General features: G+C 40.1%; 207 protein-coding genes, 2 tRNA genes and 1 other RNA gene (2 of these 210 running past the window's edge). 93 read left to right on the plus strand and 117 right to left on the minus strand.

The features are described 5' to 3' along the window. The 11 genes from AWN68_RS11810 to AWN68_RS11860 form a co-directional block, all read right to left on the minus strand. Window positions 1-390, minus strand: partial view of a hypothetical protein gene (locus AWN68_RS11810; protein ID WP_068415751.1) — the 5' portion only. 108 nt of this gene lie to the left of the window's left edge; only the first 390 of its 498 coding nucleotides appear in the window; it begins with the start codon at window positions 388-390; the stop codon falls past the left edge of the window. Between the two features lie 203 nt (window positions 391-593). Continuing rightward, window positions 594-1,937, minus strand: a complete 1,344-nt coding sequence (gene hemN, locus AWN68_RS11815) for an oxygen-independent coproporphyrinogen III oxidase (RefSeq protein ID WP_068415754.1) — start codon at window positions 1,935-1,937, stop codon at window positions 594-596. Next, window positions 1,930-2,100, minus strand: a complete 171-nt coding sequence (gene ccoS / locus AWN68_RS11820) for a cbb3-type cytochrome oxidase assembly protein CcoS (RefSeq protein ID WP_068415757.1) — start codon at window positions 2,098-2,100, stop codon at window positions 1,930-1,932. The genes hemN and ccoS overlap by 8 nt, the downstream gene beginning before the upstream one ends. Before the next feature lie 2 nt (window positions 2,101-2,102). Next, on the minus strand, window positions 2,103-4,514 hold the full coding sequence (locus AWN68_RS11825) for a heavy metal translocating P-type ATPase (protein ID WP_068415760.1): 2,412 nt from the start codon (window positions 4,512-4,514) through the stop codon (window positions 2,103-2,105). Then, the gene (locus AWN68_RS11830) at window positions 4,511-5,302 is read right to left on the minus strand and encodes a hypothetical protein (protein WP_068415763.1); all 792 of its coding nucleotides are present in this window, start codon (window positions 5,300-5,302) and stop codon (window positions 4,511-4,513) included. The genes AWN68_RS11825 and AWN68_RS11830 overlap by 4 nt, the downstream gene beginning before the upstream one ends. Window positions 5,303-5,400: 98 nt before the next feature. Beyond that, window positions 5,401-6,105, minus strand: coding sequence for a Crp/Fnr family transcriptional regulator (locus tag AWN68_RS11835; RefSeq protein ID WP_068416461.1), 705 nt, complete (start codon window positions 6,103-6,105; stop codon window positions 5,401-5,403). Window positions 6,106-6,187: 82 nt separating this feature from the next. Beyond that, window positions 6,188-7,081: a 1,4-dihydroxy-2-naphthoate polyprenyltransferase gene (locus AWN68_RS11840; protein ID WP_068415766.1), complete on the minus strand. Its 894-nt coding sequence runs from the start codon at window positions 7,079-7,081 to the stop codon at window positions 6,188-6,190. A gap of 6 nt (window positions 7,082-7,087) precedes the next feature. Further along, entirely contained in the window at window positions 7,088-7,600 is a 513-nt protein-coding gene (locus tag AWN68_RS11845; protein WP_084362848.1) for a glutathione peroxidase, read from the minus strand. Window position 7,601: 1 nt separating this feature from the next. After that, window positions 7,602-9,407: an arginine--tRNA ligase gene (gene argS, locus AWN68_RS11850; protein WP_068415769.1), complete on the minus strand. Its 1,806-nt coding sequence runs from the start codon at window positions 9,405-9,407 to the stop codon at window positions 7,602-7,604. 2 nt (window positions 9,408-9,409) lie between these two features. Beyond that, the gene (gene rocF, locus AWN68_RS11855; protein WP_068415772.1) at window positions 9,410-10,360 is read right to left on the minus strand and encodes an arginase; all 951 of its coding nucleotides are present in this window, start codon (window positions 10,358-10,360) and stop codon (window positions 9,410-9,412) included. A 16-nt stretch (window positions 10,361-10,376) separates the two neighbouring features. Then, window positions 10,377-11,351, minus strand: a complete 975-nt coding sequence (locus AWN68_RS11860) for a deoxyhypusine synthase family protein (protein WP_068415775.1) — start codon at window positions 11,349-11,351, stop codon at window positions 10,377-10,379. Window positions 11,352-11,705: 354 nt separating this feature from the next. On the opposite strand from AWN68_RS11860, the gene AWN68_RS11865 reads away from it, so the two are divergent. Continuing rightward, the gene (locus AWN68_RS11865; protein WP_068415778.1) at window positions 11,706-13,091 is read left to right on the plus strand and encodes a type III PLP-dependent enzyme domain-containing protein; all 1,386 of its coding nucleotides are present in this window, start codon (window positions 11,706-11,708) and stop codon (window positions 13,089-13,091) included. Window positions 13,092-13,211: 120 nt separating this feature from the next. On the opposite strand, the gene arsC is transcribed toward AWN68_RS11865, so the two are convergent. Further along, complete coding sequence (gene arsC, locus AWN68_RS11870) at window positions 13,212-13,553, minus strand: arsenate reductase (glutaredoxin) (RefSeq protein WP_068415781.1); 342 nt, start codon at window positions 13,551-13,553, stop codon at window positions 13,212-13,214. A 91-nt stretch (window positions 13,554-13,644) separates the two neighbouring features. Here arsC and AWN68_RS11875 point away from each other — a divergent pair, with 91 nt between their 5' ends. From AWN68_RS11875 to AWN68_RS11885, 3 genes are all read left to right on the plus strand, one after another. Further along, complete coding sequence (locus AWN68_RS11875) at window positions 13,645-14,178, plus strand: YfiT family bacillithiol transferase (RefSeq protein WP_068415783.1); 534 nt, start codon at window positions 13,645-13,647, stop codon at window positions 14,176-14,178. Between the two features lie 60 nt (window positions 14,179-14,238). Continuing rightward, on the plus strand, window positions 14,239-14,628 hold the full coding sequence (locus tag AWN68_RS11880; protein WP_068415785.1) for a VOC family protein: 390 nt from the start codon (window positions 14,239-14,241) through the stop codon (window positions 14,626-14,628). A 66-nt stretch (window positions 14,629-14,694) separates the two neighbouring features. Beyond that, window positions 14,695-15,498 (plus strand): SUMF1/EgtB/PvdO family nonheme iron enzyme, encoded by an 804-nt coding sequence (locus AWN68_RS11885; protein ID WP_068415788.1) that lies wholly within the window; start codon window positions 14,695-14,697, stop codon window positions 15,496-15,498. A 5-nt stretch (window positions 15,499-15,503) separates the two neighbouring features. On the opposite strand, the gene AWN68_RS11890 is transcribed toward AWN68_RS11885, so the two are convergent. The 3 genes from AWN68_RS11890 to AWN68_RS11900 all read right to left on the minus strand — a co-directional run bounded on the left by AWN68_RS11890 (window position 15,504) and on the right by AWN68_RS11900 (window position 18,172). Then, window positions 15,504-16,913 (minus strand): amidohydrolase family protein, encoded by a 1,410-nt coding sequence (locus tag AWN68_RS11890; protein WP_068415790.1) that lies wholly within the window; start codon window positions 16,911-16,913, stop codon window positions 15,504-15,506. Between the two features lie 84 nt (window positions 16,914-16,997). After that, window positions 16,998-17,474: a GNAT family N-acetyltransferase gene (locus tag AWN68_RS11895; RefSeq protein WP_068415792.1), complete on the minus strand. Its 477-nt coding sequence runs from the start codon at window positions 17,472-17,474 to the stop codon at window positions 16,998-17,000. A gap of 26 nt (window positions 17,475-17,500) precedes the next feature. Beyond that, entirely contained in the window at window positions 17,501-18,172 is a 672-nt protein-coding gene (locus AWN68_RS11900; protein ID WP_068415795.1) for a pyridoxamine 5'-phosphate oxidase family protein, read from the minus strand. A gap of 82 nt (window positions 18,173-18,254) precedes the next feature. Between AWN68_RS11900 and AWN68_RS11905 the strand changes: the two genes are divergently transcribed. Both AWN68_RS11905 and AWN68_RS11910 read left to right on the plus strand, forming a co-directional pair. Then, a complete protein-coding gene (locus AWN68_RS11905) occupies window positions 18,255-19,727 on the plus strand; it encodes an aminotransferase-like domain-containing protein (RefSeq protein WP_068415798.1) in 1,473 nt (490 codons plus the stop codon). Between the two features lie 94 nt (window positions 19,728-19,821). After that, window positions 19,822-20,166 (plus strand): YciI family protein, encoded by a 345-nt coding sequence (locus AWN68_RS11910; RefSeq protein ID WP_068415801.1) that lies wholly within the window; start codon window positions 19,822-19,824, stop codon window positions 20,164-20,166. Between the two features lie 51 nt (window positions 20,167-20,217). Here AWN68_RS11910 and AWN68_RS11915 read toward each other — a convergent pair whose 3' ends face one another. The 4 genes from AWN68_RS11915 to AWN68_RS11935 all read right to left on the minus strand — a co-directional run bounded on the left by AWN68_RS11915 (window position 20,218) and on the right by AWN68_RS11935 (window position 24,261). Further along, the gene (locus AWN68_RS11915; RefSeq protein WP_068415804.1) at window positions 20,218-21,006 is read right to left on the minus strand and encodes an SDR family oxidoreductase; all 789 of its coding nucleotides are present in this window, start codon (window positions 21,004-21,006) and stop codon (window positions 20,218-20,220) included. Window positions 21,007-21,126: 120 nt separating this feature from the next. Continuing rightward, window positions 21,127-21,630, minus strand: coding sequence for a dihydrofolate reductase (locus tag AWN68_RS11920; RefSeq protein ID WP_068415807.1), 504 nt, complete (start codon window positions 21,628-21,630; stop codon window positions 21,127-21,129). Further along, entirely contained in the window at window positions 21,627-22,544 is a 918-nt protein-coding gene (gene fmt / locus AWN68_RS11925; protein ID WP_245657999.1) for a methionyl-tRNA formyltransferase, read from the minus strand. The genes AWN68_RS11920 and fmt overlap by 4 nt, the downstream gene beginning before the upstream one ends. Before the next feature lie 550 nt (window positions 22,545-23,094). After that, window positions 23,095-24,261: an exo-beta-N-acetylmuramidase NamZ family protein gene (locus AWN68_RS11935; protein WP_068415815.1), complete on the minus strand. Its 1,167-nt coding sequence runs from the start codon at window positions 24,259-24,261 to the stop codon at window positions 23,095-23,097. Between the two features lie 51 nt (window positions 24,262-24,312). Here AWN68_RS11935 and AWN68_RS11940 point away from each other — a divergent pair, with 51 nt between their 5' ends. Continuing rightward, window positions 24,313-25,533 (plus strand): ABC transporter permease, encoded by a 1,221-nt coding sequence (locus AWN68_RS11940; protein WP_068415819.1) that lies wholly within the window; start codon window positions 24,313-24,315, stop codon window positions 25,531-25,533. A gap of 19 nt (window positions 25,534-25,552) precedes the next feature. On the opposite strand, the gene AWN68_RS11945 is transcribed toward AWN68_RS11940, so the two are convergent. Continuing rightward, window positions 25,553-26,335: a polyprenol monophosphomannose synthase gene (locus tag AWN68_RS11945; RefSeq protein WP_068415822.1), complete on the minus strand. Its 783-nt coding sequence runs from the start codon at window positions 26,333-26,335 to the stop codon at window positions 25,553-25,555. A 116-nt stretch (window positions 26,336-26,451) separates the two neighbouring features. Here AWN68_RS11945 and AWN68_RS11950 point away from each other — a divergent pair, with 116 nt between their 5' ends. From AWN68_RS11950 to AWN68_RS11970, 5 genes are all read left to right on the plus strand, one after another. Beyond that, the gene (locus AWN68_RS11950; RefSeq protein WP_245658000.1) at window positions 26,452-27,000 is read left to right on the plus strand and encodes a D-glycero-alpha-D-manno-heptose-1,7-bisphosphate 7-phosphatase; all 549 of its coding nucleotides are present in this window, start codon (window positions 26,452-26,454) and stop codon (window positions 26,998-27,000) included. A 107-nt stretch (window positions 27,001-27,107) separates the two neighbouring features. Further along, entirely contained in the window at window positions 27,108-28,040 is a 933-nt protein-coding gene (locus tag AWN68_RS11955; RefSeq protein WP_068415825.1) for a hypothetical protein, read from the plus strand. Continuing rightward, a complete protein-coding gene (locus tag AWN68_RS11960) occupies window positions 28,037-29,053 on the plus strand; it encodes a sensor histidine kinase (protein WP_068415828.1) in 1,017 nt (338 codons plus the stop codon). Before AWN68_RS11955 ends, AWN68_RS11960 begins: the two co-directional genes overlap by 4 nt. After that, entirely contained in the window at window positions 29,050-29,730 is a 681-nt protein-coding gene (locus tag AWN68_RS11965; RefSeq protein ID WP_068415831.1) for a LytR/AlgR family response regulator transcription factor, read from the plus strand. Before AWN68_RS11960 ends, AWN68_RS11965 begins: the two co-directional genes overlap by 4 nt. 240 nt (window positions 29,731-29,970) lie before the next feature. Continuing rightward, window positions 29,971-31,011 carry a Fic family protein gene (locus AWN68_RS11970; protein WP_245658001.1) on the plus strand — a complete coding sequence of 347 codons (1,041 nt, stop codon included), beginning with the start codon at window positions 29,971-29,973 and terminating at the stop codon, window positions 31,009-31,011. Window positions 31,012-31,297: 286 nt separating this feature from the next. Here AWN68_RS11970 and AWN68_RS11975 read toward each other — a convergent pair whose 3' ends face one another. The 5 genes from AWN68_RS11975 to AWN68_RS11995 all read right to left on the minus strand — a co-directional run bounded on the left by AWN68_RS11975 (window position 31,298) and on the right by AWN68_RS11995 (window position 41,239). Beyond that, on the minus strand, window positions 31,298-31,795 hold the full coding sequence (locus tag AWN68_RS11975; protein ID WP_157716192.1) for a hypothetical protein: 498 nt from the start codon (window positions 31,793-31,795) through the stop codon (window positions 31,298-31,300). A gap of 58 nt (window positions 31,796-31,853) precedes the next feature. Next, window positions 31,854-34,262 (minus strand): hypothetical protein, encoded by a 2,409-nt coding sequence (locus tag AWN68_RS11980; protein ID WP_068415836.1) that lies wholly within the window; start codon window positions 34,260-34,262, stop codon window positions 31,854-31,856. 74 nt (window positions 34,263-34,336) lie between these two features. Continuing rightward, on the minus strand, window positions 34,337-37,717 hold the full coding sequence (locus AWN68_RS11985; protein ID WP_068415838.1) for a methylmalonyl-CoA mutase family protein: 3,381 nt from the start codon (window positions 37,715-37,717) through the stop codon (window positions 34,337-34,339). A gap of 138 nt (window positions 37,718-37,855) precedes the next feature. Further along, window positions 37,856-40,042 carry a patatin-like phospholipase family protein gene (locus AWN68_RS11990; RefSeq protein WP_157716193.1) on the minus strand — a complete coding sequence of 729 codons (2,187 nt, stop codon included), beginning with the start codon at window positions 40,040-40,042 and terminating at the stop codon, window positions 37,856-37,858. After that, on the minus strand, window positions 40,043-41,239 hold the full coding sequence (locus AWN68_RS11995; RefSeq protein ID WP_245658002.1) for a THUMP domain-containing class I SAM-dependent RNA methyltransferase: 1,197 nt from the start codon (window positions 41,237-41,239) through the stop codon (window positions 40,043-40,045). Between the two features lie 156 nt (window positions 41,240-41,395). Between AWN68_RS11995 and AWN68_RS12000 the strand changes: the two genes are divergently transcribed. From AWN68_RS12000 to AWN68_RS12010, 3 genes are read left to right on the plus strand one after another with little or no spacing between them, the layout of a single operon-like run. Next, on the plus strand, window positions 41,396-41,914 hold the full coding sequence (locus AWN68_RS12000) for a DUF4494 domain-containing protein (protein WP_068415846.1): 519 nt from the start codon (window positions 41,396-41,398) through the stop codon (window positions 41,912-41,914). Further along, the gene (locus tag AWN68_RS12005; protein ID WP_068415849.1) at window positions 41,901-42,158 is read left to right on the plus strand and encodes a hypothetical protein; all 258 of its coding nucleotides are present in this window, start codon (window positions 41,901-41,903) and stop codon (window positions 42,156-42,158) included. Before AWN68_RS12000 ends, AWN68_RS12005 begins: the two co-directional genes overlap by 14 nt. Window positions 42,159-42,161: 3 nt before the next feature. Then, entirely contained in the window at window positions 42,162-42,938 is a 777-nt protein-coding gene (locus AWN68_RS12010; protein ID WP_068415852.1) for an SGNH/GDSL hydrolase family protein, read from the plus strand. Window positions 42,939-43,091: 153 nt separating this feature from the next. On the opposite strand, the gene AWN68_RS12015 is transcribed toward AWN68_RS12010, so the two are convergent. The 4 genes from AWN68_RS12015 to ssrA all read right to left on the minus strand — a co-directional run bounded on the left by AWN68_RS12015 (window position 43,092) and on the right by ssrA (window position 45,682). Beyond that, window positions 43,092-44,354 (minus strand): replication-associated recombination protein A, encoded by a 1,263-nt coding sequence (locus AWN68_RS12015; RefSeq protein ID WP_068416479.1) that lies wholly within the window; start codon window positions 44,352-44,354, stop codon window positions 43,092-43,094. A 105-nt stretch (window positions 44,355-44,459) separates the two neighbouring features. Then, complete coding sequence (locus tag AWN68_RS12020) at window positions 44,460-44,708, minus strand: hypothetical protein (protein WP_068415855.1); 249 nt, start codon at window positions 44,706-44,708, stop codon at window positions 44,460-44,462. A gap of 148 nt (window positions 44,709-44,856) precedes the next feature. After that, window positions 44,857-45,093 (minus strand): GIY-YIG nuclease family protein, encoded by a 237-nt coding sequence (locus tag AWN68_RS12025; RefSeq protein WP_068415858.1) that lies wholly within the window; start codon window positions 45,091-45,093, stop codon window positions 44,857-44,859. 219 nt (window positions 45,094-45,312) lie between these two features. Next, window positions 45,313-45,682: a transfer-messenger RNA gene (gene ssrA, locus AWN68_RS12030) on the minus strand. 183 nt (window positions 45,683-45,865) lie between these two features. On the opposite strand from ssrA, the gene AWN68_RS12035 reads away from it, so the two are divergent. Next, window positions 45,866-46,177 carry a hypothetical protein gene (locus tag AWN68_RS12035; RefSeq protein ID WP_068415860.1) on the plus strand — a complete coding sequence of 104 codons (312 nt, stop codon included), beginning with the start codon at window positions 45,866-45,868 and terminating at the stop codon, window positions 46,175-46,177. On the opposite strand, the gene AWN68_RS12040 is transcribed toward AWN68_RS12035, so the two are convergent. Further along, window positions 46,101-46,658: an MOSC domain-containing protein gene (locus AWN68_RS12040; protein WP_068415862.1), complete on the minus strand. Its 558-nt coding sequence runs from the start codon at window positions 46,656-46,658 to the stop codon at window positions 46,101-46,103. The two genes, AWN68_RS12035 and AWN68_RS12040, sit on opposite strands and share 77 nt — an antisense overlap. After that, window positions 46,659-47,513, minus strand: a complete 855-nt coding sequence (locus AWN68_RS12045; protein WP_068415865.1) for a sterol desaturase family protein — start codon at window positions 47,511-47,513, stop codon at window positions 46,659-46,661. A gap of 92 nt (window positions 47,514-47,605) precedes the next feature. On the opposite strand from AWN68_RS12045, the gene AWN68_RS12050 reads away from it, so the two are divergent. The 5 genes from AWN68_RS12050 to AWN68_RS12070 all read left to right on the plus strand — a co-directional run bounded on the left by AWN68_RS12050 (window position 47,606) and on the right by AWN68_RS12070 (window position 52,777). Continuing rightward, the gene (locus tag AWN68_RS12050) at window positions 47,606-49,030 is read left to right on the plus strand and encodes an amidohydrolase family protein (RefSeq protein ID WP_068415868.1); all 1,425 of its coding nucleotides are present in this window, start codon (window positions 47,606-47,608) and stop codon (window positions 49,028-49,030) included. Window positions 49,031-49,054: 24 nt separating this feature from the next. After that, window positions 49,055-49,507, plus strand: a complete 453-nt coding sequence (locus AWN68_RS12055) for a DUF1569 domain-containing protein (protein WP_068415870.1) — start codon at window positions 49,055-49,057, stop codon at window positions 49,505-49,507. Between the two features lie 63 nt (window positions 49,508-49,570). Further along, entirely contained in the window at window positions 49,571-50,788 is a 1,218-nt protein-coding gene (locus AWN68_RS12060) for a type IV pili methyl-accepting chemotaxis transducer N-terminal domain-containing protein (protein ID WP_068415873.1), read from the plus strand. Between the two features lie 117 nt (window positions 50,789-50,905). After that, window positions 50,906-52,501 carry a M1 family metallopeptidase gene (locus AWN68_RS12065; protein WP_068415876.1) on the plus strand — a complete coding sequence of 532 codons (1,596 nt, stop codon included), beginning with the start codon at window positions 50,906-50,908 and terminating at the stop codon, window positions 52,499-52,501. 66 nt (window positions 52,502-52,567) lie between these two features. Next, window positions 52,568-52,777 (plus strand): alkylphosphonate utilization protein, encoded by a 210-nt coding sequence (locus AWN68_RS12070; protein WP_068415879.1) that lies wholly within the window; start codon window positions 52,568-52,570, stop codon window positions 52,775-52,777. 9 nt (window positions 52,778-52,786) lie between these two features. On the opposite strand, the gene AWN68_RS12075 is transcribed toward AWN68_RS12070, so the two are convergent. The 4 genes from AWN68_RS12075 to porX all read right to left on the minus strand — a co-directional run bounded on the left by AWN68_RS12075 (window position 52,787) and on the right by porX (window position 56,583). Further along, the gene (locus AWN68_RS12075; RefSeq protein WP_245658003.1) at window positions 52,787-53,239 is read right to left on the minus strand and encodes a GreA/GreB family elongation factor; all 453 of its coding nucleotides are present in this window, start codon (window positions 53,237-53,239) and stop codon (window positions 52,787-52,789) included. 125 nt (window positions 53,240-53,364) lie between these two features. Further along, a complete protein-coding gene (locus AWN68_RS12080; RefSeq protein ID WP_068415882.1) occupies window positions 53,365-54,591 on the minus strand; it encodes an alanine dehydrogenase in 1,227 nt (408 codons plus the stop codon). After that, complete coding sequence (gene tsaE / locus AWN68_RS12085; RefSeq protein WP_068415885.1) at window positions 54,584-55,018, minus strand: tRNA (adenosine(37)-N6)-threonylcarbamoyltransferase complex ATPase subunit type 1 TsaE; 435 nt, start codon at window positions 55,016-55,018, stop codon at window positions 54,584-54,586. Before tsaE ends, AWN68_RS12080 begins: the two co-directional genes overlap by 8 nt. Further along, entirely contained in the window at window positions 55,018-56,583 is a 1,566-nt protein-coding gene (gene porX, locus AWN68_RS12090) for a T9SS response regulator signal transducer PorX (protein ID WP_068415888.1), read from the minus strand. The genes tsaE and porX overlap by 1 nt, the downstream gene beginning before the upstream one ends. A 50-nt stretch (window positions 56,584-56,633) precedes the next feature. Between porX and AWN68_RS12095 the strand changes: the two genes are divergently transcribed. The 6 genes from AWN68_RS12095 to AWN68_RS12120 all read left to right on the plus strand — a co-directional run bounded on the left by AWN68_RS12095 (window position 56,634) and on the right by AWN68_RS12120 (window position 62,259). Further along, entirely contained in the window at window positions 56,634-57,863 is a 1,230-nt protein-coding gene (locus AWN68_RS12095) for an HD domain-containing protein (RefSeq protein WP_068415891.1), read from the plus strand. 17 nt (window positions 57,864-57,880) lie between these two features. Continuing rightward, window positions 57,881-58,900: a UDP-3-O-(3-hydroxymyristoyl)glucosamine N-acyltransferase gene (lpxD, locus tag AWN68_RS12100; RefSeq protein WP_068415893.1), complete on the plus strand. Its 1,020-nt coding sequence runs from the start codon at window positions 57,881-57,883 to the stop codon at window positions 58,898-58,900. A 24-nt stretch (window positions 58,901-58,924) separates the two neighbouring features. Then, complete coding sequence (locus AWN68_RS12105) at window positions 58,925-60,313, plus strand: bifunctional UDP-3-O-[3-hydroxymyristoyl] N-acetylglucosamine deacetylase/3-hydroxyacyl-ACP dehydratase (protein WP_068415896.1); 1,389 nt, start codon at window positions 58,925-58,927, stop codon at window positions 60,311-60,313. Further along, window positions 60,310-61,092: an acyl-ACP--UDP-N-acetylglucosamine O-acyltransferase gene (lpxA, locus tag AWN68_RS12110; protein ID WP_068415899.1), complete on the plus strand. Its 783-nt coding sequence runs from the start codon at window positions 60,310-60,312 to the stop codon at window positions 61,090-61,092. Before AWN68_RS12105 ends, lpxA begins: the two co-directional genes overlap by 4 nt. A 1-nt stretch (window position 61,093) precedes the next feature. Further along, complete coding sequence (locus AWN68_RS12115; protein WP_068415903.1) at window positions 61,094-61,711, plus strand: ABC transporter ATP-binding protein; 618 nt, start codon at window positions 61,094-61,096, stop codon at window positions 61,709-61,711. 62 nt (window positions 61,712-61,773) lie between these two features. Continuing rightward, entirely contained in the window at window positions 61,774-62,259 is a 486-nt protein-coding gene (locus tag AWN68_RS12120; protein WP_068415905.1) for a hypothetical protein, read from the plus strand. 84 nt (window positions 62,260-62,343) lie between these two features. Here the strand turns inward: AWN68_RS12120 and AWN68_RS12125 are convergent, their stop codons facing one another. The 11 genes from AWN68_RS12125 to AWN68_RS12175 form a co-directional block, all read right to left on the minus strand. Beyond that, on the minus strand, window positions 62,344-63,528 hold the full coding sequence (locus tag AWN68_RS12125) for a phosphoglycerate kinase (protein WP_068415908.1): 1,185 nt from the start codon (window positions 63,526-63,528) through the stop codon (window positions 62,344-62,346). Between the two features lie 15 nt (window positions 63,529-63,543). Continuing rightward, complete coding sequence (locus tag AWN68_RS12130) at window positions 63,544-64,500, minus strand: L-threonylcarbamoyladenylate synthase (protein WP_068415911.1); 957 nt, start codon at window positions 64,498-64,500, stop codon at window positions 63,544-63,546. After that, entirely contained in the window at window positions 64,500-65,216 is a 717-nt protein-coding gene (locus AWN68_RS12135; protein ID WP_068415914.1) for a tetratricopeptide repeat protein, read from the minus strand. The genes AWN68_RS12130 and AWN68_RS12135 overlap by 1 nt, the downstream gene beginning before the upstream one ends. Window positions 65,217-65,267: 51 nt before the next feature. Next, window positions 65,268-68,108 carry a FlgD immunoglobulin-like domain containing protein gene (locus AWN68_RS12140; protein WP_068415919.1) on the minus strand — a complete coding sequence of 947 codons (2,841 nt, stop codon included), beginning with the start codon at window positions 68,106-68,108 and terminating at the stop codon, window positions 65,268-65,270. Between the two features lie 56 nt (window positions 68,109-68,164). Beyond that, a complete protein-coding gene (locus AWN68_RS12145; protein ID WP_084362850.1) occupies window positions 68,165-68,719 on the minus strand; it encodes an NUDIX hydrolase in 555 nt (184 codons plus the stop codon). Then, entirely contained in the window at window positions 68,709-69,077 is a 369-nt protein-coding gene (locus AWN68_RS12150) for a peptidase associated/transthyretin-like domain-containing protein (protein ID WP_068415924.1), read from the minus strand. The genes AWN68_RS12145 and AWN68_RS12150 overlap by 11 nt, the downstream gene beginning before the upstream one ends. Window positions 69,078-69,087: 10 nt before the next feature. Continuing rightward, a complete protein-coding gene (locus AWN68_RS12155) occupies window positions 69,088-69,681 on the minus strand; it encodes a hypothetical protein (RefSeq protein ID WP_068415926.1) in 594 nt (197 codons plus the stop codon). A 17-nt stretch (window positions 69,682-69,698) separates the two neighbouring features. After that, entirely contained in the window at window positions 69,699-71,636 is a 1,938-nt protein-coding gene (locus AWN68_RS12160) for a RecQ family ATP-dependent DNA helicase (protein ID WP_068415929.1), read from the minus strand. 120 nt (window positions 71,637-71,756) lie between these two features. Next, complete coding sequence (locus tag AWN68_RS12165) at window positions 71,757-74,132, minus strand: ABC transporter permease (protein ID WP_068415930.1); 2,376 nt, start codon at window positions 74,130-74,132, stop codon at window positions 71,757-71,759. A gap of 135 nt (window positions 74,133-74,267) precedes the next feature. Further along, window positions 74,268-75,050, minus strand: a complete 783-nt coding sequence (locus AWN68_RS12170; protein WP_068415934.1) for an enoyl-CoA hydratase/isomerase family protein — start codon at window positions 75,048-75,050, stop codon at window positions 74,268-74,270. Beyond that, entirely contained in the window at window positions 75,038-77,119 is a 2,082-nt protein-coding gene (locus AWN68_RS12175; RefSeq protein WP_068415936.1) for a ComEC/Rec2 family competence protein, read from the minus strand. The genes AWN68_RS12170 and AWN68_RS12175 overlap by 13 nt, the downstream gene beginning before the upstream one ends. A 148-nt stretch (window positions 77,120-77,267) precedes the next feature. On the opposite strand from AWN68_RS12175, the gene AWN68_RS12180 reads away from it, so the two are divergent. After that, complete coding sequence (locus AWN68_RS12180) at window positions 77,268-77,867, plus strand: Crp/Fnr family transcriptional regulator (protein WP_068415940.1); 600 nt, start codon at window positions 77,268-77,270, stop codon at window positions 77,865-77,867. A gap of 93 nt (window positions 77,868-77,960) precedes the next feature. Here the strand turns inward: AWN68_RS12180 and AWN68_RS12185 are convergent, their stop codons facing one another. From AWN68_RS12185 to AWN68_RS12200, 4 genes are all read right to left on the minus strand, one after another. After that, window positions 77,961-79,301: an alkaline phosphatase family protein gene (locus AWN68_RS12185; protein ID WP_068415943.1), complete on the minus strand. Its 1,341-nt coding sequence runs from the start codon at window positions 79,299-79,301 to the stop codon at window positions 77,961-77,963. Between the two features lie 78 nt (window positions 79,302-79,379). Continuing rightward, window positions 79,380-82,562 (minus strand): TonB-dependent receptor, encoded by a 3,183-nt coding sequence (locus tag AWN68_RS12190; RefSeq protein WP_068415946.1) that lies wholly within the window; start codon window positions 82,560-82,562, stop codon window positions 79,380-79,382. Window positions 82,563-82,699: 137 nt separating this feature from the next. Beyond that, on the minus strand, window positions 82,700-83,134 hold the full coding sequence (locus tag AWN68_RS12195; protein ID WP_068415949.1) for a GNAT family N-acetyltransferase: 435 nt from the start codon (window positions 83,132-83,134) through the stop codon (window positions 82,700-82,702). After that, window positions 83,094-84,077, minus strand: a complete 984-nt coding sequence (locus tag AWN68_RS12200) for a PhoH family protein (RefSeq protein ID WP_068415952.1) — start codon at window positions 84,075-84,077, stop codon at window positions 83,094-83,096. The genes AWN68_RS12195 and AWN68_RS12200 overlap by 41 nt, the downstream gene beginning before the upstream one ends. A gap of 94 nt (window positions 84,078-84,171) precedes the next feature. Here AWN68_RS12200 and AWN68_RS12205 point away from each other — a divergent pair, with 94 nt between their 5' ends. The 5 genes from AWN68_RS12205 to AWN68_RS12225 all read left to right on the plus strand — a co-directional run bounded on the left by AWN68_RS12205 (window position 84,172) and on the right by AWN68_RS12225 (window position 86,538). Beyond that, window positions 84,172-84,939 carry an SAM hydrolase/SAM-dependent halogenase family protein gene (locus AWN68_RS12205; protein WP_068415955.1) on the plus strand — a complete coding sequence of 256 codons (768 nt, stop codon included), beginning with the start codon at window positions 84,172-84,174 and terminating at the stop codon, window positions 84,937-84,939. Continuing rightward, entirely contained in the window at window positions 84,939-85,235 is a 297-nt protein-coding gene (locus AWN68_RS12210; RefSeq protein WP_068415957.1) for a putative quinol monooxygenase, read from the plus strand. The genes AWN68_RS12205 and AWN68_RS12210 overlap by 1 nt, the downstream gene beginning before the upstream one ends. A 70-nt stretch (window positions 85,236-85,305) precedes the next feature. Continuing rightward, window positions 85,306-85,389 (plus strand) — tRNA-Leu (locus AWN68_RS12215). 109 nt (window positions 85,390-85,498) lie between these two features. Continuing rightward, window positions 85,499-86,263: a type I methionyl aminopeptidase gene (map, locus tag AWN68_RS12220; protein WP_068415959.1), complete on the plus strand. Its 765-nt coding sequence runs from the start codon at window positions 85,499-85,501 to the stop codon at window positions 86,261-86,263. A 59-nt stretch (window positions 86,264-86,322) separates the two neighbouring features. Further along, window positions 86,323-86,538: a (4Fe-4S)-binding protein gene (locus AWN68_RS12225; protein WP_068415962.1), complete on the plus strand. Its 216-nt coding sequence runs from the start codon at window positions 86,323-86,325 to the stop codon at window positions 86,536-86,538. A 31-nt stretch (window positions 86,539-86,569) separates the two neighbouring features. Here the strand turns inward: AWN68_RS12225 and AWN68_RS12230 are convergent, their stop codons facing one another. Both AWN68_RS12230 and AWN68_RS12235 read right to left on the minus strand, forming a co-directional pair. After that, entirely contained in the window at window positions 86,570-86,827 is a 258-nt protein-coding gene (locus AWN68_RS12230) for a hypothetical protein (protein ID WP_068415963.1), read from the minus strand. A gap of 3 nt (window positions 86,828-86,830) precedes the next feature. Further along, a complete protein-coding gene (locus AWN68_RS12235) occupies window positions 86,831-88,915 on the minus strand; it encodes a helix-turn-helix domain-containing protein (RefSeq protein ID WP_068415964.1) in 2,085 nt (694 codons plus the stop codon). 238 nt (window positions 88,916-89,153) lie between these two features. Here AWN68_RS12235 and AWN68_RS12240 point away from each other — a divergent pair, with 238 nt between their 5' ends. Together AWN68_RS12240 and AWN68_RS12245 are read left to right on the plus strand one after the other, a co-directional pair. Then, on the plus strand, window positions 89,154-89,741 hold the full coding sequence (locus tag AWN68_RS12240; RefSeq protein ID WP_068415967.1) for an ankyrin repeat domain-containing protein: 588 nt from the start codon (window positions 89,154-89,156) through the stop codon (window positions 89,739-89,741). A gap of 33 nt (window positions 89,742-89,774) precedes the next feature. After that, window positions 89,775-90,842, plus strand: coding sequence for an acyltransferase family protein (locus AWN68_RS12245; protein ID WP_068415969.1), 1,068 nt, complete (start codon window positions 89,775-89,777; stop codon window positions 90,840-90,842). 13 nt (window positions 90,843-90,855) lie between these two features. On the opposite strand, the gene porU2 is transcribed toward AWN68_RS12245, so the two are convergent. Continuing rightward, window positions 90,856-95,940 carry a putative type IX secretion system sortase PorU2 gene (gene porU2 / locus AWN68_RS12250; protein WP_068415972.1) on the minus strand — a complete coding sequence of 1,695 codons (5,085 nt, stop codon included), beginning with the start codon at window positions 95,938-95,940 and terminating at the stop codon, window positions 90,856-90,858. Further along, complete coding sequence (locus AWN68_RS12255; RefSeq protein ID WP_245658004.1) at window positions 95,924-97,123, minus strand: putative type IX sorting system protein PorV2; 1,200 nt, start codon at window positions 97,121-97,123, stop codon at window positions 95,924-95,926. The genes porU2 and AWN68_RS12255 overlap by 17 nt, the downstream gene beginning before the upstream one ends. A 239-nt stretch (window positions 97,124-97,362) precedes the next feature. Here AWN68_RS12255 and AWN68_RS12260 point away from each other — a divergent pair, with 239 nt between their 5' ends. From AWN68_RS12260 to AWN68_RS12285, 6 genes are all read left to right on the plus strand, one after another. After that, window positions 97,363-97,698: a PadR family transcriptional regulator gene (locus AWN68_RS12260; protein WP_068415977.1), complete on the plus strand. Its 336-nt coding sequence runs from the start codon at window positions 97,363-97,365 to the stop codon at window positions 97,696-97,698. A gap of 10 nt (window positions 97,699-97,708) precedes the next feature. Continuing rightward, a complete protein-coding gene (locus AWN68_RS12265) occupies window positions 97,709-100,219 on the plus strand; it encodes a PspC domain-containing protein (RefSeq protein WP_068415979.1) in 2,511 nt (836 codons plus the stop codon). 178 nt (window positions 100,220-100,397) lie between these two features. Beyond that, complete coding sequence (locus AWN68_RS12270; RefSeq protein WP_068415983.1) at window positions 100,398-100,979, plus strand: RNA polymerase sigma factor; 582 nt, start codon at window positions 100,398-100,400, stop codon at window positions 100,977-100,979. Next, a complete protein-coding gene (locus AWN68_RS12275; RefSeq protein ID WP_068415987.1) occupies window positions 100,969-101,739 on the plus strand; it encodes a hypothetical protein in 771 nt (256 codons plus the stop codon). The genes AWN68_RS12270 and AWN68_RS12275 overlap by 11 nt, the downstream gene beginning before the upstream one ends. Window positions 101,740-101,750: 11 nt before the next feature. Then, window positions 101,751-102,632 (plus strand): outer membrane beta-barrel protein, encoded by an 882-nt coding sequence (locus tag AWN68_RS12280; RefSeq protein ID WP_068415989.1) that lies wholly within the window; start codon window positions 101,751-101,753, stop codon window positions 102,630-102,632. 30 nt (window positions 102,633-102,662) lie between these two features. Then, on the plus strand, window positions 102,663-103,610 hold the full coding sequence (locus tag AWN68_RS12285; protein WP_068415992.1) for a hypothetical protein: 948 nt from the start codon (window positions 102,663-102,665) through the stop codon (window positions 103,608-103,610). A 97-nt stretch (window positions 103,611-103,707) separates the two neighbouring features. Here AWN68_RS12285 and AWN68_RS12290 read toward each other — a convergent pair whose 3' ends face one another. After that, window positions 103,708-104,202, minus strand: a complete 495-nt coding sequence (locus AWN68_RS12290; protein ID WP_068415994.1) for a hypothetical protein — start codon at window positions 104,200-104,202, stop codon at window positions 103,708-103,710. Window positions 104,203-104,271: 69 nt separating this feature from the next. Here AWN68_RS12290 and AWN68_RS12295 point away from each other — a divergent pair, with 69 nt between their 5' ends. Genes AWN68_RS12295 through paaD form a run of 5 tightly spaced genes read left to right on the plus strand, consistent with a single transcriptional unit; the run spans window position 104,272 to window position 107,776 of the window. Beyond that, window positions 104,272-104,856 carry a TetR/AcrR family transcriptional regulator gene (locus AWN68_RS12295; RefSeq protein WP_068416001.1) on the plus strand — a complete coding sequence of 195 codons (585 nt, stop codon included), beginning with the start codon at window positions 104,272-104,274 and terminating at the stop codon, window positions 104,854-104,856. Between the two features lies 1 nt (window position 104,857). Beyond that, window positions 104,858-105,844, plus strand: a complete 987-nt coding sequence (gene paaA, locus AWN68_RS12300) for a 1,2-phenylacetyl-CoA epoxidase subunit PaaA (RefSeq protein ID WP_068416004.1) — start codon at window positions 104,858-104,860, stop codon at window positions 105,842-105,844. 9 nt (window positions 105,845-105,853) lie between these two features. Then, window positions 105,854-106,471: a phenylacetic acid degradation b gene (locus AWN68_RS12305; RefSeq protein WP_068416006.1), complete on the plus strand. Its 618-nt coding sequence runs from the start codon at window positions 105,854-105,856 to the stop codon at window positions 106,469-106,471. Window positions 106,472-106,473: 2 nt separating this feature from the next. Next, window positions 106,474-107,229 carry a 1,2-phenylacetyl-CoA epoxidase subunit PaaC gene (paaC, locus tag AWN68_RS12310; RefSeq protein WP_068416008.1) on the plus strand — a complete coding sequence of 252 codons (756 nt, stop codon included), beginning with the start codon at window positions 106,474-106,476 and terminating at the stop codon, window positions 107,227-107,229. Between the two features lie 49 nt (window positions 107,230-107,278). Further along, complete coding sequence (gene paaD, locus AWN68_RS12315) at window positions 107,279-107,776, plus strand: 1,2-phenylacetyl-CoA epoxidase subunit PaaD (RefSeq protein WP_068416010.1); 498 nt, start codon at window positions 107,279-107,281, stop codon at window positions 107,774-107,776. Here paaD and egtD read toward each other — a convergent pair. The 3 genes from egtD to AWN68_RS12330 all read right to left on the minus strand — a co-directional run bounded on the left by egtD (window position 107,773) and on the right by AWN68_RS12330 (window position 111,258). Then, window positions 107,773-108,738, minus strand: coding sequence for an L-histidine N(alpha)-methyltransferase (gene egtD, locus AWN68_RS12320; RefSeq protein WP_068416011.1), 966 nt, complete (start codon window positions 108,736-108,738; stop codon window positions 107,773-107,775). The two genes, paaD and egtD, sit on opposite strands and share 4 nt — an antisense overlap. A 3-nt stretch (window positions 108,739-108,741) precedes the next feature. After that, a complete protein-coding gene (gene egtB / locus AWN68_RS12325; RefSeq protein WP_068416014.1) occupies window positions 108,742-110,013 on the minus strand; it encodes an ergothioneine biosynthesis protein EgtB in 1,272 nt (423 codons plus the stop codon). Window positions 110,014-110,142: 129 nt separating this feature from the next. After that, window positions 110,143-111,258, minus strand: coding sequence for a ferredoxin--NADP reductase (locus AWN68_RS12330; RefSeq protein ID WP_068416016.1), 1,116 nt, complete (start codon window positions 111,256-111,258; stop codon window positions 110,143-110,145). 204 nt (window positions 111,259-111,462) lie between these two features. On the opposite strand from AWN68_RS12330, the gene purB reads away from it, so the two are divergent. After that, on the plus strand, window positions 111,463-112,806 hold the full coding sequence (gene purB, locus AWN68_RS12335) for an adenylosuccinate lyase (RefSeq protein WP_068416018.1): 1,344 nt from the start codon (window positions 111,463-111,465) through the stop codon (window positions 112,804-112,806). Between the two features lie 26 nt (window positions 112,807-112,832). Here purB and AWN68_RS12340 read toward each other — a convergent pair whose 3' ends face one another. The 3 genes from AWN68_RS12340 to AWN68_RS12350 are packed head-to-tail and all read right to left on the minus strand — an operon-like array spanning window position 112,833 to window position 117,237. After that, the gene (locus AWN68_RS12340; RefSeq protein WP_068416022.1) at window positions 112,833-114,344 is read right to left on the minus strand and encodes a TolC family protein; all 1,512 of its coding nucleotides are present in this window, start codon (window positions 114,342-114,344) and stop codon (window positions 112,833-112,835) included. Between the two features lie 14 nt (window positions 114,345-114,358). After that, the gene (locus AWN68_RS12345) at window positions 114,359-115,744 is read right to left on the minus strand and encodes an ABC transporter permease (RefSeq protein WP_068416025.1); all 1,386 of its coding nucleotides are present in this window, start codon (window positions 115,742-115,744) and stop codon (window positions 114,359-114,361) included. Window positions 115,745-115,752: 8 nt separating this feature from the next. Continuing rightward, window positions 115,753-117,237, minus strand: a complete 1,485-nt coding sequence (locus AWN68_RS12350) for an efflux RND transporter periplasmic adaptor subunit (protein WP_084362852.1) — start codon at window positions 117,235-117,237, stop codon at window positions 115,753-115,755. Between the two features lie 335 nt (window positions 117,238-117,572). Here AWN68_RS12350 and AWN68_RS12355 point away from each other — a divergent pair, with 335 nt between their 5' ends. Further along, entirely contained in the window at window positions 117,573-118,340 is a 768-nt protein-coding gene (locus AWN68_RS12355) for a class I SAM-dependent methyltransferase (RefSeq protein WP_068416028.1), read from the plus strand. On the opposite strand, the gene AWN68_RS12360 is transcribed toward AWN68_RS12355, so the two are convergent. The 6 genes from AWN68_RS12360 to AWN68_RS12385 all read right to left on the minus strand — a co-directional run bounded on the left by AWN68_RS12360 (window position 118,319) and on the right by AWN68_RS12385 (window position 124,691). After that, window positions 118,319-119,299, minus strand: a complete 981-nt coding sequence (locus AWN68_RS12360) for a glycosyltransferase (protein WP_068416033.1) — start codon at window positions 119,297-119,299, stop codon at window positions 118,319-118,321. The two genes, AWN68_RS12355 and AWN68_RS12360, sit on opposite strands and share 22 nt — an antisense overlap. Further along, window positions 119,296-120,261: a glycosyltransferase family 2 protein gene (locus AWN68_RS12365; protein WP_068416036.1), complete on the minus strand. Its 966-nt coding sequence runs from the start codon at window positions 120,259-120,261 to the stop codon at window positions 119,296-119,298. Before AWN68_RS12365 ends, AWN68_RS12360 begins: the two co-directional genes overlap by 4 nt. A 7-nt stretch (window positions 120,262-120,268) precedes the next feature. Next, window positions 120,269-120,778: a DUF4199 domain-containing protein gene (locus tag AWN68_RS12370; protein WP_068416040.1), complete on the minus strand. Its 510-nt coding sequence runs from the start codon at window positions 120,776-120,778 to the stop codon at window positions 120,269-120,271. 119 nt (window positions 120,779-120,897) lie between these two features. Then, a complete protein-coding gene (locus AWN68_RS12375; protein WP_068416043.1) occupies window positions 120,898-121,431 on the minus strand; it encodes a DUF4199 domain-containing protein in 534 nt (177 codons plus the stop codon). After that, entirely contained in the window at window positions 121,424-122,680 is a 1,257-nt protein-coding gene (locus AWN68_RS12380) for a dihydroorotase (RefSeq protein ID WP_068416046.1), read from the minus strand. The genes AWN68_RS12375 and AWN68_RS12380 overlap by 8 nt, the downstream gene beginning before the upstream one ends. A 1-nt stretch (window position 122,681) precedes the next feature. After that, complete coding sequence (locus AWN68_RS12385) at window positions 122,682-124,691, minus strand: BatA domain-containing protein (RefSeq protein ID WP_068416051.1); 2,010 nt, start codon at window positions 124,689-124,691, stop codon at window positions 122,682-122,684. Window positions 124,692-124,887: 196 nt separating this feature from the next. Here AWN68_RS12385 and AWN68_RS12390 point away from each other — a divergent pair, with 196 nt between their 5' ends. Beyond that, on the plus strand, window positions 124,888-125,229 hold the full coding sequence (locus AWN68_RS12390; RefSeq protein WP_068416058.1) for a PadR family transcriptional regulator: 342 nt from the start codon (window positions 124,888-124,890) through the stop codon (window positions 125,227-125,229). Beyond that, window positions 125,226-125,813 carry a hypothetical protein gene (locus tag AWN68_RS12395; RefSeq protein WP_068416061.1) on the plus strand — a complete coding sequence of 196 codons (588 nt, stop codon included), beginning with the start codon at window positions 125,226-125,228 and terminating at the stop codon, window positions 125,811-125,813. Before AWN68_RS12390 ends, AWN68_RS12395 begins: the two co-directional genes overlap by 4 nt. A 58-nt stretch (window positions 125,814-125,871) precedes the next feature. Here AWN68_RS12395 and gcvP read toward each other — a convergent pair whose 3' ends face one another. Next, window positions 125,872-128,775, minus strand: coding sequence for an aminomethyl-transferring glycine dehydrogenase (gcvP, locus tag AWN68_RS12400; RefSeq protein ID WP_068416067.1), 2,904 nt, complete (start codon window positions 128,773-128,775; stop codon window positions 125,872-125,874). A gap of 188 nt (window positions 128,776-128,963) precedes the next feature. Here gcvP and AWN68_RS12405 point away from each other — a divergent pair, with 188 nt between their 5' ends. After that, the gene (locus tag AWN68_RS12405; RefSeq protein WP_068416070.1) at window positions 128,964-130,442 is read left to right on the plus strand and encodes a M28 family peptidase; all 1,479 of its coding nucleotides are present in this window, start codon (window positions 128,964-128,966) and stop codon (window positions 130,440-130,442) included. Window positions 130,443-130,494: 52 nt separating this feature from the next. Beyond that, complete coding sequence (locus AWN68_RS12410; RefSeq protein ID WP_068416077.1) at window positions 130,495-131,406, plus strand: hypothetical protein; 912 nt, start codon at window positions 130,495-130,497, stop codon at window positions 131,404-131,406. Between the two features lie 50 nt (window positions 131,407-131,456). Here AWN68_RS12410 and AWN68_RS12415 read toward each other — a convergent pair whose 3' ends face one another. Together AWN68_RS12415 and AWN68_RS12420 are read right to left on the minus strand one after the other, a co-directional pair. Then, the gene (locus AWN68_RS12415) at window positions 131,457-132,332 is read right to left on the minus strand and encodes a DUF4097 family beta strand repeat-containing protein (RefSeq protein ID WP_068416080.1); all 876 of its coding nucleotides are present in this window, start codon (window positions 132,330-132,332) and stop codon (window positions 131,457-131,459) included. A 51-nt stretch (window positions 132,333-132,383) separates the two neighbouring features. Beyond that, window positions 132,384-133,709: a DEAD/DEAH box helicase gene (locus AWN68_RS12420; RefSeq protein ID WP_068416082.1), complete on the minus strand. Its 1,326-nt coding sequence runs from the start codon at window positions 133,707-133,709 to the stop codon at window positions 132,384-132,386. Between the two features lie 70 nt (window positions 133,710-133,779). Between AWN68_RS12420 and AWN68_RS12425 the strand changes: the two genes are divergently transcribed. Both AWN68_RS12425 and AWN68_RS12430 read left to right on the plus strand, forming a co-directional pair. Next, window positions 133,780-135,117: a dihydroorotase gene (locus tag AWN68_RS12425; protein ID WP_068416085.1), complete on the plus strand. Its 1,338-nt coding sequence runs from the start codon at window positions 133,780-133,782 to the stop codon at window positions 135,115-135,117. Window positions 135,118-135,178: 61 nt separating this feature from the next. Beyond that, window positions 135,179-135,254: transfer RNA gene (locus tag AWN68_RS12430), tRNA-His, on the plus strand. Between the two features lie 102 nt (window positions 135,255-135,356). Here the strand turns inward: AWN68_RS12430 and AWN68_RS12435 are convergent. Beyond that, window positions 135,357-135,986, minus strand: coding sequence for a hypothetical protein (locus AWN68_RS12435; protein WP_157716194.1), 630 nt, complete (start codon window positions 135,984-135,986; stop codon window positions 135,357-135,359). Window positions 135,987-136,588: 602 nt separating this feature from the next. On the opposite strand from AWN68_RS12435, the gene AWN68_RS12440 reads away from it, so the two are divergent. Next, window positions 136,589-136,963 (plus strand): hypothetical protein, encoded by a 375-nt coding sequence (locus tag AWN68_RS12440; protein WP_068416091.1) that lies wholly within the window; start codon window positions 136,589-136,591, stop codon window positions 136,961-136,963. Between the two features lie 36 nt (window positions 136,964-136,999). After that, the gene (locus tag AWN68_RS12445; RefSeq protein WP_068416098.1) at window positions 137,000-137,260 is read left to right on the plus strand and encodes a hypothetical protein; all 261 of its coding nucleotides are present in this window, start codon (window positions 137,000-137,002) and stop codon (window positions 137,258-137,260) included. On the opposite strand, the gene coaE is transcribed toward AWN68_RS12445, so the two are convergent. From coaE to AWN68_RS12480, 7 genes are all read right to left on the minus strand, one after another. Further along, window positions 137,250-137,852 (minus strand): dephospho-CoA kinase, encoded by a 603-nt coding sequence (coaE, locus tag AWN68_RS12450; RefSeq protein ID WP_068416100.1) that lies wholly within the window; start codon window positions 137,850-137,852, stop codon window positions 137,250-137,252. The genes AWN68_RS12445 and coaE overlap by 11 nt on opposite strands. Beyond that, on the minus strand, window positions 137,845-138,822 hold the full coding sequence (locus AWN68_RS12455) for a YbbR-like domain-containing protein (protein ID WP_068416103.1): 978 nt from the start codon (window positions 138,820-138,822) through the stop codon (window positions 137,845-137,847). The genes coaE and AWN68_RS12455 overlap by 8 nt, the downstream gene beginning before the upstream one ends. A 6-nt stretch (window positions 138,823-138,828) precedes the next feature. Beyond that, a complete protein-coding gene (gene yajC / locus AWN68_RS12460; protein ID WP_068416107.1) occupies window positions 138,829-139,149 on the minus strand; it encodes a preprotein translocase subunit YajC in 321 nt (106 codons plus the stop codon). Between the two features lie 14 nt (window positions 139,150-139,163). Next, on the minus strand, window positions 139,164-139,691 hold the full coding sequence (locus AWN68_RS12465; protein WP_084362853.1) for a DUF1573 domain-containing protein: 528 nt from the start codon (window positions 139,689-139,691) through the stop codon (window positions 139,164-139,166). Window positions 139,692-139,701: 10 nt separating this feature from the next. Further along, window positions 139,702-140,007 (minus strand): YtxH domain-containing protein, encoded by a 306-nt coding sequence (locus tag AWN68_RS12470; protein ID WP_068416113.1) that lies wholly within the window; start codon window positions 140,005-140,007, stop codon window positions 139,702-139,704. Window positions 140,008-140,013: 6 nt separating this feature from the next. Beyond that, complete coding sequence (gene nusB / locus AWN68_RS12475; RefSeq protein ID WP_084362854.1) at window positions 140,014-141,192, minus strand: transcription antitermination factor NusB; 1,179 nt, start codon at window positions 141,190-141,192, stop codon at window positions 140,014-140,016. 68 nt (window positions 141,193-141,260) lie between these two features. Next, window positions 141,261-142,364, minus strand: coding sequence for a Glu/Leu/Phe/Val dehydrogenase dimerization domain-containing protein (locus AWN68_RS12480; protein WP_068416485.1), 1,104 nt, complete (start codon window positions 142,362-142,364; stop codon window positions 141,261-141,263). Between the two features lie 152 nt (window positions 142,365-142,516). Here AWN68_RS12480 and AWN68_RS12485 point away from each other — a divergent pair, with 152 nt between their 5' ends. After that, window positions 142,517-144,301, plus strand: coding sequence for an ABC transporter ATP-binding protein (locus AWN68_RS12485; RefSeq protein WP_068416120.1), 1,785 nt, complete (start codon window positions 142,517-142,519; stop codon window positions 144,299-144,301). A 15-nt stretch (window positions 144,302-144,316) separates the two neighbouring features. Here AWN68_RS12485 and AWN68_RS12490 read toward each other — a convergent pair whose 3' ends face one another. From AWN68_RS12490 to AWN68_RS12505, 4 genes are read right to left on the minus strand one after another with little or no spacing between them, the layout of a single operon-like run. Then, window positions 144,317-144,847: a hypothetical protein gene (locus AWN68_RS12490; RefSeq protein ID WP_068416122.1), complete on the minus strand. Its 531-nt coding sequence runs from the start codon at window positions 144,845-144,847 to the stop codon at window positions 144,317-144,319. Between the two features lie 2 nt (window positions 144,848-144,849). Further along, window positions 144,850-146,622, minus strand: a complete 1,773-nt coding sequence (locus AWN68_RS12495; protein ID WP_068416125.1) for an ABC transporter ATP-binding protein — start codon at window positions 146,620-146,622, stop codon at window positions 144,850-144,852. Between the two features lie 4 nt (window positions 146,623-146,626). Then, window positions 146,627-147,373, minus strand: a complete 747-nt coding sequence (gene truA, locus AWN68_RS12500; protein WP_068416130.1) for a tRNA pseudouridine(38-40) synthase TruA — start codon at window positions 147,371-147,373, stop codon at window positions 146,627-146,629. 42 nt (window positions 147,374-147,415) lie between these two features. After that, complete coding sequence (locus AWN68_RS12505) at window positions 147,416-148,615, minus strand: thiolase family protein (protein ID WP_068416137.1); 1,200 nt, start codon at window positions 148,613-148,615, stop codon at window positions 147,416-147,418. Between the two features lie 201 nt (window positions 148,616-148,816). Between AWN68_RS12505 and AWN68_RS12510 the strand changes: the two genes are divergently transcribed. Further along, window positions 148,817-149,317 carry a DUF4293 domain-containing protein gene (locus AWN68_RS12510; protein WP_084362855.1) on the plus strand — a complete coding sequence of 167 codons (501 nt, stop codon included), beginning with the start codon at window positions 148,817-148,819 and terminating at the stop codon, window positions 149,315-149,317. Between the two features lie 17 nt (window positions 149,318-149,334). Here the strand turns inward: AWN68_RS12510 and AWN68_RS12515 are convergent, their stop codons facing one another. From AWN68_RS12515 to AWN68_RS12560, 10 genes are all read right to left on the minus strand, one after another. Next, window positions 149,335-150,606 (minus strand): DUF4249 domain-containing protein, encoded by a 1,272-nt coding sequence (locus AWN68_RS12515; protein ID WP_068416142.1) that lies wholly within the window; start codon window positions 150,604-150,606, stop codon window positions 149,335-149,337. Between the two features lie 83 nt (window positions 150,607-150,689). Then, complete coding sequence (locus tag AWN68_RS12520) at window positions 150,690-151,964, minus strand: DUF4249 domain-containing protein (RefSeq protein WP_084362856.1); 1,275 nt, start codon at window positions 151,962-151,964, stop codon at window positions 150,690-150,692. An 80-nt stretch (window positions 151,965-152,044) separates the two neighbouring features. Next, on the minus strand, window positions 152,045-153,295 hold the full coding sequence (locus AWN68_RS12525; RefSeq protein ID WP_068416148.1) for a DUF4249 domain-containing protein: 1,251 nt from the start codon (window positions 153,293-153,295) through the stop codon (window positions 152,045-152,047). Next, entirely contained in the window at window positions 153,282-155,504 is a 2,223-nt protein-coding gene (locus tag AWN68_RS12530; protein WP_157716195.1) for a hypothetical protein, read from the minus strand. Before AWN68_RS12530 ends, AWN68_RS12525 begins: the two co-directional genes overlap by 14 nt. Window positions 155,505-155,509: 5 nt before the next feature. Then, on the minus strand, window positions 155,510-158,302 hold the full coding sequence (locus AWN68_RS12535) for a carboxypeptidase-like regulatory domain-containing protein (protein WP_068416153.1): 2,793 nt from the start codon (window positions 158,300-158,302) through the stop codon (window positions 155,510-155,512). Beyond that, complete coding sequence (locus tag AWN68_RS12540; RefSeq protein ID WP_157716196.1) at window positions 158,299-159,003, minus strand: hypothetical protein; 705 nt, start codon at window positions 159,001-159,003, stop codon at window positions 158,299-158,301. Before AWN68_RS12540 ends, AWN68_RS12535 begins: the two co-directional genes overlap by 4 nt. 440 nt (window positions 159,004-159,443) lie before the next feature. After that, complete coding sequence (locus tag AWN68_RS12545) at window positions 159,444-162,491, minus strand: efflux RND transporter permease subunit (RefSeq protein WP_068416158.1); 3,048 nt, start codon at window positions 162,489-162,491, stop codon at window positions 159,444-159,446. Window positions 162,492-162,494: 3 nt separating this feature from the next. Then, the gene (locus tag AWN68_RS12550; RefSeq protein WP_084362857.1) at window positions 162,495-163,559 is read right to left on the minus strand and encodes an efflux RND transporter periplasmic adaptor subunit; all 1,065 of its coding nucleotides are present in this window, start codon (window positions 163,557-163,559) and stop codon (window positions 162,495-162,497) included. A gap of 140 nt (window positions 163,560-163,699) precedes the next feature. Beyond that, window positions 163,700-164,146, minus strand: a complete 447-nt coding sequence (locus AWN68_RS12555; protein ID WP_068416167.1) for a hypothetical protein — start codon at window positions 164,144-164,146, stop codon at window positions 163,700-163,702. Then, entirely contained in the window at window positions 164,146-165,267 is a 1,122-nt protein-coding gene (locus AWN68_RS12560) for a 6-bladed beta-propeller (RefSeq protein WP_068416170.1), read from the minus strand. The genes AWN68_RS12555 and AWN68_RS12560 overlap by 1 nt, the downstream gene beginning before the upstream one ends. Window positions 165,268-165,457: 190 nt before the next feature. Here AWN68_RS12560 and AWN68_RS12565 point away from each other — a divergent pair, with 190 nt between their 5' ends. Then, window positions 165,458-168,574 carry an efflux RND transporter permease subunit gene (locus tag AWN68_RS12565; RefSeq protein ID WP_068416174.1) on the plus strand — a complete coding sequence of 1,039 codons (3,117 nt, stop codon included), beginning with the start codon at window positions 165,458-165,460 and terminating at the stop codon, window positions 168,572-168,574. 146 nt (window positions 168,575-168,720) lie between these two features. Then, a complete protein-coding gene (locus tag AWN68_RS12570) occupies window positions 168,721-169,248 on the plus strand; it encodes an FKBP-type peptidyl-prolyl cis-trans isomerase (protein WP_068416181.1) in 528 nt (175 codons plus the stop codon). 58 nt (window positions 169,249-169,306) lie between these two features. Here the strand turns inward: AWN68_RS12570 and AWN68_RS12575 are convergent, their stop codons facing one another. Further along, the gene (locus AWN68_RS12575; RefSeq protein ID WP_068416184.1) at window positions 169,307-170,959 is read right to left on the minus strand and encodes a M28 family metallopeptidase; all 1,653 of its coding nucleotides are present in this window, start codon (window positions 170,957-170,959) and stop codon (window positions 169,307-169,309) included. 112 nt (window positions 170,960-171,071) lie between these two features. Between AWN68_RS12575 and AWN68_RS12580 the strand changes: the two genes are divergently transcribed. Continuing rightward, window positions 171,072-171,821 carry a hypothetical protein gene (locus AWN68_RS12580; RefSeq protein ID WP_068416187.1) on the plus strand — a complete coding sequence of 250 codons (750 nt, stop codon included), beginning with the start codon at window positions 171,072-171,074 and terminating at the stop codon, window positions 171,819-171,821. A 75-nt stretch (window positions 171,822-171,896) separates the two neighbouring features. Here AWN68_RS12580 and AWN68_RS12585 read toward each other — a convergent pair whose 3' ends face one another. From AWN68_RS12585 to AWN68_RS12595, 3 genes are read right to left on the minus strand one after another with little or no spacing between them, the layout of a single operon-like run. Next, window positions 171,897-172,385, minus strand: coding sequence for an FKBP-type peptidyl-prolyl cis-trans isomerase (locus tag AWN68_RS12585; protein WP_068416190.1), 489 nt, complete (start codon window positions 172,383-172,385; stop codon window positions 171,897-171,899). 21 nt (window positions 172,386-172,406) lie between these two features. Next, window positions 172,407-173,306, minus strand: a complete 900-nt coding sequence (locus AWN68_RS12590; RefSeq protein WP_157716197.1) for an FKBP-type peptidyl-prolyl cis-trans isomerase — start codon at window positions 173,304-173,306, stop codon at window positions 172,407-172,409. A gap of 60 nt (window positions 173,307-173,366) precedes the next feature. After that, a complete protein-coding gene (locus AWN68_RS12595) occupies window positions 173,367-174,389 on the minus strand; it encodes a DHH family phosphoesterase (protein WP_068416195.1) in 1,023 nt (340 codons plus the stop codon). A gap of 183 nt (window positions 174,390-174,572) precedes the next feature. On the opposite strand from AWN68_RS12595, the gene AWN68_RS12600 reads away from it, so the two are divergent. Next, complete coding sequence (locus AWN68_RS12600) at window positions 174,573-174,992, plus strand: nucleoside-diphosphate kinase (protein ID WP_068416198.1); 420 nt, start codon at window positions 174,573-174,575, stop codon at window positions 174,990-174,992. A 48-nt stretch (window positions 174,993-175,040) separates the two neighbouring features. Here the strand turns inward: AWN68_RS12600 and AWN68_RS12605 are convergent, their stop codons facing one another. Further along, the gene (locus AWN68_RS12605) at window positions 175,041-176,090 is read right to left on the minus strand and encodes a lysylphosphatidylglycerol synthase transmembrane domain-containing protein (protein ID WP_068416201.1); all 1,050 of its coding nucleotides are present in this window, start codon (window positions 176,088-176,090) and stop codon (window positions 175,041-175,043) included. Continuing rightward, window positions 176,090-176,842, minus strand: coding sequence for a segregation and condensation protein A (locus AWN68_RS12610; protein WP_068416488.1), 753 nt, complete (start codon window positions 176,840-176,842; stop codon window positions 176,090-176,092). The genes AWN68_RS12605 and AWN68_RS12610 overlap by 1 nt, the downstream gene beginning before the upstream one ends. 149 nt (window positions 176,843-176,991) lie before the next feature. On the opposite strand from AWN68_RS12610, the gene dxs reads away from it, so the two are divergent. Both dxs and AWN68_RS12620 read left to right on the plus strand, forming a co-directional pair. Then, a complete protein-coding gene (gene dxs, locus AWN68_RS12615) occupies window positions 176,992-178,929 on the plus strand; it encodes a 1-deoxy-D-xylulose-5-phosphate synthase (protein ID WP_068416204.1) in 1,938 nt (645 codons plus the stop codon). Further along, window positions 178,916-179,689 (plus strand): alpha/beta fold hydrolase, encoded by a 774-nt coding sequence (locus tag AWN68_RS12620; protein ID WP_068416206.1) that lies wholly within the window; start codon window positions 178,916-178,918, stop codon window positions 179,687-179,689. Before dxs ends, AWN68_RS12620 begins: the two co-directional genes overlap by 14 nt. Window positions 179,690-179,692: 3 nt before the next feature. Here the strand turns inward: AWN68_RS12620 and AWN68_RS12625 are convergent, their stop codons facing one another. From AWN68_RS12625 to hutH, 5 genes are all read right to left on the minus strand, one after another. Continuing rightward, the gene (locus AWN68_RS12625; protein WP_221405723.1) at window positions 179,693-180,607 is read right to left on the minus strand and encodes a YihY/virulence factor BrkB family protein; all 915 of its coding nucleotides are present in this window, start codon (window positions 180,605-180,607) and stop codon (window positions 179,693-179,695) included. Between the two features lie 112 nt (window positions 180,608-180,719). Continuing rightward, entirely contained in the window at window positions 180,720-181,688 is a 969-nt protein-coding gene (gene hutG, locus AWN68_RS12630; protein WP_068416211.1) for a formimidoylglutamase, read from the minus strand. 4 nt (window positions 181,689-181,692) lie between these two features. Further along, window positions 181,693-182,934, minus strand: coding sequence for an imidazolonepropionase (gene hutI, locus AWN68_RS12635; RefSeq protein WP_068416214.1), 1,242 nt, complete (start codon window positions 182,932-182,934; stop codon window positions 181,693-181,695). Between the two features lie 100 nt (window positions 182,935-183,034). After that, window positions 183,035-184,705, minus strand: a complete 1,671-nt coding sequence (gene hutU, locus AWN68_RS12640) for a urocanate hydratase (protein ID WP_068416217.1) — start codon at window positions 184,703-184,705, stop codon at window positions 183,035-183,037. Further along, on the minus strand, window positions 184,683-186,251 hold the full coding sequence (hutH, locus tag AWN68_RS12645; protein ID WP_068416219.1) for a histidine ammonia-lyase: 1,569 nt from the start codon (window positions 186,249-186,251) through the stop codon (window positions 184,683-184,685). The genes hutU and hutH overlap by 23 nt, the downstream gene beginning before the upstream one ends. Window positions 186,252-186,420: 169 nt before the next feature. Here hutH and AWN68_RS12650 point away from each other — a divergent pair, with 169 nt between their 5' ends. From AWN68_RS12650 to AWN68_RS12725, 16 genes are all read left to right on the plus strand, one after another. After that, window positions 186,421-187,311: a LysR family transcriptional regulator gene (locus AWN68_RS12650; RefSeq protein WP_068416221.1), complete on the plus strand. Its 891-nt coding sequence runs from the start codon at window positions 186,421-186,423 to the stop codon at window positions 187,309-187,311. 275 nt (window positions 187,312-187,586) lie between these two features. Further along, on the plus strand, window positions 187,587-187,793 hold the full coding sequence (locus tag AWN68_RS12655; RefSeq protein ID WP_068416222.1) for a hypothetical protein: 207 nt from the start codon (window positions 187,587-187,589) through the stop codon (window positions 187,791-187,793). Window positions 187,794-187,942: 149 nt separating this feature from the next. Next, complete coding sequence (locus AWN68_RS12660) at window positions 187,943-188,968, plus strand: DUF4221 family protein (RefSeq protein WP_068416223.1); 1,026 nt, start codon at window positions 187,943-187,945, stop codon at window positions 188,966-188,968. A 173-nt stretch (window positions 188,969-189,141) separates the two neighbouring features. Beyond that, window positions 189,142-190,290, plus strand: coding sequence for a hypothetical protein (locus AWN68_RS12665; protein WP_068416229.1), 1,149 nt, complete (start codon window positions 189,142-189,144; stop codon window positions 190,288-190,290). Between the two features lie 16 nt (window positions 190,291-190,306). Beyond that, window positions 190,307-190,744 carry a hypothetical protein gene (locus tag AWN68_RS12670; RefSeq protein WP_157716199.1) on the plus strand — a complete coding sequence of 146 codons (438 nt, stop codon included), beginning with the start codon at window positions 190,307-190,309 and terminating at the stop codon, window positions 190,742-190,744. 184 nt (window positions 190,745-190,928) lie between these two features. Further along, entirely contained in the window at window positions 190,929-192,065 is a 1,137-nt protein-coding gene (locus tag AWN68_RS12675; protein WP_068416232.1) for a DUF4221 family protein, read from the plus strand. Window positions 192,066-192,291: 226 nt separating this feature from the next. Beyond that, window positions 192,292-193,797, plus strand: coding sequence for an ankyrin repeat domain-containing protein (locus AWN68_RS12680; protein WP_068416233.1), 1,506 nt, complete (start codon window positions 192,292-192,294; stop codon window positions 193,795-193,797). A gap of 1 nt (window position 193,798) precedes the next feature. Then, window positions 193,799-194,293 (plus strand): DUF2271 domain-containing protein, encoded by a 495-nt coding sequence (locus tag AWN68_RS12685; protein WP_068416235.1) that lies wholly within the window; start codon window positions 193,799-193,801, stop codon window positions 194,291-194,293. 18 nt (window positions 194,294-194,311) lie between these two features. Further along, complete coding sequence (locus AWN68_RS12690) at window positions 194,312-196,513, plus strand: PepSY domain-containing protein (protein WP_068416237.1); 2,202 nt, start codon at window positions 194,312-194,314, stop codon at window positions 196,511-196,513. 116 nt (window positions 196,514-196,629) lie between these two features. Continuing rightward, entirely contained in the window at window positions 196,630-197,370 is a 741-nt protein-coding gene (locus AWN68_RS12695; RefSeq protein WP_068416244.1) for a lysophospholipid acyltransferase family protein, read from the plus strand. Then, window positions 197,357-197,644 carry an Asp-tRNA(Asn)/Glu-tRNA(Gln) amidotransferase subunit GatC gene (gene gatC / locus AWN68_RS12700; protein ID WP_068416246.1) on the plus strand — a complete coding sequence of 96 codons (288 nt, stop codon included), beginning with the start codon at window positions 197,357-197,359 and terminating at the stop codon, window positions 197,642-197,644. The genes AWN68_RS12695 and gatC overlap by 14 nt, the downstream gene beginning before the upstream one ends. 5 nt (window positions 197,645-197,649) lie before the next feature. After that, window positions 197,650-200,229: a tetratricopeptide repeat protein gene (locus AWN68_RS12705; RefSeq protein ID WP_068416249.1), complete on the plus strand. Its 2,580-nt coding sequence runs from the start codon at window positions 197,650-197,652 to the stop codon at window positions 200,227-200,229. Between the two features lie 184 nt (window positions 200,230-200,413). Further along, entirely contained in the window at window positions 200,414-201,169 is a 756-nt protein-coding gene (locus tag AWN68_RS12710) for an ABC transporter ATP-binding protein (RefSeq protein WP_068416250.1), read from the plus strand. Between the two features lie 13 nt (window positions 201,170-201,182). Continuing rightward, on the plus strand, window positions 201,183-201,737 hold the full coding sequence (locus AWN68_RS12715; protein WP_068416251.1) for a cob(I)yrinic acid a,c-diamide adenosyltransferase: 555 nt from the start codon (window positions 201,183-201,185) through the stop codon (window positions 201,735-201,737). A gap of 237 nt (window positions 201,738-201,974) precedes the next feature. After that, the gene (locus AWN68_RS12720) at window positions 201,975-203,039 is read left to right on the plus strand and encodes a branched-chain amino acid aminotransferase (RefSeq protein WP_068416254.1); all 1,065 of its coding nucleotides are present in this window, start codon (window positions 201,975-201,977) and stop codon (window positions 203,037-203,039) included. A 42-nt stretch (window positions 203,040-203,081) separates the two neighbouring features. Then, window positions 203,082-203,588, plus strand: coding sequence for a hypothetical protein (locus AWN68_RS12725; RefSeq protein WP_068416256.1), 507 nt, complete (start codon window positions 203,082-203,084; stop codon window positions 203,586-203,588). A 1-nt stretch (window position 203,589) separates the two neighbouring features. Here AWN68_RS12725 and AWN68_RS12730 read toward each other — a convergent pair whose 3' ends face one another. The 6 genes from AWN68_RS12730 to AWN68_RS12755 form a co-directional block, all read right to left on the minus strand. Continuing rightward, window positions 203,590-205,947 (minus strand): TonB-dependent receptor, encoded by a 2,358-nt coding sequence (locus AWN68_RS12730; protein ID WP_068416492.1) that lies wholly within the window; start codon window positions 205,945-205,947, stop codon window positions 203,590-203,592. A gap of 9 nt (window positions 205,948-205,956) precedes the next feature. Then, entirely contained in the window at window positions 205,957-206,664 is a 708-nt protein-coding gene (locus AWN68_RS12735) for an RluA family pseudouridine synthase (RefSeq protein ID WP_068416257.1), read from the minus strand. Between the two features lie 26 nt (window positions 206,665-206,690). Continuing rightward, window positions 206,691-207,776, minus strand: coding sequence for a sensor histidine kinase (locus AWN68_RS12740; protein ID WP_068416258.1), 1,086 nt, complete (start codon window positions 207,774-207,776; stop codon window positions 206,691-206,693). Window positions 207,777-207,778: 2 nt separating this feature from the next. Further along, window positions 207,779-208,465 (minus strand): response regulator transcription factor, encoded by a 687-nt coding sequence (locus tag AWN68_RS12745; RefSeq protein ID WP_068416259.1) that lies wholly within the window; start codon window positions 208,463-208,465, stop codon window positions 207,779-207,781. An 82-nt stretch (window positions 208,466-208,547) separates the two neighbouring features. Further along, window positions 208,548-209,357: a DUF3108 domain-containing protein gene (locus AWN68_RS12750; RefSeq protein ID WP_157716200.1), complete on the minus strand. Its 810-nt coding sequence runs from the start codon at window positions 209,355-209,357 to the stop codon at window positions 208,548-208,550. Window positions 209,358-209,404: 47 nt separating this feature from the next. Beyond that, a complete protein-coding gene (locus AWN68_RS12755) occupies window positions 209,405-210,439 on the minus strand; it encodes an aminopeptidase (protein WP_068416264.1) in 1,035 nt (344 codons plus the stop codon). A gap of 109 nt (window positions 210,440-210,548) precedes the next feature. On the opposite strand from AWN68_RS12755, the gene recA reads away from it, so the two are divergent. After that, window positions 210,549-211,577, plus strand: coding sequence for a recombinase RecA (gene recA / locus AWN68_RS12760; RefSeq protein ID WP_068416267.1), 1,029 nt, complete (start codon window positions 210,549-210,551; stop codon window positions 211,575-211,577). A gap of 73 nt (window positions 211,578-211,650) precedes the next feature. On the opposite strand, the gene AWN68_RS12765 is transcribed toward recA, so the two are convergent. Continuing rightward, window positions 211,651-212,895 (minus strand): ABC transporter permease, encoded by a 1,245-nt coding sequence (locus tag AWN68_RS12765; protein ID WP_068416272.1) that lies wholly within the window; start codon window positions 212,893-212,895, stop codon window positions 211,651-211,653. Window positions 212,896-213,183: 288 nt separating this feature from the next. On the opposite strand from AWN68_RS12765, the gene queA reads away from it, so the two are divergent. After that, window positions 213,184-214,230 (plus strand): tRNA preQ1(34) S-adenosylmethionine ribosyltransferase-isomerase QueA, encoded by a 1,047-nt coding sequence (gene queA / locus AWN68_RS12770; RefSeq protein WP_068416273.1) that lies wholly within the window; start codon window positions 213,184-213,186, stop codon window positions 214,228-214,230. A gap of 80 nt (window positions 214,231-214,310) precedes the next feature. Here the strand turns inward: queA and AWN68_RS12775 are convergent, their stop codons facing one another. Continuing rightward, complete coding sequence (locus AWN68_RS12775) at window positions 214,311-214,619, minus strand: hypothetical protein (protein ID WP_068416274.1); 309 nt, start codon at window positions 214,617-214,619, stop codon at window positions 214,311-214,313. 94 nt (window positions 214,620-214,713) lie between these two features. On the opposite strand from AWN68_RS12775, the gene AWN68_RS12780 reads away from it, so the two are divergent. From AWN68_RS12780 to AWN68_RS12805, 6 genes are all read left to right on the plus strand, one after another. Beyond that, window positions 214,714-215,379 (plus strand): 2-C-methyl-D-erythritol 4-phosphate cytidylyltransferase, encoded by a 666-nt coding sequence (locus tag AWN68_RS12780; RefSeq protein ID WP_068416277.1) that lies wholly within the window; start codon window positions 214,714-214,716, stop codon window positions 215,377-215,379. Between the two features lie 54 nt (window positions 215,380-215,433). Next, complete coding sequence (locus AWN68_RS12785; protein WP_068416280.1) at window positions 215,434-216,210, plus strand: 3-keto-disaccharide hydrolase; 777 nt, start codon at window positions 215,434-215,436, stop codon at window positions 216,208-216,210. 32 nt (window positions 216,211-216,242) lie between these two features. After that, complete coding sequence (locus AWN68_RS12790) at window positions 216,243-217,481, plus strand: nucleoside permease (protein WP_068416282.1); 1,239 nt, start codon at window positions 216,243-216,245, stop codon at window positions 217,479-217,481. Continuing rightward, window positions 217,478-218,635, plus strand: coding sequence for a Gfo/Idh/MocA family protein (locus tag AWN68_RS12795; protein WP_068416283.1), 1,158 nt, complete (start codon window positions 217,478-217,480; stop codon window positions 218,633-218,635). Before AWN68_RS12790 ends, AWN68_RS12795 begins: the two co-directional genes overlap by 4 nt. Then, on the plus strand, window positions 218,622-219,671 hold the full coding sequence (locus tag AWN68_RS12800) for a sugar phosphate isomerase/epimerase family protein (protein ID WP_068416284.1): 1,050 nt from the start codon (window positions 218,622-218,624) through the stop codon (window positions 219,669-219,671). The genes AWN68_RS12795 and AWN68_RS12800 overlap by 14 nt, the downstream gene beginning before the upstream one ends. Before the next feature lie 118 nt (window positions 219,672-219,789). Then, window positions 219,790-220,479, plus strand: a complete 690-nt coding sequence (locus tag AWN68_RS12805; protein WP_068416495.1) for a 3-keto-disaccharide hydrolase — start codon at window positions 219,790-219,792, stop codon at window positions 220,477-220,479. A gap of 289 nt (window positions 220,480-220,768) precedes the next feature. Here the strand turns inward: AWN68_RS12805 and AWN68_RS12810 are convergent, their stop codons facing one another. Then, the gene (locus AWN68_RS12810; protein ID WP_068416285.1) at window positions 220,769-220,984 is read right to left on the minus strand and encodes a response regulator transcription factor; all 216 of its coding nucleotides are present in this window, start codon (window positions 220,982-220,984) and stop codon (window positions 220,769-220,771) included. 213 nt (window positions 220,985-221,197) lie between these two features. Here AWN68_RS12810 and AWN68_RS12815 point away from each other — a divergent pair, with 213 nt between their 5' ends. The 3 genes from AWN68_RS12815 to AWN68_RS12825 are packed head-to-tail and all read left to right on the plus strand — an operon-like array spanning window position 221,198 to window position 224,080. After that, window positions 221,198-221,686, plus strand: coding sequence for a hypothetical protein (locus tag AWN68_RS12815; protein ID WP_068416288.1), 489 nt, complete (start codon window positions 221,198-221,200; stop codon window positions 221,684-221,686). Continuing rightward, window positions 221,686-223,440, plus strand: coding sequence for an ATP-binding protein (locus AWN68_RS12820; protein ID WP_068416291.1), 1,755 nt, complete (start codon window positions 221,686-221,688; stop codon window positions 223,438-223,440). Before AWN68_RS12815 ends, AWN68_RS12820 begins: the two co-directional genes overlap by 1 nt. Beyond that, window positions 223,433-224,080 (plus strand): response regulator, encoded by a 648-nt coding sequence (locus tag AWN68_RS12825; RefSeq protein WP_068416294.1) that lies wholly within the window; start codon window positions 223,433-223,435, stop codon window positions 224,078-224,080. Before AWN68_RS12820 ends, AWN68_RS12825 begins: the two co-directional genes overlap by 8 nt. A gap of 42 nt (window positions 224,081-224,122) precedes the next feature. Here the strand turns inward: AWN68_RS12825 and AWN68_RS12830 are convergent, their stop codons facing one another. The 4 genes from AWN68_RS12830 to AWN68_RS12845 all read right to left on the minus strand — a co-directional run bounded on the left by AWN68_RS12830 (window position 224,123) and on the right by AWN68_RS12845 (window position 228,268). Further along, the gene (locus tag AWN68_RS12830) at window positions 224,123-224,746 is read right to left on the minus strand and encodes a gluconate 2-dehydrogenase subunit 3 family protein (RefSeq protein WP_068416295.1); all 624 of its coding nucleotides are present in this window, start codon (window positions 224,744-224,746) and stop codon (window positions 224,123-224,125) included. 3 nt (window positions 224,747-224,749) lie between these two features. Next, complete coding sequence (locus AWN68_RS12835; RefSeq protein WP_068416296.1) at window positions 224,750-226,504, minus strand: GMC family oxidoreductase N-terminal domain-containing protein; 1,755 nt, start codon at window positions 226,502-226,504, stop codon at window positions 224,750-224,752. A gap of 185 nt (window positions 226,505-226,689) precedes the next feature. After that, window positions 226,690-226,911 (minus strand): DUF2795 domain-containing protein, encoded by a 222-nt coding sequence (locus tag AWN68_RS12840; protein ID WP_015329640.1) that lies wholly within the window; start codon window positions 226,909-226,911, stop codon window positions 226,690-226,692. 124 nt (window positions 226,912-227,035) lie between these two features. Then, window positions 227,036-228,268 carry a DUF349 domain-containing protein gene (locus AWN68_RS12845; protein WP_068416302.1) on the minus strand — a complete coding sequence of 411 codons (1,233 nt, stop codon included), beginning with the start codon at window positions 228,266-228,268 and terminating at the stop codon, window positions 227,036-227,038. A gap of 104 nt (window positions 228,269-228,372) precedes the next feature. On the opposite strand from AWN68_RS12845, the gene ettA reads away from it, so the two are divergent. Beyond that, window positions 228,373-230,052: an energy-dependent translational throttle protein EttA gene (ettA, locus tag AWN68_RS12850; protein ID WP_068416304.1), complete on the plus strand. Its 1,680-nt coding sequence runs from the start codon at window positions 228,373-228,375 to the stop codon at window positions 230,050-230,052. A gap of 76 nt (window positions 230,053-230,128) precedes the next feature. Here the strand turns inward: ettA and AWN68_RS12855 are convergent, their stop codons facing one another. Continuing rightward, complete coding sequence (locus tag AWN68_RS12855) at window positions 230,129-230,533, minus strand: OsmC family protein (protein WP_068416307.1); 405 nt, start codon at window positions 230,531-230,533, stop codon at window positions 230,129-230,131. A gap of 61 nt (window positions 230,534-230,594) precedes the next feature. Between AWN68_RS12855 and AWN68_RS12860 the strand changes: the two genes are divergently transcribed. Then, window positions 230,595-230,686, plus strand: the 5' end (the start) of a protein-coding gene (locus AWN68_RS12860; protein WP_068416309.1) for a hypothetical protein. The gene runs 637 nt beyond the window's last position; 92 of the gene's 729 nt are visible here — the first part of the coding sequence; its start codon is at window positions 230,595-230,597; its stop codon lies beyond the right edge, outside the window.

Here is a 230,686-nt window from a genome sequence, read left to right on the forward strand (position 1 = left end):
GGATTCTGACACAAAGAATACCCTCTCTCCTAATGACTTCAGCCTAACTTTATAAATAGGAGGAGCAAAAAATCGCACCCTCCCTAATTCCTCCACTTCTGTCCATTTATAAATCCTATCTTCTTCCTTTTCATGGATTATAATTTGGCCTTGAGATATAGAGACATTTTTGATCATTCGATAGTAAAGCAGATTCACCAAAATTAGCATAACTCCAATAGCGCAAAAAATGATGCTATCTAACCCATCTGTGAGCTGATATTCTGTTTCACTAATAACCTTTTCTTGCGGGAAGAAGAAAATCACGCTACCAAAAACTAAAAGAAAAACACCTATGATAATCAGTAAATGTTTGAGCAAAAACGTTTGGGTAGCGTTATTTTCAATCATGGATCTTCAATCGATTTATCCATAAATCTAATAAAAAACCTTCACCATAGCCTCGAATACTAAAGGCGATTGCACAGTCTAGATGTTGCTCAAACCAATCCCCCATCCCCCTTTTCCAAAAAGGGGGAAAACTCCGAATCAGCAGTGTCAGTAATTATTAAATGCAGCTAAATACGAACCATAAGCCTAGTAATGTGTCAAAATCACACCGCCCGACTAAACAATTTACTTCCGTTTTCTGGTTCGTAATAGGCATCGAAAAGGGCACAGATATTTCTGAGGAACATCATGCCTTTGCTGGTTACTTGATAGTTAAGACAGAACTTCTCTATTAAACCCTCCTCCACCATTTGGTTGAAAGCTGTATATTTCTCAGAATTGAGTTCAAGCACATCACGCATTTGAATCCGGGCACTGCAAGCAATATCAAGAATGAGTTGCTTGGCTTCCATTTCAGGAACGGTCATCAAGTGGCCTTTGAATATTGGAAATTCACCGGCTTCAACTTTAGCTCGGTAACCTTCTACCGACTTTGCATTTTGAGCATACGCTACTCCAATATCTGAAATAGAAGACACTCCTAGCCCAATCATAAAATTGGTTCTGGATTCGGTGTAGCCCATGAAATTACGGTGCAGTCTTCCTTTACTTCTGGCTTCACAAAGCGGATCTTCAGGCAAAGCAAAATGATCCATTCCAATAGACTCATAGCCCATATCGATCAATAATGCTTGACCAAGCATATTCAGTTTGTGTTTTTCTTCACCCTCAGGAATGTGCTCTTCAGAATAAGCCCTCTGACCAGGCTTTACCCAAGGCACATGCGCATAACTATAAAACGCAATGCGGTCGGGCTTAAAGCGCTTGACCACATCCATGGTTTGCTTGATGCCATAAATGGTTTGAAAAGGCAAACCATAAATCAGGTCGAAATTCACTGAAGTGTAACCGATTTCTCTGGCCGCTTTAGTTACCTTTTCTATGTTTTCTAAAGGCTGAAGTCTATTAATGGCCTTTTGTACTTTAAAGTCAACATCCTGAACGCCATAACTCACGCGGGTAAAACCTACATCGTAAAGCGCTACTAAATGTTCGTAAGTCGTATTGTTTGGGTGGCCCTCAAAACTGAATTGATAATCGGGATGTACATCTATGGAGTCGAGGATAGACTCCATTAAATACCTCAAGTTTTCAGGAGAGAAAAACGTTGGAGTGCCTCCGCCTAAATGAATTTCTCGTACCACAGGCTTCTTACCAAAAAGCGCTAAATATAACTTCCATTCTTTGAGTAAAGATTCAATATAAGGTAATTCCACCTTATGATTAATAGTAATACGTGTATTGCAACCACAGTAAGTACAGAGTGATTCGCAATAAGGCAAGTGAAGATAAAGGCTTATCCCCTCTTCCTTTGTTTGTTGAAAAGAAGCCTTAAGCCTTCCTTTATATTCCTCAAGTTGAAAAGCATTTACATCCCAAGCCGGCACTGTTGGGTAACTGGTGTATCTTGGAACTGGCACATCATATTTCTTCACTAAATCAATCATCTTTGGCCTCCTTTTCTTTTTTGACGCGGTCTTCAAATAACATTCTCACCGAAGGTGAATAAGTATCATCGAACTGCCCAGATTTGACCGCCCAGAAAAAAGCAGTTAAAAACGCAATTGCGACAACCAAACTGACCAATATGAGAATGAGAATGACCGACATATTTATTTGAGTTTTATTTTTTTAGAAATCAGATTAATAGAAACAGTAGTAAAAACCACTATGGAAATACTACTTAGTGGCATAAGAATGGCCGCAACGAGAGGTGTTAACTCTCCAGCGACAGCAAAACTTAGCCCAATGCCATTATAGAGTAAAGACAAGATGAAACTAGCTAAAATGACATTCCTGCCTTCATGCGCCAGTTGAATAAACTTGTGTAAATCCATCAGGTTTGATGCTTTTAAAATAGCATCGCTAGCGGGTGAAAAGAGTGATACATCTTCGGTAATGGCAATACCCACTTTACTTTGCTGTAATGCTCCTGCATCATTTAAGCCATCGCCCAACATAATAACATCATTGCCCTTTGCTTGAATTTCTTTAATGGCCTTGAGTTTGTCTTCGGGACTTTGGTTAAAGCGTAAGGTCGAACCTGTTGGGAACATCGACTTTAAGCGTTCGGCTTCTTTATCGTTGTCGCCAGAAAGCACCTGAAACTTGAATTTGTTTTTTAACGCATCTAGCAAAGCACTTAGGCCTTTTCTATAAGTAGCCTCGAAGCTGAAATAACCTTTATAGTCATCACCAATGCTGACATGCACTTGAGTGGCATTGTTTTGAGTGCTTTTCTCCACTCCTAAAAATTTGGCAGAACCTACCTTTACCGTCAAACCACTGACCACAGACACAAAACCTTTGCCTTCAATTTCTTCAAAAGACTCTATGTTATAATCAAAACCTTTGGCTTCCGTAAACTGCTTTATCCATCTGCTCAACGGATGCGTACTGCTGGCCACTGCGGTATGGATTAGCGCCTTTTCTGCTTCAGAAAGTGCTGGTCCACAGAACTTCAAAGCCTCACCTTGAGTTTCAGTAATCGTTCCCGTTTTATCGAATACAATTGTGTTTGTGGCGTTCAATTTTTCAATGACGTCTGCATTTTTCAGGTAGAAATGATTTCTTCCAAAAACACGCATAATACTGCCCATGGTAAATGGTGTAGAGAGGGCTAAAGCACAAGGGCAAGCAATTATAAGAACAGCCGTAAACACCAACCAAGTTTGGCTAGGGTCTGTCAGCTGCCAAAAAATAGCCGAACCAAAGGCAATCAGAAGTATAACTAGCGTAAAGTAGCGGCTCACTTTGTCAACCAGCTTAGTATGGACTTCCTTCTCACCAAATGCATCATTGTTCCAAAGCTGAGTGAGGTAACTCTGCGAAACTTCTTTCTGAATAACAAAACGGACCTGTTTACCTACTTGTCTTCCGCCAGCATATACATAGTCACCTTTTTTGCGTGCTACGGGCACAGATTCTCCCGTTACAAAACTGTAATCTATTGAAGCATAATCGTCAATCAAGATGGCATCGGCAGGGAGCACTTCTCCATTTCGGAGCAGCACTTCATCGCCTTTCTTCAACTCCTTTACAGGCACTGGCGCAAAGGCGTCATTAATTCTCTTTTGAACCGCCAGCGGAAAGTAAGATTGGTAATCACGTTCGAAGGAAAGAGCCTCGTAGGTTTTACTTTGAAACCATTTCCCGATCAGTAGAAAAAACACTAAGCCCACCAGCGAATCGAAATAACCTGGGCCAACATCAGCAATGACTTCATAACTACTTCGAACAAAAAGGGCCAATAAACCTATGGCAATGGGCACATCAATATTGGCGAATTTTTGCTTCGCACCTTTCAAGGCTGAAGTGAAATATTCACTACCCGAGTAAAAAACTACTGGTAAGGAAAGGGCCAAACTCAAATACCTGAAAAAACTTCGGTATTCTTCTTCCACCCCAGCGATGCCCAAGTAGTCAGGGAAACTGAGCAACATGACGTTACCAAAACAAAAACCAGCAATCCCCATTTTGATGAGCAACTGCTTATCGAAAGTCTTCTGTGGTTTTTTAGATTCATCTGAATCCTTGAGGTTGATCTGCGGACCGTAACCAATCGAGTCAAGCATTTCGGCCAACTGGCGCAAGCTCATCTCATCAGACTTATAATTAACAGTCAGTTTCTTTGATGAAAAATTGATTACGGAATCAAGAACTGCTGGATTCAAACGGTCTAAACTTTCCAGCAACCAAATACATGAACTGCAATGCACATTGGGGATGTGCAGCGTAGCTCTTTGAAAACCTTCGCCTTCAAAATCTAGCACTTCTCTTTTGATTGACTCATTGTCTAGAAAATCAAAGAGAGAATGTTCGGCTTTGTCTCTTATGGTAAACCCTGGAGTGCTTTCCATGGAGTAATAATCACAGAGATCATTACTACTTAGGATTTCATAGACGGTTTTACAGCCGTTGCAACAAAAGCTATGCTCTTCAAAAGTCAGTTTACCTTCAAGGCAATCTTCTCCACAGTGATAGCACTTGGTTTCATTTTTCACTATGGTGCTTACGGAATTCACTTCTTATAGATGAACAAAGGCGAACTTTTTGCTCGACAATCGGCAATTGTTTTTGGGCAAGCTAATATTTCTTCTCCCAAGTTAGTGCCTGTCAAAATCATGGCCTTGTCGGTATCTGAGTTAAGCTCGTTAAAAAACTCGTTAATAGGCTCCTCTACCATAAGCTGCATTCCAATATTTGGGAAGGCCATTTTTAAATAGTCAACAAAGAATTTCTCATTTTCCGTTTGCGCTTCGTCTTCTGGAAAATTGAATAGTACTGAAAGTGGAAGCTCAGCCAAATCGGGGTTGAAAATTTTAAGAAAGTCTTTTACGATTTGCAGTGAATGGTGTTCTGGTTCGTGCACCATGATTAAGCGATCTACCTTGGCATTCTTAGGCAGTACTAAAACAGGGCAGTTTACTCTGTTAATCAGTCTCGTTAGTTCTTCCCAACCATTCTTGTTTCCGAAAATAGAAGAATCAATGATGAACAAATCGGCAACACCAGAAAGACCCGCTAGACTTGCTTCGGTCAGTTCAGATTTAAACACTTCTGCATTTACATTTGCAGGAACCTTCAATCCCTCCACTTTCAATTCGAATTCTACTTTTTTTAATAGATTTAAAGAATGTGCCGACCCATTTGAGCGTGTATTTGCCTCTATCAGCTCATTTTCTGCACTTTCATCTACACACAAAAAAGTAAAGAAATACTCATTCAGCGGATTTAGGAAGCCACTTATCCTTTGATAAAGTACCTCTAAATCACTTTGAATTCCCGCCCCAATTAAAATTTTCTGTTTCAAAACCCTTAATTCAGTTTACCACTGAAACAAAGGTAGATTTACGAAGGTGAGATTGTGTTGATACGCATCAGCGAAAACCATGACAAAAGTCATGTTTTCTAGCCATAGAAATCGGCTTCGTGAAGCAATTTATCAGCATCAAGCACCTTGATTTTCTTTCCTTCCAAAGCAATCATTTTATCTGACTTGAATTCGGAAAGCAATCGAATGACGGTTTCGGTAGCAGTACCGACAATATTCGCCAAATCTTCTCGACTCAATACAATATCGATGACTTCGCTGCCCTCTCCTTCCATACCGTAAGTTTCCTTTAGCATAAGGATTGTAGCCGCTAACCTTTCCCTTACCGATTTTTGTGAAAGCTGTGCTAGCTTCGTTTCCATCACTCCTAGTTCGTGGCAAACGGCTTTCATTAGCTTCCCAAAAAATTCTGGATTAGAATGAAGAACTTTTAAAAAATCACTTTTTGGAATGAAGCATATCGCTGCTGGTTCTAATACAGTTGCAGAGGCGCCATAAAACTCCTCACTCAACAAAGATCTATAGCCAAGAAAATCGCCTTTCTGTGCAATGAAAAGAATCTGTTCCTTTCCGTTAGAACCCATTTTAAACACTTTGACCTTGCCCGTATTGATACAGAAAATACCCATTGGACGGGTGCCTTCATAAAATAAGGTTTGATTCTTTTTATAAGTAACGCAAGATTTGTGCTCACTTAAAATCTCCAATTGCTCCTCCTCTAGATTCGAAAAATGGGAATCACCTCTGGACTGACATGCAATACATTGGAGTTGAATTTTCATGTTTTTTGTAGACATAAGAAATTGCGATTACACTTAAAGATATAGAAGTATTAGAGGATAAACAAGCTTCATTTTCGGCACACTAGCCTACCAATTGCCCCACTCCAAAAAGTACAACATAAAGCAATGTGGTCAAGGCCATTTGCTTTAGGAAAGGATCTAATTTTGAAGCTTCGGTATGCTGCTTAACTGCTTTGGCATTTTTAATTAAACCAGGCAAGGCCAATACGATGATTAACTGCCAATAGCTGGTATAGTTCATTAAAACATAAGTAAGCCCTAAAGCAAAGCCAGTACCCAGTAAAAACCAATGATAGATCACTGCTTTTTTTCTTCCAATTCGGACTGGAATAGAAATCTTACCAGCTTCTTTGTCAGACTCAATATCACGGATATTATTTACATTCAGTACCCCTACAGAGAACAAGCCTGTAGAAATAGCAGGAAGCAGATATTCCCACTTCAACTCTTGTTCGTATAAATAGGCCGAGCCCATCACGCCCACAAGGCCGAAAAAGATCAATACGCTGATATCCCCCAAGCCCATATAGCCATAAGGTTTATAGCCGGCTGTGTAGGTAATAGCAGCAAGAATGGCCAAAACTCCCAAGCCCAAAAAGAAGCCAAATACTTCAGGTGACCAGCCAAAGGCCAAATAAATCAAGCCAACTCCAGAAAGAAGTGACAAGGCAGAAAAGAGGATGATGGCGTTACGCATGGCTTTCAAGGAGATAACGCCAGACTGAACTGCTCTTGATGGCCCTGTTCTTTTATGTCCATCAGCTCCATGAACTGAATCGCCATAATCGTTGGCTAAATTTGAAAGTACTTGAAGTAGAATGGTGGTTAAGGCACAAAGCCCAAAAATGCCACCCTTAAATTGCCCTGCAGAAGCTGCTAAAAAAGCGCCCATTCCTATACTGGCCAAGGCCAATGGAAGCGTACGTAGCCTAAAAGCTTTAACCCAATGCTTCATTTTTGATTATAAAGTTCCAGTAATGGCCTCGTCCATTGGGTTTACCGATGAAGGGAAGAATGCGACTACTTTCCCATTTTCATCAATTAAGTATTTGTTAAAATTCCAAGTAGGCCCTTTGCTTGATTCTTTCTCTAACCACTCATAAAGTGGTGCTTTGTCTTTGCCGAGTACTGAAATCTTTTCGAACATTTGGAAGGTAACTCCAAATTTGGCAGTGCAGAATTGTTGGATTGCTAAGTTCGAGCCAGGCTCTTGACCGCCAAAGTTATTTGCAGGAAAACCCAAAACCACGATTTTATCTCCGTAAGCCTCGTGTAAATTTTGAAGGTCTTCGTATTGCGGAGTAAAGCCACATTCAGAAGCTACATTTACCACCAACACCTTTTTGCCTTTAAACGCAGTCATGGAAATTTCTTTCCCTTCGATGGTCTTCATTTTAAAGTCATAGAAACTCATTTCTTTAGGTTTTGGGTTGAAGATATTCAGCAACAAAAATAGGCTTAAACAGAAATTCATATTACATGCGGTTTGGTACGTTGATGCCCAGTAAGTTCATGTTTACCTTAATAGTTTCAGCAGCCAAAGCTGAAAGGCCAACACGGAATTTTCGTTTTTCTAAGTCACCTTCGCTGAAGATAGATACTTCAGCATAAAAGCGATTGTACTCTTTTGCAATGTCATAAACATATTGTGCAATTACAGCTGGAGAGTAATCATTTGCTGCCAAAGCCACTTTTTCCGAATACTGACTTATCGCGTAAATCAAATCCTTTTCAGTGTCGTGCAAATCGGTGATTTGGCTGTAGTCAATCGCAGCAATATCAATATCGAGTTGCACTGCCTTGCGCACAATGGCACTAATTCTCGCGTAAGTATATTGAATGAAAGGGCCAGTGTTGCCTTGGAATTCGATGGACTCTTCAGGGTTGAAAAGCATTCTCTTTTTAGGGTCGACTTTCAGCAAGAAGTACTTGATAGCCCCCAAACCTAGTGTTTCATAAAGCTTACCCGCCTGGTCTTCCGTAAAACCTTCAATCTTACCCAGTTCTTCTGTTCTACTTTTGGCAGTGTCGGCCATTTGCTGAATCAAATCATCGGCATCTACAACTGTTCCTTCGCGTGATTTCATTTTCCCAGAAGGAAGATCAACCATACCGTAAGACAGGTGATAACAAGCCTCAGCCCATTTGTAACCCAATTTTTTCAAGATAAGGAAAAGCACCTTGAAGTGGTATTCCTGCTCGTTTCCCACGGTGTAAATGAGTTGAGAAAGCTCAGGGTAATCTTCATAACGCATGATGGCGGTGCCAATATCTTGCGTCATGTATACCGAAGTACCATCACTTCTGAGCAATAGTTTTTGATCTAAGCCTTCATCGGTTAAGTCTACCCAAATAGAACCGTCCTCTTTGGAATAAAAAACTCCTTTTTCAAGACCTTCCATTACACGGTCTCGGCCAATGAGATAGGTTTCACTTTCGTAATAAAGTTGATCGAAATCAACGCCCATGCGCTGATATGTATCTTCAAAACCAGCGTACACCCAACCGTTCATTTTTTCCCAAAGGGCATAAACTTCAGGATCTTTGGCCTCCCACTTCAAAAGCATTTCTTGGGCCTCAACAAAAATCGGAGCCTGCTTTTCAGCAGCTTCTTTTTCTATTCCATCGGCAACAAGAGTTGCAATTTCTTCTTTGTAAGCTTTGTCAAAAGCCACATAGTATTTTCCTACCAAGTGGTCGCCTTTGATCCCCGCAGTTTCTGGCGTTTCGCCTTCGCCAAACTTGAGCCAAGCCACCATTGACTTACAAATGTGAATACCGCGATCGTTGATGATCTGCACTTTCACGACTTTGTTACCATTGGCCTTCAAAATACGGGATACTGAATTGCCTAAAAAGTTATTTCTCAGGTGACCTAAGTGAAGTGGTTTATTGGTGTTGGGTGATGAATATTCCACCACCACAGTTCTATTCTTATCTTCAATGTTGAAAACAGGAGAGGCAGCTACATTTGCTCCATCGAAAATTTTAGCAAACAAATCTACTTGCGATCCTTCTGAAAGTTCTAGGTTTAAAAAGCCCTTCACCACATTATAATCGGCCACTACATTGGAAACATTTTCTTTTAAATATTCACCAATGGCTTGCCCTGTTTGCTCTGGATTTAGCTTAGAAATTCTTCCAAAAGGAAAAGTGACTAGGGTATATGTACCAGCAAAGTCTTTCCGTGTGGGTTGTAGAGCAATCTCTTCGGCAGAAATTGTATGATTGTACAGTGCTGCAAACGCAGCCGAGATTCCTTCTTTAATTTTTAATTCCATTCCTAGAAATTCTGGATCAATGACGCAGTTGTGGCTTCGAGAATTTCGAAAGCGTTGTTGGCCATTCTGTTTTCGGTGTCCAAAGTTGGGTTAACCTCTACGATTTCCCAACAACAAACACGCTTATCTTTGATTAATTCGATGTTTAACTCTAATGCTTGCTCCTTTGTAAGTCCTTCAGGAACGGGTGTGCCAGTTCCTACAGAAATGGAAGTATCTAAACTGTCCACGTCAAAGGAAATATAGATCTGATCACAGTCTTTCAATATTTCCATCGCTTCTTTCGAAACTTGCTGAACTCCTTTTTCGGTAACTTCCGCAGTAGTAAAATTCTTAATGCCGTGCTTTTTAATCAGATAGTCTTCCTCTGGTTCTGTATCACGTACACCAATGAAAACGATGTCTTCAGGTTTCATTTTGGGGCCACGCATACCAATAGATTTGATGCGCTCCCAAAGGGCTTCTGTTTCTTCTTCAATATCGTTTTGCTCGCACTCAATATTGTCGGTTGCTGTAGCCATGGCCAAAGGCATGCCGTGCATATTGCCAGAAGGTGTGGTATAAGGCGAATGAAAATCGGCATGTGCGTCAATCCAAATGGCGCCCAATCTTTTATCGGGATCAGCCTTTTTTATACCCGCAATAGTACCCGCAGCGGTAGAATGATCTCCCGCCAGCACAATTGGAAATAAGCCTTCAGCACGAAGATCACTTACCGCATCGCAAACTCTCTTGAGTACGGTAAAAACGCCTTCTCCGTATTTGGCGTTTTTAAACTTTGGCTCTTGAAATAAAAGGTCGTTTTCATTTTTCACCCTGATCGGCTGAAAACGTAAAAAGAAGTCGGAATGCTTACCTAAGCTAGCCACTTTCATGGCATCAATCCCCAAACTAGCGCCACGCGTACCAGCCGCTAACTCTGATCTAACTTCAACTAAGCGAATCTTTCTCATGTCTATAATGCTTTAATTACCAACCTAATACGTAAGCAAAAACCAATGGCGCTACAATTGTAGCGTCTGATTCGATGATGTACTTAGGTGTATCCATGTCTAGTTTACCCCAAGTAATTTTTTCGTTCGGAACTGCCCCAGAATACGAACCGTAGCTCGTGGTAGAGTCAGAAATTTGGCAGAAATAACTCCAGAAAGGAATTTTATCCATCTCCATGTCTTGGTAAAGCATTGGTACTACACAAATTGGGAAGTCGCCTGCGATACCTCCACCAATTTGGAAGAAGCCCACTCCTTTTCCTTCTGAGTTTTTCACGTACCAATCGGCCAAGAATGTCATGTATTCAATACCCGATTTCATGGTTGAAGGCTGCAATTCACCTTTAATGCAGTAGGAAGCAAAAATATTTCCCATGGTAGAATCTTCCCAACCTGGAACAATGATTGGAATGTTCTTTTGGGCTGCTGCTAACATCCAACTGTTGGCTGGATCGATTTCGTAAAATTGCTCTAAGTCGCCAGAAAGCAACATTTTGTACATGTACTCATGTGGTAAAAACCTCTCTCCTGCTTCTTCGGCACCTTTCCATTGCTTAAAGATTTTAGACTGTAAACGTCTAAATGCTTCTTCTTCTGGAATACAGGTGTCGGTAACACGGTTCAGGCCTTGCTCTAATAAGTCCCACTCATCTTGTGGGGTTAAATCTCTGTAATTCGGAACCCTTTTGTAATGCGAGTGCGCTACAAGGTTCATAATGTCTTCTTCCAGATTGGCACCCGTACATGAAATAATGGCCACCTTATCTTGACGAATCATTTCAGCAAACGATTTACCTAATTCCGCAGTACTCATTGCGCCTGCAAGTGTCACCATCATTTTTCCGCCTTCGGCCAAGTGTTTATTATAACCTTTGGCGGCATCTACCAAACTGGCAGCGTTAAAATGGAGGTAATGCTTTTCAATAAAATCGGATATCGGTTTCTGAGACATATTCATTTAATTTTTTAACGGTTCTAATAAGACTAAAATCGGTCATGGAACGGTCTGCAATTTGCTAAAATTCAATGACTATTTCATATTGAAAGCCCATTCTCTGCTGGGCCTATAAACTGCTCTTGTATTACAAGCTCTGAAAAAGAAGTATGGAAAGCAAAATAGCCTCACAAGCGATTTATTATCAATAAATTAGCGCTGAACACAAAACAGACATTCGAAAGCAAAAGAGCATTATCAAATGTCAGCTCATTTTTTTTGCTTTATGAATTAACATTTGATTGGCAAGCTTTCTTTTAAAAGTTCAGAAATTTCTAATATTGCAGCTTTCGAATTTTGTAAAAGCGGTAGATGAAAAGTTATTTCGACCTTATTGACCAGACCTTTGATTTTCCAACAGAAGAGTTTAAGGTAAATGGTAAGTACTTAGAGTTTCATGATGTTCCATTGAAGGACATTATTAAAGAACACGGAACGCCCCTGAGGCTTACTTATCTCCCCAAGATTTCGGAAAACATACAGAAAGCCAGAAAATGGTTCGAAAATTCAATTAAGAAGCATAAATACCAAGGGGATTATACTTACTGCTACTGCACCAAGTCATCTCATTTTAGTTTCGTGTTGGATGAAACGATCAAAAATGGTTGTCAATTAGAAACTTCTTCAGCTTTCGATATTCCAATCGTAAGAAGTCTTCATGCGAAAGGAAAAATTGACAAAGACATTCTAATTATTTGCAACGGTTTTAAAAGGCCGCTTTACACTCAGTATATTTCGGAGTTGATCAATGACGGATTTACCAATTGTATTCCTGTTTTGGACAACATGAATGAACTGGATGTTTATAAGGATTTGATCAAAGATGATTTCCAGGTGGCACTTCGAGTAGCCGCTGATGAAGAACCTAATTTTGAGTTCTACACCTCTCGCTTAGGTATCCGTTATGGCGATATTACCGATTACTACAAGGAGCACATTGAAGGTAGCCGCGCTACATTAAAAATGCTTCACTTCTTTATCAATACAGGCATTAAAGACACTGCTTACTACTGGAGTGAGTTGAGCCGCTTTATGTACAAGTATTGCGAGCTTAAAAAGATTTGTCCATCGTTAGACACGGTTGATATTGGTGGTGGTTTTCCAATTAAAACTTCGCTTACATTCGAGTACGACTACCAATATATGGTAGATCAAATTATAGAAAACATCAAGTGGATTTGCAACAAAAGCAATGTGCCTGTTCCAAACATTGTTACTGAATTCGGAAGCTTTACGGTAGGCGAAAGTGGTGCGTTCATCTACTCTATCCTCGATCAGAAATTACAAAACGACAAGGAGCTTTGGTACATGATTGATGGTTCGTTCATTACTCATTTACCTGATGCTTGGGGGTTAAGCCAAAAGTATATTCTGCTGGCCATCAATAAATGGGATCACCCTTTCCATAAAGTAAATATGGGCGGTCTTACTTGTGACAGTATGGATTACTATAACTCCGAAGCGCATACTTCTGAAGTATTTATGCCATTGATTGAAGAAGACGAAAATCTATATGTTGGCTTCTTCCATACTGGCGCTTACCAAGAGTCACTGGGTGGTTATGGTGGCATTCAGCATTGCTTGATACCTGCGCCTAAACACGTTTTGATTGACCATGATGAAAATGGAAAAATCAGAAGTCGTGTATTTGCTAAAGAGCAAGTGGAAGAGAGTATGCTGAAGATTCTGGGGTACTAAAAAAGTATTGAGGTGTTGAAGTATTAAAGTACGGAAGTACTTCATCTTCTAATTAAAAAATAGAAACGGGAACTAGGGTGTACAAGCAACCTGGTTCCCGTTTTACTTTTAGTCTCCTTTTCAAAGTAAGGACTTCACATTTTCTGGTGGGCGACCTAACACCGCTTTGTCTCCTTTTACCACAATTGGTCTTTCTATAAGCTTAGGATATTCCACCATCGCAGCAATCCATTCCTCTTCGGTGAGGGTTTTGCCCTTGAACTGCTCTTTATAAATGGCCTCTGATTTACGTACGATCGCTTCAGCCCTCATTCCTAATTTCTTGAGGATATCACGCAATTGATCTTCGGAAGGAGTTTCTTTCAAATACTCCACTATAGTGAGCATTTCGCCACTTTCTTCAATCATTTGAAGCGTTTGCCGACTTTTTTGGCAGCTGGGGTTATGATATATTTTCAACATATTTTAAGGTTTTAAATTTCTAATTGAGCAATTTTAATGTGCGCTGTTTATTTATTGAACCCGCCTGATCTAACACTTCAAAAATAGAAATATGACCGCTGACTTACGTTATCCAATTGGAAAATTTGATCCTCCTACCAATATTACATCTTCTGATGTTCACGGATACATTCAAAGAATTAAGGATACTCCTGAAAAACTCAAAAAAGCAGTTGAAGGTTTAACAGAAGCGCAACTCAATACGCCTTATCGTCCTGCTGGCTGGACGGTAAGACAGGTAATTCACCATGTAGCAGACAGCCATATGAATGCTTATATCCGTTTCAATTGGGCTTTAACAGAAGATTCTCCCCGAATAAAAGCCTACGATGAAAAGGCTTGGGCCGAATTATCATACCAAAACCAAGTACCCTTGGAGGTTTCTTTGAACCTAATAGCAAACCTGCATGAGCGCTGGGTACATTTGCTCAAGAGTATGTCGGAAGAAGACTTCAATCGAAACTACATTCACCCCGAAGGAGACAAAGTATATGTACTTAGAAAAGTTGCCGCCATGTATGCTTGGCATGGCGATCATCATATTGCACATATTACTTCATTGAGAGAAAGAATGGGCTGGAAATAGATTTTGGTACTTTAGTGCAACCTTTAAAGTCAAACAAATAGGTAGTTTTAAAAAAAGAAAATGAGTGATAGCAAAAAATCAATTTACGGAACCATTGGATGGTTTGATTTAACTGTACCAAATGCCACAACGGTGAAAGACTTTTACGCCAAAGTAACAGGATGGAAACCAGAGCCAGTTTCGATGGGAGAATATGATGACTATAACATGACAGTTGATGGTGAACCTAAAGCTGGTATATGTCATAAGCGCGGTGGCAACAGTGATATTCCTTCTCAATGGATGATGTACATTAATGTAAGAGATTTAGACCAAAGCCGATCTGAATGCATAGCGAATGGCGGCAAATTGATTACCGAAATTAAGAGTGCTGGCAGCATGGGGCGTTACTGTTTTATCGAAGACCCTGCTGGTGCAGTCTGTGCACTTTTTGAGCCTAAGGAAACCTAAAATTGCCAATTAAATATTGGTCTGCTAAAATAATTTCTTTGTAAATTTATCTTCTAAAGATATCCTATGAAAGCTCTTTTCCCACTTATATTTCTCTTTTTTGGTTTTAAACCTACCTCAGAACCCGCCTGCATTACCTGTGATCAAGACCGAGGTTACCTATGTGCTTCTAACACATTGGCCATGAATGCTCGTTTGTGCATGGACATGTCAGAAGTGTCTGGACAGATGTATAAAGTCTTTTTACTAGATCTGAAGAAGAAGCATGGAGAGAAGTCAGACGAATATACTTCCAACATACCCAACTGGGAAATCTGGAAAGAACTTTACCCTGTTAAAACAGCACCAGAGATTTCAAAATTATTCTTTGAGACTACCACTTTTGCCTTAGCCCCTATGGTAGGGATTAGCTATGACCAAGCCGTTATGTTTGCAAAATGGCGTACTGAAGCTTTCAAGAAAGAGCTCGCAGGCATGAAGGAAAAAGAAAGAGAAGCTTTCCCTAAAAAATTTGAATTCAGATTACCTACGCCTAGTGAATGGTCTAGGATGAGGTTTATGAACCAAGATAAAGGACTTCTCAAACAAGTGAGCAAAATTACTGATGCTTATAAGAAAGAGTTTAAAATCGATAAAAACGACTTCTTGAATAATAGCACCACGGTTCACGATGTTTTCTCAACCATGGATGAAAAATTGGGTCTATTCGGTTTACATGACAATGTAGCTGAGATGACTTCTGAAAGAGGAGTAGCCATGGGCGGAAGTTGGAACAACAAAAGCACTGAAACAGATTTCATGAAAACATCAGAATTCACTGCCCCTCAAGCTTGGTTAGGTTTCAGATGTATTTTTGAAATTATTGAATAGGCCAATTACTTCCTCAACTGCTCCAACATTCCCTTTAAATCTTGCTCAGAGAAAATCTTTGTGCCTAAAACTAGCGTATTGATGGCTCGAGTGTTGGTAATATCTACCAACGGATTGGCATTAAGAATGAGTAAATCAGAAGACTTACCAGCCTCCACCGAACCATAGAAGCCCTCCATTTTCATGAATTTTGCACCATTGATAGTCGCGGTACGAAGTGCTTCGGCAGGTGTTAAGCCAGCCGCCACCAAAGCCTCTAACTCCTGATGAAGCGAAAGGCCCTGATATACATAAGAGTTAGACGCCCCAGAATCAGAACCCGCCAAAAGTGAAACTCCAGCAGCCTGCATTTTAGGGATCAACTTTTCGAAAGTACTGTTCAGCTCATGCCGCTCTGCAATGGCTTTTTCATTCGCCCGCATGGCACTTCTGATTCTCCCTTGATAGGTTTTGATAATTCCATCGCCTACATAGTTAAGGTACTCGTCATTCTCGTGATTATCCCTGTCTAAATAGGAAAGCGTATTCCCAATATGCTTGGTAGGTACCACATAAGTATTGTGCGTTTTCAACATGTCAAAAACAGTTTGTGCTTGAGACTCATCATAAGTAGCAATCAGTTTATCCATAGAACCCCAAAAGCCAGCCTTGCCATCAATTACATCTTGTGTTATTTCTTTTTCTTGGGTCGAAGCGCCTTTGAGGATATAATAAAGGTGCTCCACAGAGCCCAATCCCGCGTTTACCGCATCTTCCAACATTACTGTAAAAGGCATATGACCAGAGGTGGTGATTCCTCTTTTTTTGGCCTCTTCAATAATCCAGATGTAAGCCTCTTTAGAAATAGTGCTGTCATAAATTTTGATGAAGTCCACCCCCATATTTTCGAGGGAATCCACACCTTGAATTACCTCTTCCTTAGTCGTTACAGGAATCGAACCGGCCCATGTTCCGCGTGGGCCATCTAACTTTGGTCCAGAAGTAAAAATCACTGGACCTGTAAGTGTACCTGACTTAATTTCATTCCTCCACTTAAAAATTTCAGATGTCATATCACCACCAGCTTCGCGAACACCAGTAACGCCATTGGCAATAAATAAAGGGAGCAGGTTCTTATTCTCTTCAATCAATTCTTCCCCGCCTCTAAAGTGTACATGCATGTCCCAAAGCCCAGGAATAACGAATTTACCTGTAGCGTCAATGGTTTTGGCAGCGGTGTAGTCACTATGAGTTCCAGCTTCGCGAACAAAAATGATGGTGTCATTTCGAATCCCAATCTGCTGATCTGGAATCAATTCCCCCGTTTTCACATCCACCACATTGGCATGATCGATCAGCAAATCAAGCTTCGTTTTTTCTGAAGTGGCACAAGAAAAGAGAAAGACAGTAAGGAGTAATAGAGAGAGTTTTTTCATAGTCAGGCTTCCGATTAATACCCTAACCTATTCATTATTAAGAAGCTCTGAAATGTTAATTTTTTGAGTGGTAGCCAGTTGGGGCTATTGTAATCTGTCCATCACCAAACTCAACCTATAAAACAACGTATCAATTGGGTTGCTCAAAAAGTCAGTCGGGAGCTCTTTTTCATCGATTTTCTGAAATCCGTGTTTTTGGTAGAAGCTTTGCGCGGCTTTAAATTGAGTCATTGTACCTAAATAGATATATTCAAGCTGACCTTTCTTAGCCTCCACAAGGGCAGTTTGAAGTAGTAGATTTGCAACATTGTGAACCAGACCCCTGAATTCCTTTTTGAGCATCATTTTCTTTAAAATCCCATACTCATGTTTAATAATCATCAAGCCAGCAGTCCCAACCACTTGACCTTCGAACGTGGCCACCCAATACTTATCTGGAAAAGCAACCGAATTGCTTTGTTGTCCACCCATAATAGGCTCGGTAAACTCTTCTGCAATTTCTTGAATCATAAAGTCAATACCAGCCTGATACTTTGATTCGTATGGAACAATTTCGATCATGTGATTTTCTAATGTGGTGAGGAAATCTAACGCTTCACCCCCTTATTCTGAAACCTAAAATTCAATACAGAAGCGGGGGTCTCTAAACCTGCTTTGCAATCCTCGTTCTTAACAGCTCTGCCAGGATGGGCTTCAATTTCCAACACTCCTGCCCAAACATCCAAATCATGATCAAAGGCTTCGTCAACCGCTCCTTCGTCACGTACTTTGGCAGAAGCTTCTGTGATGTCAATGCCAATGACCAGGGTGCTGTTCAATTCCTTTTCATTGGGCTCGCGAGCTTCTGCCCAGCGACCAGCGATAATGTTTTCAGTGATGATCTCTAATGCTTCCATTTTCTCGGCAGGATCTTCAATCAATACAGGTGAACCAAAAACCACCACCGACCTATAATTTACCGAATGATGAAATACCGAACGCGCCAGTACAAGCCCGTCCAAATGAGCGACTGACAAACTCACTTTCTCTTGCTCCAAAAGCGAAAGCATCATTCTGTTCTTCATGGAACCATGAATCAACAGTCGATCTCCTTTTCGACCATAGGCCGTTGGTATTACAATGGCAGCGTTTTCATGCACATAGGGCACATGACAAAGGAAATGTGAATCGAGGATTTCGTAGACCAAAGCCTTATCGTAGAGTGCTCTCTTGCTTCCTCGGATCACCTTATTGTAAGTGGATTTAGAAAATTCAGTCATAATATTGTTGTTATATGCTACGAATATCTAAATTGATCGGACTATTAATGTAATCCACTTTAGCACTACTCAGTAGTCCACTATGATATCATTTAAGAATTTAATCCACATAGATCGCAGCGCTGAAACGCCCATTTATCTTCAGCTGCACAACGCCATCATTAACATGATCAAATCGGGAGTGATTAAAAGTGGCGCCAAACTACCCGGCACAAGGAGTCTTTCCTTGCAAATTGGTTTGCACCGAAAAACAGTGATTGCAGCCTATGACGAATTAATGGGACAAGGTTGGATCTCCACCATTCCAGCTAAAGGCACTTTTGTAAGCGACAAACTCCCTGAAGTAAAACCACGGGGGCAAGGTGTTGGAAAAGGACTAAAAATTGAAGCTGGCTTTTCATTCGAAGAGAGAAAGTACCTCCATCGCCCTTATGCGCAGTTACCTTCAATGCTAACGATCGATGAGGGAATTCCAGACGTTCGGATTGCGCCCATCGTTGAAATTCTGCGCCATTACCGCAGCATTGTATCACGCAGTTACAATGCTAAGTATTTGAGTTATGGCTCCTTCTTTGGCGATGACTCCTTACGTGAAGTTTTAGCCAATTACCTTCAGGAAACTAGAGGGATTACTTGCTCAAAGGAAAATATCCTGATCACCCGAGGGAGCCAAATGGGAATGTATTTGGCCTCGCAATTGATTCACCAAAAAGGAGGTTTTAGTATTGTAGGGGAAACCAATTACATTGCCGCAAGCCTAACTTTGACCGATGCTGGCGCTTCGCTACTTCGGGTAAGGGTGGATGAAAACGGTTTGAACACCAATGATATTCAAGCGCTCTGCGAAAAGCATAAAATCAAATCGGTGTATGTTACTTCCCACCATCATCACCCCACTACGGTAACGCTTAGCCCCGAAAGAAGGCTGCATTTAATCGAACTGGCACATCAATACGGTTTTGCCATTTTGGAAGATGACTATGACTATGACTTCCATTATCAGCGGGCTCCACTTTTGCCCTTGGCCAGTGCCGATGAAGGAAATCATGTGATTTACATTGGTGCGGTATGTAAAATCATTGCACCCGCCATTCGTGTGGGCTACATGGTAGGACCAACTGATTTTATTGCGGCAGCAGCGCATTTAAGAAGAACCATAGACCGCCAAGGCGACACCATATTAGAAAGGGCTTTGGCACAAATGATTGAGCAAGGCGACCTTCAGCGACACAGTAGAAAAGCACTCAAACTATATCACGAACGGAGAGTTCATTTCCATCAATTACTCACTGATCACCTTTCAGAATTCATCAGTTTTAGTGTTCCCGAAGGCGGAATGGCTTTTTGGGTGACGCTAAAAAAAGACATGAATTGGGAGGCCATTGCCAAAACTTGCTTGGAGAATCAAATGGTAATTCCTGATTGGAAAAACTACGATAGCCATAATTCAGGTCATAATGGTATCCGTTTGGGCTTTGCTTCCTTAAATTTTGAAGAACAAACCAAGGCCATTCTCATTCTGAAATCTGCCATGAAAAAAGAAAGTCAAAATTAATTTCGCGAAATTGTCCCCTACTTACCATGACTTTCGTCAATAGGGTGAATCTCAAAAAGAGAACTCGATTTTTAAACCATAATTTTTTAACACGATGAAAAAGTTTTTATACCTGTTTAGAGGTGGCGATGCAAGAATGGCCGAAATGTCTCCAGAAGAAGTGCAAGCTGAAATGGCCAAGTGGGGCGAATGGATGCAAGGTTTGGCCGAAAAAGGTCAATTGATTGATGGTTTGCCGTTGAAAGCCGAAGGCATGCAAGTATCAAAAGGTGGACAATTGGTTACCGATGGCCCTTTTGCGGAAGGTGCTGAAATTGTTGGTGGTTACTTGATGGTAAACGCTACCGATATGAATCAAGCAATTGAATTGTCTAAAGGTTGCCCAATCTTAAATGCTAAAGATGGCAATATCGAAGTAAGAGAAATTGCTGATATGTAAGATTTTAGAGAAGTCGCTTTTGATCAATCATGGCGACTTCTTTTTAGAAAACTACCTCACTTTGACTTTCTTGATTAATCTGGCAAATAAGCCTGGAACAAAACGCTTGGCATAAGCTCCGTAAGATTCCTTACCAATATAAACCTCGCGTTTTTCTTTTTGGATCGCCTTAATGATAGCTTTGGCACAGTCTTCTGCGGAAATTCCATTGGCTTGGGCATCGTCCATAACATTGGCTTTTGAGCCATCGCCCACCAAGGCATTTACTGACACATTGGTTTTCACGAAACCCGGTGCGGCTATCGTTACTTTGATTCCATCATCTTCAAGTTCGGCACGAAGACTATCATAAAAACCATGAAGCGCATGTTTTGTGGCCGCATAGCCAGACCGATAAGGTGTTCCGAAAATTCCAGTCAGGCTCGTCACCACTACAAAATGACCGTTTCCCTTTTCGAGCATATGTGGCAGCAGGTTTTTGGCCAAAGCAATATTTCCAAAGTAGTTGACTTCCATCAAATTTCGATCAACCTCAAGTTTAGTGTCCTTTACCAAAGACCGCTGACTGATACCGCCATTATTGATCAAAATATCCACCTGCCCGAAAAGAGCAATGGCTTCGTTGGTCTTTATGGCCAAGCTATCGGCTTCAGCTAAATCGAGGGTGAGAATTTTGATGTTGTCTTGATTGGAGCAATTAGACTTCACCCTTTCCAATTCGGCTAGTCTGCGGGCAGAGAGAATCAGTTGAGCCCCTTCGGCAGAAAGCTGCATGGCCAAAGCTTCTCCAATTCCTGAAGAAGCGCCCGTGATCCAAATGGTTTTGTTGGTTAAAGACATATTTTAATTCTTCTATCAGCACACAACCCTCCAAGAGTTCTAATCCGATATTGGCTGTAAATTGTACTTTAACGAAGGAGTTGACTATTAACTCTTGGAGGGTTAGCCAACTAAAACGTATTACTTCCGAACATAAGTTACAAAGTCAAAAGCATATTTATGCTTTTCATCGGCTTCATGATGCTCTCTTCCTTCTTCCTTCCATTCACTTTTATCGAATTTTGGAAAGAAAGTATCTGCTCCTTCGATTACCGCTTCTACTTCCGTAATCAACATTCTATCCACCAAACCTTTTTCAATGGCTTCGGTATAAATTTTCCCTCCACCAATGATCATGCATTCGCTCAATCCTTGTTTTTCACAATAGGCCAAAGCCTCTTCTAAGCTATGCGTTACTACATGGCCTTCAGGCATTTCAAAATCTTTATTTCGCGTGATCACCACCGAAGTACGGTTGGGCAGGGGCTTGCCAAGCGACTCGTAAGTTTTTCGCCCCATCAGAATATGATTTCCTGAGGTAACGGTCTTGAAGAATTTGAAATCATCGGGCAGGCGCCAAAGCAAATCGTTGTCTTTGCCAATGGCATAGTTTTCTGAAATCGCTACTACAATGGTCCTGATCATAATTGTGTTCCTCTTAAAAACGATTCGATATCCATTCGTTTTTTTCCTTCCATTTGCAATTCGGTAATGGCCAAAGCGCCCGTTCCTGTTTGAATATGAAGGAAAGTTTTATTGTCGGTTTTGTACTCGCCTGGCTCAGTTCTTTTTGCTGAATCCATTTTTTTAGTAGCGAAAATTTTGAAATTTTTATCGTTAATGCACGTCCATGCCGCAGGGTAAGGCGATAAACCTCGAATGAAATTATAGACTTCTTCGGTCGGTTTCTTCCAGTCGATCTCGCAGGTCTCTTTAAATATTTTAGGCGCATGCTTAATCTCCACCGACTCGTCTTGTGGCAGTTGCGGATAATCACCTGCTTCAATGGCTCGAACCGTTTTAAGCACCAATTTGGCACCACGCTGCATTAGTCTTTCATATACATCGCCTACATTGTCTTCTTCGCCAATGGGTTCTTTTTCTTGGAAAATAACATTTCCCGTATCAATCTCATGTTTCAGGAAGAAGGTGGTCACCCCCGTTTCCTTTTCACCATTAATAATCGCCCAGTTAATAGGCGCTGCGCCTCGGTATTGCGGCAACAAAGAACCATGTAGGTTGAAAGTACCAATTTCGGGCATGTCCCAAACGGCTACTGGCAGCATCCTAAAAGCCACCACAATTTGCAGGTTGGCATTGTAGCTTTTCAGCTCTTCTAAAAACTCTGGCGACTTTAAATTGGTAGGTTGTAACACAGGAATCTCCTGCGAAACAGCATAGTCCTTCACAGGCGTAGTGGTTAATTTTTGCCCCCTGCCTTTCGGACGGTCAGGCGCAGTTACCACGGCCACCACATTGACGCCATTCTCTACCAAAATTTGTAAGCTAGGCACCGCAAACTCAGGCGTGCCCATATATATAATTCTTAAGTCTTTCATTTAAATTAATATGTCAACATATTTATTAGGATCACGGTTGGGAAATATATTAAGAAGCAAACCAGATCAAAGCGATTTAATCTTCTCTCGTCCCATAAAGCATCTTGTGACCTACTTAGTGCCGCGAATTCAACGTTCATCAGTTTTAAGCTATAATATCTAAATAGTTGATAAAGAAGAAGCAGAACCCAAGTGTATTTTAGACCACTAATTCCATTCCCGCGAACAAACTGAAACTCAGCGTTTGAACTAAACTCAATGTATATGTACAAATGTATAAAGGAAATGGCAAACCAAATTAGCCATACATTCATCTTTCGCATTGACTTATAATTGAAAAAGTATAAACAGAGATGAGTCCCTATGGTATACCCTAAACCCCAATCCTTGACATTTGTAAATAGGTCTTGTTGCCAAAAGATCAAGCTTGTCAGGGTACTGTAACAAGTAATAGTAATAAAATCCCACCAGTCCAGTTTTTCAAAATAGATAAACCTTAATACTGAGCGGTCTTTAGAGAAAGGATTATAGTCATTCATAATCCATACTTTTATTCAAAATCAGTATAGAGCAAATATTGTTTTCGCTTGGCCTTATAAGCGTTCAAACCCTCTTGCCAAGTCGCTTTAATTTCTTCCTCTGTCATTCCAGCTTCAATCTGCTTTCGCAGTTCGGCAGTTCCAGCCAAAAGGGTAAGGTAATCTTTGAAGAACTCGGTTTTGTCTTTTAAGGCTTCGTAATAAGTAATCAAATAGCGCAGGGTTAACTCATGCGGTTGATCTACTCCAGAAAAGCTTTGACCATAGCATTCTTCTCCTTCCAGTGGCGGGTATTTAGAGCCTTCATTGGGTTGCGGAGTGAAAGTGTAGGAACCCGAACTAAAATCAGGATGGCCAATCACTTCGTAAGGAAAATCGGTTCCTCGCCCTACGCTCACTACCGTACCTTCAAAAAAACCGAGGGAAGGATAAAGCGCAATTGCGTTATCGGTCGGTAAATTGGGCGAAGGTTTTACAGACAATAAATAAGTAGCATTGTGATCCCAGCCTTTCATTTTAATGACGGTCAAATCAGCTTTTACGCTATTTTCTAACCACCCTTCTCCATTAATCATTTGCGCCAATTCACCCACCGTGAGGCCATGAACAACCGGAATTGGATGCATGGCAATAAAACCATTGACGCTATCCTCTTTTACTGGGCCGTCAATGTACATGCCGTTCGGATTGGGTCTATCGAACACAATGACCTGTTTGTTATTTTCAGCTGCGGCCTCCATAATATAATGCATGGTACTGATGAAAGTGTAAAAGCGAATCCCCACATCTTGAATATCAAATATGAGCACGTCCACATCTTCCAGCATTTCTGGGGTTGGTTTTTTATTGCTCCCGTAAATCGAAACGATTGGAATGCCTGTTTTTTCGTCTTTCGAATCGTTTACTTTTTCACCATCTGGCGCTTCGCCCCTAAAGCCGTGCTCTGGTGCCATTACTTTTTTAATGTCAACGCCCAAGCTGTGCAGCGTATCTACCAAATGCGTTTGCCCCACCAGAGAAGTCTGATTGACCACCAGGGCCACCCGTTTTCCTTCGAGCAAGGGGAGATATTCCTGTATTCTTTCGGCTCCTACTTGAAGGGCTTCCTTTTGCTCGGTTTGCGATTGACAGCCAAAACATGTCATTAAAATAAAAAGGGCGGATAGCAGTCTATTCATTCGGTTCGTTATCTTTGAAATTTAACGGTAGCATCAAAATTAACCATATTCTTGAACCTCCCTTATTTCATAGCAAAAAGAATCAGCGATCCGGGCGATAACAGCTTCTCGGCCGTTATTCATAAAATTGCCATTGCCAGCGTTTCGCTGGGTTTGGCCATTATGATGATTGCTTTTTTTGTGCTTGGGGGTTTTCAGGAAAACATCAAAGACAAAATTTTTAGCTTTTCCGGCCACATTCAAATCAAAAAATTCTCCCTAAATAATTCCTATGAGGAAGAACCGATTGTGATTGATGCAGAGCGCATGGCGGCATTGATGGAAGATCCTTATGTGGAGCATGTCCAAGAATACGCGCACAAACCGGGTTTAATTTCTAAGGATGACGAAGTGTACGAAGTGCTTTTCAAAGGAGTAACGCCTAATTTCAACAAAGCCCTGTTTGATAAATACATGGTGGAAGGCGAATTCATTAGTTTTAATGACAGCATTTCTACCGATTCAGATGTGATAATCAGTTCTAAAATGGCCAAAAACATGGGCTTGAAGATTGGTGATAAGGTAATCAACTACTTTATTATGGACCCCCCAAAAACCCGCAGGGTAACCGTAAAAGGCATTTACAGCACTGGCCTCGACACTTTTGACGACAGGATAATGATTGGTAACATTAATGTGTTGCGCAGCCTAAATGGCTGGGAGGACGACCAAGTAGGAGGCTATGAAGTTTACCTCAAAAACATAGATGACATTGCGGCTGCGGATGATTCCATCATTGGCAAATTAAGCATAGAACATTATACAGAAAGGGTAGACGATAAATTCGTTCAGATTTTTGACTGGCTCAATCTGCTCAGCAAAAACGTGAGCATCTTCATCTGGCTAATTCTATTGGTGGCCTCATTTAATATGGTTTCGGTATTGTTTATTCTCATTATGGAGCGTACCCAAATGATTGGCACTTTCAAGGCATTGGGCGCCTCGAATAGCCTGATCAGAAGAATATTTTCCTACAATGGTTTTAGGTTAGTACTCAAAGGTTTGTTGGTGGGCAATGCGATAGCCATTGGTTTTGCTTTACTTCAAGATTTCTTCCACATCATTCCCCTAGATGCTGCCAACTATTATATGGAGTATGTGCCCATTGATTGGGATTGGTCAGTGACCATCGGACTCAATTTACTGACCTTGATCTTGGTGTCCTTAGTGCTGATTATTCCTACGGCCATCATCGCCAGAATAAAACCAGTAACGGCCATCAGGTTTAATTGATTTGAACTCTTAAGAGTGTTTAGGCTTCCTTTTCTGCGTAATTAAACGACTGCTCCAAACCCGTTTCTGTTTCTCTTCTATAAGTTCTGAAAAGACTTCCCACTTTAATTTGCATTACGCCTAAAACGGCCTCTTTAATAATGCCACTCGTCATTTTGGACTTGCCTTTGGTGCGGTCGGTGAAAATGATAGGCACTTCTGTAATGTTAAAACCGTATTTCCATGCCAAGAATTTCATTTCGATTTGGAAGGCATACCCCATAAAGCGGACTTTGTCCAAATCTATGGTTTCGAGCACCGAACGTCTGTAGCATTTAAAACCCGCAGTGGTATCTCTAAAAGGCATTCCTGTTACCATGCGGACATAATAACTGGCGAAAAAAGAAAGCATCACACGGCTCATTGGCCAGTTCACCACATTCACTCCAGTTACATAACGTGACCCAATGGCAACATCGTACCCATTAGTTTTACAAGCATGATATAGATTGTTCAAATCTTTTGGAGGGTGTGAAAAATCGGCATCCATTTCAAAAATGAATTCATATTGGCGGGCCAAAGCCCAACGGAAACCATCAATATATGCGGTACCCAAGCCCAATTTACCTTTTCGTTCTTCCATATGAAGACGCTCAGGATATTCCAGCATTAAGCTTTTGACGATATCGGCCGTGCCATCTGGCGAATTATCATCCACAATAAGCAACTCAAATCCAGAAGGCTGAGAAAGAACAGCGCGGATAATTTCCGAGACATTCTCTTTTTCATTGTAAGTTGGAATAATGACTAGGCTATCTTTCATTTCATGGTTCAAAAAACCTACTCTGAAAGAATAATTCCTCCATAGCAGTTAAATTCATTAGTTTTATCCGTCTGGGAGTTGAGGCCCGTGAACTTAAGAACGGGGAAGTTAATTAAATGTTAATCACAAAAGAAAAGCAAGTGAATAAAATGAGTAAATGTATTTTCATGGATAGGGATGGTGTGTTAAATAAAGAGTTAGGTCGACACATACTAAAGATTGAAGAATTTATAATTCCAGAAGATGTTCCGAATGGCTTAAAACGACTGAAAGATGCTGGCTATAAACTAGTTGTGGTCACCAACCAAAGTGGAATTGCCAGAGAATACTACGATGATAAATTGGTGGACGACTGCCATGATTTACTTCAAGAAGCTTGTGGGAATTTAATTGATCAATTTTATTATGCGCCTCTCGTGGATAGCGTGAGTAAATCTTTAATGCGCAAACCAGATTCTCTTATGCTGGAAAAAGGAATGGCTAAGTTCAATGTGGATCCTGCTCAATCATGGATGGTGGGCGACAAAGAGCGTGATTTGATTCCGGCAAAGAAATTGGGCATCAGAAGAATTCAGTTGATGGCCATGGTAGAAAAAAGTGAGTTGGCCGAAGTGGTGGCCCATACTTTTACCGAAGTAGTGGACGCTATTTTGGCAGAAGCCTGAGTTTTATCGGGTTCATCCTGAGAAATAAGGCGTTCACCGATATTTTTTGGCCGGGTTAGGTTCAAATACCACTTTTGAATCAATCAAAAACTCAAAATATCTAACACATGAAAAAGAAAACTAAAGTATTCGCCACACTCTTACTGCTGTGCTTCTTTTTAAGCTCTTGCGTTTATTCATTGTTCCCTATTTATACAGAGGAGTCATTGGTTTACTTACCTGAGCTAATAGGAAAATGGAAAACAGGAGAAGATCCAGATGATTATATTCTCTTCGAGCGAATTCAACAAAATGAAGAAGAGGATACCGAAGTCAATGATGAATACGAAGAAGCTTCTGTCTACACCGATTCAATTTTTGGAGATGGGTGGAAGATAAAGGTAAACGGGCCAATCGAGATGAGAGTCAATGGTGAACTTGTAACGGACCGTGATTCTATTCAGCGCCATTATGATGCGATAATGCAAGGGATCATGAGCCCTAAAATAAAGCAGGAAACAGAATTAATGTTTGGACGAGGTGATTCGACTGGAAGAGAGACCAAGGTTCAAACTTTTGGGAAAGCAAAACTAGGCGGCTTGGATAAGCTTCTGGAAGGTTCTCAGAAGCTAGCGAAAAATACAGCTTCATATGATGGGAGCTACCAAATTGTACGTGATGAAAGCTATAAAATGGTAGTAGTCGATGATGATGAACGACTAGTATATCAAGCTCACTTAGTCCAAATAGGGAATAATATGTTTTTGGATTTATACCCTCTGCCTGAGTATTCTGATGCTGCCTTTGGAGAAAATATGTTCCCAGTTCACACCTTTATGAAATTGAAGCTGAACGGCAACAAACTCGACCTTACTCAATTTGATTTAAACAAGCTCAATAAATTATTCAAAAGCAACCTGATTCGTTTACGACATGAAAATGTAGATGGCACTATTTTGATAACGGCCCAGCCCAAAGAACTTCAGAAATTTCTAGCCAAATATTCGGAAGATGAAAGTGTATTTGACGATTCTGAAAGCTATACTCGTATAATACAATGAAGGCGCTAAACAAACTTATACGCTTAAAATGGTTACAGCACTCTGTATTTTGGGTGCTGTCCATTTACGCGATTGGTTCTTACTTTTCCATTGCTAGCATCTTCACCTTTATCGATTATTTCTATGCGCTTCTCTTTCATATCCCGCTTTTCTTCTTGGTCTATGTAAACCTGAGGTTCTTAGTGCCGAAGTTCTTGCAGAAGGGGAAATACATTCCATACACGCTCTTAGTCCTTGGGAATATTTTTACTGCTTATCTACTACACGAACTCACCTTTGAGTTTCTATTACCCCTTCTGCCCACCGAGTATTACATGGTTTCCTTTACCGAATGGCAGGTTTTGGTCAATATTTTCATCATTTACCTAGTACTCACCACTTTACTCAAACTGTCCAAATCCTGGTATACTTTGCAGCAGGTAGAAAAGGAAAAGGTAGAACTGGAGTTGAAATCATTGAAAATGCAGATCAATCCACATTTTCTCTTCAATAGTTTGAATAGCATTTACGCCATGGCTTTGTTGAAAAGTGATAAAACTGCGGCTTCGGTTTTGGAACTCTCTAACCTTTTGCGCTACATGATTTACGAAGTGGGCGACAAACGCGTAAGCCTAGAAAAAGAAGTAGAAATTATTCAGGGCTACCTTGGCTTACAGCGCCTACGTTCCGATGCCAGCACCGAAGTCAATTTCCAAATAGAAGGTGACCTTTCAGGGATCATGATTGCTCCACTTTTGTTCTTCCCCCTCATTGAAAACAGTTTTAAACATGGCGTTAAAGGCGTTTCAGATTCGGCTTTTGTGCACATGCATTTAAAGTGCAGCAATGATCAAATCGATTTTAGCATTGTCAACAACAAAGGAGAAATTGATGACATGGAAGCGGGGCAATATGGCGGAATTGGTTTACAAAATGTATCTTCTCGCTTGGCCTTGATTTACCCGAAAAAGCACGAATTTAAAGTAGAAGATGAGCAAGATAAATTCTCTGTCCATTTAACAATTAAGCTATGATTAAATGCCTGATAGTAGACGATGAGCCGCTTTCACGTGATGTGCTGAAAACCTATTGCACCGATCATCCTGATTTGGAAATTGCTGCCCTCTGCAAAGATGCTTTTGAGGCCATGAATGCGCTTGGCAAAGCAAGTGTTGATTTGATTTTTTTGGATGTCAACATGCCTAAATTATCAGGCATCAACTTTTACAAGTCGCTGAACCAAAAACCGATGGTGGTATTTACCACGGCTTATCCTGAGTTTGCGGTAGAAGGTTTTGAACTAGATGCTATCGATTATTTACTAAAACCCTTCTCTTTCGAGCGCTTTGTAAAAGCGGTGAATAAGGTAAAAGAGAAAAGCATCAACCAAGCTGACACGGACGAGAAATACATTCTACTCAAAGCCGACAGGAAAGTATACAAGGTTGATTTCTCTGAAATTCTCTTTTTCGAAGCCCTTGGCGATTATGTAAAAGCGCATTTACAAGACAAAGTGCTCATTGTCACTACTACCTTAAAAAAGCTCATGGAAGAATTACCTTCTTCCGCATTTATACGCACACACAAGTCCTATATCATTGCCAAAAGTAAAATTGAATACTTAGAAGGAAATCAAATTCAACTCCCGCACCACAAAATTCCCATTGGCCAAGCCTACCGCGAAGAAGTATTGAAGAAGCTGGAGGGTTAATAACGAATCTGAGCAAATGTTTACTGTGTTATACGGACAGAGTCCTAAAGCCCATAGTAAGTCACAGGTTCGGAGAACCTGCGACAGTTGAGTTGAGGTTCAAGACAGCAGCAAATCGTATCATAATCGTTTATTTTCGTATCAAACCGTATCACACTCTTGAAGGTTAGATCGTATCATCATCGTATCAAATCGTATCAAATCGTATCATTTTTAAAATAAATCGCTTACCTTTGAAAGGTGAAAACTCAAGTATATACCTTTCAAATCAGTCTAGATTGGCAGTTAATGGCATTAGTTAGTCAGATAGACCGATTTGATGCTTCTTGGTCTTCAATTGAAAAGAAGGAAGGCCAAAGCCTAAAAGAACTAAAGTCCATTGCCACTATTCGTAGCGTTGGCGCATCTACAAGGATTGAAGGATCTAAAATGACAGATGAAGAAGTAGATGTACTCTTGAAAAACATCGACATCTCTAAACTTTCAGATCGAGACTCACAAGAAGTAGCTGGCTATTTTGAAGTATTAGACCTCATTAGCGAAGCTTATAGTGATATACCCATTACTGAAAATAGCATCAAAAACCTCCACAAGACCCTTCTGAAGTACAGTAAAAAAGATGTTTGGCACCGAGGTGATTACAAACAACTCAGCAATGCGGTAGAAGCCAATTTACCTGATGGCACCAAGCAAATTATTTTCAGAACAACGGAGCCTGGCATCCCAACCGAGGAGGCTATGACCGAGCTAATCACATGGTTCAAAAAGGATAAAGAAACTCATCCACTGGTAAAGTGTGCTTTGCTGGCTTATGATTTTGTCAGTATCCACCCCTTTCAGGATGGCAATGGCCGTTTGAGCAGATTACTTTCCACATTGGCCTTAATGAAAAGTGGCTACCAATGGGTACAGTATATAAGTCTAGAGCATGAAATTGAACACCAAAAAAACAAGTACTATCAAACGCTACGCTCTTGTCAGGCACAAAGGCCAGGAGAAGACGCAACGGCTTGGCTGCATTTCTTCTTTCAAGCTTTAATCAAAATACAAACTCAGTTGCTCAATAAACTGGAAAGGCAAGGGGTAATGGCGGAGCTTGCTCCAAAAGAAAAGGCCATACTTACCTTTATTGGGGAGCATCCCGGCTGTAAATCAGGCGAAATTGCCGAAAAACTGGATATCCCTAACCCAACAGTTAAAAGACTCTTAGCCCAAATGGTAAAAGCCAATTTGGTAGAGAAGCATGGCGCTGGGGCTGGGACTAATTACTCTATTCTATAAACACCTGTCAGGTCTAGCTTAAAAGCACACAGTCCCTCAAACGTCATTACGAACGCTTACGCCCTAGCTTCAGCGTTGGCGCAGAAATAAACCTTGCGACAGCAAAGGTTTATGACGTGGCAATCCATCTGTTCTGTACGGCAGACTAACGGTTTCTGAGCAAAGGGTTACGGTATTATACGGACAGAGTCCTAGAAATCATAGTGAGTCACAGGTTCTGCCAAAGGCAGATAAATCGGAGAACCTGCGAGAGTAGCAAAGACAGATAAATCAGAGAGCCCTTTTTCTATTCAAGAGTTACCCTATGCTTTATGACTTGTTCATAAAAATGATGAATCCTGAACATCTGCTCGGCACCCACTTTTTGGCCAGCTTGAGCCACTAAATATAAGCCTATTGCAATGGCGGCCAATATTGGGATGACCCATAAAATAGGGGCTTCCTTTTCAAGCATTATCTGAGAAAGCCCGTATACCCCAGCAAACAAAGAAAGCACCCCAAGCGCAGCATAGGACATAAAGAAAACCGCCCAAACACTTGGCTTTGGTCCGTACAAACCTCTTACCTCTAGACTTCCCTCAGATGTTTCCTCCATAGTGAGCGTAAGCTGTGGCGACCAATAATGCCTTTCTTTAAGACAAATTTTAATCACACAATATTGTTCGGAAACAAGCCCTATGAATTCTTGATTATGATCCATGGCTTCTTTGATACCGTTAATATAGTCCTTAGCGGTTCCTGTTACTGTTTCTTTAAAGCGTGGTCTGATATGAAGGCTTGACATGGCTAGAAAAATAAACATTCACCTGTCAAATACATAACCGCAAACATAAATGTATTTCTTACTTCAACACTTTAATATCGAACTTGAGCGCTCCCATTTGACCATTATCGCCATAAGCGTCTATATGAACATTAAAAATAGATCGGATATCTGAAGTGAAAAATGAGATCTCAGCCTCGCCATTTTCATTGGTGAGGATACTAGGCCTCCAAATCAACGAATTTCGGAAATCGGTAAAAACTCTGTCTTCAGGCACTTTATCATAGTCGGGTTCATAGACTTCTGGCACCTCATAATATCCATTAAAGTAACGGGTAGAGTTTGCTTCTTTAGGGGCTCTATAGGTTTTGAAGACTCCGTTTATAAAGAGTTTTTCACCATCGCGAGGTTCCCTCCCACTTAAATGATTCGTACAGTTGAGGATATTGTACATACAGACATAATCGGTGTTCCTGCCTTCAATTATATTCCGAGCATTACCATGGGCAACACCATATTGATCTTGATGTGATTCGACTACAAAGTCATCTAACCTTCTTACATCATTCTCTACTTGAGGGAGAATATTCCAGTTTTTAGTTGAGGCAAAGATCCTCTTCTGTTGGTCAAGCTTGTCCCAACTCCATTTAACGGTGGCGTCAAATGGTGTATGAAAATTTAAAAGCGCACCTTCAACCTCGTCCACTTTAAAAAATAGCTTCCCTCCTTTTGACCAGTACAACATGCTGTCCGTTAACAACAACTCTCCATTTTTATCCGTGTTTAAAATTGAGGCACCAAACATAGACACCACTTGTATCTTTTGTTGATCGAGTGCTCTAAGTACTTTATTAGTAACCGAATTAGGATTAATTTTTACCGACACCTTTAAGTCCGAATCTGTTAAATTCTCTGATTGAACTCTTGGCCAACGATAAGATCGCCAGCCTTGGGTGAGCATAAGCAAATCCAAATGATCTCTATCGGTTTTTACTTCACCAGAAAAATAGCTTTTAGGGTTATGGATCTGTCCTCTAATTTCATTCGACAAGAAGAAATAAGAAACAATATTATCTTCATCAAAAACGGATTTAAAAACCTCGTCTACCACCGACATTCCAATTACCGTTTGAACAGGTTGGCCCTGATCATTGGTTACTTTTAATTTAAGGTCAATCCTTTCTTTAGTGGTATAATTGGCCTTGTTCAGTTCGTAGGTAATATTCAGCTTTTTTTGATTGTTCACGAAAACCAAACGCTCCGCCAATTTTTGCCCCTCGCTATTCGATAAGCTGACTTTGATAATACCTTTGGGTAGCGACACTGTTGGCACCTTCAAAGGTACTCCGTCACCAGACATAATGATCATTGATTCATAAAACAACTGTCCTCGCTGCTCTATGGAGAATGTCAGAGAATCTCCTTCAAACCCTTCACTTTTCTTAACTGCAATAAGAAGATCATCTTCTGTTTGTTTAGACACATTCAATACAAATCCAGCATCATATACTTTAGGGAAGCTAAAAACTGAGTCGATTTTAGGAGAGATGATGGAGACTGAGTATTGCTTAGAAGGGAGTGGTAAAATGTAAAAGCTGCCCATTCCATTATGGCGTGACTTAAAGGAAGTAACCACACTACCCTTCTCATCTAGAACTATGGCCGAATCAATTTCTACAGGTGCTCCGTTTTTATGAACCGCCTTAAAGGCAATTTGCGTAGAAATTCCTTGAACAAGACTCCCTCCTTCTGGCATTAGATTGAATTGGATCCGCTGTGTATTTGAAGGCAGTGCAACAGGAAGTTCAAATTGCTCCTCGCCCAAATTGGAATCCACATCAATCTTCAATATTAGGTTTTCGAAGGCTTTTAATTTGTTGAAACTGGGCAGAGCAATCCCCAAACTATCGGTAGTGGTTTTAACCCGAGCTAAGCGTTTGTTTTCACTCCATATTTCAGCATTAATTTTGGCTTCCGTTACTAACTCTCCAGATCTTCTTACCACTTTAATTTTTGGTGATAATGCATTTAGCTCGGCCGTTAATACATTATCGAAATTGACATCCACCAATATTGTGGGCGTTATCCTTGATTTAAGGAGGATACTTTTGGTCTTTTTCACCTCATCGGAAAAAGAGTTTCGAGTAAAGGCAAAAAGGCTATACTCTCCTTGCTTCAATGTGTCGGCAAGGAAAAGATGACCTTCTGAAAAACCATTACTGATTTCGAAAATCTCTTTAAAAACAACTTGATTTTCGGCCTTACTCCTTAGCTCTACAAATAAGGAGGAATCAAGACTAGAAGGAAGTAGGCTTTGAGCGTTTAAAACGGTAGCGCTAAACCACAAATCTTCGCCCAATTCGAAAACGGATTTATTGAGTTGAAGATAAATGGACTGTTCATTCGAAGGGGTTTGTGCAGCCAAATCACCCTTGAGGGATACTTGAAGCCCAACAATAAAAAATAAGAGACCGATGAGCTTTTTCAATATTCACATATTAAATAAATAGACACCTTTCAAGTTCTGAAAACCTGAAAAGTGTCTAAAAATACGACCAAAAATTACATATTCCTTCTGTACTGCCCGCCCACTTCGAACAAAGCAGAAGTGATTTGACCGAGTGAACAATACTTACTCGCTTCCATCAATTCTTCAAAGATGTTCTCATTCTGAACCGCTGCTGCCTGAATTTTATTAATTAAATCCTCGGCCTTATTCGCGTTTCCTTTTTGAAGTTCTTCCAACATCTTGATTTGGTATTCCTTTTCTTCAGGCGTTGCACGAATTACTTCCTTCGGTAAAACGGTTGGTGAGCCTTTAGAACTTAAGAAGGTGTTCACCCCAATAATCGGGAATTCACCTGTATGCTTAAGCGTCTCGTAGTAAAGTGATTCTTCTTGAATTTTGCTTCGCTGATACATGGTTTCCATAGCACCCAAAACGCCTCCACGTTCTGTAATTCTATCGAACTCTAAAAGAACAGCTTCCTCAACCAACTCGGTCAGTTCTTCAATAATGAAAGAACCTTGCAGCGGATTTTCATTAGTCGCTAAACCTAATTCTTTATTGATGATCAACTGAATAGCCATTGCCCTACGCACCGACTCTTCGGTTGGGGTCGTAATGGCCTCATCATAAGCATTTGTATGTAAAGAGTTACAGTTATCGTAAATCGCATACAAAGCCTGTAACGTAGTTCTGATATCATTGAAATCGATCTCTTGCGCATGCAACGAACGACCCGAAGTTTGAATATGGTATTTCAGCATTTGCGCTCTGGCATTTGCACCATACTTCTGCTTCATGGCTTTCGCCCAAATTCTTCTGGCTACACGGCCAATCACTGCATATTCAGGATCAATTCCGTTGGAGAAGAAGAAAGAAAGGTTCGGCCCGAACTTATCAATGTCCATTCCACGGCTCAAGTAGTATTCAACGTAAGTGAAGCCATTCGCCAAAGTAAAGGCCAATTGTGAAATCGGATTCGCACCCGCCTCAGCAATATGATACCCCGAAATCGATACAGAATAGAAATTTCTTACATTCTTATCGATGAAATATTGCTGAACATCACCCATCAATCGTAGGGCAAATTCGGTAGAGAAAATACAAGTATTTTGTGCTTGGTCTTCTTTTAGGATATCGGCCTGCACCGTACCGCGCACTACGGAAAGTGTTCTGGTTTTAATCTCTTGGTAAACATCAGCTGGTAAAACCTGATCGCCCGTAACGCCCAAAAGCATCAGTCCTAAACCGTCATTTCCTTCTGGAAGTTCGCCTTGGTATAGCGGACGTACTACGCCTTTCTTCTTATAAATGGCTTTGATTTTTTCTTCAATATCAGCCTCTAAGTCATTCTCTTTAATGTACACTTCACATTGCTGATCAATGGCGGCATTCATAAAGAAACCAAGCAACATTGGCGCAGGACCGTTGATGGTCATTGAAACCGAAGTCGTTGGTGATGATAAATTAAAACCTGAATAGAGTTTCTTGGCATCGTCAAGACAGCAAATACTTACTCCTGAGTTACCAATTTTACCGTGAATATCTGGTCGGTAACCTGGGTCGTTTCCGTAAAGTGTTACTGAATCGAAAGCCGTAGACAGACGAGCTGCTGGCATTCCTAAACTCACATAATGGAAACGTCTGTTGGTTCTTTCTGGCCCGCCTTCACCCGCAAACATACGGGTTGGGTCCTCGCCCTCTCTTTTGAAAGGGTAAATACCAGCAGTATAAGGAAATTCACCCGGTACATTCTCTTGCAGTGACCATCTTAAAATATCTCCCCAACTTCTGAATTTTGGTAAAGATACTTTCGGCACTTGCGTGTGAGAAAGTGACTCGGTATGCGTCTTGATTTTAATTTCTTTGTCACGAACCTTGAAAGAGTAAACCGGATCAGTATAGGTTTTCTTCTTGGCTTCCCACTCTTCAATTAAGATCCAGTTTCTTGGATCTAAATCAAGCTTCACTTGCTCGTAAGTTTCTTGTAACCCTTTGATCAATCGGTCGCGATCGGCAATGGTTGAGTTCTTGAGCGTGGCCATTGAGGTGTGCAAACCGTAAAGTTTATCAGCCACATCGGCTTGATTTAAAGCCCACTCATCATATGAACGATTTGATTCAGAGATCTCAGAAAGGTAACGCGTTCTGCTTGGAGGAATCACGAAGACCTTCTCGGACATCTCATTGGTAATCTCAAAAACAGACTCCAATTTGGCACCCGTTTTCTCCACCACTTTATCCATGATTACTCGGTAAAGCGAGTTCATTCCAGGATCGTTGAACTGCGAAGCGATAGTGCCATGAACAGGCATATCATCTACCTTAGCGGACCATAGTCCGTGGTTACGTTGGAATTGCTTTTTAACATCACGCAGGGCATCTAAAGCTCCGCGCTTATCGAATTTATTGAGGGCAATTACATCGGCAAAATCGAGCATGTCGATTTTTTCCAACTGTGTTGCCGCACCGTACTCTGGCGTCATCACATAAAGAGATACATCAGAGTGGTCTAATATTTCAGTATCGGATTGCCCAATACCAGAAGTTTCTAAAATAATCAGGTCGTATTGAGCGGCTTTCAAAATTTGAACCGCTTCTCTCACGTGTTTCGAAAGTGCCAAATTGGATTGACGGGTAGCCAATGAACGCATGTAAACGCGTGAATTATTAATGGAATTCATTCGAATTCTATCTCCCAAAAGTGCTCCACCCGTTTTTCTTTTCGAAGGGTCAACCGACACAATGGCGATAGTTTTATCTTCAAAGTCCATCAAGAACCTGCGCACCAGTTCATCTACCAAAGATGATTTTCCAGAACCCCCAGTTCCTGTAATCCCAAGAATAGGAGTTTCTACCTTGTCGGCCATGGCATGCACCTTGTCCATTTCGCCTTTTGATTCTTCAGGGAAGTTTTCCGCAGCAGAAATCAATCGAGCAATCGCCTTTGTGTTTTTCTCAACAATGTGATCTACTTCATCAGTCAAGTTTTCTCCCGTTGGAAAATCGCATTGCTGCACCATATCGTTGATCATGCCTTGCAAGCCCATTTTACGACCATCATCTGGTGCATAAATTCGGGTAATGCCATAGTCCATTAGTTCTTTAATTTCTTCAGGCAGAATTACACCACCTCCACCACCAAAAATCTTGATGTGACCAGCGCCTTTTTCCATCAGCAAATCACGCATGTATTTGAAATACTCTACGTGCCCACCTTGATAAGAAGTCATTGCAATGGCTTGCGCATCTTCTTGAATGGCAGTATTCACTACCTCATCTACACTTCTATCATGCCCCAAATGGATCACTTCGCAGCCAGTAGCCTGGATGATTCTCCGCATAATGTTAATCGCGGCATCGTGGCCATCAAAAAGGGAGGCGGCTGTGACTAATCTTACTTTATTTTTGGGTTTGTATGGTACTACTTCTTGCATAAAATGGTGTTCTAAGCTATTGGATTGCGAATTTAAGCAAAAGCAGTGAGTTTCCTAACAGTTGTTAGGAGGAATGGAGAGTTGTGTCTTTGCAAATGAAATGATAGAGTAAAATATCTATCAGAGGCTAAAATGGAGTTACTTCTCCAGTTCTCTCAATGCCTTTTGGTTGATGTCATCCTTAATGCCATCCAGAATATTAAGAATTTCACGGTCTGTTAATCGCCAACTCAAAGAAGCACGGTTCGACTTCTGATTTTGATATTCAAATTCGACACGTCTTAAATGGCTTCCATAATCGGCAGAAATCATATCGAAGCGCTGCTCATTTTTTATCGTCTGAATTTGATCCCAGCTTCTCACGGCACCTTGAATAGGCGAAATAAACTTCTGAATTAAGTTCTTCGAATGATCTTCCTCCACTGGCGGCTCTTTACTCGAATCTCGTATCGTAATGATCACAACTTCCGAAGTATTCTCTTTGATCCAGTCCTTAAACACATGTAAAAAAGTGGTGGCATCTGAAATGCCGTAATTGTCTGAAATTCCAGCATCAGCAATACTCATTTTAGGAGTAGTCGGCAGCGAAATAGAAGGGGAAAAATACGGAAATGTAGCACTCATTCTCAGAGCTGTTAAAAATCTTAGGCTATCAGGTTGATGTTGGGCCAAAAGCAAATTAAAATCTACTCCTTGAATTTTTGAATGATCCTTGTTAGCGCCAGTGTTAAAAAAGGCAGTTGGGTGAGGAGAAATATATAGTTTTCGTCCATCGTTGGTAATGGTAGAGCCTACAATCAGCAAAGGAATTTCAGCATTGAACTCGGGTGCCCTATAGGTTGAAATTGGGTTATCCAATAAGCCATGAAGGTTAGACTTTAGACGTTGTTCAAACTCATAGCCTCTTTCTTTTTTATACTTGAAGCCACCATATTCAAAGCTCCTAAATTTCACAAACAGATCGTTGACCAGCAGGGTGAAAATTACAGGATTGAGCACATCCTTACTAATATCACCCAAATGCTCATGTGCTTGCGGGTCTAATTTTTTCCATGCCAGTTCTCGGTAAAAAGCTGCTCCAAATAAGCCTCCTGATGCGCCAGTAATCATAAAGGTGCTGTTCATTAAGTCCCCTTTAAAAACCGAATCTGCATGTTGTAAAACATTTGTAGTCCATAAAGCAGAACGTTGACCTCCCCCACTTACAGCAACTAAAACCATTCTAGGTTTATCTTCCTTGAACTTCACCTTCCAGTTTTCAAGCATCTCTAACATGTATGCTTTAGAGGCTTCTACATTTTCTTCTGAAGTATATTCTTGAAGGTTTTCTAACTTATATTCTGCCGGAGTGCTTTCGTAATTCAGGCCATAAGCCGGATACTGATAAGTAAGAAAATCCGTAGCAAAAACCATATTCAGTAGAATGAATACGCCCACTATTCCACTGATAATCCATGACCTAAACCAGAAGCTTAAAGCACCTGTCAGCATTACAATCATGGTGAGTAATAAAGTACCAGAGGCAGCCGCAGGGATTTGAAAGATAGCTACGTCCTGAAAAAGCCCCAAGCTAAAAATAATCACGAGTACCAATGACTCTATAATAATCGCATTTCGCTGATTCTGAAGAAAGACCCTCAAAATTGCCATCCTATCATAATACTCCTCGAAACGTCTGGTAGAGTAAACTTTGAAATTGAGACTCAAATAATAATCCACCTTCACTCTGCTTCTTTTCAGAGATTGTAATTTTCTAAAAGCCTTTAGCTTTTGGCTGTTCGTTCTTTTTAATTTCAGCTGTTGATTAATGCCCAATACCTTAAAAATATCCCGATTGGTTTTAAAGAAATAGGCAAACAGGAAGACCAAAAAGGCGATACAACCAATCAACACACCAGCTACTTTAATGGCAGTTTCTTGGCTAGCTCCTTCTCCTGCATCCTGTTGAAACTGGATGATTTTGAGCACATAAAACACCAAAAAGCTAAAAGGAATTATCGAGTTATTGATGCAAAAATGAGCCAATGGCTTGGGTAAAGTACCCAAAAAAGGAAACCTAAAACCATCAAGAATGTAGCTGGTAATATTAAAGGCCATGCCAAAACCTGCCACGGCAATCCCCATTATAAAGAAGCCCCAAATAGAAACTTCATCTAAATAAACAGGATCTAAAAACAGATAAGGTATCCCTAAATTCTCACCAAAACTGCCTCCTACAACCGAAAACAAAATGAACCAGTACACCAATAAAAATTGGTTGTATTTAATATGTACAACGATCAGTTGCACAGGAAAACTGGACCATATTTTCTTTAATAACTTCAATTAGCTTTCTCTACGGGTTCCAGCATATAACTCATATTCCAACAAACGAGAGTCAATTTTCGCATTATAAAATTCAACCCTTCTTTTGGCACGTAAACCAATTGTTTTGGCCAAGTCCAAATTCCCTGTAAACACATACCCCATGTATCCTTTACACTGCTGCTTGAAAAAATCACCAATGGCAGAATAGATTTCTTCCAAATCCTTATCGGCTCCAAGTCGCTCACCGTATTCTGGATTGAACATGACCACACCGGTTTCCTCAGGAATTTCTGTTTCTCTAAAATCACAAACCTGAAAATCGATCAAGTGATAAACACCTGCGGTTCTAGCATTCATTTTCGCAGAAGTAATCGCGCCACCGTTGATGTCTGATGCGATAATTCTAAAGTCGAGTTGTTTTTTTTGTTGCAGCTGTGCTAGCCGTATATAGCCTTGCCATGATTCTTCACTGTATCCATTAATGTGCATAAAACCGAAGTTTTCACGAAACAAGCCTGGAGCAGTGTTGGTCGCGATCAAGGCTGCTTCAATGGCCAAAGTACCACTTCCGCACATTGGATTTACAAATGTGCTTTTTTTGTCCCAATTACTGGCAATGATGGCTGAGGCCGCCAAAGACTCAATCATTGGTGCTTTGCCTGGTATTTTTCTGTAACCATGCTTAGCAATGGTTTCCCCAGAAGTATCGAAATAAACACGTACTTTTTCGTCCCTCCAGTACAAATGAATGACAGTGCCATCTCTATCGGAACCTGAATCGGGGCGTTTGCCTGTTTTTTTCACAAATCGATCAGCAATTGCGTCTTTAGCTCTGAGGTTGGCGAAACGGTCATCGGTAATGGTGTCGTTACGCACGTAAGAGGTGATCGAGAAATAATCATCTATATCGAAATAATCTTCCCACGGAATCTTGGATAACTCTTTATACAATTCATCCGCATTAACGGCCCTGAATCTTTTGATTTGAAAAAGCACACGTCCCGCTGTTCGCAAAAACATATTCAGCTTTAAGCAATCATCCATAAAACCGTTTACTTCAACTTCGGTGATGCCCTGACTTTCCACCTTAAAACCCAAAGCCTCAATCTCTTGAGCAAGCCAAGGGCTTTGTTTTGGAAAACAAGTAACAACAATCTGACTGGGGTAAGGGAATACTTGGCTCATATTGGCGTGAAGTACCGAAATTTTTAACAAATTATTCGACTTCGAGAAGATAGCTGATATAAAACTTATAAACCAGTAATAATTCTGGAGGAATGTCAGGTAAGTTTCTTCGATAGAAATTTCAAATCTCTACTGTTTTCATCAATATCAATTGTATTTTTGACCCCTCATTTAAAGAATGGAACTATGAAAACTTGGTTTACCTGTAAGGTGAAATATATGAAGGAAGACGAACAAGGTCGCACTAAAAGTGTGAGCGAAACGTATTTGGCCGATGCCCTTTCTTTTACCGAAGCTGAAGCTAAAATCTACGAAGAGATTGGCCAACGTGTAATGGGTGAATTTCAGGTTACTGGTATTGCAAAAAGCAGAGTTACCGATGTTTTTGAATACCCAGATGCCGACACTTTCTTCAATTGTAAAGTAGTATACATGGCAGCTGATGCAGATTCTGGCAAGGAAAAGAAGATTGCCAACTTAATGATGGTGACCGCCAGCGATGTAAAGCAGGCTTACGAACGTATTCGTGAAAGCTTGAATAATATGTTGGTTACTTTCACAATACCTGAAGTGAAGGAATCTCCAGTTTTGGAAATTTTCCATCATTCGGCTGAGCAAAAAGTGCCAGAAGGCTTTAAGCCTATTGCTGAAGTTCAGGGTTCACCAGAAGATGAAGACGAAGAAGATGAAGATGAAGAAATTTGATCAAGTAAATCCAGCTGCATTCGAATGCCTGAGAGCTAAGTTGAAAAGTCAGGGCATTGAGCTTCAAGGCATCAGTGGTTACCTGTCTAAAAATGGTATTTCGCTCGATTTCGATTATTCAGAAGCGGAAGAAAGTCTTTCTATCTCAAACTTAGAAGTGGGTTTTCCTGCCTCTATGATTGGAATGAACAAAGACAAAATTCTGGACATTTTGGATAAAGCGATTTCTGAATGTAGAGGATAAAGCATGAACGTTAAGTACATTTTTGGCGCACTGATTACCATTCCCCTGTTGCCAATAATGTACTTTCAAGGCAAAAGAATTCGCTCCAGCGTGCCTTCTTTACCCGAAGCAAAAGGTACTGAAGGAACTATATCATCATTCCCTTCTTCCAAAGCACTTGAGATTATCACACTAGGCGAAAGCACCATTGCTGGTGTGGGTGTGGCTACGCACGAAGAAGGCTTTACAGGAACTTTTGCTAATCACTTGGCCAACAAACTCAGCACAAATATCAGCTGGAAGGTTTATGCAAAAAGTGGTTATACCGCGAAACAGGTCACCGAAAAGTTGATTCCTGGCATCAAAGAAACTGAAGCCGACCTTTTTGTGATAGGGCTTGGCGCAAACGACTCATTCACTTTCAATAGCCCCAAACAATGGGGGAAAGATGTTGACGCTTTGATTATCGCTTTGAGGGGAAAGTTTGGAAACACTCCGATTCTTTTCACAAGCATGCCCCCGATTAAGCTCTTCCCTGCTTTTACCAGCCTAATTAAGTTTTCAATGGGGAACTTGGTTGAAATGCTGGGGGAAACACTTGAGCAGACGATTACCAAACATGACAATGTTTTTTACGATGCTCAGAAAATCAGTTTTGAAAATTGGATCGATAAAATAGATCCTTCCACCAATAGCTCAGACTTCTTTAGCGATGGTGTTCATCCTTCCAAACTTACCTATCAAGTTTGGGCAAAGGAAACTGCTAATTATGTAGTTCAGAATTCGCTGATCAAGGCTTAGTTTCTACTATATTCTGAGAAAACCCTCCAAAAGTTGATGTTCCTAGATCAACAGGAGTTAACCGCTCCTTTCAATGAATAAAAGAGAATTTTAGGAGGGTTCCGACCATTACTGGAGGATGCTAAAGTCTAATATCTAGGTACTCAATACTATTTAATACCCATACTTTTCTTTCCACATGGCTTGCAGACGTTTGCGCATTTCTTCTTCGCGTGGGTTTTTACCCGGATCGTAGAGTTTGGTTCCTTTGATTTCCGCAGGCAAAAATTCTTGATTTACAAAGTTACCGGAGAAGTCATGCGAGTATTTGTAGCCTTTGCCATAACCCTCTTCCTTCATCAATTTAGTTGGCGCATTACGAATGGGCAATGGCACTTGTAAATCGCCAGTTTGACGCACCAAAGCTTGGGCTTGGTTGATGGCCATGTAGGCCGCATTACTTTTAGCGGAAGCCGCCAAATAAGTAACGCATTGTGACAAAACAATTCTACCTTCAGGATAACCGATCATACTCACGGCCTGAAATGCTGTGGTGGCAATGACCAAAGCAGTAGGGTTTGCGTTCCCAATATCTTCGGAAGCCAATATGACCAACCTGCGAGCAATAAACTTGATGTCTTCACCGCCTTCGATCATTCTTGCTAAATAATACACCGCAGCGTTGGGGTCGCTACCGCGAATGGATTTGATAAAAGCCGAAATGATATCGTAATGCTGTTCGCCTGATTTATCGTAAATGGCCACCCGCTGTTGCGCAATGTCAATCACTTTATCGTCTGTGATTTCTACTTCTTGGTCGCCAAGGTTTTCCACCACCAAATCGAGTAAATTGAGCAGTTTTCTGGCATCTCCCCCCGAAATACTAAATAGCGCTTGGGTTTCCTTTAAATGAATCGTTTTCTGACTTAATATCTTATCCTTCTGAATGGCGCTTTCTACCAACCGAAGTAAGTCTTCTGTAGAAAGCCCTTTGAGCGTGTACACTTGCGATCGCGACAAAAGTGCTGAATTGACTTCGAAAGAAGGGTTTTCTGTGGTGGCACCGATCAAAGTAACATCTCCTTTTTCCACCGCACCCAAAAGGGCATCTTGCTGCGACTTATTAAAGCGATGAATTTCGTCAATAAAAAGAATGGTGTTCGATTGAAATTTAGCCCTTTGAATTACCTCTCTGATTTCTTTTACCCCTGCGCTTATTGCACTCAGGGATATAAAAGGGGCTTTTACGGTATTGGCTATAATATTGGCAATGGTGGTTTTACCCACGCCCGGAGGTCCCCAAAGAATCATGGATGGAATTCCGCCCGACTCAATAGCCCTGCGCAAAACTCCGTTTTTTCCAACCAAATGCTCTTGACCAATCAGGTCGTCTAAGGTTTGGGGACGGATGCGTTCGGCAAGGGGTTTTTGAGACATTTCCATGCAACGAAATTAGGAAGGTTAAGTGAGAAGAACAGAGATAACTCTCCAAATTTGTACAACAATTTTCAGCCTTGTAAAATGTCAAATTGAAGAAAGGAATTAGAACCTCCGCTCCCACTGGCTGGCGTTCTGTTTTCTTTTGAGTTCGCCCGAGTCAATCATTTCTTGAAGGCGAGGCAAACGTTCGGCATTTCTAGAAGTCATATGCCAGTAACCGCAGTCACGACATTCATACACATTCTGCGGCCCTTGGTGTTCTGCAAAGCCTTTGTAAATATGCTGATCGATCAGGGCATCTTCGGCCAAGTGCTGAGAATCGTATTGAATTTTACCTGAGGAGCAACGCATAGGACAAAGATACTGAAGAGGAGTTAATCAAGACATTAATATAAAGTAGTTTTCTTTCCGACAAGAATGAAAGTCGCTACTACACTTTTTATCAAAACAGGTTGAAGGCAATTAATTATTCGTTTGGGGAGACGCCTTGAAAGCCACTTCAAATAAACCTTTTATACATAAAGGCTCTTCCGCTTCCCGATTTCAAGTACTTCTCGAAAGCAAAGGCCTTATATTTGTCCGGAAAATTAATGCTGAGTACTACCTCAAAAGGCAATCTTGATTTCGTGTAGCTCACTTCTCCTTTATTGTGCCTTTTTAATCGTTCTTCAAGACTACCAGTACAGCCCACATAATGAGAACCATCAGAACATTTAAGGATGTAAACGGTGTGCATGAATGAAATTTCTTACCATTCAAGATAAATAGATTAGAGAGTATTTACAATCAAGAAAAGTGAATTTAAATACCGTAAGGAGCCCGCCTACGCTAGAGCTTCGGTGGATAAAACCGTGGAGTGTCTCCACCGAAGCCCGCAAGTACTGAGGCCTCGAAACAACAGGTGTTGGTTAAAAAAATAAAGCCCGCCTTCGCTCTAAAGAGCTATGGCGGGCGAAGGTGGAGCCGGAGGGGTTCGAACCCTCGTCCAGATAAGGAACACGAAGCGCCTTCTACATGCTTATTCGCTGATTATTTTTCGAGTCTAGCAAGGTCAGCAACCAACCTAATCTACACCTTATCCGCAATTGGTCTTACCGCTTCTATCACGACACCTAGAAACGGCCAGTTCTGCGTGTGATGCCTCGATTTCCCACCCGGCAGAACAGAGGGTGAGAGAGACACATTGCTACTAATTCTTAATTAGGCAGCAAGGGCAAATTGTCTTTCGCCAATTATAAATGTGAAAGTTTTATTTAAGGGAAATACTCACAACTCCCTGCATGCTTACACTTGAATTACACCTACTGTCAATTCCAGTCGGCCCCATGTAATAAGAAAAGGCCGTTTGCCTTCCTGTTTAGTCTGCGAAAGTACGGTCTTTTCTACAGCTTCTAAACATCTTCAACAAAAGAATGTTGCTAGAAAGTTTCAAAACCACACTTATATCTATTCTTTAAAACCCTATGCCGTCCAAAAGGTTATGTAAGAACAAATTTAAAAAATGAATTATGAAAACTAACGATAGAACACTTTCGCAGGTATTGGCAGAATTGAACGAAAAAGGCTTTAAGGAGCAATTTACAGCCAAAGAAAAGAGTATTGTGGCGACAGCCAGCAAGAAAGAATACACCCCTTACCAGCTAAAAATTGTAGATACTTTCCGTTTTGATGGCATGACCAACCCTGGTGATGAGGAAGAGATTTTTGTGATCGAAGCCAATGATGGCACCAGAGGCACCTTAATTATGGCAGGAGGCCCTGATCAGTCGCAGAATGTGGATTTGGTGAAGGAGATTCCTGAGGCTGCTCCATTGGACTAAGCTTGTCATCAAGAGAAATGAGACCAGAGGTTAAGATTCTGGCGGTTATTCCTCCATGCCCACGCATGGCGTTATAGCCGCCATTACCCAAATTTTCTTCCATTCTGGAACAAGGGTGACAATCGCCAGTATGTTCTAACACCGCATTCCCGATTCGGAACTTCTTCCCTTTTAAGGATTGAAGATTAATGCCCTCCACTACAATATTCCTTCTCAATAATAAAGGATCAATTTCAGCTTGCCCAACCATAGAAGCTACAGCCTTTATATGCTCAGCTTGAATCAGGGTCACTTGCCGCTTCCCTCCTTTCGATGCATAATGATCTCCTTCTAAACCGATTCCTTCAATGGCATTAACTTCCTGCACAGCCTGAGGTAGTTCTCCTCTTTCGGGACGGATGGAAATAAAAACCACCTTGCCAGCCTGTGAAAACTGAGTGGTTAAATAAGGAATGGTTTTTTGTTCTAGTGAAAGCCTCATCTATTTCTTCGGAACAAGGTTTTGAACTTGTGCTTCTTCTGGAACCCTATAAGGTTGAAATGGAATTTTGAGCAAGTTGGCCATATCGTTATTTTCTTTGGGGTCCATGTGAGTATCAATGCCATAAATCAACTCTTTTGTATCTTCCACTTGAGCGAAAGTACCAAAAATACGATCCCAAATGGAAAAGATATTTCCATAATTGGTATCAGTTAAGGGTTGCGTATAATGATGATGTACTTTATGCATTAATGGCGTAACAAATAACCAAGAAAGGGCTCTATCTACTGATTTCGGCATACGGATGTTTGCATGAGTGATATGTGCAAAAAGCACAGAAAGACTTTGATACACCATAATGAGCCACATGGGTGCACCCACAATAATTACCGCCAAGATGGTAAATGCAATTCTAAAAATGGTTTCTCCCGGGTGATGCCGCAAACCCGTAGTAACGTCCACCGTGGTATCGCTATGGTGTACTAAATGAAATTTCCACATCCATTTCACCTTGTGCTCGGTAAAATGCACCAGATAAGCGCCAATGAAATCAAGCAATAAGACACCAACAATCAATTGCCCCCAAAGTGGTAAATCAACGACATACAACAGTCCAAACTGATTATTGGCCACCAGATCTGAGGCAGTCAAAAGCACCCCAGCCAAACCAAAGCCAATAACGGCAGTAGTTAAGGTGAAAAAAAGGTTAAGCCCTGCATGTCTCACTTTTTTATACTGGAAAGTAAAGAGCGGAAGTGTGCCTTCGACAATCCAAAAAACCACCACTCCGCCAATTAAAATCCCCGCCCGAAACTCTGTGGGGATATTATCAAAGAAATTTACCAAACTTTCCATCTTACAATTTATTCTGCTTGCCTAACATATGCAACGTTCGAGCTTAATTTAGAAAGCATAATTCTTTAACTTTCAATACTCAAATCAATACTATGTCTTTTAAAACCTCAGTCCTCGTTCTGCTCCTTTTCCTTTCTACTCAAATTCTAAATGCCCAAGAATTCTCAAGGGCAGTTCGCCCTTATCTGGCTGTGCAGGAAGATATTGTTGCCCTTACGCATGCTAAAACCATTGACGGCACTGGCGCAGACATCAAAACGAATCAAACATTGATTTTCCAAAATGGAATTATCACCGCCATGGGAAATACTGGTGATGTGACCATCCCTGCTAGCGCGAAGGTGATTGACTGCACAGGCAAAACGATAATGCCTGGGATGGTGATGCTCCACGAACATATTTTCTACCCAAAACCTTTCGATGGTATTTTTAGCGTTTCGCAAATGACATTTACTTTTCCGCGCCTATATTTGGCCGGAGGTGTAACCACCATCCGTACTGCGGGAAGCATTGAACCGCAGACTGATTTGAACATTAGAAAATGGATTGAACAGGGAAGAATGTTAGGACCAAAAATGGACTTAACAAGTCCTTTTATTGAAAGAGAAGGCACATCAGTACCTGAGGTAGGTGTTATTAAAAGTTCAGATGAAGCAGCTGAAATGGTAAATTTTTGGGCAGACCGAGGCATCAATTCCTTTAAGGTGTATCAGAACATTACAAAAGAAGACCTCAAAAGCGTAGTAAACGCTGCACATGCCAAAGGCAAAAAAGTAACTGGCCATATCTGTTCTGTCACTTATCGCGAAGCAGCCGAAATCGGCATTGACAACCTTGAACATGGGTTCTTCCAAAGCTCCGACTTTGTAGGCGACAAGGTGGATGACTTCTGCCCTGCTTTTAAACGCGGACAAGCATTGCGCGCCTTGCCAGTAGACGCTCCCGAAATGAAAGAGCTAATGGAGTTTCTGATCGAAAAAGACGTTGCGGTAACTTCAACACTTACCGTTTTTGAGCCTTATACCGATAGAGAAGTAGTTTTGGGTGGTGGTTTAGAAGCCATGAGTCCAGAAATTCGCGAAAGCCTTGTAACCAGCCATAAGCGTCAGCAAGGAAGAGATTCAACTTCAATTGTTGACTTTAAAAAGCAAATGGCTTGGGAAAGAATGTTTTACGAAATGGGCGGAAAGCTATTGGCAGGAACAGATCCTACTGGAGCAGGCAGAACCATTGCAGGTTACGCCAATCAGCGCATGATCGAGCTTTTTATTGAAGCGGGCTTTTCGTTGACTGAAGCAATAAAAATATCCACTTTGGATGGTGCTAAATTTTTAGAACGTTCTGATAAAGTGGGTTCACTAGAAGTAGGAAAACAAGCAGATATCCTTATCATCAATGGTGACTTAGAGGCAGACGTAAGTAATATCCGAAAAATGGAAATTGTTTTTAAAGATGGTGTCGGCTTTAACTCCCCTGCCATTTTCAAATCAATGAACGGCAAAGTAGGTATGTATTAGATTTCAATTTTTATAGACACAACCATGAAGAACATTTTTAAGTCAGAAGTAACTCAAGAGGTCATTGACAGAATCAACAAACTCACACCAGAAAACCAACCAGTTTGGGGCAAAATGAATGTGGGTCAAATGTTGGCACATTGCAGTGTTACTTACGAAATGATTTATGACGGCACACATCAACCACCAAAAGGCATGATGAAATTGATGTTAAAGTTTTTTGTGAAGGGAATGGTAACTGGCGAAAAACCTTACAAGAAAAATTTAAGAACAGCACCTCAATTCTTAATGACCACCGAAAAAGACTTTGAAACAGAGAAAAAAAGGCTGATTGACTACCTCACAAAAACGCAAGAACTTGGAGAAGCTCATTTCGACAATAAAGAATCGCTTTCCTTTGGGCGCTTAAATATCAGGGAATGGAACAATATGTTTTATAAACATTTAGATCATCATTTAAACCAATTTGGCGTCTGACCTCTCGCCAAACATTGTCTTTCACATAACCTGTCTGCAAATTCGGGTTAATCATAAATTTTAATGCAAAGGAAAAGGTACATTTTCGGAATTCTGTTGGCCATCGCTGTTATTGCCGTAAACCAAAGTTTCATTCAATACTGGTTACATAAAAAGAATCAAGACGCTCGAGTCCTCAACCTTTCCGGTCGCCAAAGGATGTTGAGTCAAAAGATCAATATAGAGTTTCATCAATTTGAAGAGGGACAAAGCACTCTTGATCAAGTAAAAAAACACAATGACGAGTGGCGACAAATTCATTATGCATTGTTAAATGGTGACGATGCGATCGAAATTGATGCAGTAGATGATGAGATGGCCAGAAACCTTTTAGCGCAGCTCAATGAGAATGTAGAATACATATCAAACCTGCTTGAACAAGTTTCTTACACCAGCGATATAGACGTTAATACCATTGATAAAAACCAAGAGGCATTTCTCGAAAAAATGGATTTGGTAGTAAAGAACCTAGAGCTTTCCTCTGACAGAAAACTTAGGTTTATTGTACTTGTAGAAATCATTCTGGCTGTTTTGTCTATCATCATCATTTCCCTCGAAGTCATCTACATTTATCTCCCTATTGAAAAACGCTTGTCCAAAACAGTTGAGCGCCTTTCTTCATCAGAGAATAAATTGGGGGCGATTATGAACAGTACAAATGACAGCCACATACTTATCGGCACTGACTTCCAGATTCTCTCCTTTAACAAAAAGGCTCAAGAGAACAGCCAATTACTTCTCCATAAAGATTTAAAAGAAGGCAATAAAATTTGGGAATACCTTATTGATATAGAAAAGGAGGTGTTTAAAAAAAATGCGGATATAGCGCTTTCAGGTCAAAGCGCATTTCATCAAATAGAAACCAATTTTAATAAAACCACTCAGTGGTTTGAAATCAGTTATTTACCTGCCTATGGAAAAGGAAATGAGCTTATTGGGGTTACATTTAGTTCTACCAATATAGATATACGCAAAGAAGCAGAACAGGAAATCAAAACACAAAATGAACGTTTAGCCGAACAGAACAGAAAACTAAAACAGATTGCATGGGAGCAGTCGCATGAAACAAGACGGCCATTGGCCAATATTCTGATCTTTCTCGATCTATTAAAGTCAGACAAAGAGGCTGATCAAGAAAGAAAGGATGAGTACTTGGAATATCTATCACAATCGGCACACCAATTAGATGAAATTGTAGAAAGAATCACCATTAGCGCATTAGACACCAAGAAGGAAAATTAGCTAATCTCTGTTTTAGAGGTAATCATATAATAAATATCTAATTAGCATATGGAATAAGTATTTTCGTCTAGGTTTTACTGCAATATTCTTTTACTAGATTCAACCAAATTTGACACTATGAAAAAGCACTTTTTTTTATTCGTCTTTGTACTTTCCACCAACCTTCTTATTGCCCAAAAACACCAAGAAAGGCTCAATGCAATTGATGTTCAGCACTACAGGTTTGAAATTCAATTGACGGATGAATCAGACAAGATCAACGGAATTGCTTTGGTGACTGTGAAATTCAAAAAAGATCTTCAGCAGTTCAGTTTAGACCTTGTTAAAACAAAGCCAAGCGGCAAAGGCATGAAAGTAATCGCTTTAATGGCCAACGATAAAAAAGCAACTTTTGAGCACTTAAAAAATAAATTAACTATCAATTATGAAGGTAAGGCGGGCCAAAGTCAAACTTTCACAATTGCTTATGAAGGAATCCCAGAAACTGGTCTTATCATTTCCAAAAACAAATATGGCGACCGCACTTTCTTCGGAGACAATTACCCCGACCGTGGTCAACATTGGTTACCAATTGTAGATCATCCTTCGGACAAGGCCACCGTGGAATGGGTTGTTACTGCACCGAGCCATTATCAGGTGGTGGGCAATGGACTTTTGGTAGAACGTACCAACATTAATGATAAAACCATGCTCACGCACTGGAAAACAGAAGTTGAGCTTCCGACCAAAGTAATGGTGATTGGTGTGGCGCGTTTTGCGATTCAGAACGTAGCGAACATTTATGGTGCTACAGTTTCTAGTTGGATTTACCCTCAAGACAGAGAAAAAGGCTTTTACGATTACGCTCCTGCAGCCCCAATTTTGGATTGGTTTATTAATCATGTGGGTGATTACCCTTTTTCGAAATTGGCCAATGTTCAATCTAAAACTCAGTTTGGAGGCATGGAGAATGCAGGCAATATCTTCTATTCTGAAAACTCCGTTACGGGTACTCGCAATGTAGAAGGTTTACTCGCACATGAAATTGCACACCAATGGTTTGGCAATTCGGCATCAGAAGGCAACTGGCACCACGCTTGGCTAAGCGAAGGCTTTGCCACCTATTTCACCATTCTTTATATGGAACAAAAGTACGGTAGAGCCAAAGCTTGGGAAACCGTTTTAGGAAACAGAAAACAGGTAATTGCTTTTAGCAAAAAGAACCGTGTGCCTATTGTAGATACTTCTGTAGAAAACTACATGGAGATTCTTAATGCCAATACTTACCAAAAAGGTGGTTGGGTGCTACATATGCTTAGAAAAGAAGTGGGTGATGAAATGTTTTGGGAAGCAATTCGCAAATACTATAACCAATACAAACTCTCGAATGCGCTCTCTGACGATTTGAAAGATGTATTTGAGTCTGTTTCTGGGAAAGATCTTGATGCTTTCTTCAACCAATGGGTGTACCAGGCGGGTCAACCAGAAATAGAAGCCACATGGAGTTATTCAAAAGGCCAATTGAATATGGGGCTGAACCAAACACAGAAAGAGAACTTCACTTTCGATTTAGAAATTGAATTAGTGTATGAAGACGGCAAAACAGAACGAAAGACTATCCTTGTCAATTCAAAAAATCAAAAATGGACACCGAAGCTAGAGAACAAACCTGTCAAGATAATTCTGGACCCAGATGCATGGTTACTGTTTGAAGCTACACTCATAGAAAAATAGAGTTTCATGAGCCCAAAAAGCGCATTTCAGTAAAACCCTTATCTTTGCGCCTTATTCAATAAAAAAATGGAAACGAAAGACAGCAACGGCAACATTCTTGAAGACGGTGATTCAGTTCACGTAACCAAAGATTTAAAAGTAAAGGGAATGAACACTACCTTGAAAAGAGGTAACTTAATTAAGAGCATTCGACTAACAGGCAGCCCTGATGAAGTGGAATGCCGAGTAGGTAAAAGCCAAATTGTTTTAAAAACAATGTTTTTGAAGAAGGCTTAATCCTAATTTTTAGAATACATCAAGGAGATTGATTTGCTTTCCACCGAACTCAAATGAATCTCCTTTCTTTTTGCCCAATATGGCCCTACCTATTGGTGAAGCTGGAGAAATAGCGAAATAGGCTTCCCCTTCCTCCATAATTTGCCCTAAAGAAACGGAAATAAAATATTTAGCGCTTGCGGTAATGGCCAAAGCGCCAAGCGCAACTTGCGCATTTTTCTTTTCAATATTGATTTGAGCCAACCCCATTTTCATTTTAGAAACTTCAGAAAGCTGGGTAGCTAGTTTTTCTTTTTCCAAGTGCATCATTGCACGACCTGTCTCATACTTATCGCCAGCACTGCTCTTGGTTTCTTCATTGGCCGAAGCCTGTGTATTGCGCATGGCATCTTCTATGTGAGCTACTCGCTCGTCAACGAGTTTCAAACAAGAAGCATAAAGTTTGACTTTGGTTTCCAACATTCATGCAAGGTGGTTCAAGAAAATCTTGGTTACAAATCGGAAACGTTAAATTCTCTATCAAAGGGCCTATTCCGAATATTATTATGAAACTATAAAAGATACGAGTATGGCAATTCTAAATCCGATTAAAACCGTGCTGCCAGCAAAAGACTTAAGTCCTTGAAAGGAAGATTAAACCTTCTGGCAATTCCTAAATTAGTTGTGCTGCCTTTATAAGCATAAACACCTTTGTTGAACCATCCATATTGATACATCATATCATCTATCCCACCTACTTCAGCAATTTTCAATAATACGGGGGTCAAAATATTACTCAAAGCAGTGGTAGCTGAACGCGCTGCTCGTGAAGCGATATTTGGAACACAATAATGAATCACATCATATTTCGTGAAGGTAGGTTTATCATGGCTTGTGCACTCAGAGGTTTCAATGCAGCCTCCTTGGTCAATAGATACATCGATGATTATTGCTCCAGATTTCATTTGAGCTACCATTTCTTCTGTCACCACACAACGGGCTCTGCCTTTTTCTGCACGCAGGGCTCCGATTACTACATCTGCCGATTTTAGAGATTGCGCCAATGTTGCCGAATCGATCGTAGAGGTAAATACTTGACTTCCGAGTTTATGCTTGATTCTTCGGAGCTTATAGAGTTCATTGTCAAAAATTCGGACTTCAGCACCTAAACCCAAGGCCGCTCTGGCCGAATATTCGCCCACGGTGCCCGCACCTAGAATAATAACCCTACTGGGCGGAACGCCCGTTATTCCTCCCAAAACAACTCCTTTGCCTCCGCTTACAGTGCTCATTAATTCAGAGGCGATGGGAATGGCCATGCTACCCGCCAGTTCGCTCATGGCATTCACAATTGGAAGTCCGCCTACTTTGTCCTCTAGCATTTCATAGCCAATTGCAGTGATTTTCTTTCTATTCAACGCTTCAAAATATTCAGCAGAAGAGCTCCCCAATTGCAAGGCAGAAAAAATGGTTGAACCAGGCTTCATCAAAGCAATTTCCTCTAAAGTAGGAGGCTCAACTTTTACAATAATATTAGCTTCAAAGGCTTCTTTGTTGGAGTATATGATTTTTGCGCCTTGTTCGCTGAATTCGTTATCTAGAAAAAATGTCTTTTTTCCAGCCCCTTGTTCCACTAAAATCTCTTGACCATTGTTCACTAAGATACCAGTGGCCGCTGGTGTAAGTCCAATTCGACTTTCTTGATAAGAAACTTCGTTCGGAATAGAAATATTAAGTGACTTACTCCCAGACTTCACTTTCATCAACTTTTCTTGGGGGTAAAGGCTACTCTCCTTGGCCAATTCAGCAAACCCCGATTTCTTACCCTCAGTCATGTTTAGTCAGTTTAATTACTCTCGAATCATCTTCCAATGCCTCAATAAATATCTTCATATATTCATCAGGAATCAATTCACTAATTTTTTCAGGCCATTCAATCAAACACAAATTACCGGAATCGAAGTATTCTTCAATACCAATATTGACCAGTTCCACAATGTCTTCAATTCTATAAAAATCAAAATGATAAATAGTTCTTCCCTCATCCGTCAGATACTCATTTACCAATGAGAAAGTTGGGCTCTGAACCAAATCCACCACACCCAATTCGCTACAAATTGCTTTTGAAAGTGTAGTTTTACCTGCCCCCATTTGGCCCATAAGCAGCCAAATATTGTACTCCTTACCAAAGGCCGTTATTTGTTGGGCAACTATCCTCAAGTCGTTTAGCCCTTTTGATTCCAAGTGCAACTCAGTATTCATTATGCCCTTTTCGAATTTAGCGAAATAAAAGGAATTATCATTTCGTCCATGGAAATGCCACCATGCTGAAACGTATCCTTATAGTACTTCACATAGTGATTATAATTGTTTGGATACGCGAAAAACAGATCTTCAGTAGCAAAAGCATAAGAAGTAGAAACATTCGGACGTGGTAAGTGAATTTTCTCTGGATCACGTACCGTATAAATAGCCTGGTGGTCTTTATAGCCCAAATTCTTCCCATGCTTATACCTTAAGTTGGTGTTCACTGTTTTATCGCCAGCAATTTTAAATGCCTTTTTCACACGATATGTACCATGATCTGTGGTAATCATAACCCGCAAACCTTTGTCGCTGATCATTTTTAGTAGATCGAACAAAGGCGAATGAAGAAACCATGATTTAGTTAATGAACGATAGGCCGATTCGTCTGCCGCCAATTCGCGAATCATTCGCATATCAGTTCGGGCATGAGATAGCATGTCTACAAAATTGTAAACCACCACATTCAAATCATTCTGAAGCAGATTATTGAATTGGTCGTTCAATTGTTTCCCCTGAGAAGAATGAATAATTTTATTATAACTCGTTTTAATATTGAGTCTTAATCTTTGAATCTGTCGCTTTAAGAACTCCTCTTCATTGTTGTTCTTTCCTTCGTCATCTTCATCGTTATCACTCACCCATAAGTCGCTCTCCTTTTTCGACATTTCCAAAGGCATTTGCCCAGAAAAAATAGAATTTCTGGCGTAAGCGGTAGTTGTTGGCAAAATTGAATAGTAAGCCGACTCTTCTAGTATATTAAAGTAGTCTGTCAGCTCACCTTCAATGGTTTTCCATTGGTCGTAACGCAGGTTATCGATTACAATCAGAAACAGAGGCTTATCCTTGACTTCAGGAAATACCTTCGTTTTAAGTAAATTATTAGAAAGCAACGGACGATCAATATTGGGATCGTTCAACCAGTCTTCATAATTATCAATTACGAACTGAGCAAAGTTACTATTGGCCTCAATCTTCTGCATATCCAGAATTTCGGCCATGCTTTTGTTTTCAGTTTTATCAATCTCTAGTTCCCAATACACCAGTTTCTTATGGATTTCCACCCACTCCTTATGATCCATATACTCATTATAGGCCATACTGATGTTTCGAAACTCTTGCTGATATTCAATATTGGTGCGCTCCGTCACCAACCTTTTATTATCAAGAATCTTCTTTACAGAAAGTAAAATCTGACTTGGATTCAATGGCTTGATCAAGTAATCAGCAATATGAGAACCAATGGCTTCTTCCATAATGCTCTCTTCTTCACTTTTAGTAATCATTACCACAGGTAAAGAAGGCCGCTTACTTTTGATGTATTTCAAGGTTTCAAGGCCCGTCATACCTGGCATATTTTCATCTAAGAAAACCACGTCAAACTGCTGATTTTCAACCGCATCAATAGCATCGGCACCACTCGCTACCGGAGTGATATCGTAACCTCTATCTGTAAGGAACAAGATATGAGGTTTAAGCAGGTCTATCTCATCGTCTGCCCATAAAATATTATATCTTTGCATAGCTTCGCTTTAGCAACAAGCCCGAATTTAAAGGAATTAACGCACAAACATTGAACAAAAAAAAGATAATCAATGATCCGGTTTACGGATTTATCACAATCAGAAGCGAACTGATTTTCGACATCATCGATCACCCCTATTTTCAGCGGCTTAGACGAATCAAACAACTGGGCCTAACAGACCTGATTTACCCAGGTGCCCACCATACCCGATTTCATCATGCTTTAGGTGCTAAACACCTGATGGGTGCTACTTTAGAAAACCTTAGAAATAAAGGAGTCGAAATTTCTGATGAAGAATTTGAAGGCGCACTAATTGCCATCCTCTTGCACGACATTGGTCATGGCCCTTTTTCTCATGCACTAGAATTTAGTTTATTAGAAGGCGTGCCGCATGAGCAAATTTCTAGGATGATCATTTCTAAACTGAATAAAGAATTCAATGGTCAATTAGATCTTGCGTTTGAAATCTTCAATGGTACCTACTCCAAGAAATTTCTTTCAGAACTCGTTTCTAGTCAGCTCGACATTGATAGACTGGATTACCTCAAAAGAGACAGCTTCTTCACTGGTGTTTCAGAAGGAACCATTGGCGCTGACAGAATTATCAAGATGCTTGATGTACATGAAGGCAGGTTGGTGGTTGAAGAAAAAGGAATTTATAGCATAGAGAATTTCTTGAGTGCCAGAAGATTAATGTACTGGCAAGTGTATTTGCACAAGACGAGCGTGAGTGCAGAAAAAATGCTCATTGCTATCATTAAGCGAGCAAGAAAGCTTGCTAAAAAGGAGAAGCAACCCTTTTACACGCCAGCCTTAGGTGTTTTCCTGAAAGAACAAGTTGGAATTGAACGCTTCGCCACCGAACCTGCCATTTTAGAAGCCTTTCTACATCTGGATGATTATGATGTTTGGGGAGCAATTAAAGTTTGGGTAAATCATGAAGACCCCATTCTATCAAGATTATGTAGGATGTTGCTCGATAGAAACCTCTTCCGGATTGTCATTTCAAATGAACCACCTTCTAAAGAAGAAATTAAGGCTGACGAATCCAAAATTGCTAAAGCTTATCAGCTTGATGCCAAAGATGTCAAGTATTACTTTTCTCATGGTCAATTGTCGAATAGCGCCTATATGGCCTCCGACAAAGAAATCCTGATTCTTTCCAAGTCAGGTCAAGTACGAGGAGTAACTGAAGCCGCTGATTTACCAAACATCAAAGCCATGAGTAAAATCGTACGTAAATATTATCGATGCTGGCCAAAAGACATATCTTTGTGACACTCAAAATTTTATGAATGGAAATATCAGTACAGCAAGTTGCGCAACTTCTTGAAGGAAAGGTAGATGGAGACGGAAGTCTCATGGTCAGTCGACTAGAGAAAATTGAAGAAGCTACCGCTGGAAGTATTGCCTTTCTGGCCAACCCAAAGTATACAGAATACATCTATACGACCAATGCCAGTGCAATAATCGTAAAGGAAGATTTAGAGTTAAAGCAAGAAATTAGTGCCGCTCTGATACGCGTTGCTGATCCCTATTCAAGTTTTTCTAAGCTTTTGGAAGAATACCAAAAACTAACCCAAATACAGAAGTCGGGAATCGAACAACCTTCTTTTCAAAGTATCACAAGCCAAATTGAAGACAATGTATACCTTGGCGCTTTCTCTTATTTGGGTGAAAATGTTAAAATTGGTAAGGGCTCAAAAATATATCCCAATTGCGTAATTGGTGACAATGTAACCATTGGCGAAAACACTATTTTACATGCTGGAGTGAAGGTATATGCCGATTGTAAAATTGGTGATCACTGCAAAATTCATTCTGGCGTAGTGATTGGCAGCGAAGGTTTTGGTTACGCACCTCAACCCGATGGCACATTTAAAGCCATCCCTCAAACCGGCAATGTGGTCATCCAAAACAACGTAGATATTGGTGCAAATACGGTTGTGGACTGTGCTACTATGGGGTCTACTATCATTAGAGATGGGGCCAAAATAGACAACTTGGTTCAAATTGCCCATAACGTAGAAATAGGAAAGAATACCGCCATAGCATCGCAAGCAGGAATTTCAGGTAGTGCTAAAATTGGAGAAAATGTAATGATTGGAGGTCAAGCTGGCATTACTGGTCATTTAACAATTGCGGATAAAGTAATTATTGGGCCGCAATCTGGTGTACCAAAAACCATTGAAAATCAAGGAATTTACACTGGAACTCCAATTATGGACCATAGAGAGTTCCTTAAGGCCAGCATCGCCCTAAGAAAACTTCCAGAGTTATTAAGAAGAGTCAGCCAACTCGAAAAAAAGGGTTAAATTTGTCGAATTTTTGAGGAGAAAATGAAGAACAAACAACATACGATCAAAAGACCGGTAACGGTATCAGGCGTAGGTTTACATACTGGGGTGATTTCAAATATGACCTTTAACCCCGCCCCTGCTAATCACGGAATTAAGTTTCAGAGGATAGACCTAGAAACCCGTCCAATTGTTGATGCAGATGTAGATTACGTGGTGGATCTTTCAAGAGGAACTACCATTGAGCATAATGGTGCTAGAATAAATACGGTTGAACACACACTGGCTGCCCTAGTCGGTTTAGAAATAGACAACGTGCTTATTCAGTTGGATGGCCCTGAACCTCCTATCATGGATGGTAGCTCTAGAATGTTTATTGATGCCCTTGAAACTGTAGGCTTCGAAGAGCAAAACGCACTTCGAAACTTCTATGAAGTGACAGAAAGCATTCGTTATAAAGACCCAGAAAGAGATGTAGAAATTGCAGCCTTACCGCTAGATGATTTTCGTGTAACGGTAATGGTGGACTATAATTCACCTGTATTGGGTAGTCAACATGCATCACTGAACCATATCAGTGATTTCAAAAAAGAAATCTCTTCGAGTAGAACATTCTGCTTCCTACATGAGTTAGAAATGCTACACAAAAACAACCTAATTAAAGGAGGCGATTTGAACAACGCCATTGTGGTGGTAGATCGTGTGGTTAAAGAAGATGAACTGGATTATTTAGCTGCCCTTTTTAACAAGCCAAAAGTTGAAGTTAGACAAGAAGGTATTCTGAACAACGTTGAGCTTAGACATAAGAACGAACCTGCCAGACATAAACTATTAGATGTTGTGGGTGATTTAGCACTAATAGGAAGGCCCTTAAAAGCTCAAATTTTAGCAGCAAGACCAGGCCACGCAGCCAATGTAGCTTTTGCTAAAAAAGTTAAAAAAGAAATGCAACTGGCGAAAAATTCGGCTCCTCAATACGACCCAAAAATAGATCCGGTAATGGACATTAACCAGATCATGCAGATTCTACCTCACCGTTACCCATTCCTTTTGATTGACAAAATCATTCATTTGGATGATACGATGGTGGCAGGAATTAAAAACGTAACCATGAATGAACATTTCTTCTTAGGGCATTTCCCTGGCAACCCTGTAATGCCTGGAGTATTGCAAATTGAAGCTATGGCGCAAATCGGTGGGATTTTGGTACTCAACACTGTACCCGATCCAGAAAACTACACTCCTTACTTCCTTGGAATCGACAAATGTAAATTCAGAAAGATGGTAGTTCCAGGAGATACGCTTAAATTTAAATGTGAGCTAACGGCCCCTATCAAAAGAGGGATTGCTCAAATGAACGGTACAGCTTACGTAGGTAACACCTTGGTTTGCGAAGCCGCTATGACCGCTAGAATTGTTAAGAATCAATGAACCAGCCTTTAGCATATATTCACCCAGAAGCCAAAATTGCCTCAAATGTGGTGATCGAGCCTTTTGTTACGATAAGTAAAAATGTCACCATTGATGAAGGCAGTTGGATAGGCCCCAATGTCACCATTATGGAAGGGGCAAGAATTGGCAAGAATGTCAAAATCTTCCCTGGAGCGGTTATTTCAGCAGTTCCTCAAGACTTAAAGTTTGGCGGAGAAGAAACTACCCTTGAAATAGGTGACAACACTGTCATTCGAGAGTGTGTCACACTGAACAGGGGCACGCACGCCACCAACAAAACATCGATTGGTAAAGATTGCTTAGTGATGGCTTACACCCATGTAGCCCACGATTGCCATATTGGCGACAATTGTATTCTTGTTAATGCCGTTCAACTCGCTGGCCATGTGACTATTGAAGATTGGGCTATCATTGGAGGTGCCGCTGCAGTTCATCAGTTTGTAAAAATTGGAGCACACACTATGGTTTCTGGTGGCTCTTTGGTCAGAAAAGATGTACCTCCTTATACAAAAGCAGGACGTGAACCCCTTAGTTATGCGGGCATCAATTCTGTTGGTCTGAGACGAAGAGGCTTTGCAAACGAAAAAATAGCCGAAATTCAAGAATTGTATCGTTACATATTCCTAAAAGGACTAAACAACTCTAAAGCATTAGACCTTCTGGAGCTTGAAATGCCGCCTTCAAGAGAAAGGGATGAGATCATCAATTTCTTTAGAAATTCAGATAGAGGAGTTATGAAAGGCTATACGGCCAGATAAAATGAGGGTTGAGGTTGAAAACCTAGGGAAAAAATACGCGAAGGAATGGGTATTCAGGGAGCTGAATATGGAATTCAATTCTCAATTTTCCTATGCTATTACTGGCCCAAATGGTAGCGGTAAGTCGACCTTACTTCAAATGCTTACAGGCGTATTCTTACCAACAGAGGGGACAGTATCCTATTTCCAAGGAGATAAAACCATTCTAGAGGAAAATTTCTATAAACATTTAGATATTGTCACTCCGTATTTAGAGTTGATCGAAGAGTTTACTTTGGATGAATTTTTAAAGTTTCACTTCAAATTCAAACAATTATCAGAGGGCGTTTCAATAGATGACTTCATTCAACATGTCTATTTAGAAAAAGACAGAGACAAGCAGCTTCAGAACTTTTCATCGGGTATGAAGCAAAGACTAAAGCTTGGACTGTCATTTTATTCGCAAAGCCCCATCTGTTTTTTAGATGAGCCTACTTCGAATTTAGATGAGCAAGGCACTGCTTGGTATCTAACCCATGTAAAAAAAGCGCTAGATAAAAAACTGGTCATTATCAGTTCAAACCAAAAACACGAATATGATTTCTGTGACAAGATCGTTAGCATTCCCGATTTTAAATAAACTTGAGAAAGGATTGAATTCCCCCATTTTATAATTATTATTGGTTTTACAATTAAAGAATTATGATTAGAATCAAACATTTCTCATTCCTGTTGATCGCAATCTTTACTCTTACCCTATCTTCATGCGGTGGTGGTGGTGGTGGCGGTGACGATACTCCAGTACTTACTGCTGAGGAACAAAGGCTTTTAGATTTAGTAGGAACCACTGGTGTTACTTATGCGGCCAGTTCCATCACATTTAATGGAGCAGCGGCCACTGGATTTGATAATTATACCCTAACCTTAAGAGGAACTGCCTCCAGTAAAACTTATTCTACAACCGATGGAGACCCTGTTTTTAAGGCTACAGGGTCATGGGCATTCAATGGCACTAACATCAATCAAATTTTAATTGATGGAAACTCAAGTAACACATTTGCTATATCTGCATTTAATGCAAGTGCTGGTACATTTACTTTAACTGTCAATTTTGTAGCCAGTGGAGGAGTAGCCGCAGGGACAGCCAGCACCAATGGCACTTACGTTTTCAACTTGGTAAAACAATAAGAAACATATTTCAACAATGGCAATAAAAAAGCGCCATTTTAGAAATTCTAAAATGACGCTTTTTTATATTCAACTCATCAGACACTATCCTAATGCCACAACCCCAGGAAGCTCTTTGCCTTCCATATATTCAAGCAAAGCTCCACCACCAGTAGAAACATAAGAGACATCACTTCCGTAGCCTAGCTGGTTCACCGCAGCCGCAGAATCACCTCCACCAATCAATGAGAAAGCCCCATTCTTTGTGGCTTCAACAATGGCTTCGGCTACAGCTTTGGTACCGTTAGCAAAGTTCTCCATTTCAAAAACGCCCATTGGTCCATTCCAAAGTATAGTTTTGGAGTCTCTTACCGTACGAGAAAACACCTCCGCTGCTTGAGGTCCAATATCCAATCCCATCCAGCCAGAAGGAATCGCATTGTTCATGCAGATGTCAGTATTGGCATCATTGCTAAATGCATCTGCAATTACAGAATCAATAGGAAGCATAAGATCAACTCCCAGTGATTTAGCTTTTTTAATCAGCTCTAAAGCCAGAGGTAATTTATCCTCTTCTACCAAAGAGTTACCAATATCCCCACCCATTGCTTTAAAAAAGGTATAAGACATTCCACCACCAATAATAAGGTGATCTACCTTTTCCAGCAACTTTTCAATGATCATGATTTTATCAGAAATTTTAGCCCCTCCCATAATGGCAGTGTATGGTTTTTCTGATTTGTCTAATACTTTTTGTGCATTCTCAAGCTCTGCTTGCATCACATAGCCACAACCTTTTTCATTAAAAAATTGAGCAATAATAGAAGTAGATGCATGCGCCCTATGGGCTGTTCCGAACGCATCATTGATATACACATCGCCATGTCCAGCCAATGACTTCGCGAAGTCTACATCCCCTTTAGTTTCATCTGCGTAGAACCTTAAGTTCTCGAGTAAAAGAATCTCACCACTTTTTAAATTGGCTGATAGAGATTTGGCTTGTTCTCCAACACAATCATCTCCAAACAACACTTTTCTATCAAATACTTGGCTCAAGTGAGGCACCAAGTGCTGTAAAGAAAATCTATCTTCTGGTCCAGTTTTCGGTCTACCCAAATGCGACATTAATACTACCGCTCCTCCATTGTCCAATACATATTGAATGGTTGGAATGGCAGCCCTGATTCGGGTATCGTCAGTAATTTCGAATTTATCGTTTAGCGGAACGTTGAAATCCACTCTGATTAATGCTCGCTTTCCTTTAAAGTCAAAGTCGGTAATGTTCTTCATATTTTTTGTTCTTTTCTATTTTGCTGTTGCCCTTCTTAATCTATCATTAATGGCTCTTCCTAACCCCATTTCTGGCACAAAACTAATTACAATCGTATGGATATTTGGGTTCTGATCTAACGCCCGTAAGCTTCCAAATAAGTTTTTAGCCGCGTCACTCAAATTTTCACTTTCAGATAATATCATCTGATTTTCAAGCTTAAAACGAAGATCTGGTTTATTGAAACCTAAAAATCCAAAAGCCGATAAATCGTTAACCTCTGAATCAAGGTCATCTATTGCTAGTATTTTCTTTTTTGGAGCATAATGGCTTTTCAGCATCCCAGGAGCTTGAGGTTGAGAAGAAGAATGTGAATTGACTTCAACTTTACCAATCACCTCTTCAATTTCTTCAATTGAGATTCCGCCCAAACGGAGAACTTTCGGCAGCTTATTTTCAAAGCTCACAATGGTAGATTCCACTCCAACGCCACACTCTCCACCGTCTAATATATACTCAATTTTATCTCCCAGTTGCTGGTGTACATGCTGTGCAGAAGTTGGGCTGATGTAGCCAAAAGGATTGGCACTAGGAGCTGCCAAAGGGAAATCTAGTCTTTTCAATAATTCTCTAGTGAGTTCGTGGCGCGGCATTCGAACCGCAACTGTTTCAAGCCCAGCGGTTACTAAATCAGAAATTAAAGCTTTCTTTTTCAACAGAATTGTCAATGGCCCAGGCCAAAACATCTTCGTAAGCTGAATCGCCTTTTCAGGCAATTCTTCGGTGAACTCACTCAGTCTGTCAAAACTATCCACATGAACAATCAGAGGATCGAAAGTCGGTCTGTTCTTGGTCTTAAAAATCTTTGCAACGGCATCAACATTAAAGGCATTCCCCGCCAAACCATAAACGGTTTCGGTAGGAATAGCCACTAGATTTCCTTGTTCTAGAATGGCTTTTGCAAGCTCAATATCGACACCAATATTAGCCACTATTGCATGCAGTTTTGGCTAATCGCTTCTGTCGCTCCATCAAAGTTTAATGATTGAGCAGATTTTAAATAGCTACAACCGTCTGTTCTATTTTCAAGCGCCAACTCGGCAAGGCCTAACCAATAATAAGCTTCGCCATATTCTGGATTTAAATCGATTGCTTTCTTAAAATCAAAAATGGCATCATCGGAATTATTAATCCTAAGTTCAGCTTTCCCTTTATTCAGATAAACTAGTGGATTATTTGCCTCAAACCTTAATGCAAATTCAAAATCAAAAAGGGCACGATCAAACTCTCCGTATTTGAAAAGAATAGCACCGCGGTTTATATACAAGTCAGCAACATTTGGCTGAAGTAAAATTGCTCTGTCTAAATCGAGCATTGCACCTTGGTCGTCAGAAAGCAAACGCCTTGTATTCGATCTGTTATAGTAAGCTCTATAATCCGTGCTATCAATTCTAATGGCCTGAGTAAAAGAGGTGACCGACTCGTCCAATTGACCAATTCGCAGTAGGGCTACTCCTTTGGCATTTAAAGCAACATAATTATTACTGTTCTTTTCAAGCGCTTTATTAAACGACTTGATGGCTTCGGCATAAGATTCTTGCCCCATTAGATTCCTTCCTTCTTCCACCAGCTGCTCTTCGCTTTTACCGCAAGAAGACAATATCAGTAAAAAAGACAAACAAAAAGTTCCCTTAAGTATAGATTTCATATCTGTGATTTAGGTGGCAAAGATACAAACCACAATTGTTTCTAAAAGGAATTACTCTCTAGTATAAATTACCTTTTGAACTTTAATTTCGCCTCGGTACTCAACGCGAATAATATAGACCCCAGGTGGAACTGGGCTATTTTTAACATCCGTTCCATTCCAAAAAATTTCATTTTCACCCTGAAAACCAAGCCCCAAGGCAATTGTCTTAACTAATTTTCCATCAGAGTTATAAACTCTCGCTCTTACCACATCAGTTTCAGGCAATGTGTAGTTAATGGCTATATTGTTTGTAAATGGATTAGGGAAGGCATTCTCCACCACTAAACCACTACCACTTTGTATCACAGGCTCTGGTACTACGCCTGAAATTTGACTTTGATACAACCCATTTCCGTGAGTTGCCACTACTATCTTTCCATCCGACCTGCGATAATCAAGCATGTTCACTGGTACACTTCCAATGGATTGAGCTCCCTCTTGAATCCAAATTGTGTTCTCCTCATTAATCACTGTACTACGAAAAAGACCAACACTAGTGGCTAAATAGTACTCTGTAAACCCATCTGCTTTAGGCACAATCTCTGCCCAACGTACAGATGGACCTCCTCCCATTGCGCCAGGACTTTCTTCTAAATTTCCAGAAATACCTTCAAAGGTTGTTCCGCCATCTGTTGATCTGAAAACACTTTTTATCTGGTAATTAGAGAATACGACCATGATTTCATTTGCATTGGTTGGATTTACAGCAATGGAATTCACATAGCCACCAGGAGTGAAAATATCTGAGGTGATCTCAGTTACTGTGTATCCATCGGAATGCGCAAAATCCATTCTGAATACCTGACCTTCAGAGGTTCCATAATAAAGGATGTTCTCTTGGTCAGAGGACGTTTCGAGTGCCGAAATGGACCCAGAGGTAATTTCCGTTTTCTCTAGCTTTTCCCAGTTCACATCGGTCTTTGTCTGTAAGCCCGAAGGTATTTGGCTTAAGTTCCTATTTCTCCATAGGAAATCACCTCCAGCGTAAAACATCCTATTTCCATTATTATGGTCTAGTACATATGGATTAATGAAAAGAATGGGTTGTGAAGGATCCGCTCCGGCTCCTGATGGATCAACTCGAGCAAAGGAAGAAAGTGTGAAATTACGATTCAGTGTAAGGCGGTAAACCTGCCCATTTTGAAATGAGGTATAATAGTTAATTCCAAATCTTGTAGAAGCGGTAAAGCCACCGTCTCCTCCAATTAAACTCACACCATTATTGCCAGTACCAATCGTAGAAAGAATACTACCGTTGTCTTGTAGACCACCAAAAGCAAAGTTATCAGCCGGAGATTGACTCATATTTATAGTATAATATTGAGTGGTGATGTAGCCGTTATTCAGCGATTCATAGACCACGGGACTGGCCAAATTATTAGAGGTCCTAAAAATCCCCCCATCGTTTACTGAAATCATCACATTTGGATTTGAAGGCAAAAAAACCAAATCATGCTGATCAGGATGATGATTAGGATAGCTACTATTCCCCTCCACATCTGGGTTATACCCTCCTATCCATTTTACATTTCCCTTAGTAGCAAAGCCATCTGTCGATCTGTATATATTCGTTCCTCCAACAAATACTGTGTTTTCATCAGCAGGATGAACTCTTACAAATAAATCGTAGGAACTTTGGGAATCAAATGATTCAATTTCTTCATCCGTTCCATCGGGTAAATTACCCGACCTATCCTCTTTGGCACCAGTGACATTATTATACTTGATTAACTTGTGTCCTTGACCTGTATCAGAAAGGAAGTAAACGATATTTGGGTTGCTCAAAGAAGCTCCTATTTCGGTTCGTCTATACGGCAGTCCAGTGTGAGCAATAAATCTTGTCCAATTCACACCGTCATCCGATTTATAGATTCCTGCAAGTTGAGAAAAAGCATTAGCCGTGTTGGTAGAACGGCTCAGTGTGGCATAAAAAACACCATTGTTAGCTCTATATACTTCAGTATAAAAAATAGCCGGTACATTATTAAGGTCAACATTATTCCCCACTTCGTATAGGGAGTTCCCTAGAACAGTCCCCCATGTTTGACCACCATCGGCCGAACGAACTACTCCACCGTAAATGGCCGCTATAATTTCGTCATTAGCACTATTAGGGTTCAGAGTGATGTCCCAAACGTACATAAAGGGAGAGTTAAATTTTTCTGGATTATTTACTTGGGTTGAAGCCAATGGTTCCCAAGTGAGTCCCCCATCGGTAGATTTATAGATCCCATCTCCCCGAAACGGAGCACCAGGGGAGCGTGTTGAATTTCCAACCAATTCGCCAGTGCCATAATACCAAACATTCTCCTTCCCTGGTCGAGTATCTTGAACGATACAAGTCACACTATGAAGTTCTTCGGGGTCAGTCGTTTTTGTCCAGCTCTGCCCCCCGTTGGTAGAGCGCCATACACCACCAGACACGCCAGCAGCTAGAATTATATTCTCATTGGTAACGTCTATGGCTACCGCCCTTGTTCTTCCTCCCACATTGTTTGGCCCTAAGGAATTCCAAGTCAGTAAACTGGGGTTATTTTGCGCATTTACCCCTGCGGCACTCATTTTCAATCGGTTCAGATTGGCATTAAGTTTCAATTCTTGAATGAACTCACTCTCCATTTCGCGAATGTTAACCGGAATTTCATCCGTTGACGGGTTGGCCAACATTTGATGAATATATTCACTTCTCTGCTGTACATTTTCTCTTGAAAAGAATTCAGCTCTAGCCGTAGGAGCCTCAACAACTGTCTCTTTATCCTTTGACTTAGGATTAAACACAAACACCAAGGCCACAAAGGACCAGAGCATAAAAAGACTCAGAAATAAAGTGGATTTTTGGTTAAACTTCATCAAAGATAAATATAGGGTACTCAAGCAATTTTATTGCACCCGAGCAATACTTTCAGCTAAATAAGTTGCTTTGTTTTTACATACATTCGGAGTAACGATGGCTCATGACTTATCTTTTCTTTCAGGTTACTGAAATGAATCCACTTGAGGTCATTTGATTCGTGATTCAATTGTGGAACTGCTCGTTCGGGTGCCACGAGTAAAAATCGAACATCATAATGTTCATGTTTAGGCACTTCTTTTCTTTCGGGAATGGTGTGAATATCCAAGTCGAAAATTTTTGTTGAAGCAAAGACGAAACCCGAAATCCCAGTCTCTTCTTCCGCTTCCTTTACAGCAACAGCCCTTACGTCTTCATCCCCATCGGCATGTCCTCCTGGCTGAAGCCACATGTCTAGTTTGGCATGATGGAGTAATAACACAGCATCTCTTTTGTAATTCAAAATCCAAGCAGAAGCCGTTATATGCCCCATCAATAGAGACCTTTCAAAGCAGTTATCATAATTACTAAGCAGGCTTTCAAACCTAGGTTTGAAAGCCTGCTCTTCTTTATACTCCGATTGGTACGTTTTAATTTCTGTAAGAAGCACTTCTCTCAAATTACACCCCATCTGATATTACAATATTGACTTTGTTCAACTTCTTTTTTTCAAGCTTACTTACAATTTCTCCTCCACCAGCATTATCCATATCTCCCTTTCTCACAATCACATAGTATGGAATGGCATCCAGTTTCTTGAAGGTCACTTGTCCCTTATTATTACTTAGTTGAGCTTCCTGAACTGCATTTCTTTCAGCATTATAATCTGCCTTAGCCCTATAGATTGTGACTTCAGCGCCTTCCACTACGTTGCCAAGTTCATTTAAGACTGTAATTTTTAATTTAGTGTTGAAAATTTGATCTGGTTGTTCTAAAGTGGTAAAGAAGCTTCCAAAAATCAATGTTAGGGTAATCAGTACAGATTTCATACTCTCTTAATTATAGGTTTCGGTCAAACAATTTTTCAATAAATACCTCAAAAGGTAAGGCTTCGGAATATAAACGATCTTGATAGATATTGGCCATCAATTTTATATAACTGGGCTTTCGATCGATCATAACGTATTCGATCAGAATATTGCCGTAAAGTTGATTGGTTTTATTTTCTTCCAATTCCAATCCCCGCGGTTTCAAGTACCATTTCTCAATCACCTCCTCAAAAGACTCTCGATCAATGATTCTGCGGTCGTTTTGCGCCAACCTATATTCGAACTCAAGTGTTTTCTCTTTCAAATAATCGAACAAATTTCTAAACTCATCACACGATATTTCATTGCCATAAGTAACCGCAAAACCATTAGAATACTTGGTTTCCAGCAAGTGGACATTGAGTTTGGTTACGATACCTTTCTTTTTCAGATGGTAGGCATTATAGATTTCCGTCAGTAATTCAGTCTGTTTATTGCTCCCCAGCCATAATTGAAAGCTCTCTGACTCTCTATTGGTTCTTTCCAATGTTTCATGGATTAACTCTGCTGGGCCTTCGTCCTTTCCTTTAAATATTTTGTTATATATGTCGTCAAAAAAACTCATAATCAACTTTAATGCATTTACGGATTATCCTTCTTTCCCTTTTCCAGCTTACCAAACTCATCAAATTTCAACACACCATGATCGACCAGTTCAGCCACAAGCATAGTCAAAACATTCTTGTTTTCTGGTGCTATTGCATTCACCAAATCATTAACATCAAAATCAGTAGACTGGCCCAATAAGGAGAATATTTGTACCTCATATTTAGCTCTCAACTTTAGTTCTTCAGCCTTTCTCTTATTCTGAACACAATTGTCGCAGACCAAACAAGGATCATAATTTACCTCACCAAAATACTCAAGCAACTGTTGCGTTCGGCAGCGTTCTTCATTGTGTAAATAAGCAATGACCGATTCCATTTTAGCCGTGATCAACTTGCGCCTGCTTTCAATTTGGTGGTTATCAATCGGCAATTTGTCGGCTGGGTATTTCGGCATCATAAACGATAACTGAGGCTGATCCTTTTGAGGAATATATTCCAACACTTCTCGCTCATGCAGATGCTTCAGCATTTTTCGGCAGGCATCCACGGTAAGCCCTAAATTGGCTGCTAGGTTATTTTCTTGAATGATAATCAAATTATTGTAAGCCTCCCCTCCATAGAGCCTAAGAATTGCCTTGATCAATGGATCAAATTGAGCATTAGCAATCTGAAATTCATACATCTGCTTTTGGTTCAACCCAAACATCAATCGCGAGGGCTGATAGAACGATTCACTCAATAAGATTGCTCCTTGAGACTCCAATACTTTAATGCCGTTGAAAATCTCCATTGGGTGTCGATCGAAGTTTTTTGAGAAGGTTTGAAAATCGAAATCGAAGCTATCTTGCGGGTGGCTGCCATTGGCCAACTGATAATAGTTACCCAACATTTGATATACCTCCCTTATCAATTTCACTTCTGGCAATGAATTCTTCGTCTTCTTTCGTAGTTCTTCGATGTCCTTCTGGTGGCAAATCATTACCGCAAAGGCCTTTTTCTCGTCACGCCCTGCCCTACCCGCTTCTTGATAATATCCTTCTAGATTCCCTGGCAAATCCATATGAATCACCACCCGAACATCCGGTTTGTCAATACCCATTCCAAAAGCGTTGGTAGAAACAATCACTTGCGTGCGGTTGTGGATCCAGTTTTCCTGCTTTAGGCTTCGTTCTTCGTGGGTTAGACCAGCATGATAAAAATCAGCACTGATGTGGCTTCTTTGAAGCATTAAAGCCAATTCTTTGGCGTGTCTTCGGGTGCTTACATACACCACCGCAGATCCTCGAACTCGATTTAGTACTTCTAAAAGCTTTCTTTCCTTATGCTCTTCGAAACGAACTGAATAAGAAAGGTTTGCCCTGGCAAAACTCTTGGTGAATACCTTCTTATTTCGGAACTCAAGCCTTTCTTGAATATCCACTTTCACCTTTTCAGTTGCGGTTGCAGTCAATGCCATAATTGGCGTTTCAGGCAACAGCTCTCTTATGGTAGCAATTTCTAAGTAAGCAGGGCGGAAATCATAGCCCCATTGCGAAATACAATGCGCTTCATCTACGGCAATTAAGTTAACCCCTCGTGTGTCGCGAACAATCTTAATTCGTTCTTGAAAAAGCTCTGTTTTTAACCTTTCAGGCGAAACATAGAGGAACTTGATGTCGGCATTGACGCAGTTGTCTAGTGCGAAATCGATCTCGCGTTTGGACATTCCTGCATGAAGGGATTCAGCAGAAATACCACGCTTTTTCAACTGATAGACCTGATCCTTCATCAGAGCGATCAAGGGCGAAACAACCACGCAAAGCCCTTCATTTACCAATGCGGGAATCTGAAAGCAGATTGATTTTCCTCCACCCGTAGGTAACAAAGCAAGCACATCATTACCTTCCAGCGAAGCATTGATAATATCTTCCTGCAAAGGCCTAAAGGCATTATAGCCCCAGTATTTTTTTAGAATGTTTAGCCCTTGGTTCATTAAGAGTGAAGGTAAAGATTAATTCAAACTGTCAACTGCAAAGAACAGCAGTTTTGCGTTGGAGTTCATCAAAACTTCAAAAAAAGCATTTTAAGGGCTAAACATTAAGCTTACGGCTCCTTATTCGGAGCGTAAGGCGGTAACAGGGTTTTTGGTAGCCGCATTGATGGTTTGAATACCAATGGTTAGTATGGCAACCAAAAATGTACATAAAAGGGCTAGCGCGAAAACCACAACCCCAATATCAGTTTTATAGGCAAAGTCATTTAACCAGCCTTCCAACACCCAAAAAGCCAAAGGAACAGAAACCACAAAAGCGATAAGCACCAACAGGGCAAAACTTTTTGTGAGTTCTTTTACAATGCTCGAAACGGAAGCGCCCAATACCTTTCGAATTCCAATTTCTTTGGTGCGTTGTGTGGTGATAAGCGAAGAAAGCCCCAATAAGCCTAACGATGCAATGATTATGGCCACGATAGAAAAGGCGCCAATTGCATCAGTTAATCGATCTTCATTTTCATAAAGTTGCGCAAATTGATCATCGAGAAAATAGTAATCAAAAGGCACGGAAGGAAGTACCCTTGCCCATTCCATTTCGGCCAATTTCAGAGCATCTTGTGCCCTGCCCGACTGAATTCTGGCCACCGTAAAACCGTGAATTGCATTTTCTGGTTGGCGATAAAAATGAATAATGGGCGCCACTTCATTGGCCAATGATTCGAAATTATAATCCTTAACCACCCCAATTACCTTCATTTTCCTACTTCCGAAGTTCAAGTATTTTCCATCAATTCCTTCCCAACCGAAAGCATCAAAAGCAGACTGGTTTACAATGGCAGCATTCGATTGATCGTCTTCACTATTGGTTAAGAAATTTCGCCCCTGCGTAAACTCCATCTTCAAATTCGGGAAGAAATCATGATCTACATAAGTATAACGCATGCGTAAACGCTGTTCAGGCGTAAAACCATCGGGCACCACAAAAGTAAAACGGCCAGGGAAATTTCCAGGAACAGAAGCGGAAGCACTTAACGAGACAATGGCTGAATTCTGACTTAGGTTATTCCGCATGGAAGCTAATCCGTTTTGGCCTTCTTCCTCCCCAGGGAAATCCCTTTGATTGATAGGCAACACCAGCAAGTCAGCTTTATCAAAAGCCATATCTTGGTTTTTCATGAACTTAACCTGCTTGTTCAGTACCAAAGTGCCTACGATTAATAAAATCGAAAACATGAATTGCACCACTACCAAAGTGTTCCGAACAGCTTGGCTCATTTTACTCGATTTGAGCACTTTACCTTTTAAAGAATCTACACTTTTGAGGGAAGAAATATACAAAGCAGGGTAGAGTCCAGCACCAATTCCAATCAACAAACCCAAGCCCACTAGCCCCAAAAGAAGCTCTATGTTTTTAGCAAAGCCGAGGCTTAACTCTACATTATACATACTATTGAATTGAGGGAGCAATAGCAACGCCAAGCCAAAACCAATGATCAAAGAAAGAAATGAAATGCTCAAAGATTCAACCATGTACTGCATGACCATTTCTCGCCTTAAGGCTCCGAGCACCTTTCTTACCCCTGCTTCTCTGGCCCTGTCCATGGAACGAGCAGTGGCCAAATTCATAAAGTTGATGGAGGCGATCACCACGATCACCAAAGCGACTACCAACAAAATATAAGCATACCTACGGTTACCATTCAGTTGGTCATATAAATCTAAAAGGTTGACCAATTTGAAGTCTGTGGTTTCAGCAGTTTGCTCATCCCAGATTTTCGCAATGAACGGCTCAAAGCGTTGTTCCAAAGCTTGAACATCAGTGTCCTTTTGAAGTAGCAGGTAGGTTTCTAAAAATGAGGAACCCCAATTCCCCACCACACCTTCATATTCAGGATCGCTCTGGATTGGCAATAATACATTGGGTTGTAATCGACTATTATAAGGTGGCTCTGCCAATACACCCGAAACGATGTAATCTTGTCCTAAACTAGCAATAGAAACCATTTTCCCCATTGGGTTTTCATTAGGAAAAAGCCGTTGACCTACTTCTTCTGAAATCACAATGGAGTTTAAGTTTTCAAACACCTTGTCCCGATTGCCAGCCTTGAGTTCAAAATTGAAAATGGAAAGGAAAGTGTCATCAGTTAGAATTGCAGGTTCATTGAAACGTTTCTCACCGACTTGTAGCCAAAGGGAGTTTTCCGCCACCCTCACTCCGTCAATTACTTCAGAGTATTCATCTTTGAGAGCGTCCAAAGTGGGCACCCAAGTGTCATAAGTATCTTGTGTTCCTGTGGGAGTAATACGCTGTTTATAGAGCAAATAAGTCTGATCGGCTTGCGTGTGCATTTTATCATAACTCAGTTCGCCTTGGGCATAAAGCAAAATGAGAATGGCGGCAGTAATGCCGACCGATAAACCGAAAATATTGATGAATGAGTAACCTTTGTGGCGCATGATATTTCTCATGGCAACCTTTGCATAATTTTTCAACATGACCCTTTGAGTTTAAACCGATAGAAATGTAAGCGATAACTTATACTCCTAAAAGTTGGACAACATCAACTGTTTTATGGTTACACTCAACGGTTATAATTCTGTACTCAATTGATTTGCAGAAATCGCCAAAACTTACCAAACAATCTTTTCCTTATTCAAAAAAGCGGCAATTCCCTTTTGGCAATCTTCCGAGGCACGGGCATTGGCATTCATTTCGGCAGCGTAGTTTAAAGCTTCTTCCACCTCCATGCTTTGCACAGCCGCGATCATTTGTTTGGTATAAGTCATAGACTGACCCGAGTTTTTCTCTACCAACATTTGTGCAAAATTGGCTACTTCTCTATCCAGTTCTATAGCCTCTACTACTGTGTTGACCAAGCCCATAGATTCTGCCAGTTCGGCTGGAATTAACTCACCTGTAAGCAAAAGTGACTTCGCTTTTCCTTCTCCTATTTTTCGAAGTAAGAAAACCTTTACAATGGCCGGAATAAAACCGATACGCACTTCGGTATAACCAAATTTAGCTTCGGGTACAGTGAAAGAAAAGTCGCACACCGTAGCCAAACCACAACCGCCAGCGATGGCATGACCTTGAATTTTGGCAATTACCACTTTAGGATGCTGATAGATTTGCAGAAAAAGCTCTTTCAGATGATTTGAATCGGCCAAGTTTTCTTCGAAGGTATTATTCTGAAGTTGCTGTAAATAAGCCAAGTCGGCACCAGCGCAAAAGGAATCGCCAGCCGCCTCTAATACGATCACTTTAGCGCTTTCATCTCCTGCCGCCTGAGTAAAGGCCTGCTTGAGTTGCGTTACCATTTCGGCATTTAAGGCATTTCTTTTTTCGGGACGATTGAGGGTAATGGTGGCAATGCGGTTGGCCACTTCGTATTTCACTAAAGTCATTTCTTCCATATTTTTGAATAATAGCCATCACGATAGACGGAGTATACTTTCAAATTTAGCGTTTCTGCCTGATTTGTGAGCTTATCGACCAAGAACTTCCGATTTGATTTGTCAATGATCAGTTGTTTAAACTCAAATTTGCCTTCTAAGTCCTCCAAGTCATAAACACTTTCATTTGAAAGAATGAGGTAATCCACCTCCACTGGCCTTTCAAATTCAACCTTGATTTTTTGATTAAGTTTAAAAATTCGCTGGCCCTGAAAAACAATCAATTGATGCCCATTTAAATATTCAGTTACCAATTCCAATTGATCTTCGGAAGGAAGAATGCTACTACCTGCCAATTGTCTTTTGGGTTCTAAATGAAATTGAATTCGATCTAAATTTAGTGAGAATGATGTATCGGCTACCAGCTTACTTTTATTTCCCACCCGAAAATCCAATACGGATTCGCCCGAAACATTCAACATACTGAACTCTGCACTTCTGTACCAACTCCAATGATTGACCTGGCTGGATACAAACAAAGCACAAAATACAACCGACCATATTAAGTATTTGAATTGTCTTTCGGCCATTAAAATGATGAGCATTATAATGACAGCATAAATCAGCCACGTTTCACCAGTAGTTAGGTGGATGCCATCCAAAGTGCTACCAGGAAGCCATCTTACCCAATGCACTAACGCATTCACCATTCGAACAAAGGCTTCTGTCAGCCAGCTTACGGTTTCGCCCAAATATGGAATTCCGCCCAAGGCCAGTACCGCCAAACCCAGAATGAGCATGGCAAAAGCGGCTGGAATTACAAACAGGTTGGACAATAGAAAGTAACTCGGAAACTGATGAAAGTAAAGAATACTCAAGGGCGCGGTCGCAATTTGAGCTGCTAGAGAAACACAGCTAATTGCCCAAACCTTGTCAAGCCAAATATTATGAATATCGAACAAAGCATAAAATTTAGGTTGAAGGTAAACGATGCCAAATACAGCCAAATATGAAAGCTGAAAACCAACGCTCATAATCAAGTAGGGATTCCAACAAAGCAGCACAAAAGCCGAAGTGGCCAGCGTATTATAAATACTACTGTTGGTATTTTTCGCCTTAGCAATGGCCACAAATGAAAACATAGTTACCGCTCGAAGCACGGAAGGCGAAAGGCCAGTAATGAATGCGTAGCACCATAAAAGCACAATGCTAATGATCGCCATCCACCAGCGCCTTTTCCAAGTATTGAGTTTAATTCGTTTAAAAATGAGCAGGATAATTCCGTAGATAATGCCTACATGCAAACCAGAAACGGCCAAAACATGCATGGCGCCTGCTGCTGAAAATGAAGTTTGAAGTTCGGTATCCAGTTCATCTTTTACTCCTAATGTAATTGCCAACAAAACTCCCCTAGCATCAGGATCTGAAATTCTGGCTTTGAGCAGTTCGGCACATCGATTTCTGATACGGATTGAAGCGGCAATAGGCCATTTCCACCAAGGCAAATCATGCCCAAGCAATTGAAAATCCTCTCCGATAAATTGCTGATGGAAGATGTTATTATAGACCAAATAGTTCTTGAAGTTGAATTCGCCAGGATTAGCAGGTCCTTCTGTAGGGTTTGGCGAACCTTTGACCAATAAAATATCGCCATACTGAAGATTTGCGCCCGCTTCTTTGCTAACATAAGCATTCACATAACCCGAAGCTGCTTGCCATTTCTCAGCAAGCACATCAGTGACCTCAAGCCGAACATTGATTGAGTTGGCCTTCATGGCGGGTTCCTCATAAACCACCGCCCGGTAAGTCTCAATCTCTTGGTTGATGTGTAGCAAATGGTCGGGTGAGTTATCGACTCTATGCTCCTTCAACCGAAGAAAACCCGAACAAAAAAGGATGGCCAAAGCCAAAACAGAGAGCACATACTGGAAGCGCAAAGAATTACGAAGTGCTAGAAAAACATAGATGATGAAAAGCGTAAGAGGTAACCAAATCTTAATATCAATCCACTCATGACTGTAATGATAAACAACCACTCCAAGGATAAAGGTAGCAGAGAATCGAATAAAAGGGAAAGCATTAAAATTCACTCAATCAAAATAATTATTTGTTTTATTATAATGAAGGAATTACAAAAAATACTAAAGCCATTCATCCAAAGTAAAGAAAGCATAACATTAAAATTTCATTGATCAGGCAATCAGTCTTTAAATTTGACCCAACTCAACAACCTGAACAATGAACTTGATTGAATACTTACGCTCTTCTGATGATTACTCATTGGATAGAGTAGTAAAGGAAATCTATGTTGCTAAGGATCAGCTAATCTACCAGCCCGGCCAACATACCAATTCCATTTATGAAATTGTATCTGGCGCTGTAAAACTAGGCAGTTATGGCTCACAAGGACAGGACATTACCTACGACATCCTCAGCGCGCCAGACACATTCGGGAATTTAAAATACCTGAATGGGCAGTTTTTTGAATTCGCAAAAACGATTATCCCCTGCCATTTGCGGGTGTATCAGCTCGACTTTTTTAAACGCATTATTGTTGAAGACTCTAAAGTTTCCGAGTGGTTCAACAAAAATGCAGTAAGGCGATGGAGCATTGCAGAATCTCGCTTATTCAGCATTCGTTCGGCCAACAGCTTAGAGCGACTGCAAGTAATTTACAATGAATTTGACAAGGAGGTTTCAGATGCTGAAAACAAAAAACACCATCTCTTCACATTGCTCACCAAACAAGAAATCGGTGATTTAACAGGCATGACACGTCAAACCGTAAGTCAAGTGATTAAAAAACTAAGTCCTGCCAGATTAAAGAAAACTGCGTAACGTATATTTTATACCACAAAAAAAGGGATCGTTGCGATCCCTTTTTTACTGCAGCATTTCCAGTTTGCAAAGCAAACCCACCAGAGACAATACTTATTTCTTTTCTAGAATACCTGGAAATAAAACTCCATCAGGCGCTGTGAAATCTAGCCCTAATAAAGTTGCTATCACTGGTGCAACGTCTTCCAAGCCTATTTTGTGTACCAGTTTGCCTTTAGTAACACCAGCACCCCAAGCCACAAAACCAGTTTCAATTTGTTTGAAGTCAGGGAAATATCCATGGGTTCCGCCTGAACCTCTTTTCAAATCATCACCAGAAGCTGAGCCCGACATTGCCACACCTGGTATCGGTGCTATAGCCAAAAACGCATTTGGATCGGCACCTACTTGAGCCAACTCTTCTTTCGATACTACTCTAAAAAGCTTTTTAGTTTTCTCAGGAAGGTCATTTAAAATCTGCTTTACTTGATTCAAGGTTTTAGTGTCCTTAGGGTCTTTCAGCATTAAAAAAGCTGCTGCGCCAGAAGTGTGAAAAGCAGCTTTCCAGTTACCTCTATCATTAGCAGTGGACATTAGACCTGCATTTGCCAGCCAAACATTAGGGCTCAAAAGTGAGTGCACATCCACAAAACCATGGTCTCCGGAGATGATAAAAGTGGTTTTATCTAGAATTCCAGCTCTTTCTGCTGCTTCCTTTATTTTACCGATTGCTCTGTCTGCAGCGGCTACAGCAAAAGGCACCATTTCACCGTCTCTTCCACCTTGGTGCTGAAAATGATCTGTACCGATTAAGTGTAATGCGATAAAATTAGGCTTGTGCTTTTCCAACACATAAGCAGCCATTTCTCCTGTTCTATCTTCTCTGTTGAAAAACTCACCATTAAACGTGGTGGTGCTCATTTTTCCTAAAACCTCTCTTTCAAGTTCTTCGAAAAAACCATTCGGAATATCTTTATCGCGCATTGGCTCAATACGGTCTGTTCCTTCCTTCAAATACCAGAATTCAGGAATATTATAATCGATAGGTGCGTCTACTGAGACTGGCCAAATGAAGGCTGCTGATTTCATTCCTTTCGCTCTAACAGCATCCCAAAGTGTTGGTACTTTAATTTGGTTTTCGTACCAATACCAAGCACCCGTCTGGCCTTTTTCTTCGAATGGAGAATTGTAATAAATACCATGACGAGCAGGTTTAGCACCTGTGATTAAAGTCGTGTGAGAAGGGTAAGTCACTGAAGGATAAACACCACGAACGCCTTCGGCTTTTGTTCCGTTTTCGGCCATCCATTTCATGTTTGGTGCAGGCCATTTGGCTTCCATGTAAAAATCCGGACGGAAACCGTCAATAGAAATCAAAACCACGTGCTCTGACTGCTGAGCCTTTAAACCCAAGCCTAAAATCATTACTAAAACTATTGCTATATACTTTTTCATCTGTTTCTAATTTTAAAAGGAAAGAGCAGGCGCTTTCACGCCTACCCTTAGCATCAATCTATCTATTTTAAAACACCATTATTGGCCGAAAGTATAGCGTAAACCAAGTTGAACTCTCCATGGCGTTCCGCCAATTGGTTCATTACCAGCTCCAGTTTGCACTGAGTAATCATAAGATTTAGTCGCCTGATCAAAGCCTGTGATTCGCATTAGCTCACGGTTTCTACCATAGTTATGTGTATTCCCTTTTGAGCTATCTAAGAAATTTGCGAAGTTGAATAGGTCAGCAGAAAGTTCTAAACCATGACCATTTATTAACTTAACCTTCTTCAATAATCGAAGGTCAATGTTTGCATAGAAACCGTTTACGCCTGCATTTCTTTCTGCAAACCGACCAAAGTTATCTTGCAAGTAATCTTTGAAGTTTTGAGGTACATCAGGATTATTCAAAATATCCATGTAACCATCTTTAATGGCCTGTGGCGTATTTGCATCATTCGGATCGAATATGTAAGCCTGATCGTTTGACAGGTTGAAGTCACCGTTCGCACTTCTGTTGTTATTATCAACCACAAAGTTAAAAGGACTACCACCTGAACCTGTAATTGTCGCCCCTAACACAAAACCATGGAAAGAGGGAGAAGCAGTATTCACTACAAATTTCGAACGGAAGTTGTTGTCAGAATAACCGTAGTTCAAGTCTCTTGGATCGCCAGTAACAGGCAAGAAAGTAGAAGTGTTGGCTACACAGCAGTTGTAAGAAGAGTTATCCTTAGAGCTGTTTCTTGTATAGGAAATGTTAAAGTATCCATCCTTTCCTACTTGAGCAGATCCGGAAATGATAATGGCATGCTGCTTTACTTCACCGTCAGATTCCAATACTAAAGCTCTACCTACTTGGTTCGAAATTCTACTGTTGGTCCAGTCAGTAATTCCGCTTGCGGTAATGGTATTCGCAGGCACAAACACTTCTCTACCTTCGTTGGTCACAAAGTATGGATCTTTCGCCAAGTTGGCTTCCTGATAAACATAGTTATTGGTGGTTTTACTTGCCAAATAGTTTACAGAAACTGAATATTTATCACCAAAGTAGTGCGTATAATCAATGTTGAATTTAGCCGTAGTTGGCACTTCAAAGTTGTCGCCTACTGCGTTAATGGTGCTGAATGGCACTTGACCTGCTGGTACGCCTGGCACTGTGCTTGGATCATTTCTGTATGCGTTGAAGTCAGGAGTTGGAACATCCGCACCCGTTACATCAATGGCACCTAGCAAAGTCCCAGAATTCTGAATGTTGTTTACCTGAGCATAATAATGTGGCTGAGAGTTGAAGATACCACCACCCAATTTAATGATGTCTGAATCTTTACCTCCAATATTCCATATTCCTTGTAATCTTGGCTGAATGTTGTCCAAATCTTGAGGACGATTGTCTGTTCTAATCCCTAGTTCATTGAATACCGTTTGATTGAATTCTGCACCTTCAGTGAAGATTGTTCCATCCCATCTTACCCCAGCAATCACTTCCAAATCTCTGTGCAGGCTAAATTCTGCTTGCGCGAAAAGAGACAAATCCAATACGGTTTGCTTTACAATTGGCAAACCTTGCAATGGCACTTCTCTGGCATAACGGCTTGGTGTTAAGTTTTCGAAATCATCGAGTGAATCGAAGAAGAAACGACCGTTTTGCTCATTTGAAAGTAAGGTCTCCAAATAGGTAATCATGTTGTCCGTTCCGAAAGTGAAATTCACATTTCCTCTTGATAAATAAGCCGTGTTGGTGAACTGGATCATGTTCTCCAAGTTGGTTTCAGGAGAGTAACGCTGACCACCCAACTGAACCGTTCTGCTGGCCGAAGATCCATCAGGAAGTGTAGACTGCACATTTACAATCGCTCTTGGAATGTTTGAAGAAGGCAATTGTGAGCTTGGGTTATAAGCTCTTTCAGCATGCTGATACTGCAACTTGAATTCATTGGTAAAATTGGCATTGAAGGCCGATCGCAATGAAACACCCAAAGTGTTTTCCTGAGAATTGAAGTCAGAATAACTTTCTGCTAATTCAAAGCTTGAGTTATCGCTAGTACTGAACGGGTTGGTGTATTTGTTGTAGTTATTCTTGATGGTCAACCTGTGAATGTTATTCAATTGCCAGTCAACCCTTGCAAAGAAGGTACTTGCCTCAGACGAACGTTCAAATTGACCTACTTGCTGGTCAGCGCTCAAACCGTATTTTGCCCTTGCGATCTGTAAGTATCGGTCCAAATTCGCTTTCGTCAATCCTGATCTATTCTCGTCATCCGCATTTTGAATGTCAGCAATAAAGAGTGGATCAGTCGCTTCTTGTCTTTCAAATACTGCAAAAAAGTGAATTTTATCTTTGATGATTGGCCCACCCAAACTCACTCCATATTGTGTATTGTTGAAGTCCGCAGTTCTTTCATTTTCTCTAATGTCAAGGTCATTTTGAAGATTGTCGTTTCTGTGGTATACAAAAGCGCTTCCTTGCAAATCATTAGTACCAGACTTTGTTACCGCCTTAATGGCTCCACCGCCTTGACGACCTTGCGTTACATCATAATCATTTGTTGAAATTTCAAACGTTCTAATCGCTTCCTGCGAAATGGTATAAGGACCTTGTCCGATTTCACCCGCAGTCAATGTGTTTCTAGCGTTCAAACCATCAATGGTAACGCCTGTTGAAGTTCTTCTTTGCCCTCCCAAATTCAAGCTTCCTCCACCTTGTAATGGAGACAAACTCACTAAACGAGTGAAATTTCTTCCTTCAGAAGGCAGGTTTTGAATTTGCTGAGTGCTAACGATGGTCGCCTCTCCTTGTCTGTCGATAGAAGAACGGATTTGATCACCAGTCACCACAATGGTTTCCATTTCTGTAACTGCCTCAGATAATTCAAAGTTGATCTTCAACTGATCACCTTGATTCACCATAAAGCCTTCTTTCTTTTTTGATCCATAGCCCACAAAAGAAGCAGTGATTTCATAAGGACCGCCCAATGGTACTTGAATAAAGCGATATTCACCATTTGCATTGGTTACAGTCCCAGTTTGAAAACCAGTGGCAGTATTTCTTACAAGAATGGTTGCACCTGGTAAGGTACTGGCATCGGTAGCGGTAATAACGCCCTGAATTGTAGCATCTGTTGCTTGTGCTAGGGATTGGAAGACCATACAGGTCAACAATAGCAGGGTCATCCCCAGTTGCCTACTATTGATTTTGATTAGGTAGAATTTTAGTCTCATAGTGTTGTTTTTTGCACAAAACTATGGCTACCATTCTCAGGCAAATGTTAGATTTTAACATCTGCAAAAAGGTTAACAATACCCTAACCAGCCAACTGCTTAGTATTACATTTTCTTAATATTGGGGAAACAGAAAACTAAAGAGTTTTCTGCATTTCGTAATGTTCAATGGCCGCTTCTACGAATTTTTCACCCACTTTCACAAAACCATATTTAGTATATAATGGCATTGCTGTAAGTTGGGCATGGAGGTAAATCAAAGTGCCAGGTTTGGCCACATTGCTTTGAACATCTGCCAAAACCACCTGAACCAAATGCTTGCCTACACCTTTTCCTCTGTATTCATCATAGACAGCAAAGCGCTCTAGCTTCACTCCTTTTTTTGTAGTGCGATAACGCGAAGTTCCAGCTGGTTCACCTTGATAGTAAGCAATAAAGTGAGTGGACTCCGCATCGAACTCATCGAACTCTTCCACACGGTCGCAAAGCTGCTCTTCAATAAATACTTTTTCACGGATGGCAAAAGCTTGATCAAGCTCTTCCTGGTTCTCCACTTTTTTTACTCTTATCATTTTCTTCTTGATGTTTATCGTAAGCCGAAATTATTTCTTTCACCAATCTGTGGCGTACCACATCTTTGGCATCTAAATCTACTCTTGCTATTCCTTTAACGCCACTTAAAATCCTGAGCGACTCTGCCAAACCTGATTTTTGGTTTCTCGGTAAGTCAATCTGAGATATATCTCCTGTAACAATTACCTTAGAGCTAGGCCCCATACGCGTCAGAAACATTTTCATTTGCATGGCCGTGGTATTCTGGGCTTCATCCAAAAGAATAAACGCATGGTTAAGCGTTCTGCCTCGCATATAGGCCAATGGCGCTATTTCTATCACTCTATTCTCCTGATAAAATTTCAGCTTTTCCGAAGGAATCATTTCATCTAAGGCATCATAAATTGGCCTTAAATAAGGGTCAATCTTCTCCTTAAGATCTCCTGGAAGGAAACCCAAATTCTCTCCTGCCTCTACAGCCGGACGCGTAATGATGATTTTCTTTACTTCTTTATTTTTTAAGGCTTGTACGGCCATGGCTACTGATATATAGGTTTTACCTGTTCCAGCTGGCCCTACAGCAAAAACTATATCATTTTCTTCAACGGCTTTCACCAATGCTCGTTGATTTGCCGTTTTCGGCTTAATGGTGTTGCCTTTGTTGCCATAGACCAAAACACCTTCATCACCTTGTCCGTTGACATATTCCGCTTCACTCTTGATATAAGATTTCACATTGTCATGTGTTACCTTTCCAAACTTATGGTAATGCTGTACCAAAGAATTCAGAATATCATTGATTTGGATAATCTCTGAGGCATTTCCTTGAATGAGAATCTCGTTGCCCCTCGATACTATCTTGCTTTTAGGAAAAGCAGAGGCCACTTCTTTGATGTTCTCATTTGCCATGCCCAAAAAATCGACCATGGCTATGTTTTCGAGTATAATTAATTTTTCTACCAAACGCTTAACTATGTTTTATTTGATTGATTTAGCCTCAAAATTTTCGATACTTTTGCTATTCGCAAACTTAGAAATTTTAACCGAATAGTCCTTTATGGCCATTGTCACTTTAACTTCTGATTTTGGACACACCGACCACTATGTGGCCGCTTTAAAAGCGACCTTGATTTCCAAGGACAGCGCATTGAAACTTATCGACATTAGCCACGATATCGAACCTTTCGATATCGCCCATATGGCATTTGTTGTAAGTGCCGTGTTTAGGGATTTCCCCAAAGGCACCATTCACATGCTTAGCACTAACGTAGCACAAGCTAATCAAGATTCTTATTTAGCAGCTAAAATTGAAGATCATTTTTTTGTTGCCCCTGATAACGGAATCTTAAGTTTAATCAGTGATAAAACTCCAGAAACCATTGTAAAGTTATCTGTTGACAATAATTCTACTTTTCCTCAGCGTGGTATTTTGGCCGATTTTGTCTTGCGCTTGGCCGCGAATGAAGACGTTTCCGCTCTAGGTGAAGCAGTTACAGAATACACGCAACTGATGTTAAGGAAGCCTCGTGCTACCAAAAAAGAAATTTCCGGCCATGTGATTCGAGTGGACCGTTACGGCAACCTTATCACCAATATCAGTAAAGTGGATTTCGATATTCTAAGTAAAAACAGAAATTACAAATTGGTATTTGGCCGCGAATCTGCTCCTAGTGTTCATTCTAATTATTACGATGTGGATCCAGGCGAAGTCTTTTTCGTGTTCAATAGCCTGAACGTTTTGGAAATAGGAATCAATCAGGGGAATGCTTCTACCCTTTTGGGCTTAAGCTACGACAGCCCAATCCTCATTCAATTTGAAGACTAATGTTAACAAGAATTGTAAGAATGACTTTTAAGGCCGAAGAAATGGACGCCTTTATCGAATTATTCAACGAAACCAAAGACCGTATTCGTCATTTTGAAGGCTGTCAATACCTAGAATTGATGCGGGATTATAATGATGAGTGTATTTTTGCTACTTATAGTCATTGGGAAAACGAAGAAGCACTGAACCGTTATCGTCATTCGGAATTGTTTGGTGAAGTATGGAAAGCCACCAAGGCTAAATTTGCCGATAAACCCGTTGCCTTTTCGCTCAAAGGTTTTATTCAAGTAGACTAAAATTTACTGGCTGAAGCTATTGTTTCATAAAAAATCTTTACTCATTTTTGCATCCCCAATTACAACACCTGCCCAGGTGGCGGAACTGGTAGACGCGTTGGTCTCAAACACCAATGATTTCACGATCGTGCCGGTTCGATTCCGGCCCTGGGTACTGAACCTCTCGAATTTCGGGGGGTTTTTTTATTGATTACAATCCGCTAGCCTACTCTTAATTTCTCCTTAAATTGCAGCTTGTCTTCTTACCTAAAACGGTATAATATATGTCTATCTCAAAAGAGTCTGAATTCATTGGAATGAAAAAAATTAGCGGAGTAGTCGGCACTACTTTAAAGCTGATGCGCGAACATGCCCAAGTGGGCATGTCAACCAAAGAATTAGACGATTACGGTGGACAGATTTTAACAAGCTATGGCGCTAAGTCAGCCCCCTTTGAAACTTATGGTTTTCCTGGCTATTCATGCATTAGCGTGAATGAAGAAGGTGCGCACGGAATTCCCTCTAAGGCAAAAATATTAAAAGAAGGTGATCTCATTAATATTGATGTATCTGCCGAGCTCAATGGATTTTGGGCGGACAATGGCGGGTCTTTTATTTTAGGAAAGGACATTCATAACCATCAGCCCTTGGTAGATGCTTCTAAAAGCATTTTACACAAAGCTATTCACAGCATTAAAGGAGGAGTGAAAATAGCGGACATTGGTCAGATCATTGAAACCGAAGCAAAAAAATCAGGCTTTAGAGTAATTAAAAACTTAGCCGGTCATGGAGTAGGTAGAAGCTTACATGAATCGCCTGATAGTATTTTGAATTACAGAGTAAAAAGTAATCATCAAAGGTTCAAGAAAAACACCACCGTGGCCATTGAAACGTTTATTTCAACCCACTCAAACTTAGCCGTAGAGCTTAGAGATGGTTGGACATTGGTAGGCAATAAAGGAGGTTACATCACCCAACATGAACACACCATTTTAATTACAGACAATCAGCCCGTAATTCTTACTGCTTGTAATGGTATTTGGGATTAAATCTTTTGCTGAGCTTCAACGTATCTCTATTTTTTTCAGAAATTATTTTATCTTGATCTATGGAAAAGGAGATCGTAAAGGAATATTCAAACGGTGAACTCACCGTAGTTTGGAAACCCCAAAAGTGTATTCATGCTGGCGAATGCGTAAAAGCATTACCAGAAGTGTATAACCCCAAAGAGAAACCTTGGATCAAAGCTGAAAACGCATCCACCCAAGCGCTAAAAGACCAAATCGCTAAATGCCCTTCTGGTGCTTTGAGCTATCGTATGTAGCCCCCTGTTCCGGTTTCAAGTTTATCGTGGATTACTGTACTGTAATCCGGGCCTCAGAGTATAAGTCGTAAACGGCAACAGTAGTACTATGCCCTGTCGCGTTTCCCCAAAAAGGATGTTTATTAATCAAAGTTCTCGTTTCGACATATTCTGGATGATAATCGCCTTCCAGATCGTCCCAAACTACGAGCATATATTCATAACGCATCTTGCTTTCGCGGCCTTCTTCAAGCCATAGTTCGAAAGTAGTTTCTTCTAAAGATTTTGGGTATTCTCTGCTATCGAACATATGCTATTTGAATTCAATTAATGGCTTAAGTAAGCCTTTGTTCTCTAAGGAAGCTCGTATCCGGTCATGGTTCTTCCAAAATTTGGTTTCAATTTTCTTTGTCAAACGTTTGTACTCTGGTAGATCTTTGATCTTGTCGGTAAGTGGATCATCAGGAAAAAGGACCACCCAATACATATAGTTATCCTCCTCGGAAAACGAGTCCATATACGCGAGTGATTTTTCCAAATCACCAAAATGGGCGTAGTATACTGAAAGGTTCAAACCCTTATAAATGGATTGGTCATGCTCCGCAAAATCTTTGTAGTCTGCAAAATACGCTTCTGCTTCCTTTTTAAAACCCATCTTTTCAAACACTAAAGCAATAGTGCCGTGTTGATGCCTGTAAATATCAAGCTGAGCAGCATCTCTTTGCGCAATGAATTTTTTAAAATAGTAATAGGCACTATCATAGTCCCGCTTATAATAATAGGCCTTAGCCACGTCTTGAAGAATATCTAAACGAGTAGTATCCTTTTCCCATTCTTTGATTATGAGGCGTCTAGTTTCATCCCAGTCATGGTTTTGGGCATAGAGCATATAGGCCTTCACATATTTCGAAAAAGGATTCTCTGGGTTAAAGCCCAAAGAAACATCTACATACTTGAGGGCCTCATCCACAAAACCGGTTTGAATTAGGGCATTACTTAAGTTCAAATAGAAAAAGCTTGTGGTTACAGAATCATAAGCCGCTACATTCAACTGAACACCTTTCAGAGCATATTCTAAGTATTTCCCAGTATTCGGGCTGATGTTGGCGTAAAAATCCGAAAGCATATTAATGACAGGCGCTGAATTAGGGTTATACTCCAGTGCTTTTTCTAAATAAGGCACTGCCTGCATATATTCTCCATTGTGCATGTAATACAAAGCCTTCGACATTAGGGCCTCGTCTAACTTTGGATCATATAACAAGGCCTTATCGGAGTGATTGTTAATTTCGGTCAAGTACTCCTTTTCCTGTTTAAACATATCCAAGTAGTAATAACATATAGCGATACCCGCATGTGCTCGAGCGAATTCAGGGTCCAATTCAAGGGCTTCATTAAAAAACCTTATTGCTTCGCGAAAACCTTCATTTGTAGTCTTACTGAACTCGTTCTGCCCTTTCAAAAAGTAATCGTAAGCTTCGAGGTTATTTGTAGGTTTTTTCTCAATTAGATTTTGCTCCTGCGGAGTAATAATTGCTTGAATTTCCGCAGCAATACTGATGGCAATTTCCTCCTGTAGCTCGAAAATACTTGTCACTTGGCGGCTATACTGCTTCGCCCAAAGGTGTCTGTCGGTGCCCGCCTCAATCAACTGAATATTGAGCAGTATTTCATTGCCGATCTTCTGACCACTACCCTCGACAAAATAGCTTACGTTCAACTCTTTTGCTATTTCGGGAATGGACTTGAAAGTGTTTCTATATTTTTCTGAAGAGGTTCGACTCACTACGCGTAAATCCTTAATTTTCTGGAGGTTATTCAAAGTGGACTCCAATAAACCATTGATCAAATAAACATTAGTCGAATCGCCACTGTCGTTTTTAAAGGGCAATACAGCTATGGATTTTTCTAATTGTGTGGGAGCCGATTGACTAGAGGTTTTAAAGGCAAAATAAGCGATCATAAAAATAAGCGCGGTTACCACAGCTAAACCCCAAGCAAGTTTACTTTTCCCATCAGCTGGTTTATCCTCAACTTGACTGATAGGCTGTACAGGCTGCCATCTTTTACTAGCTTCTCCTGGAGGAAAACCATATTCTTCACGAAAGCACTTTATAAAGTAAGAGGTACTGCTAAAACCAACGGCATATGAAACTTCAGTTACATTCTGAGAAGAATCTATCAACAATTCCATGGCATGCTTCAACCGAACTTTGCGAATAAATAGGCTCACGGAAAGACCAGTAGATTTCTTGAGCCTCCGCAGAAGATTCGAACGACTCATGTTGATGGCCTCTGCAAGTTCAGACACTCCAAAATTTTCATCAGACAAATGCTCTTCAACCACTCGAGTGAGTCGGTTCAAAAAATCATTTTCATATTGATTAAAATCGGGCATAAACGGAAATAGGATCGCTTACAAAGGAAGTAATTATTCTTCGAAGCGAAAAACGACTTTCAACTCTTACATCCGGGGCTAAAATCGGCTAATGCGTCATAATTTATATTCATGCATCATAAAAACTATGATGTCCGCAAACTTGCTATTCAAATCAGCATAGCTATTAATCCGCCTTTAAGGCTTCTAATCACCTTTGCAAAGAAGATTTTAAACAAATAAAGAAAAATTTTAAATCATGAAAACTCAAAGAAAAAGTCTAAGTAAAGTATTACTCACAAGCGTCATCTGCTTAATATTTGTAAGCACATCATGCGGTAGTAAAAAAGAAAGCACTACAGAAAAAGGGGCTGCCACAGAAAAAGTAAAAGCACCTAAAGTAGACATCCATACTGCTGCGCTCACTGGGAATTTAGAAGCCATAAAACAACATATTCAAGCCGGTTCTAACCTGAATGAAAAAGAGTCTTTCGGAGGATCTAGCCCATTGATTACAGCGGCACTATTTAACAAGCCTGAAATAGTAAAAGTACTCATTGAGGCAAAAGTCAATATCGATCAAGTTAATAATGATGGCTCCACTGCACTCCATTCAGCGGCTTACTTCTGCAATACAGAGGTAGTTAATGTATTACTAGCAAACAATGCTGACAAAAGCATTAAAAACAATTTTGGACAGACTGCATTAGAATCGATTTCCGGTCCTTTTAGCGAAGTGAAAGGAATCTATGAAATGTTCGGAAAACAACTAGCGCCTATGGGCTTGCAAGTGGACTTAACACAAATAGAAAAAACCCGCCCGGTCATTGCTGAAATGCTCAAATAAAAACAAAGTCCCAAAGGTCAAAATATCAAAAAAATGACAGCAATCAACACTAGAAGATATGATATAGACTGGATCAGGGTAATTGCCATTGGCTTACTTCTGATCTATCATATCGCGATTGGGTTTCAGCCATGGGGCCTTTTCATTGGCTTTATTCAAAGCGAAAATTCGCTTAGTTCCATTTGGACACCAATGTCGATGTTAAATGTATGGAGAATCCCCCTTCTCTTTTTTGTAAGTGGAATGGGTGTGTTTTTCGCCATTCGAAGAAGGAATTGGAAGGCGCTCATTAAAGAAAGAACTGGACGAATACTTATTCCATACTTATTCGGAACAGCTTGCATTGCTCCTCTTCACATCATCATTCTTCAGCACTACTATGGAACGAAAATGACATACATTTTCAACCCAGGTCACTTATGGTTCTTAGGGAATATTTTCGTCTATGTGCTGCTCCTTTCGCCTCTTTTCTTTTATCTAAAGAAGCATGAAAATGGAAAAATCGGTATTGCAATCAAGAAGGTATTCCAAAGCCCGTTTGGATTTATAATCATTGTATTAGCCTTGATTGTCGAGGTTTTGATGGTTCAACCTAACCCTTATGAGCTTTATGCACAAACATGGCATGGCTTCTTTCTCGGACTATTGGCCTTTCTATTTGGCTTTTGTTGTGTCTATAGCGGCAAAGAATTTTGGATTTTTATTTTGAAATGGAGATGGGTGTTGGTTTTGGTGGCAGTAGGTCTTTATGTAGTCCGTTATTTCGAGTTTCAACTCAATTCACCAGACTATTTAATGGCTACTGAAACTTGTTTTTGGGTGTTTTCTGTTTTTGCTTTTGGCTATAAATACCTTAATAAACCAAGCGGAGCATTGAGTTATTTAAGCCAAGCGGCTTACCCAGTGTATATTATTCATATGGCCTTTCTTTACCTTGGCTCATCGTTAATTTTCCCGCTCGCCATTCCAGTAACCTTGCAATTTGTATTGGTTGTAGCCTTCACTTTTGTGGGTTGCTTCGGATTTTATGAATTGGCAATTAGAAGGTTATGGTTTTTAAGGCCGCTTTTTGGCCTTAAAATGAAAGCCAAAGCTGAATAAGTCAAGAAGTTGGTTATCTCAGGATAACCAACTTACCAAAACCCAGTTTATTAAAGCCCCTATCGCCTTTGGTAGCGCGAGCACCCAAGTCCTGGCCATTAGCTTTAAGCTTTACACGATATAAATAAGTACCGTTGGCCAGTTGATCACCAAACTCATCTTTGCCATCCCATGCGTAATCGGTAATGTTATTTCCAATGCGGATTGGCCCGAGTTCATCTTGCGTAATCTCTCTCACCACTTTACCAGAAACCGTAAAAATCTGTATGGTTACCTGATCAGGGACTTCTGTTCCCGTGAGCGTAAACACAAACCTTGTACTACTTGAAAAAGGATTTGGATATGGATAGAAATTGGTAACGGTAGCCTCATTGATTACTTCAAAAGTAATAGTATAAGGCCCAATTCCTGATTGGTTTCCTGAAGCATCGGTCGCTTCGACTTGCAATGAGTAAACACCATCCTCAAGTCCTGCTGGTTGAAACTGGACTCTATAATTAGAGTTTTCGCTGGCCGGAGTAAAGGTTACGTTTGGATCTGAAAAATTGATTCGTTTGAGTTGACACCCATCACAAGCCGAGCCCAACTTAATTTCAACTCCAAGGGTGTCGGTTTTTAAAAGGAACTGGTTATTATCTCTTAATTCTAAGGCCACCAAGGGCCTTGGTGAAACAATATCTCCATCTAAAATATTGACCCCATCAAAAGTAACATCAATGGCGGGGTTGGTCTCGTCTCTTAGCACATTGAAAAAACTCTCGAGCCTAATTACATTATTATTAAAGTACTGTTCCAATTCTCCCCCATTGTTTACAAACACTTGCAGGTCATTCAGCCCCACTTTTCCTTTGGTGTCAACAGGCAAAGAGAAATCTACAAACTGGCCTGCGGCTACAGCAGGGATCTCAATGGTAGCAGTTACTTCTTCTCCCGTAATTTGATTTCGCAAAATATAACGTACTTCCAGTGGCCCTTGAAAATCGTATTCCGAAATATTAGTGAACCTAAACAGGGCATTAAATGGTTCTCCTTCGTCCAGTTCAATGTTAGTATTCTCATTATTCTGTAATGACACTATACCTTCCGGAACACCCGCAAATGAAATCGACCAGCTTTTAAGCTGTGGAGGAGTGGCCAACGCCTTATCTTTCATTACTACATAAAACCTGAGGTATGGATACTTTAAGGGATCAACAGCACTTAAGTCAGCATCGTCAAAAGCAATATTTGGAAACAGTATAGTTTCCGTGCCATTTGGTGCCACCCCCATTATATTGAATATTATTTCGTCAGTAGAGCCTATTTGAATATCCTTGGTAAACCTACCCCAAGCAGTAGCTGGGCCAATTGTTGGTGACTGAACACTTCCACTATCAATACTGGCCACAATGGCGGCATCAAATGTAATTCTTGCTTTTCGAGCATTATCATCTGCCCCAATCGGTTCGCCAACCACTTCTTGCGCCTGACCTGCCACTTGACCTTTTCTACCATACATAATATAAGGCTCCCCCGTTTGCAATCCATTGATTGTAAACCGGCTTGCCCCTACTCGTTCCATATCGTCACGTACATCGGTTCGCCAAGTGTTATAAGTCAATTGACCTACGGAAAAGAAAAGCACAAAGTCCTGATCGTCAACACCATTAACATATTGGCGCATCAAACTTTGCGCAGGCAAAACATTCACATCCGACAATACCTGATTCGTAAACGAGTTGATATAGCTTGGAGATTTTCCGCACTTGAGCGGATCATTTTCGTCAAAAACGCCATCGGTTTGAAGCACAAAGTAAGGTTGACCACTGTCTTTATTAAAAGCAATCGCATTGAAAGTACTTAGGTTACACGGGTTAGCGGGAATAATGGCTTGCCCATTTATATTTACGACTATATCAGAAGCACGTTGACCACTCGCATGCTCCGAACCATAAGTTTCAACTTCTATGCTGGTACTCGTTCCAGCAAACACCCAAACCTCATTATTCTCACTTTTGGCCACAGAACTTAACCTTAGGCTCTCGTGCTGATCAAATTCGGTTTGTGCCCAACCTCTATCACTATTTTCTATATATGTAAAGGTAGAGTTTGACCAAGGAATAGGGTCTACAGTTTGCTCATCTTGAAAAACACTTCTCCAATAGTATTGAATTGAGTCATTGACGGTCGGAGCTACTAAGTCCAAATCCCAAGTACTAATCCCTTTGCCGGTCAAAACCTGCTCCTTTTTCCAAGGGCTATCAAAAGTATTAACTGTATCAATTTGCACAACATAAGACCTATCATTCAATTTAAGATCGGCAGATTGTACTACAAGACTCACAGAAGTGACATTAATCGTTTGAAAGTTAAAAGGGGCAGTATTAAATGTTCCTTTTGCAGGAAAGAAAAATGAAGCTTCAGCACTATTATTCAGCTCACTACCTTCGGCTACGCTGCCTTCGGCATCCAGAATTACTTCAAATCTATTTTCTCCAAAAAAATCTAAGCCCTGATTTGCAATTTCATAGAATACAGTATCCTGATAACGGATTGGCTTAACCTTCACTAGCGGTAAGTTGATCACGGTACCATCATCAAGCTTTCGGTTGACAGAAACCGACAGTGAATCTGTACTTGTTCTGCCACCATTGTTCACAATTACTCCTAATTCGAAAAAGGGAGAAGCTGCAGTGATTTCTCTTCCATCCTTGGATCTCAAAAAGATATCCTCAGTTCTTATTATATAATCCACTTTATCGTGACCAAACAAAGGAATAGCTGGGTCTCCCTGCAAGAGAATCTGTTCAACAGCTGCAATATCCGTTTGATCTAACTGAAAATTATTCGCCAAATAATTCCTAATGGTTTCTTTCTGAAGGTTACCGATGGATTGGGTCATCCATAAGGTGTCTGCCAATAGGTTATAAAATTCAGCTGTATAGTCTCGCAATGAATTGGGAATACCTACATCGGTATGGGCAATGAAGTTGGTCGCACCCTTTCCTTCGGCAGACAGCCAGTCTTCCCCAAAAGAGCTTCGATCGAATATTTCTCCACCACGACATCCGTTCACTATAAAGGCAGTGTAACGACCCTGATTATTATATCCATTACTTGGGTCAGAAACTGTTCCAATGTCAATATCAGTAAAACTCGATGAAGAATGCCCAAAGAAAGTAATCAAGCCTACACCTTTATTTACCTCCTCTGATATGTTGAATTTCTGAACTGCGTTATTCGTATTTTTAGAAACATTATTAACGTTCGCTCCTAAATAATCGGCACTTACCTGGTCACCAAAGCCTTTGATAAATTCCTTAAATCGAACCAACTCATCACTTGTTAACCCTCCACTTAGGTGAACAATATTTTTGGTCCAAGGTGAGTCTTTTATAGTCGATTCCTTTTCTTTGACCTTATCCAAATAGTTGGCTACGCTTGTAGAAATATTTACAGATAACCTTCCGACTGGAATAGTAGGGATATTGGCCACACCATCTAAAGCTTGAGTATACAAAATATCCGATCCTGGCGCACCCATAGTTGGCACTAAATCTCTTCTAGAAACAGCCAATGGATTGGGTAACCTTTGCACCTGATTGTCTACCCTTCTACCTCTACCTATGATGAACAAATACTCAGGGTTGCTATTGTTATATACATGACGTACAAACCTGCGAATGGCCAATGGAGTATACTCACCATAACTGAATTCATCATAAAGTTTGGTTACATCGGCATAAAGCACATTAAAATTACCCCCTTCTATTGAGCTTCTATAGTCTATATAAGCCTGAACTGGGTCATCGTATCGTCCCTCCACTGGTTTCCTAAGCTCCGGATGTGAAATAATGAGGTAATTATTATCGGTAACGTCATCATAATTAAAGGTCACTTTTTCTATTTTTGGCGTTAAGAAGGCACTTCTCCTCTTCATGAAAATTTTTCTAACTTCATTATTAGACCTGACAACACCACTCAAATTGCTCCCTGTTAAAGTTGTGGTCACTTTTCTAATATTTAGATAGTCAGTAATGTCATATAGATCTGACTCTCCTACTACATTTTCTACCTGCAACAGGCTATTGCCCGCCTTTGCCGGTAAATTGAAAATGAGCTTATCTCGTGCTTGGGCATCCAACTCTTGTGGAAAGGAAAGTTTTATATAGCCAACCGCCACTCTATCATCGGGTATTTCAGGAAAACCTACGGCTTCTACCCTAACAACGAGTCGCCCTGTTGACGAAATATCTGTCCATTCGATCTGCTTAGTGTCTGTCCCAAAATTGCTATAATTCAGATGGATGTCTTGCGAAATCGTTCTTAAATGCTCTGTATCTGGCCCAATATGGATTGAAGTATTGTGCAGTCGATTGTTAAACCCAACAATTTGTACCGTTAATCTCGGAGTTCCCTGACTACTTACCCCAAGCGTTACATTATTGATAACGAAGTCTCTAAAAGTTTTTCCACTTCGAATAGTGAACTCATTTCTCATGATTGTATCGCTGACAAACATTTGCCCTCGATCATAATGAGATAGTTTCACTTCACCGCTTGGGTTGCCTATTTGATAATATTGACCAAAGGAAAACTGAGAGGTATACACCTGAAGTGCTTCATTTGTATGAGATGGTACTCGAGTAAGCCCAGCTGTGGACTCATTCAAAACCTCCATTCTTTTGCCGGTAGCGCCCGAAGAAGAGGTAAGGAAGAAAGCGGTTGTATCTGAGAATAGGTTATAGTACTTATGAATCTGGCTGGCAGGAGAATTAAAGAGTTCGGTGTCTTGAGTCCCATCATTTTTCTTTCCGAAAAACTCAATATAATCGCCAGCACCGAAAACACTATCCCCACCGTCATTTACGGAAATGGCTACTTCTTTACCTCTATGAAATAGGTTAAAGTTATTGGTGGCGGCTTCTGAAAAGTTATACCCCGCTTTCTCAAGCGACTCATACGTTAACCTATAAATATCGTCCGACCCTGTTTTAATTTTAAAATAAGATTGGTCATAGTTAATCCACTCGTTACCGATCAACTGAGCGTAGCTCACCTGAGAAATAATCATCAAACTGGCAATGATAAGAAACGCGACTTTACTTACTCTTCCCATCTCTCTCCTTTCTTTTATCCTTAGAATACATGCCCGATAAGGCATCTAATGAGTATTTCAAGCTAAAAACGTGAGAGTATGGTGACTCAGCCACATTTCCAATGTCGGTTAAGGCATAATCAATCACCAAATCATCGAGTTTAATTCCCAGTCCAATATTAGGTTGAAAAGCCCAATAGGTTTGTTCTGAACCTCCATCCACTCGTGTGAATTCTTTTATTCTTTGAAAATTTCCAATCCCCATTCTAACAAAAAACTTATCCTCGTAATCCATTTCAAAACCAAGTTGAGGTTCGAAAGAAGCAAAACCTGTTTTCACCAAAGTATTTCTACGACCATCAAAAGTAAATACTAAGTCGGCTGAAGTAAGTATACCCATCTTTTCATTAATTCTAAAAGTTCGTGAGGCACCTGCAATAAGCTTAGGCAGTGTAATCTCTAGAGAGTTCCCTGGTAAATCATTATTTGTTTGAGAAAAAATAGCGGCTAGGTTATCTTGGTTAATCGTCCAAGAATTAAATGTTGTAGACACATCCCTGATCATTATTCCAAAGTCCCAATCGTAATGGCGGTATTTCATGGCGGCATCAATCCCGAAACCCCAAGCGTCTGCAAAATCACCTACCTTTCTACGAATTACTTTAAAGTTCACCCCAAAAGTCAAACCTCGTCCAAATTCATTTCCAAAAATCAAACCCACCGAACTGGCATAAGATAAAACAAAGGCGTAATCCTGAGCACTGAAAAAGTCAATATTATCATAATTGAGCCTTCCGTTGTCATCGAACAAAAATCGTGTATCGGGAATGTCATCAATCCCCAATCGAATAACAGACACAGCGAAATGGCTAAATTGGTCAATAGCTCTAGCGTACGAAATATAGTCGTAGTTGGCTGTTCCTGCAAAGTAAGCTGCGTGCTGTGCCGTAAACTGATGGCGGTATTCAATATCGGTGAGAGCTGCGGGATTCCAATAGGCTGCTGTTGCATCGTCCGCCACGGAAGTCATAGCATTGGACATAGCCAAGGCTCGCGCACCAACACCAATAGCCAAAAACTCATTGCTGTATTTGGGCGTATTTTGACTTTGTAGTCTAGGTGAATATAAAAATAGAGGAATTAATAGCATCCCCCATTGTAGCTTTTTAAGGTTTCTTCTCACGAGTAAATCGTATCCCTCCAATAATCAAAATTCAACATATTTAATAATAGGAGTTGAGGCCATACATAGAACTCAACAGTATCATAAATATTTTAATGCCCTTTCACAAAGTAAGCAAAAAACATTCAGACTACCTCAGAACAGCTGTTTTTAACCATTTTTTAAACAAGGAATTATTTTTTATATAGTACTATGTAACACATAGTACCTTTTTACGTATGTTTGTATATGAAAAGGTCGAACATCTTAAAGGTTAAGAGATGAATTTAGAAAACACTCAGGTCCAAATGCGAAAAGGAATTCTCGAATTCTGTATTCTGCATATTATTTCGAGAGGAGAAGTTTACGCTTCTGATATGCTCGAAGAACTCACTTCAGCGAAAATCATAGTAGTTGAAGGCACACTATACCCATTGCTCACCCGTCTTAGAAAGGCGGGACTGCTTGAGTATAAATGGGTAGAATCCAACTCTGGCCCACCCCGAAAATACTATACCATTACCGAAGAGGGCAAAGAATTTAAAAACAGCTTAAGTAATACTTGGCTTCAATTGGTCGAATCAGCATCTCAAATCATAACAAAAAACAACTCATAATACTGCCGTCATGAAAAAGAACATAAGCATAAATATAGGTGGCATCATATTTCATATTGAGGAAGATGGTTACGAAACCCTCAAACACTACCTCGATTCCATCAATAAATATTTCTCTCCTTACGAGGACAGTGAAGAAATCATAGCCGACATAGAAGGCCGAGTAGCTGAGATATTCCTAGAAAAACTTCAAGACGGTAACCAAGTTGTTTCTGCCGAAGATGTAAATGCATTGATCAAAACAATGGGAAATATCTCGGATTTCGAGGCCATCGAAGAAGAGGATGATTTTGAGCCTACTCCTAAAAAAGAAGAGAAGAAAAAGAAGGTCAAAGATGATCGTCAAAGCGCGTCATCTGGTAGAAGCACTTCCGGTTATGAAAAAACGGAGAGGTTATATCGTGATTTAAATCGTAAAATTTTAGGTGGTGTAGCTTCTGGAATCGCCCATTATTACAATTTTGATCCGTTATGGATGAGGGTTGGAATACTTGCGGTCACCTTTGGTTTGGTATTCGCAGGACCTTTAACCGCTCTTGTATTTATTGCCTACTTCATTATGTGGGCTGTTACTCCTGGGAGCAACAATCTGGTTGAAAATAAGAATTTGAAAAAATTCTATCGCGACCCAGATCAAAAAGTAATTGGTGGTGTTTCGTCTGGCTTGGCCAACTACCTTAGTATTGACACTATGATCGTTAGGATCATCTTTCTGGTCTTGCTTTTTGGTTTTGGAACAGGCTTTATACTCTATATTATTTTATGGATTATTACGCCAGAGGCGAATTCACTTACCGACAAAATGCAAATGAAAGGTGAGGCGGTTACGTTATCGAACATAGACACTAACTATAAAAAGAGCAAAACAACAGACTTTGAGCCAAAGGGTGAAGGCACATTTACCAAGGTTTTACTTTTCCCATTCCGATTAATTGGTAAAATATTCGTTGGGCTTGGACGTGCTTTCGCTCCACTAATGCTTTTCCTTGTCGCTGTAATTCGCATTGCTACTGGCGCAATAATTGCCACTACGGCATTATCTGTAATGATTTCCTTACTAGTAGCCACAGGTGTATTCATGGGGCTTTATAATGGAGATTGGTTTCTTTGGGATAGTGATTTGGCCTATTTTCCATTAGAAATGTTTAGAAACACGGTTCCAGAAATGGGCTTAATTTTCTTATTTATTACTTCATTTATACCTGTACTTTATCTATTCATTGCCGGTATAACAATTATTGCAAAGCGAAGAATCATGAGCCCAGCAGTAGGCTGGAGTATTTTGGGCATTTGGTTCATCGCCATTCTCGGAACCTTTGCTACTATCCCCAATGTAGTCCGTGATTTCAGAGATGAAGGCATTTATAGAGTTGCTGATGATTTTGAAATAGTGGCCGACACAGTAACGCTTAGCATGAATGAAGTTCGATATGGCCATTTCACGAGAAGGGGCTACAGATGGGATAATGATTCTTACTATTCTTACAATGACACTTACACTTCTGACTTTACTGACCTAGACATTCGAATGAGTGATTCTGATCAGTTTAGGGTAGAAAAACGATTCAGAGCAAGAGGTAGAAGTTTGGATGATGCTGAAAAAAGGGCACAAGAACTCAGTTATGGATACAAAGTTGATGGCAGTACAATCACTTTTGATTCGGAAATGACATTCCCTGAAAGAGTAGAGTTCAGGGCCCAAGAAGCAGATATTACATTCTTTATTCCAGAGGGAAGACCATTTAAAATAAGTGAAGGAATGCGTTCAATCTTGCAATACTTCAGATACGGATACAGCTGGAGACAAGCTTATAATAACACTTGGGTTTTTCAGGACGGTGATTTAGTATGCTTAACCTGCGAATCAGAAGAAGCGCTAACTAATGGTAGTACTCAATCGAATACACAGAGATTCGACCTTGATGATTTTTCTAGCCTGAAACTAAGCAGCAGTTTTAAAGTGAATTTAGTTAAGGGAGATAAGTACGAAATGGAAGTGTCAAGCAAGACAAAATTCAGCACTCCTGATTTACGTATTTTTAACAACGAACTGAGTTTATCTAGAGTAGACTTCAAATTGGACGAAGAAGAAACTTCAAATATGGAAATCACCATTACTGTTCCTGAATTGAGTAGAATTCGGGTTTCTAATAATGTAGACTTAAACATTGAAGACTTCAGTACAGAGCTCATTAACATCAGAGTTTTTGATAATGGCATAGTAAATCTAAATAGCCAATTTGATGAACTAGAACTCTTTCTTACTGATGAAGCCAGGGTGAACCTGTCTGGCAACATAAATAAACTAGAAGCCCTTTTACAAAAAGACGCCAGGCTCTATGGTTATGACGCCAATGTAGAAATAGCAGAAATAGAAACCGACAATGAGAGTCGAGTTCGGATTAATGTAAATCAAGATTTGAACGTTACAGCCGAAGGTTTTTCTTCTATCAGCTACAAAGGAAAAGGACAGTTAAACATTCGAGATAAAGGCAGATCGGCAACAGTCACCAAGTTTTAAATTCATCTCAAACCATTTAACCTTAACCCAATGCGTAGCTATGCATTGGGTTAATTCATTCTAAATCAAGAACTTTACGCTTCAATAAAGTAAGAAGAGCCCTCTAAGTAGAAATTTTTATCAGGGCCATGCAACCAAATTTAACATTCATACATCTACCTTGTGAATCAACCAAAAAATGCTTCAAATCAAAAAGTCAAAATCTGAAGAAAAGCTCGTTGAAGCTTGCCGTAAGGGCGACAGAAAGGCGCAATGCGAACTGTACGAAAAGTACGCTCCATTGATGTATTCTGTTTGCAGACGGTATGTGATCGAGCTACAAGAAGCAGAGGACGTTTTGGTTTGTGGTTTCACAAAAGTTTTTCGAAAAATTGATCAGTTTACTGGCGAAGGAAGTTTCGAAGGCTGGATTCGAAGAATAATGGTCAACGAATCACTGACCTACATTCGAAGAAACAAAAGCATGTTTTTGGAAGTAGAGATTGAAAAAGCAGAAAGAGAACCCGATTATCAGCAACTGCATAACCACCTAGAGGTGGAAGATTTGCACAAAATGATCGACTTACTGCCAACGGGCTACAAAACCGTTTTCAACCTTTACGCCATCGAAGGCTTTTCTCACAAGGAAATAGCAGAGAAGTTGGGCATTAGCGAGAACACCTCGAAATCCCAATTGAGCAGAGCGAGAGCACATCTTCAAAAGATGTTAGTTCAAGCAGAAGATAGTATGGAAGTTAAATTAATGAGTAATGAAGGGTAACCCAATAGATGATCTCTTTAGAGAAAAACTAGGCAGCCATAAAATAGCACCCCCAGCAAATGCTTGGAGTCAAATAGAAGGCAATCTTGCCAAAAAGAAAAAAGGTGCTTTCTTCTCACTAAGCATAGCAGCAAGTATTGTAATCATTCTTACTGCTGGTGCCTTATATATCAATCAAGCTAATAAATCAGGAAACGATCTTGAACAACTTCAAGCCAATAAAGAAGTGGAGAATGAAGGTGTAAAAACGCCTGACCAAAAAAGCATTGGCACTCCTGCAAATGAGAAAGAAAATACCGAAAATCAACCTCAAGAAAAAGAGGCCGATCCAAGTATTCAGGTCATTCAGCCACAGCAAATAACTCCACCAGCAAGACTGACGGCTCAGGTTGATGCAACACCAACTGTTGATATTATTGAGCCTACTGAAGAATCACGTGTAATCATCAATTTTGATAAAATTGACATTGGACAAGTACTCTCGGTAAACACTTCGGTTGATTTCGACTACTTGAAATTAATGCCGCTAACATTAAGAGATTACACTGACGAATCCTTTGAAATTGACATGCAACGCAAGAAGAAATTCAGCATGATGGATGGACTTATTAGCATTGCCAAAAGCGTGAGCAAAACCAAAGAAACCTTATCTGATCTGAGAGCCACGAAAAATGAATTTGTAGCCAATGAGCTTAAGTATGGAGTAGATACTGAAGGTGAAGATGACACGAAATTCCCAGATAACAAACAAGAAAAATAACAGCTCGAAATATGAAAACAATTACTACAACAAAAGTCATAGGTATGCTCTTATTGGTCGTATTGAGCACCAGCCTAGCCAAAGCACAAAACGAAGCGTACCTCGATCAGGACTTGAAAGTTGAGTCAAAAACCTCAGCTTTCAAGCTTGGAGGCACGGAAAACTCAGGATGGGATTTTACTAAATCTGTTCCTGAAGCCAAGTACAGCTCGAAGGCTTTAGAAGCCACTTTAGAGGAAAACAATTGGAGAGATGATCTCGACAGGTATTACCCAAGAAAAGGAACTCAAAGCTTCGTGAACATCTACGTTGGATTAAACAACTATTTACAAGATGGAGATTTACCGAGCAGTGATGCACTTTTCACACTCAACCCCCTCACCTCTTGGTATGCCGCACTCAACTTCGATCACGCAACACGCATCTTAGGCCCACTCTATCTGGACTGGGGTATTGGCGCAAGTATTCAAGATTTGAGCTTTGAAAACACGAGAGTTGAAATGATAGTAGATCGTACCAACAAGTCTGTTGATTTCGTTGAACGAATGGATCGCGTAGGTAAGAAAAGCAAAATCAATATGATGCACTTAAACGTGCACCTAGTTCCCACTTTCTCATTCGGCAAATACAATTCATTTAGAATAGGTGCTGGAGTATATGCAGGCTACAGAATCAGCAGCCACACCAAATACAAATATGATGATTTGACTGGTGATAGTCAGAAAGACAAATTCAAAGACAGCCTCTACATTAACCCATTCAAGTATGGTATGCGTGCCCAAATGGGATGGAGTTCCTTTGATTTATTCTTCAACTACGACATCTCCGAATTATTTGAAGAAGAAGCAAATGCACCGAGACTTAACCCTGTAACATTTGGGGTGATTTTCTAAAACAACAACTCAAAATAAAATACAACGATAATGAAAAAGCAATTCAATATACTTTTGATTGCCATGGGACTCCTTTTGGTAAATCAAAGCCTCAGTGCGCAATGGACATGGGGTAGGCACGATAATCTCGAACGTTTAGATACGGTAGTAAGTATCCCTAAAAGGAACGCAAACAGTATTTTCATCAACGACAATGATTTCTACTTACGCATGGGTTTCTTGGGAATCAACATTGAAATAGAAGATGACTGGGATTCAGATTGGAGATCAATGCGCAATCGACCTAGAAATTTTGAATACATTGAACAACACGATCACGGCACATTAAAAAGCCTTGATTTCGAAATTGGCTTCAACAACTATTTGAACAACGGCAGCTTTCCGTCTTCCAGTGATCTTTATCAAGTAAAACCTTTAGGCTCTGTTTTTATAGGACTCAACTGGAACCACACCACCTATGTAAGTGGTCCATTGTACCTGGATTGGGGTGGAGGTTTTAGCTGGTACAATTACAAATTCGAAAACTCCGCAACTCGCTTAGATCCGAATGGCGGTCAGCTCAACTTTGTGGAAGAAACTAATATTGGAAGCGCTCTAAAAAGTAAACTCAAAGTATCTTACCTCAATGTGAAAGCTGTGCCTATGTTCGACTTTAGTAGAGGAAAGAGAATTGTAAAAAAGTATGAAGAAGACGATGTGCGTATTGCATTTAGCCACAGGACTGGCTTCAGAATTGGGGTTGGCCCTTATGCCGGTCTGCGATTAGGCAACAAAGCCAAATACATAGACCGTACAGATGGAGACCGTGATAAAGTAAAAAGCAAAGGTGGTTTCTTTGTAAATGACTTTAGATATGGCGCCAGGCTTCAAGTAGGCATCAACGGTTTCGATATGTTTATGACCTATGATTTCAACGAGCTATTTGAAAACGGAAAAGGCCCGGAGCTCAACCCAATCACTATTGGAGTAACTTTCTAAAATAAAATTTAAATTATTACTAGGCCGAATGAAGCAATTTATTCGGCCTTTTTTTGTGCTTCCTGTTTTCGTTAATAACGATAAACATCCTCACAATTTATTCCTCCATCCACTTTCGCTCTTCTCCTTTCAAGCCAAAGAAGTTCGCGAAATATTTTGGGCTTGGGCGATTGGCGGTGATTAAAACCAAGAACAAACTGAACACAAGTGCATAAACCATATCCCCTTTCTCATACAAACCGAACGCGCCAATTATAGCACCAAAAGACCACATTAGGTTTCTATAAAGGATAGATTTTCGGAGCTTTATTAACTTCATATCCAACTCTGGTATTTGCTTTAAAACTTTAAGTGCATCCCTTTTCCAAGTTGTCAAAGTTCTCATCAATACATAACCAATACCAGCAGCCATTACCGCATGAAACATGACATCTGGCTCTTCATAAAATACAGACCGAAGCTCACCACTCGCTTCACGCTCTAAAAAGGCATAGCCGAAAAAAGCAAGAGGCAACACAAACATCACATAGATAGTGGTTTCAAGCTTTTTGATGAATGCACTTTTATCAAAATTAGGGTCGTTCAATTGCATGGTTTGTGTAAATTGTGTGTAATAACAATCTCTTGCTAACGAACGTTAGTATGTTTATATTCGCAGCAAATGAAAACTGTCGTAAAGAAAAGCAGAAAGCAACAAATAGAAGAAAAAGCAACCACTCTTTTTCAATCTAGAGGTTATGCAGCCACTTCGATGCGCAATTTAGCGCAAGATTTGGGAATTGAAGCCGCGAGTCTCTATTCTCATATCAAATCAAAAGAAGAAATTCTGCAACGAATATGTTTCCGCATGGCCGAAGAATTCTATAGTGCTTGGCAGGAAGTAGATGAAGAAACTGGTGGTAATGCAGCGAAAATGGAAAAAGCCATGATCGCTCATGTAAAAGTAATTACTAAAGACACGAACGCTTCTGCCGTTTTCTTTAATGAATGGAGGCATTTAAGTGAACCCTTCCTGAGTGAGTTTTTAGCCATGCGCGATGACTACGAAGGGAGATTCAAAAAGATATTAAAGGATGGAATGGCTTCTGGCGAATTCAAGCTAGTAGATGATAAATTCATGATGCTTACCATTCTTTCTTCGTTAAACTGGACTCACAATTGGTATAAGCCTGATGGTAGTTTGAGTCCAGAAGAAGTTGGAAAAAGACTATCGGGCCTATTGTTAAACGGACTAAAAAACAATTAATATGTACGGAGGTGGAAACTCATTCGAAGCCATGAAAGCTACGGCCCTTACTGACGAGGATCCGATAAAATTGGCAGAATTTGAAGCAAGAATCGACAGAGGCGAGAAAATCGAGCCCTCAGATTGGATGCCTCAATTGTATAGAAAGCAACTGACCCGAATGATTGAGCAGCATGCGCATTCAGAAATCATCGGAGCTTTACCAGAAGGCACTTGGATTACCCGCGCTCCTGGTTTCAAAAGAAAATTAGCCCTTATGGCGAAGGTGCAGGATGAAGTTGGGCATGCCCAATTACTTTACTCTGCTGCCGAAACCCTAGGCAAACCGAGGGAAGAAATGATTACCGATTTGATCAATGGCAAATCGAAATACTCCAACATATTTAATTACCCTGCCTTTACTTGGGCCGATTCATGCTTTATTTCATGGCTGGTAGATGCGGGAGCAATCGTTAATCAAATCGCGAATTCTAAAGGAAGCTACGGCCCCTATTGCCGTGCCTTAGAAAGAATTTGTGCCGAAGAATCTTTCCATTTAAAGTATGGGCACCACTGCGTAATTCATTTGGCCACAGGCACAAAAGTGCAGCGTGAAATGATGCAAGAAGCGTTCAACAGATGGTGGACGCCAATGATGCACTTCTTTGGTCCTTCAGATAAAATCTCTGTACACTCAGAGATTTTAATGCGTTGGAAAGTAAAAATGTCATCAAATGATGAATGTCGCCAGCAATTCTTGGACATGTATGTGCCAAAAATTTGGGAGCTAGGTTTAACCCTTCCTGACGAAAATTTGAGAAAAGATCCAGAAACAGGTGAGTGGCAATTCACAGAACCAGACTGGGAAGAATTCAAAAGAGTGATCAATGGAGATGGCCCATGTAACAAAGAGCGCTTGGCGGTTAGACGTGTAGCCGAAGAAAGAGGCGCATGGGTACGACAAGCCTTATTAGCGCCCAAAGCAAAATATGTAGCTCCACTTGCGTAAACTATTAGCATGAAGTTAAAATCTTTAGACCCACGGGTAACCCGATTGGGCATTAGCGAATCGACTGATCAGGAAATCATTGAAAAAAATGAGCTTGATCAATTCGAAACCTACGAGGCATTTATAGAAACAAAAGAAGGAAAACCTTTTGAACATGCTGGATCCATCCACGCACCCAATGAAGAAATGGCTTTCCTTTTTGCCAAAGAACAATACAGCCGTAGAGGTATGTTTTGTAACGCTTTGTGCGTGGTAAAAACCGAAAATATTAAGGTTTCGGATTATACCGACAATGGTATAGATGTATACAATTTGGTAAGCGCCATTCCAAGCGGAATAGAACGCGATAGTTTCGAAATTTTCCATTTAGCAAAGAGAGGAAAGCATCACAAATACGAAGGTAGTGTCATGGCCAAAGATTTTGAAGATGCCCTTGCCAAAGCAAAAGTAGATTTTCAATCAGAGAAGCCTGTATTCAATATTTGGATTGTAAAGTCAGAGCACATTTTAGCTTCAGATCAAGACGACCGTGACATTTGGGATACACTGAAAGAGAAAAAATATCGAGACGCGATTGACTATAAAGCGGGCGATAAGATTAAAGCATTTAAGGAACAACAAGCCTAAATATGAACACCGAAGCACTTAAGGATTTACTTTATAAAATGGCTGACGATCAGCTCATTTTAGGCCATCGTAACTCAGAATGGACGGGTTTTGGGCCATTACTAGAAGAAGATATCGCCTTTTCATCCATGGCACAAGATAAAGTGGGCCAAAGCTGGCAGATCTATAAGCTGCTCCATGAGCTTGGTGAATCTGAGCCTGACATGGTTGCTTTTATGCGAAATGCAGACCAGTTCCATAATTGTCAGTTGGTGGAATTACCGAACGGTGAATATGACTTCAGTTTAATCAGGCATTTTCTGTTTGATATGGCGGAACAAATCAGGTTTACACATTTGGCAAGTTCATCCTATGAACCTTTGGCGCTATTGGCCAAAAAGATCAAAGGAGAAATCAAGTACCACACCATGCACGCCAAAATCTGGATGAAGCAACTGGGTTCTGCTACTGAAGAAAGTGTTTCTAGGCTTCAGAATTCACTAGAGGAAGCCATGCCTTATGCCTTGGGTATTTTCGAGCCTTCTAAGTTCGAAGCCGAATTAATTAAGGAAAATATCTTTTGTGGAGAGGCAGTAATTAAAGAAGAGTGGACCGAACAAATTACGGCCATTCTTAAAGAAACGAGTCTGAAAATGCCAGACATTAATAGCGTCCAACCTATTTATGGTGGTCGTTATGGGCAGCACACAGACAACCTTCAGCCATTACTGGATGAAATGTCGGAGGTGTTTAATTTAGACCCTACAGCCGACTGGTAGTTTGTCATTTGGGGAAACTTTAGATTGAGGTTAAGGTTATAAAAGCACAATGAGTAAAACGAAAGACATATCAGTGGAAGAGATTAGGTCATGGCTGGATGGAGTCATGGATCCTGAAATCCCTGTACTTTCATTAAACGACTTAGGCGTAATTACCGGTATTGAAATTCAAGAGTCTGGGAAAGTCAAAGTGAACATGACCCCTACTTTTTCGGGTTGCCCCGCCATGGATTACATGAAAAGGGATGTTGAAGAAACACTTCAGAAAAATGGAATTGATGATTTCGATGTCCACCTTTCTTTCGAAACTCAGTGGAATTCTAACATGATTTCCGATAAAGGCAGGGCTGCATTAAAGAAATTTGGCCTTGCTCCTCCTCCTAAACACAACCTGATTGTGGACATTGATTTATTAGAGCACTCCAAATGCCCTAATTGCGACAGTACAAATACAGAAATGAAAACACCCTTTGGTCCAGCGCTTTGTCGATCACTGCATTTCTGCCATAACTGCAATCAGGCTTTTGAGCAGTTTAAACCCCTTTAGATTTTCTCCCAAAGCGAGTCTACATAGAATTCATTTTCATCTGTAAAGTTTTTCACCACCTTGAATCCAGCTTGCTCAGCAAGCTGATGAATGGTTTTTAGACTGTACTTCTGCGACACTTCCATATGGATAGCTTCCCAGGCATCGAATGAGTAGGTTTCGCCAGTGGCTTCTATAAAAACTTCTTGTGCCTTATTGCTTACCAAATGGCTTTTGGTTTCACCTGTAATTGGGTTGTAGGTTGGGAAATGCTCATAGCCTTCTAAATCAAAATTGGCACCAAGCTCATTATTGATCCTTCTGAGCAAATTAACATTGAACTCTTTCGTTACGCCTAACTTGTCATTATAGGCACTCAAGATCACATTAGGATCTTTCATCAAGTCAAAACCAATAAACAGCATATCGCCCGACCCAAGGTTATCACCTAACCTTTTCAAAAATTTGGGAGCTGATCCGTTGGAGAAATTTCCAATATTCGAACCGAGAAAAAGCACCACTTCCTTCTGAAAATGATTCTCGTTGAGTTTGGCCAAGGCATCGAAGTAATCGCCCTGTATGGCATTCACTTTTAGCTTCGGGATTGATTTCTCTAGGTCTTCAGAAAGTACATCCAGCACGTGCTGAGAAATATCAATTGGAGAGTAAGAAAAATCTACTCCTTGACTTACAAAATGATTTAGTAGCACTTTGGTTTTCGTGCCATCTCCAGCACCCAATTCAACAAGGTTGAAACTAGTATCGGTTCCAAGAAAACGCTTAAGAATCTCTACTTTCTGTTGATCAAATATTTCGAACTCGCAGCGGGTAAGGTAATATTCCTCTAAGCCCATAATGGCTTGAAAAAGCTGATCCCCTTTTTCATCATAAAAATATTTTGAAGAAAGGCATTTAGGATTTGAAGTAAGTCCTGAATGAATATCTTTTGCAAAAGTTGAAAGTGCAGCGGTAGTTTCGCTCATGGGTTAAAAGTTTTCTGCTAGTCGGATTCCTGTGAACTGCCAACGTAAATGCGGGTGAAAAAAGTTTCGGTAAGTAGGGCGGATATGGTTACGACTAGTAGCATAAGAACCACCCTTTAACACCATAGTATTGATCATGAACTTGCCATTGTACTCTCCCAGTGCTCCTTCTGGCTTTTCATAAAACGGATAAGCTAAATAGGCGCTATTTGTCCACTCCCAGACATCTCCATAGAATTGGGTGTTTATCCCTTGCCTAGGCATTGGCCTGAAATTGCGCTCATCTACAAAGTTGGCTGCCTCAGGGACTTCCGGTTCATGCATTTTACAGGCTACTTCCCATTCAAATTCCGTAGGTAAACGTTTGCCTTTCCACTTCGCAAAGGCATCAGCCTCATAGAAACTCACATGGCTTACAGGCGCTTCTGGATTGATCTCTTCCAGACCTGCTAAGGTATAATGCTTCCAAACGCCCTCATGCTTTAACCAGTAAAAAGGAGCTCGTATATTCTCCTTCTTCACCCATTCAAAACCTTCCATTAACCAATGGCTGAAGTCTTTATAACCACCGGCTTCAACAAACTCCATAAACTCACCATTGGTGATCAGTCTGTCTTGAATTCGGTAGCGGTGAAGAAAAACCTTGTGAACGCCTTTCTCATTATCAAAAGAGAAATCATTCCCTTGGTAACCAATGGTATAAACGCCTTCTTCTACTTCGAGAAATTTTTCTTCAAGATTCGTATTATTGATTTCTCCCCGAAATGACTTGTAGGCTGGGAATAGTGGGTTAATTCCTAAAATGTGTTTTACATCATAGACCAATAATTCTTGATGCTGTTGCTCATGGTGCAAACCGATGGTGAGCACATCTAGAATCTCTTTTGAAATCTCTTCATCAGAGAGATATTGCTTCATGTGCTCATCTACATAAGCACGATAGGACATAATTTCTTTTACCCAGGGGCGAGATAGGGCACCTCGTTCGGAACGAATCCAGCGATCCCCTTCGGTTTCATAGTAGCTGTTGAATAGGAAATGATAATCCTTGTCAAAAACCCTATAGTCGGCCATATTAGGCTTAAGTATAAAGTTTTCGAAAAACCATGTAGTGTGTGCCAAATGCCATTTTGGTGGACTTACATCGACCACCGGCTGGACTACAAAATCTTCTGGTTGTAGGGGCTCACAAAGTTCATTGGTCAAAGCCCTAACTTTCAAGTAGTTCTCCAAAAATGAAGTTTGAGATAAAGTCTGCTTCGTAGAAATGCTCATATCAAAGTAGCTAGGCCACAATATTAGTTTTTATGAATGTCGGAAATGCAGATTAGACTATCAATCTAAAACCACATTATGTAAGACCAACATCCCCTACTAAAAGTTCTGAAAAACTTTGATTTTATATTAGCCAATCTCGATGACTACATCATCGGTAAGCGGATGGCTCACGCAAGGAAGCACATAACCTTCATTCAATTCAGCTTCTGAAAGCCCTTCATCTTCGTCCATTTTCACTTTTCCAGAAAGGCACTTTCCACGACAAGCCGTACATAAGCCACTCTGACAAGAAAAAGGCAAATCAATATCTTCCTCCAAGCCTTTTTCAAGTATGGTTTCTCCTGGTTCAACAGTATATTTGAATTCCTCACCGTCATAGATCACAGTGACTTCGCGCGCAACAATTTCATTACTTACTGCTGCATTCTCTTTCTTCTTACCTGCATCCGAAGTGAAACTTTCCTTATGTACTTGAACTTTAGGAATATTCAAGTTTGATAATGACAGTTCCACAATATCCATCATTGGACCTGGACCGCACATAAAGAATTCTGTTTGCCCTTCTTCCATTTTAGGCAACATATCCAGCGCTTCTTTAATAATATCTCGAGTGAGCAAGCCCTTGTAACCTTTCCATTCAGGTGGTGCTTCGCCTAGCACATGTACTACCTTAAAGCGCTCTGGATTCTCCTTTTCCATTTGCTCCAAAGCATATTTGAAAATAATTGAATCAGAATCTCTGTTGGCATAAATAAGAGAAATCTTTGATTTAGGCTCTTGATTTAATGCTGACTTGGCAATTGACATTAATGGCGTAATTCCACTTCCTCCCCCAAAAAGCACAATATGTCTTTCGTTGTTTGAATCAAAAGTAGTGACGAAGTTACCGATCGGTTCCAACACCTCCATTACATCTCCAGCTTTCAAATTATCACCGAGGTGATTTGACATTAAACCGCCTTCTACTCTTTTTACTGTTACGGCCGGATGTGGATCAACAAATGGAGAAGTGCAAAGCGAATATGCTCTACGCTCTTGCTTTCCATTAATGTTGGCGATAAGCGTAAAAAACTGACCCGATTTATACTGAATATTTCCAGAAGCTGGTTGCTCAAAATAAATGCTAATGGCATCAGCCGTTTCGTTTACTACTTCCTTTACCGTTAAGTTCAAATGTCCGGCTTTCACCGAAGGAATTTCACTTTTCTCTGTCTGCTTTTTTTTGAATAATCCGAATGCCATGCTTTAAATTCTGTTTATAGAAATTGTCAGTGTAACAACACCAATGCGTAGAAAGTAGTTTAAAAGAATGCAAAAGTAATCATCATCTGTTGAACTATGAATTGTTCTGCCAAATTAGATACAGAAACGTGGGAAGAGTTACAAAAATGAAGGCTCAAGCCCGTACATTTTAGTATCTTTGCCCTTTCTTTTTAAACCGAAAACATGGATTTGAATACACTCACAGCCATTTCACCGATTGACGGTCGTTACAGAAGGGTTACAGATGCACTAACTGAATATTTTTCTGAATTTGCGCTGATTAAATACCGCGTGGAAGTAGAAGTAGAATATTTCATTGCTTTGTGCGAAATTCCTCTGCCTCAATTGTCAGATGTGGATCACAAAATATTTGATTCACTGAGGTCGATCTACACCAATTTCACTGAGGCCGATGCGCTTAGCATCAAGGAAATTGAGAAAACCACGAACCACGATGTAAAGGCGGTTGAGTACTTTTTGAAAGATAAGTTTGAAGCCCTTGGCCTTACAAAACACATCGAATTCATCCATTTCGGTTTAACATCTCAAGACATTAATAACACTGCCATTCCTTTGTCATTGAAAAGGGCAATGCACGAGGTGATTGAGCCTTCAATCTTGGAGGTGAAGAACACGATTAATGAAATGGCCGAGGCATGGAAAAACATTTCTATGCTGGCCAAAACGCACGGCCAACCCGCATCTCCAACAAGATTAGGCAAAGAAATGCAGGTGTTTAGCAGTCGCATTGAAGAGCAAATGATTCTGTTGGGCGACATTCCTTTTGCTGCAAAATTTGGTGGTGCAACGGGTAATTTCAATGCACATCACGTGGCCTACCCAGCTATTGACTGGATTGACTTCGGGAATGAGTTTGTAAAAGAATCACTTGGCTTACAACGCAGTCACCCAACCACGCAAATTGAGCATTACGACCATATTGCTGCTATTTTCGATAACCTGAAAAGGATTAACACTATTCTGATTGATTTCTCTCGTGACGTTTGGCAGTATGTATCCATGAACTACTTCAAGCAAAGGATTAAAGCAGGTGAAGTGGGTTCTTCGGCCATGCCACACAAGGTGAATCCAATTGATTTTGAAAATGCCGAAGGAAACTTGGGAATCGCCAATGCGATTTTCGAGCACCTTTCTGCCAAACTACCCATTTCTAGGCTACAGAGAGACTTAACTGACTCTACGGTGTTACGTAACATCGGAGTGCCATTAGGCCATACCCTAATCGCTCTAAAGTCGCTTGAGAAAGGAATTAAGAAGTTAGAGTTAAACCAAGCGGCCATTGATGCGGATTTGGAAGATAACTGGGCGGTAGTTGCGGAAGCGATCCAAACCATACTTCGTAGGGAAGGATATCCAAAACCTTATGAAGCATTAAAAGGATTAACGAGGACCAATCAAAAAATCACTGCTGAAGTGATGAAGGAGTTTATTCAAACCCTGGAGATTTCAGCAGAAATAAAAAATGAACTGATGCGAATCAGTCCATTTAATTATACTGGTTTATAAGTAAAAAGCCCCTTATGGGGCTTTTTTTATTGTTTAGCTCTCTCTATTACTGAATCTGTTTTTGGATCGTATTCCAATAGCTCATTATATAGAAGTACATTGTTTCTGAAATCATATAGCGTCAATGATCTTAGTTCATAATAAGCAACCCAGTATTGCTGAAGTGCAGAAGTATAATTCCTAATAGCCGAATCTTTAGTCTCTCTTGAGTTGTTCAATTCAAGAATTCCGACTTTACCTGCCAAGTATCTGCCATTAGTAATTTCAAACCCTCTTAAGGCGATCTCTTGTCTTTTTTCAGCAATGTCAATTTGATTCCTTATCTGACCAAAATTCCTAACCGCATTGGTTATTTCTTGCTCAAAATTAATTTCGTTTTGCTGAACTGTAAACTCGGTATTCTTTTGTCTTTCACGGGCCTGATTCATTCTAGCCTTATTTCTCCCACCGTCTAATATTGGTAGAGAAAAACCCAAAGTAAAACGAGAACCCGTACCAATATTATCACCTTCATACACGCCCCCTAAAGTACCCGTTTGTGTACTATTATAACCATAAGAGGCATTAATATTGGCATTAAACCTACTGGCTCTTGCGGTGGCAACGGATTGCTCAGCCTCTAACCTTTGAATCTTAAAATCAAGAAATTCCGCCCTGTTATTCTTTGCATACTGAAGTGCTTCTTCATAGTCAATTTCAAATGCTGGAACGTCTGCTGGAGGAACCAATACCAACTTAACGTCTTCCGTCAAACCAATGAAGCTTCTTAAATCCAGTGATCTTGATTGAACATCTAGCCTAGCTTGTTGTGCATCAGCTCTAGCAGTCAGTAAATTGAGTTCAGTCTGTAGTAATTCATCTTCTGTAGAAGTACCAATATTATACCTCCCTTCCTCAATTCTATAAATGGTATCATTTGACTGTTCGTTCTGTGTCGCAATCTCAAGATCCTTCTGTACTACCAAAAGTTGGAAAAACCTCAATGCCGCAATTCTAGAAGTCTCCTCCATATCTTGAACAAAACCTCTTTTGGATTGCTCATATTCCAAAGGTTGAATCACCTTATCCCACTTATATGGGTTAACACTGAACAAAGGTTGCGTGATTGATACACCTATTGGGTCACCCTGATATTTAGTGGCATCAGTGGTGTAATTGTCAAAACGCTGTAATCGGGTATCAAAAGATATCGTTGTGTTTGTCCATGGCAAAATCTGCTCTAGTCCCAAACTAAAATCCGAAGTATTCTGGTTAACTGATACATATTCAACTGAACCATCTTCTTGTGTTACAGGGGTTGCTCTATCAAAATAGTTAGGAAGCGTACCTCTCAATAATAGCTGTGGCCTTAACGTAGATTTATACACTTGATAACTCCAATAACCCAAGGTTCTAGAGGTTTCAGCCTGTTTGGCGTCTCTCGAATTCTCCTTTGCTAAACGAATTGTTTCTTCTAGCGTAAGTACTTTTGTCTCCTGTGCCCAAGACGTCCCGGCAAGGCAAAAGAATGCTATGAATAAATAAATGACCTTTTTCATAATGTTATTGAATCTTATTCGTGTCTTAATGATGTAATAGGATCTTGGCTTGCAGCTCTTCTCGCAGGAGTAATCCCAAAAACAAGTCCTACAGTAGCAGCCACACCAAATGATATTGCAATTGAAGCAAAGCTGATCTCTGTCGGGAAGTCTGCCAAAGAAGAGACTGCAAAGGCTAATGCAATACCTAAAATCACACCAATAATACCACCCGTTACTGAAATTAACACAGCTTCAAATAAAAATTGTGATACAATATCAGTAGATTTTGCACCAATTGAAAGTCTCAAACCAATTTCTTTGATCCTTTCCATTACAGATGCTAACATGATATTCATAATTCCAATACCTCCTACCAAAAGAGAGATGGCGGCAATGGCAGCTAACACGATATTAAAAATATTCTGCGTTCGTTGTTGTTGTTTTAATAGCAATTCTGGAATTGTGATTTCATAATCAATTACTCCATAATGCCTTCTTTCTAACATTCTAGAAAGAACTTCGGCAGTAGAGCTCAATTTTGCAGACTCACTTACTTGAACCACTAAACGGTCAATTTGATGATAATTTGAAGGTGCTGAATCTTCAGAGTCAGATGCTGAAGCACCAGCTATTGTAATACTTCCTCCACCTCTTCCAAAACTCGCCATACTAATTCCACCAAAGCTCTTCTTGAGCCCAGAACCAGTTACCAAATCACGGTTAATGTACCTTACCAAAACCGTTTGGATTGGTGTATATACATCCATATTGTAATCACGAATACCTAAGTTGGTAATGGCTTTTTCAGAAATAAACCTTTCTTTCAATACACCAATTACCTCTAGCCACTGAGAGCCCACCTTAATCTTTTGACCAATAGGGTTCTCTTGAGGAAAGAATTTACTTTGAATCCCTTTTCCAATAATACAGACAGGTGCTCCGACTCTCAATTGAGTTTCATTAAAGACATCACCTCCATCCAATTCAAAATTGGCGACTTGAAAATAGCTAGGCTCAACACCTACTAACTTTGAAGATCTTCTGATTCCATTCTTAATGATGTAAGTTTCCAAAAGGATTTCAGGACTCAGTCTTGCCACTCCTGGGACACTATTACGAATACTTTCAACATCAAGCAACTTCAAACCTGGAGAGAACTTCTTTTTGTCATTCTCGTCAGAATCTCCTATTCGTTGCTCCGTTTGCTCTACTACCGGTTGAATAATAATGTTATTCACCCCAACCAACTCAATCTGCTCTAAGATCTCCTTTTGAGCACCATTACCAATGGCAAGCATAGCGATTACCGCTGCCACCCCGAAAATGATTCCCAAAGCAGTAAGCAAAGAGCGCAACTGATTGGCAAGCACTGCTTCCAGTGCGATATAAAAATTAGATAATAAACTCTGCTTATTCATAATTGAATTTACTGATTTGGTTGACCTGAACGTCCGCCTCTAGCAGCACCGCCAGTAGCTCCTCCAGCTGGTCGCTGACCTGATCTACCACCTCTTGTCATTTCAGATGGATCTGTAATTCCTTGGTCTTTCAATCGCTGAATTATTTCAGGACTCATTGGTGTGCCATCAGGCATTACCCATTTACTATTGTCCTCTAATGTATTTTCATTAGGGTTCACCTCGTATTTCTGCATTCTAGTACCATTCAGCTCTGGAATCAAAACTGGCTCTTTACCGTCAGCTGCATCAGGCTTACTTAGGTACAAAACATCTCCTTCTTCAACACCCATTTCAATTACAGCTTCGTTGCTGTTAGTCATCCCTACTTTTACTTCTTGTAGTGAGCCATTTTTCTTGATTACATAGTTGATAGAATCATTGTATACATGTAAACATTCTAAAGGAACGTGCACTACATCTACAAGCTTTTGAGTTACAATCACATTACTGGTAGTCATTGACGGTCTTAATTCACTGTCGCTTTCATTTACTCTTACAATCACCTCAAACACTTTAGCATCTGAATTTGGATTTTGTTGACCAACTCTAGCTACTCTCGTTACTTTTCCAGAAAGTCTTTTATCAGGAAATGCATCCAATCCAATTTGAACAGGCTGTCCAATTTTAACTTTTCTGATATCTACTTCATTAATGAAAGTAGTAGAGATCATAGATGACAAGTCTGGCAATTCCGCTACTTCAGGACTCCAACCACTAAGCGAAGACCCTTCAACAATACGCTCTCCACCAAATCCTTTTGTATAAATCACCATACCATCTTGTGGTGCATAAATGGTGAAACTTTCAAGCAACTCTAGACCACTATTATATCTGTTTCTTCTTCTATTTAAGTCAGCAGTTTCTTCAATCATATTCGCCTTGGCTTGAGAAACCTTAAGGCGATAATTGTCCACAGCGCGCTCTTTATCTCTTAAGAGTTTGTCTAACTCATTTTGATATTTCTTCACCGTTGCTGGTGGCTCATACTGCGATTGCTCGATTTGTAGTTGCTTCTCTTCGATTGAATAGTCAAGATTTAATAGCTTATCTCTCTCTCCACCCAATGTTAAAGCCGTGTCAATCTTAGCGTTCTCATATTCTGCTATTTGACCATCAAGCTGTTCCTTTTCAGATTGAATTTTTTCAAAAAGCTCAGCCTTATCTAAATCTGCAACGTAATCACCTTGTTTTACTATAGTACCTTCTTCCACTAACTTAATAATGGTCATGTTTCGAATATTGTAATCTCTGGCGGCAGTTGGCCCCATGATTTTTGTAGACTTTTCTGCAGAAAGTTCACCCGTTGTGGTAACCTCTACTGTAAATTCTCCTTTTTCAGCTGTAGCAAATAATGCCGCAGTGTCCTCAATGGCGTCCGTTTTAAATACGGTGAGAGCAACAACGATAGCTGTAACTACAACCAAACCGATAATAATGAGTTTTTTTCTCATGACTCTTTTTATAATTGTTTTAAAATATGTGCAAAACTAGGGCTAATAACTGTCTCTGCAATTCCATATATAGAAATATGCAGCCACTAACGTAAAAGCCAAAAAGACCCGAAATGTTTAAAAATCACTGAATTACGATTACTTTAAACAGTGAACCCCATACGGTTTCACGAATTCCTTCTTCTGATCTTAGATGATCCTTACACACGTTTAGTTTAACTGAACTATGGCTCATTTATAAAAACGGTAGATATTCTGTTCAGACAACATCATGTTCCTTTCAATGGCAAGGGTGGGATTTAATCTTATCTTCTATCTTTGCGCAAATCCTAAGAATGAAAAGGTTCATCAGTTTTGTTATCAGAAAGGTACCTAGAAAATACCTTCAACTATTTAGTCACCATCTCCTTAAGGTTGTCAGCCTCTTTATGCGAGGCAAGAATGTAACCTGTCCTATTTGCGAGATCAGCTACCGTAAATTCCTCCCTTATGGAAGATTGAACCCTAGAGAAAATGCACTTTGCCCCGATTCTCTCTCATTGGAAAGACATCGTTTGATGTGGTTGTACATGAAAGAAAAGACAACTTTTTTCACCTCCCCTCATAAACTTTTACACATTGCTCCTGAACTTTGTTTTATTGACAAGTTCAAGGCCATGCCCAACATCGATTATACTTCAGCTGATTTGGAATCACCATTGGCCGATGTCAAAATGGATGTTCATGACATTCCCTTCGAAGACAATACATTTGATGTCGTTTTTTGTAATCATGTAATGGAACATGTAGATGATGACATCAGGGCCATGAGTGAAATTCATAGGGTATTAAAGCCTGGTGGCTGGGCCATTATTCAATCTCCACAAGATTATAGCAGAGCCGAAACCCTAGAAGACCCCACCATTACCGACCCTAAAGAAAGAGAGCGTGTTTATTGGCAGAATGACCACGTGCGTTTGTTTGGTTTAGATTATGGTAAACGATTGGAAAAGGCTGGTTTTAAAGTAACAGAAGATCGTTATGTAATGGAATTACCAGCGGAAACAGTGCGAAAATATGCACTTCCGGCCAATGAAATTATTTACTTCTGCGAAAAAGGTTGATTGCCTCTAGGCTTCAAAACTTCAGAGATCATGCCCATTCCATAACCCGTGAGCTGGGTAAAAGCAGCTGAAATGCTCAGTATCCCTACATCCATACTTTTATTTAGGATGGAAGAATGAACGAAAATTGCGAATGTAAATAATGTGAGCAGCGCTCCTCCAAGTGCAAATAGAATGGTGGAATAGAAAATTGTGGTAAGCCATACGAACAAGCCAACCACAAATACAGCAGGTAAAGCATGAATCGCTTTTAGTTCGCCAGGAAAAAAACGGTTCACGTTAATTCGCGCTCTCCCAAAAAAGTGGAGTTGCTTGTAAAAGTGAGAGAAGCTAGTTCTCCGTTTATGGTAAACAAATGCATCGGGTATTAATCCTGTTTTAAAGCCAGCTTCAATTACTCGAATACTGAACTCAATATCTTCCCCCATTCGAGTGATCTTGTAACCTTTTGTTTTTTCAAACACTTCTCTAGAAATCCCCATATTGAAACTTCTCGGGTGAAAAGTGCCCGCATGATTCTTACTTCCTCTAATACCGCCCGTGGTAAAAGGTGAAGTCATGGAATAGCTAATGGCTTTCTGTAATGGGGAAAAAGAAGGATGCGCTTTATCAGGACCTCCAAAAGCGTCCAGAGGTGTATGATCTAAAAACTGATTTACCTTCTCAAAATAGTCCTCAGGAATAAGGCAGTCTGAATCGAAAACTACAAAGTAATCACCCTTGGCTCTTTCGAAACCATAGTTCCTTGAAAAGCCCTGGCCTGAGTTTTCCTTAAACAAATACTGAATGGAAAGTTGACTTAGATAAGACTCAACGATTTGGTCACATTTTTCAGTAGAACCATCCTCCACTATAATTACATCAAAGTTAGTGTAGGTTTGAAGTGTCAAGGACTTAAGGAGTTCATCCACTTCGTCAGGTCGATTGAAAACAGGTATGACTACCGAAAAAAATCTCATTTTTTTTCTAAACCAATGTGGTCTTCAAGTATATAGTCGTTCTTGTTTTGAGAGTTCATGGTCATCATTTCGCCCAAAAAACCTGCTAAAAACAACTGAACACCGATAATGATAGCCGCAATGGCTAAAAAGAAAAGTGGTTGATCGACCACGTCTCTATACACATTACTCTTTGAAATATAGATGGCATGAATTTTCTGCCATGAGATCCAACCAACGAAAGCAAAACCTACCAGAAAAGATAAAGTGCCCAAAGTACCAAAAAAGTGCATTGGCCTTTTCTTATAACGCGACACAAAGGAAATGGAAATCAGATCAAGAAAACCATTGATAAAGCGTTCTAAACCAAACTTAGTAGTGCCATATTTCCTAGCCCTGTGTTCTACTATTTTCTCTCCAATTTTAGTAAAGCCATTGCGTTTGGCGATTACAGGAATATAGCGGTGCATTTCGCCATAAACTTCCAGCGTTTTAACCAATTTATGATCGTAAGCTTTTAAACCACAATTAAAATCATGGAGTTTAATGCCCGACAAAATTCTAGTAATTCTATTAAAAAATTTCGAGGGTATGGTTTTAGAAATTGGATCGTGGCGAGTCTTCTTCCAACCGGAGACCAAATGATACCCTTCCTTAATCATGCCATATAAAGCTGGGATTTCATCAGGACTATCTTGCAAATCGGCATCCATGGTAATGACCACTTCGCCATCACAGTGTTTGAACCCCACATTGAGTGCAGCCGATTTACCATAATTACGATTGAACTTCAATCCTTTAATGGGGAAATCTACAGACAGCTTTTGAATTTGTTCCCAAGAACTATCATTACTTCCATCGTCTATCATTACCAGTTCATAAGATAAGCCGTGTTCAATCATGACACGGCTTATCCAATTCACTAGTTCAGGTAACGACTCTTCTTCGTTATAAAGCGGTATTACTACTGAAACTTGTACCAATGTTTTATTAAAATTCGTCTTCTTCGTTTTTCATTATGGCTGATACGATCAAGCCAAAGATTAATCCTGCAAAAATAGCCATTAAAAAAGACATGATCGCTATAAACTCAGGGCTCGTAAAAAACGCCATCATTCCTTCCACATTTGCGGCATTACCCTGATCTGGCGGAGGGCCGAATGGGCTATTTTGCTGCGCTTCCTTCATAAAGTCTAAATAGGCAGGATCTACTATAAAGTAAACATAACTAGCTACCGAACGAATTAAGCCACCAATAAGTGATGCCACCATAATGATCCCAAAGCCCTTTCCGAATGACATGATGTTACCATTGTTTGCTTTGTACTCTTTACAAGCAAAAACAAAAACTCCGATTACAATTGCCCATTGAATAAACATACCCACAAACGGCAGCTGTATTCGTGCCATGGCCATGGCTAAAGTGTATAGTGCGCTAATAAGACCGAAGATAACTCCATACTTGATGCCTATTTGGCGACCTGTTACTTGTTCTTCCATAATTTCTAATTTTAAGGTTGATGGATTGAAATTAATAATTTTTAGGAAGTAATAGAGAATTAATGAATGTTAAGATTCAATTTACTTAAACGAATCATTTTCAGGATTAGCGAACTATATCAAGCTCGACTCGACCTTAAAATGATACTGAAGATCGGTGTTACAACTAAGCCAATCAATAATTTCTTGATGAAAACATCGAATACCAACACATTTTTCGAGGTATTAGCAATCATTTCATACTGTTCTACATAACTCTCTTCACTCAAAGCGGAAACGATCATGTCTTTTCGGCTGACCATATCCTGCTGTGCAGTAATGATATATTCACTTAAGAAATCGGGATTACCCCAATAAATAAAAACGAAATAGAAGAGGGCAAAAACAGCTGCAGTGGTAAGGTAAACGATAAATCCAATCGTCATTCCATGGTAGAACCTAAACTCTCCATTACCTACATTCGTCTTATAATCCTTTAAGGCTAGAAAAAGGAAGATCACAATGATCATTATGTCCAGTAAAAAGGAAAGGAGGTTACGCCATGGTTGGAGCCCCATAAAATAGAACACCAAAAAAGCGATAATGGTGAAAAGCGCAGTTACAGCACCGTACTTAAAAGAAAGGCGAGTAAGCTTAGGGTTAACTTTAATCATTAGAAATAAACCTTCCGTTATTAACTATCCCAACCACCTTACCTATCATTTCTTGATTGAAGAACGGAGAAGCTACTGATTTAGACTTATTCGTCCTCCCATTATAACTCCATTTTACACTTGGTGAGAAAATCGTTAGAGAAGCACCGCCTTCCGAAATGGAGGCTTGATCTATTCCCAAGATCCTTCTTGGAGCTGCTGTAACTCTTTCAATACAGTTTTCAGTCTTATTTCCCAAAGCACCGAGTAGGGCGGGGTAAAAAGTTTGAAGCCCAATGATTCCAAAGTCAGCCAAATCAAACTCTAACTGCTTGCTTTCTTGGTCGTGCGGTTGATGGTCACTTACAATAACATCGATCGTTCCATCTTTCAAACCTTCGATTAGGGCAAGTCTATCCTTTTCGCTTCTGAAAGGTGGATTCACTTTAAAACTAGTATCGTAATCCATTAAGTTCTCATCAGTGAAAATCAAATGGTGAATCCCAACATCGGCTGTTACATTTAGTCCTTCGGCTTTGGCCCTTCTAATTCTTTCTACCGCCCCTGCTGAAGAAATCAAACTGAAGTGGATTTTTCCTCCCGCATATTTCAGCAGTTCCAAATCCCTGTCGATCATTACTTCCTCCGCCAATTCAGGCATGCCCTTCATTCCTAAGATCGTGCTCACCTGTCCTTCATGCATTGTACCGAAAGCAGTCAGCATTCTGTCCTCAGGTCGATTGATCAATACTCCATCAAAAGTTTGAAGGTACTGTAAGCTTTTTAAAAGGATGTCCGTATGCCAAATCGGTTCAATACCGTCCGTAAAAGCGGCAGCACCCGCAGTGTGCAAGTCAATCATTTCCGTAAGCTCCTTGCCTTGGCAACCTAATGTTATCGCAGCAGCAGGATGCAAATTCACATCAGCGCCTTTGTTCCATTTTAGGTAATAGCTAATGCTGTTTTTATTAGAAGTCACCGGATCGGTGTTGGGCAAAAGCAATACATCGGTAAAGCCACCAGCAGCTGCAGCTGCAGAACCTGACTCTAAATCTTCTTTGTGTTCTTTTCCTGGATCAGTAAAGTGAGCCCGCATATCGAACCAACCTGGTGAAACCATCAGGTTTTCATGTTCAATTACAGTTCCATCGAAACTTATCTGGTTTTCAATTTTTTTAATAACACCATCTTGAATAAGGATGTCCTTGATCAAATTATGATGTGGAGAGGAAGGGTCGATTACTTTGGCAGCACGGATTAAAATTTCCATATCACAAATATCGGATTAAAATTACTTCCGCAAAAAGAAAAAGAAGTCCAAGCATCAAAGCATATTTCCAAAGGTTGATTCCTTTTATGCCTGCCGTCAATTCCCGGTTCACTTCTATCCCATCTTCTGCCTGAATTACATTGATATTTTTGGCCAGTGCTATGGTTTCTAATTCGTCTATACTATGGCGCTCCACAGACGATTCGGCTTTTGACTGATTGAAAGCAATAGTGCCTAATTCCGTTTCTCTCTTCATAATGGTGTAATGCCCAGCATTCAATTCATCTTTAGGAATTTCCATGATCAAGTTTTTACCCGAAATACGTTGGTCTGGTGTGATCATACTCTCCCCATCCGATAGTGTTATAATATCGTTGGCCGTTAAATTTTCCTCCAACGGATACACCATGGTTTGTTCATCCGTGAGATAATAGAGTTTAGAAAGGTTGACCTTACTGCCCAAAGCCAGCTTATACATGACGGGCACAAAAAGAGAGTGACTCGGAAAACTCGTAGCCTCAGCACTAAAGTCACTTGAAAAAACATAAGCGTTTCCTAAGGGCAACTCCGCCTTAGAAAGGAATTCTCTGCCATTCTTAAAGTTCAACACGCCCAATTCGCTATTGACTAGTCGGTAAGTGATGGAAGCTTCCGGCATAGCGATGGCCTCGTTCGTGTTTTCAAAAACACCATCAAAAAATGGGTTCTGAAAATTAGGTTGCCCTAAACCCAAACGTTCATCAGAATCAAACCTTATGGTAAGCCCCAATTGAGAAAAAGTCTGGAAATTACTTTCAGCAGATGGAATGATCAATACCGTCCCATTCTTTTCTAAAAAGGTTTTTAGTGCCGAAATCAGTTGATTAGAAAAATCAGAAAGCTGATTTAGAATAATAATATCGCTTTGTAGTAATTCATTATTGTCAATGTTATTGGCATTGAAAGCCTGATAATTGAACAGTTCATTGTCTGCATAAAGTTGCTCAATAAAGCCATTCGAATCGATGCCTTTCACTTCATGCACAATTACCCTTTCAATATTATTAAGGGTTAAAAAGTATTCGTTGTCGAATAGAACTTTAGAGTCGTCAAGGGTGACCTTTGCTTTATTGAGTCCAGTGGCGGATTGATCTACCTCAAAAATATGTTCTTTAACTCCATTGGCAGGCACATTTACCAAAGCAGTACTGGACAGTTGATCGTCAAAGAACAGCCTGACATTTACATCTTCAAAGTCTTCTGTGCCTTCGTTTCTGAGTACTACCTTGAGGTTATTTTTCATTGCCCCCAACAGAAAGCTATTCTCTAAATAAGCCGTGTCAAAATAGAGATTACTGTTATTCTCACCTTCAATGGGCATTAAATAATAGTTACGAAGACTATCACTGGCAATGTTTCTTAACTCATTTTCCTTGTTCTTCTGAAAATCGGAAATCAAATAAACATCTCCGCGGAAGCCACTGGCCGCAATTCGCGACTGAATTTCATCCATACTTCTTCCTACCCCAGATAATTCCAATTCCGTAAATCTATCCTTAATCGTAGAGGCTGTATAACTAGTATTTAAAGAATTGCCGTAACCGTTTTCGAGAAATTTAAACTTGGCCGATTCAGGATAAGCATCCACCACACCTGCGGATAAAGAATAAGCACGATCGAAGGCACTTTGCTGTGAGCTTACAGGCATATCCATACTCAGCGAGTTATCGAGATAGATCAAGACCTCATCAGACAATTCCTGATCATTCGCATTGTTCTTAAAAATGGGCTGCGCGAAGGAAAAGATCAAGAAGGAGATAAACAAAAGCCTTGAAAGTAAAATCAGCAGTTCCACTGGTTTGCGCTTAGAAGAACTTTCTTCCTTCACCTTTTTCAGCAAGGCGATGTTGGAAAACTGCACACGTTTCACCCTTCTGAAATTGAAAAGGTGAATGATTACGGGAATAGCCAAAGCTAAAAGCCCCCACAGTACTGCTGGATTGGCAAATGTTAAAACAGTATATATAGTCAAAGCGGATTTATTATTCTATGGCTTCAAAAACATAACTACGTAAAAATTGATTTGAATATGTAGTTCTGCTCAAAATTTATTCGAGTGGTTGCTAATATACAAGTATTGAAGCCTCATTTGGTCTCTTCAGCTGCCCTCTTCTAAAAAAATCTCTAAGAATTTTTGAATACATCGTATTATGATGTATTATTGTTCTATGTATTCAAGAGAATTATTAAAAGGCATACTCAAACCCATTATTCTAAAGCTGCTTTCCGAAGAAGAAAGAATGTATGGTTACGAGATTGTGCAGAAGGTAAAAGAGAAAACGGAAGGCAGAATCTTAATTAAGGAAGGTTCGCTCTACCCTACACTTCATGCATTAACAAAGGAAGGCTTCCTTACTACGGAATCCGTATTAGTGGGTAACAGAACCAGAAAGTACTACTCGCTTACCCAGAAAGGAACGGGATTAGTAGCGCCTGCCATGCAAGAGTTATCCGACTTTCAATCTACGCTGTACTTACTTTTTGGGAAACAAAAACCAGCAGTATCATGATTAACGCTACACAAACGCAGCAGATCAGAGGCTACTTGTTACAGCAAGGCTTTACAAACCCCGAGTTAATCGATGATTTAGTAGACCATCTTTCCTGCGAAGTAGAAATACTTATAGAAGATGGACATATAGACTTTACCGTGGCTTTTTCAAATGCCAAGGAAAAAGTAATGCCCGATTATGCCATTCAGATTGAAAACGACTTAAAATTTTTAACCACCAAAAAATATAACACCATGATCAAAAAACTCGCATTTATTGGAGGCTATGCAAGCGTAGTGTGCTTGTGCCTATCTGTTCTTTTTTTCAGTCAGTCTCTATTGGCTTCAAAAGGTTTTGAGTTCAAAATACAAGCCATACAAGCAGAGTACTACTCCGCCAATCCAGAACTCACTGTAAGCTCTTACGGATTAGAAAAACAAATAAACACCATTCGACTAGAAAATGCTGTTGAGTCATCCAAGAAGTTTGACCTCGCAGAGACCTTCTTAATTATCTCATTTATCCTTTTTGCAAGCCTTTACCTACCTTACCAATTCTACAGTAAATATCAACGAAGTGAAGAATCGCTTCAGCAAGCATAAAAAAACGCCTCGCTACTTTTTGTAACGAGGCGTTTGTATTTTGAGTCAAGGCTATGGCTTATACCACAGCTTCTTCTGGAGCGTAATCAGAGACTGGAATACAGCTACACATCAAGTTTCTATCGCCATAAGCAGAATCGATGCGGGCGACAGTTGGCCAGAACTTCGCTTCTTTCACGTATTCAGCAGGATAAACTGCTTTTTCACGTGAGTAAGGCTTTTCCCATTGACCTTCCAATACCATTGCTTGTGTATGTGGAGAGTTGATAAGCACGTTATCCGCTTCGTCAGCAATGCCATCAATCACTTCTTGGATTTCCTGACGAATGCTCAACATGGCTTCGCAGAAACGATCCAATTCTACTTTTGATTCTGACTCGGTTGGCTCAATCATCAAAGTACCTGCCACTGGGAAGGATACCGTTGGTGCGTGGAAACCATAATCCATCAAACGTTTGGCTATATCGCCTACTTCAATATTATGGGCTTTGAAATCACGGCAATCCACAATCATTTCGTGTGCGCAACGTCCTTTAGAACCAGCATATAGAATTTTAAATTCTTTCTCAAGAATAGCCTTAATATAATTTGCATTCAAGATTGCTAATTTGGTCGCATTTGTCAATCCTTCAGCACCCATCATGGCGATGTAAGCGTAAGAGATTGTTAAAATACTTGCGCTACCCCAAGGGGCTGCTGAAATCGCAGTGATTGCATTCTCTCCACCGCTTTCCACTACAGGACTACCCGGCAAGAACGGTGCAAGGTGTGACCTCACTCCGATTGGGCCCATACCAGGTCCACCACCACCGTGAGGAATACAGAAGGTTTTATGCAAATTCAAGTGACAAACGTCTGCCCCAATAAGTCCAGGGCTGGTTAAGCCCACCTGAGCATTCATGTTGGCTCCATCCATATAGACTTGACCACCATTGAGATGGATAATCTGACAAATGTCTTTGATACTTTCTTCAAACACACCGTGGGTTGAAGGGTAAGTTACCATTAAGCAAGCCAGCTCATTACTATTTTGCTCAACCTTAAGTTTCAGGTCTTCTACATCAATATTTCCACGCTCATCGCAAGCTACCAATACCACTTTCATCCCCGCCATAACCGCAGATGCTGGGTTAGTGCCGTGAGCTGAAGTTGGGATAATAGCCACATTACGCTGCATATCTCCTCTGCTTTCGTGATAGGCTCTGATCACCATAAGGCCAGCGTATTCTCCTTGTGCACCAGAGTTTGGTTGTAAAGAAACATCGTCAAAGCCAGTGATTTCAGAAAGCCAATCCACTAAATCGTTGAAGAGCATTTGGTATCCTTTAGTTTGATCTAAAGGAGCAAAAGGGTGAATACCACCGAATTCAGGCCAAGTTACTGGTACCATTTCGGCTGTGGCGTTCAATTTCATTGTACAAGAACCGAGAGAAATCATGGAATGCACCAATGACAAATCTTTGTTCTCAAGTTTCTTAATATATCGAAGCATTTCGTGTTCAGAGTGGTACTGATTAAACACTGGGTGTGTCATAAAATCAGAAGTACGCTCTAAATCTTTTGGAAGTTCAACTTCCAAGCCAGCTGCTTCGCTGTCTAAATCAAATTTCACTACCTGACCACTTGCCTCGGCAAATACATCGAGGATCAATTGAATATCATCTACTCTGGTAGTTTCATCCACAGAAATACCAATATCTCCATTTTCGAAGTATCTGAAGTTGATTTCGTTTACTTGGGCAATAGTTCTGATTTTATCCGAAACAGAAGATTCTGCCTCTATTCTTAAGGTATCGAAATAAGCTTCGTTCAATTGTTTGAAATCAAGCGAGTTCAAACCTTTCTCTAACAGCTGCGCGAAGCCATGAATTTTAAGAGAGATATGCTTAATTCCTTTTGAGCCGTGGTATACACCGTACATACCGGCCATTACACCAAGTAACACCTGTGCGGTACAAATATTAGAAGTTGCTTTTTCTCTTCTAATATGTTGCTCACGGGTTTGAAGTGCCATTCTATAGGCTTTGTTGCCTTGGCTATCGATAGAAACTCCAATAATTCTACCTGGAATTTGACGTTTAAATTCGTCTTTTGTGGCAAAATATGCAGCATGTGGCCCGCCATACCCCATTGGCACACCAAACCTTTGTGTAGTACCAACCACAGCATCAGCTCCCATTTCTCCTGGAGGTGTTAGAAGCGCTAGAGACATTAAGTCGGCAGCAGCAGTTACAAATACGTTATTTGCGTGGGCTGTTTCAGTAAATTTCTTGAGGTTTCTTACACTACCATCACCTGCTGGATATTGGTAAAGCACACCGTATAAGTCTTCGTTGGTTAAATCAAGCTCTTCGATTTTACCAATCACTAAATTGATCCCGACAGGAATTGAACGTGTCTTTAACAGGTCAATCGTTTGAGGAAAAGTATTTTCGTCAACAAAGAAAGTATGGGCGTTTTTCTTTTCCTTCTTTTTCAAGCCTGAAAACATGAACATGGCTTCAGCTGCTGCAGTAGCTTCATCTAACAACGAAGCATTGGCGATTGCCATTCCAGTAAGGTCCATTACCATGGTCTGGAAGTTGATCAAGGCTTCTAGTCTACCTTGAGAGATTTCAGCTTGGTAAGGCGTGTAAGCAGTATACCATCCTGGGTTTTCTAGAATATTTCTTTGGATTACACCCGGAACGATCGTGTCATAATAGCCCATCCCGATATAGGACTTAAAGAGTTTATTATGGCCAGCAATCTGTCTCAAATCCTTCAAAAACTGAAACTCTGACTTAGGATGAGGAAGGTTCAATGGTTCTTTCATTCTAATCCCCGCAGGCACTGTTTCATCGATTAACGCATCAATACTTGGTAAACCGATTACCTTAAGCATTTCCGCCACATCTTGCTGATCAGGGCCGTTGTGTCGATCTTCAAATTTTTGGGTTTTCCTTAAATCAATCTTAGTCATATCCAGTATTCCAATAAGGTGTAAAATCTTGCTTCTGAAAAGAAGCACAAATGTAAGAGACTATGTGTGAAAATCCTTAAAGAGGAGCTAAAAAAGAATACCATTTGAGTAACAGTTCAGCCGTACTTTTAAATAATTTTCTAGCTTTGGTGAATTAATAAAACTGCAACATTAAACAATACATTTCAATGAGGAGATTATTAACACTTTCGGTGGTGGTCTGCTTGTTTTCACAAGGCTTAGTGGCTCAAGATAAAACTGCCATGAAGTACGGGAATACAATCACTCCACAAGACATGAAGGCGAAACTTAGCGTTTTGGCTTCAGATGAGTTTATGGGTAGAGAAACCGGGACAGAAGGCCAGAAAATGGCTTCGAGATTCCTAGAGGATTTCTACAAAAAAATTGGTTTGGTAGGGCCTGTAAATGGCACTTACCGTCAGAAATTCAGCATGTACCAGTCAGATTGGTCTGATGTTTACGTGAAGGTAAAAGGCAAAAAGAAAATGAATGGTAAAGACTTCATTTTCGCGGGCAATGCCAACATGGACAAAGAGATGAAATTGACGACAGTTTATATTGGTGATGGTTCGGCTATTTCTGGAATGGACATTAAAGACAAAGGTGTTATTGTAACTGGAAGCTCTAGAGAAGTTCAAAGAAGCCTAATCGAAGCTGGTGTGAAAGCTATTTTTGTAGCTAGTGCTGATGATGAGCAGTTCATGCAAACTTTGCCTCGTCAGGCTTCTTTCAGAATGAAAGGAAGACTTCGTTCTAATAAAGAAAACACTGGTAACGAGAGCATCGTATTCAACATCACTAAAGAAATGGCTGCTGATCTTTTAGGGTCAACTCCTGCTAAATTAGATGCTGCTGCTAGCGCCCCTTCTTCAATCAAAGAGAAAAGCGTAAGCTTTCAAGTGAAAGAAAAACTTGCTGAGATCTCTACCGAAAACATGATGGCTTACTTAGAAGGCACTGACCTGAAAGATGAAGTTATTGTGATCTCTTCTCACTATGATCACATTGGTCAGAATGAAGATGGTTCAGTAATCAACAATGGTGCTGATGATGATGGCAGTGGAACTACTGGCGTAATGGAGCTTGCTGAAGCTTTCGCTCAAGCAGCTAAAGAAGGTAACAGGCCACGTAGAAGCATTCTTTTCTTAAATGTAACAGGTGAAGAAAAAGGGCTTTTGGGATCAGCTTATTATGCTGACAACCCAATTTTTCCAATTGAAAACACGGTTACCAACTTAAACATTGACATGATTGGTCGTGTAGACCCTGAGCATGAAAATGACAGAAATTACGTTTATGCAATTGGTTCAGAAAAGCTTTCTAGCCACTTAAAGGTAATCTCTGAGTATGCTAACATTACTTACACTGGCTTAAACTTAGATTATAGATTTGATGATCCAGCTGATACAAACCGTTTCTACTACAGATCTGATCACTACAACTTTGCTAAGAAAGGTATTCCAATCATTTTCTACTTCAACGGAGTTCACGCTGATTATCACAGACCAACGGACACTGTTGATAAAATAGAATTTGACGTAATGGCTCAAAGAGGTCAGTTGGTATTTTATACCGCTTGGATCTTGGCGAACCGCGATCAAAGAGTACCAGTTGATAGAACTGATGACATGTCTTACGATCGTTAAAATCTTTTTGAGAAAAATTTGAAAAGGGTTACTTTCGAGTAACCCTTTTTTTATGCAAAACACTCTACATATTCTGAATGGTGACAGCACACTTTATAGCCTTAAGCAATCAGGCATTAACGGAGATACTGCTGTTTGGCGCGAAGTTTTAAGCGATGGGCTTGTTGCGAATTCCTTCGGCACAGATGAATTTTGGCAAAGCAGAGAAGCTTTTATGACTTCTTTTACTGAAACCAGTTCAAGCGATTATCAAGAAAAGGTAATTGATGAATTCGGAAAAATTCAAAACTTCAAAGCATATAAGGAAGTAGTCCTTTGGTTCGAATACGACTTATTCTGCCAAGTCAACTTAACTGCCCTGCTCCATTGGTTTCAGCAACAAGACAGGGCCGAAGTAAAGGTTTCCCTGATTTGCGTGGGTCAAGTGGATGGATATGAGAAACTAATGGCTTTGGGTGAACTGCCCCTTGAAATATACCCTGAACTATTCGAGGAGAGAAGAATCCTAGGTAGAAACGATTTTAATTTTGCCTCTGATGCCTACCAAGCTTTTTGTTCAAAGGACCCAAGAGATTTAGAGAATTTCATTCTTCTTCCCTCAAACGAATTCCCTTATTTAGCCAAAGCTTTTCAGGCACATTTAATGCGATTCCCTTCTTCAGAATCGGGTCTTAATTTGATCGAACAAGAAATCATTAAACTCATTGAATCGGGGGAAAAGACCGAAAAAGCTATCATAGGTTTCCTGCTTCAGTGGCAAGAATACTATGGATTTGGAGACCTTCAGTATATAAATTACCTGCACCGGTTGAGCGCAATACTGGACATAAATCAAACCATCACGATAAAAGAGAATTACCGTTCAGCACAGATTGATAGAAATTATTATTTGGGCGGGGCATTAGTGAGTGAATGGGAGTGGGATGAAGAAACTCAAGAAATAAAATCAACGCAGATAAAATGAAAAAGGCGTAACTCTCGCTACGCCTTTCATTATTGTTTTTTTGAAGCAGATTAGTTTTTACTGAGTCTCACTCTACCATCCTCAGTTCTAATTTCAACATTGGCCTTACCACCTTCCAACTTAAGTTCAGAACGATGATCCGTTTCATGAACAGTTTCAAACGCACTAGATGCACGAACACTACCGTCATCCTTGAGTATTGAAAACTCGCCTCCTCCGTTGGTTACTACAAATTCAATTGAAGAGTCTTCGCCTCTAATAATATATCTTCCATCATCCGATAATGAGGTTTCCAGCATCACATCTCCGTCTTCAATATCGATGTCGATGTCATTAAAACTTCCGCCTCGAACCTCAACATCTCCATCTTCAGATTCAACTTTCAATGAACCCGTACCTCCATCAATTCTAAGGTCGCCATCTTCTAATCTAAATTCGAAATCGTTGCTTCGGCAATCGATAATTTCAATATCGCCATCCTCAGTTTCCATGTAAATTTTTCCATTTACATTTCTTACTACATAGTCATCATCTTCGCCTTTCACACGAATAGAAGCCGACTCGGGTAATTCAATATCAATACGATAATCGGTTCTGATAGAACCCATTTGAATTCTAACGCCACTTCTTTCACGTTCAGTGACATGTAAATCATCACCACGATTTTCTACAATAACATTGAACTCTGCCCTACCTGATGTAAATCCTTTGATTTGCTGAGTACGATCGATTTTAATATGGGCGTCAGACCTGCTACTGCCCGTGATTCTCACCTCTGCATCCTCGGAGTTTAAATAAAGCGTTCCTGAAGCTCCGATGCTATAAGTATTATCTAAATGGAATTCGCCATCCTTCTGGGCATTGGCGTTTGGTGCTGCAATAAGGCAAACCAGCCCTATTCCAACGGATGTGATCATTTTTTTCATTGTTGTTTGAGTTTTTTGTAACGGTTAATTTAATAAAATTCGACCAGTATTTTATTTTCTCTTTCCTTTACGCTGCCCTTTTCCCTTCGTTCTACTCGAGGACGACTTGCTACTTTTGGTTGAGAACTTTTTCTTTTTCTCGTGAAACGCCCCTTTAAACTCAGGATCATCCTTCTTCTTAAGATCATCAATGGCTCGTAGCATCTCCTGTCCTTCTACAAAAGGCGTTTTTTCTACCAAAACTTCCGATGGCATATTGTGGCGTGTAATTGTATTCTGAATTAATGCTTCGATCTTAGCCACCGAAAACATTTCAAGTTCGTTGGCGAAAGTGATGGCTATACCAGCATTATTGGCCCTTCCGGTTCGCCCAATCCTGTGCACGTAGTCCTCGTCAATCAAAGGCACGTCAAAGTTAATCACATGACTCACCATGCTAATATCCATACCTCTAGCGGTAACATCGGTGGAAACCAATACACGGACATCCCCTTCTTTAAATTCAGACATGGCATTAATTCGTGAATTCTGGCCCTTATTGGCGTGAATTACACGAACTGGCCCCAATTGCCTTCTCTCTATAAATTTCGAAACGTTGTCCGCATTCGTCCTTGTCTTCGTAAAAACAATCACGCGCTGAAGCTCCTCACTTTTCAGAAAGTGCTCTAATAAGTTGATCTTAGTTTTGAAATTCGGCACTTCATAAAGTCGCTGCTCAATGGTATCAATTACCGTAGCCTGAGGCGCGATTTCAATTTTCTCTGGAAACTCCAAGAAGTCCTCCGTCAACAAAATCACCTTATCATGCATGGTAGCCGAGAAAAGCATGTTTTGTCGCTTTCTTGGAACCACCTCTAGTACATTCTTGATCTGAGGCATAAAGCCCATGTCCATCATTTTATCAGCCTCATCCAACACCATCGTTTTGATCAACTTAGTGTGAATTATTCCCTTTAAGTAAATATCCAAAAAGCGCTGAGGCGTACTTACAATAATGTCTACTCCTTTTTCAACGGCCTCTATTTGCTGCTTTGGGCCTAAGCCTCCATACAAACTAACGATCCTTAAATCAGTATAGCGAGCCAATTCTCGAGCATTACCCTCAATTTGCATGACCAACTCACGGGTGGGCGCTAGAATTAAAGCTCTTACATGATCGCCTTGCGCATATTTAAGCTTCATAAGTATAGGCAACACAAAAGCAGCAGTTTTACCCGTTCCAGTCTGTGCAATTCCTAATAAATCATGCCCTGCCAATGCTATTGGAATGGCCTTTTTTTGAATTGGTGTAGGTGCTGTATACCCGAGATCATCTATGGCATTGAGAAACTGACGACTCAATTTTAATTCTTCGAACGAAATGTTTTCTTCGGCCATAAATTGCGGAGGAGTTATTTGGTAATAACTTGCAATTACGTTAACCCGTTACACAATAAAAAACACAAGCATGTCTTCAATACTGATTCTCAACGGAAAGTTGATCAACGAAAACAAAATTTTCGAAGCCGATATCTTTATAGAAAATGGTTTTATTCAAAACATTGACAAAGATCTTCAGCACCTGACTGCCGATGAAGTAATTGACGCCAGCGGCCAGTATGTATTACCAGGGCTCATTGACGACCAAGTTCATTTCAGAGAACCCGGCCTCACCCATAAGGCAGAAATTTATACTGAATCAAGGGCAGCTGTCGCAGGTGGCATCACCTCCTTTATGGAAATGCCCAACACCGTCCCCAATACCTTGACTCAAAAATTACTCGAGGACAAATATCAAATTGCTGCCAAAAACAGTTTGGCCAATTACTCTTTCTTTATGGGAGCATCGAACGACAACTTAGATGAAGTACTTAAGACAGATCCACGAAAAGTTTGTGGTGTAAAAGTATTTATGGGTTCATCTACTGGAAATATGCTGGTAGATAATCAGAAGACATTAGAAAATATATTTGAAAACTCTCCAACGCTTATTGCTACCCATTGTGAGTCTGAAGAAATTATTCAGGCCAACATAGCCAAGGCCAAAGCTCAATATGGAGAAGACGTCCCAATGAGTGAGCATCCAATCATTAGAAGTGCTGAAGCTTGTTACGCATCTTCCTCCTTTGCTGTTGATTTGGCTAAAAAGAAAGGCGCAAGACTTCATATCTTACATATCTCCACAGCCAAAGAACTTGAGCTCTTCAGAAACGATATTCCTCTTAAGGAGAAAAAAATTACTGCAGAAGCCTGTGTTCATCATCTCTGGTTTTCGGATGAAGATTATGCAGAAAAAGGATCATTCATTAAGTGGAACCCTGCTGTCAAGGCGGCTTCGGATCGTGATGCCATTTTAAAGGGAGTGATAGAAAATAGAATTGATGTCATCGCTACAGACCATGCGCCTCATACTTTAGAGGAAAAAGAAAACAGTTATTTCAAAGCACCATCTGGAGGTCCTTTGGTACAACATTCTTTAGTCGCATTACTAGACCTCTACCATCAGGGCAAAATCAGCTTAGAAAAGATTGTAGAAAAAACCTCTCATGCTGTTTCAGACTTATTCGACATTGATAAAAGAGGTTATTTAAGGGAGGGTTACCATGCAGACATTGCCATCGTAAACCTAAATTCCCCATGGCGAGTAAGCAGGAACAATGTACTCTCAAAATGCGGTTGGTCTCCATTCGAAGGGCATCAATTTAAATCGAGTGTCACTAATACTATTGTTTCAGGTAAAAGGGTATTCTCTAATGGAGAAGTCAAAAATATAGGCTCCGGAAATAGATTAGAATTTGATCGATAAAATGAGATCAGAGTATTTGCAAATTCAAACCTAACTCTTACATTTGCAAACCCAATTAAATGGTGGTTGTAGCTCAGTTGGTTAGAGCATCGGTTTGTGGTACCGAGGGTCGTGGGTTCGAGTCCCATCTTCCACCCATAATATCTAGAGAGTTACTTGTGTAACTCTCTTTTTTTTCGCCCACCTATTTGTGAATAGTAGCTTTATGTTTGCGTCAATCCGCAATGGTTCATTCTAGATCAGGTGCCTGTAGGCGCAAAGTTATCTATACTACTATTCTTATATTCAACCGAAAAATAGGATTTGAAAAAATCATTTTCAAATACTGAAGCACCAATCGTTGAGTCCATGAATTGAAGCACACCTCGATTCTCGCTCTTAGGCCTTACTTTTTTAAAAATCACATTGGCGTTTTTGCTATAACAGTTCCTCAAAAGCAAATGATCAGTTCTGATTTCGTTAAGAAACAAATTTGAGTATTCTCCAAAGGTGCCAATTTCTAACTTGGAGGCCGTAAGTTTTTCAATTCTAATGGCATTAAACTTCTCAGGACAGAGATAAAACTCAGACTCACCCGTATTTTCGGCACCATTGTTTAATATATTCACCTTATCTAACAGGTTATTACATCCAATGTGGAGCACATCAAATTTTGAGTTCGACAGGTATTCCAAATGATTCACCTTACATGAATGTATTTTTAGGGCTCCTGCATTACGATTGAACTTATACATGAGGTCCCCGATTACACAATTCTCAAATTCAATATTGGCAACAGTGCTTGATTCTATAATCAATTCATCAAAATGACAGTTTTCAAAACTCCACCGTGATGAGATATCCGTCTCAGACACTATGAGTTTCGGCAACCTACAATTCTTAAAATAATAGTTGTGCTTAGAATGAAATTGTTGGCTTGACAAACGAACGGATTCCTTTAGTTCAAACGGGTAACCATTGATGAGAAATTCATAATCTCTCCCCTCAATTATTCTCAAAAAATCCGACTGGTTTAGAGCCCTCATGAACGACAATTTAAACTACAGGAAACAGGTGAGTACATTGAATACCAATATCACCTTATTAAAACGAATAAGAAATTCTACTTCAGAAAGAAGCTCGATCTAGATGTGTCTCTGTTCATTCGTAAACAAAGAAAAATAGCCATTGCTTACGAGTATGAAGATATAAAAGGATTTAGTCAAAAACAACTAAAGTTTAAGTCGAAGGTACTTTATCATTCTACCAAAGAAATTTTACATCCGCAGTGAAATGCTCTTCAAAAACTATTCTTTGCTGAAAACTCGGAAAAAGACGAAGAAAATCAATTTCACCTTCAACCCCACTTATAAATTAAGTCTATAAATAGTTGATTTTTAGTTTTTTAACATGTTAATTTCTTAAGCGTTCTTGCCCATATCACTAACGCAACGAGACTCATTTTGTTAATACCACTAATTAGGCCCAACCTATGGATACAGTTCTTACCATATCGGATGTTTTTAAATCTCCTCAAAACCTCCACTGTGTACAAAAAATAAAAGAATGGATTGATGGGAATACTTTCTATACTAAACAGCACCTGATTTGGAATATTGGCGTTACCAATGCTGAAAACCTACTGAATATCGAATCCACAATTCGACAAGACATGACATGTAAGCACTGGAGGTATTGGGCTAACGATAGTTTTAAGGATGCAATGGAAACCATACGCAAGTTAAATAAAGCACCCAATGTCATTAAATCGCCTCACAATGATTATTCATCGAAAGGCTCATATGTGTTTGTGTACAAAACAATAATCCCAAGAGACAGCAGATTATTCCATACTTTACACGCCTAAATTCGGTTACATGTACTCAATTGATTATTTTGGGTTATGGCAAATACCTTTTTCGATTTCTTTGAATTGAATGTACAAGACCAAGTTAAAGAGCTTTACCAAAATGGGAAATTCATTGTCGGTATTCGCTACTATGGCTATAAGGTAAACCTATACTTACTTCAGGATTACTACCTTGAAGTTTTCTACAACCACAAGCTCGACAAAATTGACAAAATTGATTTACTAGATTTTTCGCATAGCCGGATGAAATTTTATGCAGACCAGATCTCGTTGCCTTCTTTTATCAATCCCTAATCTTCTGAAGCGCCTTATAGATACTGAGTACTTGGGGAATCAATAATTTAGTACCACCATTATCTATTAAATAGTCCGAGACTTCCTTTCTCTTTTGATCATCAACTTGATTACTCATGATGTCTAGCACTTGATTTCGGCTTCTCTGCATGTCGCGCATAAGAACACGATTTACTCGAACACTTTCTGGCGCCATGACACATATTAATTTATCCAATAATTTATAAGAATCATTTTCGATAAATAAAGCAGCTTCCTTTATCAGGATTGATCCCTTTTGCTGAGTCGCCCAAATTAAATAGTCTTCAGCTACGGCTGGATGAACCAAAGCATTTAGCTTCTCAAGCTCTTCTTTATCAGAAAACACACTATTGGCTAGAAAACTTCTGTTGAGCCGCCCATCGGCCAAATAGCTTTCCTCACCAAATGAATCCTTTACTTGGCTTTTCAGTAATTCATCGTTATTTAAAAGATATTTGCCTCGATCGTCAGCGTAATAGATGTTTACGCCAAGTTGATGGAATATTTTGCAAACAGTTGTTTTACCAGAGCCTATACCCCCAGTTACCCCAACGGTAAGAACATCATTCATTATCCTTCAATTTAACCTTGCCTTGAGATAACACAGGGTTCAGTATAAATGAGGGTTTCATTGCAATTTCAATAGGAATCGTATTATCGCTCTTTTTCAGATTGAAATAATCCGCAGTCAAAACCATATTTAATGAATCAACGCCTCTAACTTCACTTACTATTACTTCATAAGAAACCACAACTTTACTAGGGTCAATTCCGGCCTTTTTGCCTTTGAAATTAATAGGGTATACTGGAAGTTCTATCTCCTTCCTCATAAACTCGGTAACTTCAAATTTCACCGACACCTCTCCTATGTCGGTTGAAATAAGGTTAGAGCCGAAATTCTTAATACTTATTTTTTGATCTACACTGTTGTTTAGCTCAGCATTCCCAATGTCTATTTTAATCGGCCTCACTAAAGTGTCCAGCATACTTTTGGGACCAGTAATTCTAATGTGGTTTGGCTCTAGCATTATCGATGATGTAATTCTATAATTAGAGGCTAACTTCAGTTGGCTACTATCCAACCACAACTCTGCATCCATGCTTACCCTCTCATCAATATTAAAAATAAGAGAGTCTTCAATGATATAATTGATGATTACAGGGTCTAAACGAGGAGCTATTTCTTGCCTCAAACTACTGGATAGTTTGTATTTTTCTCTGACAGGGTTTTCTACCTCAATAACCAGTGGTTCCATACTAAAACCGAATGATCGGGTCATTAAATCCCATCCACCACCGGTTACTTCAAGTGGGAGTTTATCTGGTATGTCTGATAAGGCTACATAGAGTGAATCATTATAAACTACCTTGATTGGATAGTTGATTTGGGTAACATAATCGGATTTATTTAGGGCACTAAAAAACCAAAAGGTGGTAGATATTATTATGCATAATATTACCACCTTCAATTTTTCGTCCTTGGTACTGGGCGTATTGAAAGACCTTTTTAGAAATTCAATTATTTCTTCAGCACTTCTCAATCACATTTAAGCTTTACCTGCCAATTTTTTACTTGCTTCTAATGAGATGGCGCTTTTGTCAAACTTGATTTTAGCACCTTTCTCGACATCCAAGGTAATGGTATCATCATCCATTTCGGCTATTCTTCCATGAATACCTCCAATGGTGACAATTCTATCCCCCTTCTTGATGTCACTAATAAAACTTTTTTGGTCCTTCTGCTTTTTCTGTTGTGGTCTAATCATAAAGAAATAGAACACTACGGCTATACCTCCAAACAAAAGTAATTGCTGGATCCAGCCTCCTCCAGCCGGTGCAGGAGTTTGTAATAAAATACCTTTTAACATTGTGTTATTTAAAATTATGGTGCTGTTGCCGTCTGTACAAATCCTCTCAAACTCAATCTAGTTTGCTTAGGGTTGGTATTGGCTACAATTGTGATTACTGGGCTTTGCTGCCCATTCTTTCCTTTACTATCATATCTCACTACAATTTCCCCTGTTCCTCCTGGCGCAATTGGCTCTCTTGAATAACTAGGCACTGTACATCCACATGAAGCAGAAGCACTTTGAATTGACAAAGGTTCAGTTCCAGAGTTAGTGAATTTAAAAGTGTAGTTCACGACCTCTCCAGCCTGAATTGTACCGAAGTTATAAAGTGTTTGATCCCATTTGAAGGCCGCATTAGCACTAAGGTTTTGCTCAGGCACATTTGACACCGTCTGAGCTTGAGTTGGTAGTGTACCATTATTTCTTACTACTCCGCCATTTTCCAGTTGATTCACTCTTCTTTCCAAAGTGGCAAGTCGCTTTTCCATTTCTGAATTACCGCAAGATGACGCGATAAAAAATAAAGCCACTAAACTCAATAGAGATAATTTAGTTTTCATAATTCTATATTTAGTTTTTGTCTCCAGACTTAATCTGACCAATCAGATTGTCAACATCTGTTAATAATTGTTCTGCTTTTAAACGAGCTTCAGAAACCACTTTTTCACCTTCTGATTTTGCCTCAGAAGCAATTTCATGCTTTCCGTTAATAAGATCTTCCAACAAATCTTCTAGCTGCTTCTTATACTTATCTAGCTGATACGAAAGTTTGTCTCTTGTGTTCGATCCTTTATCTGGGGCATATAAAATGCCCAAAATAGCACCTGTGGCTGCGCCAATAACAAATGCCAATACGTTGCTTGATCCTTTACTCATTAACGTCTATTTATTATCCATTAAACCCCTACCACTCTTTTTCAACTTGCCTGATGTTTTCAGCTCTACACTAATCACATCAAGTATCCCATTTATGAATTGCTTGCTCTTAGGAGTACTGTAATTCTTTGAAAGCTCAATATACTCATTTATAGTAACCTTTACAGGGATACTCTGGAAATTCAGCATTTCAGCAATCGCCATTTTGAGTATAATCTGATCGGTAATTGCCAACCTGTCAACCTCCCAATTCTTTGTTTTTGCCCCAATAATCTTGCTATATTCTTCATCGTTTTCTACAGCCGACTTGAATATTTTCTCAAAAAAGGATTTATCCTCTTCCCAGTTATTTGAAAAATCCGGTAACTCAAACTCTTTCGGAGAACTCGATTCTTCGAGGTCACGAATTGAGCGACTCACCAAACTACGGGCGATGGCCTTATTTTCTTGCCAGAAAATATCTCGTTCCTCAAAGAAGGCTAAAATCATATCAATTTTAAATACCTCCTGCTTAACAATGTGATCTACTATTGCTTTATCTTCTTCAAAAGAAGGGTTGGCCGTTCTACGGTATTCGTTGTAAACTTCATCCTTCTTTAATACTTCTTTGTACCAGTTCTTTACATTCTGTTCTTCATCTTCCCAACCGATGTTCCTTTTGACCAAGGCCACCTGAACTTTAGAAGAGTTTTTGAAAAACTCAATCACCTTGTTTTTGGAAAAGTTATAGTCCCCCACAACAACCTTTTCAGGAGAAATCTTAGACTTTTTGTCCGCCTCTACTTTTGAATGATCAGACCATGCAATAAGCAAACTAACGACTTCCAAAAATCGATCAATCAAAGACTCTGCATCAAGAATCATCGAAGACAGCATGTGATTGAAATCTTTTCTTTGATTGCTTAAATAAGTTTTCTGAGCATCATTAGCCGCCTTCTGGGCTTCTTCACCAATTACTTCTGAGGGATCAAGAGCACTGCCATTGATCTTATTGGCATACACTCTTTTACTCTGCTGTCGCTGCGATTTAAGCAAATCACGATCTTGAGCTTCCATAGAATTTAAATCTGGAAGGAAAGCCTCATCAATCTCTGCCAAACCTAAATTATAGTTAGCTTCTTTGCATTGACCATAAGCGAACAATGATTGCATCGCCTTTACTCTTAGTGATCTCCTGTTAAGCATTTCAAAATTTTAAAGAACGGTAAAAATAGAAAGTAGCAGGGAGTTTTTAACAACTCCCTTGCATTATATTAAAATGAAAGTTTAACTCTACCCACGTCTTCAATTCTCTTTTCAGCCAATAACATGGCTGCTTTTTGAGAAGGAATTCCGTCTTTATCAGCTTTCGCCAAAATATTCGTACATGTATCGTAAATCTTTTCTGTCCACATATAGGCAAGATCTTTACTATACGATCCTCTTAGCTCACCAGTTATGTTTATAATACCACCAGCATTAATTACAAAATCAGGAGCATATACTATACCTTTTTCGATGAGCATGTTACCATGACGGGCTTCATCCTTCAACTGATTATTAGCAGCTCCAGCAATTACTGAGCATTTCAGTTTTGAGATTGTATCGTCATTGATAGTTGCTCCCATGGCACAAGGCGCATAAATATCTACGTCTAAACCGTAAATTTCATCCATCCCTACTACGGTAGCACCTGTTTTTTCAGAAACCATTTTCAATCTGTCTTGGTTGATGTCGGTCATAAAAACTTGGGCTCCTTCTTTTGTCAAATGTTCTACCAAGTACATACCTACTTGACCAACACCTTGAACAGATATTTTCTTACCAGCAAGCGAATCAGAACCATAAGCCTTTTTTGCTGCAGCCTTTATGCCGACATAAACGCCATAAGCTGTAACTGGAGAAGGATCTCCACTACCGCCCATTTCTACTGGCAAACCAGTCACGTGCTTGGTTTCCATACCGATATGTTCCATATCGCTGGTTTTCATATTCATATCTTCTGCAGTAATATACTTACCTTGAAGACTGTCTACGAATTTACCGAATCTGCGAAGAAATGCTTCATTCTTTAATTTAGCAGGATCGCCAATAATTACAGCTTTTCCACCACCAAGGTTAAGCCCAGATATGGCCGCCTTGTAGGTCATTCCTCTTGAAAGTCTTAAAACATCTATGGCTGCCTCTTCTTCAGTAGCGTAGTTCCACATACGGGTTCCGCCTAGGGCTGGGCCCAATACTGTATTATGAATACCGATGATTGCTTTTAAACCAGTTGGTTCATCGTGGCAAAAAACCACTTGCTCATGGCCTAGCTTGGCAGCTTGTTCGAAAATTGAGATACTTCCCACTTTTTCTGTTCCGTTTACCTCTACCATTATTGTCAATTTGTAGTTTAAGTTATATTTGCCACATCCTTCGCTGATTTGGCCTTTTCTACTGGTGGGCAAAAGTAAGCGAAAAGTTGAAGAATTCTAAAGAATAACTGACGACAGGCAACCTTATTGTAACCTGTTCTGTTAAGCAAAACGTGAAAGAACTAAGCCACCTTAATAAATACCTACTCAAGTATAAGCTACTCCTTGTTTTAGGAATCATCTTTTTGATCGTATCTAACTATTTCGCCATTTGGCCTGCAAAGGTGGTGCGCTACGCAATCGATTATGTTACAGAGAGTTTTGCCCTCTACCATGTTTTTGAAGGCGGTAGCTTAGGTGGCATCCTTTTCACAAAGCTAGAAGTTGGCGTTGTTATTCTTGGAATAATCATTCTTGTAATGGCCTTGCTCAGGGGCTTTTTCCTTTTTCTGGTTCGGCAGACTATTATTGTCATGTCTAGAAAAATTGAATACGACTTAAAGAATGAAGTCTATGTTCAATACCAAAATCTTCCGCTTAGCTTTTACAGAAAAAACAATACAGGCGATTTAATGAACCGAATTTCGGAAGATGTAAGCCGTGTGCGCATGTATTTAGGACCTGGAATCATGTATGGCATTAACTTGCTGGTACTTTTTCCAATGGTAATTTATGAAATGCTCAAAGTGAATGCAGAACTCACTTTTTATGCGCTTTTGCCACTTCCTTTGCTTTCTGTTAGTATTTACTTCGTGAATAATGTGATCAACAAACGATCGGAGGAAATTCAGCAAAGTCTTTCTAGCATGTCCACGTTTACGCAAGAGGCCTTCTCAGGAATTCGTGTAATCAAGGCTTTTGTACGTGAGAAAGATTCCGTTAAAAACTTCTTGAAAGAAAGCGAAAACTACAAGCACAAATCGCTCCGTCTCGTTTTCGTAAACTCCTTATTCCACCCCTTGATTATGGCTTTGATTGGCCTGAGCGTTATCCTCACCATTTATGTAGGCGGTAATCAAGTCATCGATGGAAAGATCAGTTACGGTAACATTGCCGAATTTGTGATTTATGTAAACATGCTCACTTGGCCAGTAACCGCCTTGGGCTGGATTACCAGTATTATTCAAATGGCGGCAGCATCGCAAAAAAGGATCAATGAATTCTTGAAAGAGAAAAACGACATTGTTTCTGATAAGGACTTGGATGTCGAAGTGAAAGGAAATATTAAGTTCGAAAACGTGAGTTTCACTTATCCAGATTCTGGCACAAAAGCACTCCGAAATATTAGCTTCGAAGTAAATGCAGGAGAGTCGATTGCCATAATTGGCACAACGGGCTCAGGTAAAAGCACGATCGCCAACCTGATTGGGAGAATGTACGATGCTACTGATGGCAAAATCAGCATTGACGGCCGGAGTATTAAAGATTACCGATTGTCGAAATTAAGATCTCAAACAGGTTATGTGCCACAAGATGTCTTCCTTTTTAGCGACTCCATAGGTAGTAACATTGCTTTTGGTGCGGACAATATTTCTAAAGAAGACATTATTCAAGCTGCCAAGGATGCCGATTTGTATGACAACATTAAGGAATTCCCGAAAAGTTTTGAAACCATGTTAGGTGAACGAGGTATCACGCTTTCTGGCGGACAAAAACAAAGGGCTTCTATTGCACGGGCTATTGTGCGGAATCCTAAAATCTTGATTATGGATGATGCGCTTTCGGCTGTAGATACCAATACCGAAAACACAATTCTAAATAGTCTTCAACGGATTATGAAAGGAAGGACTTCGGTCATTATTTCTCACCGTGTTTCTTCTGCGAAATTGGCCGATAAAATCATTGTATTGGACGATGGAGAAATTATTGAGCAAGGCACCAACGAATCGTTACTGGCCAAAAACGGAGTTTATAAAGAGCTTTACGATAAGCAACTACAGCAAGAAGAGGTGGATTGAATTAAGGCTTAGATATTAATTCTTCACTGGCATATCAATCACCATTTCCGTTTCAGAAATATATTTTTCGATAGTAAAGGTTTGGGGGGTGAGTCCGTTTTCTTCGGCCTTTTCAATTAATCTCGCCTCAATAGTTTCCGGCCCAGGAATTACCGCATTATTGGCTAGAATTGTCGCGCGAATTGTTTTTTGTGCAGGCACTTTCACTAAGGTATAGCCCACAGGCAAATCAAGTGTATCGGCTGAATTATTCAATAAAACACCAATAAATAGCTTGATCTCCTTTTTAGCTAAAGTAGTATCGTTGTAATGCAGGATGGTTAATTCACCATCAATAGTGCCTCCAATAGCAAAATCTTTGGCCTCGAAAAAGTAATCTTCAATTTCTTTGGCATCCGCTTGACCTTGGAACATTCTTCCCACCAAATGATAATCATTCACATCTTCTACCGTGAATTCCACAGAATTCAATCCGCCCAAATACACATATGACGCTCCTCCACCAATGACTAAAATTGCTAGAGCAATTAAAATATACTTTTTCATACCTATATCGTTGTTACTTCTTTGTATTGCATTTTATACAAGTTGGCGTAGAATCCACCTTTGTCCAAAAGCTCTTGATGGCTACCAACTTCCTTGATCTCACCTTTATCAAGTACAATTATTTTATCTGCATTCTGAATGGTTGAAAGCCTATGTGCAATCACAATAGCCGTTCTTCCTGTCATTAGCTTTTCAATGGCATGCTGGATCATTTCCTCCGTTTCTGAATCCACAGAAGAAGTGGCCTCATCGAGCACTATGATTTGGGGGTCGTAGACCATGGCACGAACAAATGAAATCAATTGGCGCTGACCTACCGAAAGTGTAGCTCCACGTTCCATTACGTTATAATCATACTTACCTGGCAATCTTTCGATGAACTTCTTAGCCCCGACCAAAGCAGCAGCCTCCTGAATTTTCTCATCCGAAATATCGGGGTTGCCCAGGGTAATATTTTGCCGAATGGTGTCTGAGAACAGAAAGACATCCTGCAGTACCACGCCAATCTTTTCCCGCAAAGCGGAAAGATCATATTCCTTTAAATTGTGCCCATCAATTTCAATTGTGCCTTTATTGATTTCATAAAAGCGACTTAAAAGATTAATGACGGAAGACTTTCCTGCACCCGTAGCGCCAACCAAGGCAATGGTTTCTCCCTCTTTTACGTGAAAAGAAATATCTTTCAAAACGTATTCTTCTTCGTTATAGGCAAACCAAACATTCTTGAATTTCACATCACCTTTAAATTTCTCAGGCATATAAGTGCCTTCATCGGTAATGTTTTCATTACTATCCAAAAGGGTAAAAATTCGATTCGAGCTTACAATTCCCATTTGCAGGGTATTGAACCTATCGGCAATCATCCTTATCGGGCGGAAGAACATTTGAAGGTACATAATGAAGGAAATGATCAATCCTGGGCCAATTCCAGAATCGCTCAGAATGCCACGTGCCCCATACCAAACCACCATACCAATGGCTGCGGCTTGGATAATTTCTGCTACTGGGAAATAGATAGCATAGTAAAGTACAGACTTAATATGGGCCTTTTCGTGCTCCTTATTGATCTTTTTGAATTTGTCGTATTCGCGTTCTTCAGCATTAAAAATCTGAACGATATTCATTCCCGTCACATGCTCTTGCACATAGGAATTAAGGTTTGAAACCGCATTCCGAACATCGTTAAAAGTGACCTTGATTTTCTCTTTGAAAATGTAAGTACTGAAAATAAGCAGTGGCAAAGTAGCTAAACTAATCAGGGTCAATCTCCAATCGAGGTAGAACATAAAGCCCATGATGAAAACCAGCTGAAGCAGGTCACCAATCAAGGCTGCAATACCCTCGCTAAATACATTCGAAAGCGTTTCAATGTCCGAAACATTACGGGTTACCAGTCTGCCAATAGGGGTTTTATCGAAGAATTTCAGTTTTAACTTGAGCAGGTGCTCGTAGAGCTTTATGCGTATGTCTTTAATAATCGTTTGCCCTACCCAGCCCGAAAGATAAGTGTGTGCATATTGTACTATCGCCAAAACGACCAGATGAATGACCAGAATGATCAACATGGTCATTAAACCAGCGTAATCGCCTTGCGGCACGTAAGTATCGATGGAAAGCTGAACGATGTATGGCCTGATGGGCACTAAAACGGCCAATAAAACAGTCAAGAATACGAGCAAATAAAACTGTTTCAGGTAAGGCTTCGCGAAGCGAAAAAGACGCTTAAGCACCTTAAAATCAACAATATTACCGCTTTTAACTTTTTCTTTTTCCAAAGGATTAGTTGCTATATACAGAACTAGGATACGTAACTTTCGACAAAAATAGGCCTTTTGGTGGCACTGCCCTACCCGCAGCAGTTCGATCTTTGTGTTCTATAATCTTAATAAAATCTTCAACAGTCAGTTTTCCGAGACCTACTTCGAGCAAGGTGCCCACTAAAGCCCTCACCATACCTCTCAGAAACCTGTTGGCAGTAACGTGAAACACCAAAGAATCGTTCTCTATTTGCCAGCGGGCTTTAGTGATGTTGCAAATAAAATTATTTACCTCCGTTTTTACTTTACTAAAACTTTCAAAATCCTGAGTCCCCAGTAATTTAGAAGCCGCTTCGTTCATCAATTCCACTTTCAGAGGATTCGGAAAGTAATAACTCAGCTCTTGTAAAAAAGGATTCTTTTTTTGGTTAATATAGTATTCGTAAGCCCTTTCATTAGCATTGAACCGCGCATGCGCATCGGGTTTAACTTCCACAATGCTGTTAATGGTAATGTCTCGGGTAAAAAATCGATTCAGTCTAAATTCCAATTTCTCAACATCAATTGATTCAACCGTGTCGAAATGCGCAATTTGTTGTTTGGCATGCACTCCAGCATCCGTTCGGCCACTCGCCATAATGGGAGTTTGCACCCCTAATAATCTAGAAATTGCATTCTCTATCTCAGCCTGCAGTGTATGTGCATTCTTCTGGAATTGCCAACCATGGTAACTGGTTCCTTTGTAGCTTATATCGAGGAAGTATCTCATTGAGCACGAAATCGAAAGACCGAAGTCAGAAGTAGTTCTAAATTAGAGTTTCTCATAAATAATGGCTGCACCTTGGCCTACACCAATACACATGGTGGCCAATCCGTATTTTACATTGTCGCGCTTTTGCATTTCGTGAAGCAAAGTGGTTGAAATACGAGTCCCGCTTCCGCCCAGCGGGTGACCAATAGCAATTGAGCCACCGTTTACATTCACGATGTCGGGGTTCAATCCAAGTTCTTGGATACATGGAATGGCTTGGGCGGCAAAAGCTTCATTCACTTCCGCCAAATCAATATCGTTCACAGTAAGTCCTGCTCTTTTTAATGCTTTTTGTGTAGCAGGAATTGGCCCCACACCCATGCAATCGGGAGAAACACCTGCAATGGCCATAGACACTACTCGTGCCATTGGTTTTAAACCAAACTGCTTTAAAGTGGCTTCATTGACAATTAAACTAGCTGCTGCTCCATCGTTTATTCCTGAAGAGTTACCAGCAGTAACAGAACCTCCTTTTTTGAAAGCCGGAGCCAAAGAACCCAGTTTTTCAACTGAAGAAAGTCTTGGATGTTCGTCTTTATCAAACAAAATTGCATCCCCTTTTCGTTGCGGAATTTCCACTGGCGCCAGTTCATTTTTGAACCTTCCTGCTTTGTGAGCCGCTTGGTATTTCAGCTGTGTATTGTGTGCAAATTCATCTTGTGCTTCTCTACTCACTTTCCATTTTTCAGCTACGTTTTCAGCCGTTTCCCCCATTGTATAAGGGTAATGTAATTCTGAAAGTTTCGGGTTAATAAACCTCCAACCAATCGTAGTATCATACATTTCTGTCGCTCTGCCATAGGCTCTTTCAGACTTGCCCTGTACAAACGGGGCTCTCGTCATGCTCTCTACACCACCAGCAATATAAGCGCCCGCCTCACCCAACATTAATGCGCGGGAAGCGTCCATAATCGACTGAAGGCCAGAAGCACATAATCTGTTTACGGTAACCCCGCCTGTTTCAATGGGCAAACCTGCCAAAAGCAACGCCATTCTGGCTACGTTACGGTTATCTTCGCCTGCTTGATTGGCCGCTCCAAAAATCACATCCTCCACAAATTTCGGGTCAAAAGAAGGGTTACGCTCCATCAAAGCCTTGATGACATGAGCCGCTAAATCATCGGGGCGGACCGATGCTAATGTGCCTCCGAATTTTCCTACTGGGGTTCTTACGATATCAACGATATAAGCAGTTTCCATAAACGAATTTGGGTTTGTGATTTTCGAGACACGAATTTAACTCAAATTAAATAGCAAGGAAAAAGGTTTTGGAGGATTTACGAGTTTAGTCAGGTCGAGCGAGATATTTAACAAAATCAATCGTCAGCTGTGTGGTTCATTATTAAATGACTTCCAACTCAAAGTGATTTGGTTATATTTGCAGCCTAACTCAAAAAAGACATGATACAACGAATTCAGAGCATTCTTTTACTAGGCGTTTCTATTTGTATGGGAATGGTTTTGGCCTATTACATTTGGGGCGAAGCCAATCCAGAAAAAACAAAAGGGATTCTTTTCTCTGCCATTGACATGCAAATCATTGATTTTGGTCAAGGTGTTGCTGATAAGACTGATGATGTAGTTATTGAAACGCAGAGCATGTGGTATCTTGCTGGACTTGCAATTTTGGCCGCATTGGTTTCACTCTTTTCTATTTTTCAGTTTAAGAATCGTCTTAACCAAATGAAACTTGGAGCTTTAAATTCCCTACTGATGGTTTCATATTTAGGAATTTGCTTCTTCAAAGTGAATCAGTTTGAAGAGTTAGTGAACCCCCAGGTTCAAGGAAACTTCCAGCTTGGTTTCTTCTTACCTGCTGTGGCTTTGGTGTTGAATGCAGTAGCCAATCGTTTTATTCGTAAAGACGAGAAATTAGTAAAGTCGGTAGATAGGATTAGGTAGCAGAAAACGGCAAAAGCCTATTGCCACCAATCTGGTTTCCCAAGACTCCCCTTTAACCTACAGTCAGTGCAATAGCGATGGGCCAAAAATTTCTCCCCAGAAACTGGATTGTAATCATAAAGGTCATAAAGCTTGCGTATTGAAATTGCGGCTGCTTTCTGGGCATAAGGAAGATCCGCAGCCTCATAAAACTTTGCCAATGACCCAAAATATTGTTCTACTACGGAGAATTCTTCACAGGTTCTCGATACATATTCCATCACTTCTGGATCTAGGTCAAAAAGTGTTAGGAAGACTCGTTTACTACTAGCCCCAGCAACTTCAAAGTAACCTAAGACTTGTTCATCTTGAGAATCGATGGGCTTAATATTACCCACGATTACACCTTGTTGTTTATCAAACAACGAACCATTGGACTCGTTGAAGAGTTTTATTTTTCGATAGTAGACATATGCCTGAGGACTTATTGCCCGCTGAGTTATTTCGATAGAATACATGGTAGTTACGCTAAAGTCTTTCGATGGAGAAAAGCTCACTGGTATTTCACTCAATTCACCATTGATATTATTAACCGAAGTGGCCAGTATCAGATCATCGAACCTATTCTCTCTGTAGCATTCACGTACATCTTCAACAAAAGGGGTAAGCTCATATTCCTTGGATACCCCGACACGTACTTCATTTGCTTGCCACATTTTAATGTGTGGAACTATAATCTGATGGGCATCGGTCCACTCATAACGATAAAACTGAGTGCTTTGATCAGCATCTTTTACATCAATATAAAACTGAACCCCTGGTATAGCACCATCTTTTTGGTCAGTTGCTTCCAATGCAAAGCGATTATAAATTTCACTTATCTCTGGTGCTTGAACCAATTTTTCAAATGATGACTGATATTTTTTTCCTTCGCTTGTAGTAATGAACAGCGCATAACTTTTCCCAGGTACTCCAGCAAAGGTGTCAGGAGAAAAATAAGAACCAGCACTTTGTTCATTGAAATCAACGCGCATACCTAGGTCGTCCTCTATCCAAACTTCTGCACCTGAGACAGTATTTAAGAGATCATCCACATCGCCACCTACTGGAGAAGTATAAGTCAAGCGAACCCTATGGGCTTTTGCTTGATCAGAGATATTGGCATCTACTACCAATAATTTATCGAATGAAAACGATGCTGTTTCTAGGTCTTCAATGCAACCCATAGAAGTAAAAACGACCAAACAGATCAGTAAGAACTTCTCTACATTTTTGTTGTTAGTATTTTTCATTCTTCTGTTCTTTTCCATCTTTCTTTCAATTAAGTGAGACTGGAAGAGCCATTTAAACAAACCCTACACTGACTGCAAAACTACTTTTTCTTCAAAGCACTCTATTGCCACCACGTTGGTTTTTCCAGACCGCCTCTTCTTCTACAATCTGCACAAAAGCGGTGAGCCAAGATCAAGACTGGTCCTGTATCGGTTTCATAGATATCATATAGTTCATAAAGCTCCCTTATCGGAATTGCTCCCCCTCTTTGTTCTTCAGGAAGATCTGTTGCCTCATAGAACGTGTTTAACGACCCGTCAAATTCTATGGAGGGATATTTTTCACAAGGCCTAGTTACATATTTATACACTTCTGGATCTAACTCCGAAGAATCTAGAAAGACTCTTTTGCTGCTTGCTCCGGCTACTTCAAAATAACCAAGAACTTGTTCATCAGGAGAGTCGATCGAGATGATATTACCAACGATTATACCTTGTTGTTTATCAAACAACGAGCCGTTCGATTCATTAAAGAGTTTTATTTTTCGATAGTAACTATATGCCTGAGCACTTATTGCTCGTTGAGTTACCTCAATTGAATACATTGTAGTTACATCAAAATCAGTAGCTGGCGAAAAGCTAATCGGTACTTCATTCAACTCCCCATTAATATTGGTAGCTGAGTTAGCCAGAATTAGTTCATTGAATCTGTTCTCTCGGTAGCACTCCTGAACATCTTCATTAAAAGGGGTAATTCTATAGAACATAGCTAACCCCACGTAGTAGGTGGTGGCTTCATATTTTTTTATATAAGGAACCATAATCTGATGGGCATCCGTCCATTCATATCGATAAAACTGTGTGCTTTGATCAGCATCTTTTACATCAATAAAAAACTGTACCCCTGGTGTAGCACCTCCTTTTTGGTCAGTTGATTCTACTGCAAAGCGATTATAAATTTCACTTATCTCTGGTGCCTGAACTAGTTTTTCAAATGATGATTGATACCTCTTTCCTTCATTTGTGGTAATAAAAAGCGCGTAACTTCTTCCTGATACTCCAGCGAAAGTGTCAGGAGAAAAATAGAAACCAGCACTTTGTTCAGTAAAATCAACGCGCATACCTAGGTCGTCTTCTATCCAAACTGCTGCACCTGAAACAGTATTCAAGAGATCACCCGCATCGCCATCTACTGGGGAAGTATAAGTTAAGCGAACCTCATGGGCTTTTACCTGATCGGAGATATTGGCATCTACTACCAATAATTTCTCATAGGTGAAGGATGTTGTTTCCAGTTCTTCAATGCAATCAGTAGTAGTGAAAACGACCAAACAGATCAGACAGAGTTTTGAAAATATTTTATAACTAACCCTTTTCATTCTTCTATTCTTTCCCATGGTTTCTTCAACTAAGTAAGACTAGAATAGCCTTTGAGAAATAATTCTACACTGAAAAACTACTCTTCACTCAAAGTACTCTATTGCCACCAATTTGGTTTTCCAAGACTGCCTCTTCTTCTACAATCTGCACAAAAGCGGTGGGCCATAAATTTAGTCCCTGTATACTGATCATAATCATACAGTTCATAATTCTCTCGTATCGGAATCACACTGCCTCTCTGCTCTTCAGGAAGATCTGTAGCCTCATAAAAGGTTGTTAATGATCCGTCAAACTCTATGGCAGAATACGTTTCACAGGGTCTAACCACATATTCCCAAACTTCTGGATCAAGCTCAGAAGGAGCTATAAAAATTCTCTTACTACTTGCTCCTGCAACCTCAAAATAACCAAGCACCTGCTCATCAGGAGAGTCGATAGAAATAATGTTACCAACGATTATACCTTGCTGTTTATCAAACAACGAGCCGTTCGATTCATTGAAGAGTTTGATTTTTCGATAATAGCTATAGGCCTGAGCACTTATTGCTCGCTGAGTTACTTCAATTGAGTACATTGTGGTTACATCAAAATCAGTAGCTGCGGAAAAGCTAACTGGTATTTCATTCAACTCACCATTAATATTGTTAGCAGAGGTGGCCAGAATGAGTTCATTGAACCGGTCCTCTCTGTAGCACTCCTGCACATCCTCATCAAAAGGTGTAATCCTATAGAACATAGCTAACCCTACGTAGTAGGCGGTGGCTTCATATTTTTTAATAATGGGAACCTTGATCTGATGGGTATCAGTCCATTCGTAACGATAAAACTGAGTGCTTTGATTAGCATCTTTTACATCAATAAAAAACTGTACGCCTGGTGTAGCACCTCCTTTTTGGTCTGTTGATTCTACTGCAAAGCGATTATAAATCTCACTTATTCCTGGTGCTTGAACCAGTTTTTCAAATGATGACTGATATTGTTTTCCTTCGTTTGTGGTAATGAACAGTGCGTAACTTCTTCCAGGCTCACCAGCAAAATTATCAGGTGAAAAGTAAGCACCAGCACTTTGCTCAAGGAAATCAATGCGACTGCCAAGGTCATCTTCTACCCAAACAGCTGCACCTGAAACGGTATTCAAGAGATCATCCGTATCTCCATCTACTGGGGAAGTATAAGTTAAGCGAACCTCATGGGCTTTTACCTGATCGGAGATATTGGCATCTACTACCAATAATTTCTCATAGGTGAAGGATGTTCTTTCTAACTCTTCAATACACGATGTTGTAATGAACACCACCAACCAGATCAGGAGGGTTTTTACTGATATTTTGAAGTTACCCTTTTTCATTTGTATGCTCTTTCACCATGAATTTTTTAATAATGGAGATTGGAATTCCCTCCTCTGTAAAGCCTTCAATAACTAGTTCAAAATCTCCTTCAACATCAGATGTATTAAACTGAATTTGTTGAGTACCTTCCTGATTTACCTTGTAATCTGGTAGCCAAAGCAGTTGAATTCTTGAATCCGGAATTCGTAGGTCTTTTATATAGTCTGTCTCTAGTTGCGGAGTTTTTACTTCAGGTGTAAGTAAATCGAAAGCCAAATGGTTGGCCGTAATATCAAAGCCTCCCAAATTACCTTCAATAGTGTTGAAACTAAGCACCCCGTCTGCAATCAAGGACCCGAAGAAGTAGCGCTTGTTAGCGACATCAACACTTTTTATACGATATGGGCTAAATTCCAGCAAGTCGGAAGGATTAACTGGCACTCCATCAAGTAATACAAGCGATTCCATTTCATAGTTGAAAGACTGATCTAAAATGTGTACCACAAAGCGTTTCACCCCACGTTTCTCTCTTACACCAGCCACCGGAATGTACTCTACAAAGTGTTCTTTCAAAGTTCTAAACCTTACATAATCATCAAATTCATAATGGGCGGTAAAAGAGTTAATTGTGGTTGGTATGTTGTTTTCAACTTCCGAAGAGTCAATAAAGGGAGTGAAGTAAGCATTCTCCAGCTGACTGATGATACTCCTTTCTCTAATCTCGGCAAGCTGGGTAGTGTCTATGACAATGGGAAAGAAATTTAATCGATGCTCCTCTTTGAAATTATTACTTAGCTCAAAGGAATATTCGTTATCGAACTCTGGCATAGAAAGGTGTGCAGCAGTTGTTTTCCCTCTGTTCACAGTTTGGTACTCCAACAAGAACCTTCCTTCACGGTCTGTTCTTGCTACAGACATATTCAAAGTACTTTCTCCTGTTAAGCTGAGTACAACGTTTTTATTAACAACAGAAACTGTATCTCTCTCCGTTTTCAATGTGCCCTCAAGTAATTGATAGCGATATTCTGGTAAGAAAGAAATATATTCTGGCAGTGGCTTATTCTCTATTGTCTCAAAGCTCGATGCACGCTGTAGCTCGTTATAGTCAAGGTTTCCAGGCAAACTCAAACCTTCTTTGGAAAAGATAGAATGGAGCTGTGGTTGCTGACTTGCAAAAGTTTTACGGATAGATACACTATAACTTCCTTTAGCAAGGTGCTGTTCCATTACTATAGGCGATCGAGTCTCAAATGTTGTAGGCGATGTCTCTTGCCCTAATTTTGTATTAAATAATGGAGCTACAAACCTTGATATTCCTTGAGCATCTTTAAAAGAAACACTTAAGACATCTTGAGGAAGTTCAGTTCTCTTTATTCTAATTGGGTAGGTACTTTGAACATCTCGTTCGATAATTACTTTCCCTTGATGTTTAATATATAACCGACCAAACTTGACCTCTCCAACCGGTGTCAGTTCAATTTGATCATCGCTATGCAAAATATTAAGCCCTACTCCAGTATCCGTAGATATTGGAAGGTCAAAAAACTGAAATCCACCCTCGGGATTTTCAAGAAGCAATTGATAGTTTGTTTCTTTTTCAGGAGTAATTTCAAAAGCTCCGATGCCATTAGCATCGCTGGTTATGTCTGCTATTTGCTTTCCTCCTTCACTAATTACCCGTCCTTTCCTTGAAAGTAGTTTATCTCCCTGATGAACTTTAAAAACCACATTATTGTTAACATTTGTAACTAAAGCACCAGAAACGGTACTGAACTCCACTTCAACATCAGCCGCTACAATGGCTGAATTTATATGCCCTTGATATGGATTAATAAATACAAGTGGTGCTTGTGCTACATCATCAAAGTTTCGCATCCAGCGCGTGTAGGCAACAAGGTAGTATTGACCGGTTTGAGTACTTGATGGCACAAAAAACTCTCCACTAGTCTTCCCGTTTTCGAGCTGGTGCTTACGTTGGAATATAACACCACCTTCCCCAACTAACTCAACATAGAGATACTTACTCAGAGAGGAGGGTTTGTTTGTAGTATTGCTCAAACAGAAAGCTGAATACTGAAGTGTTTCTCCAACCAGTAAATCATGTGCATTGACATCAATGAACACTCGCTCTCTTACGTTTGGCGCTTGAGCAAACACCCCCATGGTAATTACTAAAAGTAGTGTAAGTATGGCTAGGCAGCGATTTGTTCTTTTGTGAGTTTGTGTCATCTCCATTAGAATTTAAAGTTGTAAGAGATGGTTGGAATCGGAGAACCAAACACGGACAGTTTGTAGCCTTTAACTACACCATCTTCCAAATCAAAATAAAGAGAGAATGGGTTTTTTCTACCGACCAGATTATAAATTGAAACTGACCAAAATGAATGCGCTCCTTTTGTAATTCTATGCCCCCATTTTAAGGTGAACCCCAAATCCATACGGAAATAGTCTGGGATTCTGAATTCATTCCTATTCGAATAGTTGAGAATTTCGACACCGTTCAGCTTGTAAAGTCCAGTAGGAAATGTGATTGGTCTGCCAGTACTGTATGCAAGATTGTATGAAACGGTAAACCTAGAGGTCACTTCATAATTACTTACCAGATTTATGGTGTGCGGCTTGTCATAATTGGTAGGGAAATATGCGCCTTTGTTAACCGTCTCTTCATCAAAATCTCCGCTGAGCTTAATAAATGTGCGCGCATATGAATAGTTAAACCAACCATTCAATCGCCCTGTTGTTTTCTTTAAAGAAAGTTCCAAGCCATATGATTTACCGGGGCCTTGAAGCGCAATAGATTCTATCCTATCGTTTAACAAGAAGTCCGCACCAGTTTTAAAGTCCAATAGGTTATCGAGTTTCTTTCCATACAATTCAAGAGAGGTCTCTAGTTCACCGTCCATGAAGTCTTCGTAATAGCCAACTGATATTTGATCTCCTGTTTGAGGTTTTATGTAACTGTTGGAGAGTCTCCAAATATCGGTAGGTGACAGAGAGGAACTGTTGGATAATGCATGTAGGTATTGCCGGCTTTTATCATAACTGACTTTCACCGAACGGCTCTCCCCTAACATATACCTTCCGGCTAATCGTAGCTCAGGCCCATGGTATGTTTTTATAAACTCTCCTTTCTCGTGGAGCGTTTCTCCTGTTTTGGTGTCTGCATTTTTCGGAGCGTTTTCTAAATACAGGCTAGTAACCCCTGGCCCAAGGTAGGTGAAGAAACTATAGCGAAGTCCATAATTAAAGCTCAGCTTTTCACTCACTTCGTGTTTATCTGAAAAATAAACCCCTCCTTCAATTCCTTGTTCAGGACTTAATGCAATGGGAGCGACAATTGATTCTGCTCCAACTGGTGATTTGGAACCAGGGTTGATATCATACCGTTTTGCTTCAAGCCCAAAATTGAACTGATGAGCCACCTGGATATCCTTATTCATATCCAGCCTAGCTCCATATTCTTTTATTCCAAAATCTTGTGCAAAAGCATTTTTCACCAATTGGGTTGCCTCGAAATCATAGGTGTATTTACTGTAAGTTGCTATTAGGGACGCATCCATAGTTTCATTGAACCTATGTAACCATTTGGCCGTTGCCATTTCATTGATATAAGAAAAATCAGAGAATGAGAAGAGCGTATCAGAGCTCAATCGGAAGTCATCTTTACTCAGGTAGGCAGAAAGTGATAGTTTATTGTCCTGATCAACTTCATGGTCATATTTGACAATAAAGTCACTGAAAGACACTTTATTACCCTTGAAGTCTGAATGCGCTATACTCTGAAGAATCCAATCAGAATAGGTAACTCTTCCGCTCGCTAAAAGAGAAGATTTACCTTCTAATATTGGAATTTCAGCAGTAACTCGTGAAGTAATCGGTGAGATACCTCCTTCCACAACAACCTTTTCTTTATTGGCTGTTTTAGCTGTTATTTCAAAAACGGAAGACAACCTCCCTCCACGGTTAGCCGGAATACCGCTTTTAAAAATATCCATCCCCTCAAGCGCATCAGAGTTGAAAACAGAGAAGAATCCCATGAAGTGAGAAGCATTGTATACTGTAGCACCTTCGAATAAGAATAGGTTTTGATCTGATTTCCCCCCTCTCACGTTGAAGCCTGCAGCTCCTTCTCCCACGGTTTGAATACCTGCAAATGTGGTGGCCACTTTTAAAATATCTTTCTCCCCCAGTACTACAGGTACTGTTTTGGATTGTTCTACGTTAAGCCTTTCAACGCCCGTAGTCAATCGCTCTATATTTGCCCCTCTGTTAGCTTCTACAATTACCTCATTCAAAGCAATCACATCCACATCCATCCCTATGTCCAATTGCCCGTCTGAAAAGAGGATCAGGTTTCTCCTAGCCCTTTTCATTCCCGTAAACTGGACCTGAATTTCGTGTTTCCCATTTGTTATGGTCAGGGAATAAAAACCATCCCTCCCTGAAGTGGTCCCCTTATTCCCATCGGGAGTATATACAAGCGCTCCCTCGATCGGCTCTCCAGTGATACTCTCCTTTATATAGCCTACAAGGGTAGAATTACTACCTGCTTTGAATTGTGCACGACTTCCTACTTCAAATACAAAGTTTTCTAAGTCTTTACTATTCTGTGTTTCTCCCTTAAATTCCTTCGTAAAAAGCAGTTCTTTACCCTCTTCTATCTCAGTTTCTTCTTTTCGTTTATTAGCTTGGGTCAACACACTACTCACTATTTCAGGAGTAGATATAATGGTGATCCCGTTGGTCAAATATATTTTTCTGTCTTGCAAATAGTACCGAACAGAAGTGTTTTCAAAAAGTCTACTTAGAACATCCTCTACAGGCGTTTGACTGAATGTACCTGTGAACTGCAATGAATCAATCCAGTCATTTTTATAGAAAAAAGTATAAGCCAGTCGGGCTTCAATATCTAAAATAACTTTTTCTAACGAAGCGTTTTCATAGCTCCCTGAAAAGGTTGGTTCGTTTTGCTGAGCAAAGCCATTGAGACTTAAAGCCAATAAACTGAGTACTATTATTTTTCTCATTGGATGGAAAGGTTATCACAGTACTTGGCCAAGTGGATCAGGAAATTTTCCTTACCTATTCTTTTTATCTCGCGAGACTCTTTTAATCGCATAAACTTCTTGATCTCCTTTTTATGTGATGGAAATTGCTTCAGATAAGACCCTTTATTCTTAACTCGCACTCTCTCATTATCCGTTAATAAATAAAACTCATCGGTCCGTGTGTATTCAAATTCTCGGTCCTTAATATCTAGCTTTTTAGCACTTTCTTTAACAAAAGAAAGTTGTTCTCCCTCAAAGATTATAAGGTAATAGCCAGTTGCTTCATTCTTGGGTTTAAAAACTCCTGCTGGTGTTCTGAACCAGTTGACTAGCTTTTGGTCTAAGCTTACCGTTTGATAGGTTAATGGATGTGAGATATATGCTACCTGCTGTTCTATATTATATTTCATTCGAACGCTGCTGTAGAGTTGGTTATCATACATAATACTCGCCTCCATCCAGTCCAGCGTATTCTCCATAAAAAAAGCATTGACCCTTGGCCGTTGTGAGACTAAACTTGGGAGAGCGCCAGTCATTGGCTTGATATTCACCGAATCGAAACGCATACTATACCAAGTATTAATATCTCCTTCTAAATTAAAATCCTTAAGGCTGTATTGCTGCCCATACCCCTCCAACTGGATAAGCATGAGTAAAACTAAAAGAGGAATACACTTCATATTTCAGGTTAAAAAAATTAACTCCCCACTATACGTAATCTACAATTTATACTTTGAATAGTTAAATAACAGACGTGGTTGAGCCAAATATATAAAACATATAAGATCAATTGCAAGTAAATTTATGAGAGCCCCATATTTTTCTTACTTACTGGCATATGATGTTTAACAATCAAGACACAGCATTCCCTGATTTGGTTGTGGCGGGTGGTTGCTTTTTTCTTTAATTGGTCAGTACATAGTGATTGAGCAATAGACCAGCGCGCTAAGTTCTAAATAGGTTACAGTTTAACTCAGCATTTTTTTTCAACTCAATTTGGGAGGGGTTTCACCCAAAAGTAACTAAGGAAGTATATAGCAGTCTGCAAATTGAACTTCTTACCCTTTCAGGTATCAGTTCCTACTCTCTAAATCAATGGTAGCTTATCTTTTCAAACTTATTAATACTTCTTCTTACTGATTACCCAGTAAGAGAGAGGGACAAAGAACAAAGCGGTGAAAGTACCGATGGTCAAGCCACCTATTACAGTATAAACGAGCGGTCTTTGAAGGTCGGCACCAATACCGCTTGAAAACACTACTGGTAATAATGCCAAAATGGTCGTAATCGAGGTCATCAATATGGGCTTGAGCCTTATCTGACCTGTTTTTGCAATGGCATTCTGCAATACCTGACGCTTGGTATTTGTTGGGTCACTTAATGAAAATTCTTCCCTCAATCTGTTTATGGTATCAATTTTCAGGATGGCGTCATTCACCATAATTCCCAACATTACGATAATACCAATGGCCGACATTACATTCAAAGTTCCTCCAGCGATCATTAATACTAATAGTGCACCAGCCACACCAAGCGGTAGTGTTAGAATTACAATTAAAGGTTGAACCAGTGATTCGAACTGAGCTGCTAAAATAAAATAGAGTAGCAATACAGAAATCATTAAAATGAAAATCAACTGCTGAAGGTTTTCTCTGCCTTGGAAATAAGCGCCATCAAAATCGACAGAGAGACCATATTGAGCAGCCCTTGCAGGCAGTTGCTCCTGTAGTCTATCAATGGAAGCATCATCAAGGTTCTCCCATTCCAAACTCTGGTAGATTCCGGTCTTATCGGCTGTTACGGACTTGATGTCTTTAATGTACTCGAATTTCACAAAGTTGGACAGCGGATACATTTGATTTTCCCTGCCTTCTACCGAAATGCCATTTAGCTTACTTCTGAAATCTTCAGTTCCACGTTGAATCCAAATTGGAGTAACCTCTCCAAAACGTCTAATTTCTGTCACTAAATAGCCATCCAATGCTTTTGAGAGTGCATCTTTCATTGCGTTTTCAGAAATACCGTAAAAAGACAAGGCTTTATTATCGATAACGGCTTCCATAGATTCACCGAATTGAAATCCATTTCCAGCACGTGGTTTTTCATTAACTAGTTCTGCTACATCTTTTTCAAGATTGGCAAACATTGCTTCATCAAGGCGTTCACTGCCCGAAAGCTTTTTCCACTTTGCTATAAAAAATTTTTGTTCTGAGCTAAAAATCTGATCGAAAGCATTCGGAGCATCTTCCACTTGAAAAGAGGCAGTTCTATAAGTGTTCTCTAAAAATGCCGTTAGCTTTTGTTCCAAATCTAACTTTGCATCCATTGACTCCGACTTAAAATACACTTCTGCACTTTCAATCGAGTTACTCTGCTCAGCCAAAAGAAATTGCTTCAGTCCAATATCTGATTCGCTTGGAGTAGCTGACGCTGTTTTTTCAAGAAGATCCAACACCCTCCTTTTATTCTCTTCAGCATCCAATGGTTCGTTCCACTGAATGGAAAGCAAAGTCTCTGTTTTTTCAATCGCAGGCAATCCTTCCTTATGGGCGCCAATGATCATAAAATAGGCAAGAGGTATTAACGCTAATAGCAAAATAAGGCTCAAGGTTTTAAATCGCCAAACTACTTTAAAAGTCGATTTATATAGTTTCAAAATTCCTTTAAAAATCAAGCTATCCTCCTTAATGGGGCTTTTCAGATTTTCAAAAAACTTACGATAAAGGAGCGGTAACAACACGAAAGCCACCATAAGGGAAGTACCCAAAATGATAGCTACAGAAAGTGCTTGATCATAAAACAAAGCGCCAGAAAGCCCATTCAGAAAAACCAACGGCACAAAAACAGCCAAAGTGGTTAATACAGAGCTAATTAGCGGAGTCATTACCTCATTTACCCCTTGAATACAGGCTTCTCTTATGTCCAAGCCGTCCTTCCTTTTTCGTGTAATGTTGTCAATAACAATAATTGAATTGTCAATCAACATTCCTAAGCCAAGCGCTAAACCACTTAATGAAATGATATTAACAGAAAGGCCAAAGGCATAAAAGAACAAAAAGCTTATCAATAGGGAAATGGGAAGTGTAATCCCCATCATAATTGGCATACGTACATTCCCCATGAAAAGGAAGAGCACCGCAAAGGCAAAGATACCTCCATAAATAAGGCTAGTCTTTAAATTGTTGATTCCAGCGTTAAGCAAAAGAGATTGATCTTGTGTAAGCTCAAAATCTGTTTGAGGGTAATCTTTTTTAAAATTCTCCACAGCTTCATAGAGTAAGGGAGTCAACTCTGTCATTTTCGCCTTGGCTTGCTTATGCACAGTGACCACCAAACCTTCCTTCTGATTACTCAAATGATAACCTTGTCTTTTATCAGACTGAAAGCTAACTTCGGCAATATCACTTAGCTTAATTACATCGCCCTCTCTATTTATGATCGGAAGATTTTCAATCTCAATGATATTATCCAATCGATTGGCTATTCGAACAAAATAACGGTATTGACCATCCTTTACCGAGAGTCTTCCCAAATCTCGGTTGGCTCCTTGTAAAACTTGATCAATCTGTTGTTCTGAAAGACCAAGTGCTCTTATTTTTTCCAAATCGGGCGTAATGCTTATAAACTGGCCTTGAAAACCATTAACATCCACAATTGAAACCCCGATAATTTGTTCAATTCTTTTCTTTAAAACCCGATCGGTTAGTTCTGAAGTTTGTGTGTAATCAATCCCCTCTTTCGGGATCACTTGAATTCTTGCAATAGGAATATCAGAGGTATTAATTCTCACCACTTGCGGTCTATCCATATCGCGTGGTAGGCTCTCTTGAAGCCTATCTATTTTTTCATTGATCTCAATATAAGCCAAGTCCATTCGGGTACCGAACTCAAATTGCAACTTGAGCATTCCAGTTTCGCTATTGGCAATACTTTCAACTGACTTTAAGTTATTGAGAGTATTTAAGGAAGTACGGATTGGGTTGAGAATACTATTTTCAATAATACTGGGCGGATTATTGGGGTAGTTTACCTTCACAATAATGGCAGGTACCTCAATATTGGGCAATAAGGAAACTGGCAACCTTTGTAAAGCCAAAAAGCTAAAAAACAAGATGCCTATAAAGCTTAGAAATACCGCGACAGGTCGGTTGATCAAAAATTTAACCATTGCTTACTGGTTAGAATTGGTGAGATCTACTTCGGCAATGCTAACCTTAGCATCGTGCGCTAATTGAATATTATTGGTAAGTACTACTTGATCGCCTTCTTTAAGACCGTCCAGTACTTCTACATCCGTTCCGTTATCGAGCCCTATCTCTACATACTTCCACTGAGACATGCCATTCACTACAGTAAAGATCACCGACTTTCCTTGCTTAATTACCACCGCTTCTCGTGGCACAATAATATGGCGTGCTTGCGGAACACGTACAATTGCCTGGGCATTCATACCGGGCAACAATCCTTCCGGTTGACTCAGTTTAAGTTCTATTTGAACCATTCCGGTTTCGTCTACCCTCGGATTGATTTCATTTACTGTAGCCATAAATGACTGGTCTCTACGTGCCAATGGAAAAATATCTGCTACAAGACCACGCTTGATAAATCCGAAATCAGTCTCTAATATTTTGGCGGTAAGGGTCAGGTTTTTATCATTATAAATAGAGCAAAGCACTTTCCCTGCCGAAACAAGGCTTCCTTCTTTGGATGCCAAGTCAACGATTATACCATCAGAAGGAGATTTAATAATGGTGTTATTCAAATTGATTTGAGCTTCGCGAAGCCCTATTCTAGCATCCTTCAAACCCGAGTTTAGCTGGAAAGAATTACTAACAACTGCAGTAATTTTAGAGCCCCTTTGAATAGAGTCGCTTTGGTAATTGAGGTAAGCCTTATCATAAGCAACTTGAGCTTTTTCTAGCGCAAATTTTTCTTTATCGTTTTGTAGTTGACCGATGACTTGGCCTTTTTTTACCCTTTGCCCATTTTCAATACTGAGTTCCTGTAAATAGCCACTGGTTTCAAAAATAATTTCCAGCTCATAGTCCGACTCGATGGTACCCGTAGCACTCACTAAAAATTCGAATGGTCTATATTCCGCAGTGGCTACTTTTACTTCTGTGGGCTGTACTTGTTTTCTTAATGCTTCTTGGTCAACCTCCTCAACCTCTACCTTCTGGTCCTTACAAGCTAAACACAATAGAAAACACGCAGATATAAAAAAAAGTCGCTTCATAATAGGCCAAAATAATGTTAAAATATGATTTCAAAAAACTAATTCGGTAGTTATTTAATATTAAATTAAAAATTAGTGCTAAATATAGCTGTCATCTTTTCAATTATTCATTTTAAATAGCTGGTTCTACATTCATGAATTCATTGTCGATATCTAATTCTAGGGCTCCCCAATATCTCCCGATCCTTATCTATAATATAGCCATTATAGCCCTCAATAGTCTCCCCATTAGCCTGCCTAAAGAGTGACTCCTTATCTACAACCACATCGTATTTATAATCCAACTCCGTCAACCACTGTTTCACTTTAGTCTCCGAGTCGGCTTCTACATAAATCAGATAACCCATATTCTTCTTAATACAATCCGCCACCGCCAATTCGATTCGGTAAAGGTTATCCTTTTGCCACTTTCTATAGATATAAGCAACATATGTATTTCTTTTGAGCTCAAAAGGAGACTTTTGGTTTTCAGCTTTAGGTTGAATAGAAACTACAGGTAGTTCAGGCAGAATTAACTTTCTTGGTCCTGAAGAACAAGAGAAACTCAATGCGGCTAAAAGCAATGGTAAGAGGAGTGATTTTTTCATCAGAAATCAATTTTAGCGATTACAATTACTGGATTATCATCTGTTTTAATAGCCTCAGTCACCTTTTGATAATTCATTAATGATTCTGGGTACTGCTTGGCCAAGTTCAATACATCGCCAGCATGGAATAGGAAAAGCAAGCGATCCCCATCAATAAACTGAAAAGCTGGAGCAGTTTCTTCCATACTCTTGATCAGCTTAGACGCTCCCGTTTTCTTATTTAGCAAAAAATGAAATGCTTTAGGCTTATCTGGATTTTGTTGAAGCAGAATATAGAAATAGGCATAGTTTTTCGATTCAGAGTATGCCAGAATAAAGGCCGTGCCGTTATTCATAATTCTTTCAAAATTCTCATATGGATCCTCGCTTTCGAAAGCGTTCTCTTTCAAGTTGAAATCCCCAAAATCGAATTTACGTGTCGGTATTAAGCTGTCCTGCTCAATTTTATACACCTGATTGTTGAATGGCTCAAAATAGAGAGCCCCATTTTCACTTCTCCCAAAATTATTCACTCCCATAGAGAGCATGTTCCTGTCAACTATGGGATAAAATTCACTCAGCAGTTCTCCTTTAAGGTTTCGACTATGTAGGTTATGCTTATTTTCAAAAACGGTATTACTGCCTGTTGAAAATACATAGCCAAAATCCGTCAACTCAAAAGAGGGGTAAGTGCTTTCTTCAAAATCCATGGATTTAATAAACTCCCCAGTTTTTGAATAAAAAGAAAGAGATGACCCTTTGCCTTGTGAGAGGATCACCAAACTATCGCCAGATACGACAAAACCTGATGGATTCCTGTATTCTGTTGGGCCGTCACCAATTTGGCCAATGGTGTTCAAGAAATTACCAGAACTAGCGAAACGGTGCACTTTACCTTCTTGACCAGAAAAGATGAAATATTCACTATCTGCCTTTCTGATCATGTTGAAATCACCTATAACAACCTCATCAGTAGCCAAGGGTATGATTTCGAGTTCAGTACTCGATAAAAAGGCGTTAAATTCTTCTGGCTCCAATTCATCGAATAGGATGGTGTTTTCTTCCTTAGCCGAATTACAGGAAACTAAGCACAACAACATTAAGTTAGCCGCCAGTAATCGCATTTTTAGATTCAAAATCATGCCAAGCCTAAGGTTGGTTCAAACCAAATATAACAGTTAAAACTAAAACATTAATCAATCACCTAATTTTATAGTCGTTGATAATTGCCTTAATCTAAATTTTATTAAATTTATGATGATTTTTATTTTCATTTCAACCTAATAAAGACTTATTTAAAGTTGAATATCTAAGACCTTATTGTTTTTCAAGATGAAGCGACCTTTTCGAATGGTAATAGTATTTGTGGTTTTAGCGATGATCGGTATCGCTTTTATCCCAAAGCTAAACGTGAACTTTACCCCGCGCTACACAAAGCCTGCCATTACTATTTCATTTACCCTCCCAGATTCATCACCAGATATAGTAGAACGCTTGGCAACTTCCCCCCTCGAAAATGCCATTTCTCAAATTGAAGGCGTAAACAAAGTAACTAGTGTTTCTGGGTATAGCACTGGAAGCATTGAACTGTCCTTCGATAAAGGAGAGGACATGGAGTTCCGTAAATTCGAGATCAACTCACTAATTCGGAACATATATAAGAAATTACCTGAAACCATGAGTTACCCCATGGTTGAGCAACGTGGTGGTGAAACACAAAACCAATCTGAATCCCCTATACTCCTCTATTCGATTAATGGCCCTTATGCTTCTTACAAAATTAAAAAGGATGTAGACGAATACATTCTGAAACCGCTATCTGCCATCAGTGAAATTAAAAGAACCGAATTAACTGGAGCCAACGAATTGCAAATCACGGTTGATTTTGATCCTCTATTATTAATGAGGTACGGGCTTTCCAAAAGTGACATTGTAAGTAGTCTGAACCTTTTTCAAGACAGAAATTACCCTGGCATGATCAAGAACCCTGCGGGTCAGCAGTTCTACTTCAGAAGCTCCTCAGAACTGACAAGTTTAGAAGACTTAGAGCAAGCCGTAATCAGCAATATTGAAGGCAAAGAACTTTATTTAAAGGATATTGCCAAGGTTTATTTAGAAGAGCAAGAGCCGAGAAGTTACACTCGAATCAATGGTCGTAATGCAATTAACTTACAGATTTATGCACGGGAAGGTGTCAATAAAATTGTATTGGCCAAACAGATACGAGACCGAATTGAGGAATTGCAATCCACAGTACAAAGTGATCTAAGCATTTTATTAGAACAAGACGACACAGAGTTCCTTAACAAAGAGATGGACAAAATCTATCAAAGAACCTCTCTTTCCATAATTATTCTCTTGGTGTTCATCTTCCTAATCAATCGAAATCCGAGGTACTTAGCAACACTTTTTATGGGTATTGCAGTCAACCTCTGCATAACGGCCATTATCTTATATGCGCTAGATGTTGAGCTTCATATGTACTCCATAGCTGGACTCACGATTTCCTTTGGGTTAATAGTAGACAATGCCATTGTAATGATGGACCACATGTACCGAAAGAAAAATCGAGGTATTTTTGTAGCGCTTTTAGCCGCCTCACTAACCACCATTATGGCACTGTTAATGGTGCTGCTTCTACCCGAAGAGGACCGAAGAAACCTTTCTGATTTTTCAATTGTAGTGGCCATCAACTTAGCTGTATCATTACTTATTGCTTTATTTTTCACCCCTGCCCTTTACCAGCTTTTGTTTAAAAAAGAAATTCAAAAGAGCAAGTTATTCAGTACCCGCCAACTCCGTAGAAAAGTGAAATGGTTTAAGGGCTATTCTAAATCTATTGGCTTTGTAGTTCGCTACAGAAAGGCTTTTATCGTTATCGTTATTCTAGGTTTCGGTTTACCCGTGTTTAAAATACCAATACAATGGGAAGGCCAAGAATGGTACAATAAAACGATTGGGAGCGATAAATATCAAGACGATATACGCCCTATTACGGATAAAATTCTGGGTGGAGCAATGAGAAAATTTGCCACCGAAGTGTATCAAGGCTACTACTACAGAGATGTTAGTCAAACCCAATTAACGGTAAGGGCTACATTACCCATGGGTACAACATTAGAAGATGCCAATTATGTAATTGGAAAAGTGGAAGAGTTCGTGGATGGAGTCAAGGGTATAGATAAATACATTACTCGTGTAGATAATAGAACGGGTACAGTACGAATCACCTTCGAGCCGGAATATGAATTTTCCGCACTACCTTATCAGCTCAAAGGACGCCTACAGGCCAGGTCTGTCGATTTAACTGGGGTGCAGTGGTCAATAGTAGGAGTAGGTCAGGGATTCAACATTGGTGGAGAAAGAGGTGAATCACAAGAATTTGGCATTAGAATGCGAGGCTATAATTATGATGAATTAAGCCGACAAGCTGACATTCTAGCTGTAAAACTGGAGAACCACAAAAGGATACAAGAAGTAAAAACCAACGAACAAATTGGATACAATTATTATAGTTTGAAGGGAAACGAATATGTGCTCTACTTTGATGTGGATCGAATGGCCAAAGCAGGTATAAGCAGAGGAGCCGTTACCAATGTGCTCATCGATTACACTTTACCAAACTCATCATCAGCATCAGCCAATTTGAACAATGAACGTACTCCTATTTTTGTAAAGGCCATGAATGCCAAAGCCTTTTCTAAATATGATTTAATGGAAGAAGCTCTTCCCATCGACACCAGTCGTCTGGTAAAAATCAACGACTACGCCACTATGGTTTTTGAAGAATCCGCCAACCAAATTCACAAAGAGGACCGACAGTATTTAAGACAATTAGGATTCAAATATTTGGGGTCTGGAAAATTTGGGGCCGAATACCGAGATAAGATGATTGAAGAAATGAAACTTATTATGCCTGTAGGCTACCAAATTGACACCCAAGACCGTTTATTTCGTTTTGACAAACAAACAAAACAGTATGGTTTATTAGGCTATTTAATTATTGGCATTTTTATAATTTGTGCCATCTTATTTGAAAACCTGAAGCAACCCCTCTTCATCATTATCACCATCCCTATCTCGTTCATTGGGCTTTTTCTCATCTTCTCTTTATTCGATTTCTCTTTTGATCAGGGAGGTTATGCAGCTTTTGTCATGCTCGGAGGGTTGGTAGTAAATGCAGCAATTTTCATTGTGAATGACCTTAACAACTCTTCATTGAAAAAGTATAATCGGGCTGTTTTAAGGGCTGTCATAGGTAAAGCACAACCCATTATGCTTACGATACTTTCCACCTGTTTTGGCTTAATTCCGTTTTTACTCGAAGGAGAAAACGAGGCTTTCTGGTTCGCTTTGGCCATTGGCACTATTGGTGGACTAATGTTTTCTACTGTAGCCGTTTTTCTTTGTCTTCCAGTTTTCCTTACCAAGAAAGTTAAAAGAGCATAATGCCTTCTTATTTGTTTCCTTCCAATATATTTGCGTAACCTTTAATTAGGCACTATTCCAACTTCTGGCTATAGCAAGGTGTCTAACGAGTTTAGAAAAGATTAATAAAAATAAACAATGCCCCATGAAGGGCATTTGAAAGAAATATGAAAAGAATAAAAATTCTGTTGGGATTATTGATGATTGGTGTAACGCTGCAATCTTGTTCAAATGATTTTGAACCTTACGATCCTAATGCACAATTAGCGATTGACATTGAAACAATCGACAGTTATGTTGCTACCAACAATTTGACCGTAAAAACTCATGAGACAGATATTAGATACATTATTGATGAAGAAGGAAATGGAAAAACAGTTGCACTAGGTGATACTGTTTACGTTAATTATGAACTCACACTTTTGGATGGTTCTTTTATAGACACCAACGTAGAGCAAACCGCAGTAGACAACGGCATCTTTAGCGCCAGTAGAACCTATGAGCGATTTGGTTTTATATCTGGTCGAGGTATGGTGATTTTAGGTTTTGACATCTCTACTCAGATTTTAACAGAAGAAGGAAGTGGCACATTCCTAATCCCATCAGTATATGGTTACCAAGATTTACAAAAGGATCGAATCCCTGCCAATTCAAATTTGAAGTTTAAAATCACACTGCTGGAAGTGAAAAAATAAATTAATAAAGGCCGATCGTTAATCAATCGGCCTTTATTTTTATCACCTAAAAGAACGGTTACTTCTTTTTCAGGCTCATGTCTTCATCTCGTTTCGCCTTAAATTCCGAACCTTCACTCCATTTCGGGAAGTAAGTTTCATTAGCCAACCTCTTACCTACATTGAAAAGTAATGCCGCATCTTGGGCGATACCTTTCAAATCCCACTCTTCAGGTAAGTAATTGTCTGCCTGCTGGTGGTATCGAATGGCCAAATACTCTTGTGTCTTCTTTTCAATAAACTCCACTCCCTTTTCTTTCGACTCATACGAACCCGAAGCGTATAAAGCTGGAATACCTATTTTGGCAAAATTGAAATGGTCAGAACGAAAGAAATAACCTTTTGACGGATCTGGGTCAGGAATTACGTAACGCCCCTGTTTGTCGGCTTCAGTCTTCGCATAAGTATCTAACTCCGACTGTCCATAACCAGTAATGGTCAAATCCTTCATTTCGCCATAGGCTGGAAGACCATCGATATTAATATTCGCTACACTTTGATTTGCCAGAAACAGTGGGTTTTGAGCATAATAAGCAGAACCCAGTAAACCTTGTTCTTCTGCCGTTACGAACAGAAATACCACCGAACGTTGAGGTTTAGTTTCCATTTTAGCGAATGTTTCGGCTATCGTAAGCAGACCTACCGTTCCGCTGGCATTATCATGTGCACCGTTATAAATAGAATCACCATCTACTGGAGCACCCACACCCAAATGATCCCAATGAGCTGAATAAATAACGTACTCATCTGGCCTTTCGCTTCCTTCAACCATGGCCACAACATTATGCGACATATCTCTTTTGATTTCATTCTTAACACTCATAGAGGCTTTCAAGCCCATTGCTATGGGGTTGAAACCTTTTGTTTTGGCCAAACTAGAGTAGTCCTTAATTCCTGCTGCTTGAAACAACTTAACCGCTGTATTTCTAGTAATCCATCCCTGAATTGCGCATTTATAGGGTGGATTGGCATCGTCTAAATTTAGCTTTGCACCTGTCCATGAACTTTGCACCACTAACCACGGATAACCAGCGGGAACGGTTTCATGCACAATCAAAACACCAGCCGCACCTTGTCGAGCCGCCTCTTCATATTTATAAGTCCAACGGCCATAGTAAGTCATTTGGTCACCTTTAAAAAAAGTGCTGTCACCTGAGCCAAAACCAGGGTCATTCACTAAAACGACAACCGTTTTGCCCTTTACGTCCATACCTTCATAATCATTCCAGCCATACTCTGGTGCTACAATACCAAAGCCTGCATACACCAATTCAGAATCTTTAATAGCAACTTCTTCTTCCACCCTTTCGGTATAGATCACAACATCGTCACTGGTTTTGAAACTCATAGATTCACCCTGTCCGGTTACGGTCATAGTCGGAGATTGTGTGCCTGTAATTTCTACCAAAGGCACTTCCTGAAAATAGCTATCTCCATTCCCAGGTTTCAAGCCCATTCCTTTCAATTCCGACTCCAAATAATGAATCGTTTTTTCTTCTCCTTCGGTGAAAGGTTTTCTTCCCATAAAATCATCTGAGGCCAGCACACTTAGATGACGGTCGATGGTGAGTGTATCAATAACTACCTTTTCCTCAGTTACATTTCCACCCGATTGGCAAGCCCAAAAAGCTATGGCCAACAAAGCGAAAATTGCTATATTTTTTCTTTTCATATTCTATCAATTTAAAAACGAAGATAAAGAAAATTTAAGGGCTTAAAATGAATTTTGAGGAACAGGTCAAATCCTCTAATTTCACTGATGTAATTCTCGAATTTTAGAATTGATGAAACACAGCCTCCTCATTTTCCTTTTGCTTATCGTCATCAAACCTTGTCATGCGCAAAACGCCTCACAGATTGTAAGTGAAAAAACAGGAAATATTTCATTCTCTCCCTTGCCCGTCACTGGTTTATGGGTGATTGAAAAAGTTGAAGTAAATGATAAAGACTTAACCCCCACAGCCAAATGGATTTTACTTGAAGAAGACGGCACTTTTACTTCGGGAAATGGGTGGCTTCAAAATGACTTGGGAAGTTGGATTTATGATGATCAACAAAAAACCTTGCTTCAATCCACTGAGGCAAGAATTGACCCCTACGGCCCTTTTAATGTTTCATTTCAAAATGAAAAAATGATTTGGGAGAGAATTGAAGAAGGAAATAAAGTGAGTATAACCCTAGTGAACGTAAATCAGAAGCCAATGGCACCTTGGGACACGCTTGTTGGCACTTGGGAGATTAGAATTGCGAACGGGATACACCCGACTACAGGCAGAGTGGTTGCCGAATATCTGCTTGAAAGAATTACTTATAGCTTTAATTGGGACAGGCGCTATAATAAGTTTGATACAGAAGGGGTTTTAGTGGAAACAGGCATTTGGCAAATCGATTCACATTCACCGATACTCACATTAATCAGCGATGATAAAGACATAAGAACCCGTTGGGCAATTGAATTTAGCAATGGTAATATGCTCTGGGAACGCCTATTAGTGAAAAATGAACTCATGAAGTTATATTTCAAGAAGGGTTAAAGTTTCAATACAAAAAATCCGAAAATAAAAAAGGATCACTTTTTGAAAGTAATCCCCTTAATATCTCAAGCAAACCTATTCGTTCCCTAATAAATCTACTACATGTACATCAAAAACCAATACTGAATTGGCTGGAATAAACAAGTTGCCAATGTTTCCATATCCATACTGTGAAGGGATGTATATAGTAGCTACTGTGCCTTTATTAAGTAATTTAAAGGCAATATCCCAACCTTGAACAACAGAACCTTGACCAATTACAAAATCAAATACCTCCTTGCCAACATTCGTATCAAACGTAGTTCCATCGAGTAAATAGCCTGTATATTTCACCAATACAGTTGAGCCGAACTTTCCGTTTGCTCCTGTCCCTTGTTCCTTAATGATGTAACGTATACCACTCTCGTCCTTTTCTGCTACAAGACTATTATCAGCTAAGTACTGTTCAATCAAAACAGTATCTCTAGTAAATTGCTCCTCAATATCAAAAATTTCATCTGGCTTACAGGCACTAAAAGCCAAGGCCACAATACCCAATACTAAGAATGTTCTAATCGTCTTCATTAATTCGGTTCTTTATTTTTTTCAATTCTTAATGTCAACCAACTCAAGCTCAAACATTAAAATTCCATTTGGAGGAATTGGGCTGCCTGGTCTTGGCTCTGGTCCATAAGCCAATTTTGAAGGAACAAAGAAAATAGCGCTCCCTCCTTTATTCAATAACGGAATACCCACATCCCAACCTGCAATCACAGCTTGTTGTCCCAAAGGAAAAGAATATGCCTCATAAGGTTCTCTCATAGGATTATAAAAGTTATTCTCTTCTGCAACGGATTTGTAACTGGTGTCGATATATGTTCCGTCCAATAATTGAACTACGTATTCAACTGATACTGTTTGACCAGCTTGAGGCTTCGCTCCATTACCTTCCTTTTTCATAATATAGTAAAGGCCTTCTTCTGTACTTTGAGCTTTCAAATTATTTTCTGCCAAATACTCTTCAATGATCACTTTATCCTTTTCTTCCTGAAGTGCAACAGCCTTTTCCATTTCAACTTGTATCCGCTCAGAAAATGCTTGTTCATCATTAATTTCAAGCACTCGAATGTTCATAAAAACAGATTCAGCTGTATCCAAATCCGGAGTAATAGGCATTCCTGTCAACATTGAATACTGATCTAAATGAAACTTGATCTGCACGCTATCTCCTTCACCCAAGGGTTGAAGTATTTTACCCAACATAGGTGGGACTCCAGTAACAGGGTTGATCACAAACCCTCCAATAGGTTTAGGGTTAATCACAACAGAATCCTTATAAACACTCTTGAGGTCTAGCATCATGGCTTGGTTTGGCCCTAATTTCTTACCTCCGCGCTCGTCCACTAACCTGTATGCAACACCCGGCTCTGATTCAATAAACTTAATCTCTTTCTTACAGCTAGAGAGCCCAACTAAGGCGATCATTACCACAAAATATTTTTTCATTTGATTCATATCTAGTCCTTATTCTTAAATCGATGCCACAATGAAGGGCAATTTATAGGGTTATTTATTCTTTTCGCTATCTAATAAAGGTTTGTAATCTATCAAAACAGACTTGAATTTATCTACTGTTTCTTCTAGCGTTCCATCGGTTTTTCCTCCAGCTGCATTTCTATGACCACCTCCATTAAAATACTTGGAAGCTATTTCATTTGCTGGAAAATCGCCAATAGAACGAAACGACATTTTTATTCCATCTCCACTGTCTTTAAACAATACGGCCAATACTATTCCTTCAAGTGAAAGTGCATAATTAACTAAACCTTCCGTATCTCCAGTTTTTGATTCAAATTGGTCAAGCTCATCATTTGTAATGGCAAAATATGCAGTGTGAAACTCAGGAAGCACTTCAAGCTTTTTACTCAAAGCAAAACCCAAAAACTTAAGCCTGTTAAGCGAGTTGGTGTCATAAATTTCCTTGGCTACTTTGGCGTTATCTGCACCAATCCCAATTAATTCAGCGACCACCTCATGAACGTTCTGAGTTGTGTTAGGGTGACGGAAGCCGCCAGTATCGGTCATTATCCCTGCATAAAGACATTCCGCAATATCTTTGTCAATCAATGCTTTGTCGCCCAACATCACAATCAGTTCAAAACAAAGTTCGCAAGTTGAAGCCGCTTTGGTATCCCACAGCCTATAATCAGCAAAATCTTCTGGTTCCAAGTGGTGATCTACGTTTACTTTAAAAGCTTTGGCATTCCTTACCATTTCTCCCATCTCGTTAATTCTGTGTAGTACAGAAAAATCGAGCGTGATAATCGTATCGGCCTCGTCAATAAATTTTTCTACTTGTTTTGAATTCTTATCAGTAAAGACCAAAACGTCATCGTTCCCCTTCATCCAATGTAGGAATCCTGGGTAGTCACTTGGTGTAATCACCTTAACGTTGTGCCCCTTCTTAATAAGGTAGTTAGCCATCCCCAAAGAAGAACCTAAAGCATCGGCATCAGGCTTGTGATGTGTAGTAATCACAATTTTATTTGGGGTATTCAGCTGTTTGATTAAAGAATTTATATCTCCCATTAACAACAAATACTGCAAAAGCAGTATACCAGTCAGCCGACAAAGTTGATAAGAATAAGCTTCTAAAACAATGATTAACCTATTGATAAATAAGTTAAAATATTCATAATCAGGTTAGAGCATCCGAATTAATATTCTATTTTTGCAGCCAAATTAAGAAAATACAACAAGGACATAATTAGAATGGCAACAAACAGAACATTTACAATGGTTAAGCCTGACGCTGTAGAAGCAGGTAACATTGGTGGAATTTTGAATATGATTGAAGAAGCTGGCTTCAAAATCGTAGCAATGAAATATGTGAAATTGAGCGCAGAAATTGCTGGTAAATTTTACGAAGTACACAGTGAAAGACCTTTCTATGGTGAGCTTTGCGAATACATGTCTTCTGGAGCAATTGTAGCTGCAATTCTTGAAAAAGACAATGCTGTTGCTGATTTCAGAAAATTAATTGGCGCTACTAACCCTGCTGATGCAGAAGAAGGTACTATCAGAAAAAAATATGCGACATCAATTTCTGCTAACGCAGTACATGGTTCGGATTCTGATGAAAACGCAGCAATTGAAGGAAGTTTCTTCTTTTCTCAATTCGAAAGATTCTAAAGATTCTATTCCTTATTCAGAATAAAAAAGCGGCTTATGGTCCCTTTTTTATTCTGTTTTAACCACCAACTTTTTAATCCAACCAGGCAAAATCAAAGCACCAATGATTAGGTATGGGTAGAAACTAATCAGGCGCCAGATCAAACTGGCTACAAAGGTATATTCCCCCAAGAAATCTCCGAAAAAAGCTGGAAAGATATATTCAGCCATTCCTGCACTACCAGGTGTAGGGGAAACAAGCATCACCAACCACATAATAAGGTGTCGGCTAAGAAGCAATACATGTTCGTTAGTACTAATAGGAACAAAGCCTACCACTAGCATATTCAATACTCCAAGCTTGACAATCCAAATTGCATAGGTAAGCCCTACCAGTTTGAGCCAGAAGGCAACTGATTTTCCTCTTAATTCTTTTGATACCTCAAAAAGCTCATCCGCCCTATTCGACAAACGCTCTTTCCACTTTTTTAAGAAAGACAATCGCGCCAATTTGTGTAACAGCTTTTTCACCAAAGAAGGGAACAGCAATAAGGCAGAAATTTTAAACGAAATATAAAAAGCAATTAAGCCGTAACTCAGATAAAAGAAATATGATAAACTGCCTCCCAATTCACTCTGAATAAGTTCAGACTGTGGTAAAGCAGCACCATTGGTGAATAACAGAGCAATGGGCGAAGCGGTAAGAAAAAAGATATTGTCCATCATGGCCAACAGCAAGGCATAAGCTAACGCCCTCCCCACATCTATCTTATGTTTATGGATAATATACACGAGTACAGCAATAGGGCCAATGATTGGAGGCACCACTGCCACGGCAAATTCCCAGAGGAACACAATCCGCAGAGCGTCCTTTGTGGTAAACGAACCGCTTCCAACTAATTTTACCCTCGCTGTATTTAGTAGGTCTTTAGAAATCAGAAAAACGAAAGCCAAAACAATGGCCAAAACTGAAATTCGAAGCATGGACTGTAAGGACGCTTCATTAATCTTATCATCGCGAAAAGCAATGAATGTCACAATAGCCAAACCAATGATGACTGGAAGCCAAACACTTCTGGGTTTCAGAGTACGAAGTGCTTTTTTAGAATCTACTTCCATTATCGCTCTACGAACTCACCTTCTATTTTCTCAATCCAGAAATTATTGAAGCCCTCACCTAAGTGCATGGTAATTTCTCTCATTTGTAGAAGGTCCAATATGGAAAGGAAGTTGAAAATTACAGCAATCTTATTGGTGTCCAGCTCAATTAATTCCAAAAAAGAAATTCGCGGTGTTTCGCCAAGTTTGGCCATAATAAAATCGCGCTGGGAAGAAATGGTATATGGATATTGCACTACCTCATGCTTGGGCTTGTTCTGTTCTACCTCATATCGAGATATCACCTTTTGAAAAACTTTCAGTAATTTATATAAGTCTAAATCCTGCATTTCGGATTCAACATCATTGCCTTCTGATAATTTTTTTATCTCACGCAAAACATTACCTCTTGATTCCATCTGCATGCGGTCACCCTCCATTTGGATAAAGGTTGCTACCACAGACTTATACTTTTTATATTCGAGCAAATGCCTTACTAGTTCATCTCTCGGATCAACTTCATTTCCCTCTTCATCCAATACAGGGCGAGGTAACAACATTTTTACCTTAATGCGCATCAAAGTAGCCGCCACCAAAATAAACTCACTTGCTACCTCCACATTTAATTGTTCCAAATGATGCAGGTAATCCAAAAAATCTTTAGTTATCTTGTTGATCGGGATGTCATTAATATCCAACTCATCTCTTTGAATAAAGAAGAGCAAAAGATCGAATGGACCTTCAAAAAGCGGAAGTTTGATTTCGAAACTCAAGGATTCTGATTTGTTATGAATCAAATATATAAGGATTAGGAGAATGAAGCCGGCTAACTCAAAATATTTTCTAATTTTGTTGTTTCAAAAAATCCGGCTCAAACAATTATTGCGTAGTTAAGTTCTTAATTCATTTAGTCTAATATCAAATGCTGATACAACCGGGAAAGCTGCTTAGTAAAATTGATTCACCTGATGATCTTAAGAAATTAGATCAGGCTGACCTTGTTCAGGTATGCGATGAATTAAGACAATTTATAGTTGACAACGTTTCTGTTTACGGGGGCCATTTTGGCGCTTCGTTAGGAGTTGTCGAGCTCACTGTCGCCCTACATTATGTATTCAATACACCTACCGACCAATTGACATGGGATGTGGGACATCAGGCTTATGGACATAAAATATTAACCGGAAGAAGGGATACTTTCCATACTAATCGTATTTATAAGGGACTTTCGGGTTTCCCAAAAAGAAAAGAAAGCGAGTACGATGCTTTTGGAGTAGGTCATTCTTCCACTTCAATTTCGGCCGCTTTAGGTATGGCCATGGCCAACCAATACAAAAAGGATGACCGCCACCATATTGCCGTAATTGGCGATGGCGCCATGACAGGAGGTCTTGCCTTCGAAGCCATGAACCATGCGGGGGTTTCCAATAGCAACCTGCTCATTATCCTCAACGACAACTGTATGTCCATCGACCCAAATGTTGGGGCGTTGAAAGATTATTTAACAGATGTCACTACATCTTATACTTATAATAAAGTAAAAGATGATGTCTGGAGACTACTAAGTAAGTTTTCTAAATTCGGAAAAAGCGCACAAGAAATTATATCCAAGGTAGAAAACTCAATGAAGACCATGCTTTTAAAACAAAGCAATCTTTTTGAGTCACTCAATCTCAGGTATTTCGGACCAGTAGATGGACACGATGTTCATCACCTTACCAGCGTAATGACTGACCTGATGAATATTCCAGGCCCAAAAATTCTTCATTGTGTAACCGTGAAAGGCAAAGGTTATAAACCTGCTGAAGAAGGAAATGCAACTACATGGCATGCGCCAGGCAAGTTTGATAAAGTAACGGGCGAAGTATTCAAAAAAGTAATCGACAAGCCAGAAGCGCCTAAATATCAAGATGTTTTTGGTCACACTTTAGTAGAGTTGGCTGAAAAAAACGACAAGATTATGGGCGTTACGCCTGCTATGCCTTCTGGTTCTTCAATGAACATAATGATGAAAGCCATGCCAGACAGGGCTTTCGATGTAGGAATTGCCGAACAGCATGCTGTAACTTTTTCAGCCGGGTTGGCCACCCAAGGGCTTATTCCTTTCTGCAATATTTACAGCACATTCATGCAGCGTGCTTACGATCAAGTGATTCACGATGCATGTATTCAGAACTTACCAGTAAACTTCTTTTTAGACAGGGCTGGTTTTGCTGGTGCAGATGGACCAACCCACCATGGTGCGTATGACATTGCCTACATGCGATGTATTCCGAACATGATTATTGCTGCCCCAATGAATGAGGCAGAATTAAGAAATTTAATGTATACCGCTCAACTTCCACGAGAGGGTGAATCATTTACTGTTCGTTACCCAAGAGGTCAAGGTGTGATGCCTGAATGGCGTACCCAAATGGAGAAGGTTACCATTGGTACAGGTAGAAAAATAGCCGATGGCAAAGATGTGGCTGTACTTACCATTGGCCATATCGGAAATTATGTAACCAAGGTGCGAGAACAACTGAGCAAAGAAGGTTTAGCTCCAGCGCATTACGATATGCGTTTTGTAAAACCTCTAGACGAAGAATTACTCCATGATATATTCAGAAACTTCAAAAAAGTAGTTACCGTTGAAGATGGCTGTGTAATGGGTGGTTTTGGTAGTGCCATTCTCGAGTTCATGGCCGACAATAACTACATCGCACAAATCAAACGTTTGGGTATTCCCGATGCCATTATTGAGCATGGAACTCAAGAACAATTACACGCGGAATGTAATTTTGATGAAGCGGGAATTGCCAATGCCGTTCGTGAACTGATGGGTGTAAAAGTGGCAAAAACTCAACATGCCAGCAACTAAGGCAATAATTCAAGGCGAAGGTTTTCCAGTTATTCTACTTCACGGCTTTTGTGAAAACAAATCCATGTGGTTTCCTTATGCAAATAGGCTTGCTGAGCAATATCAAATCATTTGCCCCGACCTACTGGGTTTTGGTGAATCCCCATTACCAAACAAAGACATTACTTTAGAAGGAATCGCTGATGAACTGGCTGGTTTTCTATCTGAAAACAAGGTAGAAAAATGTGTTGTCATTGGTCATTCATTGGGTGGCTATGTAGCCTTGGCTTTGGCCGAAAGGCATCCTGCGCTTATTCAAGGCCTAGGCTTGTTCAATTCAACCGCCATGGGCGATGATGAAGAAGCAAAACACAGAAGAAATAAATCCATTTTATTTCTGAAAAAACATCCCGTTCCGAAATTCATTGAGCCCTTCATTCCTTCTCTATTTTATTCGAAACGAAAAGATGAACTGAAGGAAGAAATTGCTTTGGCCACTTCAATCGGCTTACAAAGCCCTTTAGAAACTATAATTGCTTACACCTTGGCAATGAAAATTCGAAAAGACAGATTTGAACTGTGGAAGAATCTTCCGTTTCAAACCTTGTTCATTGGTGGTGCTAACGACAGTCGCGTTCCTTTAGAAGTGGCCGAAGAACACATTGAAGAGCGCGTGAAAGTTGATGGTTATATTTTGCCAGAGACAGCTCATATGGCCATGCACGAACGGCCAACAGAAACCTTACAAATGATTCAGGATTATTTATTAAAAGTGGTCTGAATTTTAATCTCCAAACTTTTCTTCACCCTTCTTATATTGTGCTTTCCATCTGGCGTGCTCTGCCGGCTTAAACCTGTAGTCCTTGTGCTCCGCAAAAGCCTGAGTAAACTCGGCTCCAAAAAACATAATCAGACAAGTATAATTGATCCAAAGCATGATCAGCACAATACTCCCTGCTGCGCCATAGGATGAAGCAGGTTCAGCTTGCCCGAAATAAAAGCTCAAAGCAAACTTACCAATGATGAATAATATGGCGGTGAAAAAAGCACCTGACCACACGCTTCTCCAGTTCACACTTACATCGGGCAAAACTTTAAATACCAATGCGAAGAGTATAGTGGCCATACCCAATGTAATTGCAAAATCCAGTACATTGACTAATACGAGTAAATAATCTGGAAATTGACGACTCATCCACTCGCTAATGGCGGCCAATATTGCAGAAACCACTAAAGAGATAAGTAGCAAGAAACCAATAGCTAAAATAAGCCCCAAAGAATAGGCCCGATCAAATACAAGGCGCTTAATTCCGCTATTGGGCTTTTGTTCAACACGCCAGATATTATTAAGTGATTTTTGTAACTGAAAGAAAACCGTAGTGGCTCCAAATAGTAAAATACCAATCCCCACAGCACGCATAATAAAACCTGAATCACTTCGATATGAGCTAGCAATCATGTTCTCCACGCTCTGCGCAGCATCATAGCCAATCATTCCTGAAATCTCATTTACCAAGCGGCCTTGAACAGCTTCTTGTCCATATACCGCACCTCCAATAGAGATCAGTAAAATCAAAAGTCCAGGAAGCGAGAATATGGAATAGTAGGCCACAATAGCACTTTGACGAAAGGCTTCGTCTTCATTCCAGCCCTTAAAGGCTTTCTTTAGCAATTTCCACCATGTCTTTATACCCATCATAATAAAATTAGATAATGAAGTAGAAACACATATCTGCCAATAATGTTAGAAACCTATTGGTGAATGGAAGAAATTGAATAGGAAGCTCGAAAAAGAGCTAAGAAAAAACCTCTTAACGTGAAACCAGATAATGCACCAACCTAGCAGCCAATCTTGCGGTAGCGTTGTCTTGGTCATACTTTGGGCTCAATTCGGCTAAATCTATACTAATCAGTTTTTGAGATTCAATCAATAAATCGAGTGTTTTCAGTATGATATCAGGCGAGAATCCCATTGGAGAAGGGGCACTCACTCCGGGCGCGTAAGCCGATGAAAAGCCATCCAAGTCAATCGTCAAATAGACCTTATCTACCTTTTGAAGAAAGTCATTCAAGCAGTTTTTTACTTCACCCCAATGTTCGATGGTATATTTCGTATTTTCTAAATAGGTAACTCCTAATTCATCGGCAGTATTGAAAAGCGTCTGCGTATTAGCTGAACACTGAATACCTAAACAACAATATTCAAATGCTTGCTTTTTAGCTTTGCAATCATGTGCAATTTGGAAAAAGGGGGTTCCAGAAGTATTACCGTTTTTATTACTTCTTAGGTCAAAGTGCGCATCAAGATTGATAATTCCGATGGTTTGGTTTTTCCCCTGCCCATCTAAAAAATGACGAATTCCGGCATAATGGGCATACGCAATATCATGCCCTCCACCCAATAAAATGGGGAAGGCACCTTGGCTCAACAACTGACTTACGCTCTTGCTTAAATGACCATGCGCTCCGTCTAAATCTTCGTCCACGCACGCTACATTTCCAAAATCCAGAATATCCGTTGGGTTTATAAAATGGTTTGGAAGAATGGCCAGCATTTTGCGGATGGCATCTGGTCCATCTATCGCTCCAACCCTACCCTGATTCCGCTTTACGCCTTCATCCACCGCATAGCCTAAAATGGCCAATTGCTTATTGGCAGAAGATTTAAGTTCCTCCAATGAGGATGCTTTCACCATTTCATACCAGTAGTTAGGCCGTCCAAATTTTTCATCTTTTCGCCCTTTCCAAAGCGACAGGTCTGCTGGTTTCAGTGCATTCATAGGTTTAGACTTTTTGACCTCTTTTATAAACCATTGCAGGTTTCAGCTTGCCTTGTTGGTAAAGAATTTCTTGGTAATTATTACAAGGGAAAATAGCCAAATCGGCTAGTGCTCCTTCTGCCAAAGTTCCTCGATCCGTTAATTCTAAAGCCGCTGCTGCACGAACGGTAATGCCCGCCAACACCTCGGCATTGGATAGTTTTTCTACTGCACCCAAAACCGCAGCCTGCATGAGTAAATCACCCATCGGAGCTGAGCCGGGATTCCAGTCGCTGGCAATGGCCAAACAAGCTCCCGCATTCAATAATTTACGAGCAGGCGTATAAGCACAACCCAAGCCCAATGTAGCACCTGGAAGAGCGGTGGCAATCGTATTGCTCTTCGCTAGTATTTCAACTTCTTTATCTGTGCTGGCTTCTAAATGGTCAGCACTTACAGCCCCTACTTCCACCGCCAATTGGCTTCCACCTGTTGAAAACTGGTCCGCATGAATGGTGATCGAGAAGCCCATCGCCTTGGCCTTTTCTAAATAGGGTTTTGCTTCTTGGGGCGAAAAAGCACCCGATTCCACAAAGATATCGATGCGGTTCGCCAGCTTTTCTTCCTTCAGAATAGAAAATAATTGTGAGCTAATTACTTCCAAATATTCTGTTTTCGAACCTTCAAAATCCTTCGGGTGCATATGGGCCGCCAAGCAAGTTGCCACTAAATCAACAGCATGTTTTTTATTCACCGCTTGAATAGCGCGAAGCATTTTCAACTCTTCATCTACCGTCAGTCCATAGCCACTTTTGGTTTCTATCGTGGTTACCCCTTCCGACAAATGGCGACTGGCACGTTCGGCAATTCCAGCCTCCAATTCTTTTTGCGAAGCATTTCGAGTTTGAGTGACGGTGTACCAAATTCCACCGCCCAATTCAGCCATTTCCAAATAGGTTTTTCCTGAATTTCGAAAAGCATAATCACGTGCCCTACTACCCGAAGAACAAATGTGGGTATGCGAATCAATAAAGCCTGGCAAGGCCACAAAATCGCCTTCGATTTTCACTACTTCGGCACCAATGATTTTGGCTTCGTTTAAAAGCCTATCAAAATCTCCTGTTTTGGCAATGGTTTCTCCTTGCAAAAGGATTCCCATTTCACCTTCTAAAACATTAAGTTGTTCGTCTTTTAAAGCACCATTCAATGGCAAGCCCGTCATGGGCAAAACCTGCTTAAATGGGCCGATTAGTTTGTAGGTATTCATGGCAAAATCATAATAGTCTTTTAATAGTTCCTTCCTCCGAAGTCTCGGAGTCAGGATGAAAAGTCGGCATAATTAACCTCATCACTCCAAAAACCGAAGATTAAAGCGTCAAACCAAACTCATCGCTTTTTTCTTGAGCAGTTTCATAGCCTGCATCTGCATGACGAATAACGCCCATTGCAGGATCAATGTGAAGCACGCGCTCCAAACATTTCTCCGCACGTTCGGTACCATCAGCCAAAACCACCATACCTGCATGTTGTGAATAGCCCATTCCAACGCCTCCACCATGATGGAAAGACACCCAAGTAGCGCCTCCACTGGTGTTGCCCATCAGGTTCAACAATGTCCAATCCGACACGGCATCGCTACCATCCAGCATGCCTTCGGTTTCTCGATTAGGCGAAGCCACAGAGCCACAATCCAAGTGATCGCGACCTATTACGATTGGCGCTTTTACTTTGCCTGTTCTTACCAATTCATTGAAAATAAGCCCTGCTTTTTTACGCTCGCCCAAGCCCAACCAACAGATTCTACATGGCAAACCTTGGAAGGCGACACGTTCTCTGGCTTGTTTCAGCCAATTGATCAAATGATGGTTGTCAGGAAATGCCTCCATCAAAGCTTGATCGGTGGTATAAATATCTTCTGGATCGCCAGAAAGCGCAGCCCAACGGAAAGGGCCTTTTCCTTCGCAGAACAAAGGACGAATGTAAGCCGGCACAAAACCTGGGAAATCGAAGGCATTTGCCTCTCCACCCTGACGCGCAAATTCACGTAAATTGTTGCCGTAATCAAAAGTGATTGAGCCTCGTTTCTGCATTTCTAGCATAAAACCAACGTGCCTTGCCATACTCTTCAGTGACTTGGCTTTGTAGGTTTTAGAATCTTCGGCTCTCAATTTATCCGCCTCTTCCATGGTATAACCATTCGGAATATAACCGTTGATTGGGTCGTGGGCAGAAGTTTGATCCGTAAGAATTTCAGGAATCACGTTATCAGCCAAAAGCTTTTCGAGCACATCGCCTACATCGCCTACCAAACCGATGGAAATGGCCTCTCCTTTTTCCTTGGCATCTAAAGCCCAATCTCTGGCTTCTTCATAGGAATCGGTCATTTTATCGATGTAGCGTGTGTCCAAACGTTTCTTGATTCGAACAGGATCTTTGTCAACCCCCAAAAAAGTGGCTCCGGCTAAAGTAGCGGCCAAAGGCTGAGCGCCCCCCATTCCACCTAAACCACCTGTCACCACCAGTTTATGTTTCAAGTCCCCTTGAAAATGCTTGATGCCACAGGCGACAAAAGTTTCATAAGTTCCTTGAAGAATTCCTTGGCTACCGATGTAAATCCAGCTTCCAGCCGTCATTTGACCATACATCATCAGACCGCGTTCTTTCAATTCATTGAAATGCTCCCAATTGGCCCATTCTGGCACTAAATTGCTATTCGCAATCAATACACGTGGTGCCTGAGGATGCGTTGGAATAATGCCCACGGCCTTGCCCGATTGCACCAAAAGGCTTTGGTCGTCTTCCAGTTTCAAAAGGCATTCAATGATTTTCTTAAGCGCTTCCGGATTTCTGGCTGCTTGCCCATTTCCACCATACACCACCAATTTTGAAGGATCTTCAGCCACATCGGCATCGAGGTTATTCAAAAGCATGCGCAATGGCGCTTCAGTTTGCCATGATTTAGCGTGAAGCTGATTGCCCGTTGGCGCTTTATAATGCGGGTGATTGGCGTATAGCTCAATAAACTTCGAATAATTCATGCTGATTGGTTTTGAGTGTACTATAATTTTCTTTTTGGTGAACAGCAGATAGCAATACACCATCCTTCACCATGTTAATTGTTTTTTCTATGTCCAGAGCAAAAACCCTGTCTACTGTGGCATGCGTTACTTGCTTTCTGACCAAGTCATGCATTTCGCCAATAATTTTACCTGATTTTAACGGACGATGAAAGTCAAGCGCCTGTGCAGCACAAAGCAATTCGATGCCCAATATTTTTTCTACATTTCCAATGACTTGGTAAGCCTTTCTTCCTCCAATAGAGCCCATACTTACATGGTCTTCTTGCCCCAATGAAGTCGGAATACTGTCGGCACTAGCAGGGAAACACAAGCCTTTATTCTCACTCGCCAAAGCGGCTGTAGTGTACTGCGGAATCATAAAACCTGAATTGATACCCGTTTCCTTCATCAGCAATTTCGGCACATTGTCCACTATTCCCTCAAGAGAAAGGTAAATTCTTCGATCTGAAATATTGCCAATTTCTGACGCGGCCAAGCAGGCGTAATCCAAAGCCATGGCCAAAGGTTGCCCATGGAAATTCCCTCCACTAATGGTCAAGTCAACATCGAAAATCACAGGGTTGTCTGTTACTGAATTGAGTTCTATTTCAACCAACTCTTTCAAATGCAACCAAGCATTTCTCGAAGCCCCATGCACCTGCGGAATGCAGCGCAAAGAATAGGGATCTTGCACCCTTGTACAGTTGGCATGTGAAGTCATTACCTCGGAATCGCTGAGCAAAGCAGTCATTCGGGCGGCTACATGTTGGTTTCCTTTAAACGGACGCAACTCGTGTAATTCTGGCCTGAAGGGTTTCGAAGACCCTAGCAGCGCTTCGACCGTCATAGCGCCAATCAAATCGGCATGATTCAGGCAATTATGTAGCCTGTCTACGACTTTCACCGCATAGGCTAAAATAAATTGTGTGCCATTAATGAGTGCCAAACCTTCTTTTGGACCAAGTTCTAATGGTGTTAAACCATGCTTTTGAAGCGTGCGGAGTGTGTCATGTTTTTGGCCGTTCTCCATTACTTCTCCCAAACCAATTAGCGGAAGGAAAAGATGAGACAATGGAGCCAAATCTCCAGACGCACCCACCGAACCTTGACTGGGTACAACAGGAATAATATCGTTGTCAATATGCCATTTGATGCGATCCAAAGTCGTTTCTGCAATTCCAGAATAACCTTGCGATAAGGAATTCATTTTAAGAATCAACATCAGTTTCGAGATGTCGTCAGGGACTGAGTCACCCACTCCCACACTATGACTTTTGAGAATATTTTCTTGCAAAAGCCTCGTTTTCTCTTCGGAAATAAGAGTAGTGCACAAAGGACCGAAGCCAGTATTAATTCCATATACTGCTTTTCCCCTTGCAACAATTTCTTCTACCGTTTGCTGGCTCTTCACCACCTTGGCCCGAGTTTCCTCACTCAAATCTCCAACCATTTCTCCAGCACAGATGGCAAAGGCTTTGCCTACGGTTAAATGCTCTTCACCGTATAAAAATATTTGTCTTCCCATGAAAGTTGATTTAAACAAAAAAACCCGCTAAGGAATCTACATAGCTAGTAGTTTAGAGCGATGTAAAATAGGAGATCCTTAGGGGCGTATTAGAAACCTGTTTTCTAATACGAAAGTAAGTCTTAGCTTTAATAATTAGAAATACCATTTTTATCAATAGTTAATAACCATGAGTTATCAGTTAGAATTTAGACACCTCAAGTATTTTATGGCGGTAGCAGAAGAACTTAACTACCGAAAAGCAGCCGAAAAACTGTTTATTTCTCAGCCTGGTTTGAGCAGGCAGATAAGCCAAATGGAAGAAGTTTTGGGAGTGAAATTATTTGAACGCACCAAACGAAAAGTCAGTCTCACCACCGCAGGAGAACATTTAATGCACGAAACGCTTTTTCTAAACAACCATTTAGCACGGGTTAAAAAGGATTTAAAGAGAATTGATTCAGGCGAACAGGGTGAAATCAAAATTGGCTTTATTGGTTCTGCCATGCAGAACGTAGTGCCCGACTTAATGGTGAAAATGAATGCACAGTTGCCCGAAGTAAAGGTGAATTTGGAGGAAATGTCGAATAAAGTTCAGGTTGAAAAACTAGAGAAGGGTGAGCTTGATTTCGGCTTTGTCAGGCTCTCCAGGGTGCCTGAAGAATTTCATATGCATCCCGTTTTAGAAGATACTTTTTCTATCGTGCTCCCCAAAAACCACCCCATGAATGCTCCGCAATTCAAGAACATTGCGCAATTGGCAGACGAGCATTTCATTCTATTTTCCAGCGAATACAGTCCACTTTACTATGATATGATTATGAGTATATGCGAGGATCAGGGTTTTACTCCCACGGTATCGCATAAATCGGTACATGCCCAAACCATTTTTAAATTGGTAGAACGTGGGCTTGGTGTGGCAATTATCCCGAGTGCCCTGCAGTATGGTTTTGATTTAGACGTAAAGTTTATTGAGTTGAAGAACATTCCTCAACGAACGACACTCTCCGTAATTTGGAAAACGGAAAACCGTAACCCCGCCATGTGGAAAGCGAAGGAATTGTGGTTTGGGGAGGTCTGAAAAATGAATAGACTGATTCACATTAATAGAAGGAAAAAAGAGGATAAATATACTCATAAGTTCATGCTAGCATTTACGTTAAACACAAAAATAGTGATATACTCTAATTAAATAACACAACGAGATATACCCAAGTTAAAAACAGAGTACATATCTTAATTAAATACTCCTAAGTTAATTCATTTTTATAGTATAGATTTTTAGTAAAAAAATTTACTATATTTTTTATTTTATTTTTCTTTTAACCATATTAAGATTTACCAAATTTATAATTTATGAAAAAAATCAAGGTTTTGCTCACTGTTGCTATTTTTCTAGGCGCTATGACGCTTCCCAATATTGAAGCGCTCTCACAAGAAGGCGGCTCCCTAATCTGTTATACTGGTAAAAAAGGTGAAGTCGGCACTTGGAGAGAAGGTGCTTGTATTGAACACCAAACCATAAATCAATGTGGTCAATGCGTACCTGGCCCAGTAGAATGAAACGCGCATTTACCAAAACAATAAAGGCCAGTTTTTCGACTGGTCTTTATTACTCTTTTATAGTAATTACTCTTTTATTTGGATTAACGAATTGTTCAGATAATAAGTCGAATTATGATATAAGTGGGGTTAGTTCTATAAGAATACGCATGCGAATTGATTCTGTTTCCTCCAATTACAACCAGCTATACCAAGCATTCTATGACGAAAATAAAAAACAAGAATTATTATACGTAATGAACGTTTTCACTAACGGGGTCGACACTTATAATTTAGATTCTTTAGTTCTTGAAAAACGTACATCTTTCGACATTAATGGGCCTGAGGCACTCCCAAGAATTGGTGCCTTTCATGTATTTAAGAAGGATTCTCTTTTGGTGATGTCTGCACAAAGAGTAGATGGCTTAATAGTTTCCGATAGCTCCACCATAAGCTTAGGAAAGGTATTGGGCTCTAAAAAGATATTTTTCAATCACCATACCTCCTCAATGACTCCCATTTTGGAATATAAACAAAAGCTGTTTGTTTATGGGCTACCGATTGGAGGAGATGCACCTGACTCTACAAATTATTTGGAGCTAGATCTTGTCCTAGATTTTGAAAAGCGCACTATTCAAAAGCTCTATAATGAAGACATGGAGCCTGTTGACAAACGATGGGGCTACCTACGTTATCATACCAGAACGATAGACGACATGGGTAGGATTATTTATTCTTTCCCCTTTACTTCAGAATTGCTGATCTATGACATAGAACTCGATAGTTTTTATACTCAGGATGTACCAAGCCAACTCATTGAAACCCCAGCTAAAATGCTCCCTTCAGGTGAAAACGAAACAAAACACTTTTTAGAAAATAATCACTTCGATGGTATTTTATTCGATAAATATAAAGGACTATACTATCGCTTTATCAAGCTTAGTATCAATCCGATGGATAATAACGGCAGACTAAAAAACGCCTTTCATCAAGAAACGGCAGTCCAAGTAATTGATAAGGCGTTCAATGTAGTAACAGAATTTAAGCTGACACCAGTTTGGCAATACCTCAGCAAGGATTCTTTTGTATCCAAAAGTGGTCTATTTATATCAGAAGCGAACAACTTAAATGGTAATATATCTGAAGACTCGCTCTATTTTACAGTATTTAATTTCGATCAACAAAAAATCAAATAAGTGATTAGGCTCTTACTATTATCGTTTTTCATTTTCTTTACTACCATTTCGTTAAACGTAAGCGGCAATACCCAAAACAGCTTCATGGTTGCTTGTCCGAATCAACAAGGTTTTACGGTAGCCAACAAACCTGGTCTCGTCTTTGGAATAAATGGACCAATAAACTCCGCGCAATGCGTTCGCATGTAATAATATACTTATCGCTTTTTTTGCTCACCTGCTCTTGTCAAACCGATGATGAGTCGAAGAATTATTTCAATTTAGAATCGGGCAGCGCACCAAAAACGAAACTAATCCGGATTGATTTAGATACACTTACCCCTAGTAGGCCTCATTACATACAACATTTCGAGAGTGAGGGGAACTCATACCTGGGTTGGGTGAACCCTATTCTTTCCGCAGTACAAGTATACAGTCTTAAAAATAATAAATTGGTCACTAAGCTGAGCAACCTACCATTGCCTTTACCCGATAATTCTAATTTGCATTTCAAGAAGTGGCTTCAACCAGAAGTTAGTGCATTTTTTCTTTGGAATGGAGACATTTACACGTACCCAAAAAATAACTATGGTGGCTCATTGGTCTACTCAACTGATCGATTTCAAAAACAAGACAGCATAAACTTAGCAAATGGAGCAAGTTTAAAGAGTATTGATTACACCTCTAATCCATTAACCGTATTAAATGACAAATTATATATCACAGTAGACCCACAGATAGATTTTAACCTTAAGGTTAATCCTGATAACGAGTTTTTTTGGCTCAAGTCTATCGATCTAAAAACAAATGAAGTTGACTCAATAGATATAGCTTTACCAGAGTTGTACGCAGCTCACTTAATCTGTCCATCTAGCATAATTCCATCAATAACCATAAATGGTGAAGATAACATTTTAATTTCATGGCCTCTATCCAATGAAATCACTTCTTACAATACCAGAACAAAGGTATTTGAAACTATTCAACTCAATTTAGGTGTATCGTTGACTACCCCCAATGAATTAGAGAAAATTGATGTAGTAAACTGTAACTCCTTTTACGAAAATTCTTATCAAATAGAGCTTATAAAGTTTGATAGCTACAAGGACTATTATTACCTAATATGCAGTTTACCCTCCAATTCAGGTGCTAATTCTAAGCCCTATTTACTTTACACATTGGACAGTAAGTTTAAAGTAATCAGCAAAATTGACTTAAACCCTGATACTTTTTATTTACAAGGCTTATTTGTTTCTAAGGAGGGGCTGTCGATCTCAACAAATCACATTAATAATCGCAACGTAAACGAAAGTTATGCTGAATTCATGGTTTTTGACTTTTAAACTGAGTGCTCTCTGTTTGCTCCTATTTGGCTTGGCTGTTTCCCTTAACCAAGACCCAAATCTTGACGATTATTTGAAAACAATAGGAGCAAATGAATCTCTAAAGGCTGGACATATATTGATATTAGACTACGGTAAAGAAGCTTATGTTGATGACCAGTGGATAGAAAGGTTTATCAATACGAAATATAATTTCAAAAATATTACATTCATAATTGTTTGTGATGGAACCAAGGTGATCAACGGCTTCATTAAAAACAGGAGCAATACCATCATATTAGATTCTACCATGGCTTTCAGAAATCACCCTATTTATAATGGAAGGACATTACTTTTCAAAAAAACTGATAAAAATCACGAGAGAATAGAAATTTTAATGGGGAACGCCTACCAAGAACGGCTTGCCCTTTTTCGTTCGATAAAGAGGACACCTATTAGGAATAGTAATAATTAGGACGCTAAACTTAATTGAGGTTTTAAACAACAATAAGAAAACCGCAATCCCGCCATGTGGAAAGCCAAGCACTTATGGTTTGGGGAGTAATGTCTTCACCAATTGATACCATAATGAGGCTTTCACTTTAGCTTCAAAAAGCCTACTTTAGATTTTGGTCAGGTCTAACTCAAAAAACGACAATATGAAAAATCACATCTTTTCTTTTCTACTCTTGATTGGCTTAGCAAGCTGTTCAGGTAATAATAATGCTGAGCAATTAAACAGCATTAACAACTCAGTATCATTTGAGAAAATAGGTGAGAAAATCTTGGAGATAGACAGCTTAAGTGATTACCGTTTATTTTTCGCCCAACCCTATAATAAAGATAAAGAGAATCTACTGCTTTCCTTCGCATTCAACTCCAAAACCATACTGGTATTTGACTATGGGACTGGAAAGACAATTGAAAGAATATCCTTCCCAAATGATGGCCCAAATAATATTGCCGGAACCATTGTAGGTTTTCAAGCTTTCTCTTCTGACTCTCTTATGATTACAACTAATCTAGGCCATCTATATGTGTCAAATTTTAATAGCGAAATAACCAAATTCATTGATCTTGATCCGGAAAGTATTCCAGGAGCACCAAGCTTTAGAGCAAATTCGTTCCCTGCCCACTTGAAAAACGATAAACTTTTACTTGATAACTATTTCATTGCAAACAAAGGCAGACCAATGAAAATATCAGTAGATCTAAAAAGTGATTCTGTGGAGTACTTTCAAGAAATACCAGAAGAACATATTGAAGGGTACTGGGCGGCAGGAAGTTTTGGCTACTCCACTTCTACCATCAATACAAAAACAAATGAGTTCGTCTATAATTTTCCTGGATTAGACTCTCTTTATATATGGAATAGTGATTTTACTCAATTGAGAAAGGAATATGCTGGCACATCACTGTTTGAGCATCCAATTGAAGCCATTTTTACTATGGGGATAATGCCAACTCCAAGAGAGATTGAGCAAAAACCTTTAACCAGAGGTATTTATGGGCATATATTTTATGATGACACAAAAGACCTCTATTATCGAATTATTGGACTGCCAATTAGCCAAACCCTTCTTGACTCCGATGATGAAATTAAGAGTAAAACAAGAAGGTATGCCGTTATGGTACTCAACTCCGATTTTGAAATACTTGGAGAATTCAAGCTTCCAGAATATGAATACATTATAAATACTGAAATGACCTTTTTCGCCAACGGAGGCATTCATTTTCAAAAAGAGAGTACCAATGAGGATGAAGCACTCATTGATATTTGGAGTGCAGTCCAATAGAATCTCCTAAAACGAGTTTGGAATCAGTGAAAACAAACTCGTACTAAATTCCACTATAACACTTCTATTTCCTCAATCACTAGTACTAGTGAAATTCTAATTATGCTGCATTTCCCCCTTGGTTCATAAAGTCTGGACTCTATATTTGCATTCTATTTGTAATAAGTCTAAATAAGAACAGAGAGAAGAAAGCCTGCTTTATTCTACTAGAACCCATAATAGCCCCATGAGAATCCTCAATAAAATAAAAGTAATAGTCTTGGCCATGCTGTTTATGGCAAGCTTAAACTTTGCCGCTGCGCAGGGTGACAATCCCTTTATTCAATCGAAATACTGGGCGGCCAAACCAAGCATAGAAGCCATTAAAGCGGAGATGGCCAAAGGTCACTCCGTGCTTGAAGCCAATAGCGGTGGTTTTGATGCCACCACTTACGCCATACTCAACTCAAACCCACTTTCAACTGTGCAGTTTTTGGTGGAGCAAGGGAATTCGGTCAACAAGAGAACACACGATTCAAGAACCTACATATTTTGGGCAGCTTCTCGCGCGAATATTGAGGTAATGGAATACCTCATGACGCAAGGAGCAAAAACAGACCTCCGAGATTCACACGACTACACTGTAGCTCAATTTGCAGCTGCGGGCGGTCAGCAGTCACCAGAAATCTATGATTTCTTTGAAGCCAATGGTGTGGATTTGAAAAGCCAAAAAACGACTGAAGGAAAGAACACCCTTCACATTCTTATTCCTCGCCTCACCAACTACGGCATGTTGGATTATTTCCAATTGAGAGGTTTCGACTTGAATGACCTTGATGAAAACGGAAACGGTTTGTTCAACTATGCCGCTCGTAGTGGAAACATCGAGTTATTGGAAGAGTTGGTTGAGCGGGGCGTAAAATACGGTGAGAATAAGGTGACTGGCGAAAACGCCATCTTGATGGCGAGCAGTAACAGTGAAAATACGGTGGCGTACTTCAAACACTTGGAAGACTTAGGCTTAAACCCTGCAGTTAAAACCAATGAAGGCACTTCTGCTTTACATAGAATTGCGGCTTCGAACACCAACCTAGCCGTCTACAATTACTTTTTAAGTAAAGGATTGAATGTGAACGATGCGAATGCTAACGGGAATACACCTTTGATCAATGCAGCAAGCAGAAACAACTTAGAAATGGTCTCTTTCCTAGCGGAGAAAACCAAAAACGTTAACCACACCAATAAAGAAGGGCAATCGGCACTGACGATGGCGGTAATGCGCAACAATGCTGAAGTGGTAGATTACCTTATTTCCAAAGGCGCTGATGTGAAGGTAACCGATAAGAAAGGCAACAGCTTAGGCCAATACTTGATCGGTGCATACAGCAAAAACAACAGTGCTGACTTTGACAAAAAATTGAAATCACTTCAAGCAAAAGGGCTTGATCTTAGCAAAAAGCAAGGCGATAAAAGTACCCTTTTCCATTTAGCGATTGACAAAAACGACTTGGCTTTACTGAAAAAGGTACATGCTTTGAAAATCGATGTCAACGCAAAAAACAATGAAGGAGCAACCGTTCTACACCTTGCCGCGATGAAAGCTGCTGACGATGAAATTTTGAAATACTTGATCTCAATTGGAGCGGATAAGAACAGTACAACCGAATTTGAAGAAACTGCTTTCGATTTGGCCCAGGAAAACGAAAAGCTAAGCAGTAACAAAGTGGATTTAGGATTCTTAAAAGCAAAATAAGATGTTGAACATACAGCAATTCGGAACGAAGATATTATTGATTGCAGGATCAGTTTTAGCCATGGCTTTCACCTCTGACATTGGCAGCGTGAAATACAAATGCTTGGTGCAAATGATTAACTACACTGGTGAAGACGCCTATGTAGCCATTTCATTAATGAACCCAGAAGGGGAATACGAACGCACTTTATATGTGCAAGGCGATGACAATGAATGGTACAGCGACATTAAAAACTGGTGGGCTTTTTCTCAAGGGAAAAACGAAAAACTCGATGGCATTACTGGTGCCAGCATTGGCAATGGAGAACGTCAGGTTTTGGCTTTCGAGATTGACGAAACCAAAATTGATGCCGGCTATAAAATCAGGTTTGAGTCGGCTGTGGAAAATCAGGAATATCATGTCACCGATGCTGAATTGAGCCTAAATGCAGAAAGCGTAAACAGTAAAATCGAGGGAAAAGGATACATCCGTTACGTTCGTATCATCCCAAATTAAGATCCATCACAAGTCTTTATGACCATTTCTTTTTGGAGATATAGCCACCTTGTTCTGGCTATATCTTCATCTTTATTCCTTCTTATCGCTTCCCTTACTGGGGTAATTTTGGCCTTCGAACCCATCATCGAAAAGGCGCAACCTTACCAACACAGTGGGGCTTCTGAGCTTACTATTACCGAGTTACTCCGCAATATGGAAGGTAAATACGAGGAAGTGCTCAGCATTTCTTCAGACAAAAATGGTTTTATTACGGCTTCTGTCATTGGTGAAAACGGAAGTGAGAATTTCTACATCGACCCCTTTACCGGAGAAAAAATTGGTGAGCTAAAAGAAAAGGCCGCCATTTTCAATTTCGCTACCAGCCTCCACCGTTCTCTTTTTCTAGGCACTATTGGTAGGTTCTTTATTGGACTAGCCTCGTTCTTGCTTTTCCTTATGGCTACCTCAGGTCTGGCCCTAATTTTAAGGCGTCAAGGTGGAATTAAGCACTTCTTTAACAAGCTGGTGAAAACCAGTTTCCTCCATGACTACCATACAATTTTAGGTAGGCTGGCGCTTATCCCATTAATCGTTATTTCGCTTTCTGGCACTTACTTATCGCTGCTTAGGTTTTCTATCATTCCTGAAGAGAACATAAGTCATGCAGTAGATTATGATGCCATTGAAGCCAGCCCAAAAATTAACACAGCCGACTTTGAGGTTTTCAATCAAAACACCTTAGAAAATTTCAGAGCAATTGAATTTCCGTTTAGTGATGATGTAGAAGATTACTTCCTCCTAAAGCTGAAGAAAAAAGAAGTCATCCTGAATCAATTTACGGGTGAAGCGTTAAGCGAACAGCCTTACCCTTTCGTGGCCCTGTTTTCTGAATTGGCCATGATGCTGCACACTGGGCAAGGCACAGTTGTTTGGTCCATCATTTTAGGATTGGCCAGTTTAGCCATACCCTTCTTTATTTATTCAGGCTTTGCTATTACCTTAAAAAGGAAGGCTGCCAGAATTAAAAACTCCTACTCCAAAGATCAGTGTAAGTATGTAATTCTTGTAGGTTCCGAAGGAGGAACCACACGAAAGTATGCCAAGCTACTGCACGACCAACTGCTGGCTGCCAACCAGACTTCCTTCCTCACCGACATGAACAAACTGAGTCATTTTAAGAAAATGGAGCATTTGGTGGTGATTACTGCAACTTATGGCCAGGGCGAAGCGCCAAGCAATGCGGCTCAATTCAAGAAGCTTTTCATTAAAGATTTTAGACCAAAAAACGATTTCTGTTTTTCAGTAGTGGGTTTCGGTTCGCTGGCTTACCCAGAGTTTTGCAAATTCGCTTTTGATACTGATGACCTGTTGGGGAAACATCCTTTAAGCACACAATTGCTCGAAGTACATACCGTCAATAATCAGTCCTTTGAAGCTTTTAGTGAGTGGGTAAATCCTTGGGCGGAAAAAGTAGGCTTGATCATTGAGCTACCGAAAGCCGATAAGCTCATTGCCCGAAAAAAGACACAGAAATTCACAGTGGTCAACCGTGCAATTTCTTCCAATATAGAAGACAATACCGCACTGATCGAGTTAAAATCTGAAGGGCCTCAGAAATTTGAATCAGGAGATTTATTGGCGATTTATCCAGAAAACAGCACTCGTGAGCGCTTGTATTCACTGGGCAAATCTAAAGATGGCAATCTCCTGCTCAGTGTAAAAAAGCATGAACTTGGGTTATGTTCTACGCTTTTGCACGAATTAAAAATAGGCGATTCGCTCGATGGTTTTCTACTTCAGAATAAAGCTTTTCACTTCCCTAAAAAAGCAAAGCGTACCATTATGATCAGTAACGGAACTGGCATCGCGCCCTTCTTGGGCATGATTAACCGAAACGGTAGAGCACATGAAATTCACTTGTATTGGGGCGGACGAACTGGACATTCCTTCGACATTTACAAAGAAACGATAGAGGGCGCCTTGGCCAACAATCAATTGGCGGTATTCAAACCTGCCTATTCCCGTTGCTGCGATAAAATTTACGTGCAAAGCCTCATAGAAAAAGACGCTCCATTCATTGCCCAAACTTTAAAAGCGCATGGATCAATTATGATTTGCGGCTCCATTACCATGCAAAAAGGAGTGACCCAAGCGCTCGATCAAATCTGCAAAAAGTATAACAATCAAAGCCTAAGCTTTTACCAAAACCGAAAGCAGATTAGGCTGGATTGCTATTAAACAAGCCTCTCTTTCTAGAGTGGATTAAGCACTCTCCAAAACACCTTCCCCTCAATCTTACTAGTATTTCGCTGAGCCAGAACTCATTTTGTTTTATCTTCGCAGCCTTAAGCGCAATGAAAATACTTAACAAAATTTATTCTGTCTACGGCCTCGTCATTTTTGCGTTGGTTTTCATTGTCCTGCTGCCCTTTTTTCTGCTGGCTATTTTTGTGAAGCCGTTAGAAAAAACTGCTGGTTTTCTCAATCATGTTTGGGCCAGATTGCTCTTCTTTTTTCTTTTTTTAAACCGTTCCAAAATTGTTTACGAAGAAAAATTGAGCCGAAAACAACGCTATATTTTCTGTGCCAATCACTTCTCTTTTCTGGACATCCCAACCATGGGACTCATCAACCATAACTTTAAATTCATTGGAAAGAGTTCATTGAAGAAAATTCCATTATGGGGCTATATGTACAGCAAGCTCCATATTTTGGTAGATCGCGATAGCTTAAGAGACCGACATGCCAGTTGGGTAAAGTGTAAGGAAGCTGTTGAAAATGGTTACAGCATTGCCTTTTTTCCCGAAGGTGGCATTATGAGCAAGAACCCACCAGAGTTAGCTCGTTTCAAGGAAGGGAGTTTCAAAATAGCTATTGAGGAACAAATACCAGTTGTACCGGTAACAATTCATAACAATCATCTACTTTTACCGGACAAAAAACCTTTAATCATGCACAGAGGCACCATTTCGCTTAAAGTGCACAAACCCATTTGGCCTAACGGCACCGATGATTTGGCAATACACGAATTGAAGGATAAAGTACGTTCGGTAATAGAAGAAGAACTGAAACTGACACACCATGCAGGTAGATAAAAAGACATTGCACCAAGTGGCTCATTTGGCCCGACTCAACATTATGCCTGAAGAAGAAACTCAGCTTTTGAATGACATGAGTGAAATTTTAACTTGGGTGGGGAAATTAGATGAGTTGGATACCGAAGGCGTTGAGCCGCTAACTCACATGACAGAAGAAGTGAACGTTTTCAGAAAAGACAAAGCTGAAATTAGCATTAGCCAAGAACAAGCACTAAAAAATGCTGCGGTGATGGATGCTCAGTTTTTCAAAGTGCCCAAAGTGTTAAAATAGCATCCTTGGAAAATAAAAAAAACCATCTTTTTTTTAAATACTTTAGCCATTTCACTTGGCTAACAGTAGCCATTGCAGGAATACTACTTCTATCTACCTTTTTCATAGGAGATGAATTTGTTTTACCATGGGTTATCGACACAGAATACGTTAAGTCACCCCTGTTTTTAGAATACTTTTCGATTAACGGAAAACCAATGGGTTTTGAGCTTGACCAGATTGTAATCTGGCAGCAGTTTAAAACCGGGCGTTACCTGTTTTTAGAATGGCCAGAATATTTACTGTTCGCAGTTACGCTCATCGGTTTTGTAGTCATTACAGTAACCATTACGTACTTGGAGCGCTACTGGTATATAATCTGCGCAGGCATTATGGCGTTTGTCTCCATTAACTTTGGTTTAGACGAACTGGCCATAAACGATCAGTTTTTCGGGTACATATTCATTGGCAGCTTTCTCTTCTTGAGTTATTATTTTCAAAGCATTAAACCCAACACCAGTTTTAAAGTTAGGTTAGCAGCATCTTTTCTCCTATTTGGTGGTTTCACTTTGGCTGTATTGTATTTGTCGCCTATTGCCCACCCTACATTTGTTTGGCTTTCTTACGGCCTACTCGCTCCGCTTATTTTATCAGCTTTGTTCATTTTCTTTGTCGCTGGAGATAATTTCTTTTATCTCTTTAAAATTGCTACTCAAAATGCGCCATCAGGTAAAAATGCCTTAACCCACTTTCTAGTCATTGGCGCAGTATACATCCTCGTACTTGTCTTGCTTTTTTTAAACCTCACTGGACAAATTTCATTAAACATCATTCTGATTAATCCTTACACCATTTTATTGGTATCCGTTGTTTCAGGCTATTTTGTTCTAAAGACCAAACTGGAAGTCGTTGAAGCGCAAATACCGTTTTTATTAATTAAGAATTTGCTTTACCCTGCTCTGGCAGCCATCACCTTAGCCGTAATAGCTTATGCTGAAATCACCGCAAACGATTCTCTAATCACGGCCATTAAAATGGTGATTGTAGCCCCCCATTTGGCTTTTGCTGGCCTGTATTATGTCTATTGTTTCATGAACTTTACACCAGACTTACTGGCCAATAAGCCCGCTTGGAAATTCTTTTTTAGAGGAGAAAGGGCACCATTATTAACTGCCAGACTTGCTGTAATATTTTCACTCATTGGTACATTGTTCTTTTTGGAATACAGACCTTACTACCAGATAAAAGCTGGGCAATACAATGCGTTGGGTGCATTGTCTGAAAAAATTGGAAACGATCTTTTAGCTGAGCAATATTATAAGCAATCCCTATTCTATGATTACTATGGCGTTAGGGCTAATTATGGCTTGGCCATGATTGAAAAGGCGAACGGAAACCCTGCTCAAGCCACCAAATTGTTTAAGGAATCTATCTTAAGGAGCGAAAACCATAAACCAGCAATGGCCCTTGCTCAATATTATTCCGATCAAGATCAACTCTTTAACAAGCTCCTTTCCTTAAAAGAAATAGAAAATAGATTGGAAGACCAAAGAGTCTTAAACAACTTGGCCATCGCTCACTATGAATTTGCCCATTTAGATACTGCTTTATTATTGCTGGACAAGGCCTATCAAAACCAATCAACTTCTGTCATTGCCAGTAACTTGCTGGCTTTAGACTTATCGCTCAAAGCAAGTCTCGACATTGATTCAGTACTGCAAAGCACTGCCAAATATGAAGATCTTCATACCCTTACGAACCGACAAGCATTTGCTAATGCCGTAAACATTCAGCCGGAATTAAAGCTAAAAATTGCTGCAGACTCTTTCTTATTACTTGATGAACTTTACTATTTGTACAATGCTGCACTTAATTCGAGTACAAGCAACAAAGCACTTATCGAGGTTTTCGACTTCTATTTTGCCTACCCTAGAAATGTAGCGATTAAAGATTATTTAATGTTAGGAAAGGCAATTCAGCTCTACAATTCCGGAGAAGTAAATGACACCTTTAATCTGTTAGACCAACTCATTGCTTCATATGGCCAAAACATTGGGCTTTACAGCTATATGAAAGCCATTTGGGCTTATCAACAAGGGGCGTATGAACTCAGCTTTGTATTTCTAGGTGAAGCGCAATCTTATAACTTCGACCGAAACATTATTGCCACTACCTATTCGGACTTTCTTGCTAAAACCATCGACCAACCCTCCACTGGGCTTCAGCAGAAATTAAAGAAATTCGAAAACCAGCAAGACGACTTATCTGAAGATGAAAAAAAAGAATTCCTATTCGACTTGGCCAGTGAAAACGCTTTTGATCAGACAGGAACCCTTAAGGCGATAGAATCGCTCAAAGCAATGGATACCACTCCAGAAAAAATCTACGAATTACTTCAGCAAGCAGTAACGGTAAACAAAAGGAGTGTACTTTTATATGAAGCCTACATTTATCAGACATTAGATGTGGGACTTTCATTTTTCGGGAACTCGGCCTTAGAAACATTATCAACTTTTGCTAGTAAAGACGAATTTGAGAAAGTCAAAAAACAATTCGAGCAAAGAGAAAAGCTTATTCAGCAAAGGGCTCTTAACCTGAACGATTGAATTGACTCGACAATAAGCCCTTCAATCCATTTGAGTATCCGCTCAAGGAATAAATATTGATAGCCGCTCTAGATTGCGTTGTTTTGTTTGTTGATTCCGATGAATTATTGAGCTGGGATTAAACTTTTGATTATTTTTTTAGTCTTGATTTAAACTTTATTGAACATACATCCGTCATACGAATATGAAAACAGTAATCAGTACAACAGATATTTCTAGAATTTATCAAATGGGAAGCGAAACTATTCGCGCCCTGAAATCGGTAACTATTGAAATTAAACAAGGAGAGTATGTTTCTTTCATGGGGCCGTCTGGTTCTGGTAAATCTACCTTGATGAACATGATCGGCTGTCTTGATACACCTTCTGGGGGACGCTATGTTCTGAACGGAATGGATGTGAGTGACATGACTGAAAATGAATTGGCCGAAGTTCGAAACAAAGAAATTGGCTTCGTTTTCCAAACGTTTAACCTTTTGCCTCGTGCAAGCTCATTAGAGAACGTTGCACTTCCTTTGATTTATGCTGGCTACAGCAAATCTGAAAGGGAAGAAAAAGCATTACAAGCCTTAGACGGTGTTGGATTGAAGGATAGAGCACATCACAGGCCTAACGAACTTTCAGGTGGTCAGCGTCAAAGAGTTGCAATTGCAAGAGCATTGGTAAACAATCCTTCAATCCTTTTGGCCGATGAGCCAACTGGTAACCTTGATTCCAAAACTTCTTATGATATTATGGACTTGTTTGCCAAACTACACGACTCAGGCAACACTATTATCATGGTAACACACGAAGATGACATTGCTCAGTATTCTCACAGAATTGTTAGAATGCGAGATGGTTTGATTGAAACCGATACAATCAACGAAAACCCTACCAGGGGTAATCCTATAAAAGAAGCGGCTGAAAGAGCAGCAGCTGAAGCAGCGGCAGCACACTAATTTTGGTGAAGATTTGAAGATTTATACAAAAACAGGAGATTCAGGCACCACCTCATTATTGGGTGGTGCTCGTGTTTCTAAGGCACACCTCCGAATCGAAGCTTACGGAACAGTAGACGAACTCAACTCATTTTTAGGAGTACTTCGTGACCAACCTGTGAATGAAAAGAGGCTGGATCTACTTAAAGAAATTCAAGACAGACTTTTCACCCTTGGGGCCGAACTGGCGACAGAGCCCGGAAAAGACAAAGTGGTGAAGCCGGACCTTCTTCCTTCCGACATTGAGTTACTTGAAAAAGAAATGGACGAGATGGAAAAATATCTTGAGCCATTAAAGAACTTCATACTACCAGGTGGTCATCCATCAGTTTCATTCGCCCATGTTGCCCGTTGTGTTTGTCGCAGGGCCGAACGTATTTGTATTGCCTTAAATGACGAATCACCAGTGGATGGCTTAGTGATTCAGTACCTTAATCGTCTTTCAGACTTCTTCTTTATGTTGGGAAGAAAAATGGCACAAGAGCTTGGTATCGAAGAGGTAAAGTGGGAACCTAGAAAAAATAAGTAAGTATTTACTTATTTTGAGGTTTAGAATCACATTTCGAGAAACTCGATAAAAACACCTTTCTTTTTGAATGCAGAGAAATTAAACAACATTATATTCTTCAATAATTAATTATAAGAAATAATATTCTGTATAACTAATTGCAAATGCCCGTAATTAGAACATTTCACGGTTTCAACCTATTTGATCCAACCTTGAATTTTCGTAAATTTGATCTCATTTCCCCTTAACCATTAGTATATGACAGATACAATTGATATTTCCATAAACAAGGTAAGTCAATCCAACATTGGCACCCTTGATGTTCACAATATCCCATTTGCGAAGATTTATTCTGATCATATGTTTGAGGCTGATTATAGGGATGGAGAATGGAAAAATTTCAGAATTGTACCTTATCAGAACATTTCAGTAAGTCCAGCAAATAATACCTTGCATTATGCCATCACGGTATTTGAAGGTATGAAAGCTTACAAAAATGAAGATGGCGAAGTATTACTTTTCAGACCAGAGGCCAACGCCAAAAGGTTAAATATTTCTGCCGAAAGAATGTGTATTCCTGAATTGCCAGAAGAGCTTTTCATGGAAGCCTTAACAACACTAATCAAACTTGATAGCCAATGGGTGCCTTCAGTACCTGGCACTTCTTTATACATTCGTCCTTTCATTTTTGCAACGGACGAATACATTGGAATTAGACCTTCCGATACTTTCAAGTTTATGATTATCACTTGCCCAGTGGGTGCCTATTATTCTGCTCCAGTCAATGTGAAAATTGAGACTAAGTTTTCAAGAGCTTTCCAAGGAGGAACTGGTTTTGCCAAAGCAGGTGGAAACTACGCTGCCAGCCTTTATCCGGCAAAAATGGCCAAAGCCCAAGGTTTCGACCAGTTGATTTGGACGGATGCTGAAACACACCAATATATTGAAGAATCAGGCACAATGAACGTAATGTTCATTATTGATAATACTATAATCACTGCTCCTGCGAGTGGAACCATTCTAAAAGGAATCACCAGAGACAGCGTATTGACCTTAGCGCGCGATTGGGGCATGAAGATAGAAGAACGTAAGGTAACTGTGAAAGAAATCGTTGAGGCGGCTAAAAACGGCACGCTTCAAGAAGCTTTTGGGGTTGGTACTGCCGCTACTATTGCACATATCGCTCGCATTGGCTTCGAAGATGAAGTCTATGATTTGGGCCCAATAGAAGAAAGAGAATTTTCTAATAAAGTACTTTTCGAACTAGATAGAATTAAAACAGGTAAGGTAGAAGATAAATTTAATTGGACCCTAAAGGTTTAATTTAACATTCCTTAACCAGTTTTTTTCTTTAATTGCAGGCCTATGAAAGCAAAATGGCCATTCTTTGTACTCTGCCTTTTATTTATATCTGAGGCAGCATTTTCTCAAACCTATCTGGTGGTGAGAAAGAAGGGTTCAATGCGTAAATACGAATACTTTGCTGGTTCTAAAATTGTATACAAACAAAAAGGCCAAGAGGTTTTCTTTAGCGACCGAATTACCGAATTTGCCGACAGCACTTTGGTTTTAGAGAATAACATTCTTCATACGAGCCAAATTACAGAGATTGACGTAAGAGGTGCTGAATCTAACCGTTCACAATTTTTGAGGGCATCCGAAACCCTTTTACCAACTGTAGGGATTGGACTAATGGCCATTGACTTGTTCAATCACACTGTAGTAGATGGACAAAAATTTTCATTAGACCGCAGCACAACAACTACAGCAGGCATTCTTGTAGTTACAGGATATACCATGAAACTAGTAAGAAGAAAAAAGGTAGACCTCACCAACCCCAAATTCGAAATCTATATTATTGGGTTGAAATAAGTTAAAAATCTATCACCACACCAAAGGTCGGAATGGTAGAGCCGTTATTGGTATCTGGAATTTCAATCAGATTTCGTGGCATAGTGACTTCACCATCATCATCTAGATCCAGGCCATACTGAGGTGCTCGGGGCAATTTACTTCCCAGCAGGTTGGTCACTTCAATGTACAAATTGAGTGACCATTTACTGTAGTTCCATTTCTTATCAATCCTAATATCCAAAGAATTATAAGCTCTTAAGCGCTCATCCCCAAGTCTATCATAGTCATTAATTATGGTTGGGTATGAATCTTCGGTAGCCTCAATATCCACAGGAACAAAAGGGGCTTTACCCAGAAAACGGTTCCGAATCCCTAGTTCCCAGTTATTATTTAGTTTATAACCACCCGTGAAGGTTAATAAATGACGATTATCCCATAAGGCTGGGCGATAACCTGTATCATTCAAGTCGGTATATTCACTCCAAAAAAGGGTATAGGCCAAAATGCCGTAGAATCGTTTGTTAAGCTTTTGCTGATATAAAAACTCCGCTCCATAGGCACGTCCTTTCCCTATGCTAGAAATATTCTCGCTACCAAACACTTCGAAATCACCACCTAAATTAGCCAAAGAAACTCCGTCCCTAATGGATACAGGGTAATTTGCATAGCGCTTGTAGAACCCTTCAATCGTAAATCGGGTAGACAACCTAGGCAAGTACTCTAAGCCCAATACATAATGGTCCGTTCGAATGTAATCGGCATCTTGGTTCACAAACTCACCTGCATTATTCTGGAAACCCAAAATGGTGTATGGAGGTATCTTAAAATAGCGACCGGCAGCAGCATTAAGCGTAAATTTTTCAGACAACCGATAAGCTAAGGAAAGCCGAGGAGAAAGGTGTGCGATGTCATTAAAGCCATTATCGGTAAATGAATCAGCATCATTCCTGATTCCAAATGAGGCTTCTAACCTATTGTCGAAGAATGTTCTGGCAGCCTGTATAAAAAGCCCATACTTAAAAAAGTCAATCTCAGAATTAAAATTAAGCCCATTATCGTTATCAAAAGTGGTGTTCTCATAAGCCGACTTTTGAAGGTTTAAGCCAAAAGACAATGACCAATCACCCAAAAATTTAGTGGCTTCAATCCTTAATTTTTGCTCGGATTCTCTAGAATTATTACTGAACAGCAAGCCAGTTTCATTGATGTTATCTTCATACCTCACAAAATCATTATTCAACACATTTGCACTAAGGGTTGTCCTTAAAAAGCCATTGTTCATCTTATGCCTCCAGCTGAAGCCCAATGTGGAAGTCCATTGTTTGATAATGGCAATTTGATCTAAAGTAGCTTGCTGTTCTTCAGTAATGTCATCGGGAGTGTTTACACTGAAGTCATCAATAGAGCCTACTCCAATCAATGAGATCTCATTCTTATCATCAATCTTATGATCTACCTTGTATTGATAATCCCAGTAGTCTGGTAAAAACGGAAGGTCAATCAATTTGAAAAGGAACTGTAGGTAAGATCTTCTAGCAGAAATAATAAAGGTAGTTTTCGCTTGCTCGTCTTCTTTAGGCAAAACCAAAGGCCCTTCAAAAGTCAGTGCGGCTTCGCTGGCGCCAAGTCTAAAATTGAGGTTCCTGTTACGTGAGTTTCCGTTACGCTGATTAAACTGTAAGACCCCAGAAAGGGCATTGTCATACTTGGCGGAAAACGAGCTGGTGCTCAACGTTACATCTTCGATAAACGATACATTGAGTAAACCCACTGGCCCACCAGCACTACCTTGAGTAGCAAAATGATTGATATTAGGAATCTCAACTCCATCTAAATAATACACGTTTTCGCTAGGTGCTCCTCCTCTGATGATGATGTCGTTTCGAAAACCTACTGAACCAGAAACGCCAGGCAAAGACTGAACTACTTTAGCGATATCGTTATTTCCGCCAGGATAAGTAGCTATTTCTTCTCTCGAAAGGCTCTGGATAGAGTTCGGATTCTCTATTCTAGAGGGGAAAGGACTGGCCGTTACGACTACTTCCCCCAACTCATCCTCGATCTCTTCTAGCTCAAAAATCAATTCGGCATTACCGGCAGAACGGACAATCACATTGAATTTAACCTGAGGTTTGAAACCTACAAATCGCGCTTCTACTTTATAGGTTTGTGTGGGGACCTTCTCAATTTTAAAGAACCCATTCGCATCTGTAACAGCACCCAAACTGGTTTCTGCCAAACTCACCGTAGCGCCAATCAATGGTTGTTGGTCTTTGGCCGAATAAACGTAGCCTTGAAGTGTTGTTTGTGTTTGCCCGAAGAGTTGAATAGAAAAGCTTAAACCTAAAAGAAGGAAAGCATAAAAACCTGACTTCATAATCATCTGTTACCTGTATTTCTTTAGGTGTTTGTATAACACCTGCATATCCTTAGGGTAATCTGCTTTTACAGTAATTTGTTCAGAAAAATTATTGAAAGAGAGCGCGTAAGCGTGGAGTGCAAAACGTTGGATCACGGGTCTTTCCTCCTCTTCTCTTTTCAAATTGAATTTTTTCTTGAGCTGCGAAAGAAATAACGGTTTTCCACCATACATTTCATCATTAATGATTGGTGCCTTTAAAGTAGCCAAGTGAATTCTGATTTGGTGCATTCGACCAGTGATAGGTCTACACTCAATCAGTGAATTAGCCTTAAAATTCTCAAGTGTTGTGAAATAGGTTTCGGCTTCTTTCCCCTTTTCTTTATTAATCACCACAATCCCCTTATCCAAAGGCAAAATGGACAGCGCTACTCGTTCTTCTCTAAACTCAGTAAGCCCATCCACAAAAGCATGGTAAACTTTGTTGATGTTCCTTTTTTCAAACTGAATAGAGGCATGACGGTAGGCCTCGGGCCCTTTGGCCAACAGTAGACAACCGGAAGTATCTTTATCTAATCTATGACAAACCGAAAGGTGTTCTGAATACTCTTTAGCAAGTTTTTGAACATTTTTCGGGTCATTTCGGTCATCGAGTGAAGCCATGTGCGCAGGCTTATTAATCACCAAAAAATGATCGTTTTCGTAGCAGATTAAATCTTCAAATATAATTTTCATGAATGGGTAAAGTCTGGGTAATGGGCTTAATCCTCAGATTCAAATTCGTCATCCTCTGTCGAATCTAAATCTTCTTCTTTCGACAAAGGTAATTTAAAACTGAATGTAGACCCCTTCCCAAAGGTACTTATCACCGATACTTTGGAATTATGGGCTTCCATAATGTGTTTCACAATGGCCAAACCTAGGCCCGTTCCACCTTTTCTGCCTTTAGATCGGCTTTTCTCCACCCTAAAGAAGCGTTCAAAAACTCGTGATAAATCTTCTGGGGGAATGCCCATTCCGGTATCTCTCACCGACACGGTTACATGGCCCGAGGAAACACTAAAACCAAGGATTATCTCACCCTCATCGGTATACTTATTGGCATTGGACACCAAGTTAGTCAACACTCGATAAATCTTCTCCGAATCGGCATACACGAAAATGGGATGGTTGTACTCTTGGTCGAAGCCAATATACAGCCCCTTCCTTTCTACCTTATTCTCAAACTGATCTAATACTTCAGAAGCCATTTCAAGGATGTCAAAATGTTCAAAGTGCATTTTGGTTTCTCCTAATTCAATTTGAGAAAGGGTAAGTAAGTCATGAATCAGAGCGTCTAGGCTGTCCAAGCTTTTTGCTGCCCTTTTTAAAAACTTGATTCTTACTGTGCTGTCATCAATTGCACCATCCAAAAGCGTATGCACAAAGCCCTGCGCAGCAAACACTGGTGTCTTTAATTCGTGGCTTACATCTGCTAAAAACTCCCTTCGGAAAGTTTCCACTTTTTTAAGTTCCTCAATCTCTCTTTGCCTACCCATAGCATAGGTGAAGATCTCCTGATTGATCCTTTTTAATGGATTAAGGTGTTTACGCTCTTCTTCCTCTTCGATAAATGAAAAGTTCTTCTTTCGGATTTTATTAAGCACCTCATAAATCTTACTGATTTCCTTAAATACCAGAAATTCGAAAGTAACGTAGGTGAAAATATAAGTGGCCGCAAACGAAATCAGGCCCCCAATAATGAGTGCCTGAACTGGTACTTCTGAAACCAAAGACAGAAATGCTGTGGTAATAAGACCTACAACAAAGGCCAAAAGCAATGCAACTGCCTTGGAATTAAAAAGCATTGTTAATTAGATTCAAACTTATAGCCCACCCCTTTGACGGTAGTGATGTATCCATCTCCTATTTTCTCGCGCACCTTTCGGATGTGAACATCCACAGTTCTGGCCAACACATACACATCTGTTCCCCAGATGTTCTGCAATAAGTCATCGCGACTGAAAACTTTGTTAGGATTTTGAGCAAGGAAATAAAGCAATTCGAACTCCTTTTTAGGAAGCGTAAATTGGTTGTCAAGGATCGTTACCGTGTAACTGGTCTTGTCAATCGTAAGATCTCCAACGGTTACTTTTGGTGTAGATTTTCCTTTCTTTTCTTTTCTGAAATGAGCACTGATTCGGCTCATTAATGCGCGAGGCTTAATTGGCTTGGTGATGTAATCATCGGCACCAGCATCAAATGCGGCCACCTCAGAATATTCTTCAGCCCTAGCCGTCAGGAAAGTAATATGAGCATTCACCATTTCAGGGAGTTCCCTGATTTGTCGGCAAGTTTCTACTCCATCTTGGTGGGGCATCATAATGTCTAACAAAACCAATTCTGGCTGAAATGCCTTTGCGATTTGCACTCCTTTTTTGCCATCTTCAGCTACTTTCACTTCGTAGCCCTCTTTTACAAGGTTGTATTTAAGTAGTTCAAGGATATCCGGATCATCGTCTACCACTAGTACTCGGTGGTTTTGCTTAGCACCCATAATTCAAAAATTAGTATTTACCTCGGTTCGATATGGGCAAATATATCTAAAATTTAAGAGCCCAATCTTAAAAAAAGCAGATTTACTGAACAATCGACAACGGATGTCGCAGGTTCTTTACACTCTTGACGTCAACTTCTAAATAGCCGACAAATATTTTGGCTTGAAACTTTAAAGGGATCTTATTTAGGTCGTCCGACAACCACACCTTTAAAGTGTTATCTTCTTCAAAAAGACCGTCCTTTTTCATAATCGGAACCAGAATCAAAGCATTCACCTTTCCCAGTTTAGTTTTCACTACTTCCCTACCCATAAACTTAATACTAAAGGGCTTTTCCTTGTCATCAAAAAAGGTATTGATGGTGATAATCTCACCGACCTTAATTTTATCGAAATCAATCATCCGCAAATAATAGTAACCACTCACCATGTCCTGCATTTCGTTGGTGGTCATATCATGCTCAATTTTTTCTTTGAGTTGCCTGTTCTCTTTCTCAAGCTTGGCCACAGTCACTCTCTTATCACTCTGATCGAAATAAAGGATTTCATTTTTACGGAATCGACCTTCAGAAATAAAGCGATAGAATTGATGAGGCACATTACGTGTTGTATCAAAATAAGTACCCCAGTTATCTCTCACTGGCGAAAAGAAATCAAAAAGTCCTGATGTGTTTGCAAAGACATCGATTTTGAATGTCGGCCTGCCTTTCATGGTATAGATAATGTCACTAATCTTCAACTGAGCTTCTGCAGCTTTTATAAAACCAACGGTCGCTTTTAACTCAATTTCTTCACCCGGATTAAAGGGCCTTTCCTTGGCTAGCAGATAACCTTGAGCGGTCATTTCTAAAGAAAGAGTCGTTAAGAAAAATATGAGGAGTAAGTGCTTCATTCCATTTTTTATACTCCCTTTGACAAACGCCATACCAAAAACTCAGATTATAGTGAAGGATACTTTGATTTAAGGTACTCAAGATAACGTCTTAAATCACCTTGATACTTCAAGTTTAATTCGTCCCGCAACACTTGTTGCTGTGAATTATACCTTAAATAAGACATAAAAAACGTATTATTCGGGACATAAGTCTCAAAAAAATCTTTATACACTTCCGACTTGAAATCTAGCAAACCAAAGTCCGTTCTGATCTGATCAATTTTATTTTTCTTCAATTCCTTTTTCTCCGCTATTGGCAAATCCTTCACGGAAGTATAAAGCGAATCTAACGATTTAGCAGCCTCTAGAATATAGGCTTTGAAGAGTTCTTCGTCTGCAATTTCACTTTGGTATTGAAGCACTTCTGGAGCACCTTCTCCATATTTAGAACTGAGATACATAACGGCTCCCCTGTCGCCAATAAACGAAGCCAAATTTTCATTGAAGGTAACTGAGTCTTTCACGAATAAAGTGCCGTGCGTAAGTTCATGAATTAATAAGCTTGCCAAATCTCCTTCAGAGCGATTCAGCATATTGGAAAGAATAGGATCTTTGAACCAACCCAAAGTAGACCAGCCCCCAGCAGTTCTTAGCCCTACATCTAAACTATCTTTCGCTTTAATTTCATTGGCCAAGTCCACCGCCTTTTGCCGATCGAAAAATCCTTTATAGGGAAAACTACCTACAATTGGGAACTTCCAGGTTTTAGGAGTGAAGCTGTAGGGGTCGCAGGCCGTCACCACATACATGGATGCTTTACCTTGCTGATCAAATATCTCAGTGTAATTTTCAGAGTAATTAACCCCAAGCGAATCGAAAGCAAAAGATCTGATTTGATTTACCAAAAGTGCCTTTTGCCTAAGCGAGTCTGGAGTAGATGGATTAGCAATAAACTCATCTAGCGGAACCGTATTATTCACTACATGTAATTGCCCTTTCAGTTGAAATAAGCCATATCTGATCAACTGGAAGTTCCATATGCAAAAGACGATGATCAGTGCGACCACTCCTAAACCAATCCTTTTTAACCACTTCTTCATACCAAATATTCACACGAAAATAAGCCTTATTTATTGAAAAGTTGAGTTGTGAATTGAAACCATTCCCACTATCTTCACAAACTATTCTGAACAAAATACCCAATCAATAATGAGTGATAAGTCTGAAAAATTAAAAGCATTACAATTAACCATAGATAAACTCGAAAAGTCATACGGCAAGGGTGCCGTAATGAAACTGAGCGATGATAAGGTGGTTGATTTGCCTTCTATCTCAACCGGTTCTTTGGGATTAGATATCGCCTTAGGAATTGGTGGAATTCCTCGCGGAAGAGTCGTTGAAATATATGGCCCAGAATCTTCTGGTAAAACTACCCTCTCTATGCATTGTATTGCAGAAGCACAAAAAAAGGGAGGGTTGGCCGCTTTTATTGATGCGGAACATGCATTTGATAAAGGATATGCTGAAAAGCTAGGTATTGACACTGAAAACTTACTCATCTCTCAACCAGACAACGGTGAGCAAGCCTTAGAGATCGCTGAGCATCTTATTCGCTCTGGAGCCATAGATATTATTGTTATTGACTCCGTAGCCGCCTTAGTTCCTAAAGCGGAGCTTGAAGGAGAAATGGGTGATAGCAAGATGGGGCTACAAGCCAGATTGATGTCTCAAGCCTTGAGAAAATTAACTGGAGCAATTAACAAAACAGGTTGTTGCTGTATTTTCATTAACCAGTTGAGAGAAAAAATTGGTGTAATGTTCGGAAACCCAGAAACGACTACGGGTGGTAACGCACTAAAATTCTACGCCTCTGTAAGGCTTGATATTAGAAGAATTGGGCAGATTAAAGAAAGTGCCGACAATATTCTAGGTAACAGAACCAGGGTTAAGGTAGTGAAGAACAAAGTAGCACCTCCGTTCAAAGTAGTTGAGTTCGATATCATGTATGGTCAAGGAATTTCTAAGGCTGGTGAAATAATCGACATTGGTGTTGAAATGGAGATTGTGAAAAAGGCAGGCTCTTGGTTCTCCTACAATGGCGAAAAGCTTGGTCAGGGTCGTGATTCTGTTAAATCCTTAATTGAGGATAATCCAGAATTAATGGACGAGTTGGAAAGAAAAATCAAAGCCAGAATTAATGGTGAAGATGTAGCTGAAGAAAAACCAGCAAAAAAATAAGCCCCGTTAAAAAGTAAAAAGGCCGAATCGCATCATGCAATTCGGCCTTTTTTTATGTCTTAGTACGGAGTAATTAACCCGCCCTCATGGCCTCCACTGGATCTAATCGAGCTGCTTTGGCAGATGGCACTATTCCAGAAACCACACCAATCACAGACGATACTACTACACCAAGCAATATATTTTTCATACTCAGCGAAATCTCAAGTCCGCCTGCTGGAATAAATGTGAGGAAATACACAATCAAAACTCCAGTTGCTCCCCCAATAAGGCAGAGGAAGATGGCCTCGAATAGAAATTGAAAAAGTATAAAGTAGTTCTTAGCTCCTAGTGATTTTTGAATTCCGATGATCTTGGTTCTCTCTTGTACCGAAACGAACATAATGTTCATAATACCGAAACCTCCTACTAGAATTGAAAACCCACCGATAATCCAACCTGCGTAGCCAACAATATCAAATACTTGCCCGATAGCATCCGCAATAGCCTCTGGTCGGTTCAAGGCAAAGTTTGATTCTTCTTTTGGCTTCAGCCCCCTTACTTTTCTCAGCATTCCCTCCATTTCATTTTGAAGTTCCACCAAGCCAATATCTTCTACATAACCTTTAGCGGCAATCGAAGGACTCACACCAAACCTGCCCACATAAAACATCTTAGTGAACATTTTATAGGGAATATAGATTCTTTCGTCACTACTTGGCGTACCTAAAAGACTTTTTCCTTCTTTGGCCAATACACCAATAACCACCAATTTCTGACCTCGGCTCGTAATGCTTTTACCAATTGGAGATTCAAAGGGAAATAAGGATTTAGCCACCTCATCACCAATAATAGCCACGTTTCGCCCGCTTTCAATCTCATTTGCTGTAAAATAGCGACCATTAAGAATATCAACCTCATATACATCTTTATACTCGTTACTAATTCCATAGATGTTAATACTGTTGATACTACTACTTTTATACTTCATGGTGCTACTTCGAGTACCAAAGAAAGCTACATGACTGGCGTTCTTTAAGTTCGATTTTAAGAATTCGAACTCATCATAAGTATTTGAAGGCCTTCTGAAATAGATATAAAAAGGAACATTGGGATCTCGCTGTACAAAATTCATTTTATCAACAGTCACCACATTTGACCCTAAAAAGGAAAAGCTGTCTTTGATATTCTTCTCTAGTGAGTCCACTACAGTAAACACCGCTATAATTAGCATGATACCAATAGTTACCCCCAATAAGGAGAGCATTGTTCTAAGTAAGTTGGTTGACAGTACTTGCCAAGCAAACCTAATGCTTTCTCCAAGTAGCTTTAAAAACATTCCCACGTGTTGCGTATTTTAAATTAGTGACTTCTGTAGTTTCTTAACAAACGCAAAGAATCGAAAAAAGTAAACAGCTATCAATGCATTTTGGTTAAAAAGATCATTCTTGTTCTTGATCGGGTTTTTGTCCGCCTGAATGGCCAGACCTTTTACCTCTAAAATGAGATTATCAAAAGCTATTGGGGGTTAGACAATTATATACTCCCCTCACCTATGACACTCAGTCATTTATTATTATCTTTGCCAGCTATTTGAAAAAACGCAATTAACGCTAGTAAATAAAGAATGAAGTTATCAGCATTTAAATTCGAGCTTTCTGAAGATAAGATTGCAAAGTATCCTACCGAAAACAGAGACGAGTCAAAATTAATGGTTTTGCATCGCGATACCGGAGAGATCGAACACAAGATGTTCAAGGATATTGTAGATTATTTTGAAGAAGGTGATGTGCTGGTGAACAACGACACCAAAGTTTTCCCTGCGCGCCTTTACGGCCAGAAGGAAAAAACAGGTGCTAAAATCGAGGTTTTCTTGCTCAGAGAGCTGAACCCAGAAATGCACCTTTGGGATGTTCTTGTTGATCCTGCTAGAAAAATAAGAGTGGGTAACAAGCTCTATTTTGGAGAAGGCGAATTGGTTGCCGAAGTAATCGACAACACTACGTCAAGAGGTAGAACTATTCGTTTCCTATTTGACGGAACTGATGAAGAATTTTACAAAACCATCGACACCTTAGGTGAAACTCCGCTTCCACGTACAATCACGAGAGAAACAGAGCCAGAAGATAGAGAGCGTTTTCAAACCATTTATGCTAAGAACATAGGTGCCGTAGCAGCTCCAGTAGCTGGCTTGCACTTCACTAAGCAGGTAATGAAGCGCATGGAGATTAAAGGTATAGACATCGTTTCTGTAACACTTCATATCGGTTTAGGTACTTTCCGTCAAGTAGATGTAGAAGACCTGACCAAACACAAAATGGATTCTGAAAACTACGCCATTATTCAATCTACTGCCGATGCAGTGAATAAAGCCTTAGACAATAAGAAAAGAGTATGTTCAGTTGGAACAACTTCAATGCGTGCTTTGGAATCGTCTGTTTCTGCTGGTGGCCGTTTAAAAGCCAACGAAGCTTGGACTGACAAATTCATTTTCCCTGAATATGAATTCAAAATCTGTAACGCTTTGATTACAAACTTCCATTTGCCAGAATCTACTTTGTTAATGCAAGCAGCCGCTTTTGCTGGTTATGATAAAATAATGAATGCTTATAAAGTAGCTCAAAAAGAAGGATACAGATTCTTCAGCTATGGCGATGCCATGTTGATTATCTAATGTGTAGAAATTAGAGTTTAGATAATAGACTTTAGACAAAGGCCTTCTCTGGTATTATACTGGGGAAGGCTTTTCTGTTATTAGAAGAGCTTGTCGACTTCGGCTTGCTTTTTTTCAAAGGCGTCCAACTCAACTTTGTATTTCTTGAGTAGGTAATTGGTTCTGGCAAAGCGAACCACTGTCATAAGAAAAGCCACAACTGCTCCCCTAGCCATAACCTTCAACAAATCGTTACTCGTGTGCCCTTCCATAGTAAATCCATAAGTGGCAAATTCTATAAACGCCAATATAAACGCAAACACAATGGTGAACATCGCCAATTGCAAAGGCCATTTGCTCTTTTGGCTTTTCTCTAAAAGTAATTGTCGAAGTTTTTTATCTGTAATCATATTCACTAAATTCTGCCCTTGAATAAACCCATTGATACAGAGATAAACATTTCTGAGGTAATGAGCAATTAATTCGTTTTCGTAAATTTAGAATATGCAAAAATACGCCATCATAGTAGCTGGAGGGAGTGGTACCCGAATGAAGTCTGATATTCCTAAGCAGTTTATTGAAATTGGCGGCAAGCCCATTCTGATGCATACCATAGAAGCATACGTTTCGGCCTTTGCAAGTTTAAAGCTGATTTTAGTCCTGCCCGAAATTCAAGTTCCCTTTTGGAGAGGGCTTTGTGAAAAGCATAAATTTACCATCAAGCACCAAATCGTCAATGGTGGCAATAGCCGTTTTCAATCAGTAAAAAATGGACTCAACGCGATTCATGGCAATGGCTTGGTAGCGATTCATGATGGAGTCCGCCCTTTTGTTTCCACCGAAATCATTAAAGAATCTTTTAAAGTAGCCGCAGAAAAAGGAAATGCAGTAACCAGTGTTCTGCTAAAAGACTCCATTCGATTTATAGAGGGCGACAACAACAAAGTGGTTGACAGAAACCAATACCAACTCATTCAAACCCCTCAAACTTTTCAAATCGAACTCATTAAAAAGGCCTTTGAAGTAAAAGAAGACCATGCATTTACCGATGACGCCTCAGTATTAGAGCGCATGGGTGAAAAAATTAATTTGATTGAGGGAGACTACAAGAACATCAAAATCACTACCGCAGAAGATTTAATTATGGCAAACGCCATTCTGAACGGATAACATTCAGTTGAAATGGTGTAGAAAATCATTAACTTATTGGCTTAATTTTTTGATGTGAAGCACTCCAAACTAACACTACTACTGGCCATTATTTTCATTAGCTCTTCTTGCCAAAAGGAAGACGAATGGATCGAATTATTTAACGGCAAGGACTTAGCAGGCTGGACACCCAAAATCCGAGGCTATGAGGCTGGTGACAATTTCGGAAATACTTTTAGGGTAGAAGACGGAATGATCACCGTAGGCTATGACGAATATGACACCTTCAACAACCGTTTTGGCATACTCATTTATGAGAAACCCTTTTCAGAATATTTATTACACATTGAATACCGATTTATTGGCGAGCAAGCCAATGGCGGAGAAGGTTGGGCTACAAGAAATAGTGGAGTTATGCTTCATTCTCAATCTGCTGAAAGTATGGGCCTCAATCAGGATTTCCCGATTTCTCTAGAAGCCCAGTTTTTAGGTGGCTTAGGCAACGGCCCTCGTCCAACCGGCAACCTTTGTACCCCCGGTACTCATGTAGAAATGGACGGCAAGCTGATTGCACAACATTGCCAGACCATTGAAGGACCTACGTTCGATGGCGACCAATGGGTTAGCATTGATTTGTTGGTGATGGGCGATGAATACATTGCGCATATTGTGGAAGGCGACACCGTGATTCATTACTCCAAACCTGTTGTGGGCGATGGAATGGTTTCTGGCTTTAAACCAGAAGTGAAAGTAAATGGCACTCCACTGACCAAGGGTTACATCGGGCTTCAAAGCGAAAGTCACCCGATTCAATTCAGGAAAGTGCTCATCAAAGATTTATCGAAAGATTAATACCTTGTACTACTCAATCTAATATACTGACTATGAATGCAACCAATTCTGGCATCACCACGCGCCTCAGCATAATGATGTTTCTACAATTTTTTATCTGGGGTGGCTGGTTTGTTACCCTTGGCACTTTTTTAGGCAATAACATTAATGCCACAGATGGTCAAATTGCCCAAGCTTTTTCAACTCAATCTTGGGGAGCAATCATTGCCCCCTTCATCATTGGCTTAATTGCCGATCGTTATTTTAACGCTGAAAAAATTCTTGGTATTCTGCATCTTGCCGGAGCCGTATTAATGTATTTAATGGCAGAAACCACCGAATTCGAGGTTTTCTACCCTTATGTACTCGGTTACATGGTCTTATATATGCCCACATTGGCTTTAGTGAATTCAGTGGCATTCAGAACCATGAGTGACCCTTCAAAGCAATTTTCAAGAATTAGAGTTTGGGGAACAATTGGGTGGATTCTAGCGGGTCTAGTAATCAGCTTTATTTTCTCGTGGGACTCACAAGAGTCTATTGCTTCGGGTATGCTGAAAAACACTTTCCTAATGACCGCAATTGCATCGGCAATTTTAGGATTCTTTAGTTTCACTTTACCTAAAACCCCTCCAAGTGTAGTAAAAGGAGAGAAAATAACTCTTAAAGAAATATTAGGACTAGATGCACTCAAGCTTTTAACGAATAAAAACTTTGCTGTATTCTTCTTTTCATCTGTGCTTATCTGCATCCCACTGGCCTTCTACTATCAAAACGCCAACCCATTTTTGGCTGAGATTGGAGTAAGTAATCCAACGGGAAAAATGACCATCGGACAAATCTCAGAAGTGTTGTTTATGCTCCTGCTTCCTATTTTTCTTAAGAAATACGGTATCAAAAAAACCCTCCTTTTCGGAATGTTAGCCTGGGCACTCCGCTATGTGCTGTTTGCTTTTGGTAACTCGGACGAACTCGTTGTGATGCTGATTACTGGAATTGCATTACATGGTATTTGCTACGACTTCTTCTTTGTTTCGGGGCAGATTTATACCGATTCAAAAGCAGGTGAGAAATTCAAGAGTTCTGCACAAGGCCTAATTACCTTGGCCACTTATGGTGTTGGTATGTTAATCGGCTTTTGGGTGGCTGGTCAAATCTCTGAATTCTATACCGTTGGTGATGTTCATGAGTGGAAGAATATCTGGTTATTACCAGCAGGGTTCGCAGTATTGGTATTCTTAATTTTTGCAGCCACTTTTAAAAACGAAGAAATACACTACGAAGAAAAATGAGTCAAAACAAAATTAAGCTAGGGATGATTGGGGGCGGTAGTAGCTCCTTTATTGGGGTAGTACACCGAATTGCCGCCTATATGGGTGAGAAGTACACCCTAGTCGGTGGCGCTTTCGATACTGACCATCAGAAAGCACTTGATTTCGCGAATACACTAGACCTCGATCTTTCTAGAACCTATGCGACCATTGATGCTTTTATAGCAGGTGAAAATAACTTACCAAAGTCGGAGAGAATTGAAGTGGTTGTGATTGTCACACCCAACTTCCTTCACTACACCATGGCCAAGCAATTAATTGAAGCGGGCTTTCATGTAATTTGTGAAAAGCCAGTTACCAACACTACTGCTGAAGCCATAGAGTTAGAGCAATTAGTAACCAAACATAAAGTAGTTTTTGCCTTAACACATACTTATACGGGCTACCCCATGGTACGCCAAATGAAAACCATGATTGCTGAAGGCATGATTGGCGACATTCAAAAAGTAGATGCGCAATATTACCAAGGTTGGATTAACCCAATCATTCACGACAAGGAAAAGCGTAAAAGCGTTTGGCGATTAGATCCCGAAAAAGCAGGACAAAGCTGTTGTATGGGTGATATTGGAGTGCATGCATTTAACATGATTGAGTACACCACAGGTTTAAAAACCACCAAAGTACTCTCAGACTTGAGCACGCTATACGATGACAACGCATTAGACATTGATGGAACGGCTTTATTGCGTTTTGAAAATGGAATTCGAGGTATTGTTAGGGCTAGTCAAATTGCTACGGGGGAAGAAAACAATCTCAAAATTGCGGTTTATGGTAGAACAGGAGCGCTGAAATGGGAACAAGAAAATCCGAACTTCCTTTATTTTTTACAAGAGGATACGCCCGTTCAGGTTTTTAAACCGGGCCATGTTTATAATAGTGATTTCGCTAAAGAAAGCACAAAAATGGCACCTGGCCATCCAGAAGGGATTTTTGATTCTATGGCCAATATTTACAACGGAGCGGCCAAAGCCATTCGGGGTGAAGAATACAGGAAAGGCGCCTTTCCTACCATTCATGATGGGGTAAGAGGAATGAAATTTATTGAAGCGGTTTTGGAATCTACCCAAAACGGAAACAGTTGGATAGAAATAGTGGATGAGCATGAAGACAATTAAAGGACCAGCCATTTTTTTGGCACAATTTGCAGACGATAAAGCCCCTTTCAATTCTTTAGATAGTATTGCGAAATGGGCTAGTGATTTGGGTTATAAAGCCGTGCAAATCCCTACTTGGGATTCCCGCCTGATTGACCTAGACAAAGCTGCCGAAAGTAAAACTTATTGTGATGAGTTGAAAGGTACTTTGGCCAATCATGGTTTAGAAGTCAGTGAACTTTCTACCCACCTGCAAGGACAACTAGTAGCAGTTCACCCTGCTTATGAAGAACTTTTTAAAGGTTTTGCACCAAAAGGAATGAACGCCAAACAGCGAAACCTTTGGGCCATAGATCAAGTAAAAAAAGCGGCTGTCGCTTCTAAGAATTTGGGATTAAAAGTTCATGCTTCGTTTTCAGGCGCATTGCTTTGGCCCTATTTCTATAATTGGCCGCAACGTCCTGCAGGCTTAATCGAAAAAGGGTTTGCTGAACTCGCCAACCGATGGCTGCCTATCCTCAATCATTTTGATGAAAACGGAGTAGACCTTTGCTATGAAGTACATGCTGGCGAAGATCTTCACGATGGCATCAGCTTTGAAATGTTTTATGAGGCTACCGGAAAACACAACCGTGTAAAAATGCTTTACGACCCCTCCCATTTTGTGCTTCAGCAATTGGATTATCTCACTTACATCGATCACTACCATGAGTTCATTGGTATGTTCCATGTGAAGGATGCCGAGTTTAACCCAACAGGGAAATCGGGAGTATATGGCGGTTATCAAGATTGGAGAGAACGCCCAGGACGATTCCGTTCTATTGGCGATGGCCAAGTAGATTTCCAAAGCATTTTCTCAAAACTAACCCAACATGGCTATGATGGCTGGGCAGTATTAGAATGGGAATGCTGCATTAAATCGCCTGAGCAAGGTGCAAGAGAAGGTGCTCAATATATTGATCAATTCATTATTGAAGCCACAGAAAAAAACTTTGATGATTTCGCAGATTCTGGAATTAACGATGAAGAATTTAAAAAACTATTAGGCCTAGACTAACATGAAAAGAACCCAAACCAACGCTCCTTATCCTATTTTGGCTTTTTCACAAAAATGGATTACCAAAGCATTTGTAGGAACACATGCCCTTGCAGTGATTATCTTTTTACTGACACAAATGTCGGCTTCTGCACAGATCACTAATCCAGAAGCGACAGAAGTGTGGGAACCCGTTCCTCAAAAAGTTAATCCAGCAAAAAATGGAGGTGCCCCTTCCGATGCTGTTGTACTTTTTGACGGCTCAAACCTCAATGCATGGAAATCTCGTAACGAAGACAAACCTGCAGGCTGGAAAGTAGAAAACGGTTACATGGAAGTAGCTAGAGGTACTGGCGATATCATGACTAAAAAAACCTTTGGCGATATTCAGCTACACATTGAGTGGAGTGCTCCAACGGAAATTGTAGGCGAAGGCCAAGGCCGAGGAAACTCAGGCGTTTTCTTACAAGAGCGCTATGAAGTGCAAATTTTAGACAGTTATGTAAGCAAAACCTACTCGAATGGACAAGCGGGTTCTATCTACAAGCAAAGCATTCCGCTAGTCAATGCTACCGCTGCACCAGGTGAATGGAATGTTTATGACATCATCTATAAAGCTCCGCAGTTCAATAAGGATGGGATTAAAGTAGCCGATGGTTATGTAACCGTTATCCACAATGGAGTTGTCATTCAAAACCACCAAAGACTTTTGGGCACCACAGAATACATTGGTTTCCCTAAAAATTCCGCCCATGGCGATGGCGCCATTATTCTTCAAGACCACGGAAATCCAGTAAGATTCCGAAACATTTGGTTGAGGGAGTTGTAAAAATTGAGGGCATCTTCGGTAGAAAATGCCCTCTGGTTGACTGGTTGAGGATGTCCTGTCAAACACCTCGACTCCCTACTCTCACACTACTAAGAATAGTTTTCTTTAAAAAATTGATTTAACCAAGATTGAGACGAGAACGGTAATAAATAAAAGCAGTTCAAAATGGGTGTTAATGATTTTTAGTATACTCCCAAACGGAAAATGTTGTCTATTTAACTCCTTTATAACCTGACGATCTCCATCTTTCTTAGTGGTAAAAATTGTATGTGATTCTGTCATGATGCAATTATTGAATTATCCCTGTACGAATACACCTCACAACTAAATCCGTTGTATTTCGTGCTTCTGATTTTCTTAAAATATTTTTTCTGTGAGTTTTCACTGTATCAATTGACACAAATAACTCGTCAGCAATTTCTTTTGCGCTATTCCCTTCAGCCAGAAGGTTAATGATCTCGAATTCCCTAGCCGTGAAATCCAGACGTAGTTCTAGGTGATGCATAAGTCTCTGTTTTTAGTCAAGTCAAAGTACATCAAACTACCGCCCAGTTCTCTCAAGGTTTTAGACTGAAAAAAAAACTAGTGGTTTTCCGCCAGACGAAGTTTATATTGTGATCAGGAATGGTTTTATCTTGTATCTATGACAAAGTATATGGATGCATATTTTGTAAGAAACATTCCTTGAAGCATTCAAAATCAATCAAAACAATTCAACATGAAAGATCCAAAAACAACAAAGATCCCAATGGGCTATGAAATGGAAACATTCATAGGTCTACCCAAGGATGTTATTACCCACATGCCTTTTATTATTTTTGCGCCCAACAGACCCGTCATTGGGAAGGAAGTTTATATTCCAATGCACTTTCTATACATCTTCAAAAACCTGAATGTTTATAGCCAAGGCGGCTTCGAAAACGGCCATGTTTTTGACAAAATGCCACCAAATTCAACCTTAACTTTTAAATCGAACTTCAAAAAAGATGTCGGCTATTCTGTCATAAGAGCAACTTATTATTTCAATGTGAAGCTTGGAAGTAAAACACTCAAGTTCAATATGAAGATCAGCGAGTCAGATAAAATTGAATACAATTTAGCCAACAGAGACAACAGGCTCCCACTAGCAGGCGACTCTACCTTGGCATTTATGCCTGAGTTCTTTACTAAAGAGTGTGATACTACAATTCCACCACCGACTACTTAATGCTTAGGTCTATAATTGTTGTACTAATAGGTGTAATCACTTTGTTGATAACACCTTATTTTACTTTCGGGCAATCGTCAAAAATCGATAGCCTTAAGCAAGCATATGTTCAACATAATAAACCTAGCACTGCTATTGAATTGGCAGAAACACTAGTGCTCACAGATATTGACTCGGCAGTATATTATTTGAGTAAGCTTGATGGAATCTCACTCGAGAAAAATGACAGAGTAAATTACCAAAAAATCAAAGGCCGTTATTTAACTATTGTGTCCAATTATGATAGTGCGGTATCAGTCTATACATCGCTGCTTAAGGATATTGAAAACGAAATTCAATATGCAAAAATAGAAGGGGACGTTTTGGACAACATAGGCACTATTTACCTTAACCTTCAAGAGAACAACCAAGCCCTTGATTTTTTCAACCGCGCCAGAAGGATCCGAGAAAAAAACGGCATTGACGCTGACATGCTAAAATCTTACTACTCTATCGGTAACCTACTCTTCAAAACACAAAGAAGTAATGAAGCAATAAAAAACTACCGTAAGGCCATTTCCTTGATAGAAAGTGATACTGATGCAACCTTTATCGCGAACATAAATTATATGATGGGCTCGGCCTACGTTATCTTGGACAATAGTGATAGCGCCATCTACTTTTTGCAGAAAGCTAAAACTATTTATGACCAGACCCATCAGGTTATTTCCCAAATCAACACAGCAAATTCAATAGCCCAAGCCATGATAAGCGAACAACGTTTTTCTGAAGCCATTCCGCTCTTGGAGAATAATATCAAATTGCTTAAATCTAACGGAGATTGGCAAAAATATATGGCAGTCTATTCGCGGTTATCCCAAGCCTATGAAGGTCTAGAAGATTATCAAAAGGCACTATCCTATCAAAAGCTTCGTTACGACACGGTGGTAGGCTTTTTAGCAAATCAAAGGACAGAATCTGTGGCCAAAATTACTGAAGATTACAGAACCGATAAACAACTGGACGAGGCTGAAGAAACAGCTGTTTGGGCTACCCAAAGGGCCAAAATTTTTGGCGGAATTGCGGTTGGCTTAATTATGCTTTTAATCATTAGCTACCTCCTTTTCTCAAGAACAATTCAACGCAAAAAGTTGGAAAACTTAAGGGCGATGATTTTGGGTGAAGAGAATGAAAGAAAGCGGGTAGCCAAAGATTTACATGACGGAATTGGTGTTCTACTTACCAGTGTAAAAATGCGCTTGAGTAACTTTGAAGACAAGGTAGAGGACAAAGAAGCCTTTCAAAGTTCGTTGGGTCAAATTGATAATGCCTGTTCTGAAGTACGCAGAATTTCGCACAATATGGTACCCGCCAGCTTAAGCAAATTGGGCTTAGAAGAGGCTATGCTAGATCTTTTTGATAATGTAACAGCATCTACTCAAATAGAAATTAAAGAAAAACTGAGTTATGAACATGGCGATTTTGAAGAATCCAGTGAGGTACTTATTTATCGAGTGATTCAGGAATTAGTGAACAACACGCTCAAGTATGCCCAAGCCTCTAGCATTCAAGTTGAAATGAAAAAACTGAAGGAAGAATATATAATTGAATACAAAGACAACGGAATTGGCTTTGACAAAACGAATGTTAAGAATGGATTGGGCCTCAAGAGCATCGCTTCGCGAATCGATATTTTGAAAGGGAGGCTCACATTTGATAGCATAGATGGAAAAGGCGTAAGCTTCAGAATAAACATCCCATTGCAGCATGGATAAGATTAAAGTTTTAGTAGCAGACGATCATCAAGTAATTATTGATGGCTTAGAGGCCATCATCAGCACCACTGATCACCTTGAGTTTATAGGAGGGGCATCAAATGGCAAAGAGGTAATTACCAAAGTCGAATCTCAGGCTGTCGACTTAGTATTGATGGACATCAATATGCCCGAAATGGATGGCTTAGAGTGCACAGCATACCTCAACAAACACTATCCAAAAATCCGAGTGATTGCCTTGAGTATGCATGATAACCCCAGACTTGCCAAACGCATGATCAAAAATGGAGCATTTGGCTTCCTCCTAAAAAATTCGAGTAAAGTGAATATCCTCAAAGCCATCTCGGAAGTGATGGAAGGAAGAAATTTTTTTGACCCCATGCTGATGTCTACCTTTTTTGATGCCGATAACAAAAAGTCATCGAGCAGTTTTTCAAAAAAGGACCTACTAACCAAACGCGAAATTCAGATCATTCAACTGATCTGTCAGGAAAAAACCACAACAGAAATTGCAGACGAACTTTCCATTAGCACCCACACAGTTGAAAGTCACCGAGGGAATATTATGCTCAAGCTAGAACTCAAAAATTCTGTGGGGCTTGTAAAATGGGCCATTCAAAACGAAGTAATTGAACTTTAATTGAACAAAAAAATTCCACTCTAAAAGAGCGGAATTGAATTCTTAAACATTCGACCAAGCTTTTTGGCCAGGTTCATAAGGAATACAGCCCTCATACTTCATAGGGATAGGGTCGTATGCCATCACCTCTTTTCCTACTAATTCTGAAGAAAAATAACTCCATATGGTAGAATCAACCACGTTGGTCACAAAATAGGTTTCAACAAAAACATCGTCCTTCACTCCTTCCTTTCTGAATTCGGCTCGATAGTTTCTGAGGATATCTTTATCTGCCTCGTATTTATCAAAGTAGCTGCTAATCACATCCGTCATTTGTTCGATGGTGGCTTTATCAAAACTCACTTCCTGATTTGCGTCAAAATTGGCAACAAAAACATTGAGCCCTCTTTTGAAATACTCTGCCTCTCGGTCTTTGTAAATATTCGCTAAAGCGGAATCTAAATGACTAGGCACACCCGCTTCGATAGCCCCTGGCGTGCTTGTTTTAGGCATAATTCCCTCGCAAATTTTCCCAAGTTGGCTTACCTCTTCTGAGCTTAAGTAGGCAGGCTCCCAGTCCACTTCGGTGGCAGAAGCACAACCTTGCAGCGCTCCAAAAAAAACTGTTGAGGTAAACAAAGCCATCGATCCGAATCCTAAGTTTTTTAATGCTTCTCTTCTTTCCATGGTTTATAGATTTCCTTTTTCGATTTGATCTACAGCGTAATTAGCGGCCCTAGCGGTAAAGGCCATATACCCCAAAGACGGATTATGGCATGCCGATGAGGTCATGAAAGAACCATCGGTGACGAATACATTCTTACAGGCATGCACTTGGTTCCATTTATTGAGTACCGAAGTTTTAGGGTCGTGCCCCATTCTGGCCGTGCCCATTTCATGAATACCTAAGCCCATATTTGGCCCATTGTCATAACTTCCTACATTTTTAAAACCTGCCGCTTCTAACATTTCTTTTCCTGAAGCGGCCATATCTTTCCGCATTTCATATTCATTCTCATGAAAATTTCCAGCATCAAAAATCACTTGTGGCAAACCCCATGCATCAAGATTTTCGTAATTTAATCGCATATGATTTTTATGCTGCGGAAGGGTCTCGCCAAAACCCATAAAGCCGATCGTCCAGCCTCCAGGTGTCATCCAAGCATCTTTTACTGCTCCCCCAACCCTTTTATTATTCATTTCGGCTATGTTTCTACCCCATCCTTGGCGGGAAGCACTGCCCTGATAACCATACCCTCTAACGAAGTTTTTTACATCGGAACCTCCTCCTAAATTTCTAAACCGAGGAATGTACAAGCCATTCGGCCTTCTGCCTTTGTAATATTTATCCTCATACCCCTCCACTTTAGCACTTGCGCCAACGCCAAGGTGATGGTCCATAATATTATGTCCTAATTCACCGCTATCATTGCCCAGTCCATTTGGGAAGCGCTCACTTTTCGATTGCATTAAAATGGCTGCAGAAGCAATGGCCGAAGCACATAGGAAAATTACTTTTGCGTAGAATTCTGTTTGCTCTTTGGTGTTCTGGTCTATTACTCTAACGCCAGTGGCTTTTCCTGTTTTGTCATCATAAATGACCTCACTTACAATCTGATCTGTAATCACCCTAAGGTTTCCAGAGGCCACACCAGCAGGTAGGGTGGAAGAAAGACTAGAAAAATAACCACCATAGGGACAGCCACGCATACAGCGGTTTCGCATGAGGCATTGGCTTCGAGCACCCGGATTTTTATGGTCTGGCTGGTTAACATTGAGCGCCTCAGTCAAATGGGCAGTTCGTCCCACAGTCACCCAACGATTATTCCATTTGCTTTCTACTGCCTTCTGAAAATCTTTTTCAACGCAGTTCATTTCCATAGCGGGAAGAAACTCTCCGTCAGGCAATTGCTTAAAACCACGCTTTTCACCGCTTACGCCAATATAGCGCTCCACATAGTCGTACCAAGGTTTAATGTCTTTGTACCGAACAGGCCAATCCACCCCAAAACCATCTTTACTATTTGCTTCAAAGTCTATATCACTCAGCCGGTAGCTTTGGCGCCCCCAAGTAAGGGAACGGCCACCCAAATGATAACCACGCATCCAGTCGAAACGTGTATTTTCTTCCTGATAAGGGTGTTCAGAATCTTTTACAAAGAAATGACGATGGGCTACATTTGTAGTATAGCCTGTCCTATCCTGTTTCGGATAATCTTTTTCGATTATTTCTGGATTGGTTCTACCGCGGTTAGGGAGATCCCAAGTGTCCATGTTGGCGGTATGGTAATCTTTGATGTGCTCAATTTTACGACCACGCTCTATCACTACGGTTTTGAGCCCTTTTTCACTGAGTTCCTTAGCAGCCCAGCCACCACTTACACCAGAGCCAACGACTATTGCATCATAGGTTCGCTGTTCCTTAGACTTTAGGTTTAGATTCATTCAATTCCTTTTTATTTCAAAAAATAGCGCAGTTAAACCGAAGAGGCTTTACTGACCGACTAGAAATATAAGAAATATCAATCGTAATCTCAGCGACAATGATCCAGAAGGAAATTGCCGACTCAAATTTTTAAGGGGCAAAAAGGCATGAAGCAAAAAAAACCCCGAATTACCGGGGTTGCTTTTCAATATTCATCTTCGTTAAAAAAGAAATCGTCTTTTGTGGGATAGTCAGGCCATATCTCTTCGATACTTTCATAAGGCTGACCATCGTCTTCTAATTCCTGGAGGTTTTCAACCACCTCAAGTGGGGCTCCCGATCTAATAGAAAAGTCAATTAACTCATCTTTAGTCGCAGGCCAAGGGGCGTCTTCCAAGTAAGAAGCTAGTTCAAGTGTCCAATACATTTCTTATCTTTTTTAATGGCGTGCAAAAGAATGAATTAAACTCTAAAAATCAAACCTATGCACTCAATTATTTTAATATTAAAAAAGAGGCTGTTTCAAAAAGACAACTACCTGACTTTTAAAGCTATGCACCAGCTTTAAACTGTCGCAAAATCTCCTCTTTTACTTTTACCTTCCTTTCTTGAAGCTCAAGCTTGCCCCCAATCAGCTTATCTAAGCCCGAGCTCGTGTTAAATTTTTCTAAATTTTCTTGAAAAGTAGAAAGCTCAGCCCTATCTCTGTGAAGTAAATCATAGGCAATTTTCAGTCTAACTCTTTCTTTATCAGCCTCGTTTTGCTTGCCTTTTAGCTTCTTATACATCAAGCTTTCAATGAACTGCTTTTCCGCAATTTGGTCGATCAAAAATAGAAAATCTCCCTGAAGCTTATCCATTTCAGACCTACTTACAGGTCCCAAATACTTCCATTTATCCCTCAGCTCTTTTACATTAGCAACTGGCGCTATTTTCTCATTCAGAACGATCAGTTCCTTTAAGAATTCGGTACGGCTTTCTAGGTTTTCCTTCTTGTTTCCAACCTTGGCCTTTCCTTCTTTTTTTGCTTTCGCTAAAGCCGACTTAATGATGACCTGAAACTTATTCCAGAACTCAGTACGAACTTCGGCCTTGATTCTACCTAAATCTTTCCACTCTTCTTTCAGCGTTCTGATTTTCTCAACCAGAACAGTATAACTTTCTATCTCTTTGAGCTTTTCGGCCCCATCAATAAACTCCTGATAATTAGACTCTTTGTCCTTCATCATCTTTTCGAGATCAGCATAAAATGCAGCCCTACGCTCGAAAAATCCGTCCAACATTACTTTGAAGCCTCCTTCTATTCGTTCTTTCTCCGCATCGTCAACAGCACCTGTTTTAATCCATCTGCGCTGTACTTCCTTTACTTCGGCAGTAGCGGACTTCCATTCACTGCTTTTAACGGCTTCTTCTAACTCGGCCAACAAAGCGGTTTTTATTTCCAGATTCTTCAATCGATTCTGATGAATAAAGCCATTCAATTGCTCTTCCAACAAATCCAATTTGTGATAGAGTGCTTCAAAATCACCGATCGCGTCAAAATCACACAAGGTTTCTTTCAGGTGAAGTACCTTCATAAGGTAAGAACCCTTGTTTTCAGTCCCGTTGATTTTCTCTTCTACCTCATTCACTTTGGTCTGCGCCAATGCAAAACGTTCGGTATAATAAAGCACTGCAGCTTCTTCAGTTTCCTTCACTTCCCCGATCTCCTTATCGGCATAATCGAGAAATGCTTTTCTGAAAACCTTGCCTTCTTTGATAAACCCGTATTCCTTTTCTTCCAAAACGCTAAGATTGAATTTTGCCCGAAATTAGCTAAATAACCCAAGCGAGAAATTCCTAAGCATAATTTTTAGCATATTTGCGTCAAAATAGAACGATATAGACTATGAGTGACGAAAAAATTATTTTTTCAATGGCTGGGGTCAATAAAATTTACCCCCCACAGAAGCAAGTCTTAAAAAATATCTACCTCTCGTTTTTTTACGGAGCAAAGATTGGTGTGCTTGGACTTAACGGTTCGGGTAAATCTTCTCTCCTTCGCATTATTGCCGGTGTAGACACAGAATACCAAGGCGAAGTGGTTTTCTCACCAGGGTATAGCGTAGGCATGCTAGAGCAAGAGCCTCAGCTTGATCCAAATAAAACGGTAAAACAGGTAGTAGAAGAAGGCGCAAAAGAAACTGTTGATTTGTTGAACAAGTTTGAAGAGATCAACGCAAAATTTGCTGACCCCGAAATTCTTGATGATCCAGACAAAATGAACAAGCTCATTGAAGAGCAAGGAAAAGTTCAGGAGAAACTAGATCACATTAACGCTTGGGACTTAGACAGCAGGCTGGAAAGAGCAATGGATGCATTAAGAACACCTCCATCAGACGCTTCAATCAAAAACCTTTCTGGAGGAGAAAAAAGAAGAGTTGCCTTGTGCCGCTTGTTGATTCAAGAGCCAGATGTTTTATTACTCGATGAGCCTACCAACCACTTGGATGCAGAATCTGTACATTGGCTTGAGCAGTATTTACAGCGCTATAAAGGAACTGTAATTGCAGTAACTCACGATCGTTACTTCCTTGATAATGTAGCGGGATGGATTCTTGAACTCGACCGAGGTGAAGGAATTCCTTGGAAAGGAAATTACTCTTCGTGGCTAGACCAAAAACAAACGCGATTGGCTGGTGAAGAAAAAACTGAATCAAAAAGACAGAAAACCTTACAGCGCGAGTTGGAATGGGTAAGAATGTCGCCTAAAGGAAGACAAGCCAAAGCCAAAGCACGTTTGAGCGCATATGACAAACTATTAGGTCAGGAGGGCAAGGAAAAAGAAGCAAAATTGGAGCTTTACATTCCACCGGGGGAAAGATTAGGTTCGAAAGTGATTGAAGCACATAATGTAGCAAAGGCTTTCGGAGATAAACTTTTATATGAGAACCTAGAGTTCTCACTTCCACAAGGGGGTATTGTTGGAATTATTGGGCCAAATGGTGCTGGTAAAACTACGCTATTCAACATGATTACTGGAAAAGAAACGCCAGATCAAGGGGAATTCATTGTTGGACCAACAGTAGACATCGCCTATGTTGACCAAGAGCACGATAATCTCGATCCTAACAAATCCGTTTGGGAAGTAATTACCGGAGGAAATGAATTGATTACGCTCGGAGGAAAAGAAATGAACTCTAGGGCTTATGTAAGCAAGTTCAACTTTAACGGAACTGACCAAAACAAGAAAGTAGGTCAGCTATCTGGTGGAGAAAGAAACAGAGTGCATTTGGCACTAACCCTTAAGCAGGGAGCCAACCTCTTATTACTCGATGAGCCTACCAACGACCTTGATGTGAACACACTAAGAGCATTAGAGGAAGGTTTAGATAACTTTGGTGGTTGCGCGGTAATTATCTCTCACGATAGGTGGTTTTTAGATAGAATTTGTACGCACATTCTAGCCTTTGAGGGTAACTCTCAAGTATATTGGTTCGAAGGTGGTTATTCAGAATATGAAGAAAACCGTAAGAAGCGTTTAGGAGATTCAGGCCCAACAAGAATTAAATATAAGAAACTGAATTAATCAGCTTCAACTGTAACAAAAATGCCTCATTGATGTATCAATGAGGCATTTTTGTTTCTAACCAAATTCCATCAACCTAGAAATGAAACTCAATAGTCTGTTTTAGATCTTCTCGCAAACTTTGCGCTACAGGACAAGTCAAACCAATCTCCTTTATCCAATCTCTGTCTTCTTGATTCAGTTGGCATTCTTCCCAAAAAAAGTCAAGTTTAATTTCTGAGATTCTGCGAGGGTTCGCGCTCATTATTTTTGTTGACTCCACATTCATTCCTTCCATGTTAAGGCCTTTCTTTTCACCAGCAATGGCCATTACGGTCATCATACAACTACCCAATGCGGCCGCCACAAGGTCGGTAGGAGAAAAAGCCTCGCCTTTCCCATTGTTATCTACAGGAGCATCGGTGACAATACCATTTCCAGATTTTACATGAACAGCTTCGGTACTTAAGTTTCCAGTATACTTTGATTTCACAGTGATCATAAACTAAGCAGTATTTTTTTTCGTTAATTTAGCAATCTCAAACAGAGCTACAACGCCAAGTATGCAAATTAGTGCCAAAGTTTTTATAGTCGTCTTGTTATCATTTATTTGTAACACTGGTTTTAGTCAGTCAAATTTTGGCTTTGACACAAG

It is taken from the genome of Roseivirga echinicomitans (genome assembly GCF_001592935.1).
Classification (GTDB): Bacteria; Bacteroidota; Bacteroidia; order Cytophagales; family Cyclobacteriaceae; genus Roseivirga; species Roseivirga echinicomitans.

Coding starts and splice junctions, on each gene's coding strand:
- hemN (WP_068415754.1), bottom strand. CDS start 1,937: ATGATTGATTTAGTGAAGAAATATGATGTGCCAGTTCCAAGATACACC.
- ccoS (WP_068415757.1), bottom strand. CDS start 2,100: ATGTCGGTCATTCTCATTCTCATATTGGTCAGTTTGGTTGTCGCAATT.
- AWN68_RS11835 (WP_068416461.1), bottom strand. CDS start 6,105: ATGAAAATTCAACTCCAATGTATTGCATGTCAGTCCAGAGGTGATTCC.
- AWN68_RS11840 (WP_068415766.1), bottom strand. CDS start 7,081: ATGAAGCATTGGGTTAAAGCTTTTAGGCTACGTACGCTTCCATTGGCC.
- AWN68_RS11845 (WP_084362848.1), bottom strand. CDS start 7,600: ATGAATTTCTGTTTAAGCCTATTTTTGTTGCTGAATATCTTCAACCCA.
- argS (WP_068415769.1), bottom strand. CDS start 9,407: ATGGAATTAAAAATTAAAGAAGGAATCTCGGCTGCGTTTGCAGCACTG.
- rocF (WP_068415772.1), bottom strand. CDS start 10,360: ATGAGAAAGATTCGCTTAGTTGAAGTTAGATCAGAGTTAGCGGCTGGT.
- AWN68_RS11860 (WP_068415775.1), bottom strand. CDS start 11,351: ATGTCTCAGAAACCGATATCCGATTTTATTGAAAAGCATTACCTCCAT.
- AWN68_RS11865 (WP_068415778.1), top strand. CDS start 11,706: ATGAAAAGTTATTTCGACCTTATTGACCAGACCTTTGATTTTCCAACA.
- arsC (WP_068415781.1), bottom strand. CDS start 13,553: ATGTTGAAAATATATCATAACCCCAGCTGCCAAAAAAGTCGGCAAACG.
- AWN68_RS11875 (WP_068415783.1), top strand. CDS start 13,645: ATGACCGCTGACTTACGTTATCCAATTGGAAAATTTGATCCTCCTACC.
- AWN68_RS11880 (WP_068415785.1), top strand. CDS start 14,239: ATGAGTGATAGCAAAAAATCAATTTACGGAACCATTGGATGGTTTGAT.
- AWN68_RS11885 (WP_068415788.1), top strand. CDS start 14,695: ATGAAAGCTCTTTTCCCACTTATATTTCTCTTTTTTGGTTTTAAACCT.
- AWN68_RS11890 (WP_068415790.1), bottom strand. CDS start 16,913: ATGAAAAAACTCTCTCTATTACTCCTTACTGTCTTTCTCTTTTCTTGT.
- AWN68_RS11895 (WP_068415792.1), bottom strand. CDS start 17,474: ATGATCGAAATTGTTCCATACGAATCAAAGTATCAGGCTGGTATTGAC.
- AWN68_RS11900 (WP_068415795.1), bottom strand. CDS start 18,172: ATGACTGAATTTTCTAAATCCACTTACAATAAGGTGATCCGAGGAAGC.
- AWN68_RS11905 (WP_068415798.1), top strand. CDS start 18,255: ATGATATCATTTAAGAATTTAATCCACATAGATCGCAGCGCTGAAACG.
- AWN68_RS11910 (WP_068415801.1), top strand. CDS start 19,822: ATGAAAAAGTTTTTATACCTGTTTAGAGGTGGCGATGCAAGAATGGCC.
- AWN68_RS11915 (WP_068415804.1), bottom strand. CDS start 21,006: ATGTCTTTAACCAACAAAACCATTTGGATCACGGGCGCTTCTTCAGGA.
- AWN68_RS11920 (WP_068415807.1), bottom strand. CDS start 21,630: ATGATCAGGACCATTGTAGTAGCGATTTCAGAAAACTATGCCATTGGC.
- fmt (WP_245657999.1), bottom strand. CDS start 22,544: ATGAAAGACTTAAGAATTATATATATGGGCACGCCTGAGTTTGCGGTG.
- AWN68_RS11935 (WP_068415815.1), bottom strand. CDS start 24,261: ATGAATAGACTGCTATCCGCCCTTTTTATTTTAATGACATGTTTTGGC.
- AWN68_RS11945 (WP_068415822.1), bottom strand. CDS start 26,335: ATGAAAGATAGCCTAGTCATTATTCCAACTTACAATGAAAAAGAGAAT.
- AWN68_RS11950 (WP_245658000.1), top strand. CDS start 26,452: ATGTTAATCACAAAAGAAAAGCAAGTGAATAAAATGAGTAAATGTATT.
- AWN68_RS11955 (WP_068415825.1), top strand. CDS start 27,108: ATGAAAAAGAAAACTAAAGTATTCGCCACACTCTTACTGCTGTGCTTC.
- AWN68_RS11960 (WP_068415828.1), top strand. CDS start 28,037: ATGAAGGCGCTAAACAAACTTATACGCTTAAAATGGTTACAGCACTCT.
- AWN68_RS11965 (WP_068415831.1), top strand. CDS start 29,050: ATGATTAAATGCCTGATAGTAGACGATGAGCCGCTTTCACGTGATGTG.
- AWN68_RS11975 (WP_157716192.1), bottom strand. CDS start 31,795: ATGTCAAGCCTTCATATCAGACCACGCTTTAAAGAAACAGTAACAGGA.
- AWN68_RS11985 (WP_068415838.1), bottom strand. CDS start 37,717: ATGCAAGAAGTAGTACCATACAAACCCAAAAATAAAGTAAGATTAGTC.
- AWN68_RS12000 (WP_068415846.1), top strand. CDS start 41,396: ATGAAAACTTGGTTTACCTGTAAGGTGAAATATATGAAGGAAGACGAA.
- AWN68_RS12005 (WP_068415849.1), top strand. CDS start 41,901: ATGAAGAAATTTGATCAAGTAAATCCAGCTGCATTCGAATGCCTGAGA.
- AWN68_RS12010 (WP_068415852.1), top strand. CDS start 42,162: ATGAACGTTAAGTACATTTTTGGCGCACTGATTACCATTCCCCTGTTG.
- AWN68_RS12015 (WP_068416479.1), bottom strand. CDS start 44,354: ATGTCTCAAAAACCCCTTGCCGAACGCATCCGTCCCCAAACCTTAGAC.
- AWN68_RS12020 (WP_068415855.1), bottom strand. CDS start 44,708: ATGCGTTGCTCCTCAGGTAAAATTCAATACGATTCTCAGCACTTGGCC.
- AWN68_RS12025 (WP_068415858.1), bottom strand. CDS start 45,093: ATGCACACCGTTTACATCCTTAAATGTTCTGATGGTTCTCATTATGTG.
- AWN68_RS12035 (WP_068415860.1), top strand. CDS start 45,866: ATGAAAACTAACGATAGAACACTTTCGCAGGTATTGGCAGAATTGAAC.
- AWN68_RS12040 (WP_068415862.1), bottom strand. CDS start 46,658: ATGAGGCTTTCACTAGAACAAAAAACCATTCCTTATTTAACCACTCAG.
- AWN68_RS12045 (WP_068415865.1), bottom strand. CDS start 47,513: ATGGAAAGTTTGGTAAATTTCTTTGATAATATCCCCACAGAGTTTCGG.
- AWN68_RS12050 (WP_068415868.1), top strand. CDS start 47,606: ATGTCTTTTAAAACCTCAGTCCTCGTTCTGCTCCTTTTCCTTTCTACT.
- AWN68_RS12055 (WP_068415870.1), top strand. CDS start 49,055: ATGAAGAACATTTTTAAGTCAGAAGTAACTCAAGAGGTCATTGACAGA.
- AWN68_RS12060 (WP_068415873.1), top strand. CDS start 49,571: ATGCAAAGGAAAAGGTACATTTTCGGAATTCTGTTGGCCATCGCTGTT.
- AWN68_RS12065 (WP_068415876.1), top strand. CDS start 50,906: ATGAAAAAGCACTTTTTTTTATTCGTCTTTGTACTTTCCACCAACCTT.
- AWN68_RS12070 (WP_068415879.1), top strand. CDS start 52,568: ATGGAAACGAAAGACAGCAACGGCAACATTCTTGAAGACGGTGATTCA.
- AWN68_RS12075 (WP_245658003.1), bottom strand. CDS start 53,239: ATGTTGGAAACCAAAGTCAAACTTTATGCTTCTTGTTTGAAACTCGTT.
- AWN68_RS12080 (WP_068415882.1), bottom strand. CDS start 54,591: ATGACTGAGGGTAAGAAATCGGGGTTTGCTGAATTGGCCAAGGAGAGT.
- tsaE (WP_068415885.1), bottom strand. CDS start 55,018: ATGAATACTGAGTTGCACTTGGAATCAAAAGGGCTAAACGACTTGAGG.
- porX (WP_068415888.1), bottom strand. CDS start 56,583: ATGCAAAGATATAATATTTTATGGGCAGACGATGAGATAGACCTGCTT.
- lpxD (WP_068415893.1), top strand. CDS start 57,881: ATGGAAATATCAGTACAGCAAGTTGCGCAACTTCTTGAAGGAAAGGTA.
- AWN68_RS12105 (WP_068415896.1), top strand. CDS start 58,925: ATGAAGAACAAACAACATACGATCAAAAGACCGGTAACGGTATCAGGC.
- lpxA (WP_068415899.1), top strand. CDS start 60,310: ATGAACCAGCCTTTAGCATATATTCACCCAGAAGCCAAAATTGCCTCA.
- AWN68_RS12115 (WP_068415903.1), top strand. CDS start 61,094: ATGAGGGTTGAGGTTGAAAACCTAGGGAAAAAATACGCGAAGGAATGG.
- AWN68_RS12120 (WP_068415905.1), top strand. CDS start 61,774: ATGATTAGAATCAAACATTTCTCATTCCTGTTGATCGCAATCTTTACT.
- AWN68_RS12125 (WP_068415908.1), bottom strand. CDS start 63,528: ATGAAGAACATTACCGACTTTGACTTTAAAGGAAAGCGAGCATTAATC.
- AWN68_RS12135 (WP_068415914.1), bottom strand. CDS start 65,216: ATGAAATCTATACTTAAGGGAACTTTTTGTTTGTCTTTTTTACTGATA.
- AWN68_RS12140 (WP_068415919.1), bottom strand. CDS start 68,108: ATGAAGTTTAACCAAAAATCCACTTTATTTCTGAGTCTTTTTATGCTC.
- AWN68_RS12145 (WP_084362850.1), bottom strand. CDS start 68,719: ATGGGGTGTAATTTGAGAGAAGTGCTTCTTACAGAAATTAAAACGTAC.
- AWN68_RS12150 (WP_068415924.1), bottom strand. CDS start 69,077: ATGAAATCTGTACTGATTACCCTAACATTGATTTTTGGAAGCTTCTTT.
- AWN68_RS12155 (WP_068415926.1), bottom strand. CDS start 69,681: ATGAGTTTTTTTGACGACATATATAACAAAATATTTAAAGGAAAGGAC.
- AWN68_RS12160 (WP_068415929.1), bottom strand. CDS start 71,636: ATGAACCAAGGGCTAAACATTCTAAAAAAATACTGGGGCTATAATGCC.
- AWN68_RS12165 (WP_068415930.1), bottom strand. CDS start 74,132: ATGTTGAAAAATTATGCAAAGGTTGCCATGAGAAATATCATGCGCCAC.
- AWN68_RS12170 (WP_068415934.1), bottom strand. CDS start 75,050: ATGGAAGAAATGACTTTAGTGAAATACGAAGTGGCCAACCGCATTGCC.
- AWN68_RS12180 (WP_068415940.1), top strand. CDS start 77,268: ATGAACTTGATTGAATACTTACGCTCTTCTGATGATTACTCATTGGAT.
- AWN68_RS12185 (WP_068415943.1), bottom strand. CDS start 79,301: ATGAAAAAGTATATAGCAATAGTTTTAGTAATGATTTTAGGCTTGGGT.
- AWN68_RS12190 (WP_068415946.1), bottom strand. CDS start 82,562: ATGAGACTAAAATTCTACCTAATCAAAATCAATAGTAGGCAACTGGGG.
- AWN68_RS12195 (WP_068415949.1), bottom strand. CDS start 83,134: ATGATAAGAGTAAAAAAAGTGGAGAACCAGGAAGAGCTTGATCAAGCT.
- AWN68_RS12205 (WP_068415955.1), top strand. CDS start 84,172: ATGGCCATTGTCACTTTAACTTCTGATTTTGGACACACCGACCACTAT.
- AWN68_RS12210 (WP_068415957.1), top strand. CDS start 84,939: ATGTTAACAAGAATTGTAAGAATGACTTTTAAGGCCGAAGAAATGGAC.
- map (WP_068415959.1), top strand. CDS start 85,499: ATGTCTATCTCAAAAGAGTCTGAATTCATTGGAATGAAAAAAATTAGC.
- AWN68_RS12225 (WP_068415962.1), top strand. CDS start 86,323: ATGGAAAAGGAGATCGTAAAGGAATATTCAAACGGTGAACTCACCGTA.
- AWN68_RS12230 (WP_068415963.1), bottom strand. CDS start 86,827: ATGTTCGATAGCAGAGAATACCCAAAATCTTTAGAAGAAACTACTTTC.
- AWN68_RS12235 (WP_068415964.1), bottom strand. CDS start 88,915: ATGCCCGATTTTAATCAATATGAAAATGATTTTTTGAACCGACTCACT.
- AWN68_RS12240 (WP_068415967.1), top strand. CDS start 89,154: ATGAAAACTCAAAGAAAAAGTCTAAGTAAAGTATTACTCACAAGCGTC.
- AWN68_RS12245 (WP_068415969.1), top strand. CDS start 89,775: ATGACAGCAATCAACACTAGAAGATATGATATAGACTGGATCAGGGTA.
- porU2 (WP_068415972.1), bottom strand. CDS start 95,940: ATGGGAAGAGTAAGTAAAGTCGCGTTTCTTATCATTGCCAGTTTGATG.
- AWN68_RS12260 (WP_068415977.1), top strand. CDS start 97,363: ATGAATTTAGAAAACACTCAGGTCCAAATGCGAAAAGGAATTCTCGAA.
- AWN68_RS12265 (WP_068415979.1), top strand. CDS start 97,709: ATGAAAAAGAACATAAGCATAAATATAGGTGGCATCATATTTCATATT.
- AWN68_RS12270 (WP_068415983.1), top strand. CDS start 100,398: ATGCTTCAAATCAAAAAGTCAAAATCTGAAGAAAAGCTCGTTGAAGCT.
- AWN68_RS12275 (WP_068415987.1), top strand. CDS start 100,969: ATGAAGGGTAACCCAATAGATGATCTCTTTAGAGAAAAACTAGGCAGC.
- AWN68_RS12280 (WP_068415989.1), top strand. CDS start 101,751: ATGAAAACAATTACTACAACAAAAGTCATAGGTATGCTCTTATTGGTC.
- AWN68_RS12285 (WP_068415992.1), top strand. CDS start 102,663: ATGAAAAAGCAATTCAATATACTTTTGATTGCCATGGGACTCCTTTTG.
- AWN68_RS12290 (WP_068415994.1), bottom strand. CDS start 104,202: ATGCAATTGAACGACCCTAATTTTGATAAAAGTGCATTCATCAAAAAG.
- AWN68_RS12295 (WP_068416001.1), top strand. CDS start 104,272: ATGAAAACTGTCGTAAAGAAAAGCAGAAAGCAACAAATAGAAGAAAAA.
- paaA (WP_068416004.1), top strand. CDS start 104,858: ATGTACGGAGGTGGAAACTCATTCGAAGCCATGAAAGCTACGGCCCTT.
- AWN68_RS12305 (WP_068416006.1), top strand. CDS start 105,854: ATGAAGTTAAAATCTTTAGACCCACGGGTAACCCGATTGGGCATTAGC.
- paaC (WP_068416008.1), top strand. CDS start 106,474: ATGAACACCGAAGCACTTAAGGATTTACTTTATAAAATGGCTGACGAT.
- paaD (WP_068416010.1), top strand. CDS start 107,279: ATGAGTAAAACGAAAGACATATCAGTGGAAGAGATTAGGTCATGGCTG.
- egtD (WP_068416011.1), bottom strand. CDS start 108,738: ATGAGCGAAACTACCGCTGCACTTTCAACTTTTGCAAAAGATATTCAT.
- egtB (WP_068416014.1), bottom strand. CDS start 110,013: ATGAGCATTTCTACGAAGCAGACTTTATCTCAAACTTCATTTTTGGAG.
- AWN68_RS12330 (WP_068416016.1), bottom strand. CDS start 111,258: ATGGCATTCGGATTATTCAAAAAAAAGCAGACAGAGAAAAGTGAAATT.
- purB (WP_068416018.1), top strand. CDS start 111,463: ATGGATTTGAATACACTCACAGCCATTTCACCGATTGACGGTCGTTAC.
- AWN68_RS12340 (WP_068416022.1), bottom strand. CDS start 114,344: ATGAAAAAGGTCATTTATTTATTCATAGCATTCTTTTGCCTTGCCGGG.
- AWN68_RS12345 (WP_068416025.1), bottom strand. CDS start 115,744: ATGAATAAGCAGAGTTTATTATCTAATTTTTATATCGCACTGGAAGCA.
- AWN68_RS12350 (WP_084362852.1), bottom strand. CDS start 117,237: ATGAGAAAAAAACTCATTATTATCGGTTTGGTTGTAGTTACAGCTATC.
- AWN68_RS12355 (WP_068416028.1), top strand. CDS start 117,573: ATGAAAAGGTTCATCAGTTTTGTTATCAGAAAGGTACCTAGAAAATAC.
- AWN68_RS12360 (WP_068416033.1), bottom strand. CDS start 119,299: ATGAGATTTTTTTCGGTAGTCATACCTGTTTTCAATCGACCTGACGAA.
- AWN68_RS12370 (WP_068416040.1), bottom strand. CDS start 120,778: ATGGAAGAACAAGTAACAGGTCGCCAAATAGGCATCAAGTATGGAGTT.
- AWN68_RS12375 (WP_068416043.1), bottom strand. CDS start 121,431: ATGATTAAAGTTAACCCTAAGCTTACTCGCCTTTCTTTTAAGTACGGT.
- AWN68_RS12380 (WP_068416046.1), bottom strand. CDS start 122,680: ATGGAAATTTTAATCCGTGCTGCCAAAGTAATCGACCCTTCCTCTCCA.
- AWN68_RS12390 (WP_068416058.1), top strand. CDS start 124,888: ATGTATTCAAGAGAATTATTAAAAGGCATACTCAAACCCATTATTCTA.
- AWN68_RS12395 (WP_068416061.1), top strand. CDS start 125,226: ATGATTAACGCTACACAAACGCAGCAGATCAGAGGCTACTTGTTACAG.
- gcvP (WP_068416067.1), bottom strand. CDS start 128,775: ATGACTAAGATTGATTTAAGGAAAACCCAAAAATTTGAAGATCGACAC.
- AWN68_RS12405 (WP_068416070.1), top strand. CDS start 128,964: ATGAGGAGATTATTAACACTTTCGGTGGTGGTCTGCTTGTTTTCACAA.
- AWN68_RS12410 (WP_068416077.1), top strand. CDS start 130,495: ATGCAAAACACTCTACATATTCTGAATGGTGACAGCACACTTTATAGC.
- AWN68_RS12415 (WP_068416080.1), bottom strand. CDS start 132,332: ATGAAAAAAATGATCACATCCGTTGGAATAGGGCTGGTTTGCCTTATT.
- AWN68_RS12420 (WP_068416082.1), bottom strand. CDS start 133,709: ATGGCCGAAGAAAACATTTCGTTCGAAGAATTAAAATTGAGTCGTCAG.
- AWN68_RS12425 (WP_068416085.1), top strand. CDS start 133,780: ATGTCTTCAATACTGATTCTCAACGGAAAGTTGATCAACGAAAACAAA.
- AWN68_RS12440 (WP_068416091.1), top strand. CDS start 136,589: ATGGATACAGTTCTTACCATATCGGATGTTTTTAAATCTCCTCAAAAC.
- AWN68_RS12445 (WP_068416098.1), top strand. CDS start 137,000: ATGGCAAATACCTTTTTCGATTTCTTTGAATTGAATGTACAAGACCAA.
- coaE (WP_068416100.1), bottom strand. CDS start 137,852: ATGAATGATGTTCTTACCGTTGGGGTAACTGGGGGTATAGGCTCTGGT.
- yajC (WP_068416107.1), bottom strand. CDS start 139,149: ATGTTAAAAGGTATTTTATTACAAACTCCTGCACCGGCTGGAGGAGGC.
- AWN68_RS12465 (WP_084362853.1), bottom strand. CDS start 139,691: ATGAAAACTAAATTATCTCTATTGAGTTTAGTGGCTTTATTTTTTATC.
- AWN68_RS12470 (WP_068416113.1), bottom strand. CDS start 140,007: ATGAGTAAAGGATCAAGCAACGTATTGGCATTTGTTATTGGCGCAGCC.
- nusB (WP_084362854.1), bottom strand. CDS start 141,192: ATGCTTAACAGGAGATCACTAAGAGTAAAGGCGATGCAATCATTGTTC.
- AWN68_RS12480 (WP_068416485.1), bottom strand. CDS start 142,364: ATGGTAGAGGTAAACGGAACAGAAAAAGTGGGAAGTATCTCAATTTTC.
- AWN68_RS12490 (WP_068416122.1), bottom strand. CDS start 144,847: ATGAAAAAGTATATTTTAATTGCTCTAGCAATTTTAGTCATTGGTGGA.
- truA (WP_068416130.1), bottom strand. CDS start 147,373: ATGAGATACTTCCTCGATATAAGCTACAAAGGAACCAGTTACCATGGT.
- AWN68_RS12505 (WP_068416137.1), bottom strand. CDS start 148,615: ATGGAAACTGCTTATATCGTTGATATCGTAAGAACCCCAGTAGGAAAA.
- AWN68_RS12510 (WP_084362855.1), top strand. CDS start 148,817: ATGATACAACGAATTCAGAGCATTCTTTTACTAGGCGTTTCTATTTGT.
- AWN68_RS12515 (WP_068416142.1), bottom strand. CDS start 150,606: ATGGAAAAGAACAGAAGAATGAAAAATACTAACAACAAAAATGTAGAG.
- AWN68_RS12520 (WP_084362856.1), bottom strand. CDS start 151,964: ATGGGAAAGAATAGAAGAATGAAAAGGGTTAGTTATAAAATATTTTCA.
- AWN68_RS12525 (WP_068416148.1), bottom strand. CDS start 153,295: ATGAAAAAGGGTAACTTCAAAATATCAGTAAAAACCCTCCTGATCTGG.
- AWN68_RS12530 (WP_157716195.1), bottom strand. CDS start 155,504: ATGACACAAACTCACAAAAGAACAAATCGCTGCCTAGCCATACTTACA.
- AWN68_RS12535 (WP_068416153.1), bottom strand. CDS start 158,302: ATGAGAAAAATAATAGTACTCAGTTTATTGGCTTTAAGTCTCAATGGC.
- AWN68_RS12540 (WP_157716196.1), bottom strand. CDS start 159,003: ATGAAGTGTATTCCTCTTTTAGTTTTACTCATGCTTATCCAGTTGGAG.
- AWN68_RS12545 (WP_068416158.1), bottom strand. CDS start 162,491: ATGGTTAAATTTTTGATCAACCGACCTGTCGCGGTATTTCTAAGCTTT.
- AWN68_RS12550 (WP_084362857.1), bottom strand. CDS start 163,559: ATGAAGCGACTTTTTTTTATATCTGCGTGTTTTCTATTGTGTTTAGCT.
- AWN68_RS12555 (WP_068416167.1), bottom strand. CDS start 164,146: ATGAAAAAATCACTCCTCTTACCATTGCTTTTAGCCGCATTGAGTTTC.
- AWN68_RS12560 (WP_068416170.1), bottom strand. CDS start 165,267: ATGATTTTGAATCTAAAAATGCGATTACTGGCGGCTAACTTAATGTTG.
- AWN68_RS12565 (WP_068416174.1), top strand. CDS start 165,458: ATGAAGCGACCTTTTCGAATGGTAATAGTATTTGTGGTTTTAGCGATG.
- AWN68_RS12570 (WP_068416181.1), top strand. CDS start 168,721: ATGAAAAGAATAAAAATTCTGTTGGGATTATTGATGATTGGTGTAACG.
- AWN68_RS12575 (WP_068416184.1), bottom strand. CDS start 170,959: ATGAAAAGAAAAAATATAGCAATTTTCGCTTTGTTGGCCATAGCTTTT.
- AWN68_RS12580 (WP_068416187.1), top strand. CDS start 171,072: ATGAAACACAGCCTCCTCATTTTCCTTTTGCTTATCGTCATCAAACCT.
- AWN68_RS12585 (WP_068416190.1), bottom strand. CDS start 172,385: ATGAAGACGATTAGAACATTCTTAGTATTGGGTATTGTGGCCTTGGCT.
- AWN68_RS12590 (WP_157716197.1), bottom strand. CDS start 173,306: ATGAAAAAATATTTTGTGGTAATGATCGCCTTAGTTGGGCTCTCTAGC.
- AWN68_RS12595 (WP_068416195.1), bottom strand. CDS start 174,389: ATGGGAGATATAAATTCTTTAATCAAACAGCTGAATACCCCAAATAAA.
- AWN68_RS12600 (WP_068416198.1), top strand. CDS start 174,573: ATGGCAACAAACAGAACATTTACAATGGTTAAGCCTGACGCTGTAGAA.
- AWN68_RS12605 (WP_068416201.1), bottom strand. CDS start 176,090: ATGGAAGTAGATTCTAAAAAAGCACTTCGTACTCTGAAACCCAGAAGT.
- dxs (WP_068416204.1), top strand. CDS start 176,992: ATGCTGATACAACCGGGAAAGCTGCTTAGTAAAATTGATTCACCTGAT.
- AWN68_RS12620 (WP_068416206.1), top strand. CDS start 178,916: ATGCCAGCAACTAAGGCAATAATTCAAGGCGAAGGTTTTCCAGTTATT.
- AWN68_RS12625 (WP_221405723.1), bottom strand. CDS start 180,607: ATGATGGGTATAAAGACATGGTGGAAATTGCTAAAGAAAGCCTTTAAG.
- hutG (WP_068416211.1), bottom strand. CDS start 181,688: ATGAATGCACTGAAACCAGCAGACCTGTCGCTTTGGAAAGGGCGAAAA.
- hutI (WP_068416214.1), bottom strand. CDS start 182,934: ATGAATACCTACAAACTAATCGGCCCATTTAAGCAGGTTTTGCCCATG.
- hutU (WP_068416217.1), bottom strand. CDS start 184,705: ATGAATTATTCGAAGTTTATTGAGCTATACGCCAATCACCCGCATTAT.
- hutH (WP_068416219.1), bottom strand. CDS start 186,251: ATGGGAAGACAAATATTTTTATACGGTGAAGAGCATTTAACCGTAGGC.
- AWN68_RS12650 (WP_068416221.1), top strand. CDS start 186,421: ATGAGTTATCAGTTAGAATTTAGACACCTCAAGTATTTTATGGCGGTA.
- AWN68_RS12655 (WP_068416222.1), top strand. CDS start 187,587: ATGAAAAAAATCAAGGTTTTGCTCACTGTTGCTATTTTTCTAGGCGCT.
- AWN68_RS12660 (WP_068416223.1), top strand. CDS start 187,943: ATGCGAATTGATTCTGTTTCCTCCAATTACAACCAGCTATACCAAGCA.
- AWN68_RS12665 (WP_068416229.1), top strand. CDS start 189,142: ATGCGTTCGCATGTAATAATATACTTATCGCTTTTTTTGCTCACCTGC.
- AWN68_RS12675 (WP_068416232.1), top strand. CDS start 190,929: ATGAAAAATCACATCTTTTCTTTTCTACTCTTGATTGGCTTAGCAAGC.
- AWN68_RS12680 (WP_068416233.1), top strand. CDS start 192,292: ATGAGAATCCTCAATAAAATAAAAGTAATAGTCTTGGCCATGCTGTTT.
- AWN68_RS12685 (WP_068416235.1), top strand. CDS start 193,799: ATGTTGAACATACAGCAATTCGGAACGAAGATATTATTGATTGCAGGA.
- AWN68_RS12690 (WP_068416237.1), top strand. CDS start 194,312: ATGACCATTTCTTTTTGGAGATATAGCCACCTTGTTCTGGCTATATCT.
- AWN68_RS12695 (WP_068416244.1), top strand. CDS start 196,630: ATGAAAATACTTAACAAAATTTATTCTGTCTACGGCCTCGTCATTTTT.
- gatC (WP_068416246.1), top strand. CDS start 197,357: ATGCAGGTAGATAAAAAGACATTGCACCAAGTGGCTCATTTGGCCCGA.
- AWN68_RS12710 (WP_068416250.1), top strand. CDS start 200,414: ATGAAAACAGTAATCAGTACAACAGATATTTCTAGAATTTATCAAATG.
- AWN68_RS12720 (WP_068416254.1), top strand. CDS start 201,975: ATGACAGATACAATTGATATTTCCATAAACAAGGTAAGTCAATCCAAC.
- AWN68_RS12725 (WP_068416256.1), top strand. CDS start 203,082: ATGAAAGCAAAATGGCCATTCTTTGTACTCTGCCTTTTATTTATATCT.
- AWN68_RS12730 (WP_068416492.1), bottom strand. CDS start 205,947: ATGAAGTCAGGTTTTTATGCTTTCCTTCTTTTAGGTTTAAGCTTTTCT.
- AWN68_RS12735 (WP_068416257.1), bottom strand. CDS start 206,664: ATGAAAATTATATTTGAAGATTTAATCTGCTACGAAAACGATCATTTT.
- AWN68_RS12740 (WP_068416258.1), bottom strand. CDS start 207,776: ATGCTTTTTAATTCCAAGGCAGTTGCATTGCTTTTGGCCTTTGTTGTA.
- AWN68_RS12745 (WP_068416259.1), bottom strand. CDS start 208,465: ATGGGTGCTAAGCAAAACCACCGAGTACTAGTGGTAGACGATGATCCG.
- AWN68_RS12750 (WP_157716200.1), bottom strand. CDS start 209,357: ATGAAGCACTTACTCCTCATATTTTTCTTAACGACTCTTTCTTTAGAA.
- AWN68_RS12755 (WP_068416264.1), bottom strand. CDS start 210,439: ATGAAGAAGTGGTTAAAAAGGATTGGTTTAGGAGTGGTCGCACTGATC.
- recA (WP_068416267.1), top strand. CDS start 210,549: ATGAGTGATAAGTCTGAAAAATTAAAAGCATTACAATTAACCATAGAT.
- AWN68_RS12765 (WP_068416272.1), bottom strand. CDS start 212,895: ATGTTTTTAAAGCTACTTGGAGAAAGCATTAGGTTTGCTTGGCAAGTA.
- queA (WP_068416273.1), top strand. CDS start 213,184: ATGAAGTTATCAGCATTTAAATTCGAGCTTTCTGAAGATAAGATTGCA.
- AWN68_RS12775 (WP_068416274.1), bottom strand. CDS start 214,619: ATGATTACAGATAAAAAACTTCGACAATTACTTTTAGAGAAAAGCCAA.
- AWN68_RS12780 (WP_068416277.1), top strand. CDS start 214,714: ATGCAAAAATACGCCATCATAGTAGCTGGAGGGAGTGGTACCCGAATG.
- AWN68_RS12790 (WP_068416282.1), top strand. CDS start 216,243: ATGAATGCAACCAATTCTGGCATCACCACGCGCCTCAGCATAATGATG.
- AWN68_RS12795 (WP_068416283.1), top strand. CDS start 217,478: ATGAGTCAAAACAAAATTAAGCTAGGGATGATTGGGGGCGGTAGTAGC.
- AWN68_RS12800 (WP_068416284.1), top strand. CDS start 218,622: ATGAAGACAATTAAAGGACCAGCCATTTTTTTGGCACAATTTGCAGAC.
- AWN68_RS12805 (WP_068416495.1), top strand. CDS start 219,790: ATGTCGGCTTCTGCACAGATCACTAATCCAGAAGCGACAGAAGTGTGG.
- AWN68_RS12810 (WP_068416285.1), bottom strand. CDS start 220,984: ATGCATCACCTAGAACTACGTCTGGATTTCACGGCTAGGGAATTCGAG.
- AWN68_RS12815 (WP_068416288.1), top strand. CDS start 221,198: ATGAAAGATCCAAAAACAACAAAGATCCCAATGGGCTATGAAATGGAA.
- AWN68_RS12820 (WP_068416291.1), top strand. CDS start 221,686: ATGCTTAGGTCTATAATTGTTGTACTAATAGGTGTAATCACTTTGTTG.
- AWN68_RS12825 (WP_068416294.1), top strand. CDS start 223,433: ATGGATAAGATTAAAGTTTTAGTAGCAGACGATCATCAAGTAATTATT.
- AWN68_RS12830 (WP_068416295.1), bottom strand. CDS start 224,746: ATGGAAAGAAGAGAAGCATTAAAAAACTTAGGATTCGGATCGATGGCT.
- AWN68_RS12835 (WP_068416296.1), bottom strand. CDS start 226,504: ATGAATCTAAACCTAAAGTCTAAGGAACAGCGAACCTATGATGCAATA.
- AWN68_RS12840 (WP_015329640.1), bottom strand. CDS start 226,911: ATGTATTGGACACTTGAACTAGCTTCTTACTTGGAAGACGCCCCTTGG.
- ettA (WP_068416304.1), top strand. CDS start 228,373: ATGAGTGACGAAAAAATTATTTTTTCAATGGCTGGGGTCAATAAAATT.
- AWN68_RS12855 (WP_068416307.1), bottom strand. CDS start 230,533: ATGATCACTGTGAAATCAAAGTATACTGGAAACTTAAGTACCGAAGCT.